194 protein-coding genes, 1 tRNA gene, 8 pseudogenes and 1 riboswitch (1 of these 204 cut by a window edge) are annotated in these 230,686 nt (G+C 70.6%); of the genes and pseudogenes, 126 read left to right on the forward strand and 77 right to left on the reverse strand.

What is annotated here, in order from left to right:
* Window positions 1-457: 457 nt before the first annotated feature.
* Window positions 458-697 carry a hypothetical protein gene (locus ABD355_RS13870; RefSeq protein ID WP_344400549.1) on the forward strand — a complete coding sequence of 80 codons (240 nt, stop codon included), beginning with the start codon at window positions 458-460 and terminating at the stop codon, window positions 695-697.
* On the forward strand, window positions 694-1,419 hold the full coding sequence (locus ABD355_RS13875; protein ID WP_344400550.1) for a polysaccharide deacetylase family protein: 726 nt from the start codon (window positions 694-696) through the stop codon (window positions 1,417-1,419). The genes ABD355_RS13870 and ABD355_RS13875 overlap by 4 nt, the downstream gene beginning before the upstream one ends.
* A 12-nt stretch (window positions 1,420-1,431) precedes the next feature.
* On the opposite strand, the gene ABD355_RS13880 is transcribed toward ABD355_RS13875, so the two are convergent.
* Window positions 1,432-2,004: a TetR/AcrR family transcriptional regulator gene (locus ABD355_RS13880; protein ID WP_344400551.1), complete on the reverse strand. Its 573-nt coding sequence runs from the start codon at window positions 2,002-2,004 to the stop codon at window positions 1,432-1,434.
* A gap of 237 nt (window positions 2,005-2,241) precedes the next feature.
* Here ABD355_RS13880 and ABD355_RS13885 point away from each other — a divergent pair, with 237 nt between their 5' ends.
* The 6 genes from ABD355_RS13885 to ABD355_RS13910 all read left to right on the forward strand — a co-directional run bounded on the left by ABD355_RS13885 (window position 2,242) and on the right by ABD355_RS13910 (window position 7,511).
* A complete protein-coding gene (locus ABD355_RS13885; protein WP_344400552.1) occupies window positions 2,242-3,690 on the forward strand; it encodes an MFS transporter in 1,449 nt (482 codons plus the stop codon).
* Window positions 3,691-3,802: 112 nt separating this feature from the next.
* Window positions 3,803-3,876: transfer RNA gene (locus ABD355_RS13890), tRNA-Pro, on the forward strand.
* Between the two features lie 873 nt (window positions 3,877-4,749).
* On the forward strand, window positions 4,750-5,058 hold the full coding sequence (locus ABD355_RS13895) for a hypothetical protein (protein ID WP_344400553.1): 309 nt from the start codon (window positions 4,750-4,752) through the stop codon (window positions 5,056-5,058).
* A gap of 429 nt (window positions 5,059-5,487) precedes the next feature.
* Window positions 5,488-6,243, forward strand: coding sequence for a hypothetical protein (locus tag ABD355_RS13900; RefSeq protein WP_344400555.1), 756 nt, complete (start codon window positions 5,488-5,490; stop codon window positions 6,241-6,243).
* The gene (locus tag ABD355_RS13905) at window positions 6,240-7,256 is read left to right on the forward strand and encodes a ComEC/Rec2 family competence protein (protein WP_344400556.1); all 1,017 of its coding nucleotides are present in this window, start codon (window positions 6,240-6,242) and stop codon (window positions 7,254-7,256) included. Before ABD355_RS13900 ends, ABD355_RS13905 begins: the two co-directional genes overlap by 4 nt.
* 42 nt (window positions 7,257-7,298) lie before the next feature.
* Complete coding sequence (locus ABD355_RS13910; protein WP_344400557.1) at window positions 7,299-7,511, forward strand: KTSC domain-containing protein; 213 nt, start codon at window positions 7,299-7,301, stop codon at window positions 7,509-7,511.
* Window positions 7,512-8,029: 518 nt separating this feature from the next.
* Here ABD355_RS13910 and ABD355_RS13915 read toward each other — a convergent pair.
* Complete coding sequence (locus ABD355_RS13915; protein WP_079176521.1) at window positions 8,030-8,275, reverse strand: N-6 DNA methylase; 246 nt, start codon at window positions 8,273-8,275, stop codon at window positions 8,030-8,032.
* Window positions 8,276-8,448: 173 nt separating this feature from the next.
* Here ABD355_RS13915 and ABD355_RS13920 point away from each other — a divergent pair, with 173 nt between their 5' ends.
* From ABD355_RS13920 to ABD355_RS13935, 4 genes are read left to right on the forward strand one after another with little or no spacing between them, the layout of a single operon-like run.
* The gene (locus ABD355_RS13920) at window positions 8,449-8,763 is read left to right on the forward strand and encodes a trypco2 family protein (protein WP_071371683.1); all 315 of its coding nucleotides are present in this window, start codon (window positions 8,449-8,451) and stop codon (window positions 8,761-8,763) included.
* A 1-nt stretch (window position 8,764) separates the two neighbouring features.
* Complete coding sequence (locus ABD355_RS13925) at window positions 8,765-10,927, forward strand: VMAP-C domain-containing protein (protein ID WP_344400558.1); 2,163 nt, start codon at window positions 8,765-8,767, stop codon at window positions 10,925-10,927.
* Window positions 10,924-11,958, forward strand: coding sequence for an AAA family ATPase (locus ABD355_RS13930; RefSeq protein ID WP_344400559.1), 1,035 nt, complete (start codon window positions 10,924-10,926; stop codon window positions 11,956-11,958). The genes ABD355_RS13925 and ABD355_RS13930 overlap by 4 nt, the downstream gene beginning before the upstream one ends.
* Before the next feature lie 16 nt (window positions 11,959-11,974).
* A complete protein-coding gene (locus tag ABD355_RS13935) occupies window positions 11,975-16,447 on the forward strand; it encodes a NaeI family type II restriction endonuclease (RefSeq protein WP_344400560.1) in 4,473 nt (1,490 codons plus the stop codon).
* A 463-nt stretch (window positions 16,448-16,910) separates the two neighbouring features.
* Here ABD355_RS13935 and ABD355_RS13940 read toward each other — a convergent pair whose 3' ends face one another.
* From ABD355_RS13940 to ABD355_RS13955, 4 genes are all read right to left on the reverse strand, one after another.
* A complete protein-coding gene (locus ABD355_RS13940) occupies window positions 16,911-18,140 on the reverse strand; it encodes a PP2C family protein-serine/threonine phosphatase (RefSeq protein ID WP_344401209.1) in 1,230 nt (409 codons plus the stop codon).
* Between the two features lie 542 nt (window positions 18,141-18,682).
* Window positions 18,683-19,507 carry a DUF1684 domain-containing protein gene (locus ABD355_RS13945; protein WP_344400561.1) on the reverse strand — a complete coding sequence of 275 codons (825 nt, stop codon included), beginning with the start codon at window positions 19,505-19,507 and terminating at the stop codon, window positions 18,683-18,685.
* 74 nt (window positions 19,508-19,581) lie between these two features.
* Window positions 19,582-20,505, reverse strand: a complete 924-nt coding sequence (locus ABD355_RS13950; protein WP_344400562.1) for an LLM class F420-dependent oxidoreductase — start codon at window positions 20,503-20,505, stop codon at window positions 19,582-19,584.
* A 76-nt stretch (window positions 20,506-20,581) separates the two neighbouring features.
* The gene (locus ABD355_RS13955; protein WP_344400563.1) at window positions 20,582-20,773 is read right to left on the reverse strand and encodes a hypothetical protein; all 192 of its coding nucleotides are present in this window, start codon (window positions 20,771-20,773) and stop codon (window positions 20,582-20,584) included.
* A 536-nt stretch (window positions 20,774-21,309) separates the two neighbouring features.
* On the opposite strand from ABD355_RS13955, the gene ABD355_RS13960 reads away from it, so the two are divergent.
* From ABD355_RS13960 to ABD355_RS13975, 4 genes are read left to right on the forward strand one after another with little or no spacing between them, the layout of a single operon-like run.
* Entirely contained in the window at window positions 21,310-22,206 is an 897-nt protein-coding gene (locus ABD355_RS13960) for an ABC transporter permease (RefSeq protein ID WP_344400564.1), read from the forward strand.
* Window positions 22,203-22,934: an ABC transporter ATP-binding protein gene (locus ABD355_RS13965; protein ID WP_344400565.1), complete on the forward strand. Its 732-nt coding sequence runs from the start codon at window positions 22,203-22,205 to the stop codon at window positions 22,932-22,934. Before ABD355_RS13960 ends, ABD355_RS13965 begins: the two co-directional genes overlap by 4 nt.
* Before the next feature lie 46 nt (window positions 22,935-22,980).
* Entirely contained in the window at window positions 22,981-24,045 is a 1,065-nt protein-coding gene (locus ABD355_RS13970; protein WP_344400566.1) for an aliphatic sulfonate ABC transporter substrate-binding protein, read from the forward strand.
* Window positions 24,042-25,367 carry an LLM class flavin-dependent oxidoreductase gene (locus tag ABD355_RS13975; protein WP_344400567.1) on the forward strand — a complete coding sequence of 442 codons (1,326 nt, stop codon included), beginning with the start codon at window positions 24,042-24,044 and terminating at the stop codon, window positions 25,365-25,367. Before ABD355_RS13970 ends, ABD355_RS13975 begins: the two co-directional genes overlap by 4 nt.
* Window positions 25,368-25,452: 85 nt before the next feature.
* Here the strand turns inward: ABD355_RS13975 and ABD355_RS13980 are convergent, their stop codons facing one another.
* Window positions 25,453-26,187: an SDR family oxidoreductase gene (locus ABD355_RS13980; RefSeq protein WP_344400568.1), complete on the reverse strand. Its 735-nt coding sequence runs from the start codon at window positions 26,185-26,187 to the stop codon at window positions 25,453-25,455.
* Window positions 26,184-26,408 carry an Atu4866 domain-containing protein gene (locus ABD355_RS13985; protein ID WP_344401210.1) on the reverse strand — a complete coding sequence of 75 codons (225 nt, stop codon included), beginning with the start codon at window positions 26,406-26,408 and terminating at the stop codon, window positions 26,184-26,186. Before ABD355_RS13985 ends, ABD355_RS13980 begins: the two co-directional genes overlap by 4 nt.
* Before the next feature lie 182 nt (window positions 26,409-26,590).
* On the opposite strand from ABD355_RS13985, the gene ABD355_RS13990 reads away from it, so the two are divergent.
* Complete coding sequence (locus ABD355_RS13990; RefSeq protein ID WP_344400569.1) at window positions 26,591-27,424, forward strand: helix-turn-helix transcriptional regulator; 834 nt, start codon at window positions 26,591-26,593, stop codon at window positions 27,422-27,424.
* A 14-nt stretch (window positions 27,425-27,438) separates the two neighbouring features.
* Here ABD355_RS13990 and ABD355_RS13995 read toward each other — a convergent pair whose 3' ends face one another.
* Window positions 27,439-28,461 (reverse strand): LacI family DNA-binding transcriptional regulator, encoded by a 1,023-nt coding sequence (locus ABD355_RS13995; protein WP_344400570.1) that lies wholly within the window; start codon window positions 28,459-28,461, stop codon window positions 27,439-27,441.
* Window positions 28,462-29,046: 585 nt separating this feature from the next.
* Between ABD355_RS13995 and ABD355_RS14000 the strand changes: the two genes are divergently transcribed.
* From ABD355_RS14000 to ABD355_RS14045, 10 genes and pseudogenes are all read left to right on the forward strand, one after another.
* Window positions 29,047-30,645, forward strand: coding sequence for an arabinofuranosidase catalytic domain-containing protein (locus ABD355_RS14000; RefSeq protein ID WP_344400571.1), 1,599 nt, complete (start codon window positions 29,047-29,049; stop codon window positions 30,643-30,645).
* Between the two features lie 74 nt (window positions 30,646-30,719).
* Complete coding sequence (locus ABD355_RS14005) at window positions 30,720-33,173, forward strand: RICIN domain-containing protein (RefSeq protein ID WP_344400573.1); 2,454 nt, start codon at window positions 30,720-30,722, stop codon at window positions 33,171-33,173.
* Between the two features lie 55 nt (window positions 33,174-33,228).
* Window positions 33,229-34,716 (forward strand): annotated as a pseudogene (locus ABD355_RS14010) (glycoside hydrolase family 10 protein); the annotation flags it as partial.
* Between the two features lie 272 nt (window positions 34,717-34,988).
* The gene (locus tag ABD355_RS14015) at window positions 34,989-36,422 is read left to right on the forward strand and encodes an arabinofuranosidase catalytic domain-containing protein (RefSeq protein WP_344400574.1); all 1,434 of its coding nucleotides are present in this window, start codon (window positions 34,989-34,991) and stop codon (window positions 36,420-36,422) included.
* Window positions 36,423-36,471: 49 nt separating this feature from the next.
* A complete protein-coding gene (locus ABD355_RS14020; protein ID WP_344400575.1) occupies window positions 36,472-38,115 on the forward strand; it encodes a glycoside hydrolase family 27 protein in 1,644 nt (547 codons plus the stop codon).
* A 136-nt stretch (window positions 38,116-38,251) separates the two neighbouring features.
* Window positions 38,252-39,667: an arabinofuranosidase catalytic domain-containing protein gene (locus tag ABD355_RS14025; protein WP_425585748.1), complete on the forward strand. Its 1,416-nt coding sequence runs from the start codon at window positions 38,252-38,254 to the stop codon at window positions 39,665-39,667.
* A 15-nt stretch (window positions 39,668-39,682) separates the two neighbouring features.
* Complete coding sequence (locus ABD355_RS14030) at window positions 39,683-41,521, forward strand: RICIN domain-containing protein (RefSeq protein WP_344400577.1); 1,839 nt, start codon at window positions 39,683-39,685, stop codon at window positions 41,519-41,521.
* Between the two features lie 23 nt (window positions 41,522-41,544).
* Window positions 41,545-43,953: a ricin-type beta-trefoil lectin domain protein gene (locus tag ABD355_RS14035; RefSeq protein WP_344400578.1), complete on the forward strand. Its 2,409-nt coding sequence runs from the start codon at window positions 41,545-41,547 to the stop codon at window positions 43,951-43,953.
* Window positions 43,954-44,022: 69 nt separating this feature from the next.
* Window positions 44,023-46,005, forward strand: a complete 1,983-nt coding sequence (locus ABD355_RS14040; RefSeq protein WP_344400579.1) for an alpha-L-fucosidase — start codon at window positions 44,023-44,025, stop codon at window positions 46,003-46,005.
* A 45-nt stretch (window positions 46,006-46,050) separates the two neighbouring features.
* Entirely contained in the window at window positions 46,051-47,352 is a 1,302-nt protein-coding gene (locus ABD355_RS14045; protein ID WP_344400581.1) for an RICIN domain-containing protein, read from the forward strand.
* Between the two features lie 69 nt (window positions 47,353-47,421).
* On the opposite strand, the pseudogene ABD355_RS14050 reads toward ABD355_RS14045, so the two are convergent.
* Window positions 47,422-48,486: pseudogene (locus ABD355_RS14050) on the reverse strand (arabinofuranosidase catalytic domain-containing protein); the annotation flags it as partial.
* 240 nt (window positions 48,487-48,726) lie between these two features.
* Between ABD355_RS14050 and ABD355_RS14055 the strand changes: the two are divergent.
* A complete protein-coding gene (locus ABD355_RS14055) occupies window positions 48,727-49,746 on the forward strand; it encodes a hypothetical protein (RefSeq protein WP_344400582.1) in 1,020 nt (339 codons plus the stop codon).
* Here the strand turns inward: ABD355_RS14055 and ABD355_RS14060 are convergent.
* Window positions 49,641-50,243, reverse strand: coding sequence for a hypothetical protein (locus ABD355_RS14060; protein WP_344400583.1), 603 nt, complete (start codon window positions 50,241-50,243; stop codon window positions 49,641-49,643). The genes ABD355_RS14055 and ABD355_RS14060 overlap by 106 nt on opposite strands.
* Before the next feature lie 84 nt (window positions 50,244-50,327).
* Complete coding sequence (locus ABD355_RS14065; protein ID WP_344400584.1) at window positions 50,328-51,332, reverse strand: aldo/keto reductase; 1,005 nt, start codon at window positions 51,330-51,332, stop codon at window positions 50,328-50,330.
* A 100-nt stretch (window positions 51,333-51,432) separates the two neighbouring features.
* Here ABD355_RS14065 and ABD355_RS14070 point away from each other — a divergent pair, with 100 nt between their 5' ends.
* Together ABD355_RS14070 and ABD355_RS14075 are read left to right on the forward strand one after the other, a co-directional pair.
* Window positions 51,433-52,347 carry an AraC family transcriptional regulator gene (locus tag ABD355_RS14070; protein ID WP_344400585.1) on the forward strand — a complete coding sequence of 305 codons (915 nt, stop codon included), beginning with the start codon at window positions 51,433-51,435 and terminating at the stop codon, window positions 52,345-52,347.
* 152 nt (window positions 52,348-52,499) lie between these two features.
* Complete coding sequence (locus tag ABD355_RS14075; RefSeq protein ID WP_344400586.1) at window positions 52,500-54,374, forward strand: ABC transporter ATP-binding protein; 1,875 nt, start codon at window positions 52,500-52,502, stop codon at window positions 54,372-54,374.
* An 8-nt stretch (window positions 54,375-54,382) separates the two neighbouring features.
* Here the strand turns inward: ABD355_RS14075 and ABD355_RS14080 are convergent, their stop codons facing one another.
* The 3 genes from ABD355_RS14080 to ABD355_RS14090 all read right to left on the reverse strand — a co-directional run bounded on the left by ABD355_RS14080 (window position 54,383) and on the right by ABD355_RS14090 (window position 58,408).
* On the reverse strand, window positions 54,383-55,399 hold the full coding sequence (locus ABD355_RS14080) for an MASE1 domain-containing protein (RefSeq protein WP_344400587.1): 1,017 nt from the start codon (window positions 55,397-55,399) through the stop codon (window positions 54,383-54,385).
* Window positions 55,400-55,494: 95 nt separating this feature from the next.
* Window positions 55,495-56,829 (reverse strand): PP2C family protein-serine/threonine phosphatase, encoded by a 1,335-nt coding sequence (locus ABD355_RS14085; RefSeq protein ID WP_344401211.1) that lies wholly within the window; start codon window positions 56,827-56,829, stop codon window positions 55,495-55,497.
* A 346-nt stretch (window positions 56,830-57,175) separates the two neighbouring features.
* Window positions 57,176-58,408 carry an ROK family transcriptional regulator gene (locus tag ABD355_RS14090; protein ID WP_344400588.1) on the reverse strand — a complete coding sequence of 411 codons (1,233 nt, stop codon included), beginning with the start codon at window positions 58,406-58,408 and terminating at the stop codon, window positions 57,176-57,178.
* A gap of 293 nt (window positions 58,409-58,701) precedes the next feature.
* Here ABD355_RS14090 and ABD355_RS14095 point away from each other — a divergent pair, with 293 nt between their 5' ends.
* From ABD355_RS14095 to ABD355_RS14170, 16 genes are all read left to right on the forward strand, one after another.
* Entirely contained in the window at window positions 58,702-59,673 is a 972-nt protein-coding gene (locus tag ABD355_RS14095) for a TauD/TfdA dioxygenase family protein (protein ID WP_344400589.1), read from the forward strand.
* A gap of 52 nt (window positions 59,674-59,725) precedes the next feature.
* On the forward strand, window positions 59,726-61,282 hold the full coding sequence (locus ABD355_RS14100; protein WP_344400590.1) for an oxidoreductase: 1,557 nt from the start codon (window positions 59,726-59,728) through the stop codon (window positions 61,280-61,282).
* Window positions 61,283-61,402: 120 nt separating this feature from the next.
* Window positions 61,403-61,513 carry a putative leader peptide gene (locus ABD355_RS14105; protein ID WP_344400591.1) on the forward strand — a complete coding sequence of 37 codons (111 nt, stop codon included), beginning with the start codon at window positions 61,403-61,405 and terminating at the stop codon, window positions 61,511-61,513.
* Window positions 61,514-61,570: 57 nt separating this feature from the next.
* The gene (locus ABD355_RS14110; RefSeq protein ID WP_344400592.1) at window positions 61,571-62,467 is read left to right on the forward strand and encodes a glutathione S-transferase C-terminal domain-containing protein; all 897 of its coding nucleotides are present in this window, start codon (window positions 61,571-61,573) and stop codon (window positions 62,465-62,467) included.
* A 66-nt stretch (window positions 62,468-62,533) separates the two neighbouring features.
* Window positions 62,534-62,643: riboswitch (SAM riboswitch) on the forward strand.
* Window positions 62,644-62,993: 350 nt separating this feature from the next.
* Window positions 62,994-63,974, forward strand: a complete 981-nt coding sequence (locus tag ABD355_RS14115; RefSeq protein ID WP_344400593.1) for an amino acid ABC transporter permease — start codon at window positions 62,994-62,996, stop codon at window positions 63,972-63,974.
* Window positions 63,971-64,768 (forward strand): amino acid ABC transporter ATP-binding protein, encoded by a 798-nt coding sequence (locus ABD355_RS14120; protein WP_344400594.1) that lies wholly within the window; start codon window positions 63,971-63,973, stop codon window positions 64,766-64,768. The genes ABD355_RS14115 and ABD355_RS14120 overlap by 4 nt, the downstream gene beginning before the upstream one ends.
* 78 nt (window positions 64,769-64,846) lie before the next feature.
* Window positions 64,847-65,866, forward strand: coding sequence for a transporter substrate-binding domain-containing protein (locus tag ABD355_RS14125; RefSeq protein WP_344400595.1), 1,020 nt, complete (start codon window positions 64,847-64,849; stop codon window positions 65,864-65,866).
* Between the two features lie 67 nt (window positions 65,867-65,933).
* Window positions 65,934-66,659 carry a GNAT family N-acetyltransferase gene (locus ABD355_RS14130; RefSeq protein WP_344400596.1) on the forward strand — a complete coding sequence of 242 codons (726 nt, stop codon included), beginning with the start codon at window positions 65,934-65,936 and terminating at the stop codon, window positions 66,657-66,659.
* A 59-nt stretch (window positions 66,660-66,718) separates the two neighbouring features.
* Window positions 66,719-66,829 (forward strand): putative leader peptide, encoded by a 111-nt coding sequence (locus ABD355_RS14135; RefSeq protein WP_344400597.1) that lies wholly within the window; start codon window positions 66,719-66,721, stop codon window positions 66,827-66,829.
* 75 nt (window positions 66,830-66,904) lie between these two features.
* On the forward strand, window positions 66,905-68,152 hold the full coding sequence (locus tag ABD355_RS14140) for an LLM class flavin-dependent oxidoreductase (RefSeq protein WP_344400598.1): 1,248 nt from the start codon (window positions 66,905-66,907) through the stop codon (window positions 68,150-68,152).
* 20 nt (window positions 68,153-68,172) lie between these two features.
* Complete coding sequence (locus ABD355_RS14145) at window positions 68,173-69,546, forward strand: NtaA/DmoA family FMN-dependent monooxygenase (protein WP_344400599.1); 1,374 nt, start codon at window positions 68,173-68,175, stop codon at window positions 69,544-69,546.
* The gene (locus tag ABD355_RS14150) at window positions 69,543-70,613 is read left to right on the forward strand and encodes an LLM class flavin-dependent oxidoreductase (RefSeq protein WP_344400600.1); all 1,071 of its coding nucleotides are present in this window, start codon (window positions 69,543-69,545) and stop codon (window positions 70,611-70,613) included. The genes ABD355_RS14145 and ABD355_RS14150 overlap by 4 nt, the downstream gene beginning before the upstream one ends.
* Window positions 70,614-70,624: 11 nt before the next feature.
* On the forward strand, window positions 70,625-71,749 hold the full coding sequence (locus ABD355_RS14155; RefSeq protein WP_344400601.1) for an MsnO8 family LLM class oxidoreductase: 1,125 nt from the start codon (window positions 70,625-70,627) through the stop codon (window positions 71,747-71,749).
* Window positions 71,750-71,998: 249 nt separating this feature from the next.
* Window positions 71,999-72,964 carry a cytochrome c oxidase assembly protein gene (locus ABD355_RS14160; RefSeq protein WP_344400602.1) on the forward strand — a complete coding sequence of 322 codons (966 nt, stop codon included), beginning with the start codon at window positions 71,999-72,001 and terminating at the stop codon, window positions 72,962-72,964.
* 75 nt (window positions 72,965-73,039) lie between these two features.
* Entirely contained in the window at window positions 73,040-74,092 is a 1,053-nt protein-coding gene (locus tag ABD355_RS14165; protein WP_344400603.1) for an MFS transporter, read from the forward strand.
* An 8-nt stretch (window positions 74,093-74,100) separates the two neighbouring features.
* Window positions 74,101-74,316, forward strand: coding sequence for a hypothetical protein (locus ABD355_RS14170; protein ID WP_344400604.1), 216 nt, complete (start codon window positions 74,101-74,103; stop codon window positions 74,314-74,316).
* On the opposite strand, the gene ABD355_RS14175 is transcribed toward ABD355_RS14170, so the two are convergent.
* The 3 genes from ABD355_RS14175 to ABD355_RS14185 all read right to left on the reverse strand — a co-directional run bounded on the left by ABD355_RS14175 (window position 74,306) and on the right by ABD355_RS14185 (window position 77,422).
* Window positions 74,306-74,812, reverse strand: a complete 507-nt coding sequence (locus ABD355_RS14175) for a P-loop nucleotide/nucleoside kinase family protein (protein ID WP_344400605.1) — start codon at window positions 74,810-74,812, stop codon at window positions 74,306-74,308. The genes ABD355_RS14170 and ABD355_RS14175 overlap by 11 nt on opposite strands.
* Window positions 74,813-74,855: 43 nt before the next feature.
* Window positions 74,856-76,373, reverse strand: a complete 1,518-nt coding sequence (locus tag ABD355_RS14180; protein WP_344400606.1) for an APC family permease — start codon at window positions 76,371-76,373, stop codon at window positions 74,856-74,858.
* A gap of 110 nt (window positions 76,374-76,483) precedes the next feature.
* Complete coding sequence (locus ABD355_RS14185) at window positions 76,484-77,422, reverse strand: NAD(P)-dependent oxidoreductase (protein WP_486388676.1); 939 nt, start codon at window positions 77,420-77,422, stop codon at window positions 76,484-76,486.
* Between the two features lie 153 nt (window positions 77,423-77,575).
* On the opposite strand from ABD355_RS14185, the gene ABD355_RS14190 reads away from it, so the two are divergent.
* Window positions 77,576-78,184 (forward strand): TetR/AcrR family transcriptional regulator, encoded by a 609-nt coding sequence (locus ABD355_RS14190; protein ID WP_344400608.1) that lies wholly within the window; start codon window positions 77,576-77,578, stop codon window positions 78,182-78,184.
* Between the two features lie 12 nt (window positions 78,185-78,196).
* Here the strand turns inward: ABD355_RS14190 and ABD355_RS14195 are convergent, their stop codons facing one another.
* Both ABD355_RS14195 and absR1 read right to left on the reverse strand, forming a co-directional pair.
* Entirely contained in the window at window positions 78,197-78,580 is a 384-nt protein-coding gene (locus tag ABD355_RS14195) for a hypothetical protein (RefSeq protein ID WP_344400609.1), read from the reverse strand.
* A gap of 178 nt (window positions 78,581-78,758) precedes the next feature.
* On the reverse strand, window positions 78,759-79,844 hold the full coding sequence (absR1, locus tag ABD355_RS14200; RefSeq protein ID WP_344400610.1) for a beta-glucuronidase AbsR1: 1,086 nt from the start codon (window positions 79,842-79,844) through the stop codon (window positions 78,759-78,761).
* Window positions 79,845-79,939: 95 nt separating this feature from the next.
* Between absR1 and ABD355_RS14205 the strand changes: the two genes are divergently transcribed.
* Window positions 79,940-81,853 carry a LuxR family transcriptional regulator AbsR2 gene (locus ABD355_RS14205; protein WP_344400611.1) on the forward strand — a complete coding sequence of 638 codons (1,914 nt, stop codon included), beginning with the start codon at window positions 79,940-79,942 and terminating at the stop codon, window positions 81,851-81,853.
* 73 nt (window positions 81,854-81,926) lie between these two features.
* Here the strand turns inward: ABD355_RS14205 and ABD355_RS14210 are convergent, their stop codons facing one another.
* On the reverse strand, window positions 81,927-82,415 hold the full coding sequence (locus tag ABD355_RS14210; protein WP_344400612.1) for a hypothetical protein: 489 nt from the start codon (window positions 82,413-82,415) through the stop codon (window positions 81,927-81,929).
* A gap of 140 nt (window positions 82,416-82,555) precedes the next feature.
* Complete coding sequence (locus ABD355_RS14215; RefSeq protein ID WP_344401212.1) at window positions 82,556-85,120, reverse strand: CHAT domain-containing protein; 2,565 nt, start codon at window positions 85,118-85,120, stop codon at window positions 82,556-82,558.
* Window positions 85,121-85,269: 149 nt separating this feature from the next.
* On the opposite strand from ABD355_RS14215, the gene ABD355_RS14220 reads away from it, so the two are divergent.
* From ABD355_RS14220 to ABD355_RS14230, 3 genes are read left to right on the forward strand one after another with little or no spacing between them, the layout of a single operon-like run.
* Window positions 85,270-86,706, forward strand: a complete 1,437-nt coding sequence (locus ABD355_RS14220) for a S8/S53 family peptidase (protein ID WP_344400613.1) — start codon at window positions 85,270-85,272, stop codon at window positions 86,704-86,706.
* 59 nt (window positions 86,707-86,765) lie between these two features.
* Entirely contained in the window at window positions 86,766-87,341 is a 576-nt protein-coding gene (locus tag ABD355_RS14225) for an RNA polymerase sigma factor (RefSeq protein ID WP_030935456.1), read from the forward strand.
* A 5-nt stretch (window positions 87,342-87,346) separates the two neighbouring features.
* Complete coding sequence (locus ABD355_RS14230; protein WP_344401213.1) at window positions 87,347-87,862, forward strand: hypothetical protein; 516 nt, start codon at window positions 87,347-87,349, stop codon at window positions 87,860-87,862.
* 15 nt (window positions 87,863-87,877) lie between these two features.
* Here ABD355_RS14230 and ABD355_RS14235 read toward each other — a convergent pair whose 3' ends face one another.
* Together ABD355_RS14235 and ABD355_RS14240 are read right to left on the reverse strand one after the other, a co-directional pair.
* A complete protein-coding gene (locus tag ABD355_RS14235) occupies window positions 87,878-89,098 on the reverse strand; it encodes a cytochrome P450 (RefSeq protein WP_344400614.1) in 1,221 nt (406 codons plus the stop codon).
* Window positions 89,099-89,171: 73 nt separating this feature from the next.
* The gene (locus ABD355_RS14240; protein ID WP_344400615.1) at window positions 89,172-89,975 is read right to left on the reverse strand and encodes an N-formylglutamate amidohydrolase; all 804 of its coding nucleotides are present in this window, start codon (window positions 89,973-89,975) and stop codon (window positions 89,172-89,174) included.
* A gap of 201 nt (window positions 89,976-90,176) precedes the next feature.
* Here ABD355_RS14240 and ABD355_RS14245 point away from each other — a divergent pair, with 201 nt between their 5' ends.
* Window positions 90,177-90,518 carry a DUF5713 family protein gene (locus ABD355_RS14245; RefSeq protein ID WP_344400616.1) on the forward strand — a complete coding sequence of 114 codons (342 nt, stop codon included), beginning with the start codon at window positions 90,177-90,179 and terminating at the stop codon, window positions 90,516-90,518.
* 37 nt (window positions 90,519-90,555) lie between these two features.
* Entirely contained in the window at window positions 90,556-90,822 is a 267-nt protein-coding gene (locus ABD355_RS14250; RefSeq protein ID WP_344400617.1) for a hypothetical protein, read from the forward strand.
* A gap of 26 nt (window positions 90,823-90,848) precedes the next feature.
* Here the strand turns inward: ABD355_RS14250 and ABD355_RS14255 are convergent, their stop codons facing one another.
* On the reverse strand, window positions 90,849-91,148 hold the full coding sequence (locus ABD355_RS14255; protein WP_344400618.1) for a hypothetical protein: 300 nt from the start codon (window positions 91,146-91,148) through the stop codon (window positions 90,849-90,851).
* 156 nt (window positions 91,149-91,304) lie between these two features.
* Window positions 91,305-93,524, reverse strand: a complete 2,220-nt coding sequence (locus tag ABD355_RS14260; protein WP_344400619.1) for an NADP-dependent isocitrate dehydrogenase — start codon at window positions 93,522-93,524, stop codon at window positions 91,305-91,307.
* A 220-nt stretch (window positions 93,525-93,744) separates the two neighbouring features.
* On the opposite strand from ABD355_RS14260, the gene ABD355_RS14265 reads away from it, so the two are divergent.
* Window positions 93,745-95,304, forward strand: coding sequence for a M1 family metallopeptidase (locus ABD355_RS14265; RefSeq protein WP_344400620.1), 1,560 nt, complete (start codon window positions 93,745-93,747; stop codon window positions 95,302-95,304).
* A gap of 20 nt (window positions 95,305-95,324) precedes the next feature.
* Here ABD355_RS14265 and ABD355_RS14270 read toward each other — a convergent pair whose 3' ends face one another.
* Window positions 95,325-96,431, reverse strand: coding sequence for a mechanosensitive ion channel family protein (locus ABD355_RS14270; RefSeq protein WP_344400621.1), 1,107 nt, complete (start codon window positions 96,429-96,431; stop codon window positions 95,325-95,327).
* 141 nt (window positions 96,432-96,572) lie between these two features.
* A complete protein-coding gene (locus ABD355_RS14275; protein WP_344400622.1) occupies window positions 96,573-97,343 on the reverse strand; it encodes a crotonase/enoyl-CoA hydratase family protein in 771 nt (256 codons plus the stop codon).
* 104 nt (window positions 97,344-97,447) lie between these two features.
* On the opposite strand from ABD355_RS14275, the gene ABD355_RS14280 reads away from it, so the two are divergent.
* A complete protein-coding gene (locus ABD355_RS14280; RefSeq protein ID WP_344400624.1) occupies window positions 97,448-98,164 on the forward strand; it encodes an SDR family oxidoreductase in 717 nt (238 codons plus the stop codon).
* 15 nt (window positions 98,165-98,179) lie between these two features.
* On the opposite strand, the gene ABD355_RS14285 is transcribed toward ABD355_RS14280, so the two are convergent.
* A complete protein-coding gene (locus tag ABD355_RS14285) occupies window positions 98,180-99,259 on the reverse strand; it encodes a lysylphosphatidylglycerol synthase transmembrane domain-containing protein (RefSeq protein WP_425585735.1) in 1,080 nt (359 codons plus the stop codon).
* Window positions 99,260-99,334: 75 nt separating this feature from the next.
* Here ABD355_RS14285 and ABD355_RS14290 point away from each other — a divergent pair, with 75 nt between their 5' ends.
* On the forward strand, window positions 99,335-101,239 hold the full coding sequence (locus tag ABD355_RS14290) for an ABC transporter ATP-binding protein (protein WP_344401214.1): 1,905 nt from the start codon (window positions 99,335-99,337) through the stop codon (window positions 101,237-101,239).
* A 134-nt stretch (window positions 101,240-101,373) separates the two neighbouring features.
* Here the strand turns inward: ABD355_RS14290 and ABD355_RS14295 are convergent, their stop codons facing one another.
* The gene (locus tag ABD355_RS14295; RefSeq protein ID WP_344400627.1) at window positions 101,374-101,832 is read right to left on the reverse strand and encodes a protein kilB; all 459 of its coding nucleotides are present in this window, start codon (window positions 101,830-101,832) and stop codon (window positions 101,374-101,376) included.
* A gap of 162 nt (window positions 101,833-101,994) precedes the next feature.
* Window positions 101,995-103,410, reverse strand: a complete 1,416-nt coding sequence (locus ABD355_RS14300) for an amino acid permease (RefSeq protein ID WP_344400628.1) — start codon at window positions 103,408-103,410, stop codon at window positions 101,995-101,997.
* Window positions 103,411-103,589: 179 nt separating this feature from the next.
* On the opposite strand from ABD355_RS14300, the gene ABD355_RS14305 reads away from it, so the two are divergent.
* The 3 genes from ABD355_RS14305 (at window position 103,590) to ABD355_RS14315 (ending at window position 108,629) form a co-directional block, all read left to right on the forward strand.
* Window positions 103,590-104,315, forward strand: coding sequence for a FadR/GntR family transcriptional regulator (locus ABD355_RS14305; protein ID WP_344400629.1), 726 nt, complete (start codon window positions 103,590-103,592; stop codon window positions 104,313-104,315).
* A 54-nt stretch (window positions 104,316-104,369) separates the two neighbouring features.
* Window positions 104,370-105,842 (forward strand): APC family permease, encoded by a 1,473-nt coding sequence (locus ABD355_RS14310; RefSeq protein ID WP_344400630.1) that lies wholly within the window; start codon window positions 104,370-104,372, stop codon window positions 105,840-105,842.
* A gap of 153 nt (window positions 105,843-105,995) precedes the next feature.
* On the forward strand, window positions 105,996-108,629 hold the full coding sequence (locus tag ABD355_RS14315; RefSeq protein ID WP_344400631.1) for an alpha-L-rhamnosidase-related protein: 2,634 nt from the start codon (window positions 105,996-105,998) through the stop codon (window positions 108,627-108,629).
* A gap of 71 nt (window positions 108,630-108,700) precedes the next feature.
* Here ABD355_RS14315 and ABD355_RS14320 read toward each other — a convergent pair whose 3' ends face one another.
* The gene (locus ABD355_RS14320; protein WP_344400632.1) at window positions 108,701-109,762 is read right to left on the reverse strand and encodes an AraC family transcriptional regulator; all 1,062 of its coding nucleotides are present in this window, start codon (window positions 109,760-109,762) and stop codon (window positions 108,701-108,703) included.
* Between the two features lie 203 nt (window positions 109,763-109,965).
* Here ABD355_RS14320 and ABD355_RS14325 point away from each other — a divergent pair, with 203 nt between their 5' ends.
* The 4 genes from ABD355_RS14325 (at window position 109,966) to ABD355_RS14340 (ending at window position 114,945) form a co-directional block, all read left to right on the forward strand.
* A complete protein-coding gene (locus ABD355_RS14325) occupies window positions 109,966-111,186 on the forward strand; it encodes an MFS transporter (RefSeq protein WP_344400633.1) in 1,221 nt (406 codons plus the stop codon).
* Window positions 111,187-111,305: 119 nt separating this feature from the next.
* Complete coding sequence (locus ABD355_RS14330) at window positions 111,306-112,652, forward strand: flavin-containing monooxygenase (protein WP_344400634.1); 1,347 nt, start codon at window positions 111,306-111,308, stop codon at window positions 112,650-112,652.
* Window positions 112,649-113,527: an SDR family NAD(P)-dependent oxidoreductase gene (locus ABD355_RS14335; protein WP_344400637.1), complete on the forward strand. Its 879-nt coding sequence runs from the start codon at window positions 112,649-112,651 to the stop codon at window positions 113,525-113,527. The genes ABD355_RS14330 and ABD355_RS14335 overlap by 4 nt, the downstream gene beginning before the upstream one ends.
* Entirely contained in the window at window positions 113,524-114,945 is a 1,422-nt protein-coding gene (locus ABD355_RS14340) for an aldehyde dehydrogenase family protein (protein WP_344400639.1), read from the forward strand. Before ABD355_RS14335 ends, ABD355_RS14340 begins: the two co-directional genes overlap by 4 nt.
* A 337-nt stretch (window positions 114,946-115,282) precedes the next feature.
* Here the strand turns inward: ABD355_RS14340 and ABD355_RS14345 are convergent.
* The 6 genes and pseudogenes from ABD355_RS14345 to ABD355_RS14370 all read right to left on the reverse strand — a co-directional run bounded on the left by ABD355_RS14345 (window position 115,283) and on the right by ABD355_RS14370 (window position 121,823).
* Window positions 115,283-116,186: pseudogene (locus ABD355_RS14345) on the reverse strand (amidohydrolase family protein).
* Between the two features lie 38 nt (window positions 116,187-116,224).
* A complete protein-coding gene (locus ABD355_RS14350; RefSeq protein WP_344400640.1) occupies window positions 116,225-116,572 on the reverse strand; it encodes an L-rhamnose mutarotase in 348 nt (115 codons plus the stop codon).
* The gene (locus ABD355_RS14355) at window positions 116,569-118,572 is read right to left on the reverse strand and encodes a DUF8034 domain-containing protein (RefSeq protein ID WP_344400641.1); all 2,004 of its coding nucleotides are present in this window, start codon (window positions 118,570-118,572) and stop codon (window positions 116,569-116,571) included. Before ABD355_RS14355 ends, ABD355_RS14350 begins: the two co-directional genes overlap by 4 nt.
* Before the next feature lie 8 nt (window positions 118,573-118,580).
* Window positions 118,581-119,489 carry a carbohydrate ABC transporter permease gene (locus ABD355_RS14360; protein WP_344400642.1) on the reverse strand — a complete coding sequence of 303 codons (909 nt, stop codon included), beginning with the start codon at window positions 119,487-119,489 and terminating at the stop codon, window positions 118,581-118,583.
* A 55-nt stretch (window positions 119,490-119,544) separates the two neighbouring features.
* The gene (locus ABD355_RS14365) at window positions 119,545-120,459 is read right to left on the reverse strand and encodes a carbohydrate ABC transporter permease (RefSeq protein WP_344400643.1); all 915 of its coding nucleotides are present in this window, start codon (window positions 120,457-120,459) and stop codon (window positions 119,545-119,547) included.
* Complete coding sequence (locus ABD355_RS14370) at window positions 120,456-121,823, reverse strand: ABC transporter substrate-binding protein (protein ID WP_344400644.1); 1,368 nt, start codon at window positions 121,821-121,823, stop codon at window positions 120,456-120,458. The genes ABD355_RS14365 and ABD355_RS14370 overlap by 4 nt, the downstream gene beginning before the upstream one ends.
* A gap of 308 nt (window positions 121,824-122,131) precedes the next feature.
* On the opposite strand from ABD355_RS14370, the gene ABD355_RS14375 reads away from it, so the two are divergent.
* Window positions 122,132-122,893: a FadR/GntR family transcriptional regulator gene (locus ABD355_RS14375; protein ID WP_344400646.1), complete on the forward strand. Its 762-nt coding sequence runs from the start codon at window positions 122,132-122,134 to the stop codon at window positions 122,891-122,893.
* A 356-nt stretch (window positions 122,894-123,249) separates the two neighbouring features.
* Here ABD355_RS14375 and ABD355_RS14380 read toward each other — a convergent pair whose 3' ends face one another.
* On the reverse strand, window positions 123,250-125,985 hold the full coding sequence (locus ABD355_RS14380; protein ID WP_344400647.1) for a SpoIIE family protein phosphatase: 2,736 nt from the start codon (window positions 125,983-125,985) through the stop codon (window positions 123,250-123,252).
* 470 nt (window positions 125,986-126,455) lie between these two features.
* A complete protein-coding gene (locus ABD355_RS14385; protein WP_344400648.1) occupies window positions 126,456-127,499 on the reverse strand; it encodes a PP2C family protein-serine/threonine phosphatase in 1,044 nt (347 codons plus the stop codon).
* Window positions 127,500-127,692: 193 nt separating this feature from the next.
* Between ABD355_RS14385 and ABD355_RS44680 the strand changes: the two are divergent.
* The 7 genes and pseudogenes from ABD355_RS44680 to ABD355_RS14415 form a co-directional block, all read left to right on the forward strand.
* A pseudogene (locus ABD355_RS44680) lies at window positions 127,693-127,884 on the forward strand (nucleotidyl transferase AbiEii/AbiGii toxin family protein); the annotation flags it as partial.
* A 33-nt stretch (window positions 127,885-127,917) separates the two neighbouring features.
* Entirely contained in the window at window positions 127,918-128,139 is a 222-nt protein-coding gene (locus ABD355_RS14390; protein ID WP_344400649.1) for a hypothetical protein, read from the forward strand.
* Window positions 128,140-128,167: 28 nt separating this feature from the next.
* A pseudogene (locus tag ABD355_RS44880) lies at window positions 128,168-128,431 on the forward strand (DUF7919 family protein); the annotation flags it as partial.
* A gap of 52 nt (window positions 128,432-128,483) precedes the next feature.
* Entirely contained in the window at window positions 128,484-128,846 is a 363-nt protein-coding gene (locus ABD355_RS14400) for a hypothetical protein (protein ID WP_344400651.1), read from the forward strand.
* A gap of 176 nt (window positions 128,847-129,022) precedes the next feature.
* Window positions 129,023-129,442 (forward strand): aspartate 1-decarboxylase, encoded by a 420-nt coding sequence (gene panD, locus ABD355_RS14405; protein WP_344400652.1) that lies wholly within the window; start codon window positions 129,023-129,025, stop codon window positions 129,440-129,442.
* A 35-nt stretch (window positions 129,443-129,477) separates the two neighbouring features.
* Window positions 129,478-129,831: a GNAT family N-acetyltransferase gene (locus ABD355_RS14410; protein ID WP_344400653.1), complete on the forward strand. Its 354-nt coding sequence runs from the start codon at window positions 129,478-129,480 to the stop codon at window positions 129,829-129,831.
* Window positions 129,832-129,870: 39 nt separating this feature from the next.
* Window positions 129,871-130,503, forward strand: a complete 633-nt coding sequence (locus ABD355_RS14415; protein WP_344400654.1) for an aspartate/glutamate racemase family protein — start codon at window positions 129,871-129,873, stop codon at window positions 130,501-130,503.
* A 453-nt stretch (window positions 130,504-130,956) separates the two neighbouring features.
* Here the strand turns inward: ABD355_RS14415 and gndA are convergent, their stop codons facing one another.
* The gene (gene gndA / locus ABD355_RS14420; RefSeq protein WP_344400655.1) at window positions 130,957-132,396 is read right to left on the reverse strand and encodes an NADP-dependent phosphogluconate dehydrogenase; all 1,440 of its coding nucleotides are present in this window, start codon (window positions 132,394-132,396) and stop codon (window positions 130,957-130,959) included.
* A 278-nt stretch (window positions 132,397-132,674) separates the two neighbouring features.
* Here gndA and ABD355_RS14425 point away from each other — a divergent pair, with 278 nt between their 5' ends.
* Window positions 132,675-133,805: a transglycosylase family protein gene (locus ABD355_RS14425; RefSeq protein WP_344400656.1), complete on the forward strand. Its 1,131-nt coding sequence runs from the start codon at window positions 132,675-132,677 to the stop codon at window positions 133,803-133,805.
* Here ABD355_RS14425 and ABD355_RS14430 read toward each other — a convergent pair.
* Window positions 133,795-134,916: a DMT family transporter gene (locus ABD355_RS14430; RefSeq protein WP_344400657.1), complete on the reverse strand. Its 1,122-nt coding sequence runs from the start codon at window positions 134,914-134,916 to the stop codon at window positions 133,795-133,797. The genes ABD355_RS14425 and ABD355_RS14430 overlap by 11 nt on opposite strands.
* A 210-nt stretch (window positions 134,917-135,126) precedes the next feature.
* Between ABD355_RS14430 and ABD355_RS14435 the strand changes: the two genes are divergently transcribed.
* The 3 genes from ABD355_RS14435 (at window position 135,127) to glgC (ending at window position 138,372) form a co-directional block, all read left to right on the forward strand.
* Window positions 135,127-135,882 (forward strand): (2Fe-2S)-binding protein, encoded by a 756-nt coding sequence (locus ABD355_RS14435; protein WP_344400658.1) that lies wholly within the window; start codon window positions 135,127-135,129, stop codon window positions 135,880-135,882.
* A 38-nt stretch (window positions 135,883-135,920) separates the two neighbouring features.
* On the forward strand, window positions 135,921-137,072 hold the full coding sequence (gene glgA, locus ABD355_RS14440) for a glycogen synthase (protein WP_344401215.1): 1,152 nt from the start codon (window positions 135,921-135,923) through the stop codon (window positions 137,070-137,072).
* 79 nt (window positions 137,073-137,151) lie between these two features.
* The gene (gene glgC / locus ABD355_RS14445; RefSeq protein ID WP_344400659.1) at window positions 137,152-138,372 is read left to right on the forward strand and encodes a glucose-1-phosphate adenylyltransferase; all 1,221 of its coding nucleotides are present in this window, start codon (window positions 137,152-137,154) and stop codon (window positions 138,370-138,372) included.
* A 9-nt stretch (window positions 138,373-138,381) separates the two neighbouring features.
* Here glgC and ABD355_RS14450 read toward each other — a convergent pair whose 3' ends face one another.
* Entirely contained in the window at window positions 138,382-138,765 is a 384-nt protein-coding gene (locus ABD355_RS14450; RefSeq protein WP_344400660.1) for a cupin domain-containing protein, read from the reverse strand.
* A gap of 160 nt (window positions 138,766-138,925) precedes the next feature.
* On the opposite strand from ABD355_RS14450, the gene ABD355_RS14455 reads away from it, so the two are divergent.
* The 5 genes from ABD355_RS14455 (at window position 138,926) to ABD355_RS14475 (ending at window position 147,295) form a co-directional block, all read left to right on the forward strand.
* A complete protein-coding gene (locus ABD355_RS14455; RefSeq protein WP_344400661.1) occupies window positions 138,926-141,535 on the forward strand; it encodes a PA14 domain-containing protein in 2,610 nt (869 codons plus the stop codon).
* 19 nt (window positions 141,536-141,554) lie between these two features.
* Window positions 141,555-143,885: a GH92 family glycosyl hydrolase gene (locus ABD355_RS14460; protein ID WP_344400662.1), complete on the forward strand. Its 2,331-nt coding sequence runs from the start codon at window positions 141,555-141,557 to the stop codon at window positions 143,883-143,885.
* A 144-nt stretch (window positions 143,886-144,029) separates the two neighbouring features.
* Window positions 144,030-145,364 (forward strand): wax ester/triacylglycerol synthase family O-acyltransferase, encoded by a 1,335-nt coding sequence (locus ABD355_RS14465; RefSeq protein ID WP_344400663.1) that lies wholly within the window; start codon window positions 144,030-144,032, stop codon window positions 145,362-145,364.
* Between the two features lie 103 nt (window positions 145,365-145,467).
* A complete protein-coding gene (locus ABD355_RS14470) occupies window positions 145,468-146,985 on the forward strand; it encodes an SDR family NAD(P)-dependent oxidoreductase (RefSeq protein ID WP_344400664.1) in 1,518 nt (505 codons plus the stop codon).
* Between the two features lie 76 nt (window positions 146,986-147,061).
* Window positions 147,062-147,295 (forward strand): hypothetical protein, encoded by a 234-nt coding sequence (locus tag ABD355_RS14475; RefSeq protein ID WP_344400665.1) that lies wholly within the window; start codon window positions 147,062-147,064, stop codon window positions 147,293-147,295.
* Between the two features lie 23 nt (window positions 147,296-147,318).
* Here the strand turns inward: ABD355_RS14475 and ABD355_RS14480 are convergent, their stop codons facing one another.
* The 3 genes and pseudogenes from ABD355_RS14480 to ABD355_RS14490 all read right to left on the reverse strand — a co-directional run.
* Complete coding sequence (locus ABD355_RS14480; RefSeq protein ID WP_344400666.1) at window positions 147,319-148,155, reverse strand: SDR family oxidoreductase; 837 nt, start codon at window positions 148,153-148,155, stop codon at window positions 147,319-147,321.
* Between the two features lie 25 nt (window positions 148,156-148,180).
* Window positions 148,181-148,630, reverse strand: a complete 450-nt coding sequence (locus tag ABD355_RS14485) for a hypothetical protein (protein WP_344400667.1) — start codon at window positions 148,628-148,630, stop codon at window positions 148,181-148,183.
* Window positions 148,631-148,782: 152 nt separating this feature from the next.
* Window positions 148,783-148,929 (reverse strand): annotated as a pseudogene (locus tag ABD355_RS14490) (sugar ABC transporter ATP-binding protein); the annotation flags it as partial.
* A 352-nt stretch (window positions 148,930-149,281) separates the two neighbouring features.
* Here ABD355_RS14490 and ABD355_RS14495 point away from each other — a divergent pair.
* Complete coding sequence (locus ABD355_RS14495; protein ID WP_180292383.1) at window positions 149,282-149,455, forward strand: hypothetical protein; 174 nt, start codon at window positions 149,282-149,284, stop codon at window positions 149,453-149,455.
* Window positions 149,456-149,509: 54 nt separating this feature from the next.
* Window positions 149,510-149,992 carry a GNAT family N-acetyltransferase gene (locus tag ABD355_RS14500; protein ID WP_344400668.1) on the forward strand — a complete coding sequence of 161 codons (483 nt, stop codon included), beginning with the start codon at window positions 149,510-149,512 and terminating at the stop codon, window positions 149,990-149,992.
* Window positions 149,993-149,999: 7 nt separating this feature from the next.
* On the opposite strand, the gene ABD355_RS14505 is transcribed toward ABD355_RS14500, so the two are convergent.
* The 3 genes from ABD355_RS14505 to ABD355_RS14515 form a co-directional block, all read right to left on the reverse strand.
* A complete protein-coding gene (locus ABD355_RS14505; protein ID WP_344400669.1) occupies window positions 150,000-150,641 on the reverse strand; it encodes a LysE family translocator in 642 nt (213 codons plus the stop codon).
* A 68-nt stretch (window positions 150,642-150,709) separates the two neighbouring features.
* A complete protein-coding gene (locus ABD355_RS14510) occupies window positions 150,710-151,138 on the reverse strand; it encodes a VOC family protein (RefSeq protein WP_344400670.1) in 429 nt (142 codons plus the stop codon).
* Between the two features lie 51 nt (window positions 151,139-151,189).
* Window positions 151,190-152,533, reverse strand: a complete 1,344-nt coding sequence (locus ABD355_RS14515) for an amidase (protein WP_344400671.1) — start codon at window positions 152,531-152,533, stop codon at window positions 151,190-151,192.
* Between the two features lie 265 nt (window positions 152,534-152,798).
* On the opposite strand from ABD355_RS14515, the gene ABD355_RS14520 reads away from it, so the two are divergent.
* Genes ABD355_RS14520 through ABD355_RS14530 form a run of 3 tightly spaced genes read left to right on the forward strand, consistent with a single transcriptional unit; the run spans window position 152,799 to window position 158,563 of the window.
* A complete protein-coding gene (locus tag ABD355_RS14520; RefSeq protein ID WP_344401216.1) occupies window positions 152,799-155,153 on the forward strand; it encodes an alpha-L-fucosidase in 2,355 nt (784 codons plus the stop codon).
* Window positions 155,146-156,993, forward strand: a complete 1,848-nt coding sequence (locus ABD355_RS14525; protein WP_344400673.1) for a family 20 glycosylhydrolase — start codon at window positions 155,146-155,148, stop codon at window positions 156,991-156,993. The genes ABD355_RS14520 and ABD355_RS14525 overlap by 8 nt, the downstream gene beginning before the upstream one ends.
* A 16-nt stretch (window positions 156,994-157,009) precedes the next feature.
* Window positions 157,010-158,563, forward strand: coding sequence for an alpha-L-fucosidase (locus tag ABD355_RS14530; protein WP_344400674.1), 1,554 nt, complete (start codon window positions 157,010-157,012; stop codon window positions 158,561-158,563).
* Window positions 158,564-158,650: 87 nt separating this feature from the next.
* On the opposite strand, the gene ABD355_RS14535 is transcribed toward ABD355_RS14530, so the two are convergent.
* From ABD355_RS14535 to ABD355_RS14545, 3 genes are all read right to left on the reverse strand, one after another.
* Window positions 158,651-159,259, reverse strand: coding sequence for a DedA family protein (locus ABD355_RS14535; RefSeq protein WP_344400675.1), 609 nt, complete (start codon window positions 159,257-159,259; stop codon window positions 158,651-158,653).
* Window positions 159,260-159,521: 262 nt separating this feature from the next.
* The gene (locus ABD355_RS14540; RefSeq protein WP_344400676.1) at window positions 159,522-160,427 is read right to left on the reverse strand and encodes a DUF5753 domain-containing protein; all 906 of its coding nucleotides are present in this window, start codon (window positions 160,425-160,427) and stop codon (window positions 159,522-159,524) included.
* 158 nt (window positions 160,428-160,585) lie between these two features.
* Entirely contained in the window at window positions 160,586-160,828 is a 243-nt protein-coding gene (locus ABD355_RS14545) for a DUF397 domain-containing protein (protein ID WP_266951850.1), read from the reverse strand.
* A gap of 242 nt (window positions 160,829-161,070) precedes the next feature.
* Here ABD355_RS14545 and ABD355_RS14550 point away from each other — a divergent pair, with 242 nt between their 5' ends.
* A complete protein-coding gene (locus ABD355_RS14550) occupies window positions 161,071-161,619 on the forward strand; it encodes an ATP-binding protein (protein ID WP_344400677.1) in 549 nt (182 codons plus the stop codon).
* 90 nt (window positions 161,620-161,709) lie between these two features.
* The gene (locus tag ABD355_RS14555; protein ID WP_344400678.1) at window positions 161,710-162,018 is read left to right on the forward strand and encodes a protease inhibitor I42 family protein; all 309 of its coding nucleotides are present in this window, start codon (window positions 161,710-161,712) and stop codon (window positions 162,016-162,018) included.
* Between the two features lie 51 nt (window positions 162,019-162,069).
* On the opposite strand, the gene ABD355_RS14560 is transcribed toward ABD355_RS14555, so the two are convergent.
* From ABD355_RS14560 to ABD355_RS14570, 3 genes are all read right to left on the reverse strand, one after another.
* Window positions 162,070-162,585 carry a hypothetical protein gene (locus ABD355_RS14560; protein WP_344400679.1) on the reverse strand — a complete coding sequence of 172 codons (516 nt, stop codon included), beginning with the start codon at window positions 162,583-162,585 and terminating at the stop codon, window positions 162,070-162,072.
* Between the two features lie 31 nt (window positions 162,586-162,616).
* Window positions 162,617-163,726, reverse strand: a complete 1,110-nt coding sequence (locus ABD355_RS14565) for a C1 family peptidase (protein WP_344400680.1) — start codon at window positions 163,724-163,726, stop codon at window positions 162,617-162,619.
* 402 nt (window positions 163,727-164,128) lie between these two features.
* Window positions 164,129-165,199 carry a LacI family DNA-binding transcriptional regulator gene (locus tag ABD355_RS14570; protein ID WP_344400681.1) on the reverse strand — a complete coding sequence of 357 codons (1,071 nt, stop codon included), beginning with the start codon at window positions 165,197-165,199 and terminating at the stop codon, window positions 164,129-164,131.
* A gap of 221 nt (window positions 165,200-165,420) precedes the next feature.
* Here ABD355_RS14570 and ABD355_RS14575 point away from each other — a divergent pair, with 221 nt between their 5' ends.
* The 7 genes from ABD355_RS14575 (at window position 165,421) to ABD355_RS14605 (ending at window position 175,490) form a co-directional block, all read left to right on the forward strand.
* Entirely contained in the window at window positions 165,421-166,713 is a 1,293-nt protein-coding gene (locus tag ABD355_RS14575; protein WP_344400682.1) for an ABC transporter substrate-binding protein, read from the forward strand.
* A 6-nt stretch (window positions 166,714-166,719) separates the two neighbouring features.
* Window positions 166,720-167,631, forward strand: a complete 912-nt coding sequence (locus ABD355_RS14580) for a carbohydrate ABC transporter permease (protein WP_344400683.1) — start codon at window positions 166,720-166,722, stop codon at window positions 167,629-167,631.
* Window positions 167,628-168,539 (forward strand): carbohydrate ABC transporter permease, encoded by a 912-nt coding sequence (locus tag ABD355_RS14585; RefSeq protein ID WP_425585736.1) that lies wholly within the window; start codon window positions 167,628-167,630, stop codon window positions 168,537-168,539. The genes ABD355_RS14580 and ABD355_RS14585 overlap by 4 nt, the downstream gene beginning before the upstream one ends.
* A 29-nt stretch (window positions 168,540-168,568) precedes the next feature.
* On the forward strand, window positions 168,569-169,825 hold the full coding sequence (locus ABD355_RS14590) for a glycoside hydrolase 5 family protein (RefSeq protein WP_344400684.1): 1,257 nt from the start codon (window positions 168,569-168,571) through the stop codon (window positions 169,823-169,825).
* A complete protein-coding gene (locus ABD355_RS14595) occupies window positions 169,822-171,867 on the forward strand; it encodes an endo-beta-N-acetylglucosaminidase (RefSeq protein ID WP_344400686.1) in 2,046 nt (681 codons plus the stop codon). Before ABD355_RS14590 ends, ABD355_RS14595 begins: the two co-directional genes overlap by 4 nt.
* A 44-nt stretch (window positions 171,868-171,911) precedes the next feature.
* Window positions 171,912-174,932 (forward strand): alpha-mannosidase, encoded by a 3,021-nt coding sequence (locus tag ABD355_RS14600; protein WP_344400687.1) that lies wholly within the window; start codon window positions 171,912-171,914, stop codon window positions 174,930-174,932.
* Between the two features lie 90 nt (window positions 174,933-175,022).
* On the forward strand, window positions 175,023-175,490 hold the full coding sequence (locus tag ABD355_RS14605; RefSeq protein WP_344400688.1) for a DUF4231 domain-containing protein: 468 nt from the start codon (window positions 175,023-175,025) through the stop codon (window positions 175,488-175,490).
* 69 nt (window positions 175,491-175,559) lie between these two features.
* Here the strand turns inward: ABD355_RS14605 and ABD355_RS14610 are convergent, their stop codons facing one another.
* On the reverse strand, window positions 175,560-176,474 hold the full coding sequence (locus tag ABD355_RS14610; RefSeq protein ID WP_344400689.1) for an LLM class flavin-dependent oxidoreductase: 915 nt from the start codon (window positions 176,472-176,474) through the stop codon (window positions 175,560-175,562).
* A gap of 55 nt (window positions 176,475-176,529) precedes the next feature.
* Window positions 176,530-177,258 (reverse strand): FadR/GntR family transcriptional regulator, encoded by a 729-nt coding sequence (locus ABD355_RS14615; protein ID WP_344400690.1) that lies wholly within the window; start codon window positions 177,256-177,258, stop codon window positions 176,530-176,532.
* A 164-nt stretch (window positions 177,259-177,422) separates the two neighbouring features.
* On the opposite strand from ABD355_RS14615, the gene ABD355_RS14620 reads away from it, so the two are divergent.
* The 8 genes from ABD355_RS14620 to ABD355_RS14655 are packed head-to-tail and all read left to right on the forward strand — an operon-like array spanning window position 177,423 to window position 185,291.
* Window positions 177,423-178,496: a sugar ABC transporter substrate-binding protein gene (locus tag ABD355_RS14620; RefSeq protein ID WP_344400691.1), complete on the forward strand. Its 1,074-nt coding sequence runs from the start codon at window positions 177,423-177,425 to the stop codon at window positions 178,494-178,496.
* Window positions 178,493-180,010, forward strand: a complete 1,518-nt coding sequence (locus ABD355_RS14625; protein WP_344400693.1) for a sugar ABC transporter ATP-binding protein — start codon at window positions 178,493-178,495, stop codon at window positions 180,008-180,010. Before ABD355_RS14620 ends, ABD355_RS14625 begins: the two co-directional genes overlap by 4 nt.
* Window positions 180,003-181,028 (forward strand): ABC transporter permease, encoded by a 1,026-nt coding sequence (locus ABD355_RS14630; protein WP_344400694.1) that lies wholly within the window; start codon window positions 180,003-180,005, stop codon window positions 181,026-181,028. Before ABD355_RS14625 ends, ABD355_RS14630 begins: the two co-directional genes overlap by 8 nt.
* A 34-nt stretch (window positions 181,029-181,062) precedes the next feature.
* The gene (locus ABD355_RS14635) at window positions 181,063-182,415 is read left to right on the forward strand and encodes an L-fuconate dehydratase (protein WP_344400695.1); all 1,353 of its coding nucleotides are present in this window, start codon (window positions 181,063-181,065) and stop codon (window positions 182,413-182,415) included.
* Complete coding sequence (locus ABD355_RS14640) at window positions 182,412-183,167, forward strand: SDR family NAD(P)-dependent oxidoreductase (protein WP_344400696.1); 756 nt, start codon at window positions 182,412-182,414, stop codon at window positions 183,165-183,167. Before ABD355_RS14635 ends, ABD355_RS14640 begins: the two co-directional genes overlap by 4 nt.
* Entirely contained in the window at window positions 183,164-184,150 is a 987-nt protein-coding gene (locus ABD355_RS14645; RefSeq protein ID WP_344400697.1) for an aldo/keto reductase, read from the forward strand. The genes ABD355_RS14640 and ABD355_RS14645 overlap by 4 nt, the downstream gene beginning before the upstream one ends.
* Complete coding sequence (locus ABD355_RS14650) at window positions 184,147-184,461, forward strand: L-rhamnose mutarotase (RefSeq protein ID WP_344400698.1); 315 nt, start codon at window positions 184,147-184,149, stop codon at window positions 184,459-184,461. Before ABD355_RS14645 ends, ABD355_RS14650 begins: the two co-directional genes overlap by 4 nt.
* Window positions 184,458-185,291, forward strand: a complete 834-nt coding sequence (locus tag ABD355_RS14655; RefSeq protein WP_344400699.1) for an amidohydrolase family protein — start codon at window positions 184,458-184,460, stop codon at window positions 185,289-185,291. The genes ABD355_RS14650 and ABD355_RS14655 overlap by 4 nt, the downstream gene beginning before the upstream one ends.
* A 279-nt stretch (window positions 185,292-185,570) precedes the next feature.
* On the opposite strand, the gene ABD355_RS14660 is transcribed toward ABD355_RS14655, so the two are convergent.
* Window positions 185,571-186,995, reverse strand: a complete 1,425-nt coding sequence (locus tag ABD355_RS14660; RefSeq protein ID WP_344400700.1) for a lipase maturation factor family protein — start codon at window positions 186,993-186,995, stop codon at window positions 185,571-185,573.
* Between the two features lie 228 nt (window positions 186,996-187,223).
* Here ABD355_RS14660 and ABD355_RS14665 point away from each other — a divergent pair, with 228 nt between their 5' ends.
* Window positions 187,224-189,311, forward strand: a complete 2,088-nt coding sequence (locus ABD355_RS14665) for a SpoIIE family protein phosphatase (protein ID WP_344400701.1) — start codon at window positions 187,224-187,226, stop codon at window positions 189,309-189,311.
* A gap of 56 nt (window positions 189,312-189,367) precedes the next feature.
* Window positions 189,368-190,231, forward strand: coding sequence for an Fpg/Nei family DNA glycosylase (locus ABD355_RS14670; RefSeq protein ID WP_344400702.1), 864 nt, complete (start codon window positions 189,368-189,370; stop codon window positions 190,229-190,231).
* Between the two features lie 10 nt (window positions 190,232-190,241).
* On the opposite strand, the gene ABD355_RS14675 is transcribed toward ABD355_RS14670, so the two are convergent.
* The 4 genes from ABD355_RS14675 to ABD355_RS14690 all read right to left on the reverse strand — a co-directional run bounded on the left by ABD355_RS14675 (window position 190,242) and on the right by ABD355_RS14690 (window position 193,655).
* The gene (locus ABD355_RS14675; protein ID WP_344400704.1) at window positions 190,242-191,558 is read right to left on the reverse strand and encodes a serine/threonine-protein kinase; all 1,317 of its coding nucleotides are present in this window, start codon (window positions 191,556-191,558) and stop codon (window positions 190,242-190,244) included.
* Between the two features lie 69 nt (window positions 191,559-191,627).
* Window positions 191,628-192,284 carry an anti-sigma factor family protein gene (locus ABD355_RS14680; protein ID WP_344400705.1) on the reverse strand — a complete coding sequence of 219 codons (657 nt, stop codon included), beginning with the start codon at window positions 192,282-192,284 and terminating at the stop codon, window positions 191,628-191,630.
* A 152-nt stretch (window positions 192,285-192,436) separates the two neighbouring features.
* Window positions 192,437-192,952, reverse strand: a complete 516-nt coding sequence (locus ABD355_RS14685) for a hypothetical protein (RefSeq protein WP_344400706.1) — start codon at window positions 192,950-192,952, stop codon at window positions 192,437-192,439.
* Window positions 192,953-193,109: 157 nt separating this feature from the next.
* Complete coding sequence (locus ABD355_RS14690; protein ID WP_344401218.1) at window positions 193,110-193,655, reverse strand: sigma-70 family RNA polymerase sigma factor; 546 nt, start codon at window positions 193,653-193,655, stop codon at window positions 193,110-193,112.
* 212 nt (window positions 193,656-193,867) lie between these two features.
* Here ABD355_RS14690 and ABD355_RS14695 point away from each other — a divergent pair, with 212 nt between their 5' ends.
* Complete coding sequence (locus ABD355_RS14695; protein ID WP_344400707.1) at window positions 193,868-195,028, forward strand: CapA family protein; 1,161 nt, start codon at window positions 193,868-193,870, stop codon at window positions 195,026-195,028.
* 1 nt (window position 195,029) lies between these two features.
* On the opposite strand, the gene ABD355_RS14700 is transcribed toward ABD355_RS14695, so the two are convergent.
* Window positions 195,030-195,503: a MarR family winged helix-turn-helix transcriptional regulator gene (locus ABD355_RS14700; protein WP_344400708.1), complete on the reverse strand. Its 474-nt coding sequence runs from the start codon at window positions 195,501-195,503 to the stop codon at window positions 195,030-195,032.
* A 57-nt stretch (window positions 195,504-195,560) separates the two neighbouring features.
* On the opposite strand from ABD355_RS14700, the gene ABD355_RS14705 reads away from it, so the two are divergent.
* The 3 genes from ABD355_RS14705 to ABD355_RS14715 all read left to right on the forward strand — a co-directional run bounded on the left by ABD355_RS14705 (window position 195,561) and on the right by ABD355_RS14715 (window position 198,186).
* Window positions 195,561-196,376, forward strand: a complete 816-nt coding sequence (locus ABD355_RS14705) for an alpha/beta fold hydrolase (protein ID WP_344400709.1) — start codon at window positions 195,561-195,563, stop codon at window positions 196,374-196,376.
* A 150-nt stretch (window positions 196,377-196,526) separates the two neighbouring features.
* Window positions 196,527-197,465 carry an alpha/beta hydrolase gene (locus tag ABD355_RS14710; RefSeq protein ID WP_344400710.1) on the forward strand — a complete coding sequence of 313 codons (939 nt, stop codon included), beginning with the start codon at window positions 196,527-196,529 and terminating at the stop codon, window positions 197,463-197,465.
* Window positions 197,466-197,475: 10 nt separating this feature from the next.
* Window positions 197,476-198,186, forward strand: a complete 711-nt coding sequence (locus ABD355_RS14715) for a helix-turn-helix transcriptional regulator (RefSeq protein ID WP_344400711.1) — start codon at window positions 197,476-197,478, stop codon at window positions 198,184-198,186.
* Between the two features lie 8 nt (window positions 198,187-198,194).
* Here ABD355_RS14715 and ABD355_RS14720 read toward each other — a convergent pair.
* A pseudogene (locus tag ABD355_RS14720) lies at window positions 198,195-198,332 on the reverse strand (amino acid permease C-terminal domain-containing protein); the annotation flags it as partial.
* A 192-nt stretch (window positions 198,333-198,524) separates the two neighbouring features.
* Between ABD355_RS14720 and ABD355_RS14725 the strand changes: the two are divergent.
* Complete coding sequence (locus ABD355_RS14725) at window positions 198,525-198,944, forward strand: cytidine/deoxycytidylate deaminase family protein (RefSeq protein ID WP_344400712.1); 420 nt, start codon at window positions 198,525-198,527, stop codon at window positions 198,942-198,944.
* Window positions 198,941-199,588: a class I SAM-dependent methyltransferase gene (locus ABD355_RS14730; protein ID WP_344400713.1), complete on the forward strand. Its 648-nt coding sequence runs from the start codon at window positions 198,941-198,943 to the stop codon at window positions 199,586-199,588. Before ABD355_RS14725 ends, ABD355_RS14730 begins: the two co-directional genes overlap by 4 nt.
* Window positions 199,589-199,591: 3 nt before the next feature.
* Here ABD355_RS14730 and ABD355_RS14735 read toward each other — a convergent pair whose 3' ends face one another.
* Entirely contained in the window at window positions 199,592-200,053 is a 462-nt protein-coding gene (locus ABD355_RS14735) for a universal stress protein (RefSeq protein WP_344400714.1), read from the reverse strand.
* A gap of 90 nt (window positions 200,054-200,143) precedes the next feature.
* Here ABD355_RS14735 and lysX point away from each other — a divergent pair, with 90 nt between their 5' ends.
* Window positions 200,144-203,422, forward strand: coding sequence for a bifunctional lysylphosphatidylglycerol synthetase/lysine--tRNA ligase LysX (gene lysX / locus ABD355_RS14740; RefSeq protein ID WP_344400715.1), 3,279 nt, complete (start codon window positions 200,144-200,146; stop codon window positions 203,420-203,422).
* 4 nt (window positions 203,423-203,426) lie between these two features.
* Here the strand turns inward: lysX and ABD355_RS14745 are convergent, their stop codons facing one another.
* Window positions 203,427-204,209 (reverse strand): hypothetical protein, encoded by a 783-nt coding sequence (locus ABD355_RS14745; protein ID WP_344400716.1) that lies wholly within the window; start codon window positions 204,207-204,209, stop codon window positions 203,427-203,429.
* A gap of 255 nt (window positions 204,210-204,464) precedes the next feature.
* On the opposite strand from ABD355_RS14745, the gene ABD355_RS14750 reads away from it, so the two are divergent.
* Entirely contained in the window at window positions 204,465-205,313 is an 849-nt protein-coding gene (locus tag ABD355_RS14750; protein ID WP_344400717.1) for a polysaccharide deacetylase family protein, read from the forward strand.
* A 34-nt stretch (window positions 205,314-205,347) separates the two neighbouring features.
* Here ABD355_RS14750 and ABD355_RS14755 read toward each other — a convergent pair whose 3' ends face one another.
* Window positions 205,348-206,019 carry a class F sortase gene (locus ABD355_RS14755; RefSeq protein WP_344400718.1) on the reverse strand — a complete coding sequence of 224 codons (672 nt, stop codon included), beginning with the start codon at window positions 206,017-206,019 and terminating at the stop codon, window positions 205,348-205,350.
* 333 nt (window positions 206,020-206,352) lie between these two features.
* Here ABD355_RS14755 and ABD355_RS14760 point away from each other — a divergent pair, with 333 nt between their 5' ends.
* Entirely contained in the window at window positions 206,353-206,847 is a 495-nt protein-coding gene (locus ABD355_RS14760) for an LPXTG cell wall anchor domain-containing protein (RefSeq protein WP_344400719.1), read from the forward strand.
* A 130-nt stretch (window positions 206,848-206,977) separates the two neighbouring features.
* Here ABD355_RS14760 and ABD355_RS14765 read toward each other — a convergent pair whose 3' ends face one another.
* The 3 genes from ABD355_RS14765 to ABD355_RS14775 all read right to left on the reverse strand — a co-directional run bounded on the left by ABD355_RS14765 (window position 206,978) and on the right by ABD355_RS14775 (window position 208,646).
* Window positions 206,978-207,532, reverse strand: a complete 555-nt coding sequence (locus ABD355_RS14765) for a hypothetical protein (protein WP_344400720.1) — start codon at window positions 207,530-207,532, stop codon at window positions 206,978-206,980.
* A 204-nt stretch (window positions 207,533-207,736) separates the two neighbouring features.
* Window positions 207,737-208,501: a bestrophin-like domain gene (locus ABD355_RS14770; protein ID WP_344400721.1), complete on the reverse strand. Its 765-nt coding sequence runs from the start codon at window positions 208,499-208,501 to the stop codon at window positions 207,737-207,739.
* Window positions 208,502-208,517: 16 nt separating this feature from the next.
* The gene (locus tag ABD355_RS14775) at window positions 208,518-208,646 is read right to left on the reverse strand and encodes a hypothetical protein (protein WP_344400722.1); all 129 of its coding nucleotides are present in this window, start codon (window positions 208,644-208,646) and stop codon (window positions 208,518-208,520) included.
* Between the two features lie 832 nt (window positions 208,647-209,478).
* Between ABD355_RS14775 and ABD355_RS14780 the strand changes: the two genes are divergently transcribed.
* From ABD355_RS14780 to ABD355_RS14790, 3 genes are all read left to right on the forward strand, one after another.
* A complete protein-coding gene (locus ABD355_RS14780) occupies window positions 209,479-210,441 on the forward strand; it encodes an SCO0930 family lipoprotein (protein WP_344400723.1) in 963 nt (320 codons plus the stop codon).
* 289 nt (window positions 210,442-210,730) lie between these two features.
* Window positions 210,731-211,543 (forward strand): SAM-dependent methyltransferase, encoded by an 813-nt coding sequence (locus ABD355_RS14785; protein WP_344400724.1) that lies wholly within the window; start codon window positions 210,731-210,733, stop codon window positions 211,541-211,543.
* Entirely contained in the window at window positions 211,540-213,675 is a 2,136-nt protein-coding gene (locus tag ABD355_RS14790) for a putative bifunctional diguanylate cyclase/phosphodiesterase (RefSeq protein ID WP_344400726.1), read from the forward strand. The genes ABD355_RS14785 and ABD355_RS14790 overlap by 4 nt, the downstream gene beginning before the upstream one ends.
* A 14-nt stretch (window positions 213,676-213,689) precedes the next feature.
* Here the strand turns inward: ABD355_RS14790 and ABD355_RS14795 are convergent, their stop codons facing one another.
* A complete protein-coding gene (locus tag ABD355_RS14795) occupies window positions 213,690-214,904 on the reverse strand; it encodes an outer membrane protein assembly factor BamB family protein (RefSeq protein ID WP_344400727.1) in 1,215 nt (404 codons plus the stop codon).
* 218 nt (window positions 214,905-215,122) lie between these two features.
* On the opposite strand from ABD355_RS14795, the gene ABD355_RS14800 reads away from it, so the two are divergent.
* Window positions 215,123-215,461 (forward strand): nuclear transport factor 2 family protein, encoded by a 339-nt coding sequence (locus ABD355_RS14800; protein ID WP_425585749.1) that lies wholly within the window; start codon window positions 215,123-215,125, stop codon window positions 215,459-215,461.
* A gap of 21 nt (window positions 215,462-215,482) precedes the next feature.
* Entirely contained in the window at window positions 215,483-216,904 is a 1,422-nt protein-coding gene (locus tag ABD355_RS14805; protein ID WP_344400730.1) for a carboxylesterase/lipase family protein, read from the forward strand.
* 51 nt (window positions 216,905-216,955) lie between these two features.
* On the opposite strand, the gene ABD355_RS14810 is transcribed toward ABD355_RS14805, so the two are convergent.
* Window positions 216,956-217,783 (reverse strand): methyltransferase domain-containing protein, encoded by an 828-nt coding sequence (locus tag ABD355_RS14810; protein ID WP_425585737.1) that lies wholly within the window; start codon window positions 217,781-217,783, stop codon window positions 216,956-216,958.
* 32 nt (window positions 217,784-217,815) lie between these two features.
* Entirely contained in the window at window positions 217,816-218,703 is an 888-nt protein-coding gene (locus tag ABD355_RS14815; RefSeq protein WP_123969158.1) for a LysR family transcriptional regulator, read from the reverse strand.
* Between the two features lie 120 nt (window positions 218,704-218,823).
* Here ABD355_RS14815 and ABD355_RS14820 point away from each other — a divergent pair, with 120 nt between their 5' ends.
* From ABD355_RS14820 to ABD355_RS14840, 5 genes and pseudogenes are all read left to right on the forward strand, one after another.
* Window positions 218,824-219,495 carry a succinate dehydrogenase gene (locus ABD355_RS14820; protein WP_344401219.1) on the forward strand — a complete coding sequence of 224 codons (672 nt, stop codon included), beginning with the start codon at window positions 218,824-218,826 and terminating at the stop codon, window positions 219,493-219,495.
* A gap of 2 nt (window positions 219,496-219,497) precedes the next feature.
* Complete coding sequence (locus ABD355_RS14825) at window positions 219,498-221,450, forward strand: fumarate reductase/succinate dehydrogenase flavoprotein subunit (RefSeq protein ID WP_344400732.1); 1,953 nt, start codon at window positions 219,498-219,500, stop codon at window positions 221,448-221,450.
* A complete protein-coding gene (locus tag ABD355_RS14830; RefSeq protein ID WP_344400733.1) occupies window positions 221,447-222,193 on the forward strand; it encodes a succinate dehydrogenase/fumarate reductase iron-sulfur subunit in 747 nt (248 codons plus the stop codon). Before ABD355_RS14825 ends, ABD355_RS14830 begins: the two co-directional genes overlap by 4 nt.
* A 337-nt stretch (window positions 222,194-222,530) precedes the next feature.
* Window positions 222,531-223,304 carry a GNAT family N-acetyltransferase gene (locus ABD355_RS14835; protein WP_344400734.1) on the forward strand — a complete coding sequence of 258 codons (774 nt, stop codon included), beginning with the start codon at window positions 222,531-222,533 and terminating at the stop codon, window positions 223,302-223,304.
* Window positions 223,304-224,065, forward strand: a pseudogene (locus ABD355_RS14840) (lysophospholipid acyltransferase family protein); the annotation flags it as partial. The gene ABD355_RS14835 and the pseudogene ABD355_RS14840, both read left to right, overlap by 1 nt.
* On the opposite strand, the gene ABD355_RS44685 reads toward ABD355_RS14840, so the two are convergent.
* The gene (locus ABD355_RS44685) at window positions 224,039-224,503 is read right to left on the reverse strand and encodes an STM3941 family protein (RefSeq protein ID WP_425585750.1); all 465 of its coding nucleotides are present in this window, start codon (window positions 224,501-224,503) and stop codon (window positions 224,039-224,041) included. The pseudogene ABD355_RS14840 and the gene ABD355_RS44685 overlap by 27 nt on opposite strands.
* Window positions 224,504-224,658: 155 nt before the next feature.
* The gene (locus ABD355_RS14845) at window positions 224,659-225,414 is read right to left on the reverse strand and encodes an MBL fold metallo-hydrolase (protein WP_344400735.1); all 756 of its coding nucleotides are present in this window, start codon (window positions 225,412-225,414) and stop codon (window positions 224,659-224,661) included.
* 309 nt (window positions 225,415-225,723) lie between these two features.
* Here ABD355_RS14845 and ABD355_RS14850 point away from each other — a divergent pair, with 309 nt between their 5' ends.
* Together ABD355_RS14850 and ABD355_RS14855 are read left to right on the forward strand one after the other, a co-directional pair.
* Complete coding sequence (locus ABD355_RS14850; protein WP_344401220.1) at window positions 225,724-226,899, forward strand: alanine--tRNA ligase-related protein; 1,176 nt, start codon at window positions 225,724-225,726, stop codon at window positions 226,897-226,899.
* Window positions 226,900-226,982: 83 nt separating this feature from the next.
* A complete protein-coding gene (locus ABD355_RS14855) occupies window positions 226,983-227,501 on the forward strand; it encodes an AAA family ATPase (protein ID WP_344400737.1) in 519 nt (172 codons plus the stop codon).
* A gap of 27 nt (window positions 227,502-227,528) precedes the next feature.
* On the opposite strand, the gene ABD355_RS14860 is transcribed toward ABD355_RS14855, so the two are convergent.
* Together ABD355_RS14860 and ABD355_RS14865 are read right to left on the reverse strand one after the other, a co-directional pair.
* Window positions 227,529-229,871, reverse strand: a complete 2,343-nt coding sequence (locus tag ABD355_RS14860; protein WP_344400738.1) for an ATP-binding cassette domain-containing protein — start codon at window positions 229,869-229,871, stop codon at window positions 227,529-227,531.
* 89 nt (window positions 229,872-229,960) lie between these two features.
* A complete protein-coding gene (locus tag ABD355_RS14865; protein WP_344400739.1) occupies window positions 229,961-230,566 on the reverse strand; it encodes an NADPH-dependent FMN reductase in 606 nt (201 codons plus the stop codon).
* 112 nt (window positions 230,567-230,678) lie between these two features.
* Here ABD355_RS14865 and ABD355_RS14870 point away from each other — a divergent pair, with 112 nt between their 5' ends.
* Window positions 230,679-230,686 carry the 5' portion of a helix-turn-helix domain-containing protein gene (locus ABD355_RS14870; protein WP_344400740.1) on the forward strand. Its footprint extends 829 nt past the window's final position, so 8 of the gene's 837 nt are visible here — the first part of the coding sequence; it begins with the start codon at window positions 230,679-230,681; its stop codon lies beyond the right edge, outside the window.

The raw sequence follows: 230,686 nt of genomic DNA on the forward strand, positions 1-230,686 counted from the left end.
GGTGGTTGAGGCGTCTGCTGGGCAGGGGATGGGGGACCGTCCGGCGGTGGGGCCTAGTGCCGGGCGCGGGGCCAGAAGCCGTCCGGCGGTTGGCCCGTGGGCCGTACACGGGGCGGAGGGTGGTTCGGCGGTTGAGGCGTCTGCCGGACGCGGGGCAGGAAGCTGTCCGGCGGTTGAGCCGTGTGCTGCACCGGGGGCCGGGGGTGGTTCGGTGGTTGAGGCGTCTGCTGGGCAGGGGATGGGGGACCGTCCGGCGGTGGGGCCCATTGCCGGACGCGGGGCCAGCAGCCGTCCGGCGGTTGGCCCGTCGGCCGCAGACAGGGTGGGAGCCCTTCCGGCCGCTGCGTCGCCCACTGTATGTGGGGCCGAGGCTGGTCCGGACGTTGTGACTTCCGTTGGACGCGGGGTCGGGGCCGTTGGCTGCGGTGTCGGTGCTCGTGCGGGCGGTGTGCTCGGGATGGGAGCAGCCCTTGCGGCCGTTGAGTCCTCCGCCGGGGGAGGGCGTTTCACCCGCCCCGCCCTGCGCCGGCTCGCCGCCACCGCCGCCGTAGCCTGTGCCGTCTGGGTGGGCGCGGTCGGTACCGCGGTCGCCACCACGGACACGGGCGAGGGGGTCATGCACGCCATCGGCCGTGGCCTCGACCTCGACGATTCGCCGCACACCGGCGCTCATCACCCGGAGGGTCACCGTTCGTGAGTACCGAACGCCTGCTTCGTACGGCCGCCCGAGTCGCCGTTCCCGCACTGGTCGCCGCTCACGCGGCCCCGGTGCTGTCCACCTTCGGCCCGCTGCGCAACCGGGCCATGCCCCGCCTCGCCGGCCGGGGCCGCGCCGATCACGTCGCGCTGACCTTCGACGACGGGCCCGACCCGCTGTCCACCCCGTTCTTCCTGCGGGCCCTGGAGGAACGGAAGGTCACCGCCACCTTCTTCCTGCTCGGCTGCCAGGCGCGCCGCTCGCCCGGCCTGGTCCGTGAGATCGCCGCCGCCGGGCACGAGATCGGCATCCACGGCTGGCTCCACCGCCCGCTGCTGCTGCGCGGCCCGCGCGCCACGTACGACGATTTCGCCCGCGCCCGCGACACGGTCGGTGCCCTCACCGGCCGTACCCCGACGCTCTTCAGGCCGCCCTACGGCGTGATGTCCACCGGCGCCCACCTGGCCGCTCGCCGTCTCGGCCTCACTCCGGTGCTGTGGACGGCCTGGGGCGAGGACTGGACCGCCCGTGCCACCCCGGACTCGGTCCACCGCACGGTCACCCGCGACCTGGACGGCGGCGGCACGATCCTGCTCCACGACTCCGACTGCACCTCCGCTCCCGGCGCCTGGCGCTCGGCCCTCGGCGCGCTGCCCCGCATCCTCGACACCTGCGAGGAACGGGACCTGTCGGTCGGGCCGCTGCGCGAACACGGGCGGTAGAGCCGGGGAGCGTCAGCGGGCGGTGGTGCGCACCCCGTCCAGTGCGATCGCCAGGACGCGATCGCGCTGGGCGTCGTCGTCGAAGGCGGTGGCGGTGATGCCGGCCACCATCCGCAGCAGGTCGACGAAGTCCATGTCCTTGCGCGCCTCGCCCGCCGCCTGCGCCCGCTCGAACAGCGGCCCGCCCGCCGCGTACATCGACTCCCGGCAGGCCTGGAAGATCTCGGACTCGTCGTTGAGGGCCTCACGGACGGCCCGCTTGGTCACCATGTACCCCGCGAACCGGCGCAGCCAGGCCGTCAGCGCCTCCCACGGCTCCAGCGCGGCGACCTCCTGCGCGACCCGGCACAGCTCGTTGACGTCGCTCGCGTAGACGCTTTCGAACAGATCGCGGCGGGTCGGGAAATTGCGGTAGAGCGTGCCGATGCCCACGCCCGCCCGACGCGCGATGTCCTCCAGGGAGGCATCGGAGCCGTGTTCCGCGAACGCCTCGCGGGCCGCGTCCAGCAGGGCGTCGTAGTTGCGTGCGGCGTCCTTACGGTGCGGCCGCCGGGACGCCACGATCTCGCCGACGGGGAACGTCACGGGAGCCTCCAGAGCTGGTTCGATACGGAGGAATGCCTCCGCTACTTGAAGCGGAGGGGTGCCTCCGTTAGAGTGGAGGTACTCCTCCACTTTACCAGTGGAGGGCACATCCACCACCTTTCCGCGACCGCTCACCGCGGCCGTCGGCGTGCCCGAACCCGCCCACCGGCGCTCCGGGCCCGCACGACCGTGGCCCGAGAACCTCGGCCGCACCCCGCTCGTTCGGAGAGGCCCTTCATGCCCAGCAAGTCCACCCGTCTCACCTTCGCGGTCCTCGCGACCGGCGCCGGTGTGTTCGCCATGCTGCAGTCGCTGATCGCGCCGGCCCTGCCGACCGTCCAGCACGCGCTGCACACCTCCCAGTCCACCGCGACCTGGGTGATGACGGCCTATCTGCTGTCCGCCTCCGTCTTCACCCCGATCCTCGGCCGCGTCGGCGACCTGATCGGCAAGAAGCGCACCCTGGTCGCCGTCCTGTTCGTCGTGCTGCTCGGCTGTCTGCTCGCTGCGCTCGCCCCGAACATCGGCGTCCTGATCGTCGCCCGGGTCGTCCAGGGCGTCGGCGGCGCGCTCTTCCCGCTCTCCTTCGGCATCATCCGCGACGAGTTCGCCCCCTCCCAGGTCAGCGGCAGCATCAGCAACCTGTCCGCGGTGATCGCCGCGGGCGGCGGCGTCGGCATCGTCGCTGCCGGACCCATCGTGTCCGCGCTCGACTACCGCTGGCTGTTCTGGATCCCGGTCGCCGTCGTCGCGGCCACCGTGCTCATCGCCCTGCGCTATGTGCCCGAGTCGCCCAACCGGGCCGAGGGCAAGGTCAGTTGGCTCGGCGCAGGGCTGCTCTCGGCATGGCTGGTGGCCCTGCTGCTGCCGCTGAGTCAGGCGGGCAAGTGGGGCTGGGGCTCGGCCAAGGTGATCGGTCTGTTCGCCGCGGCCGTCGTCCTGTTCGCCGTGTGGCTGCTGTCCGAGGCCCGCTCCCGCACCCCGCTGATCGACCTGCGCGTCATGCGACTGCCGGCCGTGTGGACCACCAACACCGCCGCCCTGCTGTTCGGTGCGGGCATGTACGCGCTGTGGTCCTTCCTGCCGGCGTTCGTCCAGACGCCCGCCGCAGCGGGTTACGGCTTCGGCGCGAGCGTCACGGCCTCCGGCCTGCTGATGCTGCCGATGCTGGTGGCGATGTTCCTCTCCGGCATCCTGAGCGGCCGTCTGGAACCGGTGGTGGGCGCGAAGTCCCTCCTGACGACCGGTGCCGCACTCGGCGCCCTCGCCCTGGGCGTCCTTTCCCTCTGGCACTCCGCGCAGTGGCAAGTCGCCCTGGTGTCGGGCGTGTTCGGCCTCGGCATCGGACTGGCCTTCGCCTCCATGGCCAACCTGATCGTCGGCAGCGTCCCGGCCTCCCAGACCGGCGCCGCGACCGGTATGAACGCCAACATCCGCACCATCGGCGGCTCCATCGGCGCCGCCGTCACCAGCGTCCTGGTCACCGGCCACCTCCAGCCCTCGGGGCTGCCGTACGCCTCCGGCTACGCCCACGGCTTCGCCCTGCTGGCGGTGCTGTGCCTGGCCGCAGCACTGGCGGCCCTGCTGGTCCCGACGGCCCGCACGGCCCGCCTCACCGGTCCGGCCCCCACCGCCGACCGGACCCCCACCGAGCCGGAAGCGGCCGCGTCCGGCACCCCCGCCTGAGCCAAGGGGCCGGCCCGGACCGCCGGGCCGGCCACCGGCCCCGGCCGGAACACCGGTGTGGGTACGGTAAGGTTGACCTGCGTGATCCCGTGGTTCACCGCGGGAAGCGCACCGGGACGTGGCGCAGCTTGGTAGCGCACTTGACTGGGGGTCAAGGGGTCGCAGGTTCAAATCCTGTCGTCCCGACTTTACGAAGTCGCAGGTCAGGGGCCGCTTCAGAGGAGATCTGAAGTGGCCCCTTGATCATTCTTGGGGACCGCTTGGGGACCAGTGCACTTTGAAGGGGCTGTGGCGCACCTTGACCCAGTCAAGGTGCGCCACGGATGGCAGGCCGGTGGTGCGGGTACATGGTCTGACCTGTGACTTTCTAGTGCGTCCCGGACGGGTGATGGCGGCGGGGCGCGTCTCGTGGAGTGGCCGTCGGTACACCACTCCATCGGACGAGGCTGGCCGCTACCGACGTCTGGCATCGCGCTGGCTTGGCCCTGAGGCAGCGTGTGGCACGGGTATCGATGGGCCTGCTGACCTGTCCCAATGACGGCTGTTGAATGCTAGTGCCCGTTGATGCAGCCGGAAGGTCCAATAAGGTCCAGGGCGCCCCCAGTGGCGATCAGGTCCTTTGCGGCATGTGCCTGCATGGTCTGCGAACTTCACCGTGACGGGGGCCTCGACGCCGGTCGGTGGCGGAGCAGGTCGTCGACGCCGACTGCCAAGTGGGTCTCGGGAGTGGTGGCTTCAAGGGTCGACGTGGACGAGTGCGGCTTGGTCCAGCGTGAGACAGGGGCCATCCGGCACCTAGAGGCCCGTCTGAGGGTCGGACACAACTCGGCTGAGAGGATGCCCGCGTTGCGGTATAGCTCGCGCCCTGGACACAGGGTGCCGACGGACGGCCGAGGCGCGAGGTTCGTCGCCACAGTCCGGTAGGAAGTACCGCTTTGTGCCGACCAGTCCGCTGCTGGGCTTGTTCTGTGTCTCCATCCTGGACGCGTACCCGGAGGTTCTGGCCGACCCGGCGTCTACAGTCGTGTGGTAGTTCGAACCCATAGCGGTCACGACGCCTTGTCGCTGGAAGTCTTTGAGCCGGTGGAAGTTGCCGTCGACGGCAAGTTGCAGAGCATCCGCCCCAGTGTCCGCGAGGAGGGCCAGTTCTTCACTGTGGGCCTCGGCGGCGACGTGAAGGCCGGGGAGCCGGTCACCGTTTCGTGCGCCTACCGCGTGCTCGTCCAGCAGCACGGACACGTTCGGCACTTTGACCTTGCCCAGCCGACCAAGGACTTTCGGGCTGAACTTTGGTACGGCGATTGCGGTATCCGCTACATGAAGGTCTTGGATTACCTCACCGGTCCATGCCGGCCGCGGCATGCATAGCTCACCGCATCGGATCCGTCGCCGAGCGTCGAAGTTGCTTACGAAAATGGACGTTCCTCAAGGGTGGCGTGACGTTCGTGTGGGTGCTGGAGCGAGAGATGCGTACGGTCACCAGTCGACAGAAGTGATCACAAACAGTCAGGAGCGTGGGTGGTCTACTCCCTTTGTCTGCCCCGAGCCTGACGGAGCGTGAGCAAATGTCGGTATGTGGGGCTACTGTGGGGAGTGATTGGCCGAAGGCACGGGGTGCGGCGGCCGTCTCTTTGTGTGATGCGCCAACGCGCCTGTACGCCAAGGAACCAATGTGCGAAACGAGATCGGCTCCCTCTCAGTCGGGGAGGCGTCCAGGGGGCGCAATGCCACCGCCCTCCGGCGTGGGAACCGCAGCGGGAACCGTCACGAGCAGACTGCCGCCGGGGGTGTCTGACCGTGGTGTGGCTCGACGAGTACGAGCGTCGGGCGCGACTCGTGCCCGGTCTGCTTGCGATCTTTCCGGTGGCGATTCTGCTGTCGGTGCTGAGCTTGCGTCAGCTCCCAACGGTCTCCTACGCCATGGGCGCGGTGGTCCTCATCGGCACCCCCGTTGTGGTGGCTGACATAGTCCGTCAGCAAGGCCGGAAGGCCGAGAAGACCCTTTGGGCCAGTTGGGGTGGCCCGCCGACTACGGCGTGGCTGAGGCTGCGGGAGCCCTCGGACAACGAGGTGCAGCGGGACCTTTGGCGCATGGCAGTAGCGGAAGTGTCCCACGTAGAGCTTCTGAGCCTGCGGGCGGAGCGCGCGAATCCTTTGCGAGCCGACCAGGCGATTGCAACGGCCGTTGGCCAGGTGCGAGACCGCACGCGGGACAACGAGAAGTTCAAGCTGTTGTTCAACGAGAACCGCAACTACGGGTTTGCCCGCAACCTGTACGGGGTTCGCTGGATCGGCCGCGGTATCAGCCTCGGTGGAGTCCTGGTTGCGGGTGCTTACATGGCGTGGTTGTCGCTCGGGCGGCACCAGGATGGCATAACGGCCGAGAACTTGTTCGGCGTGGCTGTGTGCTTCGCATTCTTCATCTACTGGTGTCTTTGGCCTTCTCCAGGGCGGGTGCGAGAAGCGGCAAACAAATATGCCCAGCAGTTGTTGCAGTCCGCCGTCACATTGAAGGGTGACGCCGCTGCGACTGTGTCGGATCCGAACGCGTGAGTCTGCACGACCTTGAACGGAGTGGTGGAACAGCTGTGATGAAGATTCATTTCCTCAACGTGGGGCACGGAGACTGCACGATCGTTGAGCTGCCCTCGGGCAGGATCATGATGATCGACATAAACAATTCGAAGAAGCTGCCCGAGGAGGATGAGAAGGCTCTGGCCCTCGCCAAGGGCGTCTCCCTGTACAACTTCCGGCATCAGGCGCGATTTATCAAGGGCAAGTTCCGCTCTTGGGAGGAGTACTACAAGTCCCTGCTGGTCGATCCGGCTGACTACTTCAAGGAAAACTTCCCAGGCAAGAGCCTCTTCCGCTACATCCAGACGCACCCCGACATGGATCACATGAGCGGTCTGCATCGGATTTTCTGGGACGAGAAGGTGGATCTGGTCAACTTCTGGGATGTCAACCACGACAAGACGTTCAAGGAATCCGACTTTGACTACGGGCCGTTCGACTACGCCGACTGGGAGGCGTACGAGAACCTGCGCAAGGGAAAGGGGCCGGACGGCAGCACCCTCAAGGTTCTGAACAAATTCAGGGGCTGGACTGGGGAGTACTGGACCGACGACAACATCGAGATCCTGTCGCCCACGCCAGAGCTGATCGACGGCTGCGCTGCAAGCGGGAGCTACAACGACTGCTCCTACGTCCTGAAGCTGACGCACGCCGGTCGTACGGTGATCCTGCCTGGCGACGCTGAGGCGGCTGCCTGGAAGTCCATCCTGGACGAGCCTGGGGAGGACGCGATCAAGTGCGACATCCTCAAGGCGTCGCACCACGGCCGGGAGTCTGGATACCACAAGGAGGCCGTGGACGCCATGTCACCGGAAGTCGTGATCTGCTCGGTCGGCAAGAAGCCCGACACCGACGCCTCCGACGAATACAAGAGCCACGGTGCGAAGGTGCTCTCCACGCGATTCAACGGCACGATTACCGTCACGGTTTGGGATGACGGCGATGTGTGGGTGGAAAACCAGGAGGGGGAGAGGATCTACACGATCGACTAGGGCAATATCAAGGCAGTCAGACTAATATCTGTAGGAGGGATCTTGCAGCGACAGCCTGTCGTCTCGAGTAACGTTGCTTCGATAGGTTATGACTTCGAAGGATCGATTCTTGAGGTTGGGTTCCATAGCGGAACTGTGTACCAGTACTACGGTGTTACGCAGTCGGTATATGCCGCGTTCATGAATGCTCCGAGCAAAGGCCGCTACCACGCTCACTTCATCAAGGATCGGTATTCGTATCGGCGTGTGATGTAAGGGTGGTTACTCGCCCGTCCTCTTCCTTCGCCGACTGCTGCGGCTGGATCTGGTTTCTGGGGCATCGCTTGCTGAACTTGCCGCCGCCCTCAGCACCTTTTCGACGGCCGCACGTCGCTCCGGAGTCTGCGTTCTTCTTCCTCGGCGATGGTGCCACGGCGTCACGGATGCCCCGAGCGCTGACACAAGCGTCCACTCCTCCAACTGGGGTGAGGGCTCGGCGATGTTGGCTTGGGGACCAGCTCTGGGGACCAGTGGTCAGTGCACGGATCTGCATGGCAGGGTCGACCGTGGTGAAGACCCGGGAAGAGAGTGGATGCGCCCAGCAGGTCGACCTCCTTAGCGACGATAATCTCGGGCCTCACTGTCAGGCGCCGTGACAGAGCTTGATCCGGGATCTTGGACATGGGCCACGCGGCTGGCGCCGGGTCGTTGATGTTGCTGGGAGGAGGCGTTCCTGCTCGTGTTTGTGAACCTGCAGGAGGCCAAGGGCCTCGGGACTTGCCTTTGGCCAGGAATCACAGGCAGGTCGGGATCTGGGTCGTCCCGAAGAGTTGGGGCGGCAATGCAACTATGCCGGCGACCCGGTCCGCTTCCAACATCGACTGGCGGATCTGAGGCTCGACTCTGGGCGAGGAGCGCGACCCGTTGGCAAGGGCTACGGTCGTCCGTGGTCGGCCAGCTTCGAGACGGCGTGCTGGAGCCACGCGAAGTGGGCAGCACGTCCTGCGCCGACTTCCCGTCATTGCCAGCAAAGTGGGCATCGCTGACCAGATCGACCAGACGCGGTGGACTCATTCTCGCGCGGTGGCATGCCGTGGACGGCTCCTTCCACAAGTCATTGTCCATGACCGTGGTTTGCGGTGTCTCGCGAGCGTTGTACCGTACCGGCGACCCACTGTTTTTCTGATTTGCTTGAACCGGGGGCGGGGCGAAGTTGTCGACTATCGGTCTGGCCGCAGCTATCGAGGAGCTGCGGCAGGAGCTGTACGAGGCGCAGCGGCTTGGTGTCAACCAGCAGTTTTCCTTCGGCGTTGAAGAGGCGGCGCTGGAGCTGCAGCTCGAACTGCGCAAGTCCGCCAAGGGAGACGGCAAGCTTTCCTTCGGCGTGGTTGCGGTCGGCGCGGGGGGCGAGCAATCCACCGTCCGTACCCACAAGCTGGTGCTGAAGCTGTCAGTTAAGGACCGGGCCTTCGGAGGCGCGCGCCCCGAGATCGGCGACGATGAGTTCGGGTCGCTGGACGAGGAGTGACATGGATCCGCGCAGACTGGCGCTGATCCGCAGCGGAGGCACAGTCGAGGGGCGGCTCACCGTCGGCTCCGGCTATCTGATCGCTCCGCGGCTCGTGCTGACCGCCCGCCACGTGTTGGAGGATCGCGACACGGGAATGCTGTGGCCGGTCATCACCGTGCGCGTAGGCCACCATCTCGACGGCGAGACGACGCGTGTGGACGCGGAACTGCTCTGGGCCCACCCGGACGGACTGGACGTTGCTCTGCTGCGCATTGACCGTGAGATCGATCTGCCCGGCTCCGTTCGCTGGGGCTGCCCAGCCAGCACCGCGCCACTGCCGTACGAGGGTCTTGGCTATCCCTGGGCCGCCAAAGGGGAGACCCGGGCGCCGGAGCACCTGCGCGGTGTCCTACCGGTCCTCTCCGGAGGTAAGGACCGTTACGTCCTCGACCAGGGACCGGCCCCCACCGCCCGTACCGACGGCGGGAACGCGTGGGGCGGGGCCTCGGGGGCGGCGATCTTCTGCGGCGGTCATCTCGTCGGCGTCGTGACCGAGGAGGACCACGCCTACGGAGCTCGTCGGCTGATTGCTCTGCCCGTGTCCTCCTTCTCTGGAGACGGCGGCTTCGCGTCCCACGTGAAGGAGCAAACCGGTCGGTCGCCCGAGCTGAGTGCGATCGGCGCTTTCTTGCCTGAGGCCAGGCCCGTCGCCGAGCGCACGCCCGCTGAGCGTGAACTGGAGAAGCTGCTCGCGCCGTTGTTCTCGTATCCCGGCGTTCGTGTCGATCACGCCCGGGCACTGGCGCGCGAACTGGGCTACGAGGCCGACGGCTATGAGCCCACTGCTGCCGACCTCGTTGCGCTCCTCATGGCGCATCCCCGGGCGCTCGCCTCGCTCGGCGAAGCCCTCGCGAGCAGTGTGCAGGGGACGGCCCGCGCCGCTCTGACTCATCTGTTCTCGTGGGCCAGGGCACTCGACTGCGGGTTGCTGCTCTCCGTGAATGAGTACGACGCCCTGATCGGCCTGTTGCGCCAGGTCTGCGAGAAGCAGCCGACGCTGCTGCCCCGAACAGCCGGTGAGGCGCTGCGGTACGTCGTACTTCCGGAGATCCTCACCCGTCCGCAGCTCGGCGAGGACGATGTCTTCGGCGTGGTCGAGGGCTTGGAGGATCTGTCCGACGGTGTGAGCGGCCCCGAGGGCGCCCCGCCGGTGCCGGCCCTACTGCGGCTCGTTGAGTACGTGGCGGCGGCCATGGGCGACGGGCTGGGCGACGACCTGCGCGCGTGGTCAGGGAAGACCGCCCGGCGGCTCGGTATCCACGTCGGGGCCCTGGGCGAGCGGCGTGCGGACGCCGCCCAGTGGGCGAAGCGGGCAGCGCCGCCGGTGTCGCGGGTCGTGATGGAGTTGGCACACGACCCCTCCGCCGGGGGCGACCGGTACCGGGTCCGAATTCTGCTTGTCCGCGACGACGGTTCGTACCGCGTGCTCAAGGAGGCGGAGTCAGAGCCCAAGACCCCGCGAGAGGCGGCAAGCAGCCTGAGCGAAGCAGTCTTCGCCGTGACCCAGGAGCCGGGGCAAGGCGACCATGCGCCGTGGGTGACCGTCGTGGTCGACCGGGCGGGGCTCGACTTGGCAGTCGACGAATGGGAGCCCGGAGCGCTCGACAACATCCTTCCCGCGTGGCCGATCGGAGGGGACTACCGCGTCTCCCTGAGTTGCCCGGAACTCAGTGACCAGAGGCCGCAACGCGAAGGCGACCAGGTACGCCGGTGGAAGAACGGACGCGCCTCAGTGCTCGTCACCAGCCAGACGTCCGGCGACGCCAGGCAGCTCGTGAATCTACTGAAGACCAAGCATCGTGATACCGCACGGGTGGTCCTCCACGGCCCTGCCAACGATCGCCGGTCCTGGTTGCTGACATGTCTCGTCATGGGCGTCCCGGTTGTGCTGTGGGACCGTGAGGCCACCGGCTACGAGGACGCAGGCAGACTGGAGGGCCTGGCTCCCGCTGGCGATCTGGAGGGACTTCCCGAGCGGGTCCGGGTCTTCCGGAGCGACTCGGCGGCTTGCCCGGCGGAGCGGCGGGCACGGCCCTCCCTCGTGTGGGAACCGGAAGGTTGTCTCCCACGGACTGAGTCGCTTCAACTGAGAGACCCCTGGAGAGGATCGCACGCGTCATGACCACCTCAGAGCCCCTGGCTGGTACAAGCCCTCGGCTTTCATCCGCCAACGGCGGAGCCGATGACTGGTGGCTGTTCCGCGGAGACGGGGAACGCCGTGAGGTGCCGTTCCCCGCTGCACCCCCGTGGCGCCGTTTCGACCGTCAGGAGACCGTGACCGGTGACAGGGTTCCGTATCAGCGGCCGTACCTCATCGACCCCGACGAGGTGGAGGTGGTGAACGCGGCACTTCACCTGCGCCGGCCCCTCCTGGTGACCGGCCAGCCTGGCACGGGCAAGTCCTCGCTGGCCCACGCCATCGCTCACGAACTCGCGCTCGGCCGTGTCCTGCAATGGCCGGTGAACAGCCGCTCAACTCTTCAGGACGCCCTATACCACTACGACGCCGTCGGCCGGCTGCGCGAGGCGACCCTACGGCGGGACGGGGACGGGGACGGGGACGGGGACGGGGACGGCACGGAACCGGACATCGGCCAGTACATCCGGCTCGGCCCTCTGGGCAATGCGCTTGTGCCCCGGGAGCGCCCCCGCGTGCTGCTCATCGATGAGCTGGACAAGGGTGACGTCGACCTGCCCAACGACTTGCTGACCGTTTTCGAGGAGGGTGAGTTCGCCATCTCCGAACTCACCCGGCTGCCCGCGAGCCAGGCACCGGTACACGTTCGGACCGATGACCTGGATGAGACCACCCCGGTCACGCGCGGCCACGTCCGCTGCAGTGAGTTCCCGGTCGTAGTCATCACCAGCAACGGCGAACGGGAATTCCCGCCCGCCTTCCTGCGGCGCTGCGTCCGCCTCGATCTCCCCGAGCCCAACGAGCGACGGCTTCGGGAGATCGTTGCCGCGCACCTCGGTCCCGACGCCCTGGACGACACCGACGACCTACTGCGGGAGTTCCTCGAGCGCCGTGCCGAGGGCGAACTGGCCACCGATCAGCTGCTCAACGCCGTCTTCCTCCGCAAGGGTGGTGTGAACCTCGACGCGGCTTCCCTTCTCCAAAGCGTCCTGCACCGTCTCGGCGGGGCTGTGTGACGCCGTGTTCTCGCGCGTGACGAAGGTCCTGGCCGAGAGCGGGGTGGAGCTCTCCCACGAGGAACTCCTCGACGCCATGTGGCTCGCCGGGAAGCTGCCTCGGGACTCCAGGCCCCTGGCGCGCTCCGCTGGCGTGGCCGCTGCGACCTCGGAGCGGCACAAAGAGCCGCACCGCGACGGGCCGACGGTGGCGGCGACCGAGACCGTGCAGCCCGCACCAGAGCCGACCTCTGCGGAGTCCACGAAGAAGCGATCCGAGCGATCGCTGTTCGCCTCGGCGCAGCCCAGTCTCGACGAAGACGCGCAGGCGCCCGCGGTCCTTTCGCCGGCGGTCGCAGTCCGCACTCCGGACAGCAGTACCCTCGGCGCCGGGCAGCTCCGGCTCGGCAAGTCCCTCCGGCCGCTGCGGCAGCGCTTCCCCGACCGGCGCCAGCAGGAACTCGACGTCACACGGACCGTCGCTGCCATCGCTGACACGGGCGTGCCCGAGACCGTCACCAGAGCGGTGCGCACCCGCTGGCTGTCCCTAGCCCTCGTAGTTGACGACGGCGTCTCCATGGTCCTCTGGCAGCGGCTCGCTGCCGACGTCCGAGCGCTGATGGAACGTGCCGGGGCCTTCCGAGACGTGCGCGTGTACGGACTTGATACGCGCAACGGCACTCCGTCCCTGCGGACCAGCCCGTACCGCTACCGCGGTCGGCTCTTGACGCCGGAGGCCCTGTGCGACCCGACCGGTAACACCCTCGTGCTGGTCGTCAGTGACGGTGTGGGCGAAGCCTGGTGGGACGGTGGGATGCGCCAGGTGATGGATCACTGGGGACGTTGCGGTCCCACTGCGATCATCCAGGCACTGCCTCCCCGACTCTGGGCGAGCACCGGCATCCGCGCACGGCGCTGGCAGGTCACCACCCATCGCCGCGGCGGCCCCACCCGCGCCTGGCACGTCACCGACCCGGACCTGCCGCCGGACCTCGTCCGCTTCGACTCCGTACCCGTCCCCGTTCTCGCGCCGACCCCTGCGGCCGTCGCCGACTGGGCGTGGCTCGTCGCCTCGCCCGGCGGCACAGCGCTCCTCCCGCTCTGGGACGCCAGCCGTCTCGATTCCAACCGGACCGTGGCCGACACTCGGGACGGCGATGCCGACGAAGCGGTACTCCGATTCAGGGAGGCTGCGTCCGCCGACGCGTATCGGCTCGCGGCCCATATGGCGGCCGTCGTCCCCGCCACACCGCCCGTGATGCGCCTGGTGCAGGCCGCCCTCGGGCCACCGACAGACATCGGCCACCTCATGGAAGTGTTCCTGGGAGGCTTGATGCACGAGCTCGACGCCGAGGGGGCGGATCGTCTGCCGCACCATCGGCGGTTCGACTTCACGGACGACGCCCGGCAGGTTCTCCTCAGCGCCGTCTCCCCGAGGGAATTGCTGCGCACCGCGGAGGCCGTGACGCGACGCATTGAGGCCGCCGTCGGCCGCGCCCCGGTCTTCCCGGCATGGGTCGGGCACCCGAACGGCCCGGCCGCCATCGACGACACCGGGCGCTCCTTCGGCTGGCTTCGCGAGCAGGTGCTAACGCGGCTCGGCATCCCGTTCGCCGGTTCCGAGCCGGTGGCGCTCGGGCCGGAACGGCGCCGTGTCCTCGGGGGCGAGACCGGGGGTTCCGCCGGGTCCCAGGACTCAGCTGCCGGGACTGACGAGGCGTACGAAGACGCCCCCGGTGAAACCCTGCCTGCCGGCTGGATAGAGCTCTTGCCGGAGGACCCGGTACAGCTCGGTCGGTTCCGGCTCCGCGCACGCAGTGCCCACGGTTGGCCCCACTTGACGATGTACCTGGCCGAGGACGAGGACGGCACCGTCGCCATGGTCCGAGCGCCGGTCATGCTGTATACCCGCGACCCGGGAACCGCGCTGGACCTCGTCCGGACGGAAGCCGAGTGCCTGACGCGCATGCAGGGCACGCTTGTCCCCGCACTCCTCGGCGCGGCGGCGAACACCGCAGGGGAGCTGCCGTGGGTCGCGACGAGTTGCGTCCACCGCCGCGCAGACGCGCCGTCCTCACCGCCCGCACCAAACTTGCGCGTCATCCTCGACGAACATGGGGGGACGGTCCCAGAGGAGCTCTTCTTGCGGATCGGGCTCGGCTTGACGGAGGCCGTGGCCCTCGCGCACTCCCGGGGGCTCGTGCACGGCTCGCTCTCCCCTCGGTCCGTTCTCGTGACCGATCGCGACGTCCGGTTGGTCGGCTGGGCGACCGCGACCATCGATGGAGTCGACAGCGCTCACCGCGACGTGTTGCCCCTCAGTGACACCTACCTGGAGGCGGACGACGAAGAGCGCTCGCTCACGCCGCAGAGCGATGCGTACGCCGTCGGGGCGCTGCTGCTGGCCTTCCTCTCGGGACAGTGGAGTGACCCGAAGGCCGACAGCTCCGAACACGACCCCGTGGCCAACTCCGGGATCAACCCGGTGCTCCTGCAGTCGCTTTGGCGTTGTCTGGAGCACGACCCCACCCGCAGGCCCTCCGTCGCCGCCTTGGCCGAGGCGTTCGCCCTTGCCTTCCGGGGCCCGACGGTCGACCGAGCTTCGGCACGGGAGTTCCCCGTTGCGGTGTCGGGCGAGAGCACGGCAGGGGGAGGCCGTCGGTACGGGGAACCTTCGGTAGGAGTTTCAGAGGAGACCGCACGGAAGCCGACCCGTGGCCCGAGCAATCCCGCCGATGCGTTGGAAACGTTGGTCGAGGGACGCTACCGGCTGACCCAGCGGCGACATGTCGGAGCGACGTCAACCACCTGGCGGGCGACGGATGAACAGCAGGGCAGGGAGGTCGTTCTCAAGCTCTTCAACACACCGAGGGCGGCCACGGCGTCCGGAGAGGAGAACTTCCTCGCCGTCGCGGAGCAGTTGGCCGCACTCGACATTCAGGGATTGGTGCGGGTCCGCGGCTACGGGCTGCACGACAGCCGCCCGTACCTCGTGACGGATGCTGTCGACGGCGACGACCTGGGGCAACTGCTTAAACTCGCACCCGGCACTCTGCTAGTGGAAAAGATCAGAGGAGTCGGCCGGCAGATCGCCGGGATACTTGCCGAGCTCCATCGGAACGGCCTGCTTCACCTGGACCTCAGCCCCTCAGCCCTAGTGTTGCGCGGTGACGGGCAGGTACTTGTGACCGATCCCGGTCTGTGCGTCCGCGGCCTGCTGAGCATCGACTTGGGCGGGCTACGACCCACCCGCAGTTCCTCCGACTTCCTGCCTGCCTACCGGTCGCCCGAGGAACTCTTCGAGAACGTCGCCGTCGACCACCGAAGCGACCTGTACGCACTGGGCTGTCTGCTCTACGCCATGGCCACCGGCGTGGCGCCGGTCATGTCATCGCCCATCCCACGTGAGGCAGCGGCGTACCGAGGCTCGCGTCCCTGGCCGGAACTGCCCTCCGGCTTCCCGCCCGAACTCGAAGCGCTGGTCACGGACCTTCTGGCGATCAACCGTGAGGACCGCCCGGCCAGCGCGGGTGAGGTGCTGGACAGGCTGACGAGCGCGGGTGCGGACGACGAGGAGCTCCTCGTGGCCTACCGCGCAGTGCGGGATTTGGACCCGGGCGGTGTACGCATGGGGCGTGTCCTACGGGATGTCATCGACGAGGTGTTGAACGGCGAGGTTACGGGCCGCTACGACTTGAAGCACCTGACCAAAACGGAGAAGACGCACCTCGGAACTCTGGTGGAAATCGCGATCCAGCGCGAGTTTCGCTTCGAGGACGGTCAGGCTATGGACTTCCGCATCGCCGGCGTCGACGTGGACTGCCGGGTCAGCCTCCAATTCGGCGGGTGGATGCTCCCTCGAGAAACGCTGGGTCACCTCTGCCTTCTGGTCTGGGTGAACGACTACCAGAGCCAGTGGAGCGTCGGATTGCTGCGCGTCAATCAGGAGTGGCTCAACACCGGGGTCAACCGAGACCTGAAGGCCACGCTCAAGGCAGTGCACCGCGACAAGATCCTTTGGCTCTGGCGCGACGCCGCGCTCGCGGAGAACGTCCTCCTGCACATCTCCGACGCCGACCGGGAGGCGGTCTTCATGAGCAGTTCGGGCCAGGCTCGGCTCAACGAGTTGTTTCGGCGCGTCCAGCGGCGCCGGATCGGACGCAACGCCGTCCGTACCGTGGTGCAGCAGCGGGACTACATGAAGCGCCTCCGCGGAAACGGCGGATCCCGCTCAGCACTTCGGGACGAGGGAATCCTCATCATGGGCGACTACGATTCGCACCGGCACATCGCCCGTCAGCTCGGCCTCCCCATCCCCGGGGAAGGGGAGCTCATCAGCGCGCGCGTCGCACCGGCTGCGCCCGGGGCCGACAAGCCAGTCGTGGAGATAGACGGCCGATTTTGGTCTCTGGCCTCCCCCGAAGACCCCGTGCACCGCGCGCCGGCGCTTCCTTCCCATGCGCGTCCGGCGGCAAGCAGCGATCATGTGAACGAACCCCGCCAGCGATGATGCGGGCCCCGCCGTCCCACCGCCGACGAGCCGGGGACACCGTCCTGGGGCGCAGTCATTCGTGAGCTTCACGCTGCTGCCGAGGGCGACACCGGGCGAGCACGAACGACGGGCGCACGACCTGCCGGCACTGAAACACGCATCCGAACATGGCTCGATGATCCGTCCGACACTTGCTGGTCTACAGCAGGCAGATACCCGCGCTGTCACCGCTGCCCTGGGGACCAGTTGGGGACCACACGGTGCTCGCGACTCTGAACAGTACGCGCGAGAACGCACGTCCTACACCCTAGTTCTGCCTGATATATGCAGGTAATTCCCATGACCCTCACTCCTGGGGGTCAAGGGGTCGCAGGTTCAAATCCTGTCGTCCCGACGGTGCGAAGGGTCTTCGCAGGCGAGAGCCTGTGAGGGCCCTTCTTCTGTACCGGGTCCGGCTTCGAGGGCACGGGGCGGCGGAAGGTCACAGCCGGACGATGACGAGGGCGATGTCGTCGTGGGCGCCCCCTGCCACGCCGAGGTGGGCCAGGAGGGTGTCGGCCAGGCGGTCCGGGCCGAGGGTGCGGTGCAGGCGGAGCACGTCGACCAGGCGGGCGATCCCTTTCTCGATGTCATCGCCTCGTCGTTCGATCAGGCCGTCGGTGTACAGCACCAGGGTGGCCCCGGGCTCGTAGGGCTGACCGGCCTGGGGGCGGGGCACGTGCTGGGGCCGGGCTCCCAGCGGCGGGTCGGTGGCCTTGTCCAGCAGGTCACAGGTGCCGTCCGGGTGCATCAGGACCGGCGGCGGGTGTCCCGCGTTGCTGTAGATGATCAACTGGCTGCGAGGGTCGACGAGAGCCTTCACGGCGGTGGTGTTCAGGGCGCCGTCGACGGACCGTGCGTACAGGCCGAGCACCTCCAGGGCCCGGGCCGGTGACTCCAGCGCCCGGATCGCGGCACTGAGTGCACTGCGCAGCATGCCCATCACGGCGGCCGCCTCCAGACCGTGGCCGACGACGTCGCCGACCGCCACTGCGAACCGGCTGTCGGACAGGTTGACCATGTCGTACCAGTCGCCGCACACGTTCAGAGACCCGGTCGCGGGCAGATAGCGCACCGCGACATCCGAGTGCCGGGCCAGGTCGGGCACCTGGAGCATGGCCTCCTGGAGGGTGACGGCCACCTGGCGTTCGCGGGTGTGGGCCAGCCGCAGTTCCTCGTTCAGCCGCTGCAGCTCACGGGCGCGTGCATACAGCTCCGCCTCCAGCGCGTCGCGCTTGGTCAGCTGTTGCAGGGGCGGCTGGTTGCCGGCCACGCGGGCCTGGACGAAGGCGGTGACGTCCTCCACGCGGTGGATGATCCACTGCACGCTCCCGTCCGGGGCGAGGATCGGCGTGTTGATCGGCGACCACCAGCGCTCCTCGAACGCTCCGGGCTCGTCCATGACGGGGATGTCGTACTTCTGCAGCGCCATGGTGTCCGGCCTCCGCAGGGTCAGCACCCGGTGCAGGGAGGCGCTGAGGTTGCGCACGCCGTCCGCCTCGGGGTCGGCGGGGTTGTCGGGGAACGCCTCGAAGATCTGCTTGCCGAGCAGTTCCGTGCGGATGCGGCCGGTGGCGTCCAGGTACGCCTGGTTGACCTCCACGATGACCAGGTCCGGGCCCAGCACCAGATAGGGGCTCGGTGTGGCGGCGAACAACGCCGCGTAGTCCATCTCCGGCAACGCAACCACCTCCGGCCGCCCCCTCACCCTCACGCTAGGCTCCATCGAGCCCATGCGCTCGGGTGGGGACGAAGCGGCCAGGGTAGTTGCACGTGTGAATATCTGCGCAGGCCGTATGCGGGCGCGTCGAATGATCGACGGCGGGGGAGACGGCGGCGGCGCCGCGCGCACCACCGTTCAGGTTCGGCTCGTCCGGGGAGCATCCGGGCGCCGGAAAGGCCGAAAGGCGACCCGGCGGTGCTGCCGTTGCCACGTTTGAGGATTTCGGACCGGAAATTGGGCTACCCGCCGGGCGATACAGGCCTGGGCCTCGTTCTTGCGGTGGCTTCGAGCTGGGGCGGACTCCCGCACGCCCCGGGCCGCGAGGACGTCCAGCGCGGGATGTCGTGCCAGGGGAGGGTGCGGCTGCTCGCGCCCGGCGGCCGTCGCCCGTGCCGACCACGGGCGACGGCCGTCCCCGACTCTCCCGGACCACGGGCGGTTTGCGCCCTCTCCGCTGTCGAGCCGAGTGGTTGCCTGGCCGGCCCTGGTGCTCAGGAACCGCCGCGCTCGACGGGGATCTTGTGGCCCGCCTCGATGGCCACCGGCAGTCGGTTCTCGGCCGGGGGCAGCGGGCAGGTGGCCATGTCCGTGTAGGCGCAGGGCAGGTTCGCGGCGCGGTTGAAGTCCAGGACGACCGTGCCGTCGGCGGCGGGCGGATCGAGCGCCAGGGACCGGTTGGCGGCGTAGGTGGTGGCCCCGGAGGTCGCGTCGGTGAACAGCAGGAACAGACTGCCCGCACCGCGTCCCGGGAACGCGGTCAGGGACAGCTGCCGCCCGTCCAGTTCGAACTCGACCCTGCCCGGCGCGTCGTAGACATGCTCAAGACCCTCGACGGCGGCGCCCACGGTGGTCGGCCGTGGCTCGTCGAAGGGGACGTACCGGCCGGTCACGGCCCAGCGCGGGTCGGGCGCGTAGGCGGGTGTCCCGGTGAAGGCGGTGCGCAGCGGCGCGTCCGGGTGCCGGGGGCGCACGATGTCGTTGCCGCCGCGCTTGGCGACCTCGATGACGGCGTCTCCCCAGACCGCGTGGATCTCGCTGCGCTCGGGGAGCACGCCGAAGCGGTGTTCACCGTGCACCGGGGCTCCGTCGACGACCAGTTCCTCGCCCTCGTCGAGGGTGACGACGACCCCCTCGGGGCCGGTGTGCCAGGCGCCGGGTGCGTCGGGGAAGCGCTGCGGCCGGTCGTCGAGCCAGTGCTGGCCGGTGATCGCCAGGAACCCGTGCGGGTCGGCGAGCCGGGTCTCCTGGACGCGGTACCAGTCCAGCCAGGTCTCGGTGAAGGCCTGGAGGTCCGTCGCGGTGGCCTCGGTGGTCATACGGTCTCCTTCGTCGCGAGGCTCGGCCTCGCGCAGGGGTACGGGGGTGGAGGTGACTGGGGGCGGAGGCTTGCTCAGCCGGCCAGTTCGCCGAGGAGGGCCCAGGTGCGCCGGCGGTCCGCTTCTCCGGCGATCTCGGTGTTCGAGAACACGACCTCGGTGGCGCCGGCATCCCGGTAACGCCGTACCTCCGCCTCGACGTCCTTCTCGTCGCCGATCACGGCCAGGTCGGCGGCCCGTCGGCCGCCGGAGAGTTCGATGACGCGGGCGTAGGACGGGATCTGTTCGTAGAACGCGAGGTTCTCGGCGGCCTTCGCCCGCACCGCGTCCACGTCGTCGGTGACCACGCCGGGCACCAGGGCCACGATCCGGGGCGCGGGACGCCCGGCGGCCTCGGCGGCTGCGGTCAGGGCGGGAACGATGCGGTCCGCGAGGGCGCGCGGTCCCGCCAGATAGGGCAGGATCCCGTCCGCCAGCTCACCGCTGACCCGCAGCGCCTGCGGCCCCATCGCGGCGACCAGCAGGGGGACGCCGCTCTCTGCGCCCGGGACGCGCGCCGGGACCGGGGTGGTGGCGGTGAGCAGTTCGCCGTGGAAGTCGGCCGTGCCGGTTTCGGTCAACTGCCGTAGCGCGGCGAGGAATTCACGCAGGCGGGCGATGGGGCGTTCGAAGGGCAGGCCGAAGCCGTTCTCCGTCAGCAGTTTCGTGCCCAGGGCCAGACCGAGGTGGTAGCGGCCGTGCGTCGCGGCCTGGGCGGTCTGGGCCTGGCTGGAGACCAGCAGCGGGTGGCGGCCGAAGACGGGGATCGCGGAGGTTCCCACCTGCAGTCCGGGCACCTCGCGTCCGACGATCGCCGCGAGCTGGGGTGAGTCCGCGCCGAAGGTCTGGCCGAACCAGGCCGACCGCAGCCCGGCGGCCGCGGCCTCCCGGGCCAACTGCACGGTGGCGTCGACCTGGTTGGGCGCGTCGGATGCGTTGAGTGCTACTCCCACAGTCATGTCAGTCAGAACGGATGCTCGGCGAACCCGCATTCCGCTCCCCGTGTGACAGCTTCGTGTCAGTCGTGTGTGGTGGTCAGCCGGCCTGCCGCCGGTCGGGTGCGGACCGGTGGGTGAGGGGTTCGCGCAGGCCGAGGTGGTGGCGGAGCGTGGTGCCGGTGAAGTACCGGTTGCGGACGAGGACTTGTCGGGGGCCGGGCAGGGGCAGCCCCTCAGGGTTGCTGACAAGCCGGATCTCGCGGGTGGCGGACGGCAGGGGAGTGGCCATGGCGGGCTCCTGATCCGGGGGCGGCGGGCCGGGTGTCCGCAATGCAAGACCTGTCCGGGAAGTTATTGACCAACCTGGTGGACCTCTGCTGAACTCCCGTTCCATGAACCCGCGCGTGGACCTGACCCGGCGGCGCCACATCGATCTGGCGCACGTCTCCAGCGCGTTTTGTTGTCGCTGACCCGGTAAGTGGTCCCCGGCGGCATCCGGTGATGCCGTCCAGCGGGATCTTCGTATCCGCGTCCTGAGCGACTCTTCTCCGGCCTCACCTCACGTCTGACCTTCCCGGCTGAGGGAGAAGTGTCTGCGGGCACAGTGTGCCGTCCGTGGTCGCCGGCTGTCCCCGCGTCGCGGCCACGCCGACTGCCAAGTCCCCGTTCGGCCGCCTCGAACCGGTCGTTCACTCCCGCTCTTCACCCCTCAGCACCCAGCGGTGCGCCCGCTTCCTCCGAGAAGGGCCTCCTCATGCCTGTGTCCATCCGTAAGCTCACCGACCGCATCCGTGCGGTCACCGAAGACGTGCCGGCGGTGGCGCCATGACCGAGGTCCGTGTCCCGGCCGCGGCGCTCGCCAAGCCGGTCCCGGTCGCCGAGCCGACCCGTGCGCGGCAACGCGAGGTGTTCCTGCCGCGGGACGCCCGCCGCCGGACGCCGCTCACCACACTGCGCGAACGGCTGCGCTGGCCCCTGGGCATCTACACCACCCCGGTCGTGATCCTCGTCGCCTGGGAGGTCCTCGCCCGCGCCGGAGTGCTGGCGAAGACCTATGCCCCGGCGCCGACCTCGATCGTGAAGGCCGCCGCGGATCTGTGGCAACAGGGCGTTCTCGGACCGGACTTGGCCATCTCGCTGCAGCGGGCCGGCATCGGACTCGCGATCGGTCTGACGGTGGGCATCGTCACCGGCGTGCTCGGCGGGCTGCTGCGCAGCGGTGAGTTCCTGTTCAACGGCGTGGTGCAGGTGCTCAACACGATCCCCCTCCTCGCGGTGCTGCCGCTGATGATCGTGTGGTTCGGCATCGACGAGCTCACCAAGGTGCTGCTGATCTCCTTCGGGGCCGGTGTCCCGATGTATCTCAACCTGTTCGCCGCGATCCGGGGCGTCGACCAGCGGCTGATCGAGATGGCGCGCACGACGGGTGCGGGCCGCTGGCGGCTGGTGACGCGCGTGCTGGTGCCCGGAGCGCTCCCGGGGTTCCTGGTGGGCCTGCGGTTCTCCCTCGCGTACAGCGTCCTCGGCCTCGTCGCCGCCGAAACCGTCAACGCGGACAAGGGACTTGGCTTCCTCATCACCCAGGGGCAGACGTATCTGCAGACCAACCAGGTCTTCGTGGGGCTGGTGATCTACTCGCTCCTCGGTCTGCTCGCCGATCAGTTCGTCCGGGCTCTCGAGCGGGTGCTGCTGCGGTGGCGACCCAGTTATGAGGCGTCATGAGCAGCACTGTCGCGACCGAGCCGCGTCGGCAGACCGGGGTCGTCGTCGAGCAGGTGGTCCGTCAGTTCGGTGACCGGGTGGTGCTCGACCACCTCGATCTCGCCGTCGGCGAGGAGGAGTTGGTGATCCTGCTCGGCCCCTCGGGCTGCGGCAAGAGCACCCTGCTGCGGCTGCTCGCCGGACTCGACCGGCCCGACGCGGGCCGGGTGGAGGTCCCGGCACGGCGAGCGATCGTCTTCCAGGCCGACCGGCTGCTGCCCTGGCAGCGCGTCCTGCGCAACGTCACGCTCGGACTGCACGGACCCGACGCGGAACAGCGCGCCCGCGACGTGCTCGCCGAGGTCGGCCTGGCGGGCCGGGAGAAGGCCTGGCCCAAGGAGCTCTCCGGCGGCGAGGCCCAGCGGGTCTCCCTCGCTCGGGCCCTGGTCTCCGAGCCCGAACTCGTGCTGCTCGACGAGCCGTTCGCGGCCCTCGACGCCATCACCCGGCTGCGCATGCACGACCTCGTACGGGCCCTGCGCACCAAGCACCACGCCGCCATGCTGCTCGTCACCCACGACGTCGACGAGGCGATCGCCCTGGCCGACCGCATCGTCGTCATGAGCAGCGGCCGCATCGGCACCTCGCACGACGTCCGGCTCACCGCCGCCGACCGCGAAGCGAGCGTCGCCCGCGAGGAACTGCGCGCCCGGCTCCTGGAAGACCTCGGCCTCGCAGGCCAGCACTGAACCACCCCCAACACCCTCACCCATCGCAGAAAGCACACGACATCCCATGCGTTCCACACGTAAGAGAACCAGCACAGTCGTCGGCGCCGTCGGCGCGCTCGCCCTGGCGGGCACCCTCGTCGGCTGCGGCTCGTCGTCGCACACCGCCGCGCCGCTGAAGAACGCCGTCGACGCGAGCGACGCCAAGCACCCCGAGTGGAGCAAGTACACCTTCACCGTGGGCGACAACGGCGGCGACGGCAGCGAGGCCCTGGCGAAGCTGACCGGCGTCTTCGACAACGCCCCGTACAAGGTGAAGTTCGCCCGCTTCACCTACGGCCCGCCGCTGGTGCAGGCGGCCGCGTCGGGCGACATCGACCTGGGCAGCGTCGGCGACGTACCGCCGATCACCGGGGCCGCGAAGGAGTACGGCTTCAAGGTCGTCGCCGTCAACCGGTCGCTCACGCCCGACCAGGCGGTGGAGAACATCATCGTGCCGAAGGGCTCGACGCTGAAGACGGCCGCCGACCTCAAGGGCAGGCGGATCGCCGTCCCGCAGGGCAGCTCGGCCCACGGCCTGGCCCTGAACGCGCTGAAGAGCGTCGGTCTCACCCCCAAGGACGCCAAGCTGGTCTTCCTCGATCCGGCGGCCGCCGCGACCGCCTTCAACACAGGCAAGGTGGACGCCTGGTCGATCTGGAACCCGCAGTCGGCCATCGCGGTCAAGAACGGCGCCCGGATCCTGGTGAAGGGCCTCCCGCCGATCGACCAGACCAGCAGCTACTACGTCGCCAGTGACGCGTCGCTGAAGGACGAGACCAAGCGTGCGGCGCTCACGGACGTCCTGAAGAGGCTGTCACGGGAGTTCGCCTGGGGCGTCAAGAACCCGGCCACATACGCGCAGGCGCTCTCGCAGGAGCAGGGCATCCCGCTCGCCGACGCCAAGGCGTCCCTGGCGGCCTACTCGAACCGGGTGACCCCGGTGGTGCCGGCCGACATCGCTCTGGAGCAGAAACTCGCCGACGCCTTCCTGGAGGCGGGCCAGATCACCAAGAAGGTCGACGTCCCGTCCATCGTCGACAACCTCCTCCCGGCCGGCTACGACAGTTCCAAGCTGAAGGTCACCTCATGAGGGCGAGACGGCAGCTTCACCTCAACGCCTTCCTGATGGAGGCGGGCCACCACGAGGCGGCATGGCGCCTGCCGCACAGCAACCCACGCGCGGACTTCGACCTGCGGCACTGGATCGAGCTGGCGCAGCTGGCCGAGAGCGCCAAGTTCGACTCGCTGTTCCTCGCGGACGGCCCCGCGCTCATCGGCACCGGCGAGTTCCGCCCGCCGGGCCAGCTCGAACCGCTCACCCTGCTGACCGCGCTGTCCCAGGCGACCAGCAGGATCGGTCTCATCGCGACCGTGTCGTCGACCTACAACGAGCCGTACAACCTGGCCCGCCGGCTCGCCTCCGTCGACCACGTCAGCGGTGGCCGCGCCGGCTGGAACATCGTCACCTCGGCCGGAGCCGACGAGGCCGCCAACTTCGGCCTCGACGCCCGCCCCGACCATGCCGAACGCTACGCCCGCGCCGACGAGTTCCTGAAGGTCGCCAAAGCCCTGTGGGACAGCTGGGAGTCGGAGGCAGTCGTCGCGGACCGGTCCACGGGACGCTACGCCGACCCCGAGCGCCTGCACCGGCTCGGCCATGAGGGCAGGTACTTCAAGGTGGCAGGCCCGCTCAACGTCGAGCGCCCGCCGCAGGGTTACCCGCTGCTCGTCCAGGCCGGCTCCTCCGAGGACGGCAAGGACTTCGCGGCGCGTCACGCCGAGGCCATCTTCACCGCGCACACGACGTACGAGCGGGCGGCCGCCTTCTACGCCGACATCAAGGCCCGCACCCGGGCCGCGGGGCGCGACCCGGACGGTGTGATCGTCCTGCCGGGCATCGTCCCGTACATCGGGTCGACCGAGGCAAAGGCCCGGGCGCTGGCCCGGCAGTTCGACGAGCTGCGCGTCCCGGAGTACGGGCTGCGCCAGCTGGCCGCCGTGTTCGAGACCGAGCCGTCGGTCTTCCGACTCGACGAGCCGCTGCCGGACTTCATCCTCGCGAGGCCGAAGCTGGAAGGCTCACAGAGCCGTTCCGACCTGATCATCGACCTGGCGGTGCGTGAGCAGCTGACGGTCCGGCAGATCATCTCCCGGCTCGGCGGCGGACGCGGCCACTTCGAGTTCGTCGGCACGCCCGAGCAGATCGCGGACACGATCATCGCCTGGTTCGAGGGCGGCGCGGCGGACGGGTTCAACATCATGGCCCCCGCCCTGCCGTCGGGCCTGGCGGCCTTCGTCGAGCACGTTCTGCCGATCCTGCGCGGCAAGGGCCTGTTCCGCGAGGAGTACGAGGGCACGACGCTGCGCGAGCACTACGGACTGTCGGTCCCGGCGAACCAGTTCCATGCCTGACCGGCACCCCACGGACCACCCGCTCACGACTCCCGCCGCTGCCGCAAGTGCCGCAGCGGCGGGAGTCCGCCGCCGCTGCCGCGGTTCATTGGGCGCTTGCGGAGGGGCGTACGACGATCTCGTTGACGTCGACATGCGAAGGCTGGGAAACGGCGTAGGCGATGGCCTCCGCGACGGCGGAGGCCGGCAGTGCCACGGCGCGGTAGGTCTTCATGGCCTCCCTGGCAGCGGGGTCTGAGATGCCGTCGGCGAGTTCGGACTCGGTCACGCCCGGGGAGACCAGAGTGACCCTGATGTTCCCGGTGGACTCCTGGCGAAGTCCTTCGGAGACCGCGCGTACGGCGAATTTCGTCGCGCAGTAGACGGCGGCGGTGGGAGAGACCTCGTATGCGCCGACGGAGGCGATGTTCACGAAGTGCCCGCCACCCTGAGCGCGCATCGCGGGCAGTGCGGCCGCGATGCCGTGCAGGACTCCCCGCACGTTCACGTCGATCATCCGGTCCCACTCATCGGTCTTCAGCGCTTCCATCGGCGAGAGCGGCATCACCCCGGCGTTGTTGACCACCACGTCCACTCGGCCGTAGCTTTCGCGGGCGGCGGACATGAAGGCCCGGACATCGGCGGCATCCGTGACATCCAGCCGCCGGAACGCCGCGGTGCCGCCCGCGGTGGTGATCTCCTCGGTCAGCGCCTCCAGCCGACCGGCGCGTCGTGCCCCGAGGAACAGGCTGTGGCCGTCGGCGGCCAGTCGGCGGGCGGTCGCCTCTCCGATCCCGCTGCTCGCTCCGGTGACCACCACGGCCTTGGCTGCCTCCGTCATGCCTGCTTTTCCTCTCGGTGGAGCACCAGGTGCTCGTGGAAGAGCACGCCGTCACGGATGTCGCCCGTCGCGGTGAACCCGGAGTCGTCGACGTAGTCGATGTGGCTGCCGGTCACCGTGTAGCGGCCCGTGTACGCCCTGCTCCGGCTGCCGCGGGCCTCTTCGTACCGGCCGTCCGCCCGCAGTTCCTGGCGGATGTGACCGTCCGCGGTCCTCCACATGCCGACCACGTCGACATCGCCCTGTTCAGGGTTCCCTGTCACGTCGGACTCCCTTCGTCCCTGGGTGCGGATCCATCTGCCCGACCGAGTCTGGACAGGTCGAAGACCACCGACCAGGACGTGTGGTGCCCGGGTGCAGCGCACCCAGGCACCACACCGACCGTGCGTCCTAGCCTGAGGACATGACCGACAACCATCTGGGGGAGTTCCTCCGTGCACGCAGAGCGGCACTGCGGCCGCAGGACGTCGGCATGGCGAGCCACGGCGTGCGCAGAGTCGCCGGACTGCGCCGTGAGGAGGTCGCCGTCCTGGCGGGGGTGAACGCGGATTACTACACCCGCCTGGAACAGGGACGCGAACGCCACCCCTCGGCCCAGGTACTCGACGCGCTCGGCCGAGCCCTGCGACTGGACCCCGATGCCCACGCGCATCTGCACCGGCTGGCCGGGACGGCGCCGACCGACCGGTTCACCCACACCACGGACCGGGTCACTCCCGCCCTTCGCCAACTGCTGGACGGCTCCCCGGGCGCACCGGCGTTCGTCATCAACCGGACCTTGGACATCCTGGCGACCAACGCCCTGGCCGAGGCCCTGCACTCACCCTTCGAGCGGGCGGACAACCTGGCCCGCATGACCTTCCTCGACCCGGCGGGCCGGCAGTTCTACACCCGGTGGAGCCACACGGCGCAGGCCACCGTGAGCCACCTGCGCCAGGCGGCCGGCCTCGACCCGGACCACCCGCGACTGCGGGAGCTCGTCCGCGTCCTCACCGAGCACAGCAGGGACTTCACCCGGCTGTGGACCACCCACGCCGTGCGGGGCAAGACCCAGGACGCCAAGCACTTCCTCCACCCCGAGGTCGGCACCCTCACCCTCACTTACCAGGCCTTCGACGTACGTGACGCTCCGGGCCAGCAACTCGTCGTCTACCAGGCCGAACCCGGCAGCCCCAGCGCCCAGGCCCTCAACCTGCTCGGCTCCCTCCACGCCACCTCGAACCGGACAGCCGGGTAGCCGAAACGCTTCGGTCACCCCTGGCGGCCGGTGCGGGCGGCGGCCGTGCTGGAGCGCAGCGAGATCGGGGGAGTCAACAGGATGTGCCGAGGCGGGGTGTCGGGCGCGGTGATGCGTTCCACCAGCAGGGAAACGGCTTTTTCGCCCATTTCCAGGGCCGGTACGTCCGCTGCGGTGAGGGGCGGCCGGAAGTCCTCCGCCCAGGTCCTGGCCGCCACTCCCGTGATGGAGAAGTCGTACGGCACCCTCAGGCCGGTGTCTGCCAGCGCGCGCTGGATGCCGGGCAGGGCGGCCTCGTTGATGGTGGTGACAGCGGTGAGGTCCGGATGGCTGCGCAGGAGCGCCTCGAGGCATTCCTGACCCGAGCGGGCATCGTCCCCGCACGGCACTTCGATGCCGTCGAGCCCGCGTTCCGCCACGGCGGCCTCGAAGCCGTCCCTGGCCCTGCACGCCGGGCCGTAACCGGCCGAGACGAGTTCCGGGGAACGAGTGATCAGCGCCACCCGGCGGTGCCCCAGATCGGCGAGGTGCCGCACGCTGTGCCGGACCAGGCCCGCGTAGTCGACGTCGATCCAGGACATCTGCCGGTCGCCGGCCGTGTGCCCGATGCCGACGAAGGGCAGCCCGGAGTCCTGCAGGCGACCCACGCGAGCGTCCTCCAGGCGGATCTCCATCAGGATGATGCCGTCCACGCGGCCTTCCGAGACCAACCGCTCGAAGGAGCGGTCATGGTCCCTGCCGGAAGGGGACAGCAGCACATCGAGGTCGACCCGTGCGGCGGCGTCGACCACGCTCGCGACGAAGTCCAGTTGCATGTGTGTGAGCCTGTTGCGGGCCGGCGGGACGACGAGACCGATCGTCCGGGTGCGGCCCTCCTTGAGGGCCCTCGCGGTCGCGTTGGGGCGATACCCCAATTCGTCGATCACGTCTTGGATACGTCTGCGGGTGCCGTTCGCGACGGGGCGTTTGCCGCTGAGCGCGTAGGACACCGTGCTGCGTGACACGCCGGCGCGCCGAGCGATCTCCCCGATGTTCATGCAGCTCCCCGAGAACGTGCCCGCGGGCCGAAAGAATACCTCCGGTGGGGTCCTCGCGGCTGCGGTGGCCGTTCGAGTGCCCCGCCCCGGGCCGTCGAGGATGTCCGTGCGTGGAGCGAACCGATTCGCGCAAGCGCTTCGACGGACGTCACGACCGGCGGTGCCCGAGGTCAAGGGCGTCCCGTGAGGCGCAGGCGGCGCAACATGTGGGCCGAAACCTTGCCGACTTGGCCGGTGCCTGTCCCAACCGGCCTTCCGGAGCCCCGCCATGGCCGCTGTGTCCCTGCTCACCGGCGCGATGAAGGTCACCCGGGTGATCAGGAACCGCCCGTCGGTCACCCCCGCGCGGCCCACAGCGCTCGCGGCGAGGGCGGTCGCGCCGCCGTCCGCCCCCCGTCACACCGCAACTTTTCGACGCCGCCGACAGCTTGCGAACCACAGGAATCAGCAGTCGAATCGATTCCGCACCCTCCCCCGAAACCTCTCTGCAATCCCACTGCACAACGGCACGTTCAAGCGCTTCCGCAGCTGTCAGCGCCACCACCACAACCCGACCGGGTTGCGTCGGCGCGGTAGGGAGATCAGATGGGAACCACCCGTACGAGACGCCGCCCGTTGTCCGCTCTCGGTGGCGTCCAGCGGTTGCTCGCCGCAGTACTGCACCGTGCCGGACCGGACGACGCACCGGACCGGGCACACATTCCTCCGCCGACGCGCTCGCCGGGCACGCTGCCGAAGGTGTTCGCCCGCGCGGGCGCCGCAACCGTGCTCGTCCTCGGCACACTGGCCGGCGCCACGGCCGCGTCCGGCACGGCCCGTGCCGCCACCTCCGGGCCGTGCGACATCTACGCCGCAGGCGGCACGCCCTGCGTCGCCGCGCACAGCACGACACGAGCGCTGTACGCCTCGTACAACGGGCCGCTGTACCAGGTCCGCCGTGCCTCGGACAACACCACGAGGAACATCGGCGTCCTCAGCGCCGGCGGATACGCCGACGCCGCCGCCCAGGACTCGTTCTGCTCGGGCACGACCTGTCTCATCACGATCGTGTACGACCAGTCCGGCCGCGGCAACAACCTCACCCAGGCGCCCGGCGGCGGCGCGGCGGGCGGCCCCGACAACCTCGCGAACGCGACCGCCGCGCCCACGACGGTGGGAGGTCACAAGGCCTACGGCGTCTTCGTGGCGCCCGGCACGGGATACCGCAACAACCACACCAACGGCATCGCGACCGGGGACAACCCCGAGGGCATGTACGCGATCTTCGACGGCACGCACTACAACGGCGGCTGCTGCTTCGACTACGGCAACGCCGAGACGGACAGCAACGACGACGGCAACGGCACCATGGAGGCCATCTACTTCGGCAACATCAAGGTCTGGGGCTACGGCAGCGGCAACGGCCCCTGGATCATGGCCGACCTGGAGAACGGCCTGTTCTCCGGGGTCAACCAGCACTACAACGCGAACGACCCGACGATCAACTACCGGTACACGACCGCCATCATCAAGGGCGGCCCGAACCACTGGGCCATCCGCGGCGGCAACGCCCAGTCCGGCTCGCTGTCCACCTTCTACGACGGGGTGCGTCCCAACGTCGCGGGCTACAACCCGATGCGCAAACAGGGCGCCATCATCCTGGGCACCGGCGGCGACAACAGCAAGGGCGCCCAAGACACCTTCTACGAGGGCGTGATGACCTCCGGCTACCCGTCGGACGCCACCGAGAACGCGGTCCAGGCCAACATCACCGCGGCCGGATACAGCAACTCCTCCTCCGGCGGGACGGGCACCGGTGCGCTGCACGCGGTGGGCGCGGGCAAGTGCCTGGACGTGCCGAACTCCTCCACCACGGCGGGTACCCAGCTGCAGATCTGGGACTGCAGCGGCGCCGCCAACCAGACCTGGACGCGTACGTCCTCGGGGCAGCTGACCGTCTACAGCGGCAGCAGCCAGATGTGCCTGGACGCCTACAACAACCAGACCTCCGCCGGCACCAAGGTGGAGACATGGCCCTGCAACGGCGGCGCGAACCAGCAGTGGCAGCTCAACTCCGACGGCACCGTCACCGGCACCCAGTCCGGCCTCTGCCTCGACGTCACCGGCGCCTCCACTGCCAACGGCGCCCTGGCCGAACTCTGGACCTGCAACGGCCAGTCCAACCAGCAGTGGAGTCTCAACTGATCTGAACGGCCCCGTCCCGTGGCCGGCGCACACCCGGCCACGGGCCCTCATGCACCCCCCACTGGAGGATGACGATGTCCGGAGCCAGAGCGCTCCACGGCCTCTGGGCCGCCCCCTTGGCCCTGCTCGCCCTACTGGCCCAGAGCCTGGCCACGACCGGGGCCGCGCATGCCGTACCCGCCGAGCGCCAGGCAGCGGCCGCCACCGCCCTGTACGTGGCGCCGGGTGCGGCTCCCGGCGGGAACGGCACCGCCGAGCAGCCGTTCGCCACGATCGAGCAGGCGCAGCAGCCCGCGCACCGGCTCTCGGCCGACGCGGACGTCGTGGTGTACCTGGCCGGTGGCACCTACCGGCTGTCCAAGCCGCTGACCTTCGGCTCCGGAGACGGCGGTCAGAACGGCCACACCATCACCTATCAGGCCATGGCCGGCCAGCAGCCGGTCGTGAGCGGCGCCCAGCAGCTCTCAGGTTGGCAGGTGCATGATCAGAACAGCAATATCTGGTCGGTCCACGTCGGCACCGGGGTGAACACACGCCAGTTGTACGTGAACGGCCGGCAGGCGCCGCGCGCGGCGATCCAGGTCCCCCGCTCCGGCTTCACCTTCACGCAGACCGGCCTGACGGTCAACGACTCCTCCCTCGACTATCTGGCCGGCCTCACGGACCAGAAACACATGGAAGTCGAGAGCATCAACTCCTTCACCGACCGCTACGCGCCGGTCCAGTCGATCAGCGGCAGAACGATCACCATGCAGCAGCCCGCGTGGAACAACAACTCCTGGGGCTACGACACGATCAACGCGCCGTTCGCCGGCGGGACGATGTATCTCGAGAACAACTACGCGTTCCTCAAGCAGGCCGGACAGTGGTACCTCGACTCGTCCACCGGCGACCTCTACTACCGGGCCCAGCCCGGGCAGAACCCGAACAGCCTCGACGTCGAACTGCCCCGGCTGCAGAGCCTGCTCGGCATCAGCGGCAGCTACGACTCACCGGCGAAGGGCCTCGCCTTCAGCGGCATCCGGTTCACGGGAACATCCTGGCTCGGCCCGAGCGGACCCGACGGCTACGCGGACCAGCAGAGCGGCGCGCACATCACCGGTGCCTACGCGATGCCCGCCAACTGGCTGAGCACCTGCAAGTCGGGGTGCACACAGTTCGAGGCCACCCGCAACCACTGGGTGCAGATGCCCGCGGCCGTACAGGTCTCCGCCGCCACCGGCATCGCCTTCTCCGGCAACACGTTCTCCGAACTCGGCCAGGCCGGAGTGGGCGTGGGCAACGACGGTGTCGCCACCGCCTCCGGCACCGGGCTCGGCGCGAGCAACGTCACCGTCACCGGCAACACGTTCACGGACATCGCCGGCGGCGGCATCCAGGTCGGCGGCATCCAGCCCGACGCGCACCACCCCGGCAACCCGCAGATGACCAACCGGGACATCACCATCAGCAACAACAAGGTCAGCGGCGTGGGCACCGACTACAAGGAGACCGCGGGCATCCTGTCCACCTACGTCACGAACGCGACGATCACCCACAACCAGTGCGACCACCTGCCCTACGACGGGATCGACATCGGCTGGGGCTGGGGGATGAACGACCCGGGCGGCAGCCAGGACTACGCCAACCGGGGCACGTACAACTACCAGCCCGTCTACAGCACTCCCACGACGCTGAAGAACAACACCGTCTCGTACAACCTGGTCTTCGACACCAAGAACGCGATGTTCGACGGAGGCAGCATCTACAGCCTGTCGGCGAGCCCCGGCTCGGTGATCTCCGAGAACTACATGTACGACAACAACCGCACCACCGCGCTGTACCTGGACGAGGGCTCCCGGTATCTGAAGGTGTCCGACAACGTGGTGCAGGACGCCGGCAACTGGGCGCTCACCAACGCCAACGCGAACAACCACACCGACGACAGCACCTTCTCCGGCAACTGGTACAACGGCGGCAACACCTATGTGGCCACCGGCCCGCCGCACAACAACGTCCTCACCGGCAACGTCCTGGTCAGCGGCACCGACTGGCCGCAGGGCGCGAGGCAGGTCATCCAGCAAGCGGGCGTCCAGTCGTGGGGCGGTGATGGCGGCTTCCCCACCGGCTCCCACCAACTGGTGATCGGCAGCAACAGTCTGTGCCTGGACGTGTACGGCAACTCCGGCAGCGCGGGCGCCGCGATCGACCAGTGGACCTGCAACGGGCAGAGCAACCAGCAGTTCGAGTTCCTGCCCGCCTCGGGCGGTTACGGGCAGCTGCGGGCGCAGCACTCCGGACAGGTCGTCGCGGTCTCGGGCGGCTCCACGACCGCCGGCACGCCCGACATCGTGCAGCAGGCCCCGGACGGCGCGGCCGCGAGCCTGTGGCTGCCGGTACGGCAGTCCGACGGCTCGTACTCCTTCCAGAACAAGAACAGCGGCCTGTGCCTCGACGCCTACGGCGGCGGCAGCAACCTAGGCCAGCAGTTCGACCAGTGGCCCTGCAAGAACACGGCCGGCAGCAACCAGGACTTCACCCCCCGCTGACCGGCCCTCGTCCTCGTTCACCCCACCCACTGTCCCGCACCAGTGAGGAACGCTGATGAAGAAGTACTCGTTACCCCTGCCCGCTGCCGGGCTAGGCAAGGAGCCCCGCCCCCACAAGGTCCTCGCCCTGGCCGCCGGACTGGCGGCCGGCGCGGCACTGGCCCTGGCCGGCCCGGCGAGCCCCGCCGCGCATGCCGCATCCGGCACGCTGGGCACGGCCGCCGCCGACAGCGGACGCTATTTCGGCACGGCCGTGGCAGCCGGAAAGCTCGGCGACTCGACGTACTCCACGATTCTCGACCGGGAGTTCAACATGATCACCCCGGAGAACGAGATGAAGTGGGACACCACCGAGCCGTCCCGCGGCAACTTCAACTTCGGGCCCGCCGACCAGATCGTCGGCCACGCCGTGGCGCACGGTCAGCGGATGCGCGGCCACACCCTGGTCTGGCACTCCCAACTGCCCGGCTGGGTCGGCTCCATCAGGGACGCGAACACCCTGCGCAGTGTGATGGACAATCACATCACCACAGAGATGAGCCACTTCAAGGGCAGGATCTACGCCTGGGACGTGGTCAACGAGGCCTTCGCCGACGGCGGCAGCGGCCAGCACCGCAGCTCGGTGTTCCAGGACGTGCTCGGCAACGGCTTCATCGAGGAGGCCTTCCGCACCGCCCGCAACGCCGACCCCTCCGCCAAGCTCTGCTACAACGACTACAACATCGAGAACTGGACCGACGCCAAGACCCAGGGCGTCTACAGCATGGTGCGCGACTTCAAGTCCCGCGGTGTGCCCATCGACTGCGTCGGCTTCCAGTCCCACTTCGGCACCGGCGGCCCGCCCGCGAGCTTCCAGACCACGCTGTCGAACTTCGCCGCCCTCGGCGTGGACGTGCAGATCACCGAACTGGACATCGCGCAGGCACCCGCGTCGGCGTACGCGAACACCGTCAGGGCCTGTATGAACGTCGCCCGCTGCACGGGCATCACCGTCTGGGGCATCCGCGACAGCGACTCGTGGCGCACCGGGGAGAACCCGCTGCTGTTCGACGCGGGCGGGAACAAGAAGCCGGCGTACGACGCGGCCCTGTCCGCGCTGGGCGGCAGTACGGGGAACCCGGGCGGCATCGTCACGGGGACGGTGTACTCGCTGGTCGACGTCGCCGCCGGACGGGCGCTGGACGTCCCGGGCGGGCAGACGGCCAACGGCACGCCCCTGCAGGTCTGGGACTCCCACGGCGGCGCGAACCAGCAGTGGCGGGCGAGCCAGAACAGCGACGGTTCGTACACCCTGACCAACGTCGGCAGTGGGCGGGTGCTGGACGAGCCCGGCGGTCAGACGGGCAACGGCACCCGGATGGAGATCTGGGACGCCAACGGCGGCGCCAACCAGCACTGGCGGGCGACCCGGAACGGTGATGGCTCCTACACCCTGACCAACGTCGCCTCCGGCCGGGCGCTGGAGGTTCCGGCCGGGCAGAACGGCAACGGGAGCCCCGTCCAGATCTGGGACTCGAACGGCGGCGCCAACCAGCACTGGACCCTCACGTGAGGTGATCGGCGCCCAGTCAGGGCCCCCGCCACGAACCCCCGCGCCCGGCACGGCGGCCGTCGCCGGACGCGGGTTTCGGCATGCCCTCATGTCGCCCTGACCAGGGGAAACATGGGATGGATCGGCCTCGCGAATCGCTCCGCGGCCTCTATTGACAGGGTCATGAGCCTATGGGACACCTATGCGACATGGGATGTCTGAGGGTTCTCTGTGGATACGCCATGACTCGGCGGCCACGCTTATCGGCCGCCGTCGTATGCGTCATGGCACTGCTCGCCCTGTCGCTGACGACCGCCCCCACATGGTCGGCGTCGGCGTCGTCGGCACCCCTGGTGAGCACGGCGTCGGGGCGATGCCTGGACGTCAAGGGCAACGTCGACACACCGGGAACGACGCTGGAGATCTGGGACTGCAACGAACAGGCCAATCAGGCCTTCGAGTTCACCTCGGCCGGTGAGCTGAGGACGCTGAACGGCACCCGGTGCGTGGACGCCTCCGACGACCGGACAACTCCGGGAAGTCCGGTGGTCATCCGGGAGTGCGACGGGCGGGCGACCCAGGTGTGGCGGCAGAACGCCGACGGGTCCGTCACCGGCGTCCGGTCCGGTTTCTGCCTGGACGTCAACGGGGCGGGGACGGCCAACGGCACCGCGGTCGTCCTGTGGACCTGCAACGGCCAGAGCAACCAGAAGTGGAGCGTCTCGACGGCCCCGCCCCCGCCCCCGCCCGGCGGATCCGGTCCGTGTGACATCTACGCCGCTGGCGGCACCCCGTGCGTGGCCGCGCACAGCACCGTGCGGGCGCTCTACGGTTCGTACAACGGTTCCCTCTACCAGGTCAGGCGCGCCTCGGACAACGCCACCAGGGACATCGGCGTGCTGACCCGAGGGGGCTTCGCCGACGCGGCGGCGCAGGATTCCTTCTGCGCAGGCACCTCGTGCGTGATCACGGTCGTCCGCGACCAGTCCGGCCACGGCAACGACCTGTGGTACCAGGGCTCGGCCCAGGTCCCGGGATCGAGCCAGAGCAGCCCCGCGAAGGCGACCTCCGAGTCGCTGACCGCCGGCGGCACCAAGGCGTACTCGCTGTACATCAACCCCGGGAACAGCTACTGGCGGGACGGACACCTCACCGGCGTACCGACCGGTGCCGCACCCGAGGGGGCGTACATGGTGACCAGCGGCACCCATGTCAACAACGGCTGCTGCTTCGACTACGGCAACAGCGAGACGACCCGGAAGGCCGACGCCGCCGGCGCGATGGACGCGATCAACTTCGGCACCCAGTGCTGGTTCGGCGGCTGCCAGGGAAGCGGTCCCTGGGTGCAGGCCGATCTCGAATGGGGCCTGTACTCCGGCGGCAGCCAGTCCTGGAACACCAACCAGCGGGCGTTTGCGAACAAGTTCGTCACCGCGATGCTGAAGAACAACGGCACGTCGAGGTTCGCCCTCAAGGGCGGCAACGCCCAGTCGGGCGGCCTGACCACCCTCTGGGACGGCGGACTCCCCGGCGGATACAGCCCCATGAAGAAACAAGGGGCCATCGTCCTGGGCAGCGGCGGCGACTGCTGCAAGCCCGGCGGCGGAGCCAACCTGAGCGCCGGCACCTTCTACGAAGGAGCCGTCGTCGCCGGCTACCCCTCCGACGCGACCGACAACGCGGTGCAGGCCGACGTCACCGCCGCCGGCTACCGCTGAACTCCGCCCGCTTCTCCCAATTCGCCTCAGGAGTCGATGACTTATGCCCATGACCCGTGCGCGAGCCAGGCGCCTTCGGCCGCTCCCACCACTGCTGTCCCTGCGCAGAACCCTGGCGCTCGCCTTCTCGGCCGTGCTGCTCGCCGTGGCCGCCCCGCTCGTCTCCCTCGGCACGGCGCAGCCCGCCGCCGCGCTCGGCAACGGACTGGCGCTCACCCCGCAGATGGGCTTCAACGACTGGAACGCGTACGGCTGCAACGTCTCCGAGTCGCTGATCAAGTCCACCGCGCAGGCGATGCACAGCAACGGCATGCAGGCGGCGGGCTATGCGTACGTCAACATCGACGACTGCTGGATGACCCACAACCGCGACTCCGGCGGCCGGCTGGTGCCGGACCCGGCCAAGTTCCCCGACGGCATCAAGGGCACCGCGGACTACGTGCACTCGCTGGGCCTGAAGCTGGGCATCTACGAGGACGCGGGCACCGAGACCTGTGCGGGATACCCCGGCAGCCTCGGACACGAGACCACGGACGCGCAGTCCTTCGCAGCGTGGGGCGTGGACTATCTGAAGTACGACAACTGCAACAACACCGGGGTGCCGGCAAGGACCCGGTACACCGCGATGCGGGACGCCCTGGCGGCCACCGGACGGCCGATCCTGTTCAGCCTGTGCAACTGGGGCCAGGAGAACGTGTGGACCTGGGGCGCGGACGTGGGCAACAGCTGGCGCACCACCGGGGACATCAGCCCCACCTACTCCAGCATGCTGTCGATCTTCCACAGCAACGTCGGACTGGCCTCGTACGCCGGACCCGGCCACTGGAACGACCCGGACATGCTGGAGGTCGGCAACGGCTCGCTGACGACGACCGAGAGCCGCAGTGAGTTCAGTCTGTGGGCACAGATGGCCGCGCCGCTGATCGCGGGCACCAACATCTCCTCGGCCAGTGCGGACACCCTGTCCACGCTGACCAACTCCCGGGTGATCGCGGTCGACCAGGACCCTCTCGGCAAACAGGGCACCATGGTGTCGTCCTCGGGCGGCCTGGACGTGCTCGCGAAGCCGCTGGCCAACGGGGACGTGTCGGTGGCGCTGTTCAACGAGACCGGCTCGACCGCGACCATCACCACCACCACGGCCGCGATCGGGAAGACCGGGGCGTCCGCCTACACCCTGACCGACCTGTGGTCGGGGGCGTCCTCGACCACCTCGGGCACGATCAGCGCCCGGGTGCCGGCCCACGGCACCGTGATGTACCGGGTCGCCGGCGGCACCAGCGGCGGCGGGACCAGTGTGACCGGTGCGGTGCACGCAGTGGGCGCCGGCAAGTGCCTGGACGTACCGAACTCCACCACGACAGCCGGCACCCAGGTGGAGATCTGGAGCTGCAACGGCGGCGCCAACCAGACCTGGACGCACACCGCCTCCAACCAGCTCACGGTCTACTCCGGCAGCTCCCAGATGTGCCTGGACGCCTACAACAACCAGACCACGCCGGGGACCAAGGTGGAGATCTGGAACTGCAACGGCCAGACCAACCAGCAGTGGACGCTGAACGCCGACGGCACGATCACAGGCGTCCAGTCCGCCCTTTGCCTGGGCGTCACCGGAGGGTCCTCGGCTGACGGAGCCCTGGCCGAGCTGGAGACCTGCAACGGCAGCAGCAGTCAGCGGTGGACGCTGGGCTGACTCCCTCTCCCCACGGCCAACGGCAGCTTCGGTGCCGTAGCGCGACGGCACCGCGACAGAGGAGGTTTCCGTGCTCCGATCAGCAACACACCGCCGGGGCAGGCGGTTTCCCGTAGTGCTCCTGGTCGCCCTGGCGATGGCCCTGGCCGTGTTCGGCGCACCGGCGCCCGTGTCCGCCGCGGACGTGTCGCTTCCGTGCGACATCTACGCGGCGGGCGGTACGCCCTGCGTGACGGCGCACTCCACGACCAGGGCGCTCTTCGCCTCGTACAACGGGCCGCTGTACCAGATCCAGCGGTCCTCCGATCATGGCTACCGCGACATCGGGGTGCTCGGCGCGGGCGGATACGCGGACGCTGCGTCCCAGGTGTCGTACTGCCGGGGCACCTCGTGCACGATCACCAAGATCTACGACCAGACGGCCAGGCACAACGACCTGCCGATCTCCTGGGGCGGCTACTGGAAGGGCCCCGGCCCGAACGGATCCGACATCGGAGCGGACGCCATGGCCCTGCCGGTGACCGCGGCCGGCCATCAGGTCTTCGGTGTCAAGGTCACCCCCGGCGTCGGCTACCGGATCGACCACGCGAGCGGCGTGCCCACCGGGTCGCAGCCCGAAGGCATCTACATGGTGACGTCGTCGAACTACACCAACCAGTGGTGCTGCTTCGACTACGGCAGCGGCGAGAACTCCCACACCGACACCGGCAACGCCACCATGAACGCCATCTACTGGGGCAACGCCTGCTGGTTCGGCGGCTGCACCGGAAGCGGCCCGTGGGTCGAGGCCGACCTGGAGAACGGCATGTTCCACACCAACACCGGCTCCAACAAGGACCCGAACAACCCGGGCGTGCACTACCCGTTCGTCAGCGCGTGGCTGAAGAACAACGGCACCAGCAACTTCACCCTCAAATACGGCAACGGCACGAGCGGCGGCCTGACCACCACCTTCTCGGGCCCCCTGCCGAACGGCTACTCGCCCATGAAGGTCGACAGCTCGGTCCTGCTCGGAACGGGGGGCGACAACAGTCCCAATGGCGTCGGCGAGTTCTTCGAAGGCGCGATGACGGCGGGGTACCCCTCCGACGCCACCGAGAACGCCGTCCAGGCCGCCGTCACCGCTGCCGGCTACGGGGTGACAAGCGGCGGTGGTACGACCGGTGCGCTGCACGCGGTGGGCGCGGGCCGGTGCCTGGAGGTGCCCGGCGGGTCCACGACGCCGGGTACGCAGACCCAGATCAGGGACTGCACCGGCGCCGCGAACCAGACCTGGTCCCAGACCGCCTCCCACGAGCTCACCGTCGACTCCGGCGGCAGCCGTCTGTGCCTGGACGCCTCCGGGCAGGGCACCAGCCCCGGCACCAAGGTCATCACCTGGACCTGCAACGGCCAGAGCAACCAGCAGTGGACGCTGAACGCCAACGGCACCGTCACCAGCGTCCCATCGGGCCTGTGCCTGGACGTCACGGGCGCCGCCACGGCCAACGGCACCCCCGTAGAACTGTGGACCTGCAACGGCCAGTCCAACCAGCAATGGTCACTGAACTGACCGCAGGAGGATCGGATGAGGAGCAGAGCGCGACCCGGCCGTCCCGCATTGCTGGCCGCCATCCTGCTGGCACTCGTGCTGCCGCTGCTGTCGACGGCCACCAGCCGGGCCGCCTCGGCCATCTCGCTGAGCGTGAACCTGGCGTCGGCGCGTGGACCGTCGACCGGAGTGGGGGAGGGGTTCCTCTACGGCTTCAGCGAAGACGGCAGCCGGCCGGCGGACCAGTACCTCCAGCCGCTGGGGATCAACGCCTTCCGCGGCGGCGGATGGTTCTCCGGCGGCTGGATCAAAGACGGCTACCAGTACGGCTCGGCCACCCGGGCCGACCTCGACTCGATCACCGCGCAGGCGAAACGGCTCACCAGGCCGCCGTATCACGCGCAGTACCAGGTGCTGGTGAGCGACATCTACGGCGCGAACGGCGGCCAGCCGTCGAACACCAGGTACCCGTGCGACAACGGTGACTGCTCCAACTGGATCAGCTTCATCGACTCCACGGTGGGAGCGCTGCGGGCTTCGGGGCTCACGTTCTCCTACGACATCTGGAACGAGCCGGACATCTCCGCCTTCTGGACCCGGGGCGTGAACAGCGCCCAGTACTTCCAGATGTGGGACACCGCCTACCGGGAGATCCGGCGCATCGCCCCCGGGGCGCAGATCGTCGGGCCGTCACTGGCCTTCACCCCGGAGCGCAACCCGGGCGAATGGCGGACCTGGCTCGCTCACGTGAAGGCGGCCGGGACGGTGCCGGACATGATCGCCAACCACAACGAGGGCGACGTCGACGACCCCGTCACCGTGTCGCGGGCTCTGAACAGCGCCCTGACCTCGGCGGGCATCGGTCCGCTGCCGCTGTCCTCGAACGAGTACCAGCCGGCCGACCGGCAGACCGCCGGGGTGACCGCCTGGTATCTCGCCCGGTTCGCGCAGTCCGGGTACACCAACGCCATGCGCGGCAACTGGGTGTGCTGCGTCACCCCGAACCTGACCGGAGTCCTCACCCAGACCGGCGGCAGCTGGCAGCCGACCGGCAACTGGTGGGCGCTTCGGGACTACGCCGACATGACCGGCACCCTCGTGGACACCTCCGGCCAGGTCGGCTCGACGGCGATCTCGGCCTCCGAGGACCCCGTGAACAAGCGGGCGGTGGCGATCATCGGTGACTCGGGCGGGTACACCGGCGCCGCGTCCGTGACCTTCAACGGGCTGGCGTCCCTGCCCTGGCTCGCGAGTGACGCCGGCGTGCACGTCACCGTGCACCGCATCCCCGACCAGGCACCGCTCGGCGCCCCACAGACGGTGTACGACCAGAACGTGAGCGCCTCGGGCGGGTCCATCACCGTGCCGATCACGTTCCAGGGCGCGCACGACGCCTTCTCCGTCTATCTGACACCCGCATCGTCCGGTGGCGGTGGCGGCGGCTTCCCGGACGGTGACCACCAACTCGTGGTCGCCTCCGACAACCTGTGCCTGGACGTCCACGGCAACGCGAGCAGCGCCGGTGCCGCGATCGACCAGTGGACCTGTAACGGGCAGGCCAACCAGAAGTTCCGGTTCGTGCCCGCCTCCGGTGGCTACGGCGAACTGCGGGCCCAGAGCTCCGGCCTGGACGTGGCGGCGGCCGGCGGCTCCACGGCGGCGGGCACCCCGGACATCGTCCAGCAGGCCCCCGGCACCGCGGCGGGCGGCCTCTGGCTGCCGCTGCCTCAGTCCGACGGCTCCTACGCCTTCCAGAACAAGAACAGCGGCCTGTGCCTGGACGTCTACGGCGCCGGCAGCAACCTCGGACAGCAACTCGACCAGTGGCAGTGCAAGAACACGCCCGGCAGCAACCAGGACTTCATCCTCCGCTGATCGACCTGCGAAAGGAACCCACCGTGTCAGCATCCAGACGGCTGTTACGGCGCCTGCGCGCCACGGCGGCCGTGCTCGCGGGCCTCCTCCTGGCCGCCGGCGGCCTCGTCGGCACAGCAGCCGCGCCGGCCCAGGCCGCCACCTCCCTCACCATCAACGGCGCGTCCGGCGGCCGGACCTTCGACGGCGTCGGCGCGATCAGCGGCGGGGGCGGCAACAGCAGACTCCTGATCGACTACCCGGAGCCCCAGCGCGGCCAGATCCTCGACTACCTGTTCAAACCCGGCTATGGCGCCTCCCTGCAGATCCTGAAGGCCGAGATCGGCGGTGACACCAACTCCACCTCGGGAGCCGAGCCCAGCCACCAGCACACCCGGACCGACCTGAACTGCGACCGGGGCTACGAGTGGTGGCTGATGGAGCAGGCCAAGGCCCGCAACCCGGGCATCAAGCTGTACGGGCTCGCCTGGGGCGCGCCCGGCTGGATCGGCGGCGGGAACTTCTGGTCCACCGACATGGTCAACTACCTGGTCTCGTGGCTGGGCTGCGCCAAGCAGCACGGGCTGAGCATCGACTACCTCGGCGGATGGAACGAGCGCGGTTACAACGTCTCCTGGTACCAGCAGCTGCGCGGCGCGCTCAACAACAACGGCTACGGCAATGTCAAGATCGTCGCGGCCGACTCGGACTGGGGCGTGGCGAACGACATCAACTCCAACCCGGCGTTCGCCTCCGCGGTCAGCGCCATCGGCACGCACTATCCCTGCGGCTACCGGTCGTCCCAGTCGAACTGCTCGGTGCCGTCGGCCGCCATGGCGTCCGGCAAGCCCTTGTGGGCGAGCGAGAACGGCTCGGACGACTACAACGGGGGAGCGCAGGCCATGGCACGCGGCATCAACCGCGGATACATCGACGGACGGATGACCGCGTATCTCAACTGGCCGGTGGTCGCCGCCCTCACACCCAACCTGCCGTACCCCACCATGGGCCTCGCCCTGGCCTCGCAGCCGTGGTCCGGTGCCTACTCGGTCGGCAAGAACACCTGGGTGATGGCGCACACCAGCCAGTTCACCGCGCCGGGGTGGCACTACCTGGACGCCTCCAGCGGCTACATCGGCGGCAACCGCAACAACGGCAGCTATGTCTCGCTGAAGTCCACCGACAACTCCGACTACTCCACGGTCATCGAGACGATGGACGCCGGCAGCGCCCAGACGCTGAACATCAACGTCACCGGGGGGCTGTCCACCGGGACCGTCCACGTCTGGTCCACCGACGTCAGCTCCGGCAACCCGGCCGACCAGTTCGTGCACACCACGGACATCACCCCGTCCGGCGGCGGTTTCAGCCTCACCGTCCAGCCCGGCCACCTGTACACCCTGACGACCACGACCGGACAGGGCAAGGGCACCGCGACCGGTCCCGCCAAGAGCACGATGAAGCTGCCGTACAGCGACTCCTTCGACAGCTACGCCACCGGCACCGAGGCCAAGTACCTCATGGACTGGCAGGGCGCCTTCGAGACGGTGGGCTGCGGGGGCGAACGCAGCGGCAGGTGCGTGCGCCAGATGAGCCCGCAGAAGCCGATCACCTGGGACTCGCTGACCGATCCGCACGCCCTGCTCGGTGACATGGGCTGGGGCAACTACACGGTCTCGTCGGACGTGCTGCTGGAACAGCCCGGATACGTCGAACTGATCGGCCGTGCGGGCGGACACGACTACGACCGCACCGGAGGGCAGAACGCCTACCGCCTGCGGGTCAGCGACACCGGGACCTGGTCGATCCTGAACTCGAACACCAACGGCACCGTCTCCACCCTGGCCCGCGGCACGACCGCCGCGCTGGGCACCAACCGGTGGCACACCCTGGGCCTCACCTTCTCCGGCACCACGATCACCGCGGTCGTCGACGGTGCCACGGTCGGTTCCGTGAACGACGGCACCTGGGCGACCGGGCAGATCGGCTACGGGACCAGCCAGGGCGAGACGGCACAGTTCGACAACCTGTCCATCACCCCCGGCAGCGGCGGAAGCGACGGCGGTACGACCGGCGCGATCGTCGGGGTCGCCTCCGGCCGCTGCGTGGACGTGCCGAACCAGTCGCACACGGCCGGCACCCAGGTGGCGCTGTGGGACTGCAACGGCGGCAGCAACCAGCAGTGGACGGACACCTCGGCCGGTGAGCTGCGGGTCTACGGCAGCGTCTGCCTGGACGCCGCGGGCCAGGGCACCAGCCCCGGCACCAAGGTGGACATCTGGGACTGCAACGGCGGCAGCAACCAGAAGTGGACGCTGCACGCCGACGGCACGATCACCGGTGCCCAGTCCGGTCTGTGTCTCGACGCCACCGGTGCGGGCACGGCCAACGGCACCCCGCTGCAGCTGTGGACCTGCAACGGCAGCAGCAACCAGAAGTGGACGCGCGACTGATCCGGTGACCGGCTGACGAGCACCCGGTCCCGCACCACCTCCGTCATCCCCCCCGAGAGGCACCCATCCATGTCTTCCTCTTCCCTGCCGCTGAGCCGGCGCCGACTGCTGGCGGCAGCCGGCGCGGCCACCGCCTTCGGGCTGCTGCGGTTCGCCCCCGAGGCCGCCGCGACCGACGGCCCCGCGAGCTACACCCCGAGCTGGTCCTCCGTGGACCAGCACCCTCCGGCCGCGACCTGGTTCCAGGACGCCAAGTTCGGCATCTACTACCACTGGGGCGTCTTCAGCGTCCCCGCCTTCGGGAACGAGTGGTATCCGCGCAACATGTACATCGGCGGCTCGGCCGAGAACCAGCACCACATCGACACCTACGGCGACCCCTCGGCCTGGCCGTACCACAACTTCATCGACGGCGCCCGCGACAAGGCCGGCAACTTCGTGCAGTTCGCCCCGAAACTCGCCTCCCAGGGCGGCAAGTTCGATCCGGACGCCTGGGCACGGCTGTTCAAGGCCGCGGGCGCCAGATTCGCGGGTCCGGTCGCCGAGCACCACGACGGCTTCTCCATGTGGAACAGCCGCTCCAACCCGTGGAACTCGGTCCAGCACGGCCCACGGCTCGACCTGGTGGGGACGCACGCGCAGGCCATCCGCGGGCAGGGGCTGAAGTTCATGGCCTCGCTGCACCACGCCTACCACTTCAACGGCTACTACGACCATGTGCCCGCCCAGTCCGACCCGACGCTGCGGATCCTCTACGGCCAGCAGGGCTCGGCCGCGGAGAACAAGCTCTGGTACGACAAGCTGGTCGAGGTCATCGACGGCTACCAGCCGGACCTGGTCTGGCAGGACTTCGACCTGAACCTGGTGCAGGAGTCCTACCGGCTGCAGTTCCTCGCGCACTACTACAACCAGGCCGTCGCGTGGAACAAGGACGTGGTCGCGACCTACAAGGACGGCCTCGACAACAAGGGTGAGGTCTTCGACTTCGAGCGCGGCGGCCCGGCCGGACTGCTCACCCCCTACTGGCTGACCGACGACAGCATCTCCTCCTCCAGTTGGTGCTACACGGTCGGCATCGGCTACTACTCGACGCAGGCCCTGCTGCACTCGCTGATCGACCGGGTCAGCAAGGGCGGCACCATGCTGCTGAACATCGCCCCGATGGCCGACGGCACCATCCCCTCCGGGCAGCAGTCCATCCTGCTCGCCATGGGCGACTGGCTCGGCCGCTTCGGAGAGGCGGTCTACGGCACCCGCTCCTGGACCAGTTACGGCGAGGGCCCCACCAAGATGGGCGGCGGCTCGTTCAGCGGACCGGTGGCCGGCAAACCGCAGGACATCCGGTTCACCCGCAGCCGGGACAACAAGGTGCTCTACGCCACCGCGCTGGGCTGGCAGGGCGGCACCATGACCATCACGACGCTGAACTCGAACCAGATCAACCTCAGCACCCTGACCGGCGCCAAACTGCTGGGCAACACCGCCGGCACCGCCATCGACCTGCCCGCACCCATCCAGGACGCCTCCGGCCTGCACCTCGCCATGCCCTCGTCCAACCCGCCGTTCAACGCCCTGGCGTACACGGTCAAGTTCACCTTCTCCGGTGAGATCCCCGTGCTGGGCGCACCGGGCGGCTCCACGGCCTGGGTGCAGATCGCCAACGTGACCAGCGGGCTGGTGCTGGACAGCGGGGGCAACGTCGCAGCGGGCGCCAACCTCAAGCAGTGGAACTACGACGGCAGCAGCAACCTGCAGTGGCAGCTGATCGACCTCGGCAACGGCTATCACCGCATCGTGAACCGCACCAACGGCATGGTCGCCGACAGCTACGGCAACTCCGCCAACGGCGCTCCCGCCCGCCAGCAGGTGTGGAACGGCGGCAACAACCAGCAGTGGTCGCTGAACAGCCTCGGCAACAACCGCTACCAGATCGTCAATCGCGGCACCGGCACCGCCCTCGACGGCAGCGGCTCCACCACGACCGGCTCCACCACGGTGCTGTGGACGCCGAACTCCAGCACCAACAACGAATGGACCATCACCGCGGTCTGAATCCGATGACAGAAGAAGGTGTGTATGAAACGCAAACCGCTCTTAATGTCCCTCGTGGCCGCGCTACTTCTCGTCCTGACAACTGCGGGCACTTCGTTCAGCAGCGGCCTCAGGGCACCCGCGGCGGCGAGCAGCGGCTGCGGCAAGGCCCCGGCGCTGACGAGTGGTAACCACACGATTCAGAGCGGCGGCCAGAACCGCAGTTACATCCTGCGGGTCCCCGCCGGCTACGACAACAACCACCCCTACCGGCTGATCTTCGGCTTCCACTGGCGGGGCGGCACGGCGAACGACGTCGACTCGGGCGGAACGGACGGGTACAACTGGTCCTACTACGGCCTCAGGCGCCTGGCGGACAGCGCGAACAACGGCACGATCTTCGTCGCCCCGCAGGGCAACGGCAACGGCTGGGCCAACCCCGGCGGCCAGGACGTGGCCTTCGTCGACGCCCTGGTCAACCAGATCGAGTCGGCCCTGTGCGTCGACACCACCCAGTTGTTCTCCGCCGGCTTCAGCTACGGCGGTGCGATGTCGTACGCCCTCGCCTGCTCCCGGGCGACCGTCTTCCGCGCGGTGGCGGTCTACTCCGGGGCGAACCTCAGCGGGTGCAACGGCGGCACCCAGCCCATCGCGTACATGGGTCTGCACGGCCTCAGGGACAACGTGCTGCCCATCTCCCTGGGCCGGGAACTGCGCGACACCTTCGTCCGGGCCAACGGCTGCACCCCGCAGAACCCGCCCGAGCCGGCCAACGGAAGCCTGACGCACATCATCACCACCTACTCCGGATGCAGGTCCGGATACCCCGTCGTCTGGGCCGCGTTCGACGGGGCGGGCCACGACCCCGGTCCCATCGACGGTTCCACCGGTGACGGCTGGCGCACCTGGACATCGGCGGCGGTGTGGCAGTTCTTCACCCAGTTCGGTTCGAGCACACCCCCGCCCCCGCCACCGCCCTCCGGCAACCAGAAGATCGTCGGCCAGCAGTCGGGGCGCTGCCTCGACATCGACAACTTCACCACGGCCAACGGCACCCAGGCACAACTGTGGGACTGCAACGGCGGCTCCAACCAACGGTGGACCTACAGTGCCGGGAAACAGCTGGTCGTCTACGGCAACAAATGCCTGGGCGTCGGCCAGGGAGCGGGCAACGGTACCGCGGCGGCGATCTGGGACTGCAGCGGGCAGGCGGACCAGCAGTGGAACGTGAATCCCGACGGCACGATCACGGCGGTGCAGTCGGGGCTCTGCCTGGACGCCGGCGGCCAGGGAACCGCCAACGGGACGAAGATCCAGCTGTGGAGCTGCACCGGCGGCGCGAACCAGCACTGGCGCCTGGAGAACTGAAACGCCGGGGCCGGGGACGGCACGCTGTCTCCCTGGCCCCGGCACACCTCGATGCGCCGACTACCTGCCGTATCCGGCCAGGGTGATGTTGGCCTGTACCGCGTTCTCCGTGGCGTCCGACGGATAGCCGGAGGTCATGACGCCCTCGTAGAAGGTGCCGGCGGAGCCGTGGCTGTTGTCGCCGCCGATGCCGAGGATGATGGCGCCCTCCTTCTTCATCGGGTTGTAGCCGGCGACGTTGGGACGGACCCCGTTGTAGAAGGTGGACAGGGAGCCGGACTGGGCGTTGCCGCCGCGGATGGCCCAGCGGCCCGGGCCGCCCTTGATGACCGCGGTGAGGTAACGGTGGCTGATCGAGGGGTCGTTCGCGTTGTAGTGCTGGTTGACCCCGGAGAACAGGCCGTTTTCCAGATCCGCCATGATCCAGGGGCCGTTGCCGCTGCCGTAGCCCCAGACCTTGATGTTGCCGAAGTAGATGGCCTCCATGGTGCCGTTGCCGTTGTCCCGGCTGTTGGTCTCGGCGTTGCCGTAGTCGAAGCAGCAGCCGCCGTTGTAGTGCGTGCCGTCCAGGACGGCGTACATGCCCTCCGCCTGGTCGCCCTTGGCGACACCGTTGGTGCGGTTGTTGCGGTAGCCGGTGCCGGGCGCCACGTAGACGCCGTACGCCTTGTGTCCGGCGAGCGTGATGGGTGCCGCGGTCGCGTTGGCGAGGTTGTCGTAGCCACCCGCGGCCGGGCCGGAGAAGCCGCCTGGAGGTGCCTGGGTGAGGCGGTTGCCCCGGCCGGACTGGTCGTAGATGACGGTGATCAGACAGCTGGTGCCGGCGCAGAACGAGTCCTGCGCCGCGGCGTTGGCGACCCCGCCCGCGCTGAGCACGCCGATGTCCCGGGTGGCGTTGTCGGAGGCGCGGCGCACCTGGTACAGGGGCCCGTTGTAGGAGGCGTACAGGGCGCGGGTCGTGCTGTGCGCTGCCACGCAGGGGGTGCCGCCGGCGGCGTAGAGGTCACAGGGCAGCGAGGTGGCGGCGGGTGCGGCCGGTGCTGCGGCGGTGAGCAGGCCGACGCCGAGCGCGGCGGCGGCGCCGGTGGCGAACAGTGCGTGCCGCAGGGGGCGTAACCGTGGACGGAAGGGCATGAGCGGCTCCTTCGGTGGTGGGGGGTGCGGTCTCGCGCAGTGCCGGAAAAGACCGATGTCCGGAATACCGAACAGTGGTCGGAACTTCGGACTCTGAGGATGATGGGAACCCCGCCACAAACGTCAATGCCTGCCGCGTGATTCGCTGAAGTACTCGCTGGTGCCTGCTCGCATCGATGGCCGGGTCACACTGGAGGCCCAGCAGGGCGGTCGGACACTCCCTGACGGACACTGGATGACATGACGTGCAAGCCCGGCCCACCGTCCCGCCGTGCCGTGCTGCTGGGTGCGACCGGCACTCTCGTCGGCGTGGCGGCCTGTTCCGGCGGCTCCTCGCACACCGCCCCTTCACCCTCGGGCACCGCCCGTTCCGCCTCGGCCTCCGCAGCTTCCGTCACAGCGTCCCCTTCCGCCTCGCAGTCCGCCGCCCTGCCGCGCACCACGCCGTGGCGCCCGACCTCGGCCGAGGTCACCCCGGCCGCCAAACTCCGAGCCGTTCAGGTCGTCGAGGCGATCGGGGCGTGGCCTGCGGGCAAGGGCGGCGCGGCCGCGGCCAGGGCCCGGGTGGCCGCGCTCCGGCTGCCCACCGGCCTGGTCGACGAGGCCGGTCCGCTGCTGCCCGACGAGGACGCGGCCGTGCTGCAGGTGGTCGACGCCCAGTACGGCGGCATCCTCACCGACTCCGCGAGCGTGCTCGTCGTATGCCGCCAGTGGACCCGCCGCGGCGGCAGGGTGAGCGCAGGCGGTACGACGGTCGACGTACGGCTGACCCGGGCAGCCTCCGGCTGGACCGTCACCGCCCTGCACCCGGCCCGGCCGGGAGCCGCCGTGCCGGCGCTGCCCGCCCGCGCCCGCGCGGTGCTGTCCGACTCCCGCATCGAACTGCCGCCCGCCGCGCAGGCCGACCTCCACAGCGGGCGCATACACGACAGTGTCCTGGCGGCGATGCTGCGTCTGGCGGGCACCTACCGCATGTACATCAGCGTGGTCCGCTCCGGCCACCCCCTCGACGTCTTCGGCACCAGCCGCCCCAGCGACCATCCGCTCGGGCGGGCCTTCGACGTGTGGCAGATCGACGGTCACGCGGTGGTCGATCCCGCCACGCCCCGCACGCTGATCGAGCGCTTCATGCGGGACGCGGCAGCGGCCGGTTCCTACAACGTCGGCGGACCCGTCCTGTTGTCCGGTGGTGGCACTGCCAACCAGTTCTTCAGCGACAACACCCACCACGACCACGTACACATCGGCTTCGACCACTGACCGCGCCCATGGCGCTCCCGCTCAGGTGACCGGCCCCGGTCTTGCCGGTCGGCCGCCATGTTCGAGAACTCGTTCTCGTAGTTGAGGCCGTACGGCCAGACATGGCCCCCGCCGGTGGACAGCGTGGCGCCCGAGCCGTCGAACCGCTTGACCAGGGCGGTCGCCTGCGCGCCGTGCCAAGTGCCGCCGCTGGACAGGGATTTCCAGTGGGCGCCGGTGCCCACGCCGATGGTGTGGGCGATCTCGTGCAGGGCGGTCCGCTCGGTCATGTGACTGCGGTTGCTGCCGAAGCGGATCGTGCCGTTGTTGCTGCCGTCGGCGGTGGGGACGCTCGGGTCGTAGCGCACGGTGATGCTCCTGCCGAGGTCGCTGAGGTTGTGGTAGCGGGCCACCGCTGCGTTCATGGCCTTGGTGATCAGGTCGTACGCCGTCTGCTGGTCCTGGGTGGGGCTGCCCGCCCGTTCCCAAGGTGTGTCAAGAGGTGTCGGACGATGCAACGGCTGGCCGAACCTATTGCTCAGAATTGCGCCAACGGGCGCCATCCCCACCGGAGTTGGCGGATGGGGCTCGCTTCGCTGCGGCTACCAGGTGGGCATGATGGCCGCCGGGTAGCGGGAGCCGGCCGAGCCGTGCGGGAGGATCTCCTGGATGCGTGCGAGGTCCTCGGCGGTGAGGGTGATCTGCGCGGCGGCGACGTTCTCCGTGAGGCGCTGAGGGCTGCGGGTGCCGGGGATCGGGACGATGTCGTCGCCCTGGGCCAGCAGCCACGCGAGGGCGAGCTGGGTCACCGCGATGCCCTTGCTCTCCGCCAGGGCCGTCAACTCCCGTACGGCGGCCAGGTTCTTCTCGTAGTTGCCGGGCTGCCAGCGCTCGTCCCAGCTGCGCATGTCGTCGGCCGGGTACTCGGCGGCCGGCTTCACCGCACCGGTGAGGAAGCCGCGGCCCAGCGGGGAGTACGGCACGAAACCGATGCCCAACTCGCGAACGACCGGCAGCACTTCGGCCTCCACGGCTCGCTCGAACACCGAGTACTCCGTCTGCAGCACGGACACCGGGTGGACGGCGTGGGCGCGGCGGATGATGTCGGGGCCCGCCTCGCTCAGGCCGAAGTAGCGCACCTTGCCTTCGGCGATCAGTTCGCCGACGGTGCCGGCCACGTCCTCGATGGGGACGTCCGGGTCGACGCGGTGCTGGTAGAGGACGTCGATGTGGTCGGTGCCGAGGTGGCGCAGGCTGTTCTCGGTGACCTCGCGGATGTGCGCGGGGCGGCTGTCGAGAGCGCCCAACTTCGTCGGGTCGCTCAGGTCGAAGCCGAACTTGGTGGCGAGGACGACCTCCTCACGGACGTCCTTCAGGGCGCGGCCGAGGAGCTGCTCGTTGCTGCCCGTGCCCATGCCGTACAGCTCTGCGGTGTCGAAGAGGGTGACACCGAGCTCGTAGGCGCGGCGGATGGTGGCGGCACCGCCCTGTTCGTCCGCGGCACCGTACGCCATGGTCATGCCCATCGTGCCCAGGCCGATGGCGCCGACCCGCAGACCCTGGGTGCCGAGCGTGCGGTGGGGGAGGGTGTTGTCGTGCTGTGTCATGGCGTCGACGCTACGGACGCGGCGCCCGGAGATCATGGGGCACCGGTCGCATAGTATTGCCTGATCCTCTCACTCGCTTCTCGCTCGAAGGACGTGTTCCGTGCCGGACGGGCTTGCCGACGCCATCGGGCGGCACTGTCAGGGGCCGTGGTCCGAGACCGCCGTGCCCGGGATGTCGCTGGTCGCGTTCGACGAGCTGATCGAGCCCGTCCAGCTGATGTACGAGCCCATGATCTGCTTCATCGCCGACGGAGCCAAGCGCACCGCGGTGGGCGAGCGGAGCTGGGTCACGCCCCGTGGCGAGATGGCCCTGTTCACCCTCGACCTGCCGGTCACCGCCGCCTTCGAGAAGGTGCCCTACCGGGCCGCGGTCATGCGGCTGGACGCCGAGGCGCTCGCCGCCGTGCAGATGGAACTGGACGAGTCCGGGCCGCCCCCGCCGCCGGCCGCCGCCGCGGCGGTCACCGCACCGATGGCGCCGGAACTCGTCGACGCCGTCACCCGCTGGATCCGCCTCCTCGACACCCCGGAGGACATCCGGCCCCTGGCGCCCCGCATCGAGAGCGAGATCCTCTACCGGCTGCTGCGCAGCCCGCTCGGTCCCGTGCTGCGCCACTGGTCCCTGGCCGACTCCGCCGCCTCCCGGATCCGCACGGCGGCCCGCTGGATCTGCGAGCACTACACCGAGCCGCTCGGCATCGACGAGATCGCCGAGATGGCCCGGATGAGCCCGGCCACCCTGCACCGCCACTTCAAGGCGGCCACCGGCATGAGCCCCATCAGGTTCCAGAAGCACCTGCGGCTGCAGGAGGCCCGACGGCGCCTGTTCGCGGGCGATGTGACGGCGGCTCAGGTCGCCCAGGCGGTCGGATACGTCAGCGCCACGCAGTTCAACCGCGAGTACCGCAGCGCCTACGGGCTGCCCCCGGGCCAGGACGCGGCGCGGCTGCGCGCCCGCCTCGCGGAAGCCGGGCAGGTTCCGGTCCTGGTCGACGGGGCGGGCGCGAAGCCGTGACGGGCGCAGTGCAGGCTGTCCGAGCGGGCTGCCGCCGTACGGATCCCGAGTGACACATGGGGCGAAGGCCCCATCAGCCCAAAAAACGCTTGGACGCCGTGGGTGTCGTCGCGGGACACTCCCATCCCGCCGCACAACCACACGGGATCGGGATGGGATCACCTCAAGCAAGCAAGGTTCCCCCGCGCAGGGGCTCCGTGCTCCTCGCACTTCGTTACTACGGACGGGAGTTGGGCCGGCTACGGGTGTGGACCGTGCCCGGCATGCTGCTCCCGGCACTCGGCAACATCGGGATCAACTACATCGCGCCGCTGGTCGTCGCGAAGCTCGTCGGCCGCATCGCCGGGAACGCCGACATCCGCATCGGTTCGACGCTGCCGTACGTCCTCGCCTTCGCCGGTGTCCTGCTGCTGGCTGAGGCGCTGTGGCGGATCGGTCTGCACTGCCTGAACCGCCTCGACGCCCTCGGCATCGAGCACTTGTACGTGCTCGGCATGGACGAGTTGTTCGCCAAGGACGCCGCCTTCTTCCACGACAACTTCGCCGGGGCCCTCACCAAGCGGGTGCTGAGTTTCGCCTCGCGTTTCGAGGAGTTCGCCGACACACTGACGTTCAGCGTCATGGGCAGCCTCGTACCACTGCTGTTCGGGTCGGTGGTGCTGTGGCGCTACGACCCGCTGCTCGTCGTCGGGCTGTTGCTGATGATCACGGTGACGGCGCTGTGTGTCGCGCCGCTCATCCGGCGCCGCCAGCGGCTCGTCGACCAGCGGGAGGAGGCGATCGCCCGGGTGTCGGGGCATGTCGCCGACAGCCTGATGAACATGGACACGGTGCGGGCGTTCGCCTCCGAGCGCCGGGAGGCCGCCGAGCACCGCGCCCGCGTCGCCCACTCGCGGCGGCTCACACTGAGGTCCTGGGACTACGGCAACCTGCGCATCGACACGCTGGTAGCGCCGATGTCCGTACTGACCAATGTGCTGGGCCTGCTGCTCGCGGTCGCGCTCGGCGGGGGCGAGCACGGGGTGGAGGCGGTCGTGGTGGCCTTCACGTACTACAGCAACGCCACGAAGATCATGTTCGAGTTCAACCAGATCTACCGCCGCCTGGAGAGCTCGATGACGGAGGCCGCACAGTTCACCGAGCTGTTGCTGGTTCCGCCGACCGTGCTCGACCCGCGGTCGCCGGAGCCGCTGCTGCCGGGGCCCGCCGACGTCCGCTTCGAGCGGGTGACCTTCGCCCACGGGGGAGGGGAGCCGCTCTTCCGGGGCCTCGACCTGACCGTGCCCAGCGGCACGAAGATCGGCCTCGTCGGCCGCTCCGGCGGCGGCAAGACCACGCTGTCACGGCTCCTGCTGCGGATGATGGACATCGACGGCGGCCGGATCCTGGTCGGCGGCCAGGACATCAGCCGGATGCGCCAGGCCGACCTGCGCGGACTGATCGCCTATGTGCCGCAGGACCCGGCGATGTTCCACCGCACGCTGAAGGAGAACATCGCCTTCGCCCGGCCGGACGCCACCGACGCCGAGATCCGGCGCGCGGCCGAGGCGGCGCACGTCACGGAGTTCGCCGACGCGCTGCCGGACGGCTTCGAAACCATGGTGGGCGAGCGCGGAATCAAGTTGTCCGGGGGACAGCGCCAGCGGGTCGCCCTGGCCCGGGCGATCCTGCGGGACGCGCCGATCCTGCTGCTCGACGAGGCGACCAGCGCCCTGGACTCCGAGAGCGAGGTCCTCGTGCAGGAGGCGCTGTGGCGGCTCATGGAGGGGCGCACGGCGCTCGTGGTGGCCCACCGGCTGAGCACGGTCGCCGGCATGGACCGCCTCGTCGTCCTCGACCGCGGACGGATCGTCGAGCAGGGCACGCACCAGGAACTGCTCGCGGCGCAGGGCGCCTACGCGAAGCTGTGGCAGCACCAGTCGGGCGGGTTCCTGGACGACAGCGCCGTGGACGACAGCACCGTCGTGGAGAGTGCGGGGCAGGACACTGCCCTGGACGACAGTCCCGCCCGGGCCGACCTGCACTGACCGGCGGGTCACGCCCGCCTGGGGGCCTCTCCGCCCTGCTCCTCCCTCTCGTTCTGCCGGTGGGAAAGCGTGGGGCGGAGGTCACCGGTGGCCATCCTGGCCACCATCTCGGCGAGCTGCCCGCAGGCCCGGGCGATCTCCTGCTGGGTCTGGTTCCGCTCGCTGACCACCGCCCCGAGCAGCAGCGCGGTCAGCGCGGCGGAGCCGTTGAACGCCTGCAGCGTGATCATGTTGGTGAGCAGATCGTGACCGTGGAACGGGCCCGATCCGCGGGCGGCCGCGATGATGGCGAAGGTCGACACGGCCAGCGCACAGGGCGCGGCCCCCGCCGGCTGGAAGCGGAAGGCCGCCCAGATCAGCAGCGGGATGCCGAGGAACAGCAGTGGCGCACGGCTGATCTCGAGGAAACCGACGCCGACCGTGGCGGCCACCAGCAGCACTCCCTCCACCCAGCGGGACGGTGGTGCGTCCTTCGGCCGGTGTGGCGAGCGCAGGACGAGCAGGACCGGAGTGACGACCAGGACGCCCATCGCGTCACCGGTCCACCAGACCGACCACGTCGGCCAGAAGTCGCCCGGGCCGAGCACTCCGGCGAGGGCCAGGGTCGCGCTGCCGGTCGTCGAGCTGACCAGCATGCCGGTGAACGCCCCGAGAAAGATCAGGGCCAGCGCGTCCCGCAAACGGTCCAGGGCGTTGCGGAAGCCCGCCCGGCGCAGCAGCTCGTAGGAGCAGAGGGGCGCGAGCGTGTTGCCCGCCACGATGGCGAGCACGGCCGGGACGGACGGCCCCAGCGACACGTTGACCAGGAACGCGCCGAGGGCGATCCCGGGCCACACCCGCCGGCCGCGCAGGAGCAGGCTCGCCACCGCGATACCGCTGGGCGGCCACAGCGGCGTGACCTGACCGCGCACCAGCTGCTGAAGCAGTCCCACCTTGGCCGAACCGAAGTACAGCGCGGCAATGACACAGATCTCCAGGGCGGTCGAGCCGCTGCGCCGGAGCCGTTCATGCCGCGCGACAGCCATCGGGCGACCTCCGTGTCGACATCGGCCCGAACCCCATCATCCGCCGGATCCCGCGGATCCTCCACGGTGCCGGACCGACGGCTCGGCGGTGCCGGTCAGCTGGGCAGCGCGCGCAGGGCGAGGATGGCCGTGTCGTCGTGACCGTCGCTGGGGTGGTGGTCGGCCATTGCCTGGACGAACAACGGCAGGGGAAGGGCGGCATGGGCCGTGGCGAGTTCGGCGAGTTCGTTCAGGCTCTCGTCGATGGGGTGGTCGGGATGTTCGACCAGGCCGTCGGTGAAGAAGACCACGGTGGCGGCCGGGGGCAGAAGGCGGGAGTGGTCGGGCCGATCCTGCGCGGTGTCGACGCCGAGCGGCAGCCCGGGCTCGACGAGCAGGTATTCCACCTGTCCGTCAGGGGTCATCAGCAGGGGCGGCAGGTGGCCCGCGCTGCTCCAGCGCAGCCGCCAGCCCGGCCCCTCCGGCTCGATGCGGGCCAGGAGAGTGGTCGTGACGGGGTTGTCGGTGAGGGCCTCCAGGGTCCGGTCGAGCTGGGCGAGGATCGCGCCGGGCGAATTGCGCTGGTCGAACAGCAGCGCACGCAGCATGTTGCGGGTGGAGGCCATGGCGGCCGCGGCGTGCAGATCATGGCCGACCACGTCGCCGATGACTACGGCCACCGCGTTGTCGGGCAGGGGGATGGCGTCGTACCAGTCGCCGCCGAGCTGACTGGGCTCGGCGGCGGGCCGGTAGATGGCGGCGGCGGTGAACGGTCCCAGATCGGGCAGGGTGGGCAGCAGAAGCCGCTGGAACTGCTCGGCTCCGACCCGGATCCGTTCGAAGAGGCGGACGTTCTCGATCGCGATGCCGGCGGCGCCGGCCAGGGCGACGACGACGTTCTCGTCCTGCACGTCGAAGGGCTGCCCGTCGCGCCGCTCGGACAGGTAGAGGTCGCCGTAGATCTCACCGCGCACGCTGATGGCGACGCCGAGCAGGGTGTGCAGCCGCGGATGGTCGGGCGGGAAACCGGCGGAGGACGGATGGGCCGGGATGTCGTCGACCCGCAGCGGCTCGGGATAGCGGATCAGATGGCCGAGGACGCCTCGACCACGGGGCAGGCCGGTCTCGGCCAGGGCGTTGCGTTCCTGCTCGGACAGACCGGCCGAGATGAACTGCTCCAGGCCCTCCCCGGACTCGTTGAGGACGCCCAGCGCCCCGTAGCGGGCGCCGACCAGGTCCATGGCGGTGGTCACGATGCGGTGCAGCACCGCGGGCAGCTCCACCTCGCGGCTGATGGCCATCACCGCGTCCAGCAGGCCCTGCAACCGGTCCATGGTGGACAGCAGGGTGCGCAGTTGCTCGTCGATCCGGCCCACCTCGGAACGCAGACGCAGCTGCAGGTCGCGAAGGTCCGGCTGCCTGGGCTGTCTCCCTTCCCTCTCTCCCGCCATGGCCGCCTCCTGAACCGGTCCCGACACCAGCGTCGCACGGCCGACCAGGGCGAACGGCATTGACTCGACCGGCGGCGCGTTCCCTGAACCGGTCGTTCCGCTCGCCGGCACCGCGTGGGTGAGCGTCAGCGGGTCCGGGACGGCCGGGTGCCCGGGGCCCTCGCACCAGGCGAGGACGACGGGCACGGGCGGCGCGCCCACGAGCGGCCGGAAGACCAGCGACGGGGGCGGCCGTGTCGGCGACGGTCTGCGGCAGCGACAGCCCCTGGTCCGTGTGGTGCGGTCGCGCTGGTCGTCACGGCGAGCGTGGGCGCGGTCCGCACGGGTCGGCGCGGACGCGGGGCCGTCAGGCCGACGGGAGCGCGGCGGCCGTGTCGGCGAAGGTCTGTAGGGGGCTCTTGAACAGTGGGTCCAGGACGATCGTGGCGGCTGCCACGACCAGGATCGCCGGCCCGGCGTGCGGGATCTGGATCCGGTCGGGGTCGTCGCAGACGTGTGCGTGGCTGATCGCGGCCGTCCGGATCTCGTCCAGGTACGCGGGCTGGAGCGTGCTCGACGTCTCGGTGATGACCACCAGGTCCGGGTTGAGGACGTCGAGCAGGAGCCCCGTCGCCCGGCCCACCGCCCGCGCGCGCTCCCGCAGCAGCGCGTCGGCCCGCCGGTCCCCGGCCGTCGCAGCGTCCACCAGCAGACCGATGTGCGGCTCGGGGATGATGCCCCGCTCCATCGCGCGTCGGGTGAGCCGGGTGTCGCAGACGGTCGCCTCCAGACAGCCGGTACGACCGCACGGACAGGCCACCCGGCTGTCCGGCACCGGCAGATGCGCCACGTCTCCCGCGCCCGAACGCGGCCCGCTGTGCACCACGCCGGCGATCGACAGGGCCGCGTCCACCACGTTGCCCACGAACAGGTGCAGCAGGGAGCGCCGTGCCTCGGGCCGGCCGAACAGCAGCTCCGACTGCGCGACGGCACGGGCATGGTTGTCCACCCGCACGGGCAGTCCCGTGTGCCGCCGCAGCTCGGCCGCCAGCGGCCGCTGGTGCCAGCCGAGCGCGTCATGCCGTACGACCGTGCCGGTCTCCGGGGCCACCCAGCCGCCGATCGCCGTGCCCGCCCCGAGGACCTTCGCGCCGGCCGGGGTCCGCTCGGCGATGAAGCGGGCCAGCGCGCGGCCCAGGTGGTCCGGGAGGCCGGCGGCCGGAATCCCGTCGTGCGGGAGCTGCTGCCGGGCCACGACCGTGCCGCGCAGATCGGTCAGGCCGAAGTCCGCGCCGGGCACCCCGATGTGCACGCCCGCGACCAGCGGCCCGCCCGCGCCTCCGGTTCGCAGGTCCACCGGGATCTGCGGCCTGCCCACCCCGCTCGCCGCGACCAGCTCCGGCACCTCGCAGACCAGGCCGAGCCGGGCCAGGTCGGTGCACTGGCGGGAGACGGCCGCCGGGCTCAGCCCGGACAGCCGGGCTATGCCGCTGCGGGCCACCGGGCCGTGGTCGAGCACGGCCCGCAGCACCGACGCCGCGTTGGCCTCCCGGCGGCCGTCGCCCGAGATGCGCGCGGCGGGGGGAACGGTCGTCGACATGGCAGCCCTTCTCGGTCTCGCGGTTTCCGGTCTGAGGAGGTGACAGGGTCCAACATGCCGTGTCCGCGGCCGGTTTGGCGACCGGCAGTGGCCGGGACCACGGCCGGCATGGCGGGCGTGTTGCAGGGTCGTGAAACGGACCGGGGGAGTGTTGACCGGCGTGCGGCGGCCCGCCCAAGCTCGTTGAGGAACACCTACCCCCGTCATTCCTCACCGCCCAGGCCCCCACCTGCCCGGATTTCCTTCCGCTCAGAAAGCAACTAACCGCCGTCACCTCGCGAAGGGCCCCTCCCATGACCTCCACCGCACCCGCCGCGACCCTCACCGTAGAGAAGGTCGGCGGCCGCATCGGCGCCGTCGTCTCCGGTGTCCGCCTCGGCGGCGACCTCCCCGAGCCCGTCGTCGCCGCGATCCGTGCCGCGATCCTGGAACACAAGGTCGTCTTCTTCCGCGGCCAGCACCATCTCGACGCCGACAGCCACGAGGCGTTCGGCCGGCTCCTCGGCGAGCCCGTCGCCCACCCCACCGTCCCTTCCGTCGACGGCAAGTACGCCTTCGGCGTCGACAACGACCACGGCGGCCGCGCCAACCAGTGGCACTCCGACGTGACGTTCGTGCCCGCCTACCCCGCCTTCTCGATCCTGCGCGCCGAAGTCGTCCCCCCGTACGGCGGCAACACCCTGTGGGGCAACACGGCCGCCGCCTACGCCGAACTCCCTGACGCCCTCAAGCTGTTGGCGGACAACCTGCGGGCCGAGCACACCAACGACTACGACTACGCGGAGGCGCGCCCCGAGGCCCGCGCCGGCGAACTGGAGCAGCACCGCAAGGTGTTCACCTCCACGAAGTTCCGCACCGACCACCCGGTGGTCCGCGTGCACCCGGAGACCGGCGAGCGCACCCTGGTGCTGGGCAGCTTCGTCAAGCGCCTGGTCGGCCTGCGCGGCCCGGACTCGCGGGCGATCATCGGCGTCCTCCAGTCGCACGTCGAGCGCCCGGAGAACACCGTCCGCTGGCAGTGGCGCTCCGGCGACGTCGCCGTCTGGGACAACCGGGCCACCCAGCACTACGGCGTCGACGACTCCGGCGACCATGCGCGCACCCTGCGCCGCGTCACCATCGACGGCGACGTGCCGGTGGGCGTGGACGGCCGCCGCTCGGTACTCCTGGAGCCGACGTCGGTGCCGGAGCCGACGTACGGGATCGCGTCCGGTGCCTCCACGGACGGCAAGGTCGCCGAGGAGGACATCAGCGTGCCCGCATGACGTCACGCGGAGAAGCAGGCCGGCGGAGAGGAAAGATCACTACTGTGTCCGTGTGCTGTCATACGACGAACTGACCCCGCCGGAACGTGAGTTGTGGGACGTGTTCCCCGAAGGGCGCCGCGTGGACCTGCGGTCCGGTGTGGCCGAGGACGACCGGGTGGCCGACGGCGGGGAGTGGGGGGCCGGGCGTACCGTCCGGGCCGAAGTGATCGTCGCGCTGCTGCTCGGTGCGCACTCCGTGCAGCCCGGCGCGGTGGGCGCCCTGGCGCTTGCGGGCGCGCGGATAACCGGCCGGATCAACCTGGCCGGTGCGCGGATCGATCACCCCCTCTGGATCGAGGACTGCTGGTTCGAGCAGGACGTCAGCCTCTTCGGGGCCGAGACCCGCACCGTCGCGCTCACCCGCAGCCGGGTGCCCGGGCTCGAAGCCGGGTCGGCCCGCATCGAGGGACGTCTCGACCTGCTGGGGTCGATCGTGGAGGCCGGCCCGGTCTCCGCCTTCCACCGGGAGCTCAGTGCCCTGTCGCTCACCCACGCGCACGTGACCGGCGGAGTGAACCTCAACAAGGCCCGACTGCTCGCCCCCGAGGGGTGGGCCCTGTCCGCCGGCGGCCTGGTCACGGACGGAGGCCTCTTCTGCGGGGGCGGCTTCGTCGCGCACGGTGAAGTGCGGCTGCTGGGCGCGCAGTTGCCGGGCGGGCTGTTCATGCAGGGCGCGCAGCTGGAGCGCCCCGGCCCGCGCGGCGTGGCCCTCGCCCTGGACAACGCGGTGGCCTCGACGCTGGAGTTCTCCCGGGGCTTCACCGCGAACGGCACCGTGCGTCTGCGCGGTACCCGGGTCTCGGACAACGTGACCTTCCAGGGAGCCGTCCTGAACGGGCCTCCCGGCGGTGACGGCCCGGCCCTGCTGTGTGCGCTCATGCAGGCCGTCGACTTCGACCTCACCCTCGCCCGCCAGCCGTCCCAGGCGGTGGACCTGCGGGGCGCGCAGGTGTCGTACCTCCACGACAACGAGCACAGCTGGCCGCAGACGGTGGAGCTGGACGGCTTCGTCTACGGCTCCATCAAGGTGACGGTGGCGGGCGAGCGGCGGGAGGCGGTGGGGTGGCCGGGCTCCGTGGCGCACCGCATGCGGTGGATAGGACGCAGCCCCGGCTACAGCCCCCAGCCGTACGAGCAGTTGGCGAGCTGGTACCGCACGGCGGGCCACGACGACGACGCCCGCCGGGTGCTGCTGGCCAAGCAGCGGCACCGGCGGCGCACGTTGCGGCCGGCGGCCCGCGCATGGGGGCACTTGCTGGACGTGACCGTGGGCTACGGCTACCGGCCCTGGCTGGCGGGCATCTGGCTGCTCGTGCTGACCCTGCTGGGCACCCTGACGTTCGGCGCTCACAGCCCCACACGGGTGCAGGCGGGCGAGGGGCCCCGGTTCCAGCCGCTCGTCTACACACTCGACCTGTTGATCCCGATCGGCGGTCTGGGCCAGCGCACCACCTGGTACTGGACGAGCGGCACCCTCCAGTGGCTGGCCTATCTGCTGATCGCCTTCGGCTGGGTGCTGACGACGGCCGTCATCGCGGGCGTGACCCGCGCCCTGCAGAAGAACTGACCGATCAGAGGCAGGGGCGTGTCCACTGCGCTGTCCGCATTGCGGGACGGCCCTCTTGACGTGGCTCCGAGGCGGACCGACACTCCAGAGGAGAATCCTAGTGAATAGGTAGGGAAACGCATGGGGCGCCTTGAGCCGGTCACCGTCCGAGTGATCCGTCGGCCTCTCCTCACCTCCCGCCGTCACATCGATCTGCAGCGTGTCTGCAGTGCGATCAGCCCCCAGGGCTGAGTTCGCCCGACGTCGCTTCCGCCGCGCGTACGTCCGCGCCCTCTCCCGGGGAGACCCATGTCCGTCACACCGCTGGCCGCCCACACCTCCGCCCAGCCCGCCCCCGCCTTCCGCGGCCGGATCGGCAGCGACGCCCGCAGCGGCCACTACGCCGTACCGGGCCGCTACCGCCTCCATCTGTCGACCGCGTGTCCCGACGGCCTGCGCATCGCCGTCATCCACAGCCTGCTCGGCCTGGACACCGTCTGTCCGGCGACCTTCCTGCCCGCCGTGCCCGACACCCCCGAAGGCGGCCACTGCGCCCTGCGCCCGCTGTACGAGGCGAGCGCGCACCACTACACCGGACCGGCCGTCGCGCCCGTGCTCAGCGACGACTGGTCCGGACGGATCGTCAGCACACACGTCCCGGACATCATGCGCGACCTCGCCCGCCGCTTCGGCGGCGACCGCCCCTCGCCCTACCCGTGCGGCGCGGAGTCGGAGATCGAGGCCGTCGAGCGGATGTGCGCGCAGGGCATCGAGGACGCCGCGCAGCGCGCCGGATCGGCCGGCGGTGAGGAATCCGAGCGCGCGGCGGCGCTCGAGACGCTGCTCGAAACGCTCGGTGCGCTGGAGCGGTGGCTGGTCGGGCGGACGTATATGATCCGCGACGAAATCACGGCCGCGGACGTCGAGTTGTGGGTCGCGCTGGTCCAACTCGACACCGTGCACCGCAACCACCTGGACGCCGGTGCGGTCCAGCGGATCGCCGGTCATCCCACCCTGTGGGCCTACGCCCGCCGGCTGGCCGCCCATCCGGCCTTCGGCGCCCATCTCGACCTGGACGGCATCGCCCGGCGCCACCACGCGCGTTGCCAGGGTCTGGAGGCCGCCGGAGCCGCCGTCCAGATCCTGGACTGGGCGGCCCATGCATCCGACGGAAACGGGACAGTGGCGCAGGTCAACAGGGATTGAGTCGTTCCACACAGTGGACCGGCGTTGACATTCCTTCGGGCAATTGTTTTAACTACGAACCAGAACGGTCATGAGTGTCAGCGACAAGCCCTGGCTGGCTGACCGGCAACCCTCGCTCCGCGGTGGGGTGCCCCAGGTGACGACCGGACCGGATGACGTTTCGGTAAGCGCGAGGCCCACAAGGGCCGGAACAGTGATGGTGACGCCATGTACGCAGCTCCCAGGACGGCCGCACGCCGCCCTCAGGGCTGCGTACAGCCGTACGCGAACCTGCTGAACCTGTTCGCCGCCGACCGTGCCGTCGATCTGCTCCGTGTGAACAGCGCACTGTGTACCGCACCGGGCTGTGCCCGCTGTCGGGGCTGACACCTCCCCACAGCCCTCGCACCCCCTGACGAACACCGCCCGCGCGGTGTGCCGTTGTCCTCCCCGCCCCCGGTGCCCCTGTACACCCGTGCGCTGAGCGAGCCGCTCCCGCGCACGGCTGCCGCGGCCTGTGGGGTGTCCGACTCCGCCGGAGCCCACCATGAGTGAACCCCCTGGCGCCACCGTCGCCCTCGCCGATGCGCCGCCCGCCGACGAACAGTCAAAGCCCCTCGCCGCACAGCGGGTTCTGCCGCTGCGCAGGCCGGGACGCTGGATCGCCACCGCCGTCGTCCTGATCCTCGCGGCCCAGTTCGTGCACGGCCTGACGACCAACCCGTTCTACCAGTGGGACCGCTTCGGCTACTGGTTCCTGCGGCCCAACATACTCGACGGTCTGCTCATCACCCTCGAAGTCGCCGCCTACAGCGCGGTGTTGGGCCTGGCCGGCGGTATCGTCCTCGCTCTGGCCCGGCTCTCGAAGAGTCCGGTGCTGCGGGCCGTCAGCTGGACCTACATCTGGGCGCTGCGCTCCATCCCGCTCATCGTGGTGCTGCTCTTCCTCTACAACTTCAGCGCCCTGTACAAGACGTTGAGCGTCGGCGTCCCCTTCGGACCGGCCTTCCTCTCCTTCGACGAGTCCAAGCTCGCCACCGACATGGTCGTCGCCGTCATCGGCCTCAGCCTCAACGAGGCGGCCTACGCGGCCGAGGTCGTCCGCGGCGGCATCCTCTCCGTCGACCAGGGCCAGCACGAGGCGGCTGCGGCCCTGGGCCTGCCGAAGAGCTACCAGTTCACGAAGATCGTCTTCCCGCAGGCGCTGCGCTCGATCACCCCGAACTACGTCAACCAGCTCATCGGCCTGATCAAGAGCACCTCGCTGGTCTTCTACGTCTCGCTGCTCGACCTGTTCGGCACCGCGCAGTCCATGGGCTCCACCTACCCCGGCGACATCGTGCCGCTGCTGCTGGTCGCCACCGTCTGGTACCTGATCCTGACCAGCGTCGTCTCCGTCATCCAGTTCTACGTCGAGCGGTACTACGCCCGGGGCGCCACCCGCTCCCTGCCGCCGACGCCGTTGCAGAAGCTCCGCACCGGTCTGACCGACCTGCGAGCCCGTATCCGCAGGGAGGCCGCCGTATGAGCGCGAAGACCCTCGAGGCGCTGGCCGGCGTCGAGGCCGCCACCGTAGAGGTGCACGACGTGCACAAGTGGTACGGCGCCCACCGCGTCCTGAACGGCATCGACCTGACGGTGCGACCGGGCGAGGTGACCGTGATCCTCGGCCCGTCCGGCTCCGGCAAGTCCACCCTGCTGCGGGTCGTCAACCACCTGGAGAAGCCCGAGATCGGCCACGTCAGCATCAACGGCGAACTGATCGGGGTGAAGCGGCACGGCGAGCGCCTGAAGGAGCTCAGTGAGCGGGCCATCCTCACCCAGCGCGGCCGCATCGGTTTCGTCTTCCAGAACTTCAACCTCTTCCCGCACCTGACGGTCCTGGACAACGTGGCCGCCGCCCCGGTCGCCACCGGCAGGCTCAACAAGCCCGAAGCGCAGGACCTCGCCCGCGAGCTGCTCGGCCGGGTGGGCCTCGCCGACAAGACCGGCGCCTACCCGCGCCAGCTCTCCGGCGGCCAGCAGCAACGCGTCGCCATCGCCCGCGCCCTCGCCCTGCGCCCCGGCGTCATCCTCTTCGACGAGCCCACCTCCGCCCTCGACCCCGAACTCGTCGGCGAGGTCCTCGCCGTCATCAAGGACCTGGCGACCAGCGGCACCACGCTCGTCATCGTCACCCATGAGATCGGCTTCGCCCGCGAGATCGCCGACCGGGTCGTCTTCATCGACGGCGGACGGATCGTCGAACAGGGCCCGCCCTCCGAGGTCCTCGACAAGCCGCAGCACGAGCGAACCAGGGACTTCCTCAGCAAGGTCCTCTGACCCCCCTGACGCACTGGCGCGCCGCACGACTTCCCCCCACGCCACACCTCCTCACCCTCTCAGCGACAAGGAACGGCCATGTCTGTCCACTTCACCCGACGCAGCCTGATCCGCGGCATCACCGCGGCGACCGCGGTCGCCTCCCTCGCCACCGGGCTCGCCGCCTGCGGTGGGAACAGCGACGCGGCCACCACGACCGCCGCGGACGGGACCGTGGCCGTCGGACAGCTCTCCAACGGCGCCGCCAAGCAGACCAGCCTCAAGGTCTCCGAGGTGAAGTCGATCAGTGCGGAACTGCCCAAGTCCGTCAAGAGCAGCGGCAAGCTGGAGATCGGCATCGGCGCCCTGCCCGCCGGTTTCGCGCCGCTGGCCTACGTCGGCAGCGACCAGAAGACCCTCACCGGCGCCGAGCCCGACTTCGGCCGCCTCGTCGCCGCGGTCCTCGGCCTGAAGCCCGAGCTGAAGAACTTCACCTGGGAGAACCTCTTCGTCGGCATCGACAGCGGCAAGGTGAACGTGGCCTTCTCGAACGTCACCGACACCGAGGAGCGCAAGAAGAAGTACGAGTTCGCCTCCTACCGCAAGGACAACCTCGGCTTCGAGGTGCTCAAGTCCAGCAAGTGGAACTTCGACGGCAACTACGAGAACCTCGCCGGCAAGACCGTCTCCGTCGGCGCCGGCACGAACCAGGAGAAGCTCCTCCTGGAGTGGAAGAAGAAGCTGGAGAGCGAGGGCAAGAAGCTCACCGTCAAGTACTACCCGGACCGCAACGGCACCTACCTGGCCCTGAACAGCGGCAAGATCGACTCCTTCTTCGGCCCCAACCCCGGCATCGCGTACCACATCACCCAGTCCGCGAACACGCCCGACCCGACGCGCAACGCGGGCACCTACTCGGGCGCCGGCGCCTCGCTGCAGGGCCTGATCGCCGCCACCGCAAAGAAGGACAGCGGCCTCGCCAAGCCGCTCGCCGACGCCATCAACTACCTGATCGAGAACGGTCAGTACGCCAAGTGGCTGGCCGCCTGGAACCTCTCCAACGAGGCCGTCGCCAAGTCCGAGGTCAACCCGCCCGGCCTGCCCCTCGACAACTCCTGACCCGCCCGACAGGGACCCCGCCGCCGCCCCGCGGTGGGGTCCCCAGGCCCTCGGAGACCGCCCCACGATGTCCGCCACCAGCATCGAAGCCACCTCCTCGCACCTTCTGGACAACCCCGCCTGGGCAGCCCTCACCGGCCCGCACGCGTCCTTCGCCGAACGCGTCGGCCGTGCCGCCCGCTACCGGCAGGACGTGGCCCCCTTCTACGCCGTCACCGACACCGGCGACCCACGGGCCTGGGCCGACCTGGCCACCCTCGTCGGCCCCGGCGGCACCGCCTCGGTGCGCGGAGTGACGGAGGCGCCGGCCGGGTGGGAGGTCCTGCGTACCGGACACGGTGTCCAGCTCGTGGACACCCGTCTGCGCGCCGAGCCCGACCCCGAAGCCGTACGGCTCGGCCCCGACGACGTACCCGAGATCCTCGACCTGGTCGCCCGCACCCAACCGGGCCCCTATCTGCCCCGCACCGTCGAGATGGGCACCTACCTCGGCATCCGCCACAGCGGCCGGCTGATCGCCCTGGCCGGCGAGCGCCTCCACCCGCCGGGCTGGACCGAGATCAGCGCCGTGTGCACCGACCCCGCCTACCGCGGCCGGGGCCTGGCCACCCGCCTGGTCCGCGCGGTCGCAGCCGGCATCAAGGAGCGCGGCGAACGCCCCTTCCTGCACGCCAGGGCCACCAACGCCGACGCCATCCGGCTCTACGAGTCGCTCGGCTTCACCCTGCGCCGCCGCACGGTTTTCTCGCTCGTACGGCCGACCGGGGCCGTCGCCCTGGAAGAAACGGCATAACCGTGGCGTTGTCCTTGTCGAAGGCTGACTGTTCGCGCGTTCGGGCGGAGGTGTGGGACGTGACACGTGTACTCCGCGTCCGTGTCCACAACCCGCTTCACAGCGTCCGCCTGCACTCCCGGCCGCATATCGACCTCCAGCGCGTGGCCGGCGCCCTCTGTTGCTCCTGACCCGTTTTCAAAGCCGCCGTGTGCCCCGATCCCGCGGGCCGGCGATCTCGTACGGACCTCCAGGAAGGCACCCTCGTGTCCTCAACTCCCGTTTCCCGTCTGCACCTTGCCGTGGCCCTCGAGGGCACCGGCTGGCACCCCGCCTCCTGGCGCGAACAAGTGGCCCGCCCCCGGGACCTGTTCACCGCCGGATACTGGGCCGACCAGATCGCCGAGGCCGAGCGCGGACTGCTCGACTTCGTCACCCTGGAGGACGGCCTCGGCCTGCAGTCCTCGCAGTACGGCGAGCCGGACGGCCGCACCGACGAGGTCCGCGGCCGCCTCGACGCCGTACTGATCGCATCCCGCATCGCCCCCCTCAGCCGGCACATCGGCCTGGTGCCGACCGTGATCGCCACCCACACCGAGCCGTTCCACATCTCCAAGGCGATCGCCACCCTCGACTACGTCAGCACCGGCCGCGCGGGCCTGCGGGTGCAGATCACCGCCCGCCCGCACGAGGCCGACCACTTCGGCCGCCGCACCTTCCCGCCGATCAACCTGGCGGAACTCCGGAGCCCGGCCGGACAGGAGCGGCTCACCGAGCTGTTCGACGAGGCCGCCGACTACGTCGAGGTCGTGCGCCGGCTCTGGGACAGCTGGGAGGACGACGCGGAGATCCGGGACGTCGCCACCGGCCGCTTCATCGACCGCGACAAGCTGCACTACATCGACTTCGAGGGCAGGCACTTCAGCGTGAAGGGCCCCTCCATCACCCCGCGCCCGCCGCAGGGCCAGCCGCTCGTCACCTCCCTCGGACACCAGACCGTCCCGTACCGGCTGATCGCCCGCCAGACCGACGTCGGCTACGTCACCCCGCACGACAGCGACCAGGCGCGTGCCATCGTCACCGAGATCCGCGCCGAACAGGAGGCCGCCGGGCGCGCCGGTGAACTCCTGCACGTCTTCGGCGACCTGGTGGTCTTCCTCGACGACGACCAGGCCGCCGCCGAGGACCGCCGCGCCCGTCTCGACGCCCTCGCGGCAGAGCCGTACACCAGCGACGCACGCATCTTCGCCGGTACGCCCGCCCAACTCGCCGACCTGCTTCAGGAGTTCGCCGAGGCGGGGCTGACCGGGTTCCGGCTGAGGCCTGCCGTTGCCGGACACGACCTGCCCGCCATCAGCCGGGGCCTGGTTCCCGAACTCCAGCGCCGCGGCGCCTTCCGTACCGCCTACGAGGCCGACACCCTGCGCGGCCTGCTGGGCCTCGCGCGCCCCGCCAACCGCTACTCCCCCAGGCTCTCGGCTTCGCTCGAGCCCGGGGGGACCCCCATCGCCTGAGCCGGAAGGACCGCACCGACATGAGCAAGCCGCTGAAGCAGATCCACCTGGCCGCACACTTCCCGGGCGTCAACAACACCACGGTGTGGAGCGACCCGAGGGCCGGCAGCCACATCGAGTTCAGCTCCTTCGTCCACTTCGCACAGACCGCCGAACGCGCCAAGTTCGACTTCCTCTTCCTCGCCGAGGGCCTCAGGCTCCGCGAACAGGGCGGGAAGATCTACGACCTGGACGTCGTCGGCCGCCCCGACACCTTCACGGTCCTGGCCGCGCTCGCCGCCGTCACCGAACACCTGGGCCTGACCGGCACCATCAACTCCACCTTCAACGAGCCCTACGAGGTGGCCCGCCAGTTTGCCAGCCTCGACCACCTCTCCGGCGGCCGCTCCGCCTGGAACGTGGTCACCTCCTGGGACGCCTTCACCGGCGAGAACTTCCGCCGCGGCGGCTTCCTCCCGCAGGACGAGCGCTACTCCCGCGCCAAGGAGTTCCTGACCACCGCGCACGAACTCTTCGACTCCTGGCACGGCGACGAGATCATCGCCGACCAGGCCACCGGCGTCTTCCTGAAGGACGCGAAGGCCGGCTCCTTCGTCCACTCCGGCCGGCACTTCGACATCCACGGCCAGTTCAACGTGCCGCGCTCCCCGCAGGGCCGCCCGGTCATCTTCCAGGCCGGCGACTCCGACGAGGGCCGCGAGTTCGCCGCCTCCTCCGCCGACGCGATCTTCAGCCGGTACGCCACCCTGGAGGCGGGCCAGGCTTTCTACCAGGACGTCAAGAACCGCCTCGCCAAGTACGGCCGCCGCCCCGACCAGTTGCTCATCCTGCCCGCCGCGAGCTTCATCCTCGGCGACACCGATGCGGAGGCGGAGGAGCTGGCCAAGCAGGTGCGCCGCCAGCAGGTCAGCGGGGCCACCGCCATCAAGCACCTGGAGTTCGTCTGGAACCGGGACCTGTCCTCCTACGACCCGGAGGGCCCGCTGCCGGACATCGATCCGGACGTCAGCGACAACCACATCTCCAAGGGCCGCGCCCAGGTGCGCATGTACCGCGACCCGCTGGCCACCGCCCGCGAGTGGCGCGAGCTGGCCGCCGCCAACAACTGGTCCATCCGTGACCTCGTCATCGAGACCGGCAACCGCCAGAACTTCATCGGCTCCCCGGCCACCGTCGCGAAGACCATCAACGACTACGTGCAGGCCGACGCCAGTGACGGCTTCATCCTCGTCCCGCACATCACCCCCAGCGGCCTGGACGTCTTCGCAGACAAGGTCGTGCCGCTGCTCCAGGAACAGGGCGTGTTCCGCACGGAGTACGAGGGCCCGACCCTCCGCCATCACCTGGGCCTCGCGCACCCCGACGAGGCGTCCGACGAGCGGGCGGCCTCGTGAAGTTCCTCGCGATCACCCTGATCGTCCACCGCCCGGACCCGGTGACCGGGGTGCAGAAGTCCACCCACGACCGGTTCCGTGAGGTGCTCGACAACGCCCTGCTCGCCGAGGAACTGGGCTTCGACGGCTTCGGCGTGGGGGAGCGGCACGAGCGGCCGTTCATCTCCTCCTCGCCGCCGGTCGTGCTGAGCCACATCGCCGCGCTGACCAAGCGCATCCGCCTGTTCACCGCCGTGACGACCCTCAGCCTCCTGGACCCGGTCCGCGCCTACGAGGACTACGCCACCCTCGACCACCTCTCGAACGGCCGCCTCGACCTGATCATCGGCAAGGGAAACGGCGCCGCCCAACGTGACCTGTTCCAGGTCACGCCCGAGGACCAGTGGGACCGCAACGCCGAGAGCTACGAGGTGTTCCGGCAGATCTGGCGCCAGGACAAGGTCACCGCGGCGACCCGCTTCCGCCCCGAGCTGACGGAGGCGGAGGTCTGGCCGCGCCCGTACCAGCAGCCGGTCCGGGTCTGGCACGGCAGCGCGACCAGCAAGGAGTCCGTCGACCTCGCCGCCCGCTACGGCGACCCGCTGTTCTCGGCCAACGTCACCAACCCCATCGAGCCGTACGCCGAGTTGATCCGCTACTACCGCGAGCGCTGGGAACACTACGGCCACGACCGCGCGCGGATCGCCGTCGGTGCGGGCACAGCGGGTGTCTATGTGGCCCCGACCTCCCAGGAGGCCCTGGCCGCGTACCGACCGATCTTCGAGTCCAACCTGGCGTTCTTCAAGAAGGCCGGGCTGCCGGTCGTCTTCGAGACCCTGGAGGACTTCGTCGAGCGCAGCTCCGCCCTGATCGGCAGCCCGCAGCAGGTCATCGACAAGGTGCACCGCTACCACGAGCAGTTCGGGCACACCGTCGTGCACCTGCACGCGGACGCGAGCGGACTCACCGACACCCAGCACCGCGACTCGCTGGAGCTGTTCCACTCGGCGGTGGCCCCGACCCTGCGGGTGGCCATCCCGGACCCGCCCTTCGACTGGGGCCCGGTGCTGCCGGGAACCGACCAGTGAGGAGCCGGCCCATGTCTGACATCCCTCTCGGCGTCCTCGACCTGGTGCCGATCTCCTCCGGTTCGACGGCCGCCGACGCCCTGCGCAACTCCATCGACCTGGCCCAGCAGGCCGAACGCCTCGGCTACGCCCGGTACTGGTTCGCCGAACACCATCTCAACCCGGGTGTCGCAGGCACGTCCCCCGCGGTCGTGCTGGCCCTGACGGCCTCCGCCACCTCCACCATCCGCCTCGGCTCGGGAGCCGTACAACTCGGCCATCGCACCGCCCTGTCCACGGTGGAGGAGTTCGGCCTGATCGACGCCCTGCACCCCGGCCGTTTCGACCTCGGCCTCGGCCGCTCGGGCGGTCGCCCGCCGGGGGAGAAGGCGACCGGGCCGACGACCACCCCGGTCGTCGACGGACGCGCCCCGAACGGTCTGCTCATCCCGCCCCGCTTCTCCTTCGAACGCCTCCTCGGCTCACCCCGGATCGCCCTGCAACGCAGACTGCTCCTGCTGCCGAACGCCGAATCGCAGGACTACGCCGAGCAGATCGACGACATCCTGGCCCTGCTGGCCGGCACTTACCGCTCCCCGGAGGGCGTCGAGGCGCACGCCGTGCCGGGTGAGGGCGCCGAGGTCGAGCTGTGGATCCTCGGCAGCAGCGGCGGCCAGAGCGCCGAGGTCGCGGGCGCGCGCGGCCTGCGGTTCGCCGCCAACTACCACGTCAGCCCGGCCACCGTCCTGGAAGCGGTGGACGGCTACCGGTCCTTCTTCCAGCCGTCCGACGTCCTCGACAAGCCGTACGTCAGCGTGTCCGCGGACGTCGTGGTCGCCGAGGACGAGGAGACGGCCCGCGAACTCGCCACCGGCTACGGCCCGTGGGTGCGCAGCATCCGCACCGCCGAGGGCGCGATCGAGTTCCCGACGCCCGAGGAGGCACGCGCCCACCCCTGGACCGACGAGGACCGCGCCCTCGTCCAGGACCGCCTCGACACCCGGTTCGTCGGCTCCCCGGCCCAGGTGGCCGACCAGCTGGAACAACTCCAACAGGCCACGGACGCCGACGAGTTGCTCATCACGACGATCACCCACGACCACGCGGACCGGGTGCGGTCGTACGAGCTGCTGGCCGAGGAGTGGAAGCGGCGGTGAGACCCAGCAGCCCGAACCGGCCGGGCGAACACCATACGGGTGTGCCGGTCCGCCGCCTGTGCCCGGTCGTACGGCGGTCGATGCGTCATGGGCATGCCATCGCTCGCATGCCTCGGTAAGGGTTTTACATGAGCTCGGTATGACGGGTGCCCGTCGCCGGGCCCGGCGCGGTCCCGCCGGTCGAGTGCGGCGTAAAGTGCCAGGCCGGGTCCGGTCGGGTGGCCCGAGATGCCGTGGAGGGAGCGCGCGATGGTAAGTCCGCCGGAACTCACCATGGGGCGGCTGCTGTCCTCATGGCAACCGGACCTGCCCGCGCTGCTGCTCGTCCTGCTGCTGGGTGCCCTGTACGGCTGGGGCGTCCTGCGGCTGCGGCGCCGGGGTGAACGCTGGCCCGTGTCCCGCAGTGCCGCCTTCGCCGTGCTCGGCCTCGGCACGCTCGTCGTGGCGACCATGTCGGCCCTCGCCGTCTACGACCGCGTGCTGTTCTGGCCGGCCGCGGTGCAGAACATCCTGCTCGACCTCGTCGCACCGCTCGGCCTGGCGCTGGGCGACCCGCTGCGGCTGGCCGTCAGAGCCCTTCCCGAACGGGCCGCCGGCCGTGCCCAACGGGCGATGACCGGACGACTGGTGCGCCTGCTCACCTTCCCGCTGGTCAGCACGGCCCTGGTGCTGGCGACCGAACTGACCGTGTACTTCACCCCGTACTTCGAGACCGCCCTGCGCCACGGCTGGCTGCACCAGCTGATGTATCTGCACCTGCTGCTCGCCGGCTGCCTGTTCGTGGTGCCGGTGCTCACCCGCGAGGAGACGCTCCCCGCCTGGTGCACCCACCCGGTGCGGGCCGCGCTGGTCTTCCTCGACGGCATCGTCGACGCCGTCCCCGGCATCGTGGTCATGACGCACGGCACGCTGATCGCCGGCGCCTGGTATCTGCACCACGCTCCGCCCTGGTCCCGGGACGTCCAGCATGACCAGCAGGTCGGCGGCGGTGCGATGGTCGGCATCGCCGAGCTGGTGGCCCTGCCCTTCCTGCTCGCCATCCTGGTCCAGTGGGCCCGCACCGAACGCGCGACGACCGCCGCACTGGACCGCCGCCTGGCGACGGAGCTGATCCCGGCGGCGCCGACGGAGGGGCAGACCGAGTCGCCCGACCTGGTACGCCCGTGGTGGGAGACGGAGAACAGCGAGATCGCCCGCCGCATCCGGCATCAGTGACCCAGGGGCAGATCCGCGCCGCCACGTCCCATGGCAAAGTGCGGGGCGTGGATCTGGAAGCGGGGGGTCAGTGCTGTGACGGAAGCAGCGGCGGATGTGCAGGGCCTGTGGCGGCAGCGGGACTTCCTGCTGTTGTGGGGCGGCCAGACGGTCAGTGAGATGGGATCGGCGGTCACCGAGGTCGCTCTGCCGCTGCTCGCGGTCGTCGCGCTCCGGGCGAGCACGTTCCAGGTCGGACTGCTGACCGCCGCCACCACACTGGCCTTCGCGGTGATCGCGCTCCCGGCGGGTGCGATGGTGGACGGCGCCGCCAAGCGCTCCATCATGGTCGTCTGCAACCTTCTCCGTCTGGTGATCATCGGTTCGGTTCCGGTGGCGGCGGCGTTCGGTGTCCTGACGATGGCGCAGCTGTACGCGGTCGCGGTGGCGGCCGGTGTGTGCTCGGTGTTCTTCGATGTCTCGTACCAGAGCCATGTGCCGTCGCTCGTCCGCCCCGAACATCTGATGAGCGCCAACGGCAAGCTCGGGACCACCCAGGCGTTCGCCGAGCTCGGGGGGCCGAGTCTGGGCGGCGGGCTGGTCGGGGTGTTCGGCGCCGCGGGGGCGATGACGGCCGACGCCGTCTCCTACGCGGTCTCGGTCCTGTCGGTCCTCGGGATCAGGACCCGGGAGGAGCCGCCGCCTCCGCGACCGGCGGACGAGACGCTGCGGCACCGGATCGCCGAGGGCCTGAGGTTCGTGTTCGGGCACGCCATTCTGCGCAGGGTCGTGGCGTGCACGGCCACCGCGAACCTGTTCGGCGGCATGAGTTCGGCGCTGGCGATGGTGTTCCTGATCCGGGTGCTGCACGTGCGACCCGCGCTCACCGGGCTGATCATGGCGGGCGCGGCCATCGGCGGGATCGTCGGAGGAGCGTTGGCCGGCCGGCTCGCCAGGAAGGTGGGCTCGGCGCGCATCATCTGGGTGTCGATGCTGGTCTTCAGCGCGCCGCAGGTGGTTGCGGCAGCGGCCTGGCAGGGCTGGGGAGTGCTGCTGTTCCCGCTGGGCTGGGGCCTCGCGTACTTCTCCGGGATGGTCTACAACATCGCCCAGATCAGCTACCGGCAGTCGGTGACACCGCCGAGCTGATGGGCCGGATGAATGCGGCCGTCCGCTGGGTGGTGTGGGGCACGCTGCCGCTCGGCGGCGTCCTCGGCGGGGCACTGGGCACCCTGATCGGGGTGCGGCCCGCACTCTGGCTGGCCTTCATCGGTTCATGGGCGGCCGGCTGGTTCGTGTTCTTCTCCCCGCTCCGACGCATGCGCGATGTCCCGCAGCCCGAGCCGACATCGGAGCCCGTCGTCACGAGTTGACGGTGATCGCCCTCACGAGCGCGGCCAGCGACTCCTCGGCGGTTGCCCCCGCGGTGTCCACGACGATGCGTTCGCGGTCCCACGGCTCGTACTCCGTGCCGGTCACCTCTGCCCAGTCCGGCAGGGGCAGACCGGGGACGTCCACCGACCGTGATGTCACGCGCCGCCGGTGCTCCGCCGGATCCGAGCAGACCACCTCCACCTCGGCCCAGCGGACACCGGCCCGCACCGCCGCGTCCCGCCATGCGTCCCGGGTGACCGCCAGCGGGTTCACCGACTCCGCGATCACGGACAGGCCCTGCCGCAGATGTTCCTCGGCCAGCGCGTACCCGACGACGTAACCGGCAGGCCCCACGGGGTGCCGGGCCAGGCCGGACCGGACCAGTGCCTGCTCGATGGTGTCCACCCGCACATGCACCGCGCCGGTCTGCGCGGCCAGGAGCCGGGCGAGGGTGGTCTTCCCGGTGGCGGGCAGGCCGCCGATCACAACGAGCATGCGCTCATCGCCCGCCCGGGCCGGAACGTCGTGACGCTGGTGGTCATTTCCCGTCGGCGAGCGACGCACGGGTCGGCTTGCCCAGGGCCCAGAACAGCACGCCCAGGAGCATGAACCCGACGAGCGGGACGGCCTCCGTCAGCAGGTACTTCCAGCGCTCTGCATGACTCCAGCCGGTCGGTGCGTACGCGGATCCGAACCAGTGGTCGCCGAGCCCGGGAGCGACCAGCTGCACGCTGGCGAACAGGATCAGCGCGCTGAGTACGACGCTGATGACGCCGGGGATGGGCGCCTTGTACGGGCGGGGGACGTCCGGGGCCTTGCGGCGCAGTACCGCGAGCGCCGGGAAGATGCCCAGGTAGCTGACGAGCGTGGTGGAGACGGCGAGACCGAGGACCGCGCCGAAGAGCTTGGCCGCGCTGCCGTGGGTCAGTTGGTGGGCCAGCACCAGGACGACGGTGGAGACCAGGCCGCTGAGGATGTTGACCCGCACCGGGGTGCCGAAGCGGCTGGAGATGACGCCGAGGAAGCGGGGCGCGGCGCCGTCGTAGCCGGAGACGGCGAGGGCGCGGTCGGAGCCCATGATCCAGGTGACGCCGGAGGACAGCACGGTCAGGATGAACATGATCGCGGCGAGGTCCCCGAGCAGGCTGCCGGCACCGCTGAGGGTGGCCGTGCCGTCGGAGGCGACGTGCCCGCCGTAGACCGTGAAGACCTGCCGGATCGCGTCGAGGAACCCGCCGAGGCCGGTGACGGCCTTGACCGGCAGGACCAGCAGGATGCCGAGGATCGGAAGTGCGTACAGCGCAACGGAGAGGGCGGCGCTGCGGAAGATGGCGAACGGCACGTCCTTCTGGGCGTCGGTCATCTCGTCGCCTGCGGTGTTGGGCAGTTCGAAGCCGACGTAGTTGAACATCAGGACCGGCACCAGAGCGACGAAGCCCGCGTACGTCGGCGAGAAGTCACCGGCCCCGAAGCCGTGCAGGCCGTGCTTGATCCCGTAGATCACGACGGTGACGGTGAACAGGCCGAGGAGGACGAAACGGCTCCAGGCGCCGAGGGTGGGGATCCACTTGCCGACGTCGAAGGAGAGGATCGCGGCGAGGACGCCCACCCAGACGAATGCGAGGGTGAAGACGTAGAAGGCCGGGGTGCTCAGGTCCTTGCCGTCGTTGAAGAAGGTGGTGAAGGCCGTGACGGCGGAGACGGAGAGCGTGCCGCCCAGCCACACCGGGTTGGTGATCCAGTAGAGGAAGTTGTTGACGGCGCCCGCGAGGCGGCCGAAGGCCCGGCTGGTCCAGATGTAGGGACCGCCCTCGTCGGGGAACGCGGCCCCGAGCTCCGCGGTCAGCAGCGCGGAGGGCACGAAGAACACGAGAGCCAGCACGATCAGCCAGGTGAACGCCTCGGCACCCTTCGAGGCCACCGTGCCGATGGTGTCCACGCCGACGATGGTGCACAGGAGGAAGAAGAGGATGTCGAAGCGGCCGAAGTGCTTGCGCAGCTTCTGCCGCTCCGTCTGGGCCGTTGCCGGCTCGGACGCGATCTGGCCAACGGTCACGGGAACTCCTGCGTGCGCGCGGGGTACGGGTGCGATTCGGCCAATGATCGGCGCCGACGCACAACCGCACAAGCGTTCCTGTACAAGTCTTGACCATCGCCTGGGGCGCCTCACGGCACCCGAAACCCAGCCGAAACATCTGGCGCAGCAGGCGCGGGGCGGGTGGCTACGGCGGCGCCGTCGGAGCGGGCCTCCAGTGCCCGCAGTACGGCCACCATGTCCTCGCCTCCATGGCCCTGCGCGACCGTTTCGCCGAACAGGGCGTGGCAGACGTCGAGCAGTGGGGAGGCCAGATCCGCCTTGCGGGCGGCCTCCGCGATCAGCCGGTTGTTCTTGAGGACGTCCGCGGCCGCCGCCTGGACGGAGAAGTCACGGTCCAGCAGTTTGGGCGCCTTCATCCGGGAGACGGCGCTGGCCATCGGGCCTGCGTCCAGGACGTCCCGCAGCAGTCGCGGGTCGAGTCCTTGCCGGTCGGCGAAGTGGAACGCCTCGGCCAGTCCGGTGACCAGGGTGATCAGGAACAGGTTGACCGAGAACTTCATCAGCAGCGCGCCCGGCACGGGGCCGCAGCCGAACGTCTCCCGGCACATGGGTGCCAGCAGGGGCCGTACGGCCGCCACGGCGTCGTCGTCCCCCGCCAGCATCGCCACCAACTGCCCCTGCTCGGCCGGGACTCGGGACCCGGAGACCGGGGCCTCCACATAACGCCCGCCCGCGCCGTGGACCGCCTGCCGCAGGTCGGCCGAGTACTCCGCCGAGGTCGTGCCCATGTGGACGACGGTGTGCCCGGCGACCCGCGCGGCGAAATCCGGGGTGCCGCGCCCCAGGACCGCGTCGACGGCGCTCTCGTCGGCCAGCATCAGGATCACGGTCTCCGCCCGCTCGAAGACCTCGGCGGGGCCGGCCGCGATCGCGGCTCCGGCCGCACGCAGGGGCTCGCACCGGGTCGGGGTGCGGTTGAAGACGACCAGAGGTGTTCCGGCGCGGGCGAGGTTGAGCGCCATGGGCTGCCCCATGACCCCGAGGCCGACGAAACCCACGTACACGATGTACCACCGTCCTGGCCGATACCCATCCGGCTGGCGCGGAGACCGACTGCCTCTGCCCCGGACTATGACAGCGGTCATAGTAGCCCGCGCTATGACGACGGTCATAGAGTGCAGGGAGTCGTCGATGCTTCGAGCGGCGGGAGGAGACCGGGGATGACGGCGGCACAGACGCCGCGGCGTGGACCGCGGGAGCGGATGGTCTTCGGTGCGGCCCAGCTCATCCGGCGCGACGGGGTCGCCTCCACGGGGATGCGGGAGGTCGCCGCATATGCGCAGGCGCCGCGTGGTTCCCTCCAGCACTACTTCCCCGGAGGCAAGGAGCAGTTGGTCAACGAGGCGGTGGGCTGGGCCGGGAGATACGCCGGCAACCGCATCGACCGCTTCCTCGCCGCGCTGCCCACGCCGACGCCCAGCGGACTGTTCGGCGAGATGGTGCGCCAGTGGACCGAGGAGTACGAGACCGCCGGATTCGCGGGCGGCTGCCCGGTGGCGGCCGCCACGGTGGACTGCGCCGAGTCCACCGCGTCGACCCGGGAGGCCGCGGCCGCCGCGTTCGGCACCTGGACCGCCTCGGTCGCCCGGGCCCTGACGGACATGGGCGTACCCGAAGACCGGGCCGGGGCGCTCGCCACGCTCATGATCGGAGCCCTGGAGGGGGCGATCCTCATCGCCCGCGCCGAGCAGAACGTTCGCGCCCTGACGAGCGTGGCCCGGGAACTGGGCCCCCTCCTCGACGCGGCGGTGGTCAAGGACGGCGCCTGACCCCTGCCCGGCTCACTCCTCCCAGTCGAGCTGATGCTCAGGGGTCCCCACCGACCGCCCGTACGCGATCGCTTCGGCGCGTCCCGCCGCATCGCCGCGCCGGTACCTGAACACCTTTCCGGCGAAGACGACCACGCGCTCGTCCCCCACGGTGAAGTCCGCGTACCAGCCGTTCTCCGGCTCCAGCGCTTCGGCGAGCGCCTGCGCCAGTCCGCTCACGTCGTCGCTGTCGGTCTCCCACTCGACGAGCGTCCACAGCCCGGGCTGCGCGGGGCCCGCGCTTGCCGAGACGTCGAGCCGGGTGACGTTGCGCAGACGTAGTCCAGGGGGCTGGAAGACCGCTCCGGGCCGCAGACTCTCGCCGATGACGTATCCCGTGATGTGTGATCGACTCATGGCTCGACGTTATCGGCCGCCACTGACATCCGACGTGGCGAGACCGGAACGGCCGCTCAGGTGGCGACCCCGGACATGGGTCGGGGAACGGTTCCCTCCCCCGAAGGTACCGTTCCCCGACCGCTCCCCCGGCGCCGGACTGTGGGCCGGCTGACCGCGTGGGTGCGGATCCGTGCTGTCACCAGCACATGACCGCTGTTTCCCCCGGACCCCACGCGGAGTACAGACGTACTCGGACGAAGTAGCGACGGCCCTTGACGAGCCGGGCCTTGATGGTGGCGTTGTGCGGTGCTCCGCCGTCGTCCCGGCCGGCGAGATAGCGGGGCTCCCCGTCCCGCTCCTCGAAGACCACGAGGACGCAGTCGCTCGCGCCGAAGGTGCCGATGGTGTACTCGCGGGTCTCCGGCGGATCGACGGTGAAGTCGGCCTGTTCGCCGGGGCCGAGGCCCAGCGGCGCCGAGCGGAAGGGCACCAGCGCGGGCGGCCGCGGCACATCAGCCGGCGGGTACCAGCGCAGCACGAACTCCTTGTCGGCCGGCGAGAGCGTGCCAGGCGGGTGCAGGCCGCCGCGGAACTGCTCCGGCTCCAGGATCAGCCCGTCCGGGAACGGATACTCCATGATCGACTGCGGGTCCCATACGGGGCCGTTGACCTCGTCCGGGTCGAGCTTGCGCAGGATGTTGAAGTACGTCCTGTCCCGGCTCCAGAAGTTCGGCGGGCCCGCCAGATCGGCGTAGACGGCCTCGTCGTCCCAGTGGATGCCGGCGAACGGGCTCTGGTGCTCGTGCAGCATGCCGAGCGCGTGCCCGATCTCGTGCAGGGCCGTCCCGCGCTCCCCGGGCGCGGTCAGGTCCCAGCCGAAGTTCATGGTCCGTTCGTTCTGCCCGGCCTGCAGACAGTCCTTGCCCACCATCGACCAGGAGCCGTCACCGAGCTGGAACCCGATGCGCAGCTCGGCCTCCGAGCGGTCGCCGACCTCGACGAAGGACACGCCGATGCCGAGGCCCTGCCACTCCTGGAAGCACTCGCGCACCACGTCCCGCTGCTCCTTGGCGCCGACCCACGACACCCGCCGGGACTGCCCGGTTCCCGGTACCGGAATGACCGACCCGTCGGTGTCGCCGTCGAAGAACCAGTAGTGCAGCACGGTGCCGTTGACCCACATCGACCGTCCGCCGATGAGCGCACTGAGCCGCTCGGCGGTCAGCCCCGGTGTGAAAGCGGGGGCCGACTGCTGCACGAGGGAGCAGTAGCGTCCGGTCATGCGCACAGGTTGCCGTGGGCGGTGTCATGGGCGCCTGAGTCGAGGGCTACTCAAGTCACCCTGTATCAGGGTTGAGTACTCGCGCTCATACTCCCGTGACGACTTTCGAACGCGAGGCGAAGGCCCTTGAACTGCCCTGGCAGTTCACCGAACGTGAGGACGAGCTCGAGCTGATCCGCCGCTCCCTGACCGCAGGCCGGCACGGCATCGTGGTGACCGGCCCGGCCGGCAGCGGCAAGACCCGGCTGGTCACCGAGGCCGTACGGGGCAGCGACCGCACCCGAGCGGCCGGGACACCCGAGACCCGGCACCTCCCCTTCGCCGCGTTCGCCCATCTGCTGCCCGAGTCGGTCTCCCTGCACCGGGCGGTCCAACTCCTTTCCGGGGTACGGCTGCTGGTGGTCGACGACGCGCACCTGCTCGACGACGCCTCGGCCGCCCTCGTGCACCAGCTGGCCGTGCACGGCCGCACCCGCCTGATCGTCGTCGCCGCCGACGACGGCTCGTGCCCCGGGGCGATCTCCCGGCTGTGGACCGGCGAACTGCTGCCGCGCCTCGCCCTGGAGCCGCTGCCCCGCGAGGACACCGAACAGCTCCTCGCGGCGGGCATCGGCGGCAGCCTGGAGCCGCTCACCCTCAACCGCCTCCACCACCTGTGCCAGGGAGATCTGAGGCTGCTGCGCGAACTGGTGGACGCGGTGCGCGAGCACGGCCTGCTCACCCGCCTCCTGCCGGACACGGAAGAATGGGCGTGGCGGGGCCCGGTGCCGGTGACGGCGACCGTCCGCAGGCGCACCGCCGAGCTCCTCGAACGCCCCGGCCCCGACGAGCGGGACACCCTGGAACGCCTCGCCTTCGCAGAGCCCCTGCCCCTGCACATGGACGAACTCGACCTGCGGATCCTGGAGAAGCTGGAGGCCGACGGCCTGATCTGCATTGATGATCAGGGCGACCAGGGCGACCAGAGCACCGTCCGCCTCGCCCACCCCCTGCACGGCCCGGTGCTGCGCGCCGCGGCCGGCAGGCTCCGGGCGAGGCGGCTGGCCCGCACACCGGCCCAGTGCGCCGCGGCCCTCGCCACCGAGTCGGCCGCGCTGACCCGCCGGATCGAGCAGGCGGACGTACGGCCGCTGCCGACGCCCGTGGGGGAGTGGCTCGCGCAGGAGGGCGCACCGGTGCCCGCCGGGTACGCGGCCGTACGGGCAAGGTTCTCGCGGCTTCGGGGGGAGCTGCGGGAGGCGGCGGCCTGGGCGCGGGAGGGGCTGCGGGACGCGTCGGGGGACGCGTCCTGCCGCACCGAACTCGCTCTGGCCGCCGCCCAGTCGGGGGACGCGACGACCGCCCGGGACGCCGTGGCCGGCTGCCCTGACCTGGACGAGCCGTCCGCCTGGATGATCGCGGCCCGCGGGGACGTGGACGGGGCGCTCGCGGCGATCGGCGACGCCACCGACGGCATGGTGCAGAGGTACGGCGACGGCAGCGACCGTATCGCTGCCGGCTCCGACAGCGTGTACGCCCTCTACGACGCCGTACGCCTCGGAGCCGCCGAGAAGGTCGCCGAACGCCTCCCGGCCGACGGCGTGTTCGCCAAGCATGCCGAGGCGCTGGCGCGTGGGGACGGGCCGGCGCTGGACCGGGCCGCGGAGGCGCTGGAGGAGCGCGGGTTCCTGCTGTTCGCGGCCGAGGCGCACGCGCAGGCGGTACGCGCGCACCGCGACCCGCGCGCCGCGCGCACCTCACGCACCCGTGCCGTCGCTCTGGCCCGCCGCTGCCAGGGCGCCCGTACACCCGCCCTGTCCGGTCTGGTCCTGGGCGAACTGACCGCCCGCCAGCGGCAGGTCGTCACCCTGGCGGCCGCGGGCCTGAGCAACCGGCAGATCGCGGAACAGCTGACACTGTCCATCCGCACCGTGGGCAACCACCTCTACAGCGCCTACGCCCGGCTCGGCGCGAGCGACCGGGGTGCCCTGCCGTGGCTCGTGGAGCTGCCGGACGCGCAGCCGGCCTGAGCCGCGCCCAAGAACCGGCGGTCTGACCCCCAGTATTCGGGGGAGGGGTCAGGCCGCCGCCCGGCGTCTCCCGTCAGGCGTAGGTCCAGCGCCACCGGCTCGCGCTGTACGCGCACCTGATCGGCGTGCCGTCCGCGGTGGTCGTCGTGGCCCCGTGGTCGCCGTTGCGGCAGAACTGCCCCGCCGAGTAGCAGTTGCCCGAGTTGGACTTGATCGAGCAGGTGCCGACGCTGTCCTGGCTGCTGTTGCTGCCGCTGTCGGCTGCTTGGGCCGCGGCGGTTCTGGTGACGGTGACCGTGGGGCCGGGCTTGGCCTTGGCCTTGACGGTCTCGGTGACCGTCGGGCCAGGCTCGGGGGTGGCCGTCACCGTCGCAATGACGGTCGTCGCGGGCTTGACCTTCGCCTCGACGGGCTGCTTGTCGCTGTTCGCGGGGGAGGCGATGAGCGCGCCCGCGAGGAGGAGGCCCGCGCCGCCGAGCCACACTCGCTTGCGCTTGTGCAGCGGACGGATGTCCGGCGGGCGGGGCGGCGGAGGTATCGGTGCCGTGTACGGGTTGGTCATCTCGTCCCCCTGGGTGTTTCGGGTGGAGTGACCGTAGTGCCCTACAAGGAGGCATGTGAAGAATGTGTGACGAGAGTGATCATTCTGTGACTGTCGTCTTGGGGGGCGTGTACAGGACTCGGACCCCCGGCCTTGCGAGTTCAGGCCGCCCCGAACGCCGTGAACGCCCACCCCGTCGCCTGGTGCAGCGCATCCCCCGGCAGCGAGGCGCGCGCGTCGCGCAGGGCCTCGGCCAGGGACAGGCCCGCGCTCAGGCCCTTGTGCAGGGCGAGCATCAGTGGCACCACGGCGTGGTCGTTGACGGGTGCGCTGCTCGCCAGCACTCCCGCCGTGCCGAGCGGCAGCAGGGCGGTGACCAGGCCGAGGAGTTCGTCCGCGCCGACCGAGGCGAGGCGGGCGGTGTCACAGCTGGACAGGATGATCCGGTACGGGCTGCGGTCCAGGCGTTCGAAGTCGTGGACGATGAGCGGGCCGTCGGCCATCCGCAGCGCGGAGAACAGGGGGCTGTCGGCGCGGAAGGTGCCGTGCGCGGCGATGTGGGCCAGCGCGGCTCCGTCGAGTTCCTCCAGGACACGCGGCACACGCGCCTCCTCGTGTTCCAGGAGGGTCGGTCTGCCGTAGCGGTCGGCGAGTTCGGGCACCTCAGCGCCGCCGGTGGCGAGCCCCGGCCCGCGCACCAGGACGTGGCGGCCGCCGGGCGGCGGCTCGGTCTCGTGGGCACGCAGCCAGCTGCTCGCCGAGGGCGACACGCTCAGCACCCGCTCCCGCAGCGACGGCAGCAGCGCCCACGGCACACGGTGCAGCCGGCCGGGCGGTACGACCACCACCGGCCCGCAGCCCAACTGCGCGGCGGCCGGGCCGAGCAGCAGCTCCTCCAGCCGGCGGCCCATGGCCTCGACCACCGGAAGCCGCGCCTCCGCGCCCGGGTGCGCCAGCCTGCGCAGCCCCGCCTGCACATGCTCGGCCTCGGTCTCGGCATCGGCCAGCAGCCCCGCCTCGAACCGCCGCACCCGCCCCTGCCCGCACAGCAGCACCTGGACCCGCCCGTCGAGCACGGCGAGCTCCACCAGCCGCACCTCGCCCAGCCGTTCGAGCAGCCTGCCGGGCTCGAAGCGGTCCCCGTCGCCGGGCGCGTCCCCGCGCATGTGCAGGGTCCGGGAGCGGATCTCCCGCTCCAGACGCCGCTGTTCACGCTCCAGGGTGGGGATCGGGCGGCCGTCGCTGCGGGCCTCCTCCGCGCGGGCCGCGATCTCCCGGAACGCGGTCAGATTGCCGAGCAGGGCCGGATCGGCGGGCGGCCGGGTGGGCGGCGTGGACAGGACGGTGGCCCGCCAGCGTTCGCTCCACGTCAGCAGCCGACGCGGGCTGCCCGAGTCGAGGCCGGCCTGCTGGGCCAACGCGGCCAGCTCCGCGCCCTGTTCGGTGGCGCGGGCCCGCAGCTCGGAGGCGCCCAGCGTCATCCGGTGGTCGTCGAGCACGTCGAGGCCGCGCCGGCACGCCTCCAGGACACCCCGGCCGGACCCCGCGGCCCGTGCGCGCAGCGCCTGCGCGGCCCAGCCGGTCATCCGCGCCAGCGGCGGCCCGCTGTGCCGGCTGCGGGCGGCGACGGCCAGATGCCGCTCGGCATCCGCCGTCCAGCCCAGCGACAGCGCGATCCGGCCCGCCAGCAGTGAGGCCTCCGGGGCGGCCGGCGCTCCGAACGAGGCGAGCCGTTCGGCGACCGCCGCCGCATCCGCGACCAGGCGTCCCGAGCGGCGCCCCGCGGCCACCCGCGCCTCGATCAGCACCAGCCGGGCGTGCGCCTCCCACCAGCTGCGCCGCTGCCCTGCGAACAGCCGCACGGCCAGCGCCGCGCGCGCGATCGCGGTGTGCGGATCGCCCGCCAGACGCGCCGCGCGGGCCGCGACCAGCAGCAGCTCCGCCTTGCGGGTGGACTGCCCGCCGATGCCGTCGAGCGCCCCCGTGGCCGTGTCCGCCTCGGCGAGCGCCTCCGGGGCGAGCCCTGCGGCCATCAGCACCTCGCAGCGCCGGATGTAGAGCATGAACGACGGCGTGCCGAGCTTGGCGTAGCGCTCCTCGGCCTCGTCCAGCAGCCGCAGCGCGAGGGGGATGTCGCCCGACCGGAACGCGGCAAGGCCCCGGCTCTCCACCACGTCCGCCTTGTCGTGCTCCTGGCCTGTGGTGTCCCACTGCGCGTGCGCGGCGGTGAAGTCCGCCTCCGCCCGGTCCACCGCGCCGAGCGCCAAGTGCACCGTGGCCCGCAGGGTCAGCGCCCGCGCCGTCCAGATGACGTCGTCCGCCTGCCGCAGCACCGGAATCGCCCGGCGTACGTCCTCCAGCGCCTCCCGGTGCCGGCCGAGCACCCAGGAGGCGTAGGCCCGCCGGAACAGGACCCGCGCGCGGGTGTGCCCGGTGCTGACCGCGACACCCCGCTCCAGCGCCTCAAGGCCCTGCCGGGTGCGGCCGGAGTGCACCAGCGCCACGCCGAGGGTGGCCAGGATGTCGGCCTCCCGGTCGGGTGCCTGGGCGCGCGCGGCCAGGTCGCGAGCCCGGCGCAGATGGTGCAGCGCGATCCGCATGTCGCCCCAGTCCCGCTGCCAGATGCCGATCACCTGGTGTGCGACGGAAGCGCGCCAGGGCGTGGGATCGGAGTCCAGCACGCCCTGCGCCCGCGCCCGGGCCTCGCCCGGGTCGGCGAACACCATCGGCAGCAGTTCGAGAACCGAGTCGCTTCCCGCTGTCACTCAAAGGATGGTAGTGGCCGTGGTTGCGCCCCACACCGGTTTGGCGCTGTATCAAGCGACGGCTCCGCGACTCTGTCTGACGACAGTCGCCTCAAGGGGGAGGACACGCCATGGCACCTCAGCGATTCCACGAACAGTTCGACCAGATCCAGCGTTCGATGCCGGATGTCTCCCTGGCGATGGGGCCCGACGACGCGGCGGAGTTCATCTACGAGAAGGGCGTGGTCCTGGCCCGCGACGGAGAGGAGGCGCGGCTCGTCGAGGACACCGTGCGCGGCCACTTCACCGAGGCGACCGGACTGACCGCCGACCATGTGCGGCGGGCCGGCCCGGAGACCAACCGCTCGGGCATCACCCGTATCCAGGTCGGCGACCCCGGCCACGGCGACCGGCGCGGCGACCGGGCGGTCGCGCACGCCCTGCGGGCCATGCGCGAGCACGAGGCACGCGCCGAGCGCCGCCTCGTCAGCCGCAACCATGTGGTGTCGATCGCGGTCAACTCCTGTCCCGGCGACGAGCCCGTGCCCGCCCCGCTCACCCAGGGCACCAACCCGGCCGCGGCCGAGGCCGGTTACGACGCGGACACCGCCGTCGGCGTCCTCGTCATCGACAACGGGCTCACCCACGACTACGGCATGGTGCCGCTGCTCGCCCACGTCCAGGGCGACGTGCACGGCACCGAGACGGACACCCAGGGCAACCTGCTCCAGTACGTCGGCCACGGCACGTTCATCGCGGGCCTCCTCGCGGCCGTCGCACCCAACACGGACATCACCGTGCGCAACACCCTCAACGACGCCGGCGCCATCCTGGAGGACCAGTTCGGGCAGCGGCTCTTCGACGCCGTCGACGAGCACGGCTGGCCGGATGTCATCAGCCTCTCCGCGGGCACCGCCAACGGCCGCGACGACGGCCTGCTCGGCGTGCAGAGCTTCATGGACGAGCTGCGCAGGCAGCGCACCCTGCTGGTCGCGGCCGCCGGCAACAACTCCAGCGCCTCGAAGTTCTGGCCCGCCGCCTACGCCGATCTGCCCGGCTACGAGGACGCCGTGCTCTCGGTCGGAGCGCTGCGCAGCGACGGCGAGTTCGGCGCCTGCTTCTCCAACTACGGCTCCTGGGTGCAGGCCTACGCCCCCGGAGAGCGGCTGACCAGCACACTGACCGGCTTCGACGCACCCGCGCCGTACCTCTACCAGCACTCCACCTACGACGAATGCCGGTACCACTTCACCTACGCGTGCACCTGCCAGTACCCGCGGCACTCCGGTGTGCTGAGCACGGCGGGGACCCCCACCGCCGGCAAGGCGGACCAGGTGATGTTCGAGGGCTACGCCCACTGGAGCGGCACCTCGTTCGCCACCCCGGTCGCCGCGGGCATGGTCGTCGCCTACATGACCGCCAACAAGCTGGGTGATGCGCGTGCCGCCCGCAAGAAGCTCCTCGCGGAGACCGGGGCGTACGCGGAGGTGCGCGGGGCGCATGTGCCGGCGCTGCGTCCGCCGACGTGGCGCCCCACGCCCGTCACGCAGCTGGCACCTCCGGCATGAGGTCCGGAACGGTCCCCTCCACGGCGTACGATGACTTGCCGTACACGAGGGGTGGGGCTGTGGACCGAGCAGATGTCGGCGCGTTGGTCCAGTCCGCCGTCGACGGCGACGCGGCGGCCTGGAAGGCGCTCGTGGAGGGGCTGAGCCCACTGGTGTGGTCGGTCGTGCGCGCGCACCGGCTCTCCGACGCCGACGCGCACGAGGTGTACCAGACGGTGTGGTTCCGCTTCGCCCAGCACCTGGGGCGCATCCGCGAACCCGACAAGGCCGGGTCGTGGCTGGCCAGTACCGCGCGCCACGAGTCCCTGAAGGTCCTCAAGAGCTTAAGGCGGCTGACCCCTACGGACGATCCGCAACTGCTGGACCGGGTCAGTGAGGACCGTACGCCCGAGCAGTCGTTCCTCGACCTGGAGGAGGCGGCCGCCGAGACCGAGCGCATCCGGCACCTGTGGCAGGAGTTCGAGGAACTCGGCGATCGCTGCAGGCAGCTGTTGCGCGTCCTGATGGCCTCGCCGCCGCCCAGCTACCAGGAGGTGTCCGCGGCGCTGGGCATCGCCGTGGGCAGCATCGGACCGCTCCGCCAGCGCTGTCTGCGGCGCCTGCGGGCACGACTGGAAGCACGGGGAGCGGTGTGACCGACATGAACCACGCCAACAACGAACCCGACCACGACGACGACATCAACGAACTGGGCGACATCGAAGACTTCGACGGCATCGACGAGGTGGCGTACGACCTGGTGGAGGAGGAACTCCGCAGGGCCGCGGCCATCCTGGACCCGGTGCCGGCCCAACTGCGGCAGATCGCCGTCGAGGCCTTCGCGCTGCACGACCTCGACGCCCGCATCGCCGAGCTGACCTTCGACTCGGTGGTGGACGCCATCCCCGTCAGGGGAGCGACGGACGTGCCGCGCATGCTCACCTTCCACGCGGGCGGGGTGACCGTCGACGTCGAACTGACCGCACAGGGGCTGATGGGACAGGTGCTGCCGCCGCAGACGGCCGGCATCGAGGTGCTCAGCGGCCCGCAGGCCGGCTTGCCGCTCACCACCGACGACATGGGGCGCTTCACCTACGGCGAGCCCCCCGTCGGCCCCTTCGCGCTACGGCTGCGGACCGGCGAGGGAGTGCTCGTCACGGACTGGGTGACGGCCTGACGCGGGACCCTGCCCTCACCAGGTGACGGGCAGGGTCTGCGGCCCGCGGATCATCGTCTTGCGGCGCCAGACGACCTGGTCGGCGGGGACCGCGAGGCGCAGGCCCGGCAGCCGCTCCAGCACCGTGTCGACGAGCAGTTCGGTCTGCAGACGGGCGAGTACGGCGCCCGTGCAGTAGTGCGCTCCGTTGCCGAACGCCACATGCGGGTTGGGGTCGCGGTCGGGGTCGATCCGGTCCGGGTCGGGGAAGACGTCCGGGTCGCGGTTGGCGGCCAGGTAGGAGACGTACACCGGGTCGCCGGCGCCGATGCGGTGGCCGTGCAGCTCGACGTCCTCCAGGGCGATGCGGGCCAGGCCGACCGAGGTGCGGTGCGGGATGTAGCGCAGCAGCTCGTCCAGCACCCGCCCGCGTGCCTGCGGCTCCCGCATCCGCTCCCTCAACTCCGGGCGGGTGAGCAGCAGGAACAGCATCTGCCCGCAGTTGTGGGTGACGGCCTCGCCGCCGATCTGCAGCGGCCCGGCCAGGCCCACGGCCTCCTCCTCGCTGATCTCGCCGCGGCCCACAGCCGCACCGAGCAGCGCGTACACGTCCTCGTCCGTGCTGTGCGCCCGCGCCCGGATGGTGTCCCTGATCCACCCGTACATGCCGTTCTTGGCGCGGTCGGCGGCCTCGGAGCCGCCGGAGGTGGAGATGATCTGCCGGGTCCAGGCATGCACCTGTTCCCGGTCCTCGGCGGGCACCCCCATCACCTCGCTGACCACGGTGATCGGGAAGGGTTCGAGGACCCGCTCGACGAGATCGGCCGGCGGCCCGTCGCGCAGGACCCCGTCGAGGAGCTCGTCGAGGATCTGCTGCGCGCGGGGCCGCAGCCGCTTCATCGCGCCCACGGTGAAGGCGCCGGCCACCGGTTTGCGCAGCCGGTTGTGGTCCGGCTGGTCGGCCCAGGCGAGCGAGCCCGGCCGGGGCGCGAAGTTGGGGGCGAGCCGGGTCACCTGACGGCGGGTGACCTCCGTGCGGCTGAACCGCGGATCGTTGGTGATCAGCTTCACGTCCTCGTAGCGGGTGGCCAGCCACGCCCAGCCCTCGCCGTGCGGCAGCCGGATGCGGGTGAGCGGGCCCTCGCGCATGAGGTCCGCGAGCACCGGGTCGAACTCCGTCCCGGTCAGGTCGTGCGCGGGCCACTCCCGTACCGGGGGCGGGACCTGCTCCGTCAGCGTGGTGGTCTCCTCAGTCATGCCCTCCACCCTCACCGCGGCCAGGGCACCTGTCGCGCGGGAGTGCTCCAGCCGGAGGGCGGCGGCCCGTGCCTCAGCCGGTCACGGCATCGACGAGCGCGGCCAGCGCCCGCGCCAGCCGGGTCAGCCCGGGCCCGGCTGGCCCGCCCGGCTCCGTCAGGTACGTGTCCCGGCGGATCTCCACCATCAGGGCGCTCACCCGCTGGTCCTTCCCGTAGAACTCCAGCGGCACATACGTGCCGCTGAACGGGCTGTCCAGCCCCGTCTCCCCGCACCCCGCGAACGCCTCCCGCACCGCCGCCAGCAGCTCGCGCGGGGTGTGGAAGGAGTCGGTGCCCAGACAGACGGGCGGCCGCGGACCCTCGCCGTGCAGCTCGTAGGGCAGCGGCGCGCTCGGGTAGGAGTGGACGTCGACGATCACGGCCCGCCCGGTTGCGGCCAGCCGGTCGGCCACCGCCTCCGTCATCGCCCGCGCATACGGCCGAAAATACCGCTCGATCAGCGGCGCGGGGTCGGTGTCCTCGCCCCGCAGCGCCTCCCGGTGCGTGGTCCGTGTGTACACGGCGCCCATCCCGACGGCGAGCATCTCCTCCCGCTCGTCGGGAAACCGCTCCGGATCGATCACCAGCCGCGACAGCCGGTTCACGAACCGCCAGGGAGCAACTTCAGCCAGCTCGGCCGCCACCGCGGCGATCTCCGCGGTGTGCGCGTCGGTGATGTGGTCCAACTCCCGCTCCAGCGCAGGCCCGTCCAGCACGATGCCCGCCCGCACCTCGGCCGGAATCTCCCGCGCCGAGTGCGGCACATGCAGGATGACGGGGGAGCCGGGCGCGCCGGGCAGCAACGCGTAGGACGGTGACGGTACGCAGGAGTTCATCGGCGCCCGCCGAATTCCCCGGGGGCCTCCGCCAACTCCCCACGCAGGACCAGGGATTCGGATCGATCACGGTGATAGCAGAAGAACTCCATGGTCACAGCCTGCCAGTACCCGCCGGGAGGCGCCGCCTGATATCCGTACGCCTCCGAGGGCTTACGGTGTGGCTCACCTTCGTTCGTCGAGCACCGGTGGGGGAGCAGTATGCGCATCACCAATCAGCAGGTCATCGAGCACGCCTTTCTGGAAGTGCTGTACGAGGACGACTACTTTCCCGACCAGGTGCTGGACCGCGGCAAGGCGATCCTGCTGGGCCTGTGCGAACGCATCGAGGCCGAGCGGCCCGCAGACCTCGCCTCGCTCTATGCCCTGACGCAGGCGGCCACGGAGGAGTTCAACGTCCTGGAGGCCGCGTTCGACGAGGCGGGCAGCGAGATCGAGACCGTGGCGCGGGAGGAGATCGGCGGTGACTTCTGGTTCATCGCCCAGGCCTACGGCTTCGAGGACGCGGACCCGGAGAAGCTGATCGCCACCCGTGAGTGGTGAGCCGTCGGCGGAGTGACGCAGCCCCGGTCCGGTGTCAGTGCCGTCGCCTACCGTCGGATCACGACTCCTGGACGCCGTACGGCCGGACGGGCTGACCCTGCCGCAGATCGATCCGACGGCAGCCGTCGCCCCCAACGCCGACCCCTGGGCGATGATCCGGCCCGCCGAGGATCTCGCGCTGTACGGCGAAGTGGCTCAGCGGCGCTTGCGGCTCGATGCCACCGCGGACCGCGAGGCCGGAGTGCTGAGGGTCGGCGCCGTCCATGAGGACGTCCCGTTCACCCCGGCCATCGCGCTGCCCTGACCGGTGACTGCCGGGCCCGCCTGCCGTCAGCCGCCGCCGCTCACCCCCGACGCCACGAAACGCCGGTGCAGCGGTGCGAACGTGGACTCCGGCTCGCCGATGATGCCGGCCTCCTTGACGGCGGGTGCCAGCCGGCCGGCGAAGAACCGCTCGAAGTCGGACTGGGCGTTCCACACGTCGGTGACGTGCAGGGCGTCCCCGTCGAACCAGGCCACGTGCAGGACGGCGCCCTCCGGTTGGTCCTGCTCCCAGTCGACCAGCTGCCGCACGGTGTCGTACTGCTGGGGCGTGACCCCCGGCCAGGTCATGGACAACACAACAGCCATATGACTTGCCTCCTCTGTCCGGTTCCCCCTGCCCAGTACACCGAGCCGGGACAGCGGTCACCTGCCGTGGTACGCCGTTCGGGACACGGCTCCGCCCCGGCCGGGCAGTGTGCCGACCGGGGCGGAGTCAGGAACGGGCCGTCAGGGCCTGGTGCGTCAGCTCAGGGACGCCAGCGCCTCGTTCCAGGTGGCCGAGGGGCGCATGACCGCGGCGGCCTTGGCCGGGTCCGGCTGGTAGTAGCCGCCGATGTCGGCCGGCTGCCCCTGCACGGCGAGCAGCTCGTCGACGATCTTCTGCTCGTTGGCGGCGAGCGTCTCGGCGAGCGGGGCGAAGGCCTTCGCCAGGTCCGCGTCCTCGTTCTGCGCGGCCAGCTCCTGCGCCCAGTACAGGGACAGGTAGAAGTGGCTGCCGCGGTTGTCGATGCCGCCGACGCGACGGGTCGGGGACTTGTCCTCGTTGAGGAAGGTCGCCGTGGCGCGGTCGAGGGTGTCGGCCAGCACCTTGGCGCGGGTGTTGCCGGTGGCCGTGGCGTACTGCTCCAGGGACGGAACCAGCGCGAAGAACTCGCCCAGCGAGTCCCAGCGCAGGTAGTTCTCCTTGACCAGCTGCTGGACGTGCTTGGGCGCGGAGCCGCCGGCCCCCGTCTCGAACAGGCCGCCGCCCGCCATCAGCGGGACGACCGACAGCATCTTGGCGCTGGTGCCCAGCTCCAGGATGGGGAAGAGGTCGGTGAGGTAGTCACGCAGCACGTTGCCGGTCACCGAGATGGTGTTCTCGCCGCGGCGGATGCGCTCGATGGACAGCTTGGTCGCCTCGACCGGGGAGAGGATCTTGATGTCCAGGCCCTCGGTGTCGTGCTCCGGCAGGTACTGCTTGACCTTCTCGATGATCACGGCGTCGTGGCCGCGGGTCTCGTCCAGCCAGAACACCGCCGGGTCGCCGGTGGCGCGGGCGCGGGTGACGGCCAGCTTCACCCAGTCGCGGATCGGCGCGTCCTTGGTCTGGCAGGCGCGGAAGATGTCGCCGACCGCGACCGGCTGCTCCAGGACGACATTGCCGGCCTGGTCGACCAGTCGGACCGTGCCGGCCGTCTTGATCTCGAAGGTCTTGTCGTGGGAGCCGTACTCCTCGGCCTTCTGCGCCATCAGGCCGACGTTGGGCACCGAGCCCATGGTGGCCGGGTCGTAGGCGCCGTTGGCACGGCAGTCGTCGATGACGGCCTGGTAGACGCCGGAGTAGGAGGAGTCCGGCAGCACCGCGAGGGTGTCGGCCTCCTGGCCGTCGGGGCCCCACATGTGGCCGGAGGTGCGGATCATGGCCGGCATCGAGGCGTCGACGATCACGTCGGACGGCACGTGCAGGTTGGTGATGCCCTTGTCGGAGTCGACCATGGCCAGCGCCGGGCCCTCGGCGAGCTCGGCGTCGAAGGACGCCTTGATCTCGGCGCCCTCGGGCAGGGCCTCCAGGCCCTTGTAGATGCCGCCCAGGCCGTCGTTCGGGGACAGGCCGGCCGCGGCGAGGGTCTCGCCGTACTTCGCGAACGTCTTCGGGAAGAAGGCGCGCACCACATGACCGAAGATGATCGGGTCCGAGACCTTCATCATCGTGGCCTTGAGGTGCACGGAGAACAGCACGCCCTCGGCCTTGGCGCGGGCGACCTGCGCGGCGAGGAACTCGTTGAGCGCGGCGGCGCGCATCACGGACGCGTCGACGACCTCGCCCGCGAGCACCGGTACGGACTCGCGCAGCACCGTGGTGGTGCCGTCCTCGCCGAGCAGCTCGATGCGCAGCGCACCGGCCTCGGAGATCACCGTGGACTTCTCGGTGGAGCGGAAGTCGTTCTCGCCCATGGTCGCCACGTTGGTCTTGGACTCGGGGGTCCAGGCGCCCATGCGGTGCGGGTGGGTCTTGGCGTAGTTCTTGACCGAGGCGGGGGCGCGGCGGTCGGAGTTGCCCTCACGCAGCACCGGGTTCACGGCGGAGCCCTTGACCTTGTCGTAGCGGGCCTGGATGTCCCGCTCCTCGTCGGTCTTGGGGTCGTCCGGGTAGTTCGGCAGCGCGTAGCCCTGGCCCTGCAGCTCGGCGATCGCGGCCTTCAGCTGCGGGATCGACGCCGAGATGTTCGGCAGCTTGATGATGTTGGCCTCGGGCGTCTTGGCCAGCTCGCCCAGCTCGTGGAGGGCGTCCGGGATCCGCTGGTCCTCGGTCAGGTACTCCGGGAAGAGGGCGATGATGCGCCCGGCCAGCGAGATGTCACGGGTCTCCACGGCGACACCCGCCTGCGAGGCGTACGCCTGGACCACCGGCAGGAAGGAATACGTCGCCAGGGCCGGGGCCTCGTCAGTGTGCGTATAGAAGATGGTCGAGTCAGTCACCGGGTGCTCCGCTCCACGTCTGCAACATTGCTCGACATCAAGATATCTCCTGATCGAGGTCGGCTCGACAGGGGTCCGGCCACACGTCCCACACTCCGGAACCCGATCCGCGCTGCCGCCGTGCAACCAAAGCGGCCGATCCCGGGTCCTGGAAGGAGATCGTGCATCTGATCGTCGACGGCCGGAGCTGACCTCCCGGCCGCCAGAGCGAAAGCTGACCATGAGATATCGCAGCAGAGTGACGGCCCCCGCGGCCGCCCTGATCGGCACGGCCGCGGCACTGACCGTGGGGGGTACGGCGTCCGCCGCACCGAACGGCAGGCGCACGCCGAATGACGACGGCACGCCGGGCCCGGAGAGCCTCGGCGACTCCGTCTTCCCGAGCCTCGGCAACGACGGCTACCGCGCCTCGGCCTACCACCTCGATGTTTCCTATGACCCGACGACCAAGCTCGTCGACGCCACCGCCATCCTGAGGATCACCGCCACCCAGGCGCTCAGCCGCTTCTCGCTGGACGCCCTCGGCCTGGACATACGCTCCGTGCGCGTCGGCGGCCGCACCGCCGGCTTCGAGCAGGCGGACGAGAAGCTGCGGATCACGCCCGCCCGCCCGCTGCCCGCCGGAGCCCGGACGACGGTGTGCATCGAGTACGGCGCGGACCCGAGCCGCACCCTCGCGCACACCGCCTGGGTCGTCACCCCGGACGGCTTCGCGATCTGCCCGCAGCCGAACTCGGCGCACACCGTCTTCCCGTGCAACGACCACCCGTCGGACAAGGCGGACTTCACCTTCCGCGTCACCGTCCCGGCCGGACTGCGGGGCGTCGCGAACGGTCTGCTCACCGGCACCGAGACGCTCGCCGACGGCCGCACCGCGTACTCGTACCGCTCCCGCGAGCCGATGGCCACCGAACTGGTGCAGATCACCGTCGGCGACTACGTCGTCAAGGACCGGCAGGGCCCGCACGGGCTGCCGCTGCGGGACGTCGTGCCGACCGCCCGGGCCGCCGCCCTGGAACCGGCGCTGGCGCTCACCCCCGGGCTGGTCGACTGGCTGGAGCAGCGGCTCGGGGCGTTCCCCTTCGAGACGTACGGGCTGCTGCCGTGCAACTCCGACAACCCCAACGCCTTCGACTTCACCGGCCTGGAGACCCAGACCCTCACCCTGTACAAGCCGAACTTCCTGCTCCAGGAGGAGAAGAAGATCGGCTCGCACATGATGCACGAGCTGGTCCACTCCTGGTTCGGCAACCTCGTCAGCCCCGCCAACTGGGCCGACCTGTGGCTGAACGAGGGCCACGCCGACTACTACGGACTGCTGTACCGCTACGAGCGCGGCTGGACCGACTCGCTCGGCTACAGCACGTTCGAGGACCGGATGAAGTACACCTACGGCGTCGGCGACCAGTGGCGACACGACTCGGGGCCGGTCGCGGCACCGAACGCGGTGAACCTCTTCGACAGCCAGCGCTACACCGGCGGCGTCCTGGTCCTGTACGCGCTGCGCCAGGTCGTCGGCGAGGACGTCTTCCACGCCATCGAGCGGTGCTTCCTGGACCGGTACCGCAACTCCTCGGTGACGACGGACGACTACATCGCCGTCGCCTCGGAGGTCTCCGGGCAGGACCTGTCCGGCTTCCTCAAGGACTGGCTCTACGGTACGAAGACGCCGCGGATGCCCGGTCACCCGGACTGGACGGTCAAGCCGGTGAGCTCCGCGCTCGCCGCGCCGCACAGCCGCCGCGGCGGGCACTGGCACGAGAACTCAGCGACGCTCTGACCTCGCTGACCCTGAGGGTCTCAGTCGAGGCGGGCGGCGGACACCTCGCCCGTCTCGACGACCGCCCCCTGCGGGCCGCGCTGTTGCGGGATGGTCACGGACCCCTGCTGCAGCGCCACCGTCCGCGCGGGCGCCGGGATGCGGATGCCCTCCTCGCGGTAGCGCTTGTGCAGCGCCTTGATGAACTCGTGCTTGATCCGGAACTGGTCGCTGAACTCGCCCACGCCCAGGATGACGGTGAAGCCGATCCGGGAGTCGCCGAAGGTGTGGAAGCGGATCGCCGGCTCGTGGTCCGGGACCGCGCCGGTGACCTGGGTCATCACCTCGGCGATGACCTCCAGGGTCACGCGCTCGACCTGGTCCAGGTCGCTGTCGTAGGCGACTCCGACCTGGACCAGGATGGTCAGCCGCTGCTCGGGACGCATGAAGTTGGTCATGTTCGTCTTCGCCAGCTGTCCGTTGGGGATGACGACCAGGTTGTTGGAGAGCGCGCGCACGGTCGTCTGACGCCAGTTGATGTCCTCGACGTAGCCCTCCTCGCCGCTGCTCAGCCGGATGTAGTCGCCGGGCTGCACGGTCTTCGAGGCGAGGATGTGGATGCCCGCGAAGAGGTTGGCGAGGGTGTCCTGCAGCGCCAGCGCGACCGCCAGACCGCCCACGCCCAGGGCGGTGAGCATCGGGGCGATCGAGATGCCCAGCGTCTGCAGCACCACCAGGAAGCCGATGGCCAGGACCAGCACCCGGGTGATGTTCACGAAGATCGTGGCCGACCCGGCGACCCCGGAGCGGGACGTGGTGACGGCCCGCACCAGACCGGCGATCACCCGGGCCGCCGACACCGTGACGACGAAGATGAGCACCACCGTCAGCACCTGGTTGACGTGGTTCTGGACCGTCCTGGTCAGCGGCAGCGCCGCTCCCGCGGAGGCCGCGCCGCCCACGATCGCCGCCCACGGCACCACCGTGCGCAGCGCGTCGACGATGACGTCGTCGCCGCTCCAGCGGGTGCGGTCGGCGTGCTTGCCCAGCCAGCGCATCAGCATGCGCAGCAGGAACGCGGCCAACAGGCCCGCCGCCAAGGCGACTGAGGCGATGACCAGGTCGTCCACGGTGAGCGCTCGGTTCACCGGCTACCTCCAAGTTCGAGATGTGCAGCCGCTCATCCTGCCCTATTCCGCACAGGAGTTCGTGCCTGGTGGCGACGGGACGGTGCGGTTTCGGACGACGTCCCGATGTGCCGGATCGACCCGAAGAGCGGGACGCTCAGGTCACCGTCGCACGTCCGTGAACGACCCGCCCCGCCCGGCCCCCGCCGCGAACCGTGCCGCCCCCTCCAGGCCCTCCGCCAACACCCGCATCCCGTAGCGGAGTTCGCCTCGCATCGCCGCCGGCTCGTCCAGCCCGTCCTGCTCCAGCACCGATGCCCGGTCGCCCCGTAGGCAGGCCTGTGGGAAGCGGGCGATCTCGGTGGCCAGGGTCTCCGCCGCGGGGCGTGCCGTGCCGGTGGGGACGAGGCGGTTGGCGAGACCCATCTCGTAGGCCTCGCGTGCCGGTACCGCCCGCCCGGTGAGGATCATGTCCAGGGCGCGGCTCTGCCCGATCAGCCGGGGCAGCCGTACCGTGCCGCCGTCGATCAGCGGAACGCCCCAGCGGCGGCAGAACACGCCGAAGACGGCGTCCTCCTCGGCGACCCGCAGATCGCACCAGAGCGCCAGCTCCAGCCCGCCGGCCACGGCATGCCCCGCGACCGCGGCGATCACCGGCTTGGACAGCCGGAGCCGCGTCGGACCCATCGGACCGTCCCCGTCCTCCGTGACCCGGTTGCCGCGATCGGTGCCGAGCGCCTTGAGGTCGGCGCCCGCGCAGAACGTGCCGCCCTCGCCCCACAGCACCGCCACCCGCGCCTGGTCGTCCGCCTCGAACTCCCGGAAGGCGGCGACGAGTTCCGCGGCCGTCGGACCGTCCACCGCGTTGCGGACCTCGGGGCGGGAGAGGACGACGGTGGTGACGTGTCCCTGGCGCTCGGTACGGACCGGCATGCTGGGGCCCCTTTCTCCGACAGTGCCGGTGCGGACGGCGACCGGCGGCGCGATCGTGGAACGGCTGTGCGAGGCTGGATCACCGTACAGAGGGAGTGTTCCTGATGGCAGCAGAGCATGCGGGCGCGCCGCCGGTCGCCGTCGTGACCGGCGCCAACCGGGGCATCGGGTATGAGGTCGTACGGCAGCTCGCCGCCCGCGGGCACCACGTGGTGCTCGGCTCGCGCGACCTCACCAAGGGGCGCTCCGCCGCCGTGCGCGTCGACCCGGGCGGCGAGCGGGTGAGCGCGGTGCAGCTCGACGTCTCCGACGCGGCGAGCGTGGCCGCCATGGCCGACTGGGTGGGCGACAAGCTGGGGCGCGTGGACGTGGTCGTCAGCAACGCGGCGATCCTGTACGACACCTGGGCGCAGGCCCGGTCGGCCGATCTCGGTGAGGTGCAACGGGCCCTGGACACGAATCTGTTCGGTGCCTGGCGGGTCACCCAGGCGCTGCTGCCGCTGTTGCAGCGCAGCCCGCATCCGCGGGTGGTGATGGTGAGCAGCGAGGGCGGTTCGCTGCAGTCGATGAGCGGCGGCACCCCCGCCTACAGCGTCTCCAAGGCCGCGCTCAATGCTCTGACGTGCCTACTGGCCGGTGAGTTGCGCCGGCAGCGCATCCTCGTCAACGCGATCTGTCCCGGTTGGGTCGCCACCGACATGGGCGGCCGTGGCGGACGTCCCGTCGCCGAGGGCGCCGCCGGGATCGTGTGGGCGGCCACGCTGCCCGACAACGGGCCGACCGGAGGGTTCTTCCGGGACGGGAAACCGATTCCCTGGTGAGCTCCGGGAGCCGGCTCAGATCACCTTCAGCCGGACCAGCGCGCCCAGCGTCAGTGCGCCCGGCAGCAGCGGCAGCCACACCGTGATGATCCGGTAGGCGAGCACGACCGCCGTCGCCACGGCCGCCGGGCCGCCCGCGGCCACCAGCGCCACGACCAGCGCCGCCTCCACCGAGCCGAGCCCGCCCGGGGTCGGCACCAGCGCGACCGCGACCGTCGCCGCCAGATAGGCGACGGCCATGTGCACGGGCGGCACCGGCAGCCCCAGCGACAGCCCGACCAGGACCAGCCCGGCCGCCTGCAGCGCGGGGAAGGCGAGCGAACCGCCCCACAGCGCGAGCGCCCGGGACGGCCGGGCGTGCACCGAGCGCAGTTCGCACAGTGCCGTGCGCAGGAAGGACACGGCGGCCGTACGCAGCCGTCGTACGAGAACCAGGACGGCCGAAGCCAGCACCACGACCCCGGCGACCGCGAGCAGCAGCGGGCCCACCGCACCGTCGGGCAGCAGCGTGCCGAAGTGCAGCGCGCCCGGGAAGGCGAGCAGCAGCCCGGCCAGCAGGCTCAGCCGGGCGACCGTCTCCGCCAGCAGGTACAGGGCGAGCGCGGCCGAGGAGCGGGCGAGCGGGATGCCGCACACGGTCATGAACCGCAGGTTGACCGCGCCCGCGCCGAGGCCGGTCGGCAGCAGGTGGTTGGCCGAGCCCGCCGCGAACTGGGTGGCGAGCAGCCGCCGCCTGGGCAGCCGGTCGACGACCGCGCCCTGCCGGGTGAAGGCGGCCGCCACCCAGGTCAGACAGGTGGCGCCGGCCGCCGCCAGCAGCCAGGGCCACTCGGCGGACCGCAGATGAGCGAAGCCCTCGACGAGGACCGAGCGGTGCTGCACTGCCACGACGGACACGAGCAGCAGCGGCAGCAGGCACAGGATCTGCCGGAGCACGCGGGCCGGGACGCGCCGGGGGAATCGTCCTTGGGGGAGTGGCCCTTGGGGAAGGTGTACCGCAGTCACATCCGAAGAGGCTTTCCAGGCCGTGCCAACGGCGGGTTGCGGAAGCGGGGACAGCGGCTGAAGCGGGGACAGCGGCTTGCGTACGGTCATCGGGTCCTTCGCGGGGGACGTCAGGAAAACATTGACCTCAATGTTGATTGAGGTTCTACGGTCTCTCTCATGAGCATGGAGACCACCGCCTGGATGCAGTTGCACAGTGTCATGAACGCCGAGCAGGAGCGGCGCCCCCTGGCGCGCGCCACGCTGCGTCGTATCGCCGCCTTCGCCCGCCCGCACCGCGCCCGCATGGCGCAGTTCGTGCTGCTCGGGGTGGTGACCGCGCTGCTCGCCGTCGCTACGCCCGTACTGGCCGGGCGTGTCGTGAACGCGATCGTGTCGGGTCACGACGAGGGCACGGTCGTACGTCTGGCCCTGCTCATCGCGCTCATCGCGGTCGCGGAGGCGGCCCTCGGCATCCTCGGCAGGAGGCTTTCGGCGACGCTCGGGGAGGGACTCATCCTCGATCTGCGCACGGCTGTGTTCGATCATGTGCAGCGGATGCCGGTCGCGTTCTTCACACGCACACGTACGGGAGCGCTGGTCTCCCGTCTCAACAACGACGTGATCGGCGCGCAGCGCGCGTTCAGCAACACGCTGTCCGGAGTGGTCAGCAACCTGGTCACCCTGCTGCTCACCCTCGCCGTCATGCTGACGCTGTCCTGGCAGATCACCCTGCTCGCGCTGGTGCTGCTGCCGGCGTTCGTGGTCCCCGCCCGGCGCATGGGCAGCCGGATGGCCCGTATGCAGCGGGAGGCGGCCACCCTCAACGCGGCGATGGGCACCCGGATGACCGAGCGGTTCTCCGCCCCGGGGGCCACGCTCGTCAAGCTCTTCGGGCGGCCGGAGGAGGAGTCGGTGGAGTTCGCGGCCCGCGCCCGCCGGGTCGCGGAGATCGGCGTACGCACCGCGACGGCCCAGTCGGTGTTCATCACCGCCCTGACCCTGGTCTCCTCCCTGGCCCTCGCCCTGGTCTACGGCCTCGGCGGCTGGTTCGCGCTGCGCGGCAGCCTGGAGCCGGGCGCGGTCGTGTCGCTGGCGCTGCTGCTGACCCGCATGTACGCGCCGCTGACCGCGCTCGCCGGGGCGCGCGTCGAGGTCATGAGCGCCCTGGTCAGCTTCGAGCGGGTCTTCGAGGTGCTCGACCTCAAGCCCCTCATCGAGGAGAAGCCGGACGCGCACACCGTGCCCGACGGCCCGGTCTCCGTCGAGTTCGACGACGTCCGCTTCGCCTACCCGTCCGCCGACAAGGTCTCCCTGGCCTCCCTGGAGGAGGTGGCGAGTCTGGACACCCGGGGCGGCGCCGAGGTCCTGCACGGCATCTCCTTCCGCGCCGAACCCGGCCAGACGGTCGCCCTGGTCGGTTCCTCCGGTGCGGGCAAGTCGACGATCGCCGCCCTCCTTCCGCGTCTGTACGACGTCGACGGGGGCGCCGTACGCGTCGGCGGCAGCGACGTCCGCGACCTGACCGCCGCCTCCCTGCGCGCCACCCTCGGCATGGTCACCCAGGACGGCCACCTCTTCCACGACACCGTCCGTGCCAACCTCCTGCTCGCCGCCCCCACCGCCACCGAGGCCGAACTGTGGGACGCCCTGCGCCGCTCCCGCCTGGACGATCTCGTACGGTCCCTGCCCGACGGTCTCGACACGGTCGTCGGCGAGCGCGGCTACCGCCTCTCCGGCGGTGAACGCCAGCGCATGACCATCGCCCGGCTGCTGCTGGCCCGCCAACGCGTGGTCATCCTCGACGAGGCCACCGCCCACCTCGACAACACCTCGGAGGCCGCCGTCCAGGAGGCGCTGACCGAGGCGCTGGAGGGCCGCACCGCGGTCGTGATCGCCCACCGGCTGTCCACGGTGCGGGCGGCGGACGTGATCCTGGTGATCGAGGGCGGCCTGATCGTGGAGCGTGGCACGCACGAGGAACTGCTGGCGGCAGGTGGACGTTACGCGGAGCTGTACCGGACCCAGTTCGAGGAGCGGGCCGCGGCGGAGGTGACCGGGATCGCTGCCGCGGGCGAGGCCGTGGCCTAGACGGGCCGACGCCGCTGAGGAAGCGGAGAGCGTGCGGCCCCAAGGCGGCGGAGGCTGGGACATCGGCCGCCGCCGCCCATCCGGAAGACGAGCGAACTACGCGCCGAAAGACAGAGCTCTACGCCTCCTCGCCGTCAACCGCGCGCCCGGCGCATATGGTTCGCGGCCGCCCTCTGGAGGGCGGCGTGCGCCTCCCGGGCGCGGTTGCCCGCCTCGTCCACGGCCGTCCGGTCGGCGTGGGGCTGCTCGCCCACCTCGTTCGAGGCGGCGACCAGTCGCTCGGCGAGTGCGAGGAGGCCCGGATCGTCCGTCGCGATCACCAGCGCGGTCAGGGCCTTCGTCATCGCGGACCTCGCCTCGTATCGGGCCGCACGGAGCTCCAGGGTCTCCTCCCCGCCCTGACGGCGCAGAACGTGCTTGAGGTACTGGTGACTGCGATGGTCGGTGGCCGCGCCCAGCAGTCCGGCGACCGCGGCGGCGAGCGCCTGACGGTCCCGGTCGCGTCGGGCGGACTTGGTGGCGAACTGCTGCAGGACACCCGCGGTGACCGCGCCCAGCAAGGTGCCGAGCACCGCGATGATTGCCGCAATCACGAACGTTCCCCTCCCGGCGGCCGCCCCGGTCCGGCACGCCGCCGGATCACGATAGCGGCCCTGCCCGCACGGTCCGACGCCGTGCGGGCAGGGCGGATGCGGAGCCGGCGTCTCGGGCACAACTGCGACGAGCACGCGGCCCCTCAGGACCTGATCGGGTCTCTACGGGACCAGCGCGTCCTGCTTGCGCCTCAGCCGCTCGCGGACCAGCGCGAAGGCGACCACGCCGAGGGCCACCAGGGTGGACAGGACCACCTGGTCGCGTCCGCCGCCGTCGGCCGTGTCGGTGAGCATGTAGCCCAGCACGAAGGTGATCAGGGCGATGGTGGCCCAGGTCAGGTAGGGGTAGAGCCACATCCTGACGACGAGCTTCTCCGGCGTCTCCCGCTCGATGATCCTGCGCATCCGCAACTGCGAGAAGCAGATCACCAGCCATACGAACAGGGCGATCGCACCGGAGGAGTTGAGCAGGAACTGGAAGACGGTGTCCGGCCACAGGTAGTTGAAGGCGACCGCGACGAAGCCGAAGACCACCGAGGCGAGGATGGCCGCCTGCGGTACACCGCGCTGCGTGGTGCGGCCGAAGGAGGCGGGGGCGTCACTGCGCCGGGCCAGCGAGAACGCCATGCGCGAGGCCGTGTACAGGCCGGAGTTGAGACAGGAGAGCACCGAGGTCAGCACGATGGCGTTCATGATCTGCGCGGCGTGCGGGATGCCGATGGAGCTCAGCGCGGCGACGTAGGAGCCGTCCTTGAGGATGGCCGGGTCGTCCCAGCGCAGCAGCGACACCACGATCAGGATCGAACCCAGGTAGAACACCGCGATACGCCAGATCACGCTGTTGGTGGCCTTGGTGACCGCGCCCTGCGGGTCCGCGGACTCGCCGGCCGCGAGCGTGACGATCTCGCTGCCCATGAAGGAGAAGACCACCATCAGCACACCGGTGAGGATCGCTCCCGGCCCGTGCGGCAGGAAGCCGCCGTGGCCGGTCAGATTGGAGAAGCCGGACGCCGGGTGATCCGAGCCGGGCAGCAGACCGAAGATCGCAAGACCGCCCACCACGATGAACGCGGCGATGGCCACCACCTTGATGCCCGCGAACCAGAACTCGAACTCGCCGTAGGAGCTGACCGAGGCCAGGTTGGAGGCGGTCAGCACGACCATGACGATCAGCGCCCAGCCCCACTGCGGGACCGCCGGTATCCAGCCGGCCAGGATCTTCGCGCCGGCGGTCGCCTCCACCGCGAGCACCACGACCCAGAAGAACCAGTACAGCCAGCCGATGGTGAAGCCGGCCCAGCGCCCCAGCGCCCGGTCGGCGTACGCGGAGAACGAGCCCGAGGTCGGGTTGGCCGCGGCCATCTCGCCCAGCATCCGCATGACGAGGACGACGAGGACGCCCACGAGGGCGTAGGAAATGAGAATGCCGGGGCCCGCGGCGGCGACGCCGGAGCCGGAGCCGACGAACAGGCCGGCGCCGATGACACCGCCGATGGCGATCATCGACAGATGGCGGTTCTTCAGGCCGGCCTTGAGGCCGGGCTCGGCGGGCGGACTCTGCGTGAGCGTTGAGGTCATCACACATCCATGAGGGGAGCGGGGACGGTGACCGGGAAATTAGTTCAGTACGATCCAAAAGAACAGTCTTGTTTAACTGTTCACCATGCTCTATTTTCCGAGCATGCATCCGAGCGCGCACAGGACCCTGCTCCGCCGCCCGCCGTAACCCCCGCTCAGCAGGCCGTTAAGGTGAGGTCGTGGTGAATGCAGCGGGCAAGTTCGGGCCCTACGGCCAGCCGGCACCGGCATCGGCCACCGGTGTGCACGACGCCCGAGTGCTGCCCGGCCGCGGCCAGACCGGCGCGGAACTCGTCCGCTCGCGGATCGCCCTGCAGGTGCGCCTGACCTCCGTCTCCCCGGGGGACCGGCTGCCCGACGCCGGCGTCCTGGCCGAGGAACTGGGCATCGGGGAGATCACCGTGCGGCGCGCGCTGGAGGCCATGTGCCAGGACGGCCTGCTCGACCGCCGACGCGGCCGGACCGGCGGCACCTTCGTCGCCCAGGGCTGGGACACGATCGTCCCGGCGCTGTACGACGAGGGCGAGGCGGCCTCGCTGAGCGCCTTCCACCTGCTCCTGGAGTGCGGCCTGGTGGCCCACGCCGCGGGCGAGGTGCCGGCCGGCCGGCTGGGCGGCCTGCAGGCGCTTGTCGACGAGATGGACCAGACCGAACACCCCGGACAGCTGCTGATGCTGGAGACCCGCTTCCACCTCGACCTCGCCGAAGCCCTCGGCGGCGCAGGCGTCCGGGAACTGACCGCCGACCTCCTGGGCAGGCTGTGCCTGGTCCAGCCCACCCCGCACCTCGACGTCGTACGGGCACGCAACCGCTGCCACGCCGACCTGCTCACCGAACTCGGCCGCGGCGCGCTGGACCCCGCCGTACAGGCAGTGAAGGCACACCAGAACACCCACCCCGGCTGACATCCCGCAGCGCACCGCTCGCACCGCCGCACCGGATCAGAAGGAGCCGCCGCCATGCCCGACCCCAAAGCCGTCGGCCCGCCGCCGACGCCGGGCGCCGTCGGCGGCACGCCCCAGCGGCTGCGCGGCGGCGTGCTCGGCATGGCCGACATCGCCGCCGCCACCATGGCCAACGTCGGCCCGGCCATGAGCTTCTTCTTCGGCTTCGCCTTCCTGTCCACCACCGCCGGCGTGGCCTCCCCGCTGACCATCCTCGCCGCGGGCGTCGCGGTCGCACTGCTCGGCAACACGCTCGCCCAGTTCTCCCGCGCGCACCCCTCCGCGGGCAGCTTCATCACCTTCGTGGGCAAGACCTTCGGGCCGGTCAGCGCGGTCACCACCGCTCTGCTGGCCGTACTCGGCTACATCATCGCGATGGCCTCCGTCATCGCGATCTCCGGTGGCTTCGTGCAGATCACCCTGCACCACTACACCGGCCTCGACCTGCCCTGGATCATCTGGACCCTGCTGCTGACCGGACTGTCGGTGGTGCTGATGCTGCGCGGGGTGGTGGTCTCCACCAAGTGGGCCGGCTACTTCTTCGGCGTCGAGATGCTGGTCCTCGTCGTGGTCTCGGTCGCCACCCTCGTCGAACACCGCGGCAACCTCTCCGCAGCCCCGTTCCTGCCCGACCACATCCACCACGGCCTCCGGGGCCTGGCGGCCGGCTTCCCCCTCGCGGTCTACCTCTTCATCGGCTGGGAGAACTCCGCGGCCCTGGCCGAGGAGACGGAGAACCCCCGGCGCAACGTCGGCCGCGCCGTGTTCTCCTCCATCGGCATCATGACCGTGAGCTACATCCTCTTCTCCTACGCCACGGTCACCGGCTTCGGCTACGACGTCGCCCGGCTCGGCGCGGCACGCATCCCGTTCATCGACGTCGCCCACCACACCCTCGGCGCCCTGGCCTTCCTCGCCTACCTCGGCGGTCTGACCTCCACCCTCGGCGTGCTGATCGCGGGCATCAACTCCCAGGCCCGCCTGGTCTTCAACGCCGGACGCGAGGGACTGCTGCCGTCGTTCTTCGGCTACGTCCACCCCACCCGCCGTACGCCGAACAACGCGATCGTCACCTTCGCCGCCATCTCCCTGCTGATCATCGGCGGCTGGGGCCTGGGGCATCTGCTCGGCGCCGACGGCGGGCCGATGAACCCCGTCGTCTTCTTCACCGAGTCCTCCAGCCTGGGCTCCATCCTGATCCTGCTGGTCTACCTCGCGTCCAACATCGCGCTGCCGCTGTACTACCGCCGCTACCGGCCACAGGAGTTCCGCACCGGCCGCCACCTGGTGCTGCCCGCCCTCGGCGCGCTCGCCATCCTGGTCCCGCTGTACTACCTGGCCAAGCCCGGCCAGCCCGCCCCGTACAACTGGTTCCCCGTCGCGGCGCTGGCCGCCCTGCTGCTGTCCGTCGGTTACGCGACCCTGCTGGTCCGCCGCGATCCGGGCCTGGCCGAACGGGTCGGCTCGGTCGTCGCCGACGCCGAGTGAGGCTGCTTTCGGCCCGGTCCTGACGACACCGGCCGTCGCGCAGGGCCGGTCCCGCTCATGTCCAAGCGCTGTACGGGCGGCCGGTGTTCGGGATACCGTCACGTCACCACCATCGTCTGAAACGATTCAATCCCGTCTGCTCAGGGAGGCGCCATGACGTCGAACGGCACACCGGAGAACGACATCCCCAGACGCACCGTGATGGCCAGAGCCGGCGCGGTCGGGCTGACGGCGACCCTCGCCTCCGCCGGGCTCCCCGCGGCGGCGGCGCTCCCCGCCGAGGAGGCGGCCGCCCCGGCCACCGGCGACGCGGCCCGCCGCCCCAAGGGCTGGCAGCGCTATGTCCAGGCGCCGTCCTCGCGCACCGTCCGGCCCGTCCGGACCGTCACGACCAGCGGCGACGTCGACAACGCCGAGGCACTGCTCAAGCCCGGCGGGGCCACAACCGTCCTGCGGCGTCCCCGCCCCGCCGCGGCACCCCGCTGGCCCGACGGCACCACGGCCGAGGCCTCCTCGACCCATGCGGGCAACAACGGCAACGACGGCCAACCGCGCACCTACGACGCCGCCAACGCCATCGACGGCGACCCGGACACGTTCTGGAACGACGACACGGTCGGGGCGTTTCCCGACGTCCTCACCATCTCCGCGCCACAGGCCCTGCGGCTTGCCGGTATCACCGTCGTCTCCAACAGCGACGGCGTGCCGACCGCGTTCACCGTCGAGGTAGGGCGCGACGGTGCGTGGCAGACCGCGGCCACGATCGTGGACAACGATGTCATCCAGCGGGCCGTGCCCTTCGCCTCGCCGGTCACGACCGATCGCGTACGCATCACCGTCACAGCCGTGCAGGACACACCGCGCGGAGACTTCACCCGTATCAACGAGGTCTGGCCCGCGCCCGTCGAACCGATCGCCGTGCCGAGCGTCACCGTGGACTTCGGCAAGGTCGTGGTCGGGTATCCGCGGATCAGGTTCACCTCGGCCTCCGACAACTCCCCGGGTGTGCGGCTGGCGTTCTCCGAGACCCGCCAGTGCCTCACCGAACGCTCGGACTTCACCCGCTCCGACCAGGCGGGCGGCGCCGGACAGGGCACGGACCAGTTCGCCGTCCCGGCGGGCGGCGCAGACTGGACCGACCACAAGGGCTTCCAGAGCGGTGACAAGATCTTCGCGGACGGGCTGCACGGCTTCCGCTACCTCAGGATCGCGCTCGACGCCCTCCCCGCGGACGCGCCCGCCGCCCAGCCCTGGGGTGAGGTCGCAATCGACTCGGTGTCCCTGCAGTTCACCGGATACCTGGGCACGCCCAGCACCTACCGCGGCTGGTTCCTGTGCTCCGACGACGACTTGAACCGCTACTGGTACGGGGCGTCGTACACCAACGAACTGGTCACCGACACCTTCCGCCAGGACGACGTCGACCCACGCGGCGCCTGGAGCGCCACCCTGGAAGGGAAACTGGTCCTGCACGACGGCGCCAAGCGCGACCGCGACCCGTATGTCGGCGACCTCGCGGTCTCCGCACGCACCCTGTACCTGACCCACGACGACACCGCCGAAGCGGTCCGCAACGTGCTGGCCGACCTCGCCGCGCACCAGCGCGCCGACGGCTGGATCCCGCCCGCCTCCATCTCGAACTACACCCTGCCCCTCTTCGACTATCCGCTGTACTGGGTCACCTGCGGCTGGGACTACGTCCTCTACACCGGCGACAGCGCCTACGCCGCCCAGCACCACCCGAACCTGGTGAAGGTCCTGGACGGCTGGTACCCGAGCGTCACCGACGAGTCCGGCCTGCTGAGCAAGGGACTCAACGGCACGGGCGGATACGGCGACTACGCGTTTCTGGGGCGCACCGGCCGGGTCACCTACTACAACGCCCTGTACGTGCAGGCCCTGCGGGCGGGGTCCCGGCTGGCCCGGCTGCTGGGGCGCGGGGCTGATGCCGAGCGCTGGAGCGCCAGGGCGGACAAGGTCGCCCAGGCCGTCAACGCGCTGATGTGGGACGCGGCGGCCGGAGCCTACCTGGACTCCACGACCGGCCCGGCGCGCCACGCGCAGGACGGCAACGCGCTGGCCGTCGTCACCGGCATCGCCGACGCCGACCGCGCCGCAGCCGCGCTGGCCCATCTCGACGCCACGACGCAGCGGCCGTACGGCAACGCCTTCATGGACAACGACACCCTCTTCGACCAGGCCTCCCAGCGCGTGTACGCCTTCACCTCCTACCCCGAGATCGAGGCCCGCTTCCTGACCGGCCGGGCCGCCTCCGCGCTCGACCAGATCCGGCGCACCTACGGCTGGATGGACGAGAACGACCCCGGCATCACCCACTGGGAGGGCATCGGACCGGGCGGTTCCCTCTACGAGGGCGCCTACACGAGCATGGCCCACGGCTGGTCCACGGGCGTCCTGCCGGCCCTGACCCACCACCTGCTGGGAGCCCGCCCGGCCTCGCCGGGTTACGCCACCTGGGAGATACGTCCGCAGCCCGGTGACGTCGACTGGGCGACGGGCCAACTGCCCACACCGCAGGGCCCGTTGCGCGTGGAGTGGGACAACAGCGATCAGGCCTTCCGCCTCACCGTCCACGCACCGGCACACACACGGGGCTCGATCTCCTTCCCGGGCGACGCGCACCGGCAGGGCGTGCGCGCCGGCCGCCGGACACTGTGGGACGGGCGCCGGGCGTCCATGCGTGGCGTAGGGGTGACCGGAGGGGTAGTCACCGTGTCGGACCTGGGGCCGGGAAGTCACAGTTTCGTCTGCGAGCGGGACGGTTAGGGCCTGTCGAGGGGGGCATGGGCCGTTCCATCACCCCGCTGGGGCACGCGTGCGGTCGGGCCGGGCGGGGGCTACCGCTCCAGCAGACCGGCGCGCAGTTCGAGCGGGGTCAGGTCGTGCCATCGGCGTACCGCGCGTCGCAGTGCGCTGACGTCGGCGAAGCCTGCTTGGCGGGTGATGTCACGGAGGGTCAGTTCCGGGCGCCGTAGGAGCTGTTCGACCTGCTCGCGGCGGACTCCGTCGACGATCGCCTCGTATGTGGTGCCGCACTCGGCCAGGCGGCGGCGCAGTGTGCGTTCGCTGGAGGCGTGTCTGCGGGCCTGTTCGGTGAAGGAGGGGACGGCCGGAAGGCTCTGCGCGATGGAGATCTCCAGCACCTCCAGGAGGTCCTGCTGGTCGCGCCGCGAGGCCGTCTCCTTCTCCAGTACCTCCAGCACCGAGGCGTATGTGATGGGATCCCGGCCCGGCATGGCCGCACGGGCCCACCGGGCGGGGAACACCATGCGGTTACCGACGGCGTCGAAGCGCAGGGGGCAGCGGAACAGGTCGTCGAACGGGCGGGTGTCGCGCGGGGCGGGAAAGGCGAAGTCCACCGCCTGCGGGGTGAAGGCGGCACCGACGCTCAGCCGGGTGAGGGTGACGACGCTGGAGTACGCCTCCTCGGCGAGGAAGACGGCGACCGTCGGATCCAGCGCCGGGTCCGGCAGATCGGCGCGCAACACATACCCGGCGTCCTCCCAGCGGGCCGACCACACCGTCATCGCCCCGGAGAGGTTCTGATAGCGCACCCCGGTCTCGATGGCCTCCTGAAGAGTGTCGGCGGCCATCATGGCCAGGCCGATCAGCCCCCAAGCGGTGAGGTGCTGCGCCGCGCCCACCCGCAGCCCCAGGTGCTCGTCGCCGGTCAACTGCACCGCCTGGCGGATGACGTCGCTGCCCTGCCGGTAGGAGACCCGCAGCGCGGCGGAGCCCATCACCGTGGGGTCCAGCCCCACCCGGGTCAGCAGCGGCTGCAGGTCGACGCCGGACTCACCGGCGACCCGGGCGAGGTAGCGCAGGATGTTGGGCGCGATGGTGGCCGAGGTGCTGCGGCTCGTCCCCGGAGATATGACCGGGGCGGGAGCATCGGGCATCGCGTCCCCTCTCACCAGGGAGTTTCTCGCCTCACTGTAAACAGCTGGGCCCCGCCTGTCGCGGCTGTGGCCGCCGGGGCCCCCTTTTCGGCCTCCGGCGCGCTGCACACGGACTTTTCGCCGTCCCTACCTTGTCCGGAACCCGCACCTTGTGCGGAACCCGCCCGTTCCGCGCTCTCGCGTCGGCGTAACGAAGGCTCACCATGACCGCACCCGTTCAGACCCCGGCCCGGCGACGATCCGGGCGCCGCAGCCCCCATGCGGCGGCCCGACGGGCCGTGGCGACGGTGTTCGCCGCCCAGGGAGCGGCGGTGGCCGCGGTGTCCACCACGGTGCCCGCCGTCACGGAGCGTCTCGCGCTCTCCCCGCTGACGATGACCGTGCTCGTCGTGACCGTCGCGCTGAGCGCGGGCGTCGGCAGCTTCGCCGGGCTGGCCCTGATCCGGCGCGTGGGACCGGTCGCCGCGATGCGGGCCGCCGTCGTGGCGACCGCCGCGGCCCTGCTGCTGATCGGCCGGGCTCCCGGCCAGACCGCGGCCGCAGTGTCCTACGGGCTGTTCGGGATGGCGCTGGGCTGCATCGACGTGTCGGCGAACACCCGGGCCGCGACCGTCGAACGCCACTACGGCCGGAGCATCTTCGCCTCCTTCTACGCCGCCTGGAGCGCGGCCGGTATCGCGGCCGCACTGCTGACCGCGGGCACCGCTCACCTCGGCTGGCCCGCCGAGCACACCCTGACCGCACAGGCAGGCCTGGTTCTGGCCCTTGCCCTGACCGTCCGCGCCCACGAACTTCCCGCCGACTCACCCCTCGCTCTGTCCGCCCATGAGGAGCCGGCCGGGAAGTCCGTCGCGCTCGGCCGCGAACTGTGGGCCGAACTCGCCCCGTTCGGCCTGGTCCTCCTGGTCGCCTACGTCATCGACTCCACGGTCTCGTCATGGTCGACCCTCTACCTCCACCAGACCCTGGACACCGCCCTGTCCCTCGCGCCCCTGGCCTATGCGGCCTACCAGGTGGGCACCGTCACCGGGCGGACCTGTGCCGACCGTCTCGTACGCACCCTCGGCCCGGTGGCGGTGATCCGTGCCGCCACCCTGCTCACCGCCGCCGCCCTGGCCGGACTTGCAGCCGCCCCCGCCTGGCCGTACGCGGTCGTGGCCGCCGCGTGCACCGGGCTCGGGGTCTCCGCACTCGTGCCCCTGTGCCTCGCCTCCGCCGGACGCCTGAGACCGGGGGCGACCGAAGCGGTCCTGGCCCGTATGAACGTCTTCAACTACATGGGTGTGCTCGCGGGCGGTGCCGCCAGCGGAATCCTCGGCTCCACCGGCCACTTCCGCCTCGCCTACGCGATCCCCGCCGGCCTCGTCCTCGCTCTCCTGGCGACCGCACGGTCTTTCGCATGGCCGCCCAGGCCCCCTCTCTGACCGCACGGACCATTTCCCGCTGAACTGCAGATGAATAAGTTTCTTTCAGCCCTTCAGCCCTTCAGCCCTTCAGCACCTCAGGAATGGGCTTGCGAACCGACAGAAAAGGGATCCTCCGCATGGGAATAATCCAGTACGACACCTGCGTGATCGGAGCGGGACCGGCCGGGCTCGCGGTCGCCAGAGCCCTGACGGAGCGGAACCTGCCGTACACGCATCTTGAGCGGCACACCGGGCCGGGCGGTATCTGGGACATCGACAACCCCGGCAGCCCGATGTACGAGTCGGCCCATTTCATTTCCAGCAAAACGCTTTCGGGCTTCGGGGGTTTCCCGATGCCCGACGAATTCGCCGACTATCCGCCGCACCGGCAGATCCTCTCGTATCTGACGTCCTTCGCCGACGCCTACGGACTGACGGAGCGCATCCAGTTCGGCGTCGAGGTCGAAAGCGTGGAAAAGAACGCCGACGGCACCTGGACGGTCACCCGGACCGACGGACGGCAGACCGTGCACGGCCAGGTCGTGGTGTGTACGGGGTCCCAGTGGCACCCCAACGTCCCCGAACTGCCCGGCACCTTCACCGGCGAGGTCCGCCACACGGTCGGCTACCGCAGCGCGGAGGAACTGCGCGGCAAGCGGGTGCTGGTCGTGGGTGCCGGGAACTCCGGTTGCGACATCGCGTGCGACGCGGCCCGTAGCGCGGACCACGCGGTGATCAGCATGCGCCGCGGCTACTGGTTCATCCCCAAGCACCTCTTCGGCCGGCCCGTGGACACCATCGCCAACGACGGGCCGCACCTGCCGATGTGGCTGGCCCAGCGGGTCTTCGGCACCCTCCTGCGGATCATCAACGGAGACCCGACGCGCCTGGGCCTGCAGAAGCCGGACCACAAACTCTTCGAGACCCACCCCGCGATCAACTCGATGCTGATCCACCACCTCCAGCACGGCGACATCACCGCCAGGCCGGGGATCGCCCGCACCGAGGGCCGCACGGTCCACTTCACGGACGGTACCCGCGACGACTTCGACCTGATCCTGCTGGCCACCGGTTACGTCCACCAAGTGCCGGTCGCGCAGAAGTACTTCGGCGACGAGCAGCACCCCGACCTGTACCTGTCGTCGTTCTCCCGTGAGCACCAGGGCTTGTTCGGGGTCGGCTTCGTCGAGACAAACTCCGGTGCGTACCGGCTCTTCGACACCCAGGCGCAGCTGATCGCCGGGCACATCGACGATCTGGCGCAGGGGCTGCCGAACGCGGAGCGATTCGCGGCCATGATCCGCACCGACCGCCCGGACCTGTCCGGCGGCCTCAAGTTCGTCGACTCGCCCCGACACACCGGCTATGTCGACAGCGGGGCCTTCGTGAAGCATCTCGCCAAGGTCGCCGCCGAGATGGGCTGGCGCACCGAGGGCCGGCCGCCGCGGGTGCGGTCCCTGCGGAGCGCGGAGGCGGTGTCGTGAGCGGCTTCGACTTCCGTGACAAGGTCATGCTGGTGACCGGCGGCGCCGGCGGGATCGGCAGCGCGATGTGCCACCGCTTCGCCGCCGCCGGCGCCCGCTGCGTCGTCGTCGACATCGACGGGGTCCGCGCCAAGCGGGTCGCCGCCGAGCTTCCCGGCGCCGGCCACACCGCCCTCGGGTGCGACCTGATCGACCGCGCGCAGGTGGAGCACCTCTTCGAGCAGGTCGCCGACGCGTACGGCCGCCTCGACGTCCTCGTCAACAACGTGGGAATGACCAGCGCCGAACGCTTCGACGTGCGCAGCGTCGAGAGCATCGAGCGGGAGATCACCCTCAACCTGACCTCGCCGCTGGTCGCCACCCGGATCGCGATACCGCTGCTGCGGGCCTCACAGGACCCCCGGGTCGTCACCACCGTCTCCCTCGGCGGGATCTTCCCGCTGGGAGAGACCCCGATCTACACGGCCTCGAAGTTCGGGCTGCGCGGGGCGATGCTCGCCCTCGGGCTCGACCTGAGGAGCAAGGGCATCCTGGCCGGGTCGGTGCTGCCGTCGGCGACCGACACCCGGATGCTGCGCCAGGAAGCCGTGGACGGCGGGAACTCCATGCAGTTCCAGGACCCGCCGCAGCAGCCCGCCGACGTCGTCGCGGCCGTGGTCTCCCTGCTCGACAGGCCCCGTCTGGAGGCGTACCCCCGTACCGGCGAGTCCCGTCTGGTCCGGTTCGCGATGCTGGCGCCGAACCTGCTGCCCAAGGTGTTCCCGCTGTTCCGGCAGAGAGGGGAGCGCGGGATGGCCCGCTATCTGGAGGAGCTGCGCCGCCGGGGGCTGGCCCGGCAGACGGACGGACGCTGGGAACTGGTGGAGGAGAAATGACCGCGGTGGAGGACCCCGCCCTGCTGAGGATCGTCAACCCGGCCACCGGGGAACCGATCACCACGGTACCGGCCGCCAACGCCGAAGACGTCACCAAGGCCGCCGAGCGGGCCGAGCACGTCTTCGTATCGGGCGTGTGGTCGGGACTGCCGGTCCGCGAACGCAGCGCGGTGCTGCTGCGACTGGCCGACCTGATGGAACGCGACACCGGGATCCTGGCCCGGCTGGACAGCGAGGACGCGGGAAAGCCCATCACCGAGTGCCTCACCGGCGACGTACCAGGTGCCGTCGAGTCGATCCGCTGGTTCGCCGAGGCGGCCGACAAGGTGTTCGGCAGGATCGCCCCCGGCGGGCCGGACGGCCTCGGCCTCATGACCCGGGAGCCGGTCGGGGTGGTCGCGGCGATCCTGCCCTGGAACTACCCGCTGGCCATGACCGCCTGGAAGGTCGGCCCCGCGCTCGCCGCGGGCAACTGCCTGCTCGTCAAGCCCGCCGAGGCGACCCCGCGCTCGGCCCTGCACCTGGCCCGACTCGCCGTCGAGGCGGGGCTGCCCGAGGGGGTCCTGACAGTCCTCACCGGCCACGGCTCCGTCACCGGCACCGCCCTGGCCCGCAACCCCGTCGTAGGCGCCCTCTCCTTCACCGGCTCCACCGACACCGGGCGCCGCATCCTGAAGGACGCGGCCGACACCAACTTCAAACGTGTCTCGCTGGAGATGGGCGGCAAGAGCCCCCAGGTACTGATGGCCGACGCACTCTCCTACGGCGACGAACTCATCGACCACATGACCGAAGCCGCATTCCTGACCATGGGACAGAACTGCACGGCCGGTTCGCGCGTGCTGGTCCACCACAGCATCGCCGACGAGGTTCTCGGCCGCTTCACAACCGCCGCAAAACGCCTGGTCATCGGCGACCCGGCGGACCCTCGCACGCAACTGGGACCACTGATCGACCGGACGGCCTTCGACCGGGTCGCGACGGCGGTGGAGGCCGCCCGGGCCGAAGGAGCCCGTGTCCACACGGGAGGCCTGCCGCACGGCCTGCCCCAGCGCGGCGCCTACTACCCGCCCACCGTGATCACCCACGCCCCCGAAGGCAGCGACGTACTCACCAAGGAACTCTTCGGCCCCGTCGTCACCGTCCAGACCTTCACCTCCGAAGACGAGGCGCTGCATCTGGCGAACGCCACCGAATACGGCCTCGCCGCCTCGGTATGGACCCGCGACCTCGACACCGCCCTCCGACTGGCACGCGGCATCCAGGCCGGCGTGGTCTCCGTCAACGCCTACAGCGAGGGCGACATCGCCACACCCTTCGGCGGCTGGAAACAGTCCGGCTTCGGCGGCGCGGAAAAATCGACCGACGCCTTCGCCCAGTGGACCCGCGAGAAGACGGTCTGGATCCGCACCCGCTGATCCCATACCATCGGCCGGCTCGAGAACGGCTACGATCACCCCGTCGACGAGGTCTGCGAGGAGGACCTCGCGAACATCGTCGATCTCGGTTCGTTGCGGCAGCACCGGAGCAGGGGCCGGCACTCGTGCACGCTCTGCGGGGAGTACACCGAGCACAGGGCGACCTCGGAGCGGGCGGGGACCACCTGCCGTCACCGCTGCCCCTCAGAGAGGTCCGGAACTTCGTGACCCCCTACGACAGCAGCACCGGGAGGCCCTCGGGGCCGGCCTCGGCGAGCGCGCGGGTGCGGTGGGGTGTCGTTGCGCGGCGGTGGATCTCGCAGCGCAACAGGAGCGGTCAGGTCGACGGGGTGTTGGTGTTGCTCTCCCCGGGGACAAGGGGCAGGCCGTAGAACGCGGTCGCGGTGCCGGCCAGGAGCGCGTGGACGTCGCCGGCGCTCCAGCCGGTGAGCAGTTCGTCCACGGTGGCGGCCCAACGGTTCCAGCCGCCCGCCAGGTTGGCGACAGGCCAGTCCGAGCCGAACATCAGCCGGTCCGGACCGAAGGCGGAGACCAGCACGTCCCAGGCGGGGCGGAGGTCGGCGGTGGTCCAGTGGGTGCGGTCGGCCTCGGTGATCAGTCCCGAGACCTTGCACACCACATGCGGGTGGCCGGCCAGCAGCCGCACCCCGCGTTCCCACTTTGCGAGGTCCTGCCGGGCGATGTCCGGCTTGCCCGCGTGGTCGAGCACCTGGGGCAGGTCGGGGAAGCGTTCCGCGAGCCGGATCGCCTGGTCGAGCTGGTGGTCGCGCACGAGTACGTCATAGCCCAGCCCGCGATCCCTGGTCGCCCTCAAACCGCGTTCCACATCGGGGAGTTGCAGCCACGCCGGGTCCCTCTCACCCTGGACCAGGTGTCGCAGGGAGCGCAGATACCCGCCACCCGGCCCGGCGATCAGACGGTCGAGCACGTCACCGATCAGGGGACGTCAGATCGGCCCAGCCGACCACGGCCTGGATCAGCGGCTCCTGTTCGGCGAGCGCGAGCAGGTCCTCGGTCTCGGCGACCTCCGCGATGCACTGGACCACCACCGTGCCGTGCAGCCGTCGGCCCGCGATGGGGTGGGTGGCGGTGGAGCGCAGGTCGTCGGGGGTGAAGGTGCGGCGGATCGACGCCACGTCGGGGTCGTCGAGCCAGGGCTGCGGACGGTGGGCGAGGTCCCACAGGTGGTGGTGGGCATCGACGAGCACGGGTGCGTTCACGAGGGGATCCAAGTCGGGTCGGGCTGATGCGGGCCGGGTCAGGCGGTGGCGTCGCCGCCGGGCGGGCTCAGGTGCCAGATCTCGGGGAGCTCGCTCCACTGGCGGCCCTCGCCCCGGTCGGGAAAGGGTTCCTGGCAGGGGTCGGTGAGCTTCCACCACCGCTGGGTCTCGGGGTCGGCCTCGATGGTCGCCATGTCCGCCTCGAAGTCCTCGCCGTGGTACTCCATGTAGGCGAACAGCACGTCACCGTGGAGGTAGATGCTGTAGTTGCGGATGTTCGCCCGGTGCAGGGCGGCTTCGACTCCTGGCCAGACCGCGGAGTGGAGCCGGAGGTATTCCTCGCGGTGCTCGGGGCGGAGCCTGATGGTCTGGGCGATGCGCTTCACGCCGGTTCCCCTGTCGTGTCGGTGGAGTTGGTCCGCTCGGCCGCGGTGTCGAACGGCGTGCGGTAGCTGGGAGTACGGGTGCGCAGGCCCAGTCGCAGGGTGAGCCGGATGCGCGTGGAGGCGGGCAGACGGACGGTCAGGTACGGACGGTCACAGGGGGCTTCGGCCTCGGAGACCACCGGCTCGGTGTGGCCGTAGTCGTACATGTCGCCGATCCAGCCGTCGTCCGTGCAGGCCGTGTACCGGACGCCGGTGATGGTGTGTTCGGCGAACGCGCCCGCCTGGACGATGACCGTGCGGTCGGTCTCGGGGGAGAGGTTGACCAGTTCGACGGTGGTCGCCTCGGGGTCGATGGAGGTGACCAGGGCGGCGACGTCCTCCGGCAGGCCGGCCCGGCGGGCGTCGGCGTCGTGGTAGCGCAGCCGTGCCTGCTGCAGACCGCCCTGGTACATCACCTGGGGGCCGCCCCAGGTCAGCTGCACGAGGGCTTCGGTGGCCACCGGGTTGCACTGCTGCCAGACGTGGATGTCGGCCTCGGGCACGTCCAGGTCGCGGTAGCGGTCGATGCGTCGCAGGCGGTGCCTGACCTGGGCCTGGGCGGCGGCGAGAATGCGCTCCGGGTAGCCGGGGTCGTCGCCGGCGAGGAAGGCGAACCAGGCCTTCTCGTGCCCGGACTCCTCCTTGGCGCGGAACGGGCGTACGGTGCGCCAGTCGATGCCGTCGGCCTCGCGCAGCCGCTCCAGCCGGGCGCGGTCGGCCTCGGAGAACGTGTGGTGCCACAGGGCCACCGGCACGGGGGGCGTGGACGGGTTGTAGTCGAACCAGCCCGAGTCGTTGTGCCGGAACGGCAGGTGCAGCGTGGGCGTGTGACGGTCCGGACCGAGCTCCGCGACCCACTTGGAGGGCAGGCTCGAGTCGGCCTCCGTGTTGGGCATGACCTTGCCGCGGTCGATGAGGGCGTCGAGCGAGGTCGCGACCATGGAGAGGTAGTCGTCGTCACCGGTGACCGTCGCCGCCGCGAGCGCCGCCACACAGGCCGCGTGACCGACGCTGTGCCAGCCGTGCGGCCAGGACCAGCCGTAGTGGCCGCCGTACCAGCGGCCTTCCAGGAGGCTGCCGACGACCCCGTCCGGGCCGACGTTGTCCGGGATCAGGCCGCCGTGTTCCCGGGTGCGCTCGCGCCAGGCGCCCACGTACTCGATGATCCAGTCGCGATAGCGCTCCTCGCCGGTCAGGATCCAGGCGTTGAGGACCAGTCCGGCGGCGGCGAGGTTGAGCGCGGTGTCACCGACGCCCATCCGGTCCCGCATCTGGTCGCCCAGCCGCGGGTCCGCCGAGAGCGGGAAGGGCCCGTCGGCGGCCTCGGGCAGCCAGTCGAGCGGGAAGCCGTAGGTCTGCGCCTCCTTCAGCAGCCAGGGGTACACGTCACCGTCGAACAGGCCGGTCCGCTCGGGGTCGCTGCCGTTGTGCGGGCGGGTGATGATGCGGTGCTCGGGGTCGTAGTTGCCCTTGGCGGGATCGACGTACAACTCGGCGAAGCGCAGCGCGCGTTCGGCCCAGCGATCAGGGGCGGCCATGCACAGGAAGTACAGCAGCAGCAGGCTCTCGCCCTGGTGGAACCAGTCGTAGCCGCGCTCGTACTCGTCGCGCAGCATGTTCAGTTCGGTCAGCTGCCTGGTGACGCCCTCCCAGTGCTTCTCGCTGGCGGGCAGGAGGTCGTCGGCGCCGCCGAGGAGGTACAGCTGGGGCCAGTTGAAGAAGACCTCGTAGAAGTCGTCGACACCGTCCCGGCTGGTCAGGCGGCCGTTGTAGTTCAGCCGTCCGTCGGGGCCGGTGAAGTCGCGCTCGAAGCGGCGCCAGGCGTGGTCGAGCAGGTCGAACAGCGCGCGCTGCGCCACGGCCCAGCCCGGGGGTTCGAGCAGCGGCACCGTGGCCCGCACATCGAGCACGGGGGGCGGGGTGTCCTCGGCGCGGGCGTCGGGGTGAGAGTCGAAGGGCATGAGAGCGGTCACTCCTTGGTAGCGCCGGCGAGCATTCCGCTGACCAGGAAGCGCTGGGCGAACAGGAACACGACGAGCACCGGTGTGATGGCCACCAGCGTCGCCAGTGCCAATTGCGGGCGTTGGATCGCGAGGTCGCCGACGGTCGGGTTGAACGACGGCACATTGCTGAGCAGACTGCCGACGCCCACCTGGATCGGCATCTGGTCGCTCTCGGGGAGCATCACGTACGGCAGGAAGTAGTTGGTCCAGTTGGCGACGAAGCTGAAGAACCCGACCAGCGCGATGACGGGGGTGGCCAGCGGCAGGGCCACATGACGGAAGACGCCGAACTCGGAGCAGCCGTCGATGCGTGCCGCGGCCAGGAGGTCCTTGGGCACGGCGGTGGAGAAGTAGATGTACGTCAGGTACACGCCGAACGGATAGAACGAGTACGGCAGGATGATCGACCACATGGTGCCGATCAGGTGCACCGCGTTGATCTCCAGGAACAGCGGCACCACCAGCGTGGCGTTCGGCATCAGCATCACGACCAGGGTCGCGATCAGCAGCGCGTGCCTGCCGCGGAACTCGGTCATCGCCAGCGCGTACCCGGCCGGTACGGCCAGACAGAGCGTGATGACCAGTGAGATCGCGGCGTAGAGCGCGGAGTTGCGCAGCCACAGGAGGATGGCGTCGTCCTGGAAGGCGGTGAGCGCATGCCAGTTGGCCGTCAGCGCGTGCCAGGACCCGAAGGACAGCGGGTTGTCGTGGACCAGCTGCTGGTCCGTCTTGGTCGCCGCGAGCAGCAACCAGATCACCGGGAGCACGAAGAACACCACGAAGACGGTGAGTACCGAGCCCGCCAGCAGCCGGGAGGCCACGTGCTGAGGGGGTCGGCGGCGCTGCCGAAGTTCCCCGTGTCGGGTTCGGCTCATGACCTTCGCATCCCGTTCCGTGCGTGGGGTGGTGGCAAGGGGAGTGGGGTGTGTGTCAGTCGGCATCGAAGAACCCCGACCGTGCGACGAAGACACCGGCGACCGACACGCTCACGACCAGGAGCTCCACCGAGACGGCGGCGGCGCCGTTGATGTTGTTCATCTGGAAGGCGAAGTCGTACGTCAGCTGGTTGAGCGAGTAGTCGCGGCCGGCCACGCCCGTGCTGGCGAGGGAGAGCAGCTGTGGCTCGACGAAGAGCTGGGCGCCGCCCGCGAAGGCCAGGATCACCATGTACACGATCCACTTGCGGAGCATGGGGATCTGCACCCGCCAGGCCGTCTGCCAGCCGTTCGCGCCGTCGATGCGCGCGGCCTCCATGACGTCGTTGGGGATGTTGTTGAGGGCGCCGTACATGACGACGATCCAGCCGCCCGCGCCGGTCCAGAACGCGATGATCGTGAACAGCAGCGCCAGGTTGCCGGGGGCGATGACCTCGCCGAACGTGTGGAAGCCCAGCGTCTCAAGGAGCGAGCTGACCGGGCTGACCGTCGGGTCGAGCATGAACAGCCACACCAGGACGCTCGCGGCGCCGGCGAGAGCTCCGGGGATGTAGTAGAGGAAGCGCAGTGCCTGACTGAGCGGTCCGGAGGACAGCCGGTGCAGGAGCAGCGCGAGGACCACCACGAACACCACGAGCGACAGGAGCCAGAAGACCAGGTACAGGGCCACATGGCCCAGGGAGTCGACGAAGCGGAAGTCCCGTGCCGTGGTAACGAAGTTGGAGAGGCCGGTGAAGGCGCCTGAGGCGTTGGTGAACGCGAAGTAGATCGCGTAACAGGTCGGGAGGACACCGAAGGCGATCAGCAGCAGTACGTAGCCGGCGACGAATGCCACGCCGGCCCGGCTCTGTCGGGAGGCACCACGAGGGCGTCCCCGGACAGAGCCGGCCGAGGAATGCGTGAGGGTCACTTGGAGACCTTGTATCCGTCGGCCTGGGCGTACTTGACGATCGAGTCCTGCCAGGCGGGCAGCATCGATTCGATGGTCTTGCCCTGCGTCATGGCGGGCTTGACGGTGGCGGCCCAGATGGCCTCCTGGCTGAACTGGCCCGAGCCCCAGTCGGACCACACCTGCGAGGAGGCGTCCTTGAGGGCGATGAGATCACCGGCGAAGTACCCGGATGCGGCCTGTGCCTTCAGCCAGTTCTCGGCGGCGGGCGCGTAGGCCGGGAAGCCGGGGGCCTTCGAGCCCTGGTAGGCGTTGTCGGTGGTGACCCACTTCAGGAAGTCGGTGGCCGCCTTGATGTGGGTGGAGTGCTTGGACAGCAGCCAGGTGCCGCCGCCGACGTTGCCGGTGGACGGTGCGGTGTCCCCCTGCCACTGCGGGATGGGGGCCACCGCGATCTGCTTGGCCGGGGTCTTGAGCCCGCTCTCGAAGACCGCGCCGCCGTACCAGGCCGGGCCCGGCATGAGCAGGACCTTGTGGGCCTTGTTCTTGGCGAAGTCGGTGCTGAAGACGCCGCTGATCGACATCGACTTGTTCTTGATCAGTACGTCCATCAGCTTGGCCATCTTGGTGCAGGCCTCGCTGGTGGTGTTGACCGACACGGCCTTGGGGCCGGTGATGTGGTTGGCGCCGCACTTGCTCGCCCACATGTAGATCTCGGGGGTGAAGGTGTCACCCGCGTCGCCCACGAGGTAGCCGGGGTGCTCCTTGGCGACCTTCTCGCCGAGCGCCTGGTACTGCTCCCAGGTCGTCGGGACCGTGTAGCCGAACTGCTTCAGCAGCGGCGCGTTGTACCAGAGCACCGCCTGGGAGAGGTCGTTGCGCAGGCAGTAGAGGGTGCCGTCGACCGTGCAGACGTCGTTGGCCCCCTTGGCGAACCCGCCGAGGGTCGCGTCCGGGATCAGACCCTTGTTCAGCGGCGCCGCGAAACCCGCGTCGACCGCCCAGCTCGCCTCGTTGTTCTGGGAGCTGAAGACGACGTCCGGCCAGCCCTTGCCCGTGCGGTTGAACAACTGGACCTTCGTCTGGAGGTAGTTCGAGCCGTTGGCGTCGCCGTCGTAGCTCACGATGTGCAGCTTCACCCCCGGGTGCAGCGCCTGGTACTGCTTCGCGGCGGCCATGCGGGTCGCGTCCACCCAGACGGTCAACGCCCCCTTGTCCTGGGCGGCCTGGGCGAATCCGTCCTTGGTGGTGCCGCCGGTGGTGCCGCCACCGCCGCCACAGGCGGTCACGGTGAGCAGCACGATGGCCGCACAGCCTGCCAGCAACGCGGCTCGTCTCCTGCTGGTCCCTGTCTCCTGGTCGACCGAAGGCTTGTAGACGGACATGAGCGACTCCACTCGGTTTCCATGAGGGCGGCTGGCGGCTCTGTCATTACCGCTGCGGAAGAAATTAGCCGCCATATCACGAGACCCGTCAAGAGGTGAGTATGTCTTTTTTTCGAGCGGTGTGCGGACGATGCGGTGCCGATACGTGGTGTCACGGGCAGGTGAATCAACGCTTAAGCCGCATATGGAGCTCGATCTTACGGGAGGGAGGTCCCAGATGAGTACTACTTATCTTGCTCTGCTGTACGATGACCGCGGCTTCAGAGCCGATCAGTCACCGTCCTCGCAGTCACCCGGAGGCAGCACATATGAAGGACACGCCCGCCGTGGAAGTGGTGGTGAACGGCGCGGACGAGCGGCGCGACTACCGGCCCGGATACGAGGTCGTGGCGGAGCGGATCCTCGAGTTCATCGCCGAGGCGCGCCTGGCCCCGGGTGACCGGATGCCCACGGAGAACGACCTGGCTCAGCGGCTGGACACCAGCCGAGCGGTGGTTCGGGAAGCCGTGAAGGTCCTCTCGGCGCTCGGCCGGGTCCGGGCGCACAAGGGACGCGGACTGTTCGTCGCGAACGACGACGGCATGCTGGTCGCCAGTCGCTGGGGAGGCTTCTTCCGTCCCGTGGACCTGGATCACGTGCTCATGCTGTTCGAGTTCCGAAGGGTTCAGGAGACGGCCGCCGCCAGACTCGCGGCCACCCGTGCCACTCCCGCCGAACTGCGCACCGTCGAGGTCGCCATGCAGCAGTGCCGGCACGGGTACGTCCACGGCGATGTCGGCATCTTCAACCAGGCCGACGACGACTTCCACGCGGCGGTGGCCGCGGCCTCGCACAACACGTTCCTCGGCAGCGCGGTGCGTGACGCCCGCCGGCTGCAGCGCCAGTCCAGCGCGATCGGCATCCACGACACCTTGGGCCAGGGCACCGCGGCCGCAGTGGAGGAGCACGAGGCGATCTACCGCGCCATTCGCGACGGCCGCCCGGACGAGGCCGCACAGGCCACCGCCGCGCACCTCGACCGGACGCTGGAGGACTACCGGCGGGAGATCCAGCGCCGCCTGTTCGGATGATCCGGCCGCCACACGGCCAACGACATCCCCAAGGTGGCCGAGGCCGATGTCGTGAGAATGAACCGAGGTCCCGGAGAAAGGCGAGGTGCGTGTCGTCGACCACGTATCCGCGCCGCCTGTCCACGCCAGGCAAGTGCTTCCACCAGTACAACCCCTACGGCGCCACCCAGGCTGACAGACGGAGCCCACTCACGCTGTCAAAGCCACCGAGGCGCTGACCACGGCCACTCTCCCGGGCTGCGGCAACGACTGCCCGTACAACTGGCCTGCTCTGCCGGGGCCCTGCCGCTGTAGCACGGCCCCAGCCGTTGCAACTTGGCACGTAGAAGAGGACGGCTTCGCAGGTCAACGTCGGCTCACAAACCGGGATCATCGAACTGGTCAAGGTCGAACTGGTCGAGAAGGAAGTCGACCGGTGCGAGGCCCGAGGCGGCGGATTCGCCGTCGTGAAGAAGCTGCTCCGTCCAGATGACCTTGCCGCGGGTCGTGTACCGCGTTCCCCATCGCTGCGCGAACTGCGCCACCAGAAAGAGCCCCCGCCCGCCTTCGTCCGTGGCCGCCGCCCGCCGCAGGCGCGGCGAGGTACCGCTGCCGTCCGAGACCTCGCAGATCAGACAGCGTCCGTGCAACAGCCGCACGCCGACCGGCGGCGAGCCGTACCGGATCGCGTTCGTGACCAACTCGCTGACGATCAGCTCCGTGGCGAATCCGGTCTCCTCCAGCCCCCACTCCAGCAACGTCTCCCTGCAGCGCGCCCGCACCGAGGGAACCAACGCCGGATCGGGCGGCACGTCCCACTCGGCCACGCGCGAGGACGGGAACCTCCGGGTACGTGCCGTCAGCAGCGCGATGTCGTCGGAGGGGCGTGACGGCTTCAGCGCGTCGATCACCGCCTGACACATCTCCTCCGGAGTGCGTTTCCCGGACCCGCCCAAAGCCCGGCGCAGCCTCTCCATCCCCACGTCGAAGTCGTGGGCGCGGTTCTCCACCAGGCCGTCGGTGTACAGCACCAGTTGTGAACCCTCCGGCAGGGACACCTCTGCGCTCTCGAAGGGGTAGCCGCCCAGACCCAGGGGTGCCGAGACCGGCACACCAAGGTAGGCGACCGTCCCGTCCGGGCGCACCACCAGCGGTTCCGGGTGTCCCGCACGGGCCATGGTGCAGGTCCCCGCCACCGGGTCGTACACCGCGTACAGACAGGTCGCTCCGGTCACCGCCTCCCCTTCGTGGACATCCACGGCATCACCCCTGTTCCTCTCGTTGTCCATGCGCACGACCAGGTCGTCCAGGTTCCCGAGCACCTCGTCCACGGGCAGGTCCAGGGTGGAGAAGTTGTGCACAGCGGTGCGCAGCCGGCCCATCGTCGCCGCCGCGTGCAGCCCGTGACCGACGACGTCACCCATCACCAGGGCCACGCGCGCGCCCGGAAGCGGGATGACGTCGAACCAGTCCCCGCCCACCCCCTCCTCCGAGGGCAGATACCGCCAGGCCACCTCCAGCGCGTCCTGCTCCGGCTGTCCACGCGGCAGCAGACTGCGCTGCAGCGCCACCGCCATCGCGTGCTCCCGGGTGAACCTCCGGGCGTTGTCGATGGCTACCGCCGCCCGTACGGCCAGTTCCTCCGCGAAGGTGAGATCCTCCGGCTCGAACGCAGGGGAATCCGCCGTCCGGTAGAAGTTCGCCACGCCCAGCGGTACGTTCCGCGCCCGCAGGGGCACGGCCACCAGCGACCGCAGCCCGCCCTCCAGGGCCTTCCGGGAGCGCTCCGGGTCCTGTTCCCGCCAGCCGTGTGACCGGCGCAGGTCCGTCTCCAGCATCCCCCGCCCCTCCTGCAGCGTCCGCATCTGCGGGGTGCGGGGCGAGAACGCGATCACCTCGTCCAGCGGATACACCGGCATCATCCGCTGTTCGCCGCCGATCGCCGCCCGGCGCAGATGCCGCCAGCCCTCCGCCGCCGGCTCCCACCCCCGCAGCACCGCGTCGAGCAGATCCACCGTCACGAGGTCGGCGAACTGCGGCGCCGCCACGTCGGCCAGCTCCTGGGCCGTACGCCTCACATCCAGCGTCGTCCCGATCCCCACCCCGGCCTCGTACAGCAGCTTCAGCCGCTCCCGCGCGACCTCGGCCCGACCGGAGATCTCCGCCAGCTCCGTGGTGTCCCGGAGGGTCACCACGCTGCCTCCCCGGTCGCCCTGCGGGTACGTCTGCCGTTTGTTCACCGCCAGCAGTCGGTCCCCCGCGCGACGCACCTCGTCGGTGACCTCCTCCCGCGAGGACAGCAGGCTCATGACCGGCTCCGACAGTCCCAGCTCCCGCACCGAGCACCCCCGCACGTCAGCCGGCAGTCCGAGAAGCCGCGTCGCCTCGTCGTTCGCCAACAGCAGCCGTCCGTCGGCGCCCGTGATCAGCACCCCTTCCCGCACCGCGTGCAGGACCGCGTCGTGGTGCTCGTACATCTGCGCCAGCTCCACCGGAGCCAGGCCGTAGGTCTGCCGCCGCAGCCGCCGGGACACCAGCGTCGTTCCCGTCATGGCCAGCGCCAGCGCGACCGCTCCGCCGGCCAAGATGATCGGCAGCTGCGGCAGCCACAGCCCGGCCACGTTCTTGACCGTGATTCCGGCGGAGACCAGGCCGACCACCTTGTCGCGCGAGTCGGTCACCGGGACCACCGCCTGCACGTCCGTCCCCTGCCCCGCGGGCAGAGGCGGCCCACCGGCCTGCTCGACGACGGTACGGCCCTTCAGCGCCGGTGCGATGGTGCCGACGAACTTCTTCCCGATCTCCCGCGGATAGGGGTACGTGTAACGAATCCCCTTCGTGCTCATGACGACGACGAAATCCATGCCTGTGCGCTTGCGCGCCGCTTCAGCCCGCGGCTGGAGCACCGCTGAGGGGTCCCGGCTCTGCAGTGCCGCGGCCACGCCAGGGGCACTCGCGAACGACTGGGCCGCGATGACCGACTCCCGTCGCCCTTGCTGCAGAGCGTAATTCGCCGCCTGGAGCACCATGCCCACCACAGCGGCCACCACCAGCAGGACCACGATGACGACCTGGAGGAGGAACACTTGACCGGCCGCACTGCGCAGGTCCATCCGCGAAGCGCGACCCTTGCGCGAGCTTCCGACGGGCGGATGACGTTCCGGGCCCAGAGGGCGTCCGGAGAATGCCTCCATACACCCTTGATAACACCACTGGGGGCAAGCCGACGCTGATCAAATCCGTCGCGCGGCTGCCGCGTCGCAGCAGCAGAGGGCGTCGGTGCAGGAAGGAACGAGCTGAGCGGGAGCAGGGCGTCGAGAGCAGATGCCCGTGGGCGCGTCAGGCGTGGGTGGGCTGCTGACCGCCCGGGCTGCGGCGGTGATGTGCTGCGCGGCGAGCCGTGCGCCCTCGTCCCCGGCCCACCTTGGTGATTGCGTCCCTCAAGGCGCGGGCCGGCTCGCGGTCGGCGGCATCCTATGCGCGACTCGGCAAGGGCCAGGAGCCTGTCTCCGCGCAGGAGACGGCCTAGCGCGGTCCCCTGCTCACCGGGAGCAGACGCAGCTGTGACACGGCTTGCAGCCACCTACGCGGAGTGCTCTGGAGGCCCGGGGCGCCTACAGCGGACGGCGACGGCCGCGATGTCGTCATCGAGCCTTCCGCCGCTGTACAGGAGCAGGTCTCGGTGAAGCCGGTCCAGCAGCTCACGGGGCGTCGCCGGGCCGAGCTGCCGCATCCACTCCGGTAGCGGGAAGAACGTGCCGGCCCGGTCCCGGGTCTCCGTCACGCCGTCGGTGTAGAGCAGCATCTGGTCGCCGGAGGCGAAGGCGACGGTGTCGACGTTGTAGCCGTCCCCTAGGAGGGTCGCGAGGTTGAGGGGCGGTGAGGGGACGGTGGGCTCAAGGACGCGGATCTCGCCGTTGCGCATCACCAGTGGCGGAGGATGTCCGCAATTGAGGATTTTGACGTCTCCGCCGCCACCGGGGATCTCGGCGATCAGAGCAGTGGCGAATTGTTCGGGCTGATTCGGGTCGAGGATGGCGACGCTGTAACGCCTCATGCTCGTCTCCAGCCGATGGATGACGCCCCTCAGGTCGGGCTGGTCGTACGCATTCTCCCTGAAGCAGTTGATCACCGCCGAGGCGGCTCCCACGGCCGACAGCCCTTTGCCGCGCACGTCACCGATGAGCAGCCGAACCCCGTACGGCGTGTCGGCCACCTCGTAGAAGTCGCCTCCGATCCGGGCCTGCTCCTGAGCCGCCAGATACAGCGACTCGACATCGAGGCCTTGGACACGGCGCGGCAGCGGGCGCAGCAATACCTGCTGCGCTGCGTCGGCCACGAGCCGGACCTGGAAGAGCGTTTCCTCTCGTTGGAGTCGAAGATGACTCGTATATGCGGCCGTCAAAGTGACCGCGACGATCGCAGCCGCCGTGTAGGGCGTTCCGAGATCGGAGTACACGAGGCTCAGCCCGACCATGGTCAGCAGGCAGAACGCCCCCAGCGCGATCGTCGGGAGCACGGGCCACATCGCAGCGGCCAGGGCGGGCGCGGCAGGCAGGAGACGGCTGAAGGCGATCTCCCTGGGAGTGGCGAAGGCCAAGCCGGTGATGAGGGCGGTGAGAATCACGGGGGACAGCAGGACGACCTCGCGTCGGGCATTCGATGAAGGGCGGTGGCGCCGGGGTCGTGCTGTCCTGATCACAAAAATCATCTTAATGGGGCATAACGGGCTTCGTTCGTGAGGGCATCGGCGCCGATGCGCGCCGACCGGCCGCCGGACCGCGCCGTGCAGCCCCCTCAGCACGCGGCGGGCGGCGCCCGACCCGATCGGCACCAAGGTCCGTGGCCTTGCCGACCGCGGCACCGTCCGCGACCTCATCGACGTCCAGGCTGCCTGCCGCCACCGCTCCACCGCCGACCTCGAATCCCTGGGCCGCCGACGCGCCCACGACGAGTTCAGCCTCGAAGACCTCCGGGACCGGCTGATCGGTGCAGAGTGGACGCCCGAGGACCCCAAGCCCGACAAGCTCTCCACCCTGCCGGACATGACGGCACGCCAGATCACGGGAACCTCGTCCCGCACGATGGGGCTGCTCTCCGACGGCACCTGGCGCACCACCTGCTCCAGCACCACCTTCGACGACAAGGGCCGCACCTGGAGGGTCGACGACCAGGGCGACGTCTCCAAGCCCGCACAGGAGACCTGCACCACGAAGCTGCCGAGCGGCTTCGCCGCGGCGCCCGACTCATCCCGAGAAGCGACATGACCTACTACGCGGATTTCTCGCTGTACGACCTCATCGAGTACGAAGAGCCCGGGGGCCTCACTCGTGCACGCTCTGCGGGGAGTACACCGAGCACACGGCGACCTCGCAGCGGGCGGGGATCACCTACCGGCTCGGCCATGCGGAGATCAGGGTGGTCTCGGACGACGGTGTGCTCTACGTAGCCCCGAACCTGATCATCCACGACATCGTCGACCACCTCTACGCACCGCCCGCCGAGTTCATCGACGCCGTCCGGTCCGAAGTCCATGCACGCTGGCCCGAGGAGAAGTGACCAACGACGTCAGCTGGACACACCACCGCCCTTCAGAGAGGTCCGGAACTTCATGACCCGCCGCTACGACCAGCAGCACCGTGAGGCTCTCGGTGCCCAACTGCACCTGCCCCTGGCCGAACGAACCTGCCCGCTCTGCGGCCACATGGCCATGCGCGTCTACCACCACACGACATACGGGCGAAGCGAACCCTCATGGATCAACTACCTGTGGTGCGGCGACTGTCACGCCTACTCGTCGTCCTTCACGTGCCCCGGCCGCAAGATGGTCGAGAGCGACCCGCTCCTCGCGGAATTCGGTGACCGGACAGGCGAGGTCTTCGACGAGCCCGGGCGTCTGCTCAAGGTCCTCGACGGCTACTGGAAGGCGGGGAAACTTCCGCAGGTGATCTCCCGCCGCCGCCGAGGACGCTGAGGGCGTCCCGATGAGGCGCCACCCACGTGACCGGGATCTCGCTGCACACCGACGCCCGTGTCCCTACGCTGGTCACGCTCGCCGTCGCGGAGGACCCGCGGGAGAGCCGCTGTAGGCTGAAGAACAGCCCTTGACCTGCGAGAAGCAGGCAGGGAGCCGAGTTCAGGGAGTTCCGCATGCTGCGCACCATGTTCAAGTCCAAGATCCACCGCGCCACCGTCACCCAGGCCGACCTGCACTACGTGGGATCGGTGACCATCGACGCCGATCTCCTCGACGCCGCCGACCTGCTGCCCGGCGAGCTCGTGCACATCGTCGACATCACCAACGGCGCCCGCCTGGAGACGTATGTCATCGAGGGCGAGCGCGGCTCCGGCGTGATCGGGATCAACGGGGCCGCCGCCCATCTCGTCCACCCAGGCGACCTGGTGATCATCATCAGCTACGCTCAGGTGACCGACGCCGAGGCGCGGGCACTCGAACCCCGCGTCGTGCACGTGGACCGCGACAACCGCATCGTGGCCCTGGGCGCCGACCCGTCCGAGCCGGTACCGGGTTCGGACCAGGAGCGCAGCCCGCAGGTCGTACCGGCCTGATCCACACCCGGACCCCTGGAACCAGGAGCGTGCCCATGAGCGACATCGAGATCCGCGACGACCGGGCGGCGGGCCGCCTGGAGGCCGTCGGCGACGGTACGGGCGGCGAAGTCGTCGGCCACATCGAGTACTTCGTCCTCGAATCTCCCGGGCGCGCCCTGGTTCCCGTCCACACGATCGTGGAACCGGCCCACGAGGGCAAGGGCATCGCGGGTTCGCTGGCCCGCGAGCTCTACGCCATCGCCGGGCGCGAGGGCGTCGTCGTCGCCCCCCTGTGCCCGTACGTCACCAAGTGGGCCGAACGCCACCCCGACGAGGCTCCGGCCGCCGACCCGGAGCTGCTGCGAGCCGCGAAGAAATGGGTGGTGGAGCACCCCGGTCGCTTCTGAGCCCGTCCGTATCCCTTCTCACAAAGGCCTGCCACCCGCATGCTCGCCCTTCTGCACACCTCGGCCGCGCACATCCCCGTCTTCGAGGCCCTGCGCGACGAGGACCACGAGGGCCTGGAACTGCGGCACTTCGTCGACGAGGAGCTGCTGGCCCGGGCCCGTCGCGAGGGGCCCGAGGCGGTGGCGGACGAGGTGCGAGCCGCGCTGGACGAGGCGGTCGCCGAGGGCGCGCGGGCCGTCCTGTGCACCTGCTCGACCATCGGCGGCGTCGCGGAGGCGGCCACCCCCGGCGTGCCGGTGCTGCGCAGCGACCGTCCGATGGCGGCCGCCGCGGTGGCCGCCGGTCCGCGGATCGTCGTGCTCGCCAGCGTGGAGAGCACCTTCGGGCCGACGGTGGCCCTGATCGAGGAGGAGGCCCGTCGCGCCGGACGTCCGGTCGAGGTGCGGACCCGGCTCGTCGAGGGTGCCTGGGACCGCTTCGCGGCGGGTGACGGCGAGGGCTGCGCCCGTCTCGTGGCGGCCGCGGCCGACGCGGTCACCGGCGCCGACGCGATCGTCCTCGCCCAGGGCTCCATGGCCCCGGCCCAGCGGCTGACGACCACGGCGGTCCCGGTGCTGTCCAGCCCGCGTCCCGGCCTCGCCGCGGGCGCCCGGGCGGTACGCGCCGGGTAGGCCCACCTGGACGCCGTGCCGTCCTGCGGGCGGGTGAGTGCGAAGGCGGCCGTCGGGTACGCGGGGCAGTAGTCCAGAGCCGACCTCGACCGACTGGCCGGAGGACACCATGACCGATCCGCACCCCGACCCCGTACCACCGGGTCCCACGCCTGGTCCGGGCCCGCAACCGCCGGACCCCTACCCGTCGCCGGTCCCCAACCCCCAGCCGCCGCCCGGCCCGGAGCCCACGCCACCGGCACCACCCGGCCCGGAACCCACCCCGCCCGCACCTCCGGGCCCGGAGCCCACACCACCCGCGCCGCCGGACCCGTCGCCGATCCCCCCGGGACCGGAACCCGTGCCGAACCCGGAGCCCGGGCCACCGCTGACCTGAACCACCCGGCGGATGTACGGGCGGACAAAGACGGCGGGCGGCCGCTCGGGCCGCCCGCCGCCGCGTACGGCTGACCGCTACGCGTCGACCTCCGACCGGTCCCCGCCCCACAGCGTGTGGAACGAGCCGTCCCGGTCCGTGCGCCGGTACGTGTGCGCGCCGAAGAAGTCACGCTGGCCCTGGGTCAGCGCGGCCGGCAGCCGCTCCGCGCGCAGGGCGTCGTAGTAGGCGAGGGCCGCGGCGAAGCCGGGCGTCGGGACGCCCTGGCGGGTGGCGGCGACGATGACCTCGCGCCAGTCGTCCTGGGCGTCGGCGATCTCCTGGGCGAACGTCTCGTCCGACAGCAGGCTCGGCAGGTCGGCCCGGGTGTCGTACGCGGAGCGGATGCGGTCGAGGAAGGCCGCTCGGATGATGCAGCCGCCGCGCCAGATCGCGGAGACAGCGCCCAGGTCGATGTCCCAGTCGTACTCCTCACGGGCCGCCGCGATCTCGTGGAAGCCCTGCGTGTACGACACGATCTTCGAGGCGTAGAGGGCCTGCTCCACACGGTCCGCGAACGCCCCCGCCTCCGCCTCGGACAGCGGGGAGGCCTTCGGGCCGGTCAGCCCGCGCGAGGCCTCGCGCAGCGCCGCGTGACCCGACAGCGAGCGGGCGAAGACCGCCTCCGCGATGCCCGACACCGGAACGCCCAGGTCGAGGGCGATCTGGACGGTCCAGCGGCCGGTGCCCTTCTGCTCGGCCTGGTCCACCACCACGTCCACGAACGGCTTGCCGGTCGCCGCGTCCACGTGGGACAGCACCTCGGCCGTGATCTCGATCAGGTAGGAGTCCAGGCGGCCCGTGTTCCACGTGCGGAAGATCTCCGCGATCTGCGCGGGGGAGTATCCGGCCACATCGCGCAGCAACTGGTACGCCTCGCCGATCAGCTGCATGTCGGCGTACTCGATGCCGTTGTGGACCATCTTCACGAAGTGTCCGGCGCCGTCGGGACCGACATGCGTCACACAGGGCGCGCCGTCCTTCGCCTTCGCGGAGATCTTCTCCAGCATCGGGCCGAGCGAGTCGTACGACTCCTTCGGGCCGCCCGGCATGATGCTCGGACCGTTGAGCGCGCCCTCCTCGCCGCCGGAGACGCCCATGCCGACGAAGTGGATGCCCTGCTCGCGCAGTTCGCGCTCCCGGCGGCGGGTGTCCGCGAAGTGTGCGTTGCCACCGTCGATGATCATGTCGCCGGGCTCCAGGAGCGGGGCGAACTCCTGGATCACCGCGTCGGTCGGGTCGCCCGCCTTGACCATGATGACCAGGCGCCGCGGCCGCTCCAGCGCCGCCACGAACTCCTTGGCGGTCTCCGCCGCGATGAAGTCACCCTCGTGCCCGAACTCCTCGACCAGGGCGTTCGTACGCGCCACTGTGCGGTTGTGCAAGGCGACCGTGTAGCCGTTGCGCGCGAAGTTACGGGCGAGATTGCGGCCCATGACCGCGAGTCCCGTGACGCCGATCTGGGCTGAGTTGCTCATTCGGTTGGCTCCTAAAGGATCCGGTATCGGTGGTGCCGGTCGTGCACGTCAGTATCGCCCCGACGACCATCCTGACGTGCCGGTACGCCGAGCGCATGTCCGGGGTGGCCGACTTTTCGCAGGCAGATACGCACGACGGGCCCCAGCCGCCTCAGCTGTTCTGCAACTGGCGTGCACCGCTGGTTGTTCGAGGGACAGGGCGGCCGATTGCCGTCTTGTCATGGCCTGTTCGGGGCACTTACTTTTGGCCCTTCTGGCATATGTCGAGGGGGATCTCCATGGCCGTACGCGGCCGGCACCGCCGGTATCAGCCGAACAGGATCAACCGCGCCTCACTCACCGTCACGGTCGGCGGCGCCGGCATGGCGATCCCGCTGATCGGCACCGGCACCGCGCACGCGGCCGACGTGTCCACCTGGAACAAGGTCGCCGCCTGCGAGTCGACGAACAACTGGAGCATCAACACCGGCAACGGCTTCTACGGCGGGCTGCAGTTCACCCAGTCCACCTGGGAGTCCTACGGCGGCGCGAAGTACGCGCGGCGCGCCGACCTGGCCACCAAGGACCAGCAGATCGCCGTGGCGGAGAAGGTCCTTCAGGGGCAGGGGCCGCACGCCTGGCCGGTGTGCTCGCAGCAGGCGGGGCTGACGCGGGGTGGTGGCAGCCCGGACGTCCACCCGGCCTCCGCCGAGAAGACCCCCGTGAAGACCTCCGTCGAGGACGTGAAGCCGCACGCCACGCCCCAGTCCCGGGCCGGTACGGCAGAGATGTACACGGTGGTCCGCGGTGACTCCCTCTCCCGGATCGCCGAGACCGAGCACGTCCGGGGCGGCTGGCAGCGGCTGTACGCCGCGAACCGGAAGACCGTCGGTGCCGACCCCGACCTGATCCTTCCGGGGCAGCGGCTGAACCTGCGGGCGAAGGCCCCCGCCACGCACCACACAGCCTCCAAGTCCTCGGCGCGGAAGGCCTCTTCGGCCACCGAGGAGAAGACCACTACCAGCCATTCCCTCATCGCTCCGGTGAGCGGCCCGATCGGCACCCCGTACCACGTCGCCGGGGCCTCCTGGTCGAAGGGCTACCACACCGGCGTCGACTTCCCCGTGCCCACCGGGACGACCGTGAAGGCCGTCGCCGCGGGCCGCGTCGTCTCTGCCGGCTGGGGCGGTGCCTACGGCTACCAGGTGGTGATCCGGCACGCCGACGGCCGCTACAGCCAGTACGGCCATCTCTCGGCGATCTCCGTGCAGGCCGGGCAGAGCGTGGGCGGCGGGCAGCGCATAGGGCGCTCCGGGGCGACGGGCAACGCAACGGGCCCGCATCTGCACTTCGAGGTGCGGACGGGGCCCGAATTCGGTACCGACATCGACCCTCTCGCGTATCTCAGGGCCGGTGGCGTCAGGATTTGACGCGTTCCCGGTGCCGGTCGGCCTTCGGCGACGGGATGTACGAGCCGCCGTAGAAGGGGCCGTAGAAGCGGTAGCGGGCGGGATCCGGGGGCCGTTCGTCGTCCTCGTCGTAGGCCACCGCGAGGACGGTGGGGCCGACCTGGGCGGGGACGAGGATCTCCTCGCGGAGTGCGGCCACCGGCTGCTCGGGGATCGCGGCGAGCAGGTCCTCGACGGACTCCTCGATGGGTTCCGTGACGGTGATCGGCTCGGTGGCCGGCTCCGGCGCGGTCTCGGCGGTCGTGCGGGCGAGGCGCTCCGTCGTCAGCAGGATCAGGCCGCCGGCCGCGACCACTCCGCAGCTCAGGGCGAGGGCGGTGCCCGTGCTGCCGTAGCGGAAGGTTTCGCCGAACATCGTGATGCCGACCGCGGCCGCCACCACCGGGTTCACGACGGTCAGCGTGGCCAGCGGGGCCGCGAGTCCGGCGCCGCGGTAGGAGGCCTGGGAGAGCAGCATGCCGGCCGTGGCGAAGACGCCGATCACGGCCAGGGCGGGGATGTCGGCCGCGGAGACGCCGGCGGTCCAGTCGACCGCGACGGTCTTCGTGAAGACCGAGGACATGCCGAAGGCGATGCCGGACGCGGTCGCGAGCAGCATGCTGCGCACCGCCGGGTGCCGGTGGGCGGCCCGGCCCGCGATCATCAGGGCCACGACGACGCTGCCGGAGACCACGGCGACGCCGATCCGCTGGGCCGTGTCCAGGGACTGCGCGTCGGAGGAGCCGACCAGGGCCAGCAGTCCGGCGAGACCCACGGTCGCCATGACCGCGCCCCGCCAGGCGGTCGCCCCGGCCCTGCGGCCCACGAAGAGCGCGGCCATCGGCAGCGCGAACACTATGGTCAGCGCGCCCAGCGGCTGTACCAGGCTCAGCGGGCCGTAGGCCAGCGCCACCACGTGCAGCAGTCCGCCGAGGCCGTTGAGCGCCACCGCGGCCCACCAGGTCGGCCGGCGCAGCGGCGCGTACTCCTGAACGGGCGAGGACACCGCCACGTACTCCTGCACGATCGCCCCGCCGGCGTAGGCGACGGCGGAGACGAGCGAGAGGAGGACGGACAACGCGAGGGCACTCATGAGTTGCTCCTCTGCGTGTGGCGGGGGCGCGGAGCCCTGCGCGGCGAACGGTCGGCCTTCATAGCGAACACGATGCCTTGTCGATCTGTTCCCGTCGTCGTCCCAGAGCAGGCAATGGGTCCTACTGCCGATGGAGTACGAATCGGGCGCCGTCCTCCCCAGGGTGGGCGACACGGGGTGGACACCCCCAGTGGGAACCCCTGAGGGACCTTGGTACTACTGCTGTTCGTGGACCTCGATCAGGATCTTGCCGCCCTCGGACCGCTCGGCGGCTTTTTCGCACTGCGGACGGGCGAAGCGCCAGGCGCGCCACTGCCGACGCTCGCCGACGCGTACGAGAACCGGTCTTCCGATGTGTACGGAAATGCTATTACTTTCCGGGTCGAAAAGGTCGCGCAGGTTCTTCGCGCCCCCGAGTCGCGGATCGCGGCCTCGGTGGCCCAGCAGGGGCTGGCGGCCCGGCTGTGGTCGGCGACGCTCGGCTGCGCCGCGCTCTACGGCCGCGTGCCCGACCTGGATCCGGGGCTGCTGCACTGGGACCCCGACGCCTCCGCCCCCGACGACCTGTGGCTCACCCAGGTCCGCTCGCTGCCCGCGGAGCCCGCGACCCTCGCGGACGTGGTCCTGCACGGCCACCTCGCCCCGCTGGCGACGGCGCTGCGGGCGCACCACCGGATCGCCCCCGGCCTGCTGTGGGGCAACGCGGCCTCCGCGCTGGCGGGAGCCGCCCGACAGCTGGTGCAGTGGGCGGGCCGGTGCGGCCGCACCGAGGACGCCGCCCGCACCCGTACCCTCGCCGCGGAACTCCTCGCCCACCCGCTCCTGGCGGACGCCGGCACCCTCAGCGGCACCTCCTTCCGGCGCCGCAGCTGCTGCCTCTACTACCGTGTGCCCGGCGGGGGCGTATGCGGTGACTGTTGCTTCACACGACCGCCGCGCTCTTCCGCGCACGGCGCATCTGGGTGACCATGAGGGAACCGGTCGCCGAGAGCTGGGGGTTGCGGGTGCGAGTCGGACTGCTGACCCGGGAGTACCCGCCGGATGTGTACGGCGGCGCCGGCGTCCATGTCGAGTTCCTCGCCCGGGAGTTGAACTCCCTGGTCGACCTCGAGGTGCACTGCTGGGGCGAGGGCCGCGGAGTCGGCGTCGTACGCCACCGCCCCTGGGCCGCCCTGGACACCGCCAACGACGCGCTGCGCACCTTCTCCGTGGACCTGGCGATGGCCGCCGGCCTCGAAGGGCGCGAACTGGTGCACTCCCACACCTGGTACGCCAACCTCGCCGGCCACTTCGGCAAGCTCCTGTACGGCATTCCGCATGTGATGACCGCGCACTCCCTTGAGCCGCTGCGCCCCTGGAAGGCCGAGCAACTCGGCGGCGGATACGCCCTCTCCAGCTGGGCCGAGCGCACCGCGATCGAGAGCGCCGACGCCGTGATCGCCGTGTCCGGCGCCATGCGCGAGGACATCCTCACCTGCTATCCGGCCCTGGACGCGGCCAGGGTGCAGGTCGTGCACAACGGCATCGACACCACGCTGTACCGGCCCGACCGCGGCACCGACGTGCTCGATCGCGTCGGCCTGGACACCGACCGCCCGTACATCCTGTTCGTCGGCCGCATCACCCGCCAGAAGGGTGTGCCCCATCTGCTGCGCGCGGTGCGGGACATCGACCCGGGCGTGCAGGTCGTGCTGTGTGCCGGGGCGCCCGACACGCCGGAGATCGACCGGGAGTTCCGCGACCTCTACCAGGAGCTCAGCCGCGTCCGCGAGCACGTGCACTGGATCCCGCAGATGCTGCCCCGCCCCGAGGTGATCCAACTCCTCACCCACGCCGCCGCGTTCGTCTGCCCTTCGGTGTACGAACCCCTCGGGATCGTCAACCTGGAGGCGATGGCCTGCGGGACACCCGTCGTGGCCTCCCGGGTGGGCGGCATCCCCGAGGTCGTGGACGACGGCAAGACGGGCCTGCTCGTCGACGTGGACGACGACTTCGAGGCGGGTCTCGCGCGGGCGCTGGACCAGGTGATCGGAGACCCGGAGGCCGCCGCGCGGATGGGCGAGGCGGGCCGGGAGCGCGCGGTGGGGGAGTTCGGCTGGGACGCCGTCGCCCGCCGTACGGTCCGTCTTTACGAGGAGATCCTCAAACAGGAATAGAACGGCCGGGTTCCTCGAACAGGCTTACTGGGCGCTGCTCAGGGGCAGGCATGGATCAACCACGGTGAGGGGAGCGGCCATGCGTCGTGGCGGACCTTCGGTGCTCGGGATCGTACTGGCGGGCGGAGAAGGCAAACGCCTCATGCCCCTGACTGCGGACCGCGCGAAACCAGCGGTCACCTTCGGCGGTACGTACCGCCTCGTCGACTTCGTCCTGTCCAACCTCGTCAACGGCGACATCCTGCGCATCTGCGTGCTGACGCAGTACAAGTCGCACTCGCTGGACCGGCACATCACCACCACCTGGCGGATGTCGAGCCTGCTCGGCAACTACGTCACCCCGGTTCCCGCGCAGCAGCGGCTCGGCCCGCGCTGGTACCTGGGCAGCGCCGACGCGCTGCTGCAGTCGCTGAACCTGGTGCACGACGAAGGGCCCGAGTACGTCGTGGTGTTCGGCGCCGACCACGTCTACCGCATGGACCCGCGGCAGATGCTCGCCCAGCACATCGAGAGCGGTGCGGGCGTCACGGTCGCGGGCATCCGCGTGCCGCGCGCCGAGTCCTCGCAGTTCGGTGTGATCACCCCGGGCTCGGACGGCCTGACCGTCGAGCGCTTCCTGGAGAAGCCCGTCGATCCGCCCGGTCTCGTGGACGACCCGGAGACGATCTTCGCCTCCATGGGCAACTACATCTTCACCACCAAGGCGCTGATCGAGGCGCTGCAGCGGGACGCCGACGACGAGAACTCCGTGCACGACATGGGCGGCTCGATCCTGCCCGCGCTCACCGAGCGCGGCGAGGCCCAGCTGTACGACTTCAGCGCCAACCACGTGCCCGGCGAGACCAACCGCGACCGCGGCTACTGGCGCGACGTCGGCACGCTCGACGCGTACTACGACGCCCATATGGATCTGATCGCCGAGCGGCCCGCCTTCAACCTGTACAACCGCCAGTGGCCGATCTACACCCACTCCAACCAGCTCTCCCCGGCCCGTTTCAACGCGGGCGGCATGGCCAGCGAGTCCATCATCAGCGCGGGCTGCCTGATCCGCGGCCAGGTCACCCGCTCCATCCTGTCGCCCGGCGTCAGGGTCGACCCGGGCGCCGTCGTCCAGGGCTCGGTGCTGCACGACAACGTTCACATAGGGCGGGGTGCGGTCGTGCGCGGGGCGGTGCTGGACAAGAACGTCGAGGTACCGCCGGGCGCGACGATCGGCGTCAATCCGGAGCGGGACGCCGAGCTGTACACCGTCTCCAAGGGCGGGGTGATCGCGCTGGGGAAGGGGCAGCTGGTCACCTAGGCGACAGGTTCAGCCCGGCGGCCGCATCGACTGGAAGTTCTTCATGATCGCCTCGCTGGTCGGGCGCAGCTCGTCCTTGGGGCTGATCTGCAGATACTCGCTGCCGGGCTCCGTGTGGACGGGCACATGACCGGGCGGGGCGTAGAACGCGTCGCCGCTCCGGTAGATCTCGTCGTGATCTGCGTAGTGGAAGGTGAGCTCGCCCTTGAAGACATAGCCCCAGTGCGGGCACTGGCACCGGTCGTCGGGCAGTCCCTTGAGCAGCGGCCCGTGGTCGACGTCCTCGCGGAACGTCAGGAAGTCGATCCTGTAGTCGTCCAACTCCTCGCCGCGGTCCACGACCGGACCGAAGTCGCCGCCCTGGGTGGCCGTGTCCTTGGAAACCTTCGGCATCGTCGTCGCCTTCTCTCTGCCGAGACGGGTTCCTGCTCCCATCCTCCGCGCCCGCCCGGCGAACGGCATCCGGTGCGGCTTGTCATGTCCCTGGACGGAATCCGGAATCCGTGTTGTCATGCCAACTGCTGTCCATGACAACGTTGTTACGGGAGGTTCCGTGCACTTCCGACGCCTCAGAGACAGACTCGCCTTACTGCTCGCCACGCTGCTCGGCGCCGCCGGACTCGCCGCCACCACCGCGACCGCCGCCACCGACGACCCCATGGAGATCCACGGCCTGAAGGGCGAGTACTACACCCAGTCCGCCCCCGGCGCCTTCGACTTCGACCGGCTCAAGGCCACCGCATTCGACCCGAGCCTCGACTTCGACGACCTCGAGCCGCGCCTCGCCTTCACCACCGGGCAGTCGGACGACGTCAGCGTCCGCTGGACCGGAAGGATCGTGCCGGAGAGGACCGGTCCCCACACCTTCTCGATCACCGGCGACAACGGCTTCCGGCTGTGGATCGGCGGGAAGCTCGTCATCGACCACTGGGTGGACGACTGGGACCGCGAACAGACCGGTGCGCCGGTCGAGTTGGCCGCGGGCAAGGCCTACGACATCAAGGTCGAGTACTTCGAGCACTACGGCGGTTCCAACCTCCACCTGCGCTGGACACAGCCCGGCGGCGGCAAGGAGCCCGTCCCGCAGTCGGCCTTCCGCCTCCCCGACGGATGGGCGTACGACGGCGCCACCGCCGCCACGGTCACCGGCACAGGGCGCACCCTCAAGCTCGACTTCCCCCAGCGCCTCGCCGCACCCCCGGCCCGCCTGACCGACCATCTCGAAGCGGTGATCGGCGGCGCCAAGTGGCCCCTGGCATCCGCCCGGCCGGACCCCGCCGACCCGAGGGCGCTCCTCGTCACCCTGAAGGAACCCGTCGTCGGCAACAAGACCGGTACCGCACGCGGCACCGCCGACGTCCGCTACGACGGAAACGGGTCCCTCACCATGGCTGACGGCAACGTTGTCAAGGAGTTCTGGAGCAGCGGCCCGAACCACTCCACGTACGAACTGCGCACGCAATGGGCCGACCAGGTGGGCCCGGACAACGCCCTCCCCGAATACCCGCGCCCACAGCTGACCCGCCCCGCCTGGCTGGGCCTCAACGGCCGCTGGCAGTTCTCCGCCGCCACGGCCGGGGAGAAGCCGCCCGTCGGCAAGACCCTCGCAGAGCGCATCCTCGTCCCGTACCCCGTGGAGTCCCAGCTCTCCGGCCTCGAACGACACGAGGACCGCATGTGGTACCGCCGCACCTTCACCGTCCCCGCCGACTGGCACATCGGCTCCGGCAAGCGGCTGCGGCTCAACTTCGGCGCCGTCGACTGGCGGGCCGAGGTGTACGTCAACGGCATCGAGGTGGCCCAGCACCGGGGCGGCTACGACAAGTTCAGCGCCGACATCACCGATGCCCTCCGACCGGGCCGCACCCAGGAACTGATCGTCGGCGTGTACGACCCCACCGACGCGGCCACCGGCGAGAACCCGCCGCTCGGCAAGCAGCGCCTGGATCCCAGCGGCATCTGGTACACGCCCACCTCGGGCATCTGGCAGACGGTGTGGATGGAGCCGGTGGCGACCGATCACGTCGACTCCCTCAAGCTGACCCCTGACGTCGCCAAGAGCCAACTCACCGTCGAAGCGAAGGGAGTTCGCGACGGCGTCCCGATCATGGCGACCGCGTACGACGGAAAGCGCAAGGTCGCCACGGCCCGTGGCCGCACCGGCGGCCCCCTGACCCTGACGATCCATGACCCGCACCTGTGGTCGCCCGACGACCCGTTCCTCTACGACCTGAAGGTCACCGTCGGCGCCGACCGCGTCGGCAGCTACTTCGGGATGCGCTCGATAGCCGTCGAGAAGGTGAACGGCGTCCCGCGCACCCTCCTCAACGGCAGACCGGTCTTCATGATGGCCACGCTCGACCAGGGGTTCTGGCCCGACGGCCTGTACACCGCGCCGACCGACGAGGCCCTCGCCCACGACCTGAAGGTCCACAAGCAGCTCGGCTTCAACGCCGTGCGGGGGCACATCAAGGTCGAGCCGGACCGCTGGTTCTACTGGGCCGACCGACTGGGCCTGATGGTGTGGCAGGACATGCCCGCGATGACCGCCGGGGTGGACCCGAGCCCGGCCGCCCGCGCCGAGTACGAGCGCGAGATGAAGCAGCTGATCGACGAGCACATCAGCAGCCCGTCGGTCGTCATGTGGGTCACCTTCAACGAGGGCTGGGGCCAGTACGACGAGGCCCGCATCGCCGACCAGGCGAAGGCCTGGGACCCGACCCGGCTGGTCGACTCCATGTCCGGGCTCAACCTCGGGGCCGACGGCGGCACCGGCGACATCATGGACGAGCACGGCTACCCCAGCCCCGCCCTGCCCCCGCACCCCGACGGTCGACGCGCCCTGGTCAGCGGCGAGTACGGCGGCCTCGGCCTCGCGGTGCCGGGCCACGCCTGGTCCGTGCAGCAGTCGTACGTCGACGTCGACCCGGCGGCCTACACCGACGACTACCTGACCAAGCTCGCCGAGGTGCACGCCCTCGCCTGCAAGGGGAGCAACGGCGCGGTCTACACCCAGATCTCCGACGTCGAGGGCGAGCTCAACGGCCTGCTGACGTACGACCGCAAGGTGCTCAAACCGGACGTCCAGCGTGTGCGCACGGCCCAGCAGGCCCTGATCCGCGACGCTTCCCAGGCGACTCCCGCAGGCTGCCCGACCCCCTGAACCCCGGAGGACTCCCGACATGAGACGGACCCGGCGCCTGCGCCTGTGCACGGCAGGTGCGCTGGCAGCCTCCGCGCTGTTCGCCGCACCCGCCACCGCACAGGCCACCGAGCCGAACCACGGTCAACTCACCGATCTGGTCAACCCGTTCATCGGCACCGAGAACGAGGGCAACACCTACCCCGGCGCCGCCGTGCCCTTCGGCATGGTGCAGCTCTCCCCGGACACCGGCCACAACACCGGCTACGACTACTCCCAGAACCACATTCGCGGCTTCTCCCTGGTCCATCTGTCCGGCGTCGGCTGCGGGCTCGGCGGAGACCTCCCGGTGCTGCCGACCACGGGTGACGTCACCCAGACGGACTACGCCAAGTACGCCGCCGAGTTCAGCCACGACGACGAGGCCGCGAGCCCCGGCTACTACCGGGTCGGCCTGAAGACCGGCATCGAGGCCGAACTCTCCGCCACCGCGCGCACCGGCGTGCAGCGCTACACCTTCCCGGCCACCGGCAAGGCCAACGTCCTGCTCAACGCGGCCCAGTCGCTGCACACCACGGTCTCCACCAAGGTCGAGATCCTGGACAGCCGCACCGTGCGCACCGCCATCACCGGCCGCGGCTTCTGCCAGGACACCAAGCCGTACACCGTCTATACGATCACCCGCTTCGACCGTCCCTTCACCGCCTACGGCACCTGGGACGGCTCGACCGTGACCGCGGGCTCGAAGACCGGCCGCGGCGGGGCATACGTCCGCTTCGATACGACCAAGGACCGCACGGTCGAGGCGACCACCGCCCTGTCCTACGTCGACGCGCACGGCGCCGCGGTCAACCTCCGCGCGGAGGGCGGCCGTTCCTTCGACGCCGTACGCCACGCGGCGCAGCAGGCGTGGGAGGACCGCCTCGACGACGTACGGGTGAAGGGCGGCGCGGACAGTCTGCGCCGGACCTTCTACTCGGCGCTGTACCGCTCGTTCCTGGCCCCCAACATCGGCAGCGACGCCGACGGCCGCTACACCGGCTGGGACCAGAAGACCCACCGCACCGAAGGCTTCACCTACTACCAGAACTGGTCCCTGTGGGACACCTACCGCACCCAGTCCCAGCTCCTGTCCCTGCTCGCACCCCGCGAGGCGCGCGACATGGCGATCTCGGTGATCAAGATCTCTGAGGAGAGCGGCTGGCTGCCCAAGTGGGGCTACGGCACCGTCGAGACGAACATCATGACCGGCGACCCGGTCACCCCGTTCCTCACCAACGCCTACCAGCAGGGCCTGCTCAAGGGAGCCGAAGGATACGCAGAACGGGCCTACCGGGCGCTGAAGCAGAACGCCGACGGGGTACCGCCCGCGGACTCGCCGGCGGTGGGCCGTGAGGCCAACAAGGAGTACATCGCGGACGGCTTCGCGCCGTACATCAAGGGCCGCCCGCATGTGAAGCCGGGCGACTCGGACTACGACCACGGCGCCTCGGCGACCCTGGAGTACGCCCTGTCGGACGCGATGCTCGCGCAGATGGCCCGCGGTCTCGGCCACACGGCGGACGCCGACCGGTATGCCGCCCGGGCCCAGAGCTACCGCCACCTCTTCGACCCCTCGACCGGCTTCTTCCGTGCCCGCGACGCCTCCGGCGCCTTCACCGGGCCGTCCGACCCGGCGCAGAGCGAGGGCTTCCACGAGGGCACGTCCTGGCAGTACCAGTGGCTGGTCCCGCAGGACCTGCCGGGCATGGTGGGCCTGATCGGCGGCGAGCAGGCCGCGAACGACCGGCTCGACTCCTTCTTTGCCTACGACCGGCTGCTGGCCGACCCGGCGAAGACGGCCCGCGAGGTGTGGGTCAACGGCCCGTACGACTACTACAACGCCGACAAGTACAACCCGCAGAACGAGCCCGGCCTCATCGCCCCGTACACCTACCTCTCGACGGGTGAGCCGTGGAAGACGACCGATGTCGTGCACGCGGCGCTGACCCTGTTCACGGACGGTCCCACCGGTATGACCGGCAACGACGACCTGGGGACGATGTCCGCCTGGAACGTGCTGTCGTCGATCGGGCTCTTCCCGGTGCAGCCCGGCTACGACACCTGGGGACTGTCCACGCCCGTCTTCGACCGCGTCGACCTGACGCTCGACCGCCGCTACTTCCCGCGCGGCGCCCTGACGATCACCGCACCCGGCACTTCCGCCGCCGAGCGGTACATCCAGTCGGCCCGCACGGACGGAACGGCCTACGACCGGACATACCTGAGGACCGGTTCGCTGCGCTCCCTGCGCGCGCTCGACTTCACGGTCGGCTCGCGCCCGTCTGAGTGGGGAACATCGGCGCAGGCTGCACCGCCCGCGCTGAAGTGACCTCAGGTGTCTCTTGAGTCCCGCCTCTCGCCGAGAGGCGGGACTTAATCTGCTGTTAACTGTGCGTAGCTTGATCGTACTTGACCGTAATCGCCTGGGGGAGGTTGACTGCTGGCTCACCCTTCGTCGACGCGAGGCAAGCCATTGACTTCTGACCTGCTCGCTCCTCTCGACCTGGCGTTCTGGAACATCGAGTCCGCGGAACACCCCATGCACCTGGGGGCGCTGGGGATCTTCTCGGCGCACTCGCCCACCGCGGGCGCCCACGCCGCCGACCTGCTCGCCGCGCGGGCCGCGGCCGTACCCGGCCTGCGGATGCGCATCCGCGACATATGGCAGCCGTCCCCGCTGCGGCCGCTGTCGTTCGGCAGCGCCACCCGTGAGCCAGACCCCGGTTTCGATCCGCTCCACCATGTGCGGCTGCACGCGCCGACCGCGGACTTCCACGCCGAGGCCGGCCGGCTCATGGAGCGCTCACTGGAGCGCGGCCGGCCGCCGTGGGAGGCGCATGTGCTGCCGGGCGAGGACGGTGTGTCCTTCGCGGTGCTGTTCAAGTTCCACCACGCCCTGGCCGACGGTCTGCGCGCGCTGACCCTCGCCGCCGCCATCCTGGACCCGATGGACATGCCGGAGCGGGGGCCCCGCCCCGCGGAGCCCAGGCCCGGCCTGCTGCCCGACGTGCGCAAACTGCCCGAGCTGGTCCGGGGCACCCTGTCCGACGTGGGGCGCGCCCTCGACATCGGCGCCTCGCTGGCCGTCTCCAGCCTGGGGGTGCGCTCCTCGCCCGCGTTCACCGCCGAGGCCACCGGCACCCGACGCACGGCCGGCGTGGTCCTCGACCTGGACGACGTGCACCGCATCCGCAAGGCCCAGGGCGGCACCGTCAACGACGTCCTGATCGCCCTGGTCGCGGGCGCCCTGCGCCGCTGGCTCGACGAACGCGGCGACGGCAGCGACGGTGTCCGGCCACGCGCCCTGATCCCCGTCTCCAAGCGCCGCCCGCGCACCGCCAGCCCACAGGGCAACCGGCTCTCCGGCTACGTGATACGGCTTCCCGTCGACGACCCCGACCCGCTCGGCCGCCTCGACACGGTCCGCTCCGCCATGGACCGCAACAAGGATGCCGGCCCCAACCGGGGCGCGGGCGCCGTCGCCCTGCTCGCCGACCACGTGCCCGCGCTCGGCCACCGGCTCGGCGGACCGCTGGTCAGCCAGGCCGCCCGCCTCTGGTTCGACATCCTGGTCACCAGCGTGCCGCTGCCCAGCCTCGGCCTGAAGCTCGGCGGCAACCCGGTCACGCAGGTGTTCCCGTTCGCGCCGCTGGCCCGCGGCCAGTCCCTGGCGGTGGCCGTCTCCACCTATCGCGGACACGTCCACTACGGCCTCGTCGCCGACGCCCAGGCCGTACCGGACCTGGACCGGCTGGCCGCCGCCCTCGCCGAGGAGGTCGACACGCTCATCACCGCCTGCGGTTCCTAGCCTCCCGGATTTTGGAGGACTGGCCCGGCGCTCCGTACAATTCCCCGTTCGAAAGCGGACGCGGTCGGAGCGCCGCGCGGGTGATCAGGGAAGCGGCAGCGCGATGACGGTGACAGACGAAGGCTCGGCGATCACGGACGAGGTCGTGTACGAGCCCGGTGACGAGGTCGTGTACGGCCCCGGCATCGACCCGGAGCGGCTCGCCGTCTGCCTCAGCGTCCTGGAGGAACTCGACAAGCTCGAGGTCGACCACCCCGACGCGATCGCCGTGCGCCGGGCCACCGCCGGCATCTACCGCACGGTCAAGCAGCGCCGCCGTCAGGAGCGCCGGGCCGCCAAGACCGCCCACGACAAGGCGGTCACGGAGGCCACGGCAACCGGCTCCGCCCAGCGCATCGACGACGAGACCGAGGGCATCCTGCCCTCGTCGGCGACGGCGGAGGGCAAGATCGCGGGGATACTCCAGCGCCCCCGCTCCTGCTACACCTGCAAGACCCGGTACGTGGAAGTCGACTACTTCTACCACCAGCTCTGTCCCGACTGCGCCCGCCTGAACCGCGGCAAGCGCGACGCCCGCGCCGACCTCACCGGCAAGCGCGCCCTGCTCACCGGCGGCCGCGCCAAGATCGGCATGTACATCGCGCTCAGGCTGCTGCGCGACGGTGCGCACACCACCATCACCACGCGCTTCCCCAAGGACGCCATCCGCCGCTTCAAGGCCATGGACGACTCCGGGGACTGGATGCACCGCCTGGAGGTCGTCGGCATCGACCTGCGCGACCCGGCACAGGCCGTGGCCCTCGCCGACCAGGTCGCCGAGGCGGGCCCGCTCGACATCCTGGTCAACAACGCGACGCAGACCGTGCGCCGCCTGCCCTCCGCCTACGCCGCCCTGGTCGACGGCGAGAGCGCCCCGCTGCCCGCCGGTGAGCTGCCCGCCCACCACGTCATCGGCGCCTTCAATTCCGGAGCGGTCGACGGGCTGGCCGCCCTGCCGCTCGGCACCAGCGGCCTGGACGCCCAGCAGGTCGCCGACCTCGCCCTGGTCGCGGGCAACGCCAGCGTCGCCCGGCACCTCGACGGCACCGCCATCGACGCCGGCGGCCTGGTCCCCGACGTCGTCGACACCAACACCTGGGTGCAGACCATCGAGCAGATCTCCCCGGTCGAGCTCCTCGAGACCCAGCTGTGCAACTACACGGCGCCGTTCATCCTGATCAGCAAGCTGCGCCCGGTCATGGCGGACGCCGCGAGGAAGGCGGCCAGCGGACGCGCGTACGTCGTGAACGTCTCCGCGATGGAGGGCGTCTTCGGCCGCGGCTACAAGGGCGCGGGCCACCCCAACACCAACGCCGCCAAGGCCGCCATGAACATGGTCACCCGGACCAGCGGCCAGGAGATGTTCCAGACCGACGGCATCCTGATGACCTCGGTCGACACCGGCTGGATCACCGACGAGCGGCCCCACTACGACAAGCTGCGTCTGGCCGAGGAGGGCTTCCACGCCCCGCTCGACCTGGTCGACGGGGCCGCACGGGTCTACGATCCGATTGTGCGCGGCGAGCAGGGCGAGGACCTGTACGGCGTCTTCCTGAAGGACTACGCGCCCGGCAAGTGGTGAACCACCGGCCCCGACGTGTGGCCCGGCGCCCGTAGGGAACCCGGACCCTGGTGATCTACCGTGCCAGGGAGTGACCATGAGCAGTCCACACAGCATTGATCCGCGAGCGCAGAACGACCCGCGCAACCGCTATCCGACCGACGAACAGTTCTACGGCAGCGACCGCCCCGACCATGCCGAACTGCCGGAGGACCGGCCGCGCGGCGGCGGGGGCACGAGTTCGGTGAAGCACCGCGGCACGTGGGCCACGGTCGCGCTCGTCGCCGGCATCATCCTGCTGATCCTCCTGGGGATCGCACTGTTCCCGTGAGGGAGCCACAGCCGTAGCCACCGTCACGAGCGAGGTGGTGCGTATGAGCGAAGACGGTCGTGGACGGCGTACTCCTGCGCGGAGTGCGCCGTCCTGACACGCGTGCCGCCGTCCACCAGCAGATCCGCGCCGGTGATCCACTGCGCGGCGTCCGAGGCCAGCCACAGCACGGCCCACGCGACGTCCTCAGGCTCACCGATGCGCCCCAGCGGCAGACCGGCCGCCGGCTCCTTCTCACCCGGCTCCCACACGAACCGCGCCATCTCGGTGCGCACAAGGCCGGGGGAGACCGAGTTGACCCGCACCCTCGGCGCCAGCTCCCCGGCGAGCTGCTGCGTCAGATGCAGCAGCGCGGCCTTGCTGGTGCCGTACGCGCCGACGTTCGGCCCCACATGCCCTGCGCCCTCCGTGCAGACGTTGACGACCGAGCCGCCGTGCTCGCGCATCCAGGCCCGCCACGCCCACTGCACCAGCCTGAGCGGTGCCTCGACGTTCACGGCGAACGCCTCCCGCCAGGCATCGGGTTCTACGTTCATGAGCGGTCCGTACGGCTGGTTCGTCGCCGCGTTGTTCACTACGACGTCGATCCGGCCGAACGCGTGCAGGGCCCGCTCCGTGACGTCCCGCAGATGATCCGGATCTGCGACGCTGCCGCTCACCCCGATGCCGCCCAGCTCCTCGGCCGTGGAGCGCACCTCGTCCGCGTTCCGCGCGGTCACGCACACCAGCGCCCCCGCCGCGGTCAGCTGCCCGGCGACGGCCCGTCCGATCCCGCGAGTCCCCCCGGTGACGATCGCGCCCCTGCCCTCGAGCCCGTACCCGTCGAATGCGTGCCCCTTGCGTGCGTACGACGACGTCATCGCCGTACCGTCTCATGACGGGCCGTCAGTCGACAGCCCCAAGACGGGAGTTGCGTGCGGCGACCAGCTCCAGCACCGTGCGCCAGTCCTCCAGCACCCCCGCGTCGAAGCCGGCGCTGCGGCCCTCCTCGTCCGCCTGGCGCAGGCGCTGCAGATCCTCGTCGGCGGGCAGCCCGCCGCGATGCTGCTCCCGCACCAGCCGGGCGACCCGCTCCCCGAGCAGGCCCCGCACCGCGTCGGCCGCGCACTGCGGGTGGGCGCTCTCGTCGCCCGGCCGCAGCAGCGGGCCGATCGCGTGGACCAGGCCCGCGACCTGGAGTTCCTTGTCGGCGGGGCGGCGCCGCCGCAGCAGAGCGGCGGTCTGCAGCGCGTGCTGGTGCAGATCGACCCGGCGACTTCGCAGGCCCGGGGCGTCCCACGAGCCCCGGCAGGCGTACAGCAGATCCATCAGCTCCTCGACACTGCGCAGCTCCATGCGCCAGTCCTTCCGCCGGACAAGCCGTTGCCGTCCGGTCAGCAGATCATGGCCGCCTTGCGATTCGGCCAACGCGACTTGAACTGCGTCGGCTGACTGCCCCCGGTCGAGCACGCAAGCGGCGTGCTCGGCGTGCTGCCGGGAGCGCGTCCGTTGTCGGCAGCCGACAAATGCGGGGGGAGGGCGTAGTCCTGGAACACCATCGCGATGGCGCGGTCCCCGGGCGGAAGATGGATGACGTCCCGGACGCCGATGAGGACCGAACCCGAGTCGACGTCCTGAAGTCCGGCGAACGTGCGCTCGCACCCGGCATGGAACGGGTGTTGCCCTTCGGTACGCCTGTAGACCGAACGAGTGACAGGAGAGGCGTCTGAAACCGGACGACTTATGACAGTAACCCCAAGTTTTCAGCCCCATAGAGCGGACGCCCGCTCATTTGGTTAATCTGGGGTGGACGGACAGCACCAACGGGTCCAACCCACACCCACGTCCGTCCCGGGGCAAGCCGGCAGACAACGGCCTGTTCTCACACGAGTTGCCGGCGCCACCGCGTCCGAACTGCTTTCGACTCACACCCGAGCGGGCGTCAGGCGCCGGACCGCAAAGTGGCCGGCACGCCCCGAGGGTGACCCGACACATAAGGAGTGCGCGGTGACACCGGAGAAGACGAATCGCGAACAGCGCCCCAAGGAACGCACGGAGCGCCCCGGCCGACGGTCGGACGAACTCGGCAGCCTGGAAGTCTGGGCCCACGCGGCCCCCATCCGCCTGGCAGGCTACGAGGACGACCTCGCCGAGCCCCACATCCTGCCCAGCGTGGACTGACCCCGGCAGGACCTTCGCGATCGCCGGCTGCATGGGCGTGCGAGACTCACGCCCATGCAGATCAGAGAAGCCGCGGCCGAGGACTGGCCGCGGATCTGGCCTTTCTGGCACCGCATCGTCGCCGCAGGAGAGACCTACACCTGGGACCCGGACACCTCCGAGGCGGCGGCCCGGGCCCTTTGGATGAACCCGGCCAAACGGGTCTATGTCGTCGAGGACGAGGACGGCACCGTCGTCGGCTCGGCCTTCGTCACCCCCAACTACGGCGGCCCCGCGGCGCACATCGCCAACGCCGGCTTCATGGTCGACCCCGACCGGGCGGGCCGCGGTATCGGCCGCGCCCTCGCCGAACACGTCCTGGCCGCCGCCAGGTCCCACGGCTACCGGGCGATGGTCTTCAACGCCGTCGTCGAGACCAACCCGGCCGTGCAGCTGTGGACGTCCCTGGGCTTCGAGATCCTGGGCACGGTCCCGGAGGCGTACGAGCATCCGCGTTACGGGCGGGTGGGACTGCATGTGATGTACCGGGCGCTGTAGGGTCCGGCTAGTCCTTGCGCCCCGTCACGGCCACGGTCACCCCGAGGCCGATCATGGTGAGGCCGCCGACGCCGCCGACCATGGAGAGCCGGCGCGGGGAGCGGGCGAACCAGCCGCGGGCGGTGGACGCGATCAGGCCCCACACGCTGTCGGAGGCCAGCGCGATCACGTTGAAGACCAGGCCGAGCACCAGCATCTGCACCGTGACGTGTCCGCTGTCGCGGTCCACGAACTGCGGCAGTACGGCCGCGAAGAACACGATGGTCTTCGGGTTGGTGACACCGACCGCGAACCCCTCCCAGAAGGTGCGCAGCCCGCTGTGCGCGGCCACCTCGCCGCCCGTGAACGCGGCCCGCAGCGACCCGCGTTCACGCCACGCCTTCACCCCGAGGTACACCAGGTAGAGCGCGCCGGCCAGCTTGAGCACGGTGAAGACGAGGACCGAGCGTTCCACGACGGACCCGATGCCGAACGCCACCGCCACCACCAGCAGACAGGCGCCGAGCGTGTTGCCCACCACGGTGGTCAGCGCGGCCCGGCGCCCCTGCGCGAGCGCCCGTCCGATCACGAACAGCACACTGGGCCCCGGTATCACGATCAGCAGGAAGGACAGCGCCGCGAAGGCGAGCAGACGGTCGGTGGACATCATGCGATCCATGCAAGCACGGGCAGGGGCCGCCCTTCAGCCGGATTTTCCCGGGGGCCACGGGCTTGCGCTCAGTCGATGCAGAACTCGTTGCCCTCGATGTCCAGCATCGGGATGCAGGAATCATTGCCGTCGTACAGCGTTTGCACGTGCACTGCGCCGAGCGGAACCAGCCGTGCGCATTCGGCCTCGAGTGCGGCAAGGCGTTCTTCCCCCACGAGTCCGGTGCCGACCCGCACGTCGAGATGCACCCGGTTCTTGGCGGCCTTCCCTTCGGGAACGCGCTGGAAGTACAGTCGCGGGCCGACACCTGAGGGATCTGTACAGGCGAACCATGAATCCCGCTCCTCGGGTGGCTGCGCACGCTTGTAATCATCCCAAGTGGCAAACCCCTCGGGTGGCGGCGGTACGACATACCCCAACACCTCGCACCAGAAACGAGCGAGACGCTCAGGTTCGGCGCAGTCGAAGGTGACTTGGAACTTCTTGATCGCTGACATCGGGGCACCGTACCAAGGGGCTTGGGGCTCTGCCGCTCACTGCCCCTCTCGTCAGTCCAGCGGCGCGGTCCGCTGCCACGGATGCAGCTTCTCCAGCTGCTGCGCCACCTCCAGGAGCATCGCCTCCGAGCCCGGGCGGCCCACCAGCTGGATCGCGCAGGGGGCGCCGGAGGGCAGGGCGCCGAAGGGAACGGACATGGCGGGCCAGCCGGTCAGGTTCCACGGCGGGGTCAGGGGCGAGTAGTTGGTGTTGGCGAGGACGTTGGCCAGCCAGCCCCGCTCGTGCCAGGCCACCGACCTGGGGGAGCGGCGGGCAAGCGCGGGGGTGAGCAGGACGTCGTACTCGGCGAAGAACGGCTCCATGCGGCGGCGCAGTCGCTCCCGGCTGTCGCCGCCCCGGACGCTGCCCAGGAAGCGGCGGCCGATGGTGGCGTGCACGCGGGTGCGCCGGTCGAGCAGGCGTGGGTCCAGGCCCTGGGCGTCCACCGCCGTGCCCGCCGTCCAGTGGGCGAGGGACATCGTGCTCAGGGAGAGCGGGTAGGGCGGGTCGGCACGGCGGACCTGGTGGCCGGCCTTGATCAGGACGCCGGCCGCGTCGCGGGCCGCGGTCGTGTACGGCGTGCTGATGGTGACGCCGGCCAGGGGGCTGCGCAGCGAGACGGCGATCTTGCGCATGGCGGGTTCGGACGGCGGAGCCGTCTCGGTGTCCGCCAGCACCGCCAGCATCAGGCGCGCGTCCTCGACCGTCGTGGTGAGCGGACCGTTCTCGGACATGCCGAACCAGTCGCCGTCGCTGATGCCCGCCGGGACGACCCCGTGCCCCGGCTTGATGGTGACCAGGCCGCAGTTGGCGGCCGGGATGCGCAACGAGCCCATGCCGTCGTTGCCGAGGGCGATCGGCACCAGGCCGGCGGCGACCGCGGCCGCGCTGCCGCCCGAGGAGCCGCCCGCCGTGCGGCTCGGGTCCCAGGGGTTGCGGGCGGTGCCGTGGACGCCCTCGGTGGTGCCGAAGACGCACAGCTCGGGCACGTTCGTCAGGCCCACGACCACCGCGCCGGCCGCCCGCAGCCGGGCCACCGTGATGTGATCGTCGGTGGCGGGGGTGTCAGGCGTCGCGGCGGAGCCCACACGGTTGGACTCCCCGCGCACGGCCAGGTTGTCCTTGACCGCCACCGGCACACCGGCCAGCGGCAGTTCGGCCAGATCGTCACGGGAGGCCACCTCGTCGGCCTCGGCGAGCGCCGCCTCGGCCCGCACCACCCGGAACGCCCCGACCCGCCCGTCCAGCCGCTCGATCCGGTCGAGGTGCTCGGCCACCACCTCGCGGGGCGTGGCCCGCTTCTCGCGTACGGCGGCGGCGATCTCGGCGGCGGTCCGGCCGACCCAGCTGGTCACGGGCGCTCCTCGGGGTGCGGTGCAGGCAACTACTCATGAGTACGCAGAGCACTCTGCCCCGCCGCGGCCTCCGCGTCGAGAGCACTGGCTCTTGGACATTCGGGCGGCTCTTCTTGGACTTTTTGCGAGGCACCTGTCATCCGTAGCACCTTTCCCGCAGGTCATCCGATCAATGGGGCAACTCCCATGCGATCACGCCCCATTGACAGGCCTCTGGACCCACCCAATCATCAGACATCGGATGAATCGGGAGCCGCTCATGAGTATGAGTCCCTGTCCAAGACGTCAGGTCCTGACGGCCGCCGCCGGAGTCGCCGCCGCGGCCGCCCTGCCCCTCACCCTCGCGCCCGAGGCGCACGCCGCCGAACCTGCCGACGCCCCGGCCGCAGCCTCCGGCTGGGTCCCCGTCCCCGACCCCGTCCCCGTCCCGCTCGACGGTCTCTACGACAACGACGGCATCGACACCGCCTCCGCCCCCGGCGGCGACTTCGACGGCTCCGGCTACACGTTCCCGGGCGAGGAGCTTCCCGCGGGCCGCGTCGAGGTCGACGGCATCCCCTTCCTCTTCCCGGCCGCGACGGCAGGCGCCAGGAACAACGTCGTGGCACTCGGCCAGCGCATCGACCTGCCCAAGGGCCGCTATCTCTCGGCCGTCTTCCTCACCGCAGGCAGCTACGGCAACGCCTCCGGCAAGGCCACCGTCCACTACGCCGACGGCTCGACCAGCACCGCCGGCCTCACCGGCGCCGACTGGTACGCGGCCGGCGGCTCCCTGTCGGCGCCCTACCGCTACAAGCCGGACGGCAGCAAGGACGAGCACAGCGTCGGCATCGGCACCTCGGAGGTGTGGCTGGACCCGCAGCGGGAGGCAGTCGCCGTCACTCTTCCGGTCACCGACCCGGCCGAGGCGAACAAGACAGCCCTGCACGTCTTCGCGCTGTCCCTCCAGCCCGCCGCCCAGGGACGGGCCTTGAGCCTCCGGGACGCCCACTCCACCCACTCCCTGCTGTCCGCCACCGGCGCCCAGAGCGTCGAGGCCACCGTCGTCAACGCGGGCACCGTCGCCGTCCTGGCCGCCGACGACGTGTCCGTGCGGGTCGACGTCCCCGGCGCCCGCACCGTCGAACCCGCCCGGATACGCCGCCTCGACCCCGGCGAACAGGCCCGCGTCCGCGTCGGCATCCGCAACCGCGCGGGCACCGCACCCGGAACGCAGCGGGACGGCTCGGTGACCGTCGCCGGACGTGGCGCCCAAATCGCCGTACAACAAGGCCCGTTGACGCTAGGCACGGCCGACTACCAGCCCACCGAGACCTCCCTCTCCGCCCATCAGGCCCCGTACTGGTTCCAGGGCGCCAAGTTCGGCATCTTCATCCACTGGGGCGTCTACGCGGTGCCCGCCTGGGCGCCGGTCGGCAAGCAGTACGCCGAGTGGTACTGGGACCAGATGCAGGACCCGAACAACCCCACCTACGCCTATCACCGGACCACCTACGGCGAGGACTTCGCCTACGACGACTTCATCCCGCGTTTCACCGCCGAGAAGTTCGACCCGCGCGCGTGGGTGGAGCTGTTCCGGGACGCGGGCGCCCAGTACCACGTGCTGACCAGCAAGCACCACGAGGGCTTCGCCCTGTGGGACACCAAGGTCTCCGACCGCAACGCCGTGAAGCTGGGCCCGAGACGGGACCTGGTCAAGGAGCTGTTCGAGGCGTCCCGGCGCTACGCACCGAAACTCCACCGCGGCCTCTACTTCTCGATGCCCGAGTGGTTCAACCCCGACAACCCGTGGATGGGCCACGCCCCGCGCAATCCGTACACCCTCGAACCGGTCCCGTACACCGGATACAGCGCGGGCAAGGACTATGTGAGGGACTACCAGGCCCCGCAGCTGCTCGAACTGATCCACGGCTACGACCCGGAACTCATCTGGTGCGACATCGGCGGCGTGAACGACAGCCTCCATGTCCTCGCCGAGTACTTCAACCACGCCAAGAACCGGGCCCGTCCGATCGACGTCACGGTCAACAACCGCTCGGGCATCGCCTTCCACGACTTCACGACCCCCGAGTACACGACGTACGAGAACACGGTTGTCGCCAAGTGGGAGTCCAGCCGCGGTCTGGACCCCTTCAGCTACGGCTACAACAGCGCGACCCCCGACGACGCCTACATGACCGCCGAGGAGGTCGTGCACAGTCTCGTCGACATCGTCTCCAAGAACGGCAACCTCCTGCTCGACATCGGCCCGCGCGCCGACGGCACCATCCCTCCGATCATGCAGACCCGGCTGCGCGAGACGGGCGCCTGGCTCAAGGTCAACGGCGAGGCGATCTACGACACGACGTACTGGTCGCGGATGGCGCAGCTCGGCGACGACCTGCGTTTCACGGTCCGCCCCGGCCAGGCCTTCTACATCCACTCGCTGGCCCGCCCGGGCGCCAAGCTCACCGTCGAGGCACCGGTGCCCGTCCGCGGCGGCGACAAGGTGACGATGCTCGGCCACGACCGGCCGCTGACCTGGACCGTCAGCAAGGGGGCACTGGTGATCGACGTGCCCGAGACAGCCCGGAAGTCGGGACAGCACGTGTGGGTGTTCAAGGTGGAGTGGCATGGGTGAGTTCAGGAAGGGACTGCTGCGGCTGCTCGGCGTCGCTGCGGCGCTGACGCTGCTCGTGGCGCCGAGCCCGGCCGTCGCACAGGACCGGGAAAAGGCGCCCGTCACGGTGCCCGCGCTATCCAACTGGGTGTCTGGCAGCGGCAGTTACCAGTACCGCAACGGCGCACGACTGGTGGCCGACAGCCCGGCCGGGCGCCGGGTCGCGGACACCCTCGCCGACGACCTGCGCGCGGCGGGCCACGGCACCGTTCCGGTCGTCAGCGGCGGCGCCCGCACCGGCGACATCGTGATCGACGTACGGCCCGCGACGCCCTCGCTCGGCGCCGAGGGCTACGAACTCCGGGCGGGCAAGTGGCTGTCGGTGACCGGTGCCACCGAGACCGGCGCCTTCTACGGCACCCGTACCGTCCTCCAGCTCCTCGCCCAGGGCGACCGCATCCCCGCCGGACGCACGGTCGACGTACCGCGCTACAAGGAACGCGGCGTCGGCGTCTGCGCCTGCTACATCCACATCTCGCCGCCCTGGCTGGAGAACCTGGTCCGCGAGATGGCGTACCACAAGCTCAACCAGCTGCTCCTCGAACTGAAGGTGAAGAGCGACGCCCACCCCGAGGCCGATACCTGGGGCTACTACACCAAGGACGAGATCCGCGGCCTCGTCACCCTCGGCGACAAGTACCACGTCGAGATCATCCCGGAGATCAACTCCCCGGGACACATGGATCCGTGGATCGAGAACCGCCCGGACCTGCAGCTGACCGACTCCGACGGCAACAAGCAGCCCGCCCGGCTCGACGTCACCCAGCAGGCGGCCTTCGACTACTACACGAGCCTGATGGACGAATACGCCCAGGTCTTCACCGCAAAGGCCTGGCACATGGGCGCCGACGAGTACATGCTCGGCTCCGACTACTCCAAGTACCCTCAGATGCTGCGCTACGCCCGGCTCAAGTACGGTGCGAACGCCACCCCGCAGGACGCCTACATCGACTTCATCAACCGCGTCCAGGCCTACGCCGCACGCAAGGGCAAGCAGCTGCGCATCTGGAACGACGGCCTCACCGGCGCCAACACCGTCCCGGTGGCCGCGGGCACGACGGTCGAGCACTGGCTCGACGTGACCACCAAACCCAGCCAACTCATCGCCCAGGGCCACCCGTTGATGAACGCCGCCTACTCCCTCTACCTCGTCCGGGGCGGCTTCCACAGCGACACCAAGGCGTTGTACGACCAGAGCTGGGATCCGCGCAGCTTCGAGGGCGAGAAGCTGACCTCCAGTAAGGGCGTCACCGGCGCGAAGATCAGCCTCTGGCCCGACAACGGCCGCGGTGAGACCGAGAACGAGGTCGCCGTCGAGCTCTGGCCCGCGCTGCGGCACATCGCCCAGGCCACCTGGGGCGACCCGCACCCCGACGCCACGTACGCCGAGTTCACCGCACGCGGCACCGCGGTCGGCCGTGCGCCCGGCCGGCGGGACCCGACCCGGCTGCCGGTCGCGGACGGCACGTACACCTTCCGGACGGCGGGCACGTCCTTCGACGCCCAGGTCCAGCGCACGGCGGACGGCTATGCCACGGTGCGGACCGCGGACGGCTGCCTCGAAGTCCGCGGAGGCAGGCTCACGCTCAACGTGCCGCTCCAGCCCGGAGCGCAGGCGACGGCCCGGACCTGCGATCCGGCGAACACCCTCCAGCGCTGGCAGCTGGAACCGGCCGCGGGCGGCTACCGGCTCGTCAACGCCATCACGCAGATGGCGCTGAGCGTGACGGACGACGGGCACCTCGTGCAGTACCCGCCCGACCAGCACACCCCCGCCGTCTGGCATCCGACCGCTCACTGAACCGAGGAGTCCCCCCATGGCCCTCTCCAGACGCCTCTTCCTCTCCTCCGCCCTCACCACGGCCGCCGTGCTCGCCGCCTCCGGCCACCCTGCGGCCGCCGCATCCGGGACTCCCGTCCCGGCCGACCCCCGCTACCGCATCCCCGTCAGCCCCGACGACACCCCGGACGAGCTGGTCCGCAAGGCCGCCCAGGTCAGGCCCACCGCACGGCAGATCGCCTGGCAGGCCCTGGAGCAGACCGCATTCCTGCACTTCGGCGTGAACACCTTCACCGGCCTGGAGTGGGGCACCGGTGACGAGGACCCCGACGTCTTCCAGCCCGCCGGCCTCGACACCGACCAGTGGGCGCGCGCCCTGCGTGACGGCGGTTTCAAGCTCGCCATCCTCACCGTCAAACACCACGACGGCTTCGTGCTCTACCCGTCCCGCTACACCAACCACACCGTGGCGTCGAGCAGTTGGCGCGGCGGCCGGGGCGACGTACTGCGCTCCTTCGCCGAGTCCATGCGCAGCCACGGCCTCAAGGTCGGCGTCTACATCTCGCCCGCCGACGAGAACCAGTACCTGCACGGCGTGTACGCCAACGGCAGCGCCCGCACCGAGCGCACCATCCCCACCCCGGTGCCGGGCGACGACCGCACCCCGGACCGCACCTTCACCCTGCCTGCCACCGACTACGGCGCCCACATGCTCAACACGCTCTACGAGGTGCTCACCGAGTACGGGCCCGTCGACGAGGTGTGGTTCGACGGCGCCCAGGGCCGCATCCCGCCCGGCAAGGTCGAGGACTACGACTGGGACAGCTGGTACACCCTGGTCCGCACGCTCGCCCCGGACGCGGCGATCGCCGTCACCGGCCCCGATCTGCGCTGGGTCGGCAACGAGAGCGGGCTGGCGCGCGAGGACGAGTGGAGCGTCATTCCGGTCAAGGAGAACCAGTACGGCCGCACCGACTGGGCCCTGTCCTACGACACCCCCGACGAGGGCAGCCGCGCCGCGCTCGTCGCCGCCCAGCCGAAGGCGGACTACCTCCAGTGGTGGCCGGCCGAGTGCGACGTGTCCATCCGCGACGGCTGGTTCTACCACGCGAACCAGCAGCCCAAGTCCGTCGACGACCTGACCGCGATCTACTTCGGCTCGGTGGGCCGCAACTCCGTCCTGCTGCTCAACGTCCCCCCGGACACGGACGGCCGGCTGCACGCCACCGACGTCCTACGGCTGCGTGGGTTCCGTGAGCGCATCGAGCACGAGCTGCCCGAGGACCTGGCACGCGGGGCACGCGTCACCGGCTCGCCCGCCCTGCGGACCGTTGATCTCGGCACCGATCAGGAGGTGGACCGCATCCGCCTCGCGGAGGACATCCGCCACGGCCAGCAGGTGGAGTCCTTCGTGGTGGAGGCCCACCACGGCGGGGCCTGGGCGGAGGTGGCCCGGGCCGGAACGATCGGCGCGAGCCGCATCCTGCTCCTGCCGTCGCCGGTTCGGGCCCGTCGGTGGCGGCTGCGGGTGACAGGGGCGCGGGACGCCGTACGGATGCAGCGGTTCGAGCTGTACCGCTCACGGATCTGAGGCGCACCCGGGCGGCCACCGGGTGTCGGCGCTCCGGTGACCGCACGGTCGCCCTGTTGTCATCCGCCGGGCGCCGCGACGGCAGGCTCAGGAGTGGGAGCGGCGGTGTCGGCGGATGCGCCAGACGACAAGGGCCACGACGACGATGGCGGCGAAGGCCAGGGCGACGGTGCGGCCGACCAGGGTCTCGGCGCGTTCGTAGGCGGCGCCCGCGGCATAGCCGAGGAGGGCGTTGCCGACGCCCCAGACCAGGCCGCCGAGGGCGTTGTAGAGCAGGAAGCGGCGGTACGGCATGTTCGAGGCGCCCGCCAGCGCCGGGACCAGGGAGCGGAAGAGGGCGACGAAGCGGCCGACGAAGACCGCCGCCGGACCGCGCCGGCGGATCAGGTCGCGCGCCTTCTCCACCCGCCCGGCCCGCCGGCGCAGGGGCCCGCGGGAGAGCAGCGGCGGTCCGGCGCGCCGGCCGATCTCGTAGCCGACACTGTCCCCGGCGATCGCCGCGAGGACGACGGCGAGGGTCAGCCAGACCAGCTCCACGTTGCCCCGCCGGGCCAGCACACCGCCGACGATCACCGCGGTCTCGCCCGGCAGGACGAACCCGAAGAACAGCGCGTCCTCGGCGAAGACCAGGGCCGTGACCACGAGGTACACCACGGGCCCGGACAGGTCGGCGAGCCAGTCGACCAGAGCGTGCATCTGCCGACCCCCTTCTGTGTCGGGTACGAGTACCCGGCAGCGGCGGCCTAGCCCGCGGCCGTCCGGCGCAGCGGGAAGTTCACGGCGGTCATGGTCAGGACCGGCTCGCCGGACGGCTCTCCCGCACGCATCAAGAAGGCGCAGGTGTGCCGGCCGCTGGCGATCAGCCCCTGCCAGGGGACCTGCAGGGCGGCCTGCGGATCGACATGGATGCCCGGTGGATCGGTAGCCGCCGGGTGAGGTGATCTCCCGGCCCGGCGGCTCAGATCTCCTTGAGGACCTGTTCCAGGAAGGGCACCGAGTCCACGGCCGGCGAGGCCACCAGGCTGAGGCGGTCCATGACCGCGAGGTAGTGGTCGACCTCCTCGGGCTTGTCCAGGTACAGGGCGCTGGAGAGCTGCTCCAGGTAGACGACGTCCGGCAGGTCCGGCACGGGGAAGCGCAGCACGGTGATCGGTCCGCCGGCCGCCGCGTGACCGCCGACGTGGAAGGGCAGCACCTGGAGCGTCACGTTCGGCCAGGCGGCGGCCTCGATCAGGTGCTGGAGCTGCGCCCGCATCACCTCGGCCCCGCCGAGCGGGCGGCGCAGCGCCGCCTCGTCCACCACGACCCACAGCTTCGGCGCGTCCGGCCGGGAGAGCAGCTCCTGCCGGGTCATCCGCAGCTCGACCCGGCGGGCGACCGTGTCCGGAGAGGTGATGGGGTGGCCGAGCCGGATGACGGCCTCGGCGTACTCCGGGGTCTGCAACAGGCCCGGGATGAACTGGACCTCGTAGGTCCGGATGAGGGAGGCGGCCTCCTCCAGGCCCAGGTGCTGCTCGAACCAGCTCGGGAAGGCGTCTCCGTACGCCCGCCACCAGCCGGGTTCGTTGGCCCGCCGCACCGAGTCCAGGAACTCCTGGCGTACGGCGGCGTCCTGGACGCCGTAAAGGGTGAGCAGGTCGGCGATGTCGCGCTGTTTGAAGCCCACGCGGCCCAGCTCCATGCGGCACAGCTTGGCGTCCGAGGCGCGGATGGCCGCAGCGGCCGTGTCCCGGCTGATGTCGAGGGATTCGCGCAGGCGGCGCAGCCGGGTGCCCAGCATGATCCGCTGCACGGTCGGCCCGCCGCGCCGCAGGCTCAGGACGTCGACCTCGGAGGGAGCGGGTTCTCGCTGAACTGCCGTCATGGTCATCCCCTCGCCGCCGCACCGGCTGCGTGTGCATGTGTTCGGGACTCAACCAAGGAGGGTAGCACCGAGGCGTCGTACGGCTGCGGTGCGTGAAGTGGCCGGAGGGCGCCGACCGGTGGACCGCGCCCTCCGGCTGTCCGCGGGTGCGCCCGACCTCAGCCGGCGGGGAGTAGGCCGTCGAAGTCGCCGTCCTTCACACCGCGGACGAAGGCGGAGATCTCGGCGCCGGTGTAGACGAGCGCCGGACCCTGGGGGTGGCGGGAGTTGCGCACGGCGACGCTGCCGTCCGGGAGGGCGGCGAGCTCGACGCAGTTGCCCTCGGGGTTGCTGTGGTGGCTCTTGCGCCAGACCGCGCCCGCCAGCTCGGTGGCGGGCATGCCGTTGCTCACGTGCTGCATCTGAACCTCTTTGAGATGTAGTCGCGTTGAGTGAACTCGTGGTCGGCGCTGCAATTGCATCTTCAATTGCATCCACGGGTGGTGTGCGGGACGATAGCGCCCGGCGCCCGCTGCTCGCAAGATCATCTGCAATTGCAGCGGTAATTGCCGATGCACTTGCGTACGGACTGCCGGACGTAGCACGATACTTCGCACAGGTGTAGCGCTCGGTTGTTCTCTCCGCAGGGGTACCAGGGGTCGCGATGTCCGCAGAGCAAGTCGCAGAACCGGTCAACCCCCTGCGTATCGAGGCGACTTGGCAGTGGCTGTGCCAGGCCGTGGACCACATGGGCCGGCCGGGCCCCGGGCTGAGCTTTCCCCTCGCACCGAGTTCCGCTGACGGCCCCGGCCCCGCCCACTGCTCCGTGCTCGCCGTGCCGCCGATCGCCCAATCCGCCCACATCGCCCGCGACTTCACGCGCACCACGCTCGTCGACCGGACCACGCAGGAACGCGTCGAGGATGTGGCGGTCACCGTGTCGGAACTGCTCAGCAACGCCCTGCGCTACGGCCGAGCAGCGGACGGCGAGGCGGAGTTGCAGCCGGCACTGTGGCTCGCCTACTGGGAGCGCTGGTCCTGCGCCGTGTGCGCGGTCACCGACGAGAGCGACCTGATCCCCGTCGCCATGCAGGCCGACGAGCTCGCGGAGTCGGGGCGGGGACTGCAGGTCGTCTCGGTGCTGAGCGACGCATGGGGATGGAACCCGCGGGCCGCCGGAGGAAAGCTCGTCTGGGCCCTGTTCCGGCTCTGACACCACGGTCGGCTCGGCCGACGCACCGGCTGGCCAGGCACCGGACGGCGCGGTACACCGAGAGGACCAGAGCCGAGGAGGTGCGGTCCCGTGGGTGAGGTGCAGGTGACGGCGCAGGACGGCGAGGTGCGGGTGGGGCTCGGCGACGACCTCGTGGTGCGGCTGGCCGAGAACGCCACCACCGGCTACCGGTGGCACGTCGAGGGCATCGAGGGCGGGCTGGAGGTGGCGGCCAGCGACTATGCGCCGCCCGGAGAGCTCGCCCCGGGCGCCGGCGGCACCCGGGTGCTGCGGCTGCGGCCGACCAAGCCCGGTGAGGGACGGCTGGAACTCGTGCTCAAGCAGCCGTGGGGCGACGACGTGGCCGACCGGTACGCGCTGCGGATCACCGTCGAGTGACATGCGAGGGCCGCGCCCGGCACGCCCGGACGCGGTCCCTCGCCGGCAGGGCTACAGCAGGTAGATCTCGTGGACCAGGCCGTCCGCCTCCTCACGGAAGGAGATCGGCCGTCCCGTCTGACGGGCCTGGGAGGCCAGCGTCGTCAGCGCGGTGAACGCCCAGTCGCCGCCGTTGAAGATCTTCTTCCAGGCGCCGCCCTTGACGTGCAGGAAGGCGTTGCGGGTCTGGTTGATGGACCACATCGCGTCGACGATCGCGTTCTGCGTCCACGTGCCCGTGACCGCGGTGGCGGCCTGCGCCGCCGCGAACGCCTGCAGGTCACCACGGAGTTCGGGTGTGATCGTCGGCCGGGCCTCGCCGGACGCCGTCTGCTCGAACCGGGCGACCATCACATCACTGGCCGGCTTGCCCGGCGCGGTGAGCGCGCTGCCGTTCAGGCCGATGTCCACGCCCGGCGGCAGCAGTACGGGCCGCCCGGCCTCGTCCTGCTCGGCCGCGGAGCGGACCGCCTGCGTCGTGGGCGGCTGCTGCTCGGGCTGCTTGGGGCCGCTGTTCTGCGGGCTCATGTCGTGCTCTCCTCTCCCTGGTTCCCCGGTCTCACCAGGCGTAGATCTGCTGGACGCTGCCGTTGTCCTCGTACAGGCCGACCTTGGCGCCGTTCGCCTTGGACGCGGCGAGTTCGGCGAGCATCGCGGCGTCGGTCGCGCCGACGGAGCCGTTGAGGTTCAGCCAGCCGCGCAGCTCGCCGTACGCCCACACATTGGCGTCGGTCTCGTTGCTCCACAGCGCGAGGATGCGCTGGTCGGGCAGCCAGTTGTGGATGAGCGTGCCGAGGGCCGCCACGTTGTGCCAGGTCTCGATGCCGCACTCGCCGTAACCGATGCGGAAGAAGCCCTGCTCGCCCCAGCCCGGACCCCAGCTGTTCTTGCCGATCCAGCACTGCTGAGCGTCGTCGTAGCCGACGAGCGTGACGCAGTGGCCGCCCGCGAGGTCACCGGTGCGGTGCCGGTAGACGCCGCTCGAATAGCTGAAGAAGTCCTGGTAGACCAGGAAGCAGGCGGTGATGGAGCCGTAGCCGGCGATGTTCTCCTTCATCGCCGCCGGGTCGTTGGTGACGGACTGCCAGGAGCGGATCCTCACCAGGCGGTTGGGCCAGTCCGCGTTGAGCTTGGAGGCGTCCTGGTCGCCCGCCGTGTACGGGAAGTACTCCTCGATGGTGATGCCGTTGTCGCGGGCCTGGTCGGCCAGCGGCTCCGGGAACCAGCCGGTGGAACAGGTACGGCCGGCCTGGCGGCCGTAGCAGTAGAACGCCTGCGCCTCGGAGAGGTCGACCGGCAGATAGGGCGCGCCGTAGCTGAAGCGTGTGACGTGCTCCATCATGCCCACGGTGCCGAAGGCCACGCAGGAACCGCACGAGCCCTGGTTCTTGACGGGCGTCGTGTAGTTGACGCCGCCGATGTTGCGCAGGTCGAACGCGGCGGGCGCGCCCACCGAGTCGGCGGTGGCGGACAGAGCGGCCGCGATGTTGCTCTGCTTCGCGCTCTCGATCGCGGAGCGGTCGCCCGACTCGACGGGGACACCGAGGCGCACCACGCGCTGCTCCTCGGTGAGCGCCGTCATGCTGGTCGTGGTCATGTGCCATGGATTGCCCGCCTGGTCGAGTACCGACCTGAGGTGGTCGAGGTCCAACGGGTCGTTGACAGGCATGAGGAACACTCCTTTGTGCTCGGGGCCTGTGGGTGCCCCTGCCGGCCGCCGCACGGCGGGCAGGGCAGGGCGGAGCGCGACCGGGCCCGGGGGGCGGGGCGCGTCCGTCACGCCGTGCGGGCACACCTCGCCGCACGGCGGGAAACGCTGGAAACGGTGGCAACTACGAAACGGCGCTGGGGACGGCGCTGCTCGCCGACTCCCACCTGGGAGAGATCACATTCTCTGAGAGGCTTTCACAGCCGGACCCCCGTAGTTGAGCGACAGCGGCAGTCCCCGGTGCTCCGTCCGCGCTGTCGAGAGGCAGCTAAGCAGAGAACCGGGGGGTCGGGAATACGCCGGAATGCGGGTACCGCAAGGGAGAGGCACCGCTCCTCTTGTCGCACAACTACGGAGGAGGGGTCAGGGGCCCTCCCCGTCGATCCCGGCGCTCCCGCGCGCCACCCCGGTGCTGTCCCGCACGATCATCCGGGGCACCGGCACCCGTACCGTCCGCGCGGGTCCGCCGTCCACCAGCGCGGTCAGCTCCCTGGCCGCCGTGCGCCCGAACTCCACGCTGTCGCGGGACAGGGCGGACAGCCAGGGCTTGACCATGCGGCACAGGGCGGAGTCCTCCCAGGCCACCACCGACACCTCGGCCGGTACGGAGAAGCCGAGTTCGGTCGCGGTGGCCACACCCGCGACGGCCATCACGTCGTTGTCGTAGATCAGGGCGGTCGGGGGAGCGGGCCGTCCGAGGACCCGGCGGGTGACGGCCGCGCCCTCCGCGTCCGAGTAGTCGGTGGTGACGGACTCCACCTCCCTCAGGCCCCGGCGTTCGGCCTCGGCGCGCAGGGTGCGGATACGGCGTTCGGTGTGGGCGAGGCCCGGAAGTCCGGCGATGTGCACGATCCGGCGGTGGCCCAGCGCGTACAGCTCGTCCACCACCGAGGCCATCGCGCCTGCGTCATCCGCCCACACCGTCGACAGGCCCGGGTGGCGTTCATCGGGGGCGCCGCCGATCACCACGGCGGGCAGGCCGAGTTCGTCCAGGAGGTCGGGCCGCGGGTCGTCGGTGCGCGGATCGACGACCAGGACGCCGTCCACGCGGTGCTCGGCCCACCAGCGCCGGTAGACCGCGCACTCGTCGTCGACGTCCTCCACCACCTGGAAGAGCAGGCCGAGATGACGCTCCGCCAGCACCTCCTGTATGCCCGAGACGAGCTGGAGGAAGAACGAGTCCACGCCGAGCGTGTCCGCGGGGCGGGCGAGCACGAAGCCGACCGTGGCCGCGCCCTCCCCGGACAGCTGGCGGGCCGCCGTGCTGGGCCGCCAGCCCAGCTGCTCGGCTACCCGGCGCACCCGGTCGCGGGTGATCTCGGAGACTCCGGGACGGCCGTTGAGTGCGAAGGAGACCGCGCTCTCGGAGACACCGGCGCGCTGCGCGATGTCCTTCATCGTCGGCCGGCGGGCCGGGGAACGCTTGGCCGGCACGTTGCTCCCCCATTCTTCCGGGTCGGTAGCTAATGCGCTTGAGCGAAAGAACCCTAAAGCGCATTAGCGATGACTGGCAAGTTTTCGGCCACGCCTCTCTGGCCTGCACTAATGTCGGCTGAATTTCTTTAGCTGGGATCAGTCCATTGACTTTCACCAAGAGCCGCGGGCATGGTCGCTGGCGTCCCAGCCGCCGACGCCGCCAAGGGAGCCGTGTCACCGTGCCCACATCCCGCAGAACCTTCGCCGCCCTCGCCGTCTCCGCCCTCCTCCTCCCGCTGAGCGCCTGCGGCTCCGGGGACGACGGCGGGGGCCCGGGCGACGCCTCGGGCAAGATCGAGGGCGACATCACCTTCCAGACCTGGAACCTGCGGGCCAACTTCAAGGACTACTTCGACGGCGTGATCGCCGACTTCGAGAAGAAGCACCCGGGCACCCGTGTGAAGTGGGTCGACCAGCCCGCCGAGGGCTACGCCGACAAGATCAGCGCCGATGCCGCCGGCGGCACCCTGCCCGACGTCGTCAACGTCTCCCCGGACCTCGTCGCCCCGCTCGCCAAGGCCGGACTCGCCCTCGACCTCGACAAGGCCGCCGCCAAGTACAAGAAGGAGTACCTGGCGGGCGCCTGGGCCAGCCACCAGATACCGGGGATGACCGGCACGTACGCCTTCCCCTGGTACCTCAACACCGGCCCGCTGTTCTACAACAAGTCCCTGTTCAAGAAGGCCGGGCTAGACCCCGAGCAGCCGCCGAAGACGTACGACGACCTCTTCGCCGACGCCCTGGAACTGGCGAAGAAGAGCGACGGCAAGGTCGCCACCCTCGCCAACGTGCCCACCATCGAGGACTTCGGCCGCTACGGCGTCGAGCTCATGAACAAGCAGGGCACCGCCTTCACCTTCAACGACGCCAAGGGCATCCAACTCCTGGCCAAGTACAAGGAGTTGTACGACGCCAAGGCCCTCGACCCGCAGGCGCTGACCGCCACGCCCGAGTCGTCCGGCAAGAAGTTCCTCACCGAGGCCGTCGCCATGAACCCCGGCAGCGCCCTCGATCTCGGCAACTTCAAGAAGCAGGCGCCCAGCCTGTACAGGAACATCGGCATCACCGACCAGATCACCAGCACCGGCCACGTCAACATGTATGTGATGGGCGTGATGGTCAACTCCAGGACCAAGCACACGGCGGCCTCGGTCGCCTTCGCGCACTGGGTCACCGACGCCGAGCACCAGATGTCCTTCGCCAAGAAGGTCGCCATCTTCCCCAGCACCGCCGGCTCGCTGGACGACCCGTACTTCACAAAGGAGGACGGGACGGACGAGACGCGGGTGCGCGTCGCCGCCGCCAAGTCGCTGAAGAACGCGGTCAACTACACGCCCGTCCTGTTCAGCGAGCAGATGAAGACGGCGCTGCGCAACGAGGTCGCCAAGGCGCTGCAGGGCAAGGAGAGCGCCAAGGCGGCTCTCGACAACGCTGTCAAGGCCTGCAACACGCTCCTCCAGCAGCAGGGCTAGCGCGCGATGGCCACTTCTGTCGCGTCCCAGGAGCGGGGCGTGCGGCGTGTGCGGCGCCAACTGCCCACCAGCCCTTGGCTGTTCGCCGCACCGGGACTGCTGATCACCGGCGTGTTCATCCTGTACCCGTTCGTCTCCACCCTGCTCAACGCCTTCACCGACCGCCGCACCCTGATCCCGGGCCGGTTCGTGGGTCTCGCCAACTTCCGCGAACTGCTCCAGGACGACATGTTCTGGATCGGCCTGCGCAACAGCACGCTGTACGTCCTGGGGGTCGTACCCGCGCTCGTCGTCCTGCCCCTGCTGCTCGCGCTGCTGGTTCAGAAGAACATCCCCGGCATCACCTTCTTCCGGTCCGCCTTCTACACCCCGGTCGTCGCCTCGATCGTCGTGGTCGGGCTGATCTGGGTGTGGCTGCTCGACGAACGCGGCCTGATCAACTCCCTGTTGGAGTCGATCGGGGCCGGACGGGTCGGCTTCCTCAGCGACCAGTGGCTGCTCCTGCTGAGCGCCATGGCCGTCACGGTCTGGAAGGGCCTCGGCTACTACATGATCATCTATCTGGCGGCGCTGGCCAATGTGCCCCGCGAACTCCACGAGGCCGCCGCCGTCGACGGCGCGGGCGCCCTCCGTCGCTTCCTGACCGTCACCGTGCCCGCCGTGCGCTCCACCATGGTCCTGGTGGGCGCGCTCTCCTCGGTCGCCGCCTTCAAGGTGTTCTCCGAGGTGTACCTGATGGCGGGCCCGAGCGGCGGACCGGCCGGCGAGGACACCACCCTCGTCATGCTGGTCCAGCGCACCGGCACGGGCCTGACCGGCCGCGTCGGTTACGCCTCCGCCATCTCGGTCGTCGTCTTCGTCGTCACCGTCGCCCTGATGCTGCTCGTGCTGCGCGCCGACCGGAGGGAGGACAGGTGAGCGTCGTCGAGAAGGTACGACCCGTGGAGGCGCCGGCTCCCGCACGGGAGCCCCGCGCTCGCGTCACCGACGAGCACGGCCGCCGCATCCGGGCGTGGGAACTCGTCCTGCGCTACGTGCTGTTGCTCGCCGTACTCGCGTTGACCGTCGGCCCGTTCCTGTGGCAGCTGTCCACCTCGCTCAAGGGGCCCACCGAGGACATCTACAGCTCCCCGCCGACCTTTCTGCCCGGCCACCCCACCCTGCACAACTACGAGCGGGTCGCCGACACCATCCCCGTCTGGGACTACGCGGTCAACTCCCTGAAGGTGGCCACCGCCAACGTCGTCACCAACTGCGTCGGATCGGCCCTCGCCGGGTACGCCCTGGCCCGGCTGCGCTACCGCGGCCGCCGGGTGGCCACCCTCGCCTTCATCCTGGCGATGCTCGTACCGGTGGAGGGCATCATCATCGCCCAGTTCACCACCATGCGGGAGCTGGGCCTCAACAACACCCTGGTCGGCGTGGTGCTGCCGGGCTGCATCGGCGCCATGAACGTGCTGCTGATGCGCAACGCCTTCCTGAACCTGCCCTACGAGATCGAGGAGGCGGCGTACGTCGACGGCGCCAACGTCTGGCAGCGGTTCCTGCGCATCGCGCTGCCCGCGGTGAAGGGCACGATCGCCGTCGTCGCGATCTTCGCCTTCATGGGCGCCTGGGACGACTTCCTGTGGCCGCTGATCGTGCTGAGCGACCCGTCCAGGTTCACGCTGACCATCGGCCTCAACTATCTGCACGGCACCTTCGCGGGCGACGAACGGCTCGTCGCCGCGGGCACGGTCATCGCCGTGGCACCGCTGATCGCCCTCTTCGCCTGTCTGCAGCGGTACTTCTTCCGCGGGGTCGGCGAGGGGGCCGTCAAGGGCTGATCGCCGCCATCGAGTTCAAGGACCTCCGCATGCCTGCTGCCGTGCGCTTCGGCGTCAACTACACCCCCAGTGAAGGGTGGTTCCACCACTGGCTCGACTTCGACCTCGACTCCGTACGGGCCGACCTCGACTCCGTCGCCGCGCTCGGCCTCGACCACATCCGGGTCTTCCCGCTGTGGCCGTACTTCCAGCCCAACCGGAGCCTGATCCGGCCGCGGGCCGTCGAGCAACTCGTCGCCCTGGTGGACGCGGCCGGCGAGCGCGGGCTCGACGTCAACGTGGACGGTCTGCAAGGACACCTGAGCAGCTTCGACTTCCTGCCCGCCTGGACCCGCACCTGGCACCGGCGGAACCTGTTCACCGACCCGGACGTGCTCGACGGCCAGGCCGCCTATCTGCGCACCCTCGCCGCCGCCCTCGCCGACCGGCCGAACTTCCTCGGCATGACCCTCGGCAACGAGGTCAACCAGTTCTCGGCGGGACCGCATCCCGATCCGGACCGAGCCACCTTGGACGAGATCGACGCGTGGCTCGCGCGCATGCTCGCCGCCTGCGCGCAGGGCGCCCCCGGGAAGCTGCACCTGCACGCCGAGTACGACGCCACCTGGTACCAGGACGACATGCCCTTCACCCCGGCCCAGGCCGCCCGCCACGGCGCCGTCACCGCCGTACACTCCTGGGTCTTCAACGGCACCGCCCAGCGGCACGGCCGTACGTCCGTCCCCACCGAACACCACGCCGCGTATCTCATCGAGCTGAGCAAGGCGTGGGCCGAGGACCCGGGTCGCCCCGTCTGGCTCCAGGAAGTGGGCGCACCCGCCCCCCTCATCCCGCCCGAGCACGCCGCGGCCTTCACCGAGGCCACCGTCGCGGGCGCCCTGGACTGTCCCGACCTGTGGGGCATCACCTGGTGGTGCTCGCACGACGTGTCCCGGGACCTCGCGGACTTCCCCGAACTCGAATACGGGCTGGGCCTGTTGACCAACGACAGGCGGCCCAAGGACACGGCGCGGGCGCTGGCGCAGGCGGCAGGACGCGAACACACGCCACCCGCGCCCCGCAGCACCGCGCTCGTCGTCCCCGCCGACCCGGCCACACGCTCGCTCTGCGCACCCGGCGGGCCGGTCTTCGGCGCCTTCTTCCGGCTGACCGCCGACGGCGCCCGCCCCACGACCGTCCTGGACACCCGTGCGGACGACACGGACCACCTCGCCGCACGCGGCATCACCGAAGTCGTCACTCCCGAACAGGTACTCCACACCCCACAAGGAGGAACCAGCTCGTGAACCCCACCAGACGCACCGTCCTGCTCGCCGGCGCCGTGGCCGCCTTGGTGCCGCCGCTGCCGGCCTCTGCCGCGCCGAAGGCCGCCGCCACAGCGACCCCGCCGTACGCCTCCTACTGGTACCCGGACTCCCTGCCCTCCGGCAGCCCCGGTACCGGCATCACCTGGCGCAGCCTGAAGGCCTGGCGCGCCGCCGACGACACCGACCTCGCCTTCAACACCGCGTCCGTGCCGCTGGCTCCCCGCTTCACCCCGACACCGGTGAACAGCACCGCACGCTCCGGGCAGGCCCGCATCCAGTCGCTGGTGTCTTTCGGGCCGACGTCCGGCAACCCGTCACAGGGTTCGACGACGGCCGACTACTACGCACTGACGCACTGGGCCTACGTGGACGAGCTGGTGTTCTGGGGTGGGTCGTCCGGTGAAGGGCTGATCCTCGCTCCGAACGCGCCGATCGTGGACGCGGCCCACCGGCACGGCGTCCCGGTGCTCGGCAACATCTTCCTGCCGCCCACCGCCTACGGCGGGCAGTTGCAGTGGACACGGGACCTGGTGCAGAAGGACTCCTCCGGGCACTGTCCGCTCGCCGCCCAACTGGTCGCCGTCGCGGCGGCGTACGGGTTCGACGGGTGGTTCGTCAACGCCGAGACCGGTGGCGGAAACGCCGCGCTCGGCACCGACATGCTCGGCTTCGTCAAGGAGCTGAAGTCTCTCGCCGCCGCCCACGGGCAGCGGGTGACCTGGTACGACGCGATGACCGTGAACGGCACGGTGAGCTGGCAGGGGGCGCTCGACAGCCAGAACCAGGCGTTCTTCCAGGCCGCCGACGACATGTTCGTCGACTTCCGGTGGAGCGCGGGCACCCTCGCCTCGTCCGGGCAGCAGGCGCAGCAACTCGGCCGCAGCCGCTATGAGTTGTGGGCCGGTGTCGATGTCGAGTCCAACGGGTCGGACACGAGCGTGAGCTGGGACGCCATCGTGCCGACGACCAAGTCACACGTCACCTCGATCGGCTTCTACCGTCCCGAGTGGACCCGCAACCACCTGCCCGCCTCCCGGACCCCGGGCGACTTCCACGCCGCCGACGACCGGTTCTGGACCGGACGCTCGCTCGATCCGTCGCAGCCCGACGCCTCCGACCCGTGGCGGGCGCCGGCTGTGTCCGTCGCGGACCGCTCGACGGTGTCCGGGATGCCGTTCGCGAGCGTGTTCAACACCGGACACGGGCTGCGGTGGTACGAGGACGGCGCGGTCACCTCGGACACACCGTGGAATCACCTCGGGCTGCAGGACCGGCTGCCCTCGCGGCGGTGGGTGGTGCGCACGGAGGGAGAGCGGCCTGTTGTGTCGTTCGACTTCGCGGATGCGTGGCGTGGCGGCAGCAGTGTGCTGGTGGACGGTGAACTGGACGAACCCGCGACCGTGGAGTTGTACGCGACACGGCTGCCGATCAGCGTTGACTCGGTTGTCGAGCTGACGCACCGGACCGACGCGGGCGGCGTGAACGTCGAGCTCGCTGTGGCGACCGCCGAGCCGAGCGCTCCGGGTGTGACACCGCCGTACCGCTATCTGCCTGTGAACTCCGTCAACAGGAGGCGTGGCGAGGACGGGGTCGCGGCTGTGAAGTCGATCAACGGCTGGCAGACCGTGACCGTCCCGCTCACAGGCCTCTCCGGAACGCTCCATGCGATCGGTGTGCGCCTCACCGCCACCGACGGCCCGGTGCAGTGGCGGCTCGGCGGGCTCGCGGTGCGCGACACCGTGGACACGCCCGCCGCTCCCTCCGCGCTGCGGATCACCGCGGCCTCCGGCGGCGACCTGCGCCTGGCCTGGAGCCCCGCCCCGGGCGCGGTACGCCACTACACGCTGCACCGCCTCCTGCCCGACGGCACCCGGCGCTTTCTCGGGGCCACCGGCCAGCGCGCCTACTTCCTCGGCGGCCTGCAGCCCGAACAGGGAGAGCAGGCCGCCCGGTTGGAGCTGCGCGCCGTGGGGGAGCTGTACACCGCGTCGACCCCCGTCACCGTGACCCACACCTGGTGACCATCCGCCACCGGAAGCCCCGGCAGACCTACGGAGCACCCCGCATGCATGACGACCGCAGCCTGGTCGAAGCCCGCCTCAAGCGTGTCCTCGACGAGCGCATCCGCCCCGCCGTGTACCCCGAGTCCGTACCGCTGGAGGTGGCGGTGTGGCATGCGCCCGGCGAGCCGGTGCCGGTGGCCGAGGGGCTGGCGGCCGAGCCCGAGCCGATCGCGGTCGGCGCCCGGTGGGGTGCTCCGTGGGGCACCAGCTGGTTCCGCGTCACCGGGACGGTGCCCAAGGCGTGGGCCGGCAGGACCGTCGAGGCGATCCTCGACCTCGGCTTCGACGAGAACATGCCGGGATTCCAGTGCGAGGGCCTGGTGTACCGGCCCGACGGCACACCGGTGAAGGGCCTCAACCCGCGCAACCAGTGGGTGCGGATCGGCGCCCCGGTCGAGGGCGGCGAGGAGGTGCGCCTGCACGTCGAGGCGGCCTCCAACCCCGTCATCCTCGACTACCACCCCTTCCTGCCCACGCAGCTGGGCGACAAGGAGACCGCAGGCAGCGAGCCGCAGTACACCCTCGCCCATATGGACCTCGCCGTCTTCGACGAGACGGTGTGGCAGCTGGTGATCGACCTGGAGGTGCTCGGCGAGCTGATGACCGAGCTGCCGGTGGAGTCGGCGCGGCGCTGGGAGATCCTGCGCGCGGTGGAGCGGTCACTCGACGCGATCGACCTGCAGGACGTCAACGGCACCGCAGGTGAGGCGCGTTCACGCCTGACCGACGTCCTGTCCGCACCCGCCGCCCCCTCCGCCCATCGCATCAGCGCCGTCGGGCACGCGCACATCGACTCGGCATGGCTGTGGCCGCTGCGCGAGACGGTCCGCAAGGTCGCCCGTACGACCTCCAACATGACGGCGCTCCTGGCGGACGAGCCCGACTTCGTGTTCGCCATGTCGCAGGCCCAGCAGTGGGCGTGGGTGAAGGAGCACCGGCCCGAGGTGTGGGCGCGGGTGAAGAAGGCGGTGGCGGACGGGCGGTTGGTGCCGGCCGGCGGGATGTGGGTGGAGTCGGACACGAACATGCCGGGTTCGGAGGCGATGGCCCGCCAGTTCGTGCACGGCAAGCGGTTCTTCCTCGACGAGTTCGGCATCGAGAACGACGAGGCCTGGCTGCCCGACACCTTCGGTTTCGCCGCCGGGCTCCCGCAGATCATCAGGGCCGCCGGTTCCAAGTGGCTGCTGACGCAGAAGATCTCCTGGTCGCAGACGAACAAGTTCCCGCATCACACCTTCCGCTGGGAGGGCATCGACGGCACGCGCATCTTCACGCACTTCCCGCCCGTGGACACCTACAACTGCTCCATGAAGGGCAGCGAGATCGCCCACGCGGCAAGCAACTTCAAGGACAAGGGAGTCGCCCGGCACTCCCTCGCCCCGACCGGCTGGGGCGACGGAGGCGGCGGCACCACCCGCGAGATGGTCGCGAAGGCGGCACGGCTGCGGGACCTGGAGGGCTCGGCGCGGGTCGTGTGGGAGACCCCGCAGGAGTTCTTCGAGAAGGCCGAGGCCGAGTACCCCGAACCGCCCGTCTGGGTCGGCGAGCTCTACCTCGAACTGCACCGCGCCACCCTCACCAGTCAGGCGAGGACCAAGCAGGGCAACCGGCGCAGCGAACACCTCCTGCGCGAGGCCGAACTCTGGGCCGCCACGGCCGCCGTACGCACCGGATTCCCGTACCCGTACGAGGAGTTGGACCGTATCTGGAAGACGGTGCTGCTGCACCAGTTCCACGACATCCTGCCGGGGTCGTCGATCGCGTGGGTGCACCGGGAGGCGCGGGCGACGTACGAACGCGTGGCGGCCGAACTGGACGCGATCATCTCCGCGGCCCAACGCGCCCTGGCCGGTGAGGGGTCCACGCCGCTCGTCTTCAACTCGGCGCCGCACGCGCGGTACGGAGTCCCGGCGGGCGGTGCGGCAACGGCGGTCACCGAGGCCAGTACAGCTCCGAATCCGCGCCCGGGCGGCGGATTCGTCCTCGACAACGGGCTGCTGCGCTGCGAGATCGACGCGCAAGGCCTCGTCGTATCCGCCTACGACCTCGCGGCCGACCGGGAGACGATCGCCCCGGGGCGCGCCGCGAACCTCCTCCAGCTCCATCCCGACTTCCCGAACATGTGGGACGCCTGGGACGTGGACGAGTTCTACCGCAACACGGTCACCGATCTCACGGACGCGGACGAGGTGGTCGCCGGTGAGGACGGCGCGTCGGTGCGGATCGTGCGGTCCTTCGGCGCGTCGCACATCACGCAGGTGCTGTCGCTGCCGCCGGGGGAGCGGCGGCTGGTGCTGGACACGGAGGTGGACTGGCACGAGACGGAGAAGTTCCTCAAGCTGGCCTTCCCGCTCGACGTGCACGCCGAACGGTATGCGTCGGAGACCCAGTTCGGGCACTTCCACCGGCCCACGCACACCAACACCTCCTGGGAGGCGGCCAAGTTCGAGGCCTGCAACCACCGCTTCGTCCACGTCGAGGAGCCCGGCTGGGGCGTCGCCGTGGTCAACGACTCCACCTACGGCCATGACGTGACCCGTACGGTCCGCACCGACGGCGACCGCGGTACGACCACCACGGTCCGGGTGTCGTTGCTGCGTGCCCCGCGTTTCCCCGACCCGGAGACCGACCAGGGCGTCCACCGTTTCCGGCATGCGCTGGTGCCGGGGGCGGGGATCGGGGACGCGGTGCGCGAAGGGTGGCGGATCAATGTGTGGGAGGGGCGGATCAACGGGGCAGCGGAGGTCTCCCCGTTGGTGACCGTCGATCACGAGGCGGTCGTGGTCACCGCGGTCAAGCTGGCCGACGACGGCAGCGGCGATGTGGTGGTCCGTTTCCACGAGGCCCACGGGGGACGTGTCCGGGCCACGCTCATGGCCGGATTCGAGGTGGCGGGCGTGACGGAGACGGATCTGCTGGAGCGCCCGGTGCCCGAGGCGGCGATCGAGCGACGGGAGGGGGACCGGGTCGGTGTGCGGCTGCGCCCCTTCCAGCTGGTGACCTTGCGGTTCCGGCGGGCCTGAGGCGATCCGGCGACGGACCGGTGTACTGCCGGCCGGGTTGCCGCCCGGCCGGCCTTTCCTCCGCGCGCCCGCGCCCCCGATGATGTGCCGATGAGACGAAGCACGGTCACCGACCCGGACTGGTCCGCGGAGCCGGACCCGGTACTGGCCCTCGCGCGGCAGGACCTGGCGTTCTACGGACGCACCCGAGACCGGGCCAGACGGCTGCACTACGCCACGGAAATGGGCGCCCTCGCCTCCACGTCGGCGACGGTCGTTGCGGCCGGGCTGCACGCCCCGGCCTGGCTGACCGCGCTGATCGCGGGCGGCGCCGTCTTCTTCACCGGCATGCGGCAGCTGTTCAACCCGGGCGCGCGCTGGATCGCCGGCGCTCAGTCCCACGAGACCCTGCGACGAGCCGTCGACCGCTATCTGCTGCTGCCGCCGGCGGAACGCGATGCGGCGGCGCGGGCCGCCCTGCAGACAGCGATCGAGGAGGTGGGCAACAACGAGCTGCGGGACTGGGCCGAGACACAGGGGCAGCGCGCCAGTGCCTCGCTGCCCGCGGCGAGCGGCTGAACCCGGCAGCTCTCGCGCAGTGGGGGGCTCAGCGCGCGAGCCGCGAGCGCAGCCACTGCGCACCGAAGGTCAGACCGACAGCGCGGGGATCACCTCGGCGGCAATGCGCTCCGCGAGGGCGGCGGGGTCGCCGATCGGTGTGAACAGGACGAGGCCCGCGCCGGCGCCGATCACCTCGCGGACGGCGGTCACGCAGTCGTCCGGAGTACCGGCGATCGCGGCGGCCTCGATGCTGGGAATGCGCCGGCCGTAGATGCGGGCCAGACCGGCGTTGACCCGCTCACGCGCGAGCCCGGCGTCCGCATCGATGTCGATGTAGACCCGTTTCGCAATCGAGAAGTCCGTGCTGCCCGCCTTGGCCGCCGCCTCGGTGACGAACGCGACCTGCTCCCTGAACGCGGCCGTGGTCGACGCCCCCGCGCCGAAGAACCCGTTGCCCAGCCGCACCGCACGCCGAAGCGCCGATTCGCTCGATCCGCCGAACCACAGCGGAGGATGCGGCTTCTGAAGCGGCTTCGGCTCCAACACGGCGTCCTCCAGCTGCCAGAACTCGCCGTCGAAGGTGACGCTCGGCTGCGTCCACAGGGCCTTGGTGAGGGCGATTCCCTCGGTGAACCGGGCCAAGTACCGGGCCTTGTCCATGCCGAACGCGGCGAACGGCCGGTGGGGGCCGCCGGAGCCCACCCCCACCTCCAGTCGGCCGCCGCTCATCTGGTCGATGGTCGCCAGCGCCTTGGCGAAGTGCACGGGCTGGTGCAGCGTGCTGACGAACACGGTGGTGCCCAGCCGCAGCCGGGTGGTGCACGCGGCGGCGTACGTCATGGCCTCCATCGGCGACAGCACCGCCCCGGCCCCCAACGGCGAGTCCTGCGCCCATGCACTGTGGTATCCGAGGTCCTCGACCTTCGCGAAGTAGGCGCGGAAGGCCCCCGGGTCGAACTGGCCGTCTCGATAGAACTGAGGGATGGAGATGGCGAATCGCATGACTCCAACGTATCCACGGCCGGAGCCGGGGGGCGGCCCGTTCCGCAGGACACCGTCAGGGCGGCGAGGCCGGGGGTCGCGCCTGTCCTGCCAACTGCGCCCGCAGCCACTCCTCCACCTCGCCCACGTGTGCGGCCGCGGCCGCCCGTGCCGCCTCCGGATCGTGGGCCACCAGGGCGCGGTGGATCGCCGCGTGCTCACGGCGGGTGCGGGCGAAGGCGCCTTCCTCCTGGTAGCCGCGCCACACGCGGGCGCGGAAGGTACGCGAGGACAGGCCCTCCAGGATGGCCGCCATGGTGTCGTTGCCCGCGGCGGCCGCGATCTCGCGGTGGAAGGCGAGGTCGTGGGCGAGGATCACCTCCGGGTCGTCGGTGGCGTTCATCGCCGTCAGGTGCTTCTCCACCTCGGCCAGCTGGTCGGGCGTGATACGGGCTGCCGCCAGCGCGGTCGCCGTCGACTCCAGGATGCGGCGCACCTCCAGGAGTTCCACCAGGCGCGGGCCCCGGGACAGGTCGGCGACCACCCCGAACGTCTCCAGCAGGTCGCCGGCCTCCAACTGGGTGACGTAGATGCCGGAGCCGTGCCGGGCCTCCAGCACGCCGAGCACCGTGAGCGCACGGATCGCCTCACGCATCGAGCTGCGGGAGATGCCCAGCTGGACGGCGAGATCGCGTTCGGTGGGCAGCCGCTGGCCGGGCTCCAGACGGCCCTCGCCGATCATCGCCTTGATCCGCTCGATGGCGCGCTGCGTCACCGTGCCCTTCTGCGGGGCGGTCTCGTCCACGCCGTTCCTCCTGTCACCCGGTGCGCCGCAGTCTAACCGCGAGGGTGGTCTGACCAATACCGTCAGAAGCCGCGAAAAACTGGTGTCGGAGGGTGTTGTTTCGTGGAAGTGGTCTGATAAATATGCGGGCATCTGCTCGAACACCCTCAGCGAGGAGCCGCCAGATGCCCGGCAGGACAGTGGGGAAGCGGAACAGGTTTCGAATGGTCGGTGTGACGGCCGTGGCCGCGGGCGCCTCGCTCGCGCTCGCCGCGTGCGGCAGCACCAAGGACACCGGGGGCTCCGGCAGCGCCGGAGGCGGCGGCACCGGCAAGGTCGGGGTGATCCTGCCCCTGCTGACCTCGCCCTTCTGGCAGTCGTACAACGACTACGTGCCGAAGATGGCGAAGTCCGAAGGCGTCGACGCGCTCAAGACGGTCAACTCCAACAGTGACCCCTCCCAGCAGATCACCGACATCAGCAACCAGCTCAACCAGGGCGTGAAGGGCCTGGTCGTCGCCCCGCTGGACAGCGCCGCCATCGAGGCCGGCCTCGACCAGGCCGACCGCAAGGGCGTGCCGGTCGTCGCGGTCGACGTGGCGCCCGACAAGGGCAAGGTCGCCATGGTCGTACGCGCCGACAACGTCGCCTACGGCACCAAGGCCTGCGACTACCTGGGCCGGCACGTCACCAGCGGCAAGGTCGTGCAGATCATGGGCGACCTGGCCTCGGTCAACGGCCGGGACCGCTCCGAGGCCTTCCGCTCCTGCGTGAAGCAGAAGTACCCCAAGCTCAAGGTCCTTGAGATCCCCGCCAAGTGGGAGTCCGACACCGCGGCCTCCCAGCTGGGCACCCTGCTCAACGCCAATCCCGACATCAAGGGCATCTATATGCAGGCCGGTGGCGTCTACCTGGCGCCGACCCTGCAGACCCTCAAGGCCAAGGGCCTGCTGAAGAAGGCCGGTACCGCGGGCCACATCACCATCGTCTCCAACGACGGCATTCCGCAGGAGTTCGACGCCATCCGCAAGGGCGAGATCGACGCGACCGTCTCCCAGCCCGCCGACGCCTACGCCAAGTACGGCATGTACTACATCAAGGCGGCGATGGAGGGGAAGACCTTCAAGCCCGGCCCGACCGACCACGACTCGACCATCGTCAAGCTGCCCAGCGGCATCCTCGAGGACCAGCTGCCCGCCCCGCTGGTGACGAAGGACAACGTGGACGACCCCAAGCTGTGGGGGAACACGGTCAAGTGAGCGTCCAGGACAGCCCGCCCGTGCCCCTCGTCGAGGCGCGGGGCATCGTCAAGCGCTACGGCCCCACCACCGCCCTCGCGGACGGCCGGCTCACCGTGCGCTCCGGCGAGTCCCACGCCCTCGTCGGCCGCAACGGCGCCGGCAAGTCGACCCTGGTCAACGTCCTGACCGGACTCCAGGCGCCCGACGAGGGCACGGTCCGCTTCGACGGCGAACCCGCACCCCCGCTCGCCGACCGCGACGCCTGGCGCCGCAAGGTCGCCTGTGTCTACCAACACCCCACGGTCGTACCCGAGTTGACGGTCGCCGAGAACCTCTTCATCAACCGGCAGCCCCTGCACCGCGGCTTCATCAGCTGGCGCCGGCTGAGGTCGGAGGCGGCCGCCCTCCTCGACACCTGGGACGTGCACGTCGACCCCGAGGCGCGCACCGCCGACCTCAAGGTCGAGGACCGCCAGATGGTGGAGATCGCCCGGGCGCTCAGCTTCGGCGCCCGCTTCATCGTCCTCGACGAGCCGACCGCCCAGCTGGACAAGCGCGAGATCGAGCGGCTCTTCAGCCGCATGCGCGCGCTCCAGGACTCCGGTGTCACGTTCCTGTTCATCTCGCACCACCTCCAGGAGGTGTACGAGGTCTGTCAGACCGTCACCGTGCTGCGCGACGCCCGCTGGATCACCACGGCCCCCGTCGCCGACCTGCCGAGGGCGGCGCTGGTGGAGGCCATGGCGGGGGAGTCCATCGAGGTGATCGCCGAACAGGCCGTACAGGAAAGGCTCGTCGACGAGCACGCGCCCGTTCTGCTGGAGGCCCGCGGGCTCACCTCGGACGCGTACGAGGACGTCGACCTGACCGTGCGGCGCGGCGAGGTCGTCGGGCTCGCCGGGTCCAGCGCCAGCGGAAAGATCGAGCTGGCGGAGGCCATCGCGGGCCTGCGCACACCCACCGAGGGAAGCGCCCGACTGGACGGAGAGCGGCTGCAGTTCGGCTCGGTGCAGGCCGCACTGAAGGCCGGGGTCGGCTGTGTCCCGCGCGACCGGCACGACCAGGGCCTGGTCGCCGGCATGACCATCGGCGACAACGCCACCATGAGCGTCCTGGACCGGCTCGGGCGTTTCGGATTCATCGGCACCGACCGCAAACGCGGCTTCGCCGCCGAGCTGATCGACCGCCTCGACATCCACACCCAGGGCCCCGAGCAGCCCGTCTCCGACCTCTCCGGCGGCAACGCGCAGAAGGTCGTCATGGCCCGCGCCCTCGCCTCCGACCCCCGTCTGCTCGTGCTGATCAACCCCACCGCGGGCGTCGACGTGAAGTCCAAGGAGTCACTGCTGGCCCGCGTGGACAGCGCCCGTGAGGACGGCACCGCGGTCCTGGTCGTCTCCGACGAACTCGACGACCTGCGGCGCTGCGACCGCGTCCTCGTCCTCTTCCACGGCCGCGTCGTCGCCGAGCACCCGGCGGGCTGGCGCGACCATGAGCTGATCGCCTCCATCGAAGGAGTGGACCATGGCTGACACCAAGGCTCCGCCGGTGAAGCCGGTGAGCATGCCCGACGCCCGGGCGGCGAGGGCGGTCCTGCTGCGCCGCGCCCGCGAACTCGCCCTCGTACCCGCGCTGTTGCTGCTGCTCCTGCTCGGCGCCCTGCTGAACGACTCCTTCTTCACCGAGGCCACCCTGATCTCCATCCTGGCCTCCTCGGCGTCGCTGGCGATGGTGGTGCTGGCCGAGTCACTGGTCCTCATCACCGGCAAGTTCGACCTGTCGCTGGAGTCGGTGGTCGGCATCGCGCCGGCGGTGGCGGCCCTGCTGGTGCTGCCGGCCGCCGAGGCCGGCTGGGGCACCGAACTCCCCGCCGCACTCGCCCTCCTGGCCATCCCGCTGGTCGGCGCGGCCATCGGCGCCTTCAACGGCTTCCTCGTCGTGAAGGTGAAGCTCAACGCGTTCATCGTCACCCTCGCCATGCTGATCATCCTGCGCGGGCTGCTGGTCGGTGCCACCAAGGGCAAGACGCTGTTCGGCATGCCCGACGCGTTCTTCTCGCTGGCCACCACCACGTTCCTGCGCATCCCGGTCTCCGTGTGGGTGGCCGCCGCCGCCTTCGCCATCGCCGGGCTGGTGCTCAAATACCACCGGGTGGGCCGTTCGTTGTACGCGATCGGCGGCAACCTGGAGGCGGCCCGCGCCGCCGGCATCCGCGTCGACCGGGTCCGGCTCGGCGTCTATGTCGTCGCCGGTGTCCTCGCCTCGATCGGCGGTCTGATGTACACCGGCTACGTCGGTGCCATCGGCGCCAACCAGGGCCAGAACATGATCTTCACGGTGTTCGCCGCCGCCGTGATCGGCGGGATCAGCCTCGACGGTGGCAAGGGCACCATGTTCGGCGCCCTGACCGGCGTACTCCTGCTGGGTGTGGTCAAGACCATGCTGACCATGGCCCAGGTGCCGTCGTTCTGGATCGACGCCATCTACGGCGGAATCATCCTGCTCGCGCTCATCCTCGCCCGCCTCACCACCGGCCGCGCCCAGGACTGACCCCCGCCCCCTGCCCCCGACCGAAAGGCCCTCCGTGTCCCCGACGCCCGGCCCCTCCTGCCGCATCACCGCGGTCGACACCTACGACATCCGGTTCCCGACCTCCCGCGAGCTCGACGGCTCCGACGCGATGAACCCGGACCCCGACTACTCGGCCGCGTACGTGGTGCTGCGCACCGACGGCGAGGACGAGCCGGAGGGGCACGGCTTCACCTTCACCATCGGGCGTGGCAACGATGTCCAGGTCGCCGCGATCCACGCGCTGCGCCACCACGTGGTGGGACGGTCCGTCGACGAGGTGTGCGCCGACCCGGGAGCCGTCTACCGCGACCTGATCGGCGACAGCCAACTGCGCTGGCTGGGACCCGAGAAGGGCGTGATGCACATGGCGATCGGCGCGGTCGTCAACGCCGTGTGGGACCTGGCGGCCAAGCGCGCCGACAAGCCGCTGTGGCGACTGCTCGCCGAGGCCGACCCCGAGTGGCTGGTCGCCCAGATCGACTTCCGGTACCTCACGGACGCGCTCACCCCCCAGGAGGCGCTGGAGATCCTCCGCCGGGGCCGCGCGGGCTCCGAACAGCGCACGGCCCGGCTGCTGGAGCGCGGCTACCCCGGCTACACCACCTCCGCCGGCTGGCTCGGCTACAGCGACGAGAAGCTCACCCGGCTCGCCGCCCAGGCGGTCGCCGACGGGTTCACCCAGATCAAGCTCAAGGTGGGGGCGGACCTCGACGACGACGTACGCCGCTGCCGGGTCGCCCGCTCGGTGATCGGCCCTGGTGTCCGCATGGCCATCGACGCCAACCAGCGCTGGGGCGTCGACGAGGCGATCCGCTGGACCCAGGCCCTCGCCGAGTTCGACCCGTACTGGATCGAGGAGCCCACCAGCCCCGACGACGTCCTCGGCCACGCGGCCATCCGCACCGCGGTGCAGCCCGTGAAGGTGGCCACCGGCGAGCACGTCCAGAACCGGATCGTCTTCAAACAACTCCTGCAGGCCGGCGCCCTCGACGTCCTCCAGATCGACGCGGCCCGGGTCGGCGGCGTCAACGAGAACCTGGCGATCCTGCTGCTCGCGGCCAAGTTCGGGGTGCCGGTGTGCCCGCACGCGGGCGGCGTCGGCCTGTGCGAACTCGTCCAGCACCTGTCGATGTTCGACTACGTGGCGGTCTCCGGCACCACCGAGGACCGGGTCATCGAGTACGTCGACCATCTGCACGACCACTTCCTCGATCCGGTGGTGATCCACGAGGGTCACTACACGGCACCCGCCGCGCCGGGCTTCTCGGCCGCCATGCGTCCGGAGTCCATCGCGCGGTACACCTTCCCCGGCGGTACCTTCTGGGCCGCAGACCTCGACGAAAAGAAAGAAGGACGGGCGGCATGAGCGACTTCGAGGGTCTGAAGGCCCTGGTCACGGGCGGGGCCTCCGGCATCGGCCGGGCGACGGCGGAACTCCTCGCCGCCCGCGGCGCCCAGGTCGCCGTCCTCGACCTCGACCCGGCCTCGGTGGACAAGCCGCTGCTCGGCTTCCGGGCCGACGTCAGCGACGACGTGTCCGTACGGGAGGCGGTGGCCGCCGCGGTCGCCGAGCTCGGCGGCCTCGACATCGTGATCAACAACGCCGGCGTGGGCGCGCAGGGCACCGTCGAGGACAACGACGACGCCGAATGGCACCGCGTCCTCGACATCAACGTGGTCGGCATGGTCCGTGTCTCCCGCGCCGCCCTGCCCCATCTGCGCCGCTCGCAGCACGCGGCGATCGTCAACACCTGCTCCATCGGCGCCACCGCGGGCCTGCCGCAGCGCGCCCTGTACTGCGCGAGCAAGGGCGCGGTGTACTCGCTGACCCTCGCCATGGCCGCCGACCACGTCCGCGAGGGCATCCGCGTCAACTGCGTCAACCCCGGCACGGCGGACACCCCGTGGATCGGCCGCCTGCTGGACAACGCACCGGACCCCGCCGCCGAACGCGCCGCGCTGGAGGCCCGCCAGCCCACCGGCCGCCTCGTCAGCGCGGCCGAAGTCGCGGGCGCCATCGCCTACCTGGCGAGCCCGCTGTCCGGTGCCACCACCGGCACCTCGCTCGCCGTGGACGGCGGCATGCAGGGTCTGCGTGTGAGGCCGGTGGGCCAGTGAACCGGCTCGGCAGCAGCGCCGTCGAGGTCAGCGCGCTGGCCTTCGGCGGTGCCGTCATCGGCAACCTCTACACCGAGGTCGGCGAGGAACAGGCGCACGAGGCGCTGGCCACGGCCTGGCAGCAGGGCATCCGCTACTTCGACACCGCCCCGCACTACGGCCTCGGCCTGTCCGAACGCCGCCTCGGCGCCGCCCTGCGCGCACACCCCCGTACCGCCTACGCGATCTCCACCAAGGTCGGCCGCCGCCTGGAACCCTCCGGCGAGGGCGGCGACGACCTCGCCAACGGCTTCGCCGTGCCCGCCACCCACCGCCGCGTGTGGGACTTCAGCGCCGACGGCGTACGCCGCAGCCTTGAGGCCAGCCTGGAACGGCTCGGTCTCGACCGCGTCGACGTCGTCTACCTCCACGACCCCGACGACCACGCCGAGCAGGCCTTCCAGGAGGGCTACCCGGCGCTGGAGAAGCTGCGCTCGGAAGGCGTCGTGGGCGCCATCGGCGCGGGCATGAACCAGGCCGAGATGCTCACCCGCTTCGTCCGCGACACCGACGTCGACGTGGTCCTGTGCGCCGGCCGCTACACGCTCCTGGAGCAGCCGGCGCTCACCGAACTGCTGCCCGCGGCGCAGGAACGCGGCACGTCGGTGGTCATCGGCGGCGCCTTCAACTCCGGTCTGCTCGCCGACCCCAGGCCGGGAGCGACGTACAACTACGCGGCCGCGCCGACGCAGCTGCTGGACCGCGCCCTGCATCTGAAGGCGGTCGCCGACCGGCACGGCACCACGCTGCGCGCCGCCGCCCTCGCCTTCTGCGCCGCCCATCCCGCGGTCGCGAGCGTCCTCGTAGGCGCCCGCTCGGCGGCGGAGGTCAGCGACTGCGCCGAGCAGTTCGCGGCGCCCCCTCCCGCCGCCTTCTGGCAGCAGCTGCGCGCCGAACGGCTCCTGCCGCCCGAAGCTCCCGTACCGGCCGAGGCAGCCTCATGAGAGTCGCCCTGCACACCAAGGTCCGCGCGGACCGCATCGCCGAGTACGAGGCCGCCCATCGGGAGGTCCCGAAGGAGCTCACGGACGCGATCCGCGCGGCCGGCGCCACCTCCTGGACGATCTGGCGCAGCAGCACCGACCTGTTCCACGTCCTGGAGTGCGAGGACTACGCCCGTCTCCTCGCCGAGCTGGAGAAACTCCCGGTCAACATCGCCTGGCAGGCCCGCATGGCGCAGCTGCTGGACGTCGTGCACGACTACTCCGACGAGGGTGCGGCCGCCGGTCTGCCCGTGGTCTGGGAGCTGCCATGACGGTGGACGCCCACCACCACGTGTGGGACCTCGCCGTCCGTGACCAGGACTGGATCCCCGAAAGCAGCCCGCTGCGCCGGAACTTCACCCTCGCCGACCTCGCTCCGGAGGCGCAGGCGGCCGGAGTCGACCGTACGATCCTCGTCCAGACGATCACGGTGCCGGAGGAGACCCCGGAGTTCCTGGCCCTGGCCGCCGCCCACGACCTGGTCGCGGGCGTGGTCGGCTGGACCGACCTCACCCGCCCGGACATCACCGACGAACTCGCCCGCCTGCGCGAACTCCCCGGCGGCCACTGCCTCAAGGGCATCCGCCACCAGGTCCAGGGCGAACCCGACCCCGAGTGGCTGCTGCGCCCGGACGTACGCAGAGGCCTGGCGGCCGTGGCCGACGCGGGCCTGGTCTACGACCTCGTCGTCCTCCCGCACCAACTGCCGGCCTGCGTCAGGGCGGCCGCCGCCCTCCCCCAACTCGCCTTCGTCCTAGACCACCTGGGCAAGCCGCCCATCGCCTCCGGCACCCTGAAACCCTGGGCGACCGACCTCCAGGCCCTCGCCGCCCTGCCCAACACCACCGCCAAACTGTCCGGCCTGGTCACCGAGGCGGCCCCCGACTCCTGGACCGTCGACGACCTCCGCCCGTACACCGACACCGCCCTGGAGGCCTTCGGCCCCACCCGCCTGATGTTCGGCTCGGACTGGCCGGTGTGCACGGAAAGGACGACGTACGGCGAAGTCCTCTCCGTCACGCAGACGTTGACCGCCGGCCTCGACGCGGCAGCCCGGGCGGACGTCTTCCACGGCACGGCCACGCGCGTTTACGGTCTTTGACATCCCTGAAACTGGCCGCACGGCGGGGCGAACGAAAACAACACCGAGGACGGTGCGACACACCTGGTGAACCATGTGGAGGGGGGCGCACGGCACCGGCCTCTACCTCGACGGGCCGGGCGTGGCCGCGTGGCCGTACGCGCCGCCGTCCCCGATCCGGCCGCCGGGCACCGCACGGCGTGGACGTCCCGACGAGGCTCGTACCGCTGCCGGATGCACTCCACCCCAGGAGGGCGGCGGCGGCCGAGGAGCAGGGCGCGTAGCCCATGGCGCCGGAGGTCAGCTCCGCTGGGCGACCCCCGCCAGCCGCGTGGGCGGCAGATACTCCCGCACATACGTCCGCTCCCAGCACGCCCCCGTCTCCCGCAGCTCACGCCAGTTCGTGTACTCGTAGCGGAAGAGGCGGGCCCGGATGTAGCGGGGCGGGGCGTCCGGCGGGAACGGGGAGCGGCGCAGCAGGCGCAGCGTGTCGCGGTCGTTCTCCAGGAGGCGTTCCACCAGGGCGCCGAACCATGCGCCGGCGTACGAGGGCGAGAGCGCTGCGAACCACATCAGCCAGTCCAGGCGCAGATGGTAGGGCGCGAACTGGCGCGGCCAGCGCCGTGGATCGCCCGGCTTGCCCTTGAACTCGTACTCCCGCCAGTCCGAGTCCTCACGCGGTACGGCATCGTCCGTGCCCTCGACGACCACCTCGTAACGGATGCGGCTGACGCTGCCGAACGCGCCGTAGGTGTTGACCAGGTGGAGGGGGTCGAAGGAGCGGTTCATGATCTGGCGGCGGGAGATCATGTTCGCAACCGGGTGGTAGCTGAGCCCGAGGAGCAGCGCGGCGACCGCGAGGACCACGACCTCGTACCAGAGCGGGGCGCCGGGCACGGCGGACGGCGGGCTGCCCGGGAGCCTCAGGGCGGAGACGGCGAGAACGATGGTGATCCAGTTCAGCCAGGCGAAGTTGCCCGACAGGACCAGCCACAGCTGGGTGACGATCATCAGCGAGGCGGCGGCCGTGGCGACCGGCTGAGGGGTGAACAGCAGCACGGGGACGACAAGTTGGGTGACGTGGTTGGCGGCCACCTCGACGCGGTGCAGCGGCCGGGGGAGGTGGTGGAAGAACCAGCTCAGGGGACCCGGCATCGGCTGGGTCTCATGGTGGTAGTACAGGCAGGTCAGCTTCCGCCAGCACGCGTCGCCGCGCATCTTGATCAGGCCTGCCCCGAACTCCACCCGGAACAGGATCCAGCGCAGCAGGAAGAGGACCACGATCGGCGGCGCCACCTCGTCGTTGCCGAGGAAGACCGCCAGGAAGCCGACTTCCAGCAGCAGCGACTCCCAGCCGAAGGCGTACCAGGTCTGGCCGACGTTGACGATCGAGAGATACAGCACCCACGGAACCAGCCACAGCAGCATGCCCGCCCAGAGCGGGAGACGGGAGTCCAGTCCGGCGATCAGCGCCGCCGCGACCGCACAGCCCGTCCAGGCGCAGGAGGCGAAGAAGCGGTCCGAGTAGTGGAGTTGGAACAGGCTGGGGGCCTGCCGGAAGCGCACCCGGCCGACGAAGCGGGGGACCGGCAGCATGCCCCGCTCGCCGATCAGCGCACGGAACTGCAGGGCCGCCGTCAGGAACGCCACGAGGTACAGCCCGGCCAGAGCCCGCTGGAAGACCAGCCGGCTCCACCAGTACTCGGGTGCGATGAACCACTCCACGGCCGTGCGCTCCTCACTCCATTGTCGCGCCGAACCCTATGTGACTCTCCGTATGTCCACCTTCCGCTTGCGTAACCCAAGTGAGTGACACAGACCGTAGTGACGTGTGGCCTGAAGCGGGGCGGGAGGAACGGTTTCGACGGCCGAGCAGCGCGGGCCACCGGAGAGCCGGGAATTCGTCGCTGCTTCCCGGTCGAAGAATCGGAGGAACCCTGGCAAGGTGGGCCCATGGTTGATCGGGGCGTGAGCGCCCTGTCTCTCCCGGACGACTGGCCCGCCCACCCGGATCCGATCCTGGCGCTCAACCGCATGGGCAGCTTCGACTGGGACCTGGACACCGGTCTGTTCCACATGGACGCCCAGGCCCACGAGGTCTTCGACGTGCGCCCCGACGAATACGACGACCACCCCGAGACGCTCGCCATCCGGGTCCCCAGGGCCGAGGCCTACCGGCTCGACGGCCTGGTCGCCCAGGCACTGAAGGACGGCAGCGAGAACTACGGCGCCTACTTCCGCATCCGCTGCCGCGACGGAACCCTGCGCTGGACCCACACCCAGGGCTACATACGGCGCGACGAGACGGGCCGCCCGCGCCGGATCATCGGCATCGTCCGGGACGCGACCCAGGAGCTGAGCGAGAGCCGGGACCGCCGCGAGGAGGCCGCCGAGGACGCGGCGCGGCGCGAGCAGACCAACGTCGTCCAGCTCACCACGGCCGCCCTCGCGCACGCCCGCACCGTCCAGGACGTCATCGACGTCCTCAAGGACACCCACGGTCTCACCCACCTCGGCGCCACCAGCCTGGTCATGGGCCTGGTCGAGGCCGGCCGCATCCGGCTGATAGCCGAGGGCCCCGCGGGCAGCTTCGTCCCCGGCACCGACCTCACCCGTATCGACGAGCCGTACCCGATGAGCGAGGTCGTACGCACCCTCACGCCGCGCTTCATCGAGTCGCCGCAGGAGTTCGCCGAGAGCTACCCCCTGCTGTGGCCGCACCTCACCGGCCTGGACATCACGGCGGCCGCCTATCTCCCGCTGATCGTCCAGGCCCGTCCGATCGGCGCCATGGGCCTGCTCTACAGCGACCGGCGCGGCTTCTCGCCCGAGGAGCGCAACGTCCTGCTCGCCCTCGGCAGCAGCATCGCGCAGAGCATGCAGCGCGCCATGTTCTACGAGCAGGAGAAGGACCTCGCCACCGGCCTCCAGCAGGCCATGCTGCCGCGCACCATCCCCAGCGTCCGCGGTGCCGACGTCGCCGTCCGCTACCGCTCCGGTTCCACCGCGGGCTCCCTGGGCCGCGACATCGGCGGCGACTGGTACGACCTGATCCCGCTGCCGGGCGGCCGCGTCGGCGCCGTCATCGGCGACGTCCAGGGCCATGACACGCACGCGGCCGCCGTCATGGGCCAGCTGCGCATCGTGCTGCGCGCCTACGCCGCCGAGGGCCACACGCCCGCCACCGTGATGGCCCGCGCCTCCGTCTTCCTCCACGAACTCGACACCGACCGCTTCGCGACCTGTCTGTACGCGGAGGCCGACCTGGCCACCGGAGTGGTCCAGGTGGTCCGGGCGGGCCATATCGACCCGCTGATCCGGGACGCCGACGGCAGCTGCCGCCGCATCTCCCTGCCGGGCGGACTGCCGCTCGGTCTGTCCGCCGAGTTCGGGCGCCTCGAGTACCCGGTCGGCACCCTCGAACTCGACCCCGGCCACACCCTCCTGCTCTGCACCGACGGCTTGGTCGAACAGCCCGGCGCCGACCTCGACGACGGCATGCGCACCCTGACCGCCCTCATCACCAGCGGCCCGGACGACGTACGGGATCTCGCGGACTGTCTCATCTCCGTGGCCGAGGAACGCGGCGGCGACGACGACGTGGCCCTGCTCCTGCTGCGCCGCCGCGGCCTGGAGGCCCAGCGCTCCGGCGGCCGGCTCCAGCAGCACGTGGCCCCCGGCGACCCCGAGGCCCTCACCGAGGCCCGGCACATGATCCGGGCCGCGGTGCGCGCCTGGGGCGCCAAGGAGCGCGCCGACGAGATCGAGCTGGTCGCCGACGAAATGATCACCAACGCGCTGATGCACACCGAAGGATCCGCGATCGTCACCCTCCGGGTCCTCGGGGGCAGCGAGCGGCGGCTGCGCGTCGAGGTCGAGGACTCCTCCAGCGCCCTGCCGCGCCGCCGCGAAGCGGGGGAGTCGGGCGTGTCCGGGCGCGGCCTGCTCCTGGTCGACCTGCTGACGGACGTGTGGGGGGTGGAGGCGCGCGGCGGCGGCAAGTGCGTGTGGTGCGAGTTCGTGGTCCCCGAAGGCGACTGAACCCGCCACGGCCGCTCCCGCCCGCCACTGTCGGTGCCGGGTGGCACTCTGGACGTATGCCGGAACTCCCCGAGGTCGAAGCGCTCAAGGACTTCCTCACCGAGCACCTGGTCGGTCACGAGATCGTGCGGGTGCTGCCCGTCGCGATCAGCGTCCTGAAGACGTACGACCCTCCTCTCAGCGCCGTCGAGGGCCGTGAGGTCACCGCCGTGCACCGGCACGGCAAGTTCCTCGACCTGGAGACGGACGGCGGCCCGCACTTCGTCACCCACCTGGCCCGCGCGGGCTGGCTGCACTGGAAGGACCGGCTCCCGGACGGCCCGCCCCGCCCCGGCAAGGGCCCCCTCGCCCTGCGTGTGGCCCTGGAGACCGGCGAGGGCTTCGACCTCACCGAGGCGGGCACCCAGAAACGCCTCGCCGTCTACGTCGTCCACGACCCCCAGCAGATCCCGGGCGTCGCCCGCCTCGGCCCCGACCCGCTCGCCGACGACTTCGACGAGAGCCGCCTCGCCGCACTCCTCGGGCCCGAGCGCCGCCAGCTCAAGGGCGCCCTGCGCGACCAGAGCCTGATCGCCGGCGTGGGCAACGCCTACAGCGACGAGATCCTGCACGCGGCGAAGATGTCCCCCTTCAAACTGGCCGCGACCCTCACCCCCGAGGACACCGCCCGCCTCTACGAGGCCCTGCGCAGCACGCTCACCGAAGCGGTCGAGCGCTCCCGCGGCGTGGCGGCGGGCCGTCTGAAGGCGGAGAAGAAGAGCGGTCTGCGCGTCCACGGCCGTACCGGAGAGCCCTGCCCGGTGTGCGGGGACACCATCCGCGAGGTCTCCTTCAGCGACTCCTCGCTCCAGTACTGCCCGACCTGCCAGACGGGTGGCAAACCGCTCGCGGACCGGAGGATGTCGCGGCTGCTGAAGTAGGCCGCGCGGGTCAGCCGCCCGGCCCCTTGCGGCCCTTCGTCCTGTCCTTGCCGTGTTTGTCCTTTCCGCCGTGCTGCCCGTCCTTGTGGTTCTTCGGCGGAGTCGGCCTGCTGGACGGGACGGCGGACGACGGGACGGCGGGGGCGGGGGCGGTCTCGCCCGCGGGCGGTGAGGTGACGGCCGTCGGGTGCGAGGGAGGTGTCCGAGTCGGCGCCGGCCTCGGCGGGACGGTCGGGGCAGAGCTCTCGCCGTCGGAGTTCAGCGCGGCCCCGAGGGCCGTGGCCGCGGCGAACAGAGCGACGGCCGCGCCGCCCATCAGGGCCTTGGACGCCTGCCTTCGGCGGTGGTGGGGACGGGTATGCGTTGCGGGGGCACCGGCCCGGGGCGGCGGTGGAGAGGGGACGGCCGACGGGCTGAGAGCCCTGTCCGGGTCCACCGAGTCCACCGGGTCCACCGGGTCCAGCGGCTCCGTAGGTTCTGCCGATTCGGCCGGGTCTGGTGCCCACTCCCGCGCGCCCAGCCACTCGGCCGCCTCCTCCGCGCTCGGCCGCTGCGCGGGATCCTTGGCCAGCAGGCGCAGCACATAGTCGGACAGCGGCAGGGGTACGTCGGCGCTCGACCGGTGGGGCGGCGGCGGGGCGGATTCGACGTGCTGCTGCACCACGGCGAGCGAGGTCGTGCCGCTGAACGGCGGGTGTCCGGTGAGCAGTTCGTACAGCACACAGCCGAGCGAGTACACGTCGGAGGCGGGCTGCGCGGACCGCCCCAGGGCCCGCTCGGGAGCCAGGTAGTCGGCGGTGCCGAGGATCTTGCCGGTGGCGGTCGCGGTGCCGGCGCCGTCGTCGGTGAAGCGGGCGATGCCGAAATCCGTGATCTTCACGGTGCGGTCGGCGGTCAGCATGATGTTGGCGGGCTTGATGTCCCGGTGGATCACTCCCTGGCGGTGCGCGGCGGACAGCCCCTGCGCCACCTGCGCGGCGATGGCGGCCGCTTCCCGCGCTGCCAGGCTCCCGCGCTGTGACCTCTCCCGGGCCAGCGTCCAGCCGTCCACGAGTTCCATCACCAGATGGAGCAGGCCGTGATCGGAGCCGAAGTCGTACACGCCCACCACATGCGGATGATTGAGGCGGGCCGTGGTCTGCGCCTCCATGCGGAACCGCTCGATGTCGGTGGTGTCCGCCGCCTTCAGCAGCTTGATCGCCACCGGACGGCCCAGGACCCGGTCGGCCGCGCGCCACACCTCGCCCATCGCACCGCTGCCCAGCAGTTCCTCCAGCTGATAGCGGTCCGCCAGCAGCACGTGCACACCCATCCCGAAGTCCGACATCACCACTGGCTACAGCGCAGCGTCGGACGGGGGTGTCACACCGGGCGGTGGGGCATTGCCGCGGTGGCGCTAGTGGGACTGGAGTGTGACGAGATGCTCCCCGTCCGAGGTGCGCAGCTCATAGCGGGCGATCTCGCCGGTGTGCATGGAGGAGCTGCCCTGCATGGTGATCGGGCGGGCGTCGTGGCTGGGAACGGTCCAGCTGGTCAGGATCTGTTCGGAGCCGTCGCGGCCGACGGCGACCAGACGACAGGGGCGCGGGCCCGCGCCGTCCTTCACCTCGAGTTTGATCTGGCTGCCCGAGTACGCGTCCTGGGTGGTCACCTGGGCCCATACCCCCGACTTCGCGTCGGTTGCCGCGATCCGCACCGTGTCGGCGGTGTCGCCGCCGGCCATCGTCATCGCGATGCCCGGCCCGGCCACCCCGATCGCCAGGGACGCGGCCACGGCGTACAGGAAGCGCCGCCGGCCGGCCCGGTGCCGGGCCGCCACCGCGTCGACCAGCCGGTCGAGCAGCTGCGGGCCGGGCCTGGTCATGGGGCTCACGAACCGTGGCGTCGCCCGGCGGTACAGCATCATCTGCCGGGTGATGGGCCCGAATTCGGTCACGTGAGCGGCGCAGCGCGCGCACTCCATGAGGTGGTCCTCGAAGCGGAAGGCGTCCGCCTCGTCCAGCACGCCGAGCGCGTACGCGGCGACGTCGCGATGCCTCTCCTGGGACCTCATGCCGAATCCTCGTGCCGTTGGGTGCGGGGGGTGTTACTCCTTGCTCCCACCCGTACGCACCAGACAGTCGAATCACTCAAGGCATGTGGAGAATCGCAAACCTTGGGATTCGGAGCCGCCCGGCCCGCGGATTGGTCCAAATCAAAACGAGGCTAAAAAAGGTGGATGGCGAGGTGGCCGAGCGGCAGGCCCAGTTGCCACGCCTTCGTCCACACCTTCGGACCCTCGTCCTCGCCGACCACCGCCGCGCCGCCCGGCACCGCGTTCAGGTCGGGTGCGAGCAGCTCGGTCTCCTCCAGCCAGCGCCAGGCCGCCCGGGCCAGTTCCAGGTCGGGAGCGGGGCCGCCGGATTCGGCCGCCTGGGCGACCAGCCTCGCCATCCGCTCGCGCACCCAGTCCTGCCACGGCTGGTCGTACGCCGTCAGCGACAGCCAGGTCTCCAGCTGGGAGACCACCCGGATCCCCGGGAGTTCGCCGTCCGTGTCCGAGAGGAAGACGGTCAGCGCCAGGGCGTCGCGCCCGGCGCGGAACTCGAAGGACGTCGGCGGCATCAGATCGCCCGTCCGCAGCAGCTCGTCGGCGATGTACTCGGCGTACAGCCAGGCCATCGGGACGACCAGCTCACCGCCGCCGGTGCCGTCCGTGCTCTCTTGACCTCTGTGCAGCATCCCTTCCTGCCTTCCTCCGGTGCGTGCGCGTCGCCCGACTCCGGGCCCCGGTCGCGGGGCCCCGAGCCCCCAGTCCGGAACACGGATGAGGACAGCTGATTGCTCAACCGGGGTCCTCAGCAAGGCGCTTTACGGAGGTTTGACTCAGCCGTCGGTTTCACCGCAGGTCGGCCGCATATCCGGGAAGCACCCGGCGCAGGGCGCGCAGCGCGTAGTACGCGCGGGACTTCACCGTACCGGGAGGAATCCCGAGGGTCTCCGCGGCTTCCGCAACACTCGCCCCCTGGAAATACACGAGCACCAGGACTTCACGGTGCTGCGGAGTGAGTGTCTTCACAGCCTCGCGGACATCGAGGGCGGCGGCGGCGCGCTCGGCGTGGTCGCCGATCACCCGCGCGTTCTCCAGGACCGCGTCCCCGACCTCGGGCGGCCGTGCCTGCCGGGCCCGCCGCGCGTCGATGGCGAGCCGCCGTCCCACGGTCATCAGCCAGGGCCGTACGGAGTCGAAGTCGTCGGCGCGCAGTGCCTCGGGATGCTGCCAGGCGCGCACCAGGGTCTCCTGCACCAGGTCCTCGGCGCGCTGCCGGTCGCCGTCGCACAGGCGGAGCAGCAGCGCGAAGAGGGGGCGGCCGTGCTCGCGCTGCAGCGCGGCGAGCTCGTGCTCGGCGGTCGTCGCGTTCGTGAGGGTGGTTCCGGCCGTCATGGCCGTATGCCACCGCAGGGTGCGGCGGCGGGACAGGGTCCGTGCCGGGATCTGCGGCGGACGGTCGAATGCGTCGACGAACGGTACGACGAACGGTCCCGCGCGCCCGTTCGCGGGCACCGGACGGGTTAATCGGGGTGGCGCGGTTGTTTGGCCGCGCACTCAGGTTCGTACCTATTTATGCGTAAATCAGACAACAGTGGGGTGAGCTGATGATTGCACGGAGACGAAAGGTTGCCCTGGCCCTGATGGCCGTTCTGACCGCGGGCGCGGCCTGCCAGGCCCAGCATCGGCAGGCGTCCACCCGCGCCGGGGACCCGGGGGCTCCGGCGGCGTCCGCGGCCCGCACCTTCACGCTGGTGGCCTCCGGCGACATCATCCCGCACAGCTCGATCATCGACCGCGCCCGCTTCGACGGCGGCGGCGCCGGCTACGACTTCCGGCCGATGTTCGCCGGCGTCAAACCCCTCGTGTCCCGCGCCGACCTGGCGCTGTGTCACATGGACACCGTCTACGGGGCGAACGGCCACTACGCGGCCCGCTCCCTGTTCACGTCCCCGCCCGAGATCGCCCGGGGTCTGGCCGACACCGGCTACGACGGCTGCTCCACCGCCTCCGACCACAGCCTCGACGACGGCACTGACGGCGTCCGCCGCACCCTCGACGCCCTGGACGGCGCGGGCGTACGGCATGCCGGTTCGGCCCGCACCGAGACCGAGGCGCGCACCGTCACGATCCTGCGCGCGGGCCCCGCCAAGGTCGCCCACCTCGCCTACACCTTCGACACCAACGGCATCCCGCTGCCCCAGGGCGCGCCGTGGGCCGTCAGCCTCCTGAACGGGAAAAGGATCATCGAGGACGCCCGGGCGGCCCGGCGGGCGGGCGCCGACGTGGTCGTCGTCTGCGTGCACTGGGGCACCGAATGGCAGGACGCGCCGGACCGGCAGCAGCTCGCCCTGGCGCGGCAGCTCACGGCCTCCCGCACCGGCGGCCGCCCCGACGTCGACCTCGTCCTCGGCACCCGCGCGCATGTCCCGCAGGCGTACGAGAAGGTCAACGGCACCTGGGTCGTCTACGGCCTGGGCGATCAGATCGCCGGCGAGATGTCGAACAAGTCGGGCGTCCAGGACCCGCGCGGCAACGAGTCCACCCTGGGCCGCTTCACCTTCACCCGGCCCGCCCGGGCGGGCGGCCGCTGGGAGGTCACCAAGGCGGAATTCGTCCCGCTGCTGTTCGACGTCGACGCCGGTCGGACGGTGAACCTCAACCAGGCCATCGCCCAGGGCGCCGAGGTGAAGGCCGTGCGCGACGCGATCCGCAACGTGGTGCTCAGCAGGGGTGCGGCGAAGGACGGGCTGACCATGGGGCAGTAGGTCAGTCGAGGTCCACGTGGTCCAGGGCCTTCAGCATCTCCCTCAACACCCGCACGGTCGCCCGCAGTTCGGCATCCGTCAGATCGCCGCCGACCTGCCGGTTGAGATGGTGCTCCCGGCCGAGGATCGCCGTGATGGTCGCCCGGCCCTCGTCTGTGATCCGGATCAGGGACGACCGTTGGTGTGCGGGGTTGGGGATGGCCTCGACCCACCCCTGGGCCGCCGCGTCGTTGACCATGCGCTGCACGAACTGCCGGCTCAGCGCCAGGACCCGGCCCATCTGAGGCACCGTCATGGGGTCGCTCTGCCGCAGCAGGTCCAGTACGGCGCGTACGCCGACGGAGATGCCCTCGACCGCCTCGCCCTGCTCGACCTTGCGCACGGCGCGCCGGTACAGCGGGCCGACCAGGTCGAACACCTCGGTCAGTCGGTGGCCCAGCTCGTCGGGGGTGAGGGGCCTGTCGATGTCGTTCACCCGGCCATCATGACATCCCGGTTGTCAAATCTCTCCGAAGATGACACCTTGGTTGTCATGAATGGTGCTTCGGACGTTCGTCTCCTCACCTCCTCCGACGGTGACCTCGCCTACCTCGACACCGGCTCCGGTGATCTCGTCGTCCTCCTCCACTCGGGGTACGTCGACCACCGCGTCTGGGACGACCAGATACCGGCCCTCGCTGCCGAGTACCGGGTGATCGCCCCGGACGTACGCGGCCACGGATCCTCCGCCAACGCCACCAAGCCGTTCCGCTGGGCCGACGACCTCGCCGCCCTGCTCCGCCACCTCGACGCGGGCCCCGCGGTCCTCGTCGGCCTGTCGATGGGCGGCGTGATCGCCACCGACACCGTGCTGGAGTACCCCGAGCTCGTGCGCGCGGTGGTCACCTGCGGCGCGGCGACCGGCGACTTCCAGTACACGGACGACTGGACCCGTGAGATCCAGGCCGAGTACGCCCGCACCCTGGGCGCCGGCGACGTCGAGGGCTGGCTCGATGCGTTCGTGCGGGTCGTGCCCGGCCCCTACCGCGGTGCCGACGACGTGGACCCGCGCATCGCGCGCCGGTTGCGGGAGATGGCCTTCAACTCGATCTCCAAGCACACGCCCGGCGAGAAGGACTGGCTGGTGCGCGTGAGCGACTCCTGGTCCCGCCTGCCGAAGATCGACGTCCCGGTGCTCACCGTCAACGGCACCCTGGAGCCCCCTGAGATGCTGGACGCAGCCGAACGCCTCGCGCGCACCGTCCCCAACGGGCGTGCGCAGACCGTCGAAGACACCGCCCACTACCCGAACATGGAGAAGCCGGAGGTCTTCAACAAGATCCTGCTGGAGTTCCTCAGCGCTCTCTAGGACTGGTGGCTCGGCGAGCGGGACGGCCTCGGGGTTCCCCGTGTCGCACCGGTGGTGCCTCGGGCCGGCGCAGGACTCCCGCTGCCGTGACGCAGCTCACCGGAAAAGGGTGACAGGACGTTGTCGCGGACGGCTGCGAGGGTCGGCGTCATGACCATCACAGACGAGGACTGCCTCGCCGAGACCCTGGCCTTCAACGAGCAGTTCGAGGCCACTGCCGCAGGCCGCCCGGCCCGCGGGCAGACGCCGGACGCGACCGTGCTGGCCCTGCTGCGGCGCAACCGGCTGGGCGGCCACACACCGCCGGTGCGACTGCCGCAGGGCCGGGACCGCGTCGTTGCGGGCGGGGTCGGGGTCCGCATGTTCGTGCCGGACCAGGTCGACGGCGTATATCTGCACCTGCACGGGGGCGGCTGGGCGTTCGGCTCCGCGGGCGGGCAGGACGAGAGGCTGTGGCGGCTCGCCGTGCGGGCGCGGCTGGCGGTGGTGAGCGTGGAGTACCGCCTGGCGCCGGAACACCCGTTCCCCGCCGGGCCCGACGACTGCGAAGCGGCCGCCCGGTGGCTGGTGGAGCACGCCCCAGCCGAGTTCGGCACCGGGCGGCTGCTGATCGGCGGCGAATCGGCCGGCGCCCACCTGAGCGTCGTCACCCTGCTGCGTCTGCGCGACCGGCACCGCATCACGGGCGCGTTCCGGGCGGCCCAGCTGCTCTTCGGCCCGTACGACCTGTCGATGACGCCGAGCCAGCGGTCGTTCGGTTCGAAGCGGCTGCTGAGCAACACCGAATCGCTGCGGGGCAGTTATGAGCTGTTCACCCCGGGGATGGAGGCGGAGCAGCGCCGGGACCCGGAGATCTCGCCGCTCTTCGCCGACCTGACCGGCCTGCCGCCCGCCCGGATCGTCGTCGGCACCGAGGATCCGCTGCTGGACGACTCGCTGTTTCTGGCCCAGCGGTGGCAGGCGGCGGGCGCACCCGTCGAACTCGGCGTCGTCGCCGGGGCGATGCACGGATTCACCCTGTTCCCGCTGACCGTCACCGAGCGGGAACAGCGACGGGAGCGGGAGTTCCTGACCGCGGCGGGACGGTAGCGTCGGACCCATGAACCGCACTGCCCGGCTCTATGCCCTGGTGGAGGAGTTGCGCGCGGCGGCGCCGCGGCCGCTGACGGTCGCCGTACTCGCCACGCGGTTCGAGGTCAGCACGCGCACCGTGCAGCGTGATCTGCAGGCCCTGATGGAGTCCGGCGCCCCGGTGCGCACCACGCCCGGGCGGGGCGGGGGCTGGACGATCGACCCGGCGACGACGCTGCCTCCGATGCACTTCACCGCCGACGAAGCAGCGGCGTTGGCCGCCGCACTGGCCGCGGCCGACGCCTCCGCTCCTTATGCCGGGGCGGCCCGCACGGCGTACCAGAAGATCGTGGCCTCGATGACCGGTCCCGGCTCGGTGGCGGCCCGGGAACTCGCCGCACGGATCGTCGCGCTGCCGACGCGGACCGGTCCCGTGGTCCGCGCCGCCGTGGAACAGGCCCTCACCGACGCCAAGGTGCTGCGCCTGTCCTACGTCGACGCGGCCGGACGCGAGAGTGAGCGCGAGGTGGAACCGGCCGGACTGCTCACCGCCCAAGGCCGCTGGTACCTCATCGCCTGGTGCCGCACCCGGCGGGCCGGCCGGGGTTTCCGGCTGGACCGGATCACAGCAGCTGACACCACCGGCGAGCAGGCACGCCCCCATGACCTGGCTGACCTGCTGCACGGCTCGGCCGCCGCCGACGCGGTACCGCCCGCCGCACTCGCCTCGCTGTCCTAGCGGCCGGCCCACACCGCGAACCGCACCCAGGTCTGCCACTGCGGACAGGTGATCAGCCAGATCGGGGCGACGACACCCAGCACCGGCACGAACGGCATCCACGGCGTCCGGAAGGTGTGCGGCAGTTCCGGACGCCGGTAGCGCACGCGACCCGGCCGCACGGTGAGCCCGTTGGTGGCGATGCGCCCGGTCAGCGGCCGCAGCAGAAAGGAGTCCAGGTCAAAGGAGGAGAGGTCACCGCCACATCATCGAGCGACCATGCACGCGTGTACACCGGCCGGCGACCCGGGTCCAGGGCCCCGTGAACGACCGGCCGTGCCCCCGGTTACCGTGCCGACATGCCGATGCGAACCCAAGACCTCGATCACGAACTGATCCAGGCCGCAGCCCAGGTAGCCCGTACCCGCTGCCGGGGCGACAACCACACCATGGCCGCGGCCGCGCGTGCCCGGGACGGGCGGATCGTCACCGCGGTGAACGCCTACCACTTCACCGGGGGTCCGTGCGCGGAGCTGGTCGTCATCGGAGCGGCGGCCGCGCAGGGCGTCTACGAGCTGGACACGATCGTGGCGGTGGGCGATCGCGACCGCGGGGTCGTGCCTCCGTGCGGCCGATGCAGGCAGGTCCTGCTCGACTACTTCCCGGCCCTGAAGGTCATCGTCGGCCAGGGCGACCGTCTCCGCGCCGTCCCCGTCACCGAGCTGCTGCCGGAAAGCTACGTCTGGGCCGACCACCAGCTCGACACCGACCCCGCATGAACGAGCCCGGCGGACAGGCCGCCTACTGGAACGGCCCCGGCGCCACCAAGACGTTCACGCACCCGGTGCACCACTCCTGGCTGGCAGGGGTGGACCAGGACGCCCGCATCCTCGACTACGGCTGCGGATACGGCCGGGTGACGGCCGAGTTGCAGGACCGCGGGTTCAGCCGGGTGTCCGGGGTGGATCCGTCGCCCCGGCTGGTCGAGCGGGGCCGCAGCGCGAGGCCCGACCTGAGCCTGGAGGTCCTGCCCGCCCCGCCGGCCCTGCCGCACGCCTCGGCAAGTGTCGACGTCGTCCTGCTGTTCGCGGTGCTCACCTGCGTTCCCGACGACGCCGCCCAGCGGGCCCTGGTCGCCGAACTGGTCCGCGTCCTGGCACCGGGCGGTCTGCTGTACGTCAGCGACCTGCTCCTGCAGGACGACGAACGCAATCGGGACCGCTACACCGCCCACGCCCACCGGTTCGGCACACCGTACGGGGTGTTCACCACCGACGACGGCGCCGTCTGCCGGCACCACGACATCGCCGGCCTGCGTACCCTCCTGGCCGGTCTCGACCCGGTGGCCGAGCGCCGGATCGACGTCCTCACCATGAACGGCCACCGCACGCAGGGCGTACAGCTGCTCACCCGCAAGCCGTGAGCCCTACGGCACCACGGTCACCGGCCACCGCCCCGCCTTCACCAGCCGTACGGCCACCGAACCGACGATCCGGTGCCCGGCCTGCTCGGAGGCGCCCACCACCACCGCGTCCGCCTTCAGCTCGTCCGCGGCCTTGACCAGGCCGCTGTAGGGGTCGCCGCGGAAGGTGTGGAACTCCCAGCGGACCTCGTATATCCCCTTGAGCCGCTCGGTGGCGTCCCGGATGTAGGTCTTCAGGTCCTCGGCGATCTCGTCCGTCGTCTCGGCGACCGGTGCGCCCATGGCCGCGCCCGCGGCCATCACCGGTTGCACATAGACCACGGCGAGCAGCGCGCCCTGGCGCCTCGCCAGGCCACCGGCATATGCCGCGGCGCGCATCGAGGTGTCCGAGCCGTCCACCCCGACCACGATGACCTTTGGCCCGTCCGTACCCCGCTCGAACTGGTGCGAGTGCTGTTCCGTCACGGCTGTGAGGCTATCGGAAACCGCAGGTCCCGCCGCCGTGCGGGGCCTCTCGACGGGCGAGGCGGCCGAGCCCTTCCTACAGTCGGAACCATGAGCGCCACAGCGGAGGCCTCCCCGCCCAAGGACCCCCCGGGCCCGATACGGCCGCCCGGCAGCGGTCCGATGAGCAAGGTGCCCGAGGCCTTCGCGGCCTTCTTCGGCGCCCTCGGCCTGCTGTGCGGCCTGCTGGCCCTCATCCCACCGCTGCGCATCGTGCTGCGCCCGGTGGTCCGCTTCCTGGACGAGCTCATCGTCCCGGCCAGTGCCAATCTCGCGTACGCCGTCTTCCTCTTCCTGCTCGCCGCCGCGACCGCCGCCCGCAAGAAGATCGCCTGGTGGCTGGTGGTCGTCTACCTCGGCCTGCTCGCCCTGGACGACATCCTCGGCGTGGTGCTGGGCCTGTATCTGGAGTCCGTCCCGTCCCTCGTCCTGTGCGGTCTCGCCCTGACCGTGCTGATCGTCGCCCGCCAGGAGTTCTACGCCGCTTCCCGCCGCGCCGCCGTCCGCCGGGCCCTGGGGGTGCTGCTGGCCGGGATCGCCGCCGGCATCCTCGTCGGCTGGGGTCTGGTCGCCCTCTTCCCCGGGACGCTGCCCGAGAGCCAACACCTGCTGTGGGCCGCCAACCGGGTCTGCGGCGGCCTGGTCTCCGGCAGTTCCTTCAGCGGCCGTCCGCCCCGCGCCCTGTTCTTCCTGCTCGGGCTGTTCGGCGCGCTCGCCCTGCTCAACGCCGCCGCCACCCTGTTCCGTTCGCAACGCCTGGAAGGCGCCCTGCACGGCGACGAGGAGCCCCGCATCCGTGCCCTGCTGAAGGCCTACGGCGAGGAGGACTCCCTCGGTTACTTCGCCACCCGCCGCGACAAGGCCGTCGTCTTCTCGCCCAGCGGCAAGGCCGCCGTCACCTACCGTGTCGAGGCCGGTGTCTGCCTCGCCAGCGGCGACCCCGTCGGCGACCGGGAGGCCTGGCCGCACGCCATCGCCGCCTGGCTGGACGTGGCCCGCCGGCACGCCTGGGCGCCCGCGGTGATGGGTGCCTCCGAGGACGGTGCCAAGGCCTTCGCCCGGGCCGGCCTCGGCGCGCTCCAACTCGGCGACGAGGCGATCCTGTACGTGTCCGACTTCGACCTCGACGGCCGCGACATGCGCGTCACCCGGCAGGCCGTGCACCGGGTGCGTCGCACCGGCGCCCACTGCCGCATCCGCCGCCACGCGAGCCTCACCGACGAGGAGATGGAGGAGGTGATCGACAAGGCGGACGCCTGGCGCGACACCGAGACCGAGCGCGGCTTCTCCATGGCTCTGGACCGCCTGGGCGACCCGGCCGACGGCGACTGTCTCCTCGTGGAGGCCCTCAGCGAGGACGGCCGCCTCCTCGCGCTGCTCTCCTTCGTGCCGTGGGGCCGTGACGGCGTCTCCCTGGACCTGATGCGCCGTGACCGCAGCGCCCCCAACGGCGTCATGGAGTTCATGGTCGCCGAACTGTGCGAGGCGGCACCGAAGCTGGGGATCCGCAGAATCTCGCTGAACTTCGCCGTCTTCCGTTCGGCCTTCGAGGAGGGCGCCCGCATCGGCGCCGGACCGGTGCTGCGGCTGTGGCGCCGCCTGCTGCTGTTCTTCTCCAGGTGGTGGCAGCTGGAGGCGCTGTACCGCTCCAACGCCAAGTACCAGCCGGAGTGGTATCCGCGTTTCATCTGCTACGGCGACGCGGGCTCCCTCGCCCGTATCGGGCTGGCCTCCGGCATCGCCGAAGGTTTCGTTTCGGTACCGTCCTTGCGCAAACTCTGGGGAAAGGGGCACCCGAAGGGCGCGTCCAGGCCCGCGACCACCGAGGGCCTGCCGTCGCTGTCGGCGCTCGGCCTCGACGGAGGGGGCGAGGCCGGGCCCGGCGAACCCCATGCCGGCCTGCCCGAACAGGTCCGCATCCGGCACCGCACCCTCGACCGGCTGCGCGCCGAAGGCATCGACCCCTACCCGGTCGGCATCCCGCAGCGCACCCACGCCCTCGCCGACGTCCGCGAGGGCGAGCAGGTCACCGTCGCCGGCCGCATCATGCTGGTGCGCGACTTCGGCGGCATCGTCTTCGTCACCCTGCGCGACTGGTCGGGCGACCGCCAACTCGCCCTCACCCGCGCGGACTCCGGGCCTGCCCTGGACCGCTTCACCGCCGACTGCGACATCGGCGACCACATCACGGCGGCGGGCCGGGCCGGCGTGAGCGACAAGGGCGAACCGACCGTCTTCGTCACCTCCTGGCAGCTGATCGGCAAGTGCCTGCGCCCGCTGCCCGACAAGCACCGCGGCCTGGCCGACCCGGAGGCCAAGGTGCGCATGCGCTACCTCGACCTGGTCTCCAGCCCCGACGCCCGCCAGGTGATCCGCGCCCGATCCACCGCGGTACAGGCCCTGCGCCAGGGCCTGCTCGGCCGCGGCTACCTCGAGGTCGAGACCCCGATGCTGCAGCAGATCCACGGCGGCGCCAACGCCCGTCCCTTCACCACCCACATCAACGCCTACGACCTCGACCTCTACCTGCGCATCGCACCTGAGCTGTACCTGAAACGGCTGTGCGTCGGCGGCCTGGAGAAGGTCTTCGAGATGGGCCGCACCTTCCGCAACGAGGGCGTCTCCTACAAGCACAACCCCGAGTTCACGATGCTGGAGGCCTACCAGGCCTTCGCCGACTACGACGTGATGCTCGACCTCACCCGCGAACTGATCCAGGGCGCGGCCACTGCCGCCTTCGGCGCGCCGATCGCCCGCAAGGACGGCCAGGAGTACGACATCTCGGGCGCATGGCCGGTCAAGACGGTGCACGGGGCGATCTCGGAGGCGCTGGGGGAGGAGATCGACGCGGACACGGAGCTGCCGGTGCTGCACCGGATGTGCGACCGCGCCGACGTGCCGTACAAGCCGGACGACGGCCGCGGCGAGGTCGTACTCGAAATGTACGAACGCCTGGTGGAGGAGAAGACCCGGCTGCCCACCTTCTACAAGGACTTCCCGACCGACGTCTCCCCGCTGACCCGCCAGCACCGCAGCGACCCACGGCTGGCCGAGCGCTGGGACCTGGTCGCCTTCGGCACCGAACTGGGCACCGCCTACTCGGAGTTGACCGACCCGGTCGAACAGCGCCGCCGCCTCACCGCCCAGTCACTGCTCGCCGCCGGCGGAGACCCCGAGGCCATGGAACTGGACGAGGACTTCCTGGACGCCCTCGAATACGCCATGCCGCCCACCGGTGGCCTGGGCATCGGCGTCGACCGGCTGGTCATGTTCCTCACGGGCCTGACGATCCGTGAGACGCTGCCGTTCCCGCTGGTGCGCCGCCGCTGACCGCTCAGGGCCGCGGCGGGAGCAGCAGCCGCAGGTCGTCTCCCCAGGAATCGAGGACCTCGCCGTGCCCGGCGGCCCGCGCGGCCCGTGCGAGGTCGCCGAACAAGGCCCGCTGGGTGGGCGGATCGCCGTCGGTCAGGATGCGGCGCAGCACCGGCAGCAGCCGCCCGGCGCTCCACCGGTCGTCGCCGAGCGGCTGCCGCTCGAGCTCCCACTGAAGGTACTTGTTGTACGGCCGTACCCGCCGGTGCAGGGCGAAGAGGACCTCCAGCGCGTACGGCACGCTCTCGGCGGCATCCAGGTGCCCCATCGCCTCGCGGCCGTCGCGGTAGCTCTTCAGGGAGCGGTAGGTCTGGTTGACGTAGGCGTCGAGGAAGCCGGCCGCGGCGGTGCGCGCCTCGTCGGGATCCAGGGTCCGTTTGCGGTCGAGGACGGCGGCGATCTCGCCGTCCAGCCGGTCGAGGAGCACCCGGGCGTGGACGTACGAGTACCGGCTGAAGGCGGCCGGGTCGCCGGGCAGTCCGCGCCGGCGGAACTCGGTGAGCGTGATGACCACCAGGTCCAGATGGGCCGAGCGGAACCCGTCGAGCTCGCTGAGCGGCGAGGCGTCGCGGTCGCGCAGCACGACGTGCAGGTCGTGGTCGGAGTGGACGGTCGGCATCCCGTCGTGCACCTGGGAGCCGCTGAGGACCAGTCCGAGGACTCCGGCGTCGGCGGTGGCCCGGGCGACGAAGGCCGCCAAGGTGGCCTCGGGAGTGTCGCCGGGGGCAGGGGGAAGTGCAGGCATATCGATGATCTCTCCGAGCGGAAACGTGGACGGCGTTCGCTTCTGCGGCATCCAGGGACGCCGCGCGGGAGATCACTGCACGGACCCGACCGTACCCGCGACGGGCGCATGGAGGAAAGCGAATTCGACCGCGCGGGCCGTGGTTACCCTGCCTGTCGAAGACACGCCAGGCAGCTTGGGCCGGGCGTGTGTTTTCCTGCCGCCGCTGCGGTGTCGTGAGGGGCCGTCGGTCCCGGTTCGGGCGACTGATGAGTCATGAAGAAGGATCAGTTGCTCACCAGGCGCCGGGCGTTGATCGCGGGTGCCGCCGCTCTGGGCGCGGCCGGTGCCGCCGGGGTGCTCGCATCGGGCGGGGGCGACGAGACCGCTCGGCCCGTCGCTCCCGCGCCCGGCCCCGATCCCGCCCCCCAGGAGAGCCATGTTCTCCCGCCGTCCGATTACCGCCTCCAGCCGCTGACCGGATACGAGCAGGTGCGTCCGGCACCCCGCATGACCCGGGTACGGCACCAGCCGTTCCTGCGCGTGCGCGGTCGCGGTCGCACCATGGTGCTGACCTTCGACGACGGGCCCGATCCCCGCTACACCCCGCACATCCTGGACACCCTCGCCGAGTACGACGTCCGCGCCATGTTCTTCGTGTGCGGGGAGATGGCCGTCGACAACCAGGACCTGCTGGCCCGCATGGCCGACGACGGCCACATCGTCGGCAACCACACCTGGACCCACCCCCTGCTGACTCGTCTGAAGCGGTCCCAGATCCGCTCCGAGATGGAACGCACCAGCGATGTCATCGAGGACGCCTACGGCGAGCGGCCCCTGTGGTTCCGCGCACCCTACGGCGCCTGGAACCGTGCGACCTTCCAACTCGGCGCCCAAATGGGCATGGAGCCCCTGGCCTGGACGGTCGACACGCTGGACTGGACGACCCCCGGCACCCGCACCATCGTCGATCGGGTCGAGGACGGCGCGGCCCCCGGCGTCGTGGTGCTCTCGCACGACGCCGGGGGCAACCGTTCCCAGAGTGTCCGGGCCCTGCGACGCTATCTGCCGCACCTGCTGGAATCGGGCTACCACATCACCGTGCCCAGACGGCGGCACGCATAGCCGGATTCCGCCCGCACGCCCGGCCGGGGCACGCTCAGCGGACCTCGGCCAGGCGGGCGAAGACGACGACGTTCCCGTCGTAACCGTGCTTCTTGGAGAAACCGCCACCGCAGGTGATGACCCGCAGTTCCGGGGCCCCTTTGGAGGCGTAGACGCGGTCGCCGGGAAAGTTGTTCTTCTCGAAGACCTCGATGCCGTAGATCTCGAACACGGCCGTCTTTCCGTCCTTGCGGGCGATCTCGACGCGATTTCCCTTCTTCAGGGCCCCGAGGTTGTAGAACACCGCGGGGCCCTGTTTGTTGTCGACGTGACCGACCACCACCGCGGTGCCCTTCTCGCCGGGGGTGACGGCACCGGTGAACCAGCCGGCCAGGTTCGGATCCTCGGGAGGAGGTGCCCCGACCCAGCCGTCCGCGGCCAGGCCGACCGGCAACACCGGTGCGTCGACCCGGATCGTGGGGATCCTGACCCGGTCCGGCGGGGAGGCCGGCAGCGGCTGAACGGCACCCGCGGCGACGGCCGCGGGGGCGTGGGTGTCCGCCGCCGCCGCGGTGGCGGGCTGCGGCGGACCCACGTCGAACTCCCCCGAACCGTTGCGAATGAGGGCGATGCCGGTCAGCAGCACAAGCGCTATGACACCCCAGGGGGCGCGCTTCTTCCGTCGCTCCTCCTCTTCGGCCAGTTCGGCCAGTTCGGACGCAGACATTCGTTTCCCCTCTCGACGAGGCAGTCGCCGCGTCAATCGCGCATGACGCCAAGCTAAATGGCCTGTGCGAAACCGGCGACGGGGCGGATGCGAACGGGTGGCACGCCCGAGAGGGGTGCGCCATCCGAGTCGCCGGGGGCAGGAAATTTCTGACGGTCCGTGACCTGCGGATATATGTGATTATCTGCTTATTGCTCGGCGTGTCCTCTCACCAGGACGGACCATCCCCGAAATGCGGGCGCGTGCAGCGCATCTGACTGTCTTTCTGGGAGGCGCTTTCTCGCCGACATTGCCGGGGATACGGGACCCGGGGCGCCTTCCGCGGAGGATCACATGAGTAGTCATCGTGTCCTGGCGGTCTCGGCCGCCGCGGTCGCCGTGCTCGGCCTCGCCGCACCGGCGGCCGTCGCCCGGGACGGCATGAACTTCAATCCCAGCAACATCGTCGCCCTGCCCAGTGTCATCGCCCGTGGCGGGCAGTTGACCATCACCGTCGACGGCTGCCCCGGCGGAGCCACGGCGACCTCGGACGCGTTTCCGAGCACGCCACTGATGACGGTCGCAGGCAGCAACACGGCCAGGGGCACCGCGACGGTGAACCGGGACGCGAGAAACGGAACGCACCCCATCACCGTCACCTGCGGCGGCAAGTCCCTGACCAACCCCGCCGCCTTCACCGTCATCGGCGGTGTCCAGGGCGGCTTCGGCGGCGGCAGCTCCACCGGGGCGACGCAGACCGACGTGGCCATCGGCGGTGGGCTCGTGGCCGCGGCCGTCCTCGCCGGCGGAGCGTTCTGGCTGCGACGGAGGTCCGAGAAGCGGATCTGAGCCTTCCCCCTTCGGAGAGCAGACCGCACATCGGCTTGGCAACGCGGATCGCTCAAGTCCACGGAAAGCACCGCACGTTGAAGGGCCCTCGCCCCGGTTCCGCCACAGGAGCCGGGGCGATGGCCCTTTGTCAGGCACCTTCCTCGCCGCTGCGGCGGCGCGAGAGGTGGTACGCCGCGCCGACCGAGCCCGTGATGAGGGCGAGACCCGTGCCGATCTCCCTGAGGTCGAACCCGGCGATGCTGCCGCCCACACCGGCGTGCACACCCCGGTGGGGGTGCGCCGGAACCGGAATCGGGTCGACCGGCACCGGGCTCGGGTGGTGCGGGCGGCCGCCCACGATGGTCAGATCCGTGGATCCGCTCGCGCCGTCGCAGGAGAACGTCACCTGATACACCGCGCCCGGCTTCGCGTCCCGGTCCACCACCGCCGTCGCCCAGGACCGTCCCACCGGAATGACGACCGTGTCGAAGACCACCGACGTCACCCTCGCAGGCCCCTTGCACTCGCCGTCCCGGTTCACATGCAGCTTGACCTCGCTGCCCGCCGCGGCGGTGGACGGCAGCACGCTGAAGCCGAACGGCGTGATGTCGTGCCCGTCGTCCCGTGCGACGGCGGCGGGTGCGGAGAGGGCGAGGGCGCTGATGCCCAGCAGAGCGGCCGAAGCAATGCGTATCGCGCGCATGGTGGTTCCTCCGGTCCCCGAGGAGCAGTTGCGGACCCGTTCCGCTGTGGGGCTTGAATGCACCTCGATAACCGAAACGCTAGGAACGGGTGTCCGATCGCGCGATCGCTGTAGGGCGAATGGGGCAAACGTATGGGCCACCCAGGGGACGGCGGCGGCGTGGCGCCCTGTCCCCGGGTGGCCCGTCGTGTGAGGGCCTGACCGTCAGCCCCTGATGTGCGGGAAGAGATTGAGGAAGGGTGCCGCCGACGCCGTGATGCCCCGGGTGTAGGGCGCGTCGAAGTCCCAGATGAGGAAGAGCAGGAACGCGATCAGGGCGGAGAACAGTCCCGCCAGGATCAGTTCGCGCATGGTGCGCCGGATCTGCAGCGCGAAGACCATGCCGATGGTGATCACGGCCCCGGCGAGCAGCCCGAACCACACCACGCCCGGCATGGTCGCCCCCATGGAGTCGGCCCGGGCGCTGCGCGCCTGGTCCGCCGCGGTGACCTGGTCGAGGAGCGGCTGGTAGGCCTGGGCCTCGAAGTCGGACTTCGGCTGGTAGTCGGTGACGTCCTGACGGATGCGCTCGAAGAGCTGGTTGCCGCGCGGGGTGACATGCCCCTCGTCGTCCATCACCTTCCACTCGGTGTGCACGACGTGTCCGACATAGGCGTTGACATCGTCCCGAATACGGTCACGGACCTCGGTCGGATAGACCCGCACCCGCTCCGAGATCTCGTGCAGCGCGACCGCCTCCGACTGCACATGGTCCTGGGCGGCGCTGCGCCCCTCCCACACCCCGGCGATGGCCAGGCCCAGGACGATGGCGTACACCACGCCGATCCACATCGTCATGTACTCGATGACGTCCGGGGTCTCGCTGGGGTCCTCGTCCTCGGGCGCGGCCCGGTGCCGTACGAAGGTGACGATGATCACCACGGCGCAGGCGGCCAGCATCGCGAGGGTGAGAACAAGCCATTCCGACAAGAGATTCCTCCAGGAATCAGCGCGGCCGCAGCGCGGCGACGGCGATCAGGGCCGGGACAGTGATGAGCAGGACGAAGGTGAGGGGTGACGGACCGCCGCGCGGCGACCGTTTCGGCGCGGGCGCCCGGTAGCGCGGATAGGCCACCGGCGCCAGGAAGTGACGGGGGGCGGGCTTGGCCGACGGCTTCGGGCCGGGGGCCGGGGGTGGCGCGGCCGGGGGAGTGACAGGCGGCCGCGGTGCCGCGGGCTTCGGAGCAGGCGGGGAAGGCAACGGCGGTTTCGGAGTCGGCTTCGGCGTCGGCTTCGGTGGAGGGGCGGGCGCCGGAGGTGGCGGCTTCGGCTCGGGCGGTGCGGGCCTGGGCGGCGGGGGCGGGGGTGGAGGCGGAGGCGTCGGCGTGGGTACGGGGCAGACCGGCGGAGTCGGCCAGGCGAGGTCCCCGGCAACCGCAACGGCCTGAGTGCCGTCCGGCCCCACCGAGGCATACGCACAGGCATCGGCCGCGGCAACACCGGCCGGCGCCCCCACCAGAGTCCAGGTCAGAGACACCAGGCAGGCCAGACGCGCCCCGAAGGGGCGCGGGGAACTGCGCGACCAGCCAAGACGGCGCCGCCGGCACCAGGCGGCCGATCGCCCCCCGTCCCGCGAAGTGCTGAGCGCCAACCCCCTTGCAGCGAAGCCGGTTTGAGTCGATTCGGGTCCATACACGCCGAAGATCATGAGCCCTCGTTCGCCGGGGCACGCCGTATCGCGCCCCGATTGGCTCGAACGGGGGACGATCCCCGTACGGCGGTTTGATCGCCGCGCACCCCGGCGCACAAAAAGACGCACGCACGTGCGAACCACCGCGCCGGCGTCCCAGGTTCACAAAAGAAATTTGTGAGCCGGTTGAACACAACCGTGGGTCCCATTCGTACCCATGCTCGTGCGGCGACGCAGCAGGGCGCTGCAACACCTTTGCGATAATGGGGAGTTGACGATGAAGACCTCCTGGCGGAGCGCCTCACTCATGGCAAGCGCCGCGGCCGTACTGGCGCTGACGACGGCGTGCGGTCAGGGAAGCGGCACGTCGTCGGTGGGCAGCCAGAACGTGGGTGCCACCGCCCCGGCGGGCGGTTACGGCAGCGTCGGGGCGGCCGGGGCCGGCGCGAGCGCCAGCCCCAGCAATGGCTACGGTGCCGACGGCCAGAACTCCGGGGCCCAGTCCGCGGCCGCGGGCAAGCTCGCCGTCAGCCAGAACGCCGAGCTCGGCAAGGTGCTGACGGACGGCAACGGCATGACCCTGTACCGCTTCGACGAGGACACCGCCGAGCCGCCCAAGTCGAACTGCGACGGCGACTGCGCGAAGGCCTGGCCGCCGGTTGCCGCGAACGACGCCGCGGCCGGTGCCGGCATCGACAAGGCGCTGCTCGGCGAGGTCACCCGGGCCGACGGCACCAAGCAGCTGACCATCGCCGGCTGGCCGGCGTACCGCTATGCGAAGGACACCAAGGCCGGGGACGTCGCCGGTCAGGGCGTGGGCGGCAAGTGGTTCGCGCTGGCCCCCGACGGCAAGAAGGCCACCCTGGCGAGCCTGCCCGGCCTGTCCGTGCGCAAGGACCCCAAGCTCGGTGACATCGTCGTCGACAAGAACGGCATGACGGTCTACCGCTTCCTGAAGGACGTGGCCTGGCCGAAGCCGATCTCCAACTGCACCGGTTCCTGCCTGCAGAAGTGGCCGGCGGTCGGGATCGTCTCGAAGGACGACACCAAGGGCATCGAGAAGAAGGGCCTGATGGGCTTCACCCGGCCCGACGGCGTCAAGCAGATGACCGTCGACTGCTGGCCCGCGTACACGTTCTCCGGCGACACCAAGCCCGGGGACACCAATGGTCAGGGCGTGGGCGGCACCTGGTACGCCATGGCGCCCGACGGAAAGCCGGTCGGCGCGCCGAAGAAGTAGCCATCACCTCCCCAGGGTTGATTGCACCGGACAGCGCGTTCGGCCCCGTCCGCCCCCTCCGCACCGCACGGAGGGGGCGGACCCTTTGGCGTTTTGCCGCCGGGGTCGGGGGCCTGCTGCGGAGCCGCTGATGTCACAGCCCCCGAAAGGCGCAGCTACGGGCGAATGCGGCAAGTGCCGCAGGCAGTGACCGGGAACGGACGGTCAATTTCCGTTTGGGCTCGCCCCGTTGGCGGGCGATCAGTAGCCTCAGCTCGAACACCGGATCGCCTACGCCTTGGAGAGATAGATGGAGCGTCCCGCCTGGGCCCCCCGGAGCATCGACATCTCGGTGCCCAGTGTCTCGCGGATCTACGACTACTACCTGGGCGGTTCGCACAACTTCGAGGTCGACCGGGAGGCGGCCCGCAAGGCGATGCAGTTCATGCCGGGACTCCCGAAGATCATGCAGGCGAACCGGGCGTTCATGCGGCGCGCGGTGCGCTTCGCCGTCGCCGAGGGCATCGACCAGTTCCTGGACATCGGCTCCGGCATCCCCACCTTCGGCAACGTCCACGAGGTGGCACAGTCGGCCGACCCCGGCGCGCGCGTGGTCTACGTCGACCATGACCCGGTGGCCGTCGCGCACAGCCAGGCCGTCCTTGCGGGCAACGAGGGCACGGGAGTCGTCGCCGCCGACCTCCGCAAGCCCCAGGAGATCCTCGCGAGCCCCGAAGTGGAGCGCCTGATCGACCTGAACCGGCCAGTGGCGCTGCTTCTCGTTGCCATACTGCACTTCGTGGAAGACGCGGACGACCCTTACGAGGCGGTGGCTCAGTTGCGCGACGCGCTCGCGCCGGGCAGCCTGCTCGTCCTCACGCACGCCTCGTACGAGGGCATCCCGCTGCCGGCGGAGCGGGCCGAGGGCGCGGTGGACGTGTACAAGGACATCCGCAACCCGCTGATCATGCGTTCGCGCGACGAGATCGCGCGGTTCTTCGAGGGGTACGACATGGTGGAACCGGGACTGGTGGCGCCGCCGCTGTGGCGGCCGCAGGAAGCGCCGGAGGACGAGGATCCTTATGCCTTCTCCGGGTTCGCCGGCGTGGGGCGTACGGCGTGATCGCGGAGGCGGACGGGCAGCAGGACAGACTGCGCAGGTTCGCGACGATCTGGAGCCGGGCGGTGTTCCCGGTGACCTCGACGTCGCTGACCAGGCCGGAGTTCGAGGAACAACTCCTGCCGCTGGCCCGTCGCTTGAGCCAGGCACTGCACACCCGCACCCTCGACACGAACGCGGGCCGGGCGGTCGGTGCCGCCCTGGTCGCCGCGCACTGCACCGACCCGGATGCGCTGGCCCGCACCCTGGACTGCGTCGACGCCTACCTGGTGCTCTACTGCGGTGAGGACGGCGACCAGGAGGAACTGCGGGCGCGTTCCTCGCGGTTGCAGCACGCCATGGCCGCCGGGTTCGCCGAGGCGCTGCGTGAGCGGACGCTGGCCGAGCAGGAGGCGATCTCCGCGGCCGCCCTCCAGGCGCAGGGCGTCGTCGCGCAGGCCCTGCACGCCACCGAGGCCCGCTTCCGCGCGGTCTTCGAAGGTGCGGCCATAGGAATCGGCATCGCCGACCTGGAGGGGCAGATCCTCCAGGTCAACGGCGCGCTGCTGCGCATGTTCGGCATCACGGACGCGATGGCCTACGGCCGCAGGGTCCAGGAGTGGACCCACCCCGAGGACGCGCCACAGACCTGGAAGCTCTACGACGAGCTCGTCCGCGGCGAACGCGAGCACTACCACGTCGAAAAGGCCTTCTACCGCCCCGACGGAACCGTCCTGTGGACCAACCTGACGGTCTCCCTGCTGCGCGACGCGGACGGCGAGCCGCAGTACCAGCTCGCCCTCATGGAGGACACCACCGAGCGCCGGCTGCTCAACCTGCGGCTGCGCTACGAGGCCACGCACGACGCGCTCACCGGCCTGCCCAACCGCACCTTCTTCTTCGAACGCCTGGAGAAGGCGCTGGGCGCCGGCCGGGGCCAGCGCTACGGCCTGTGCTACCTCGACCTGGACGGCTTCAAGACCGTCAACGACAGCCTCGGCCACGCGGCCGGCGACCGGCTGCTCGTCGAGGTCGCCGACCGGCTGCAGGCGTGTGCGACCGCGCCCGGCGAGATGGTCGCGCGGCTGGGCGGCGACGAGTTCGTGGCGCTGACCACCGGCACCGACACCGAGCGCGAGGTCGACGAGCTCGCCGCCCGCATCATGAACGCCCTCATCGCCCCCATCAGCATCGACGGCCGTGAACTGACCGTGCGCGGCTCCATCGGCATCGTCGAGGGCCCGGCGGGCGAGCGCAGCCCGGCGGAGGTGCTGCGCAGCGCCGACATCACCATGTACCGGGCCAAGTCGGCGGGCGGCAACCGCTTCGAACTCGCCGACGAGGAGGCCGACGCCCGCGCCATCACCCGGCACGGCCTGACCACCGCGCTGCCGGCGGCTTTGGACCGGGGCGAGTTCTTCATCGAGTACCAGCCGCTGGTCCACCTCGGCGACGGCAGTGTGCGCGGCGCCGAGGCCCTGGTGCGCTGGCTGCACCCGCAGCACGGCATCCTCGGCCCGGACCGCTTCATCCCGCTCGCCGAACACACCGGCCTGATCGTGCCGCTCGGCCGCTGGGTCCTGGAACAGTCGGTCCGCCAGGCCCGCGAATGGCGAGAACGCTACGACGATGCGGGCCCCCTGCGCATCAACGTCAACCTCTCGCCGTGCCAGCTCACCCACTCCGGCCTGGTCCAGGACACCGTCGACATCCTGGAACGCACGGGCGTCGACCCGGACGCGCTCTGCCTGGAGGTCACCGAGTCCGCGCTGATCGGCGCCGACGACGACCTGCTCAAGCCGCTGCGCCGGCTCGCCGAGATGGGCGTCGACATCGCCCTCGACGACTTCGGCACCGGCTACTCGAACCTGGCGAACCTACGCCGCCTCCCGGTGAGCATCCTCAAGCTGGACCGCTCCTTCACCCAGAGCATGCAGCAGTTCCCGGCGGACCCCGTGGACCTCAAGATCGTCGAGGGAATCGTCTCCCTGGCCCACAGCCTCGACCTGGCGGTCACGGTGGAGGGCGTGGAAACCGGGGCCCAGGCCGAGCAGTTGCGGATACTGGGCTGCGACACGGCCCAGGGCTGGTACTACGCCCGCCCGGGCCCACCGGACCGGCTGCACGAACTGGCCCTGGTGGACGCGACGGGCTGAGTCCCGCCCCGGTCCTAGGGCAGCGGCAGCGAGCGCAGGGAACCGTGGGTACGGGCCATGACGACGACGTGGCCCGTGTCCCCGCCCGGCGCGAGGACCACGGGGTGTTCGCCGCCTCTGGTCTGCGAGTACGCCGCGGACATGCGGGCCGCGGCCGTTCCGGTGCCCTGCGGGCCGGCGTGCAGGTCGATCGATATCAGACGGCCCCGCGTGGACCGGTCGTACTCGGGCGTGAAGGTCACGAACCGTCCGCCGGCCAGGGCGCCTTCCCGGGTGCTCGTGGAGTAGCTCCACAACTTGCGCCCGTGGAGGAGGTCGTAGGCGTTCCAGTCGCCGGCGCCCGGATCCTCCGCGCTGGTCTCGAACAGCATCAGGACGCCGTCGTCGGAGATGAGTCCCCGGGCCGGAAGCCGGCCGCTGTCCCGGGCCGTCGGCAGCGGCTCGAGTGTGGCCGGGTCCAGGCGCCGCACCGGGGGAAAGACGTCTCCGGCGGAGAACGGGCTGCCGGTGCACACCAAGTAGCGCCCGGCGGACAGGAGTTCGGGGCACTCGGTGCCCTGGGGGCTGGTCGCGAGAGCGGCTCCGGAAGCGGCGGAGCGAGCCGTGACCCGGGTGCCGTCGGTGACGTAGACCCGGCCGCCGAAGGCCGCGATGCCCGCTGTCGGGTCGGCGTCCACGGCGTGGTGCCACAGGGCCCTGCCGTCGGACGCGCGGAACGCGGTCAGGACGACGTCGCCCCGTGTCCGGGACGACGCGTCGAGGGCATAGACGGTCCCGCTCGCCGCGCGGATGCCGAAATAGGCGCGGTCCGCGACCAGTCGGTGGGTCCAGGCCGCCTTGCCGGTGCGCAGGTTCGCCGTGCGCAGGACACGGCCCACGCCGGTCACGGCCCGTTCGTCGGCCGCGTCGACGACGAGGTTGTCGCTGCGGCCCTTGCCGGGTCCGGGGACCGTCCAGGTGACCGCGCCGCCGGCACGGGACCGGCCCACGATTCCGCCCGAGCCGGTGCCGCACACGACCTGATGGGCCGTCGCGGCACAGGTTCCCGCGACCTCCTGAGCGGAGACGGACGCCGTCCACGTGCGCCACGGACCCGACACCGGCGTGCGCAGGGCCGAGTCCGTGCTGGCCGCCCCCGACGACTCGTCGGACGACGTGTCTCCCCCCTTCGCACACCCCGAGAGCACCAGCCCGAACAGGACCGCACTCACCACGGCCCCCCGCCGCATCCATCGCATCTTCAGTCCCCCCGTCCCTGAAACCCCATGCTAGGCGGACCCACCGACAGTCGGCCGCTCGCTTGCATGAGCTCACCGCTCCCATAGCCACCTGTACCCCGGCGGCCGTGCAACCCGGTTGCACACGCGCCGGGTTCGGGGGCGAGGATGCGTGGGTGAACGATGAAACCGACGCAGTGAACCAGGCGATCGCGGGCGAACTGCGCCTGATGGATCCCGCCGTCCGCTCCTCCGCCGAAGGCGCCCGTCTGATCGACCCCGAGTTCGTGGAGGTGGGCGCCTCGGGCCGGCGCTACACCTACGAGGAGACGGTCGCGGGGCTGCCCGACAAGCCGGGCAGTTCCGCGCACGGCCCGCGCTACGAGCCCTCGGACATCAAGGGGGTCCTGCTCGCCCCGGGCCTGGTGCACCTCACGTTCGAGACCGTCTTCGACGGCCGACGGGCCCGCCGCAGCTCCCTGTGGCGCAAACGGGACGAGGAGACGGGCTGGCGTATGTACTACCACCAGGGCACGCCGGTGCCTGCGGATTCTCCGCGGGGAGAGTGACAGATGGTGAAGGAAGGGCGTATGGAGCCGGTTGCGGTGACCTCTGCGGGGGCCGTCCGGGGGGTGTCCGAGAACGGGATCGTACGGTTTGTGGGTATTCCCTTCGCCGCCGCCCCGGAAGGCGCGTTGAGGTTCCAGCCCCCCGTGCAGGCGCCCGGCTGGGACGGCGTTCGCGACGCGGTCGCCTTCGGCGCGGCCCCTCCGCAACTGGCCCCGGTCCCAGGGGCACCGGCCCAGTGGCAGCCCGGCGACGGGCTCGACTGCCTGACCGTCAACGTATGGACGCCGGACCCGGCCACGACCGGCCTTCCCGTCATGGTGTGGATCTACGGCGGCCTCTGGAAGCACGGCGCTGCCCGCATGCCCCAGTACGACGCCGGCACGCTGGCCGGTTCCGGGGTGGTCGTGGTGACCTTCAACTACCGCGTCGGCTTCGAGGGCTTCGGACATCTGCCCGGCACCGCGGACAACCGCGGGCTGCGCGACCAGATCGCCGCCCTGGAATGGGTGCAGGGCAACATCGCCGCCTTCGGGGGCGACCCCGCCAACGTCACGGTCTTCGGTCAGTCCGCCGGCGCCGCCTCCACCGTCCTGCTCACGGCCGCACCGGCGGCACGGGGCCTGTTCCGGCGCGCGATCGCCCAGAGCATCCCGTCCGGCATCCGCACCGCCTCCGAGGCCGCGGCCGTCACCGCCACGATCGCGGCGGCCGCCGGTATCCCGGCCACCCGGGAAGCCTTCGCCGCGCTGGCGCCCGAGGCCATCCTGGCCGTCCAGGACGAGCCGCTGCGCGGCCGTGAAGGGTTCACCGCGTTCGCCCCCGTCATCGACGGCGACCTCGTCACCGGTCCGCCCTGGACGGCACTGCGGTCGGGCTCCGGCCGGGACGTCGACCTGATCTGCGGGTTCACCCACGAGGAGTACCGGGGCCAGGGCCCGTTGCCCCCGGCAGGAGTCGACCTGGCGGTCGTCGCCGAAGCGGTCGGGCTCGACAGGGACGCGGCCGACGCCTACCGCCGGGTCTGTCTCGGCCTCGGCGACGTCGACCTGTTCACGGTGATGCTGTCCGACGCGCTCATCCGGATGCCGACGACCTGGGTCGCAGAGGCCCATGCCGGTGCGGGCGGCCGGACCTGGCTCTACGACTTCGCCTGGCGTGGTCCCGCACTCGGCGCAGCGCACGGCGTGGACGTGCCCTTCGTCTTCGGAAACGCCACGAGCCGCCCGGCCGCCCGCTTCCTCGGCTCCCCGCCACCCGCCGACTTCACGGACCTGTCCGAGAGCATCCGCACCTCCTGGACGTCCTTCGCCACCACCGGTGACCCGGGCTGGCCCCGCTTCACCCCCGACCACCCCACCACCCGAACCTGGCAGACGCCCCCCAGCGACGGCCCGTACCCTCTGTCGCCCCTCAGGACCATCTGGCAGAACGTCAAACGGTGACACCTCCTGCCCTGCTGCCCGGTGTACGCAGCAGGGCTCTTGGCGTTGGCGTCAAGCCCGGCCACGGGCCATCAGGGCCGCATGAGGCAGCACCAGTGCACCGCCCGGACCGGCAAACTCCGCGCACAACGACTCGAAGTGGCTTTTGATCTCGGCAACGACTGCCGGATCCTGACTCGTCACGATCTGGCCGATCGTCGCCACGCCCGCGGCGGGACCGCTCCACCACTCCTCAAGCGTCGTCCGGTGGTCCCACGTCAAGGTCTCGCAGACCACGTCCGTCAGACCTGCCTCACCGAGCAACGCGGCGAAGCCCTCTTCCGTACGGAGGAAGTCGTCTTCGGGAGCAAGAGCCGGCAGGTGAGCCGGGCGCGTGACTCCTGCCGCTCCGACAGCCCTGCCGAGCAGGGCCTGCCCGGGGGCCGGGGGGACCGGCCAGATGGTGACGGCCATCCGCCCGCCCGGCCGGGTCACCCGTCGCAACTCCGCCAGGGCTTCCCGAGGCCGTCCGACGTGGTTGAGGACGAAGTTGCCCACCACGGCATCGAACTCATGGTCGGCGAAGGGCAAGCCGGGCAGCGCAGCAAGCCGCACGTCGGCGTCCGGAGCCGCCCGAGCGGCCAGGGCGACCATGGCGGGTTCGGCATCCACCGCCGTCACCTTCGCTCCCCACTCACACGCCACGGCGGCAGCGGTGCCCGTGCCCGTCCCCACATCGAGCACCCGTACGCCCTCCCTGACCCCGGCAGCGTCGAGGAGCCAAGGCACCGGATACGCGCAGAGTTTGGCGAAACTCGCGGCATAGGCATCGGCCTGCCCCGCCCACGCCCGCCGCTCGGACTCGTCGAACGCCGTCTGCACCACTCGTCCACTCCCCATTCGACAGTGACATCGCCCTGCGATGCGTCTGCTCACCGCTCCAACAGCATCCGCTGCAATTCCCGAGCCGCCCGTGGCGGAGCCACATCGCTGCGATGGGCCAGCGCGATCGTACGGTGCAGGCCGGGGCGGGCCAGCGGGGTGACCCGTAGGCCCCGCCCGGAGCGTGTGGCGACCATGCGGGGGACGACGGCCACGCCGAGCCCGGCCCGGACGAAGCCCAGCACCGCGTCCATCTCACCGCCCTCCACCGCGAAGTCCGGCTCGAAGCCTTCGGCGCGGCAGGCGGCCACGGTCAGTTCGCGCAGGTCGTAGCCGTGCCGGAACATGACAAGGGGTTCGCTCTCCAGGTCGGCGATGCGGACCGTGCGCCGGCCCGGGCCGGCGGGTGCGGGCGACTCCGGGGACGACACCACCACCAGGTCCTCGCGCAGCAGCTCCACCGTCGTGAGCGCCGGGGACGGTGTCGGCAGCGGCAGCACGACCAGGGCGAGGTCGAGGGCGCCGCGGGCGAGTTCCCGTACGAGATCGTGGGAGCCCCCTTCCTCGATCAGCAGCCGGATGCCGGGGTAGCGGTCGTGGAAGGCGCGCAGGACGTCGGGCAGCAGGCCCGTGCACAGGCTCGGGGTCGCGCCCAGCCGGACCCGGCCGCTGCGCAGCTGCACCAGCTCCTGCACCTCGTGCCGGGCCGTGTCCGCGTCGGCGAGGATACGGCGGGCCAGCGGCAGCAGCGCCTCGCCCGCGTCGGTGAGCGTGATGTTGCCGCGCGCCCGTAGGAACAGATCGGCCCCGAGCTCTCGCTCCAGCGCCTTGATCTGCTGGGACAGGGACGGCTGCGCGACATGGACCAGGTCCGCGGCCCGGGTGAAGTGCCGGGTCTCGGCGACCGCCACGAAGTACTGGAGCTGCTGGAACTGCATCCTCGTACGATAGCCGCTTCCTATGGAATCAAGCCGGACCATGTCTTGGACCGATCGGGACCTTGGGCCCTAGCGTCTTGAGTCATGGCTCTGGCAACGCGGACGGACCGACGGCCGTCGATGGCGCGCACGGTGTGGGACAGCTCCGTCGGCAAGAAGACGGTGATGGCCGTCAGCGGCATCATCATGCTGCTGTACCTGGTCGCCCATGTGATCGGCAATCTGAAGATTTTCTTCGGGGCCGGCGAGTTCAACCACTACGCGCACTGGCTGCGCACCGTGGGCGAGCCGTTCATGCACTACGAGTGGACGCTGTGGCTGGTCCGCGTGGTGCTGATCGTCGCCGTCGTCGCACACGCCGTCTCCGCGTACCAGCTCAGCCGCCGCGACATCAAGGCACGGCCCAGCAAGTACGTGCACAAAAGGGCGAAGGCGAGCTACGCGACGCGCACCATGCGCTGGGGCGGGATCATCCTCGGCCTGTTCATCGTGTGGCACATCCTGGACCTGACCACCGGCACCGTGCACTCGGGCGGCTTCCAGGAGGGCCACCCGTACCAGAACGTCGTGGACACCTTCTCCACCTGGTACGGCAACGTCATCTACATCGTCGCGATGCTCGCGCTCGGCCTGCACATCCGGCACGGCTTCTGGAGCGCCGCCCAGACCCTCGGCGTCGGCAGCCGCAGCCGCGACCGCGCGCTCAAGACCGTCGCCAACGTCCTCGCACTGCTGCTCACGGCCGGTTTCATCGCCGTACCCGTGGGCGTCATGACCGGAGTGGTGAGCTGAACATGACCGCTGAGTACGTGGACTACACGACCGGTGAGCCGGTCGTCGACGCCAAGGCGCCCGCCGGGCCGATCAACGAGCGCTGGGACAAGCGCCGTTTCGAGGCCAAGCTGGTCAACCCGGCCAACCGGCGCAAGCACACGGTGATCGTGGTGGGCACAGGTCTCGCGGGCGGCTCCGCCGGCGCGACGCTCGCCGAACAGGGCTACCACGTCGTCCAGTTCTGCTACCAGGACTCCCCGCGCCGCGCCCACTCCATCGCCGCGCAGGGCGGCATCAACGCCGCCAAGAACTACCGCAACGACGGCGACTCCATCCACCGCCTTTTCTACGACACCGTCAAGGGCGGCGACTTCCGCGCCCGGGAGTCGAACGTGCACCGGCTCGCGCAGATCTCCGTGGAGATCATCGACCAGTGCGTGGCACAGGGCGTGCCCTTCGCCCGGGAGTACGGCGGCCTGCTCGACACCCGCTCCTTCGGCGGCGTACAGGTCTCGCGGACCTTCTACGCCCGCGGACAGACGGGCCAGCAGCTGCTGCTCGGCGCCTACCAGGCCCTGAGCAGGCAGATCGCCGCAGGCAACATCGAGATGCACCCGCGCACCGAGATGCTCGACCTGATCGTCGTCGACGGCAGGGCGCGCGGCATCGTGGCCCGCGACCTGATCACCGGCCGCATCGACACCTACTTCGCGGACGCCGTCGTCCTGGCGAGCGGCGGCTACGGCAACGTCTTCTATCTGTCGACGAACGCCATGAACTCCAACGCCACCGCCATCTGGCGGGCCCACCGGCGGGGCGCCTACTTCGCCAACCCCTGCTTCACCCAGATCCACCCCACCTGCATCCCGCGCACCGGCGACCACCAGTCCAAGCTCACCCTGATGAGCGAGTCGCTGCGCAACGACGGGCGGATCTGGGTGCCCAAGGCCAAGGGTGACGACCGGCCGCCGAACAAGATCCCCGAGGACGAGCGCGACTACTACCTGGAGCGCATCTACCCCTCCTTCGGCAACCTGGTCCCACGCGACATCGCCTCCCGCGCCGCCAAGAACGTCTGCGACGAGGGCAGGGGAGTGGGCCCCGGCGGGCAGGGCGTCTACCTGGACTTCGCCGACGCCATCAAGCGGATGGGCCGCAAGGCGGTGGAGGAGAAGTACGGCAACCTCTTCGACATGTACGCGCGGATCACCGCCGAGGACCCGTACACCGTCCCGATGCGGATCTACCCCGCCGTGCACTACACGATGGGCGGACTGTGGGTCGACTACGACCTGCAGACCACCGTCCCGGGCCTGTTCGCGATCGGCGAGGCCAACTTCTCCGACCACGGCGCGAACCGCCTCGGCGCCTCCGCACTGATGCAGGGCCTGGCCGACGGCTACTTCGTGCTGCCGGCGACCATCAACGACTACCTCGCCCGCAACCCCCACCACGAGCCGGTCACCGTCCGGCACCCGGTCGTCCAGGAGGTGTTGGCGGAGACCCAGGACCGCCTCAACCTCCTGCTGTCGGTCGACGGCGACCGTACCCCCGACTCCTTCCACCGCGAAGTGGGGGAACTCATGTGGGAGTTCTGCGGGATGGCCCGTACGGACTCCGGTCTGCGCAAGGCGCTGGAGCGCATCCCGCAGATCCGCGAGGAGTTCTGGCGGCGCATCAAGGTGCCCGGCACCGGTGAGGAGTTCAACCAGTCGCTGGAGAAGGCCAACCGCATCGTCGACTACCTCGAACTCGCCGAGCTGATGTGCCTGGACGCGCTGCACCGGGCGGAGTCCTGCGGCGGCCACTTCCGCGAGGAGTCCCAGACGCCGGACGGTGAAGCCGCCCGGCGGGACGACGAGTTCGCGTACGCGGCCGCCTGGGAGTTCACCGGCACCGGCGAGGCCCCGATCCTGCACAAGGAAGACCTGGTCTTCGAGTACGTCCACCCCACTCAGCGGAGCTACGCATGAAGCTCACCCTGCGCGTCTGGCGGCAGCAGAACGCCGACGCCGAAGGCGCCATGTCCACGTACGAGGTGGACGGCATCTCCTCCGACATGTCGTTCCTGGAGATGCTCGACACCCTCAACGAGGAGCTCATCCTCAAGGGCGAGGACCCGGTCGCCTTCGACCACGACTGCCGCGAGGGCATCTGCGGTGCGTGCTCGCTCGTCATCAACGGCGACGCGCACGGGCCCGAGCGCACCACCACCTGCCAGCTGCACATGCGGTCCTTCCAGGACGGCGACACGATCGACATCGAGCCCTGGCGGGCCTCCGCCTTCCCGGTGATCAAGGACCTGGTGGTGGACCGGTCGGCGTTCGACCGGATCATCCAGTCCGGCGGCTACATCACCGCCCCGACCGGCTCCGCGCCCGAAGCCCACGCCACCCCCGTGCCCAAGCCGGACGCCGACTTCGCCTTCGAGCACGCCGAGTGCATCGGCTGCGGGGCGTGCGTGGCGGCCTGCCCGAACGGGGCGGCGATGCTGTTCACCTCCGCCAAGATCAACCATCTGAACGTGCTGCCGCAGGGTGCGCCCGAGCGTGAGACGCGGGTGCTGGACATGGTGGCGCAGATGGACGAGGAGGGCTTCGGCGGCTGCACCCTGACCGGGGAGTGTGCGACCGCCTGCCCGAAGGGCATTCCGCTGGTGTCCATCACGAGCATGAACAAGGAGTGGCTGCGGGCGACTCGGAAGGTCGCGCGGTAGCGCCGTAGGGGAGACGGTCGTCGGGCGGCTGCCGGTGGTCCGTGGTTGCTCGCGCCCGCGCGGCGGAGCCGCATATCGATGCAGCCCCGCGCCCCTTGCGGGGCGCTGTAGTGAACGTTCGCCGAAATTGTGCGGACGGGCGGGGCCGGGAGTGGTGCTCCCCGGCCCCGTCTCGCATGAGGCACCCCTTGAGCGAGTCGTTCAACAAGCCCACACCCGCTCTCTCTGCGCCGGACACGCGAAGGTCAGTCGGCATCGGAAGAACAGGGGCGGCAGATCACGCGCCAACGGTCTGCTCCCGCTCCGCCGTCCCCCGGCAGCCGACCTGGAGAGAGCCATGACCGGCGTCACCACTCTGGACCGTCCCCCGAAGCCCGCCGCACCCGCCCGCTACACCGTGTCCCTCGCCCGCGACGAGGCCGACGTGCGCGCCGCGCAGCGGCTGCGGTACGAGGTCTTCGCCGGCGAGATGGGGGCCCTGCTGGCCACCCCGCAGCCCGGCCACGACATCGACGCCTTCGACGCGTACTGCGACCACCTGCTGGTACGGGAGGAGACGACCGGCCAGGTCGTCGGCACCTACCGGCTGCTGCCGCCGGAGCGCGCCGCGGTCGCCGGACGGCTGTACTCCGAGGGCGAGTTCGACCTGACGGCGCTCGACTCGATCCGCCCCGGCCTGGTCGAGGTCGGCCGTTCCTGCGTCCACCCCGACCACCGCGACGGCGCCGTCATCAGCCTCATCTGGGCCGGCATCGCCCGCTACATGGTGGACCGCGGCCACGAGTGGCTGGCCGGCTGCTGCTCCGTCCCGCTCGCCGACGGCGGCGCGCTCGCCTCCGCCACCTGGGAGAAGGTACGGGGCAAGTACCTGGCCCCGGAGGAGTACCGGGTACGGCCGCTGCTGCCCTGGGTCCCGGCCGCCGCGACCCCGGCCGCCGCCTCCGCCGAACTGCCCGCCCTGCTGCGCGGCTACCTGCGCCTCGGCGCCTGGGTGTGCGCACAGCCCGCCCACGACCCGGACTTCGGGGTCGCCGACCTGTATGTGCTGCTGTCCATGCGCCGGGTCAACCCGCGCTATCTGCGGCACTTCCTCTCCCTCGTGCCGGCCTGATGAGCGTCTGGCAACCCAGCGCGCCCTGCACCCCCGAGGCGTGCATCGAGGCGAGGGGGTCCGCCGCGGCCGTACCCCGTGCCGTGCTGCGGATGGCGGCAGTCGTGGCCCTGGTGCTCGCCGGGGTCGTGCTGTCGCCGCTCGGCGGGAGGATCCCCGCCGGGCTGGTGAAGCGGTGGTGCCGGTGGATCGTGCGGGCCGCAGGGGTCCAGGTCCGTGTCACCGGCACCGCCGCGCCCACCGGCGGCCTGCTCGTGGTCGCCAACCACATCTCCTGGCTGGACATCCCGCTTCTCGCCGCCGTCCGCCCGGCCCGCATGCTCGCCAAGTCCGACATCCGGGACTGGCCCGTGGCCGGCCCGCTCGCGGCCCGCGGCGCCCTTTTCATCGACCGCAACCGGCTGCGCGCCCTGCCGGAAACCGTCGCCCGCATCGCGGACGCGCTGCGCGACGGTCAGGCCGTCGGGGTCTTCCCCGAGGGCAGCACCTGGTGCGGACGCGCTCAGGGCACCTTCCGTCGCGCCGTCTTCCAGGCCGCCCTCGACGCGGGCGTTCCCGTACAGCCGGTATGCCTGCGCTACCGGATCGCCGGGGGTACGGCCAGCACGGCGCCCGCCTTCATCGGCGACGACTCGCTGCTCGCGTCGGTCTGGCGGGTGGTGTCGGTGCGGGGCCTGGTGGCCGAGGTCGACGTACGGGACGCCCTCGCGCCCGGCAGCCACCCGGACCGCCGCTCACTGGCCCGCGCCGCCCAGCCGGGGGCAGTGGCGCCCCATCGCCTCCAGGACCGCCTCGGGCGGCACCGGAAGGGTGTTCGTGGCCAGGACGGCCGGACCGAAGCCGAGTCGTGCGTTCATGGACGCGGTGCTGCGGACGAGCTTGGACGCCCGGGCGAGATAGGCGTTGGGGTCGTGCAGCACCAGCTCGATGAACAACTGCGAGGTGGTGCGTACCCGCTGCTCGCGTATCCGCACGGCGGCTATCTCGTCCCAGCCGAACCGGCCGAGCCGCACGTGGTCCACTCCCGCGTCGTCCAGCACCAGCTCCGGCCGGTCGCGCAGCAGGCGCTGGAGGATGAGTACCGAGCACAGTCCGAAGAAGGGCACGGCCAGCGCCCCCGCCACAGTCATCTTCAGGGTGCTGTGGGCGACCAGGAAAACCATGCCCAGAGCGACGAAGACGAGAGAGCCGGCCAGCATGGCCCACGCGCGCCCCTTGGCGAGCGGATAGACCGTCGGTGGCAGCGGAACGCTGTTTCTGATCACGAGCTCAGACGATAGGACCAGAGCCCTCGCCTGCGGAAGCCTCGAAGAGGCTCGCGCCGGCCGCCCGGCCCCTCCTGAAGCGCCCGGAGTCAGGAGGCCGTCCCGGTGATCTCGGTGACCAGGTCCGGGGTGGCGAGGCCGGCCGGCTGCTCGAAGAACTCCGCGGCCGCCTCGCGTGCGGCCGCGGGATCCGTGCCCGGCCACAGGTGGGTGAGCAGGAGCCGGGCGGCGCCCGCCTGTCGGGCGTACTGCCCGGCCAGCCGTGCGGTCAGCAGGTAGGGCGCATCGGCGGCCGGCACCTCGTGGACGTAGGTGGCCTCCGACAGGAACAGGTCGGCGCCTTCGGCGAGGTGCACGATGTCGGCGCTGGGGCCGGTGTCGCCGGTGTAGGCGAGCACGCCCTCCGGGGTGCTGAGCCGGATGCCGGCATTGGGCACGAAGTGCGGCAGCAGCCAGGTGTGGGCGGTGAACGGGCCAAGGGCGAAACGGTCCCCGGGAGCGAACTCGTGCAGGCGGTACGCCGACGCGAGCATGCGCGGCTTGTCGAGGGCCAGCACCGCGTCGAGGGCCCCGTGCGGGGCGTACACCGGCAGGGCCGGCGGAGGATCGTCGCTCAGTCCGCGGGCCCGGAGCAGGGGATTGAGGTCGGCGCAGTGGTCGGGGTGCCCGTGGCTGACCAGCACGGCGTCGACCGCGTCCATGGTGTGGTGGTGCAGCAGGCGGGGCAGAGTGGCGTAGCCGGGATCGACCAGCAGACGGAACCCGTCGTACTCGACGAGATAGCCGCTGCACGCCTGCACCGCCGTGGGCCACGCGCCACACCCCCCGAGAACCGTCAGTCGCATGTCACGAGACCCTAACCACTCGCACGGCACGTGACCCACCGCGGGGCCGGAAACTCGGAAGACGGGCCGTACCGCCCCCTGTTAGCGTTCCTTCCATGAAGGTCAGGACCTGCTGTATCCACACCGCAGCCGCGCGAGCGACCAGCTCCCCGGCTGCCGACGCCTGACCTCTCCACCTTTCCCCGGCGGCCGGAAACGGACCGCCGGGATGTGGTGTCACCCCTCTGCGCAGCCTCGCCGGGCTCACAGGCTGCTCCCGCGGTCCCTTCCGTCCCCCACGACCCGAAGGAACATGCCATGGGCACCACCATGAACACCGACCAGACCGTACGCACGTTCACCGACTTCTACCGTGAACGCGGCCACCACCTCATCACCGGAAGCTCCCTGCTGCCGCCGCCCACGGATCCGGTGCTGTTCACCACCTCCGGCATGCACCCCCTCACGCCCCACCTCCTGGGCCGCCCCCATCCCCAGGGACGGCGCCTGATCAACGTCCAGCGCTGCCTGCGCACCACCGACCTCGACGAGGTCGGCGACCGCACCCATCTGACGGTCTTCGAGATGCTCGGCTCGTGGTCGCTCGGCGACTACGGCCACTCACAGAGCCTGCGCTGGGGGTACGAGCTGCTGCGCGACGGATTCGGCATCCCGCAGGAGCGGCTGTACGTCACGGTCTTCGGTGGCGACGGCCAGGTCGGCCCCGACACCGAATCACTGCGCACCTGGCGGGAGTTGGGACTGCCCGTCGAGCTGACGGACGACGAGAACTGGTGGTCCAACGGCCCGGTCGGCCCCTGCGGCCCGGACTCGGAGATCTTCGTCTGGACCGGCGAGAAAGGCACCCCGCCCCAGGGCACCCCCACCACCGACCCGCGCTGGGTGGAGATCTGGAACCACGTCAACATGCGCTACCGGCGCAACGAGGACGGCACCCTCGAACCCCTGCCCCAGCCCGGCATCGACACCGGCATGGGCCTGGAACGCCTCACGACCGTTCTGCAAGGCCACCGTTCGGTCTACGACACGGACCTGTTCGAACCGTGGATGCGTATGCTCCCGCCGCTGTGGGACCTGGACGAGCCCCCCACCCGTCTCGTCAGCGACCACCTGCGCTCGAGCATCGTCGTACTGGGCGACGGTGTACGCCCGTCCAACACCGGCCGCGGCTATGTACTGCGCCGCCTCGTCCGCCGTCTCCTCACCACACTGCGCCGCGACGACCCCTCGCGCACCCTGACGGACCTGCCCCTGGAACTCGTGGACCACACCCTGAACCACTTCCACCAGCCCTGCCGCACCGACACCGTCCGCACCCTGCTCCTGGACGAGGAGCACCGCTTCACCAAGCTCCTCGAACGAGGCCAACGCATCCTGTCCCGCCCGCAGTTCAAGGTCCCGCTGAGCGAGGAGGACTACCGCTACCTCCACGACACCCACGGCCTGCCGCGCGACCTGGTGGCCGGTCTGCTGACCGACGAATGACGGCGGTGACCCGGTCTGCTGGGTCGGTGCGTGGCCGCCGATGCACTCCGGGTGAGGTCCCGTCGGCCCTCTACAGTGCCCGCATGGAGCGGATCCTGGTGGTGGGTGTCACGGGGGCGGGCAAGTCCACGCTCGCGCGGGCCGTGAGTGCGCGTCTGGACGTGCCCTACCACGAGATGGACGCGCTGTATTTCGTCGGCCCCGACTGGGCCGTCAACGAGAAGCTGGGCGAGGCGGTGTCCCGCGTCCTGGCCGAACCCCGCTGGATCATCGACAGCATCGGCTACCCGGAGGTCCGCGACCTGCTCTGGGAGCAGGCCGACACCGTGCTCTGGCTGGACTACGGCAGGCGCGTCGTGATGCCGCGCGTCCTGCGCCGCTCCCTGCGGCGCACGGTGACCCGTGAGCGGGTCTTCGGCGGCAACCAGGAGACCTGGGCGGGCTGGCTGAGCAGGGAACACCCGGTGTGGTGGGCCTGGTCCCAGCACGCGGGCCGCCGCAGCGAGATCGCACGGCGTACGAGCGATCCCCGCTTCGCGCCCCTCCACACCGTCCGGTTCCCGCATCCCGACGACACCGCCGCCTGGTTGGCATCCCTGTGATGCCGCAAGTGGCTTCGGTGCCTGCGCTCACGCCTGCCGTGGTGGCAGCACCCGTCGCAGATACGGTGCCGTAGCGCTCTCCGCCACGCCCGCCACCCGCGTCGGCGTGCCCGCCGCCACGATCCGCCCGCCCGCGTCCCCGCCGCCCGGTCCCAGGTCGATCACCCAGTCGGCACCGGCGACGACCGACATGTCGTGCTCGACGACGATCACCGTGTGACCGGCGTCGACGAGACCGTGCAGCTGCCGCATCAGGACCTCGACGTCCGCCGGGTGCAGCCCTGTGGTCGGCTCGTCGAGCAGGTAGAGGGTGTGGGCGCGGCGGCCACGCTGCAACTCACCGGCCAGCTTGATGCGCTGGGCCTCGCCGCCGGAGAGCTCGGTGGCGGGCTGGCCCAGGCGCAGATAGCCGAGGCCCACGTCGAGCAGGGTGGTGAGACTGCGCGCCACCGCCGGGGTGTCCGTGAAGAACTCCGCCGCGCTCTCCACCGTCAGATCCAGCACCTGCGCGATGTTCCGGCCCCGGTACGTCACTTGGAGCGTCTCGGGGTTGTAGCGGCCCCCGCCGCAGTCCGGGCACGGCGCATACGTGCTGGGCAGGAACAGCAGCTCGACGCTGACGAACCCCTCGCCCTGGCAGGTCTCGCAGCGCCCGCCGGCGACGTTGAAGGAAAAGCGGCCGACGCCGTAACCACGGGCCTGCGCCTCCTCGGTGGCCGCGAACACCTTGCGTACGACGTCGAAGAGGCCCGTGTAGGTGGCGAGGTTGGAGCGCGGGGTGCGGCCGATGGGCTTCTGATCGACGGAGACCAGGCGTTCCACGCCCGACAGGTCCTCGGTGATCTCGCCGATGAGCGTCGACTTGCCGGACCCGGAGACGCCGGTGATGGCGGTGAACACGCCGAGCGGGAACTCGGCCGTCACCCCGCGCAGGTTGTGCCGGGTGATGGGGCCGACCTTCAACTGGCCGCGGGCGGTGCGCACTTGGCGTTCGGCGGTGGGGGAGCGGTCGAAGAGGAAGCGGGCCGTCGCGGACTGGGGGACCGAGGCGAGGTCCGCCACCGGTCCGCTGTACAGCACCTCGCCGCCGTGCTCGCCGGCGAGCGGGCCGACGTCCACCAGCCAGTCGGCGCCGCGCATGACGTCGAGGTGGTGCTCCACCACGAACACCGAGTTGCCGGACGACTTCAGTCGCTCCAGGACCGTGAGCAGGGCCTCGGTGTCCGCCGGGTGCAGGCCCGCGGACGGCTCGTCGAGGACGTAGACGACACCGAACAGTCCGGAGCGCAGCTGCGTGGCCAGGCGCAGCCGTTGCAACTCGCCCGCCGAGAGGGTGGGCGTGGAGCGGTCCAGGCTGAGGTAGCCGAGGCCGAGTTCGAGGATCGGCGCGATACGGGCGGTGAGGTCCTCGGTGAGGACGCGGGCGGTCTCGTCGCGCGCCACCAGACTGCCCGCGAGGTCGGTCAGCGGCAGCGCGGCCAGCTCGGCGATCGTACGGCCCGCGAAGGTCACCGCCAGCGCCTCCGCACGCAGCCTGCTGCCGCCGCACGCCGGGCACGGCGCGCTGGTCAGGAAGCGTTCGGCCTTGGCCCGCAGGGTGGGGCTCTTGGAGTCGGAGAAGGTCTTCATGACGTAGCGGCGGGCGCTCATGTACGTGCCCTGGTAGGGCCGTTGGATGCGGTCCGCGTCCCGTACCGGGTGCACGGTGACGACCGGCTGCTCGTCGGTGAAGAGGATCCATTCGCGCTGGTCGGCGGGGAGTTCGCGCCAGGGCCGGTCCACGTCGTGGCCGAGCGCGTCGAGGATGTCGCGGAGGTTCTTGCCCTGCCAGGCGCCCGGCCAGGCGGCGATCGCGCCCTCGCGGATCGACAGCGACGGGTCCGGGACCAGCAACTGCTCGGTCGTACGGTGGACCTGGCCCAGCCCGTGGCACTCCGGGCAGGCGCCGGCGGCCGTGTTGGGGGAGAAGGCGTCGGAGTCGAGACGCTCGGCCCCGGGCGGGTAGTCGCCGGCCCTGGAGAACAGCATCCGCAGCGAGTTCGACAGGTTGGTGACCGTGCCGACCGACGAGCGGGACGTCGGGGCCGAGCGGCGCTGCTGGAGGGAGACCGCGGGCGGCAGTCCCGTGATCTCGTCGACCTTCGGCGCGCCGACCTGGTGGATCAGGCGGCGCGCGTACGGGGCGACGGACTCGAAGTAGCGGCGCTGGGCCTCGGCGTAGATGGTGCCGAAGGCGAGTGAGGACTTCCCCGACCCGGAGACCCCTGTGAACACGGTCAACACGTCCCGCGGGATGTCGACGTCCACGCCCTTGAGGTTGTGCTCGCGGGCGCCGCGGACGCGGACGCAGGGGTCGTGTGGGTCGGGCATGAACGGCAACTCCGGACGGGTCTTCGACTGCGGCGGACAAACGCCGCGATTCTAAGCCGTCGGCGTCGCCTGTGCGGCGTCGTCCCAGGTCACGCCGGGTAGGGCGCGGCCTCGCGGGCCGAGCGGAGTGCCCCGGCCCACCAGGCCAGCTGCTCCAGCAGCGTCTTGGCGTACCCGGCGGCGTCGGGGTCGAGGGGACGACCGTCCTGCCAGGCGGTGAAGTAGTTCGGGAAGGCGAGACCGTCGCGGATCGTCACCGCGTGCAGCTCGGTCAGCACGTTCTCCAGGTGCAGCACTGCATGCCGGCCGCCCGCCGCGCCGCCGTAGCTGACGAAGGCGACGGGCTTGGCCGTCCACTGGGTGAAATGCCAGTCGATGGCCGCCTTCAGGGAGGCGGGATAGCTGTGGTTGTACTCGGGTGTGACCACGACGAACGCGTCGGCGCCCTCCAGAGCCGAGGTCAGCGCCGCCATCCCGGCCGGGCGGGGGTAGGCGTCACCCGCGTACTTCGGCGACTCCGCCGGGAGCGCCAACGGGATGTCGATCTCGGCCAGGTCGACGACCTGCACCTCGAAACTTCCGTGAGCGCCCGCCTGTTCGGCCACCCAGGAGGCCACTGCCGGGCCGAACCGTCCGTCCCGGACGCTTCCGACGATGATCACCAGCTTGTGCTTGCTCTGCTCCTTGTTGTCCATGCCCACCACGATCACGCTGCGCCGCGACGTCAGCCAGACCGTGCTCAGGCTGGCCCCCGCAGGGCCAGGCTGAGCCCTCCGCGAGCAGCGGGCAGCGGCCTATGCTCGCCCCATGGGGAC

The organism is Streptomyces longisporus (assembly GCF_039532765.1).
In the GTDB taxonomy this organism is placed as follows: Bacteria; Actinomycetota; Actinomycetes; order Streptomycetales; family Streptomycetaceae; genus Streptomyces; species Streptomyces longisporus.

Excerpts from the sequence above, each read along its gene's own strand:
- ABD355_RS13870 (WP_344400549.1), top strand. The coding sequence starts at position 458 with ATGGGAGCAGCCCTTGCGGCCGTTGAGTCCTCCGCCGGGGGAGGGCGT.
- ABD355_RS13885 (WP_344400552.1), top strand. The coding sequence starts at position 2,242 with ATGCCCAGCAAGTCCACCCGTCTCACCTTCGCGGTCCTCGCGACCGGC.
- ABD355_RS13915 (WP_079176521.1), bottom strand. The coding sequence starts at position 8,275 with ATGCCCACTTTGCTGGCAATGACGGGAAGTCGGCGCAGGACGTGCTGC.
- ABD355_RS13925 (WP_344400558.1), top strand. The coding sequence starts at position 8,765 with ATGGATCCGCGCAGACTGGCGCTGATCCGCAGCGGAGGCACAGTCGAG.
- ABD355_RS13930 (WP_344400559.1), top strand. The coding sequence starts at position 10,924 with ATGACCACCTCAGAGCCCCTGGCTGGTACAAGCCCTCGGCTTTCATCC.
- ABD355_RS13940 (WP_344401209.1), bottom strand. The coding sequence starts at position 18,140 with ATGGACTACGCGGCGTTGTTCGCCGCCACACCGAGCCCCTATCTGGTG.
- ABD355_RS13945 (WP_344400561.1), bottom strand. The coding sequence starts at position 19,507 with ATGACCACCGAGGCCACCGCGACGGACCTCCAGGCCTTCACCGAGACC.
- ABD355_RS13950 (WP_344400562.1), bottom strand. The coding sequence starts at position 20,505 with ATGACTGTGGGAGTAGCACTCAACGCATCCGACGCGCCCAACCAGGTC.
- ABD355_RS13955 (WP_344400563.1), bottom strand. The coding sequence starts at position 20,773 with ATGGCCACTCCCCTGCCGTCCGCCACCCGCGAGATCCGGCTTGTCAGC.
- ABD355_RS13960 (WP_344400564.1), top strand. The coding sequence starts at position 21,310 with ATGACCGAGGTCCGTGTCCCGGCCGCGGCGCTCGCCAAGCCGGTCCCG.
- ABD355_RS13965 (WP_344400565.1), top strand. The coding sequence starts at position 22,203 with ATGAGCAGCACTGTCGCGACCGAGCCGCGTCGGCAGACCGGGGTCGTC.
- ABD355_RS13970 (WP_344400566.1), top strand. The coding sequence starts at position 22,981 with ATGCGTTCCACACGTAAGAGAACCAGCACAGTCGTCGGCGCCGTCGGC.
- ABD355_RS13975 (WP_344400567.1), top strand. The coding sequence starts at position 24,042 with ATGAGGGCGAGACGGCAGCTTCACCTCAACGCCTTCCTGATGGAGGCG.
- ABD355_RS13980 (WP_344400568.1), bottom strand. The coding sequence starts at position 26,187 with ATGACGGAGGCAGCCAAGGCCGTGGTGGTCACCGGAGCGAGCAGCGGG.
- ABD355_RS13985 (WP_344401210.1), bottom strand. The coding sequence starts at position 26,408 with ATGTGGAGGACCGCGGACGGTCACATCCGCCAGGAACTGCGGGCGGAC.
- ABD355_RS13990 (WP_344400569.1), top strand. The coding sequence starts at position 26,591 with ATGACCGACAACCATCTGGGGGAGTTCCTCCGTGCACGCAGAGCGGCA.
- ABD355_RS13995 (WP_344400570.1), bottom strand. The coding sequence starts at position 28,461 with ATGAACATCGGGGAGATCGCTCGGCGCGCCGGCGTGTCACGCAGCACG.
- ABD355_RS14000 (WP_344400571.1), top strand. The coding sequence starts at position 29,047 with ATGGGAACCACCCGTACGAGACGCCGCCCGTTGTCCGCTCTCGGTGGC.
- ABD355_RS14005 (WP_344400573.1), top strand. The coding sequence starts at position 30,720 with ATGTCCGGAGCCAGAGCGCTCCACGGCCTCTGGGCCGCCCCCTTGGCC.
- ABD355_RS14015 (WP_344400574.1), top strand. The coding sequence starts at position 34,989 with ATGGCACTGCTCGCCCTGTCGCTGACGACCGCCCCCACATGGTCGGCG.
- ABD355_RS14020 (WP_344400575.1), top strand. The coding sequence starts at position 36,472 with ATGACCCGTGCGCGAGCCAGGCGCCTTCGGCCGCTCCCACCACTGCTG.
- ABD355_RS14025 (WP_425585748.1), top strand. The coding sequence starts at position 38,252 with ATGGCCCTGGCCGTGTTCGGCGCACCGGCGCCCGTGTCCGCCGCGGAC.
- ABD355_RS14030 (WP_344400577.1), top strand. The coding sequence starts at position 39,683 with ATGAGGAGCAGAGCGCGACCCGGCCGTCCCGCATTGCTGGCCGCCATC.
- ABD355_RS14040 (WP_344400579.1), top strand. The coding sequence starts at position 44,023 with ATGTCTTCCTCTTCCCTGCCGCTGAGCCGGCGCCGACTGCTGGCGGCA.
- ABD355_RS14045 (WP_344400581.1), top strand. The coding sequence starts at position 46,051 with ATGTCCCTCGTGGCCGCGCTACTTCTCGTCCTGACAACTGCGGGCACT.
- ABD355_RS14055 (WP_344400582.1), top strand. The coding sequence starts at position 48,727 with ATGACGTGCAAGCCCGGCCCACCGTCCCGCCGTGCCGTGCTGCTGGGT.
- ABD355_RS14065 (WP_344400584.1), bottom strand. The coding sequence starts at position 51,332 with ATGACACAGCACGACAACACCCTCCCCCACCGCACGCTCGGCACCCAG.
- ABD355_RS14075 (WP_344400586.1), top strand. The coding sequence starts at position 52,500 with ATGGGATCACCTCAAGCAAGCAAGGTTCCCCCGCGCAGGGGCTCCGTG.
- ABD355_RS14080 (WP_344400587.1), bottom strand. The coding sequence starts at position 55,399 with ATGGCTGTCGCGCGGCATGAACGGCTCCGGCGCAGCGGCTCGACCGCC.
- ABD355_RS14085 (WP_344401211.1), bottom strand. The coding sequence starts at position 56,829 with ATGGCGGGAGAGAGGGAAGGGAGACAGCCCAGGCAGCCGGACCTTCGC.
- ABD355_RS14090 (WP_344400588.1), bottom strand. The coding sequence starts at position 58,408 with ATGTCGACGACCGTTCCCCCCGCCGCGCGCATCTCGGGCGACGGCCGC.
- ABD355_RS14095 (WP_344400589.1), top strand. The coding sequence starts at position 58,702 with ATGACCTCCACCGCACCCGCCGCGACCCTCACCGTAGAGAAGGTCGGC.
- ABD355_RS14105 (WP_344400591.1), top strand. The coding sequence starts at position 61,403 with ATGGGGCGCCTTGAGCCGGTCACCGTCCGAGTGATCCGTCGGCCTCTC.
- ABD355_RS14110 (WP_344400592.1), top strand. The coding sequence starts at position 61,571 with ATGTCCGTCACACCGCTGGCCGCCCACACCTCCGCCCAGCCCGCCCCC.
- ABD355_RS14115 (WP_344400593.1), top strand. The coding sequence starts at position 62,994 with ATGAGTGAACCCCCTGGCGCCACCGTCGCCCTCGCCGATGCGCCGCCC.
- ABD355_RS14120 (WP_344400594.1), top strand. The coding sequence starts at position 63,971 with ATGAGCGCGAAGACCCTCGAGGCGCTGGCCGGCGTCGAGGCCGCCACC.
- ABD355_RS14125 (WP_344400595.1), top strand. The coding sequence starts at position 64,847 with ATGTCTGTCCACTTCACCCGACGCAGCCTGATCCGCGGCATCACCGCG.
- ABD355_RS14130 (WP_344400596.1), top strand. The coding sequence starts at position 65,934 with ATGTCCGCCACCAGCATCGAAGCCACCTCCTCGCACCTTCTGGACAAC.
- ABD355_RS14145 (WP_344400599.1), top strand. The coding sequence starts at position 68,173 with ATGAGCAAGCCGCTGAAGCAGATCCACCTGGCCGCACACTTCCCGGGC.
- ABD355_RS14155 (WP_344400601.1), top strand. The coding sequence starts at position 70,625 with ATGTCTGACATCCCTCTCGGCGTCCTCGACCTGGTGCCGATCTCCTCC.
- ABD355_RS14160 (WP_344400602.1), top strand. The coding sequence starts at position 71,999 with ATGGTAAGTCCGCCGGAACTCACCATGGGGCGGCTGCTGTCCTCATGG.
- ABD355_RS14170 (WP_344400604.1), top strand. The coding sequence starts at position 74,101 with ATGAATGCGGCCGTCCGCTGGGTGGTGTGGGGCACGCTGCCGCTCGGC.
- ABD355_RS14175 (WP_344400605.1), bottom strand. The coding sequence starts at position 74,812 with ATGCTCGTTGTGATCGGCGGCCTGCCCGCCACCGGGAAGACCACCCTC.
- ABD355_RS14190 (WP_344400608.1), top strand. The coding sequence starts at position 77,576 with ATGACGGCGGCACAGACGCCGCGGCGTGGACCGCGGGAGCGGATGGTC.
- ABD355_RS14195 (WP_344400609.1), bottom strand. The coding sequence starts at position 78,580 with ATGAGTCGATCACACATCACGGGATACGTCATCGGCGAGAGTCTGCGG.
- absR1 (WP_344400610.1), bottom strand. The coding sequence starts at position 79,844 with ATGACCGGACGCTACTGCTCCCTCGTGCAGCAGTCGGCCCCCGCTTTC.
- ABD355_RS14210 (WP_344400612.1), bottom strand. The coding sequence starts at position 82,415 with ATGACCAACCCGTACACGGCACCGATACCTCCGCCGCCCCGCCCGCCG.
- ABD355_RS14215 (WP_344401212.1), bottom strand. The coding sequence starts at position 85,120 with ATGGTGTTCGCCGACCCGGGCGAGGCCCGGGCGCGGGCGCAGGGCGTG.
- ABD355_RS14220 (WP_344400613.1), top strand. The coding sequence starts at position 85,270 with ATGGCACCTCAGCGATTCCACGAACAGTTCGACCAGATCCAGCGTTCG.
- ABD355_RS14230 (WP_344401213.1), top strand. The coding sequence starts at position 87,347 with ATGAACCACGCCAACAACGAACCCGACCACGACGACGACATCAACGAA.
- ABD355_RS14235 (WP_344400614.1), bottom strand. The coding sequence starts at position 89,098 with ATGACTGAGGAGACCACCACGCTGACGGAGCAGGTCCCGCCCCCGGTA.
- ABD355_RS14240 (WP_344400615.1), bottom strand. The coding sequence starts at position 89,975 with ATGAACTCCTGCGTACCGTCACCGTCCTACGCGTTGCTGCCCGGCGCG.
- ABD355_RS14245 (WP_344400616.1), top strand. The coding sequence starts at position 90,177 with ATGCGCATCACCAATCAGCAGGTCATCGAGCACGCCTTTCTGGAAGTG.
- ABD355_RS14255 (WP_344400618.1), bottom strand. The coding sequence starts at position 91,148 with ATGGCTGTTGTGTTGTCCATGACCTGGCCGGGGGTCACGCCCCAGCAG.
- ABD355_RS14265 (WP_344400620.1), top strand. The coding sequence starts at position 93,745 with ATGAGATATCGCAGCAGAGTGACGGCCCCCGCGGCCGCCCTGATCGGC.
- ABD355_RS14275 (WP_344400622.1), bottom strand. The coding sequence starts at position 97,343 with ATGCCGGTCCGTACCGAGCGCCAGGGACACGTCACCACCGTCGTCCTC.
- ABD355_RS14280 (WP_344400624.1), top strand. The coding sequence starts at position 97,448 with ATGGCAGCAGAGCATGCGGGCGCGCCGCCGGTCGCCGTCGTGACCGGC.
- ABD355_RS14285 (WP_425585735.1), bottom strand. The coding sequence starts at position 99,259 with ATGACCGTACGCAAGCCGCTGTCCCCGCTTCAGCCGCTGTCCCCGCTT.
- ABD355_RS14290 (WP_344401214.1), top strand. The coding sequence starts at position 99,335 with ATGGAGACCACCGCCTGGATGCAGTTGCACAGTGTCATGAACGCCGAG.
- ABD355_RS14300 (WP_344400628.1), bottom strand. The coding sequence starts at position 103,410 with ATGACCTCAACGCTCACGCAGAGTCCGCCCGCCGAGCCCGGCCTCAAG.
- ABD355_RS14310 (WP_344400630.1), top strand. The coding sequence starts at position 104,370 with ATGCCCGACCCCAAAGCCGTCGGCCCGCCGCCGACGCCGGGCGCCGTC.
- ABD355_RS14315 (WP_344400631.1), top strand. The coding sequence starts at position 105,996 with ATGACGTCGAACGGCACACCGGAGAACGACATCCCCAGACGCACCGTG.
- ABD355_RS14320 (WP_344400632.1), bottom strand. The coding sequence starts at position 109,762 with ATGCCCGATGCTCCCGCCCCGGTCATATCTCCGGGGACGAGCCGCAGC.
- ABD355_RS14325 (WP_344400633.1), top strand. The coding sequence starts at position 109,966 with ATGACCGCACCCGTTCAGACCCCGGCCCGGCGACGATCCGGGCGCCGC.
- ABD355_RS14330 (WP_344400634.1), top strand. The coding sequence starts at position 111,306 with ATGGGAATAATCCAGTACGACACCTGCGTGATCGGAGCGGGACCGGCC.
- ABD355_RS14340 (WP_344400639.1), top strand. The coding sequence starts at position 113,524 with ATGACCGCGGTGGAGGACCCCGCCCTGCTGAGGATCGTCAACCCGGCC.
- ABD355_RS14355 (WP_344400641.1), bottom strand. The coding sequence starts at position 118,572 with ATGCCCTTCGACTCTCACCCCGACGCCCGCGCCGAGGACACCCCGCCC.
- ABD355_RS14360 (WP_344400642.1), bottom strand. The coding sequence starts at position 119,489 with ATGAGCCGAACCCGACACGGGGAACTTCGGCAGCGCCGCCGACCCCCT.
- ABD355_RS14370 (WP_344400644.1), bottom strand. The coding sequence starts at position 121,823 with ATGTCCGTCTACAAGCCTTCGGTCGACCAGGAGACAGGGACCAGCAGG.
- ABD355_RS14375 (WP_344400646.1), top strand. The coding sequence starts at position 122,132 with ATGAAGGACACGCCCGCCGTGGAAGTGGTGGTGAACGGCGCGGACGAG.
- ABD355_RS14380 (WP_344400647.1), bottom strand. The coding sequence starts at position 125,985 with ATGGACCTGCGCAGTGCGGCCGGTCAAGTGTTCCTCCTCCAGGTCGTC.
- ABD355_RS14390 (WP_344400649.1), top strand. The coding sequence starts at position 127,918 with ATGACGGCACGCCAGATCACGGGAACCTCGTCCCGCACGATGGGGCTG.
- ABD355_RS14400 (WP_344400651.1), top strand. The coding sequence starts at position 128,484 with ATGACCCGCCGCTACGACCAGCAGCACCGTGAGGCTCTCGGTGCCCAA.
- panD (WP_344400652.1), top strand. The coding sequence starts at position 129,023 with ATGCTGCGCACCATGTTCAAGTCCAAGATCCACCGCGCCACCGTCACC.
- ABD355_RS14410 (WP_344400653.1), top strand. The coding sequence starts at position 129,478 with ATGAGCGACATCGAGATCCGCGACGACCGGGCGGCGGGCCGCCTGGAG.
- ABD355_RS14415 (WP_344400654.1), top strand. The coding sequence starts at position 129,871 with ATGCTCGCCCTTCTGCACACCTCGGCCGCGCACATCCCCGTCTTCGAG.
- gndA (WP_344400655.1), bottom strand. The coding sequence starts at position 132,396 with ATGAGCAACTCAGCCCAGATCGGCGTCACGGGACTCGCGGTCATGGGC.
- ABD355_RS14425 (WP_344400656.1), top strand. The coding sequence starts at position 132,675 with ATGGCCGTACGCGGCCGGCACCGCCGGTATCAGCCGAACAGGATCAAC.
- ABD355_RS14430 (WP_344400657.1), bottom strand. The coding sequence starts at position 134,916 with ATGAGTGCCCTCGCGTTGTCCGTCCTCCTCTCGCTCGTCTCCGCCGTC.
- glgC (WP_344400659.1), top strand. The coding sequence starts at position 137,152 with ATGCGTCGTGGCGGACCTTCGGTGCTCGGGATCGTACTGGCGGGCGGA.
- ABD355_RS14450 (WP_344400660.1), bottom strand. The coding sequence starts at position 138,765 with ATGCCGAAGGTTTCCAAGGACACGGCCACCCAGGGCGGCGACTTCGGT.
- ABD355_RS14460 (WP_344400662.1), top strand. The coding sequence starts at position 141,555 with ATGAGACGGACCCGGCGCCTGCGCCTGTGCACGGCAGGTGCGCTGGCA.
- ABD355_RS14470 (WP_344400664.1), top strand. The coding sequence starts at position 145,468 with ATGACGGTGACAGACGAAGGCTCGGCGATCACGGACGAGGTCGTGTAC.
- ABD355_RS14475 (WP_344400665.1), top strand. The coding sequence starts at position 147,062 with ATGAGCAGTCCACACAGCATTGATCCGCGAGCGCAGAACGACCCGCGC.
- ABD355_RS14480 (WP_344400666.1), bottom strand. The coding sequence starts at position 148,155 with ATGACGTCGTCGTACGCACGCAAGGGGCACGCATTCGACGGGTACGGG.
- ABD355_RS14485 (WP_344400667.1), bottom strand. The coding sequence starts at position 148,630 with ATGGAGCTGCGCAGTGTCGAGGAGCTGATGGATCTGCTGTACGCCTGC.
- ABD355_RS14500 (WP_344400668.1), top strand. The coding sequence starts at position 149,510 with ATGCAGATCAGAGAAGCCGCGGCCGAGGACTGGCCGCGGATCTGGCCT.
- ABD355_RS14505 (WP_344400669.1), bottom strand. The coding sequence starts at position 150,641 with ATGATGTCCACCGACCGTCTGCTCGCCTTCGCGGCGCTGTCCTTCCTG.
- ABD355_RS14510 (WP_344400670.1), bottom strand. The coding sequence starts at position 151,138 with ATGTCAGCGATCAAGAAGTTCCAAGTCACCTTCGACTGCGCCGAACCT.
- ABD355_RS14520 (WP_344401216.1), top strand. The coding sequence starts at position 152,799 with ATGAGTCCCTGTCCAAGACGTCAGGTCCTGACGGCCGCCGCCGGAGTC.
- ABD355_RS14525 (WP_344400673.1), top strand. The coding sequence starts at position 155,146 with ATGGGTGAGTTCAGGAAGGGACTGCTGCGGCTGCTCGGCGTCGCTGCG.
- ABD355_RS14530 (WP_344400674.1), top strand. The coding sequence starts at position 157,010 with ATGGCCCTCTCCAGACGCCTCTTCCTCTCCTCCGCCCTCACCACGGCC.
- ABD355_RS14535 (WP_344400675.1), bottom strand. The coding sequence starts at position 159,259 with ATGCACGCTCTGGTCGACTGGCTCGCCGACCTGTCCGGGCCCGTGGTG.
- ABD355_RS14540 (WP_344400676.1), bottom strand. The coding sequence starts at position 160,427 with ATGACGGCAGTTCAGCGAGAACCCGCTCCCTCCGAGGTCGACGTCCTG.
- ABD355_RS14545 (WP_266951850.1), bottom strand. The coding sequence starts at position 160,828 with ATGCAGCACGTGAGCAACGGCATGCCCGCCACCGAGCTGGCGGGCGCG.
- ABD355_RS14550 (WP_344400677.1), top strand. The coding sequence starts at position 161,071 with ATGTCCGCAGAGCAAGTCGCAGAACCGGTCAACCCCCTGCGTATCGAG.
- ABD355_RS14560 (WP_344400679.1), bottom strand. The coding sequence starts at position 162,585 with ATGAGCCCGCAGAACAGCGGCCCCAAGCAGCCCGAGCAGCAGCCGCCC.
- ABD355_RS14565 (WP_344400680.1), bottom strand. The coding sequence starts at position 163,726 with ATGCCTGTCAACGACCCGTTGGACCTCGACCACCTCAGGTCGGTACTC.
- ABD355_RS14580 (WP_344400683.1), top strand. The coding sequence starts at position 166,720 with ATGGCCACTTCTGTCGCGTCCCAGGAGCGGGGCGTGCGGCGTGTGCGG.
- ABD355_RS14590 (WP_344400684.1), top strand. The coding sequence starts at position 168,569 with ATGCCTGCTGCCGTGCGCTTCGGCGTCAACTACACCCCCAGTGAAGGG.
- ABD355_RS14600 (WP_344400687.1), top strand. The coding sequence starts at position 171,912 with ATGCATGACGACCGCAGCCTGGTCGAAGCCCGCCTCAAGCGTGTCCTC.
- ABD355_RS14605 (WP_344400688.1), top strand. The coding sequence starts at position 175,023 with ATGAGACGAAGCACGGTCACCGACCCGGACTGGTCCGCGGAGCCGGAC.
- ABD355_RS14610 (WP_344400689.1), bottom strand. The coding sequence starts at position 176,474 with ATGCGATTCGCCATCTCCATCCCTCAGTTCTATCGAGACGGCCAGTTC.
- ABD355_RS14620 (WP_344400691.1), top strand. The coding sequence starts at position 177,423 with ATGCCCGGCAGGACAGTGGGGAAGCGGAACAGGTTTCGAATGGTCGGT.
- ABD355_RS14630 (WP_344400694.1), top strand. The coding sequence starts at position 180,003 with ATGGCTGACACCAAGGCTCCGCCGGTGAAGCCGGTGAGCATGCCCGAC.
- ABD355_RS14640 (WP_344400696.1), top strand. The coding sequence starts at position 182,412 with ATGAGCGACTTCGAGGGTCTGAAGGCCCTGGTCACGGGCGGGGCCTCC.
- ABD355_RS14650 (WP_344400698.1), top strand. The coding sequence starts at position 184,147 with ATGAGAGTCGCCCTGCACACCAAGGTCCGCGCGGACCGCATCGCCGAG.
- ABD355_RS14655 (WP_344400699.1), top strand. The coding sequence starts at position 184,458 with ATGACGGTGGACGCCCACCACCACGTGTGGGACCTCGCCGTCCGTGAC.
- ABD355_RS14665 (WP_344400701.1), top strand. The coding sequence starts at position 187,224 with ATGGTTGATCGGGGCGTGAGCGCCCTGTCTCTCCCGGACGACTGGCCC.
- ABD355_RS14670 (WP_344400702.1), top strand. The coding sequence starts at position 189,368 with ATGCCGGAACTCCCCGAGGTCGAAGCGCTCAAGGACTTCCTCACCGAG.
- ABD355_RS14675 (WP_344400704.1), bottom strand. The coding sequence starts at position 191,558 with ATGTCGGACTTCGGGATGGGTGTGCACGTGCTGCTGGCGGACCGCTAT.
- ABD355_RS14680 (WP_344400705.1), bottom strand. The coding sequence starts at position 192,284 with ATGAGGTCCCAGGAGAGGCATCGCGACGTCGCCGCGTACGCGCTCGGC.
- ABD355_RS14685 (WP_344400706.1), bottom strand. The coding sequence starts at position 192,952 with ATGCTGCACAGAGGTCAAGAGAGCACGGACGGCACCGGCGGCGGTGAG.
- ABD355_RS14690 (WP_344401218.1), bottom strand. The coding sequence starts at position 193,655 with ATGACGGCCGGAACCACCCTCACGAACGCGACGACCGCCGAGCACGAG.
- ABD355_RS14695 (WP_344400707.1), top strand. The coding sequence starts at position 193,868 with ATGATTGCACGGAGACGAAAGGTTGCCCTGGCCCTGATGGCCGTTCTG.
- ABD355_RS14705 (WP_344400709.1), top strand. The coding sequence starts at position 195,561 with ATGAATGGTGCTTCGGACGTTCGTCTCCTCACCTCCTCCGACGGTGAC.
- ABD355_RS14710 (WP_344400710.1), top strand. The coding sequence starts at position 196,527 with ATGACCATCACAGACGAGGACTGCCTCGCCGAGACCCTGGCCTTCAAC.
- ABD355_RS14715 (WP_344400711.1), top strand. The coding sequence starts at position 197,476 with ATGAACCGCACTGCCCGGCTCTATGCCCTGGTGGAGGAGTTGCGCGCG.
- ABD355_RS14725 (WP_344400712.1), top strand. The coding sequence starts at position 198,525 with ATGCCGATGCGAACCCAAGACCTCGATCACGAACTGATCCAGGCCGCA.
- ABD355_RS14730 (WP_344400713.1), top strand. The coding sequence starts at position 198,941 with ATGAACGAGCCCGGCGGACAGGCCGCCTACTGGAACGGCCCCGGCGCC.
- lysX (WP_344400715.1), top strand. The coding sequence starts at position 200,144 with ATGAGCGCCACAGCGGAGGCCTCCCCGCCCAAGGACCCCCCGGGCCCG.
- ABD355_RS14745 (WP_344400716.1), bottom strand. The coding sequence starts at position 204,209 with ATGCCTGCACTTCCCCCTGCCCCCGGCGACACTCCCGAGGCCACCTTG.
- ABD355_RS14750 (WP_344400717.1), top strand. The coding sequence starts at position 204,465 with ATGAAGAAGGATCAGTTGCTCACCAGGCGCCGGGCGTTGATCGCGGGT.
- ABD355_RS14755 (WP_344400718.1), bottom strand. The coding sequence starts at position 206,019 with ATGTCTGCGTCCGAACTGGCCGAACTGGCCGAAGAGGAGGAGCGACGG.
- ABD355_RS14760 (WP_344400719.1), top strand. The coding sequence starts at position 206,353 with ATGAGTAGTCATCGTGTCCTGGCGGTCTCGGCCGCCGCGGTCGCCGTG.
- ABD355_RS14765 (WP_344400720.1), bottom strand. The coding sequence starts at position 207,532 with ATGCGCGCGATACGCATTGCTTCGGCCGCTCTGCTGGGCATCAGCGCC.
- ABD355_RS14780 (WP_344400723.1), top strand. The coding sequence starts at position 209,479 with ATGAAGACCTCCTGGCGGAGCGCCTCACTCATGGCAAGCGCCGCGGCC.
- ABD355_RS14785 (WP_344400724.1), top strand. The coding sequence starts at position 210,731 with ATGGAGCGTCCCGCCTGGGCCCCCCGGAGCATCGACATCTCGGTGCCC.
- ABD355_RS14795 (WP_344400727.1), bottom strand. The coding sequence starts at position 214,904 with ATGCGGCGGGGGGCCGTGGTGAGTGCGGTCCTGTTCGGGCTGGTGCTC.
- ABD355_RS14800 (WP_425585749.1), top strand. The coding sequence starts at position 215,123 with ATGGATCCCGCCGTCCGCTCCTCCGCCGAAGGCGCCCGTCTGATCGAC.
- ABD355_RS14805 (WP_344400730.1), top strand. The coding sequence starts at position 215,483 with ATGGAGCCGGTTGCGGTGACCTCTGCGGGGGCCGTCCGGGGGGTGTCC.
- ABD355_RS14810 (WP_425585737.1), bottom strand. The coding sequence starts at position 217,783 with ATGGGGAGTGGACGAGTGGTGCAGACGGCGTTCGACGAGTCCGAGCGG.
- ABD355_RS14815 (WP_123969158.1), bottom strand. The coding sequence starts at position 218,703 with ATGCAGTTCCAGCAGCTCCAGTACTTCGTGGCGGTCGCCGAGACCCGG.
- ABD355_RS14820 (WP_344401219.1), top strand. The coding sequence starts at position 218,824 with ATGGCGCGCACGGTGTGGGACAGCTCCGTCGGCAAGAAGACGGTGATG.
- ABD355_RS14825 (WP_344400732.1), top strand. The coding sequence starts at position 219,498 with ATGACCGCTGAGTACGTGGACTACACGACCGGTGAGCCGGTCGTCGAC.
- ABD355_RS14830 (WP_344400733.1), top strand. The coding sequence starts at position 221,447 with ATGAAGCTCACCCTGCGCGTCTGGCGGCAGCAGAACGCCGACGCCGAA.
- ABD355_RS14835 (WP_344400734.1), top strand. The coding sequence starts at position 222,531 with ATGACCGGCGTCACCACTCTGGACCGTCCCCCGAAGCCCGCCGCACCC.
- ABD355_RS44685 (WP_425585750.1), bottom strand. The coding sequence starts at position 224,503 with ATGCTGGCCGGCTCTCTCGTCTTCGTCGCTCTGGGCATGGTTTTCCTG.
- ABD355_RS14845 (WP_344400735.1), bottom strand. The coding sequence starts at position 225,414 with ATGCGACTGACGGTTCTCGGGGGGTGTGGCGCGTGGCCCACGGCGGTG.
- ABD355_RS14850 (WP_344401220.1), top strand. The coding sequence starts at position 225,724 with ATGAACACCGACCAGACCGTACGCACGTTCACCGACTTCTACCGTGAA.
- ABD355_RS14855 (WP_344400737.1), top strand. The coding sequence starts at position 226,983 with ATGGAGCGGATCCTGGTGGTGGGTGTCACGGGGGCGGGCAAGTCCACG.
- ABD355_RS14860 (WP_344400738.1), bottom strand. The coding sequence starts at position 229,871 with ATGCCCGACCCACACGACCCCTGCGTCCGCGTCCGCGGCGCCCGCGAG.
- ABD355_RS14865 (WP_344400739.1), bottom strand. The coding sequence starts at position 230,566 with ATGGACAACAAGGAGCAGAGCAAGCACAAGCTGGTGATCATCGTCGGA.